General features: G+C 42.3%; 208 protein-coding genes, 1 other RNA gene, 3 pseudogenes and 1 riboswitch (1 of these 213 cut by a window edge). Of the genes and pseudogenes, 80 read left to right on the forward strand and 132 right to left on the reverse strand.

Features of this window, described 5'->3' with window-relative positions:
* Positions 1-122, reverse strand: a pseudogene (locus tag C1A47_RS05145) (OmpA family protein); the annotation flags it as partial.
* Between the two features lie 312 nt (positions 123-434).
* On the opposite strand from C1A47_RS05145, the gene C1A47_RS05150 reads away from it, so the two are divergent.
* On the forward strand, positions 435-959 hold the full coding sequence (locus C1A47_RS05150; RefSeq protein ID WP_111893114.1) for a GspH/FimT family protein: 525 nt from the start codon (positions 435-437) through the stop codon (positions 957-959).
* Between the two features lie 81 nt (positions 960-1,040).
* Here C1A47_RS05150 and C1A47_RS05155 read toward each other — a convergent pair whose 3' ends face one another.
* The 5 genes from C1A47_RS05155 to C1A47_RS05175 all read right to left on the reverse strand — a co-directional run bounded on the left by C1A47_RS05155 (position 1,041) and on the right by C1A47_RS05175 (position 8,829).
* On the reverse strand, positions 1,041-1,526 hold the full coding sequence (locus C1A47_RS05155) for a DUF934 domain-containing protein (protein ID WP_111893116.1): 486 nt from the start codon (positions 1,524-1,526) through the stop codon (positions 1,041-1,043).
* Complete coding sequence (locus C1A47_RS05160) at positions 1,519-3,162, reverse strand: nitrite/sulfite reductase (RefSeq protein WP_111893118.1); 1,644 nt, start codon at positions 3,160-3,162, stop codon at positions 1,519-1,521. Before C1A47_RS05160 ends, C1A47_RS05155 begins: the two co-directional genes overlap by 8 nt.
* Before the next feature lie 174 nt (positions 3,163-3,336).
* Positions 3,337-4,725, reverse strand: a complete 1,389-nt coding sequence (locus C1A47_RS05165) for an NAD-dependent succinate-semialdehyde dehydrogenase (protein WP_111893120.1) — start codon at positions 4,723-4,725, stop codon at positions 3,337-3,339.
* Between the two features lie 263 nt (positions 4,726-4,988).
* Entirely contained in the window at positions 4,989-7,397 is a 2,409-nt protein-coding gene (locus C1A47_RS05170) for a glucose/quinate/shikimate family membrane-bound PQQ-dependent dehydrogenase (RefSeq protein WP_111893122.1), read from the reverse strand.
* Positions 7,398-7,581: 184 nt separating this feature from the next.
* Positions 7,582-8,829: a carbohydrate porin gene (locus C1A47_RS05175; protein ID WP_111893124.1), complete on the reverse strand. Its 1,248-nt coding sequence runs from the start codon at positions 8,827-8,829 to the stop codon at positions 7,582-7,584.
* Positions 8,830-9,314: 485 nt separating this feature from the next.
* On the opposite strand from C1A47_RS05175, the gene C1A47_RS05180 reads away from it, so the two are divergent.
* Both C1A47_RS05180 and C1A47_RS05185 read left to right on the forward strand, forming a co-directional pair.
* Positions 9,315-10,331: an AraC family transcriptional regulator gene (locus tag C1A47_RS05180; RefSeq protein WP_413772949.1), complete on the forward strand. Its 1,017-nt coding sequence runs from the start codon at positions 9,315-9,317 to the stop codon at positions 10,329-10,331.
* A gap of 136 nt (positions 10,332-10,467) precedes the next feature.
* Positions 10,468-11,328, forward strand: a complete 861-nt coding sequence (locus tag C1A47_RS05185) for a patatin family protein (protein ID WP_111893126.1) — start codon at positions 10,468-10,470, stop codon at positions 11,326-11,328.
* A gap of 1 nt (position 11,329) precedes the next feature.
* On the opposite strand, the gene C1A47_RS05190 is transcribed toward C1A47_RS05185, so the two are convergent.
* Entirely contained in the window at positions 11,330-12,544 is a 1,215-nt protein-coding gene (locus C1A47_RS05190) for a class I SAM-dependent methyltransferase (RefSeq protein WP_111893128.1), read from the reverse strand.
* 106 nt (positions 12,545-12,650) lie between these two features.
* Here C1A47_RS05190 and trhA point away from each other — a divergent pair, with 106 nt between their 5' ends.
* Together trhA and C1A47_RS05200 are read left to right on the forward strand one after the other, a co-directional pair.
* A complete protein-coding gene (trhA, locus tag C1A47_RS05195; protein ID WP_111893130.1) occupies positions 12,651-13,289 on the forward strand; it encodes a PAQR family membrane homeostasis protein TrhA in 639 nt (212 codons plus the stop codon).
* A gap of 125 nt (positions 13,290-13,414) precedes the next feature.
* Positions 13,415-14,737: an MFS transporter gene (locus C1A47_RS05200; RefSeq protein WP_111893132.1), complete on the forward strand. Its 1,323-nt coding sequence runs from the start codon at positions 13,415-13,417 to the stop codon at positions 14,735-14,737.
* Between the two features lie 63 nt (positions 14,738-14,800).
* On the opposite strand, the gene C1A47_RS05205 is transcribed toward C1A47_RS05200, so the two are convergent.
* The 5 genes from C1A47_RS05205 to ppx are packed head-to-tail and all read right to left on the reverse strand — an operon-like array spanning position 14,801 to position 19,918.
* Positions 14,801-15,367, reverse strand: a complete 567-nt coding sequence (locus tag C1A47_RS05205) for a YggT family protein (RefSeq protein WP_111893134.1) — start codon at positions 15,365-15,367, stop codon at positions 14,801-14,803.
* A gap of 27 nt (positions 15,368-15,394) precedes the next feature.
* Positions 15,395-16,231: a pyrroline-5-carboxylate reductase gene (proC, locus tag C1A47_RS05210; RefSeq protein ID WP_171294338.1), complete on the reverse strand. Its 837-nt coding sequence runs from the start codon at positions 16,229-16,231 to the stop codon at positions 15,395-15,397.
* A gap of 17 nt (positions 16,232-16,248) precedes the next feature.
* Complete coding sequence (gene tilS / locus C1A47_RS05215) at positions 16,249-17,601, reverse strand: tRNA lysidine(34) synthetase TilS (protein WP_111893138.1); 1,353 nt, start codon at positions 17,599-17,601, stop codon at positions 16,249-16,251.
* The gene (locus C1A47_RS05220) at positions 17,538-18,362 is read right to left on the reverse strand and encodes an acetyl-CoA carboxylase carboxyltransferase subunit alpha (protein WP_111893140.1); all 825 of its coding nucleotides are present in this window, start codon (positions 18,360-18,362) and stop codon (positions 17,538-17,540) included. The genes tilS and C1A47_RS05220 overlap by 64 nt, the downstream gene beginning before the upstream one ends.
* A gap of 35 nt (positions 18,363-18,397) precedes the next feature.
* Positions 18,398-19,918: an exopolyphosphatase gene (ppx, locus tag C1A47_RS05225; protein WP_111893142.1), complete on the reverse strand. Its 1,521-nt coding sequence runs from the start codon at positions 19,916-19,918 to the stop codon at positions 18,398-18,400.
* Positions 19,919-20,196: 278 nt separating this feature from the next.
* On the opposite strand from ppx, the gene trxA reads away from it, so the two are divergent.
* The 3 genes from trxA (at position 20,197) to C1A47_RS05240 (ending at position 22,730) form a co-directional block, all read left to right on the forward strand.
* Positions 20,197-20,520 carry a thioredoxin gene (trxA, locus tag C1A47_RS05230; RefSeq protein WP_111893144.1) on the forward strand — a complete coding sequence of 108 codons (324 nt, stop codon included), beginning with the start codon at positions 20,197-20,199 and terminating at the stop codon, positions 20,518-20,520.
* A gap of 303 nt (positions 20,521-20,823) precedes the next feature.
* Positions 20,824-22,086 carry a transcription termination factor Rho gene (gene rho, locus C1A47_RS05235; RefSeq protein WP_111893146.1) on the forward strand — a complete coding sequence of 421 codons (1,263 nt, stop codon included), beginning with the start codon at positions 20,824-20,826 and terminating at the stop codon, positions 22,084-22,086.
* Positions 22,087-22,499: 413 nt separating this feature from the next.
* On the forward strand, positions 22,500-22,730 hold the full coding sequence (locus tag C1A47_RS05240; RefSeq protein WP_111893591.1) for a hypothetical protein: 231 nt from the start codon (positions 22,500-22,502) through the stop codon (positions 22,728-22,730).
* A gap of 284 nt (positions 22,731-23,014) precedes the next feature.
* Here the strand turns inward: C1A47_RS05240 and C1A47_RS17985 are convergent, their stop codons facing one another.
* Positions 23,015-23,209, reverse strand: coding sequence for a MerR family transcriptional regulator (locus tag C1A47_RS17985; protein WP_227539737.1), 195 nt, complete (start codon positions 23,207-23,209; stop codon positions 23,015-23,017).
* 21 nt (positions 23,210-23,230) lie between these two features.
* On the opposite strand from C1A47_RS17985, the gene C1A47_RS17935 reads away from it, so the two are divergent.
* Complete coding sequence (locus tag C1A47_RS17935) at positions 23,231-23,464, forward strand: SDR family oxidoreductase (RefSeq protein ID WP_264756258.1); 234 nt, start codon at positions 23,231-23,233, stop codon at positions 23,462-23,464.
* A gap of 14 nt (positions 23,465-23,478) precedes the next feature.
* Positions 23,479-24,282 carry an NAD-dependent epimerase/dehydratase family protein gene (locus C1A47_RS05250; RefSeq protein WP_264756259.1) on the forward strand — a complete coding sequence of 268 codons (804 nt, stop codon included), beginning with the start codon at positions 23,479-23,481 and terminating at the stop codon, positions 24,280-24,282.
* Positions 24,283-24,333: 51 nt separating this feature from the next.
* Here the strand turns inward: C1A47_RS05250 and C1A47_RS05255 are convergent, their stop codons facing one another.
* The 3 genes from C1A47_RS05255 to pheS all read right to left on the reverse strand — a co-directional run bounded on the left by C1A47_RS05255 (position 24,334) and on the right by pheS (position 28,127).
* Positions 24,334-24,636, reverse strand: coding sequence for an integration host factor subunit alpha (locus C1A47_RS05255; RefSeq protein WP_111893148.1), 303 nt, complete (start codon positions 24,634-24,636; stop codon positions 24,334-24,336).
* Positions 24,633-27,014 (reverse strand): phenylalanine--tRNA ligase subunit beta, encoded by a 2,382-nt coding sequence (gene pheT, locus C1A47_RS05260; protein ID WP_111893150.1) that lies wholly within the window; start codon positions 27,012-27,014, stop codon positions 24,633-24,635. The genes C1A47_RS05255 and pheT overlap by 4 nt, the downstream gene beginning before the upstream one ends.
* Positions 27,015-27,146: 132 nt before the next feature.
* Positions 27,147-28,127 carry a phenylalanine--tRNA ligase subunit alpha gene (gene pheS / locus C1A47_RS05265; RefSeq protein ID WP_111893152.1) on the reverse strand — a complete coding sequence of 327 codons (981 nt, stop codon included), beginning with the start codon at positions 28,125-28,127 and terminating at the stop codon, positions 27,147-27,149.
* Positions 28,128-28,283: 156 nt separating this feature from the next.
* Here pheS and C1A47_RS05270 point away from each other — a divergent pair, with 156 nt between their 5' ends.
* The gene (locus C1A47_RS05270) at positions 28,284-29,336 is read left to right on the forward strand and encodes a hypothetical protein (RefSeq protein WP_111893154.1); all 1,053 of its coding nucleotides are present in this window, start codon (positions 28,284-28,286) and stop codon (positions 29,334-29,336) included.
* Positions 29,337-29,467: 131 nt separating this feature from the next.
* Positions 29,468-29,938 (forward strand): hypothetical protein, encoded by a 471-nt coding sequence (locus C1A47_RS05275; RefSeq protein WP_111893156.1) that lies wholly within the window; start codon positions 29,468-29,470, stop codon positions 29,936-29,938.
* A 40-nt stretch (positions 29,939-29,978) separates the two neighbouring features.
* On the opposite strand, the gene C1A47_RS05280 is transcribed toward C1A47_RS05275, so the two are convergent.
* The 4 genes from C1A47_RS05280 to C1A47_RS05295 all read right to left on the reverse strand — a co-directional run bounded on the left by C1A47_RS05280 (position 29,979) and on the right by C1A47_RS05295 (position 32,200).
* On the reverse strand, positions 29,979-30,536 hold the full coding sequence (locus C1A47_RS05280) for an NADAR family protein (RefSeq protein ID WP_111893158.1): 558 nt from the start codon (positions 30,534-30,536) through the stop codon (positions 29,979-29,981).
* Between the two features lie 114 nt (positions 30,537-30,650).
* Entirely contained in the window at positions 30,651-31,010 is a 360-nt protein-coding gene (rplT, locus tag C1A47_RS05285) for a 50S ribosomal protein L20 (RefSeq protein WP_000124858.1), read from the reverse strand.
* A gap of 12 nt (positions 31,011-31,022) precedes the next feature.
* A complete protein-coding gene (rpmI, locus tag C1A47_RS05290) occupies positions 31,023-31,217 on the reverse strand; it encodes a 50S ribosomal protein L35 (protein WP_001096359.1) in 195 nt (64 codons plus the stop codon).
* Positions 31,218-31,339: 122 nt separating this feature from the next.
* A complete protein-coding gene (locus C1A47_RS05295; RefSeq protein ID WP_111893159.1) occupies positions 31,340-32,200 on the reverse strand; it encodes an alpha/beta fold hydrolase in 861 nt (286 codons plus the stop codon).
* Positions 32,201-32,423: 223 nt separating this feature from the next.
* Here C1A47_RS05295 and C1A47_RS05300 point away from each other — a divergent pair, with 223 nt between their 5' ends.
* Positions 32,424-33,683: an MFS transporter gene (locus C1A47_RS05300; protein ID WP_111893160.1), complete on the forward strand. Its 1,260-nt coding sequence runs from the start codon at positions 32,424-32,426 to the stop codon at positions 33,681-33,683.
* 29 nt (positions 33,684-33,712) lie between these two features.
* Here C1A47_RS05300 and C1A47_RS05305 read toward each other — a convergent pair whose 3' ends face one another.
* From C1A47_RS05305 to thrS, 4 genes are all read right to left on the reverse strand, one after another.
* The gene (locus C1A47_RS05305) at positions 33,713-34,138 is read right to left on the reverse strand and encodes a YqaA family protein (protein WP_111893161.1); all 426 of its coding nucleotides are present in this window, start codon (positions 34,136-34,138) and stop codon (positions 33,713-33,715) included.
* A gap of 33 nt (positions 34,139-34,171) precedes the next feature.
* Positions 34,172-34,789 carry a glutathione S-transferase N-terminal domain-containing protein gene (locus C1A47_RS05310; RefSeq protein ID WP_111893162.1) on the reverse strand — a complete coding sequence of 206 codons (618 nt, stop codon included), beginning with the start codon at positions 34,787-34,789 and terminating at the stop codon, positions 34,172-34,174.
* A gap of 346 nt (positions 34,790-35,135) precedes the next feature.
* Positions 35,136-35,687 carry a translation initiation factor IF-3 gene (infC, locus tag C1A47_RS05315; RefSeq protein WP_111893163.1) on the reverse strand — a complete coding sequence of 184 codons (552 nt, stop codon included), beginning with the start codon at positions 35,685-35,687 and terminating at the stop codon, positions 35,136-35,138.
* Between the two features lie 5 nt (positions 35,688-35,692).
* Entirely contained in the window at positions 35,693-37,615 is a 1,923-nt protein-coding gene (gene thrS, locus C1A47_RS05320) for a threonine--tRNA ligase (RefSeq protein WP_111893164.1), read from the reverse strand.
* 313 nt (positions 37,616-37,928) lie between these two features.
* Between thrS and C1A47_RS05325 the strand changes: the two genes are divergently transcribed.
* Positions 37,929-39,572, forward strand: coding sequence for an acyl-CoA synthetase (locus tag C1A47_RS05325; protein WP_111893165.1), 1,644 nt, complete (start codon positions 37,929-37,931; stop codon positions 39,570-39,572).
* A gap of 41 nt (positions 39,573-39,613) precedes the next feature.
* Here the strand turns inward: C1A47_RS05325 and yjgA are convergent, their stop codons facing one another.
* From yjgA to cysM, 13 genes are all read right to left on the reverse strand, one after another.
* Positions 39,614-40,162 (reverse strand): ribosome biogenesis factor YjgA, encoded by a 549-nt coding sequence (gene yjgA, locus C1A47_RS05330; RefSeq protein ID WP_111893166.1) that lies wholly within the window; start codon positions 40,160-40,162, stop codon positions 39,614-39,616.
* 2 nt (positions 40,163-40,164) lie between these two features.
* Positions 40,165-40,434, reverse strand: a complete 270-nt coding sequence (locus C1A47_RS05335) for an HPr family phosphocarrier protein (protein WP_111893167.1) — start codon at positions 40,432-40,434, stop codon at positions 40,165-40,167.
* On the reverse strand, positions 40,431-41,282 hold the full coding sequence (gene rapZ, locus C1A47_RS05340; protein WP_111893168.1) for an RNase adapter RapZ: 852 nt from the start codon (positions 41,280-41,282) through the stop codon (positions 40,431-40,433). Before rapZ ends, C1A47_RS05335 begins: the two co-directional genes overlap by 4 nt.
* A 32-nt stretch (positions 41,283-41,314) precedes the next feature.
* Positions 41,315-42,160: a pantoate--beta-alanine ligase gene (gene panC, locus C1A47_RS05345; protein ID WP_111893169.1), complete on the reverse strand. Its 846-nt coding sequence runs from the start codon at positions 42,158-42,160 to the stop codon at positions 41,315-41,317.
* 2 nt (positions 42,161-42,162) lie between these two features.
* A complete protein-coding gene (panB, locus tag C1A47_RS05350; protein WP_111893170.1) occupies positions 42,163-42,972 on the reverse strand; it encodes a 3-methyl-2-oxobutanoate hydroxymethyltransferase in 810 nt (269 codons plus the stop codon).
* Positions 42,965-43,498 (reverse strand): 2-amino-4-hydroxy-6-hydroxymethyldihydropteridine diphosphokinase, encoded by a 534-nt coding sequence (gene folK / locus C1A47_RS05355; protein ID WP_111893171.1) that lies wholly within the window; start codon positions 43,496-43,498, stop codon positions 42,965-42,967. Before folK ends, panB begins: the two co-directional genes overlap by 8 nt.
* Positions 43,495-44,958 (reverse strand): polynucleotide adenylyltransferase PcnB, encoded by a 1,464-nt coding sequence (gene pcnB / locus C1A47_RS05360; RefSeq protein WP_111893172.1) that lies wholly within the window; start codon positions 44,956-44,958, stop codon positions 43,495-43,497. The genes folK and pcnB overlap by 4 nt, the downstream gene beginning before the upstream one ends.
* Positions 44,959-45,094: 136 nt before the next feature.
* Positions 45,095-45,448, reverse strand: coding sequence for a ComEA family DNA-binding protein (locus C1A47_RS05365; RefSeq protein WP_111893173.1), 354 nt, complete (start codon positions 45,446-45,448; stop codon positions 45,095-45,097).
* A gap of 8 nt (positions 45,449-45,456) precedes the next feature.
* Entirely contained in the window at positions 45,457-46,227 is a 771-nt protein-coding gene (mazG, locus tag C1A47_RS05370) for a nucleoside triphosphate pyrophosphohydrolase (RefSeq protein WP_111893174.1), read from the reverse strand.
* A 74-nt stretch (positions 46,228-46,301) separates the two neighbouring features.
* The gene (locus C1A47_RS05375; protein WP_111893175.1) at positions 46,302-48,602 is read right to left on the reverse strand and encodes a RelA/SpoT family protein; all 2,301 of its coding nucleotides are present in this window, start codon (positions 48,600-48,602) and stop codon (positions 46,302-46,304) included.
* A 20-nt stretch (positions 48,603-48,622) separates the two neighbouring features.
* Positions 48,623-50,020 (reverse strand): 23S rRNA (uracil(1939)-C(5))-methyltransferase RlmD, encoded by a 1,398-nt coding sequence (rlmD, locus tag C1A47_RS05380; RefSeq protein ID WP_111893177.1) that lies wholly within the window; start codon positions 50,018-50,020, stop codon positions 48,623-48,625.
* A 10-nt stretch (positions 50,021-50,030) separates the two neighbouring features.
* Complete coding sequence (locus C1A47_RS05385) at positions 50,031-50,849, reverse strand: 3'-5' exonuclease (protein ID WP_111893179.1); 819 nt, start codon at positions 50,847-50,849, stop codon at positions 50,031-50,033.
* 9 nt (positions 50,850-50,858) lie between these two features.
* Positions 50,859-51,788: a cysteine synthase CysM gene (gene cysM, locus C1A47_RS05390; RefSeq protein ID WP_205669580.1), complete on the reverse strand. Its 930-nt coding sequence runs from the start codon at positions 51,786-51,788 to the stop codon at positions 50,859-50,861.
* Positions 51,789-51,937: 149 nt separating this feature from the next.
* Between cysM and C1A47_RS05395 the strand changes: the two genes are divergently transcribed.
* The 5 genes from C1A47_RS05395 (at position 51,938) to rsfS (ending at position 57,780) form a co-directional block, all read left to right on the forward strand.
* Positions 51,938-54,736: an ATP-binding protein gene (locus C1A47_RS05395; protein ID WP_111893181.1), complete on the forward strand. Its 2,799-nt coding sequence runs from the start codon at positions 51,938-51,940 to the stop codon at positions 54,734-54,736.
* Positions 54,737-54,808: 72 nt separating this feature from the next.
* Positions 54,809-55,609 (forward strand): crotonase/enoyl-CoA hydratase family protein, encoded by an 801-nt coding sequence (locus C1A47_RS05400; RefSeq protein WP_111893183.1) that lies wholly within the window; start codon positions 54,809-54,811, stop codon positions 55,607-55,609.
* A 10-nt stretch (positions 55,610-55,619) separates the two neighbouring features.
* Entirely contained in the window at positions 55,620-56,501 is an 882-nt protein-coding gene (locus C1A47_RS05405; RefSeq protein WP_111893185.1) for an NAD(P)-dependent oxidoreductase, read from the forward strand.
* Positions 56,502-56,504: 3 nt separating this feature from the next.
* Positions 56,505-57,293 (forward strand): hydroxypyruvate isomerase family protein, encoded by a 789-nt coding sequence (locus C1A47_RS05410; RefSeq protein WP_111893187.1) that lies wholly within the window; start codon positions 56,505-56,507, stop codon positions 57,291-57,293.
* Between the two features lie 82 nt (positions 57,294-57,375).
* Positions 57,376-57,780, forward strand: coding sequence for a ribosome silencing factor (rsfS, locus tag C1A47_RS05415; RefSeq protein ID WP_111893189.1), 405 nt, complete (start codon positions 57,376-57,378; stop codon positions 57,778-57,780).
* 52 nt (positions 57,781-57,832) lie between these two features.
* Here rsfS and C1A47_RS05420 read toward each other — a convergent pair whose 3' ends face one another.
* The 5 genes from C1A47_RS05420 to C1A47_RS05440 form a co-directional block, all read right to left on the reverse strand.
* Entirely contained in the window at positions 57,833-59,926 is a 2,094-nt protein-coding gene (locus C1A47_RS05420) for a TonB-dependent siderophore receptor (protein ID WP_111893191.1), read from the reverse strand.
* A 339-nt stretch (positions 59,927-60,265) separates the two neighbouring features.
* Complete coding sequence (locus C1A47_RS05425) at positions 60,266-60,571, reverse strand: DUF3303 domain-containing protein (RefSeq protein WP_111893193.1); 306 nt, start codon at positions 60,569-60,571, stop codon at positions 60,266-60,268.
* Between the two features lie 330 nt (positions 60,572-60,901).
* Positions 60,902-62,359: an NAD(P)(+) transhydrogenase (Re/Si-specific) subunit beta gene (locus tag C1A47_RS05430; protein WP_111893195.1), complete on the reverse strand. Its 1,458-nt coding sequence runs from the start codon at positions 62,357-62,359 to the stop codon at positions 60,902-60,904.
* Positions 62,360-62,686: a proton-translocating transhydrogenase family protein gene (locus C1A47_RS05435; protein WP_111893197.1), complete on the reverse strand. Its 327-nt coding sequence runs from the start codon at positions 62,684-62,686 to the stop codon at positions 62,360-62,362.
* Between the two features lie 11 nt (positions 62,687-62,697).
* Positions 62,698-63,825 carry a Re/Si-specific NAD(P)(+) transhydrogenase subunit alpha gene (locus C1A47_RS05440; protein ID WP_111893199.1) on the reverse strand — a complete coding sequence of 376 codons (1,128 nt, stop codon included), beginning with the start codon at positions 63,823-63,825 and terminating at the stop codon, positions 62,698-62,700.
* A gap of 232 nt (positions 63,826-64,057) precedes the next feature.
* On the opposite strand from C1A47_RS05440, the gene C1A47_RS05445 reads away from it, so the two are divergent.
* Entirely contained in the window at positions 64,058-64,984 is a 927-nt protein-coding gene (locus tag C1A47_RS05445; RefSeq protein ID WP_111893595.1) for a DMT family transporter, read from the forward strand.
* On the opposite strand, the gene soxR is transcribed toward C1A47_RS05445, so the two are convergent.
* Entirely contained in the window at positions 64,953-65,447 is a 495-nt protein-coding gene (gene soxR, locus C1A47_RS05450) for a redox-sensitive transcriptional activator SoxR (RefSeq protein ID WP_111893201.1), read from the reverse strand. The two genes, C1A47_RS05445 and soxR, sit on opposite strands and share 32 nt — an antisense overlap.
* Before the next feature lie 68 nt (positions 65,448-65,515).
* Here soxR and C1A47_RS05455 point away from each other — a divergent pair, with 68 nt between their 5' ends.
* Entirely contained in the window at positions 65,516-65,944 is a 429-nt protein-coding gene (locus tag C1A47_RS05455; RefSeq protein ID WP_111893203.1) for a RidA family protein, read from the forward strand.
* 15 nt (positions 65,945-65,959) lie between these two features.
* Entirely contained in the window at positions 65,960-67,162 is a 1,203-nt protein-coding gene (locus tag C1A47_RS05460) for an MFS transporter (RefSeq protein ID WP_111893205.1), read from the forward strand.
* On the opposite strand, the gene C1A47_RS05465 is transcribed toward C1A47_RS05460, so the two are convergent.
* From C1A47_RS05465 to gcvH, 4 genes are all read right to left on the reverse strand, one after another.
* Positions 67,150-67,734, reverse strand: a complete 585-nt coding sequence (locus tag C1A47_RS05465) for a hypothetical protein (RefSeq protein WP_413772950.1) — start codon at positions 67,732-67,734, stop codon at positions 67,150-67,152. The genes C1A47_RS05460 and C1A47_RS05465 overlap by 13 nt on opposite strands.
* Before the next feature lie 265 nt (positions 67,735-67,999).
* Positions 68,000-69,118 (reverse strand): glycine cleavage system aminomethyltransferase GcvT, encoded by a 1,119-nt coding sequence (gcvT, locus tag C1A47_RS05470; RefSeq protein WP_111893209.1) that lies wholly within the window; start codon positions 69,116-69,118, stop codon positions 68,000-68,002.
* Positions 69,119-69,120: 2 nt separating this feature from the next.
* Positions 69,121-71,973 carry an aminomethyl-transferring glycine dehydrogenase gene (gene gcvP / locus C1A47_RS05475; protein WP_111893211.1) on the reverse strand — a complete coding sequence of 951 codons (2,853 nt, stop codon included), beginning with the start codon at positions 71,971-71,973 and terminating at the stop codon, positions 69,121-69,123.
* Positions 71,974-71,982: 9 nt separating this feature from the next.
* Complete coding sequence (gcvH, locus tag C1A47_RS05480) at positions 71,983-72,357, reverse strand: glycine cleavage system protein GcvH (RefSeq protein ID WP_111893213.1); 375 nt, start codon at positions 72,355-72,357, stop codon at positions 71,983-71,985.
* Positions 72,358-72,717: 360 nt separating this feature from the next.
* Positions 72,718-72,806: riboswitch (glycine riboswitch) on the reverse strand.
* Between the two features lie 323 nt (positions 72,807-73,129).
* Here gcvH and C1A47_RS05485 point away from each other — a divergent pair.
* Both C1A47_RS05485 and C1A47_RS05490 read left to right on the forward strand, forming a co-directional pair.
* Complete coding sequence (locus C1A47_RS05485) at positions 73,130-74,200, forward strand: aromatic ring-hydroxylating oxygenase subunit alpha (protein ID WP_111893215.1); 1,071 nt, start codon at positions 73,130-73,132, stop codon at positions 74,198-74,200.
* 12 nt (positions 74,201-74,212) lie between these two features.
* The gene (locus C1A47_RS05490; RefSeq protein WP_111893217.1) at positions 74,213-75,160 is read left to right on the forward strand and encodes a PDR/VanB family oxidoreductase; all 948 of its coding nucleotides are present in this window, start codon (positions 74,213-74,215) and stop codon (positions 75,158-75,160) included.
* Between the two features lie 48 nt (positions 75,161-75,208).
* On the opposite strand, the gene C1A47_RS05495 is transcribed toward C1A47_RS05490, so the two are convergent.
* The 3 genes from C1A47_RS05495 to mhpT form a co-directional block, all read right to left on the reverse strand.
* Positions 75,209-75,898 (reverse strand): GntR family transcriptional regulator, encoded by a 690-nt coding sequence (locus C1A47_RS05495; RefSeq protein WP_111893219.1) that lies wholly within the window; start codon positions 75,896-75,898, stop codon positions 75,209-75,211.
* A 194-nt stretch (positions 75,899-76,092) separates the two neighbouring features.
* A complete protein-coding gene (locus C1A47_RS05500; protein WP_111893221.1) occupies positions 76,093-76,536 on the reverse strand; it encodes a MarR family winged helix-turn-helix transcriptional regulator in 444 nt (147 codons plus the stop codon).
* Between the two features lie 59 nt (positions 76,537-76,595).
* Complete coding sequence (gene mhpT / locus C1A47_RS05505; RefSeq protein WP_111893223.1) at positions 76,596-77,819, reverse strand: 3-(3-hydroxy-phenyl)propionate transporter MhpT; 1,224 nt, start codon at positions 77,817-77,819, stop codon at positions 76,596-76,598.
* A gap of 269 nt (positions 77,820-78,088) precedes the next feature.
* Here mhpT and C1A47_RS05510 point away from each other — a divergent pair, with 269 nt between their 5' ends.
* From C1A47_RS05510 to C1A47_RS05540, 7 genes are all read left to right on the forward strand, one after another.
* On the forward strand, positions 78,089-78,922 hold the full coding sequence (locus tag C1A47_RS05510) for a p-hydroxycinnamoyl CoA hydratase/lyase (RefSeq protein WP_111893225.1): 834 nt from the start codon (positions 78,089-78,091) through the stop codon (positions 78,920-78,922).
* Positions 78,923-78,957: 35 nt separating this feature from the next.
* Positions 78,958-80,409, forward strand: coding sequence for an aldehyde dehydrogenase (locus tag C1A47_RS05515; protein WP_111893227.1), 1,452 nt, complete (start codon positions 78,958-78,960; stop codon positions 80,407-80,409).
* Positions 80,410-80,494: 85 nt separating this feature from the next.
* Positions 80,495-82,381 carry a feruloyl-CoA synthase gene (locus tag C1A47_RS05520; protein ID WP_171294339.1) on the forward strand — a complete coding sequence of 629 codons (1,887 nt, stop codon included), beginning with the start codon at positions 80,495-80,497 and terminating at the stop codon, positions 82,379-82,381.
* Between the two features lie 74 nt (positions 82,382-82,455).
* Positions 82,456-83,592: an acyl-CoA dehydrogenase family protein gene (locus C1A47_RS05525; RefSeq protein ID WP_111893231.1), complete on the forward strand. Its 1,137-nt coding sequence runs from the start codon at positions 82,456-82,458 to the stop codon at positions 83,590-83,592.
* 54 nt (positions 83,593-83,646) lie between these two features.
* A complete protein-coding gene (locus tag C1A47_RS05530) occupies positions 83,647-84,870 on the forward strand; it encodes an OprD family outer membrane porin (RefSeq protein ID WP_162625920.1) in 1,224 nt (407 codons plus the stop codon).
* A gap of 28 nt (positions 84,871-84,898) precedes the next feature.
* A complete protein-coding gene (locus C1A47_RS05535; protein ID WP_111893235.1) occupies positions 84,899-86,452 on the forward strand; it encodes a tannase/feruloyl esterase family alpha/beta hydrolase in 1,554 nt (517 codons plus the stop codon).
* Between the two features lie 73 nt (positions 86,453-86,525).
* Positions 86,526-86,936, forward strand: coding sequence for a PaaI family thioesterase (locus tag C1A47_RS05540; RefSeq protein WP_111893237.1), 411 nt, complete (start codon positions 86,526-86,528; stop codon positions 86,934-86,936).
* Positions 86,937-87,024: 88 nt separating this feature from the next.
* Here the strand turns inward: C1A47_RS05540 and C1A47_RS05545 are convergent, their stop codons facing one another.
* Positions 87,025-87,573 (reverse strand): helix-turn-helix domain-containing protein, encoded by a 549-nt coding sequence (locus tag C1A47_RS05545; RefSeq protein ID WP_111893239.1) that lies wholly within the window; start codon positions 87,571-87,573, stop codon positions 87,025-87,027.
* Positions 87,574-87,668: 95 nt separating this feature from the next.
* Between C1A47_RS05545 and C1A47_RS05550 the strand changes: the two genes are divergently transcribed.
* The 4 genes from C1A47_RS05550 to yddG all read left to right on the forward strand — a co-directional run bounded on the left by C1A47_RS05550 (position 87,669) and on the right by yddG (position 92,074).
* Positions 87,669-88,340, forward strand: coding sequence for an AzlC family ABC transporter permease (locus C1A47_RS05550; protein ID WP_111893241.1), 672 nt, complete (start codon positions 87,669-87,671; stop codon positions 88,338-88,340).
* The gene (locus C1A47_RS05555) at positions 88,337-88,660 is read left to right on the forward strand and encodes an AzlD domain-containing protein (RefSeq protein WP_111893243.1); all 324 of its coding nucleotides are present in this window, start codon (positions 88,337-88,339) and stop codon (positions 88,658-88,660) included. The genes C1A47_RS05550 and C1A47_RS05555 overlap by 4 nt, the downstream gene beginning before the upstream one ends.
* Positions 88,661-89,203: 543 nt before the next feature.
* Complete coding sequence (locus C1A47_RS05560; protein WP_111893245.1) at positions 89,204-90,766, forward strand: mechanosensitive ion channel; 1,563 nt, start codon at positions 89,204-89,206, stop codon at positions 90,764-90,766.
* Between the two features lie 402 nt (positions 90,767-91,168).
* Positions 91,169-92,074 (forward strand): aromatic amino acid DMT transporter YddG, encoded by a 906-nt coding sequence (yddG, locus tag C1A47_RS05565; protein ID WP_111893247.1) that lies wholly within the window; start codon positions 91,169-91,171, stop codon positions 92,072-92,074.
* A gap of 270 nt (positions 92,075-92,344) precedes the next feature.
* Here the strand turns inward: yddG and C1A47_RS05570 are convergent, their stop codons facing one another.
* The 7 genes and pseudogenes from C1A47_RS05570 to C1A47_RS05595 all read right to left on the reverse strand — a co-directional run bounded on the left by C1A47_RS05570 (position 92,345) and on the right by C1A47_RS05595 (position 99,394).
* Complete coding sequence (locus tag C1A47_RS05570) at positions 92,345-93,508, reverse strand: hypothetical protein (protein WP_111893249.1); 1,164 nt, start codon at positions 93,506-93,508, stop codon at positions 92,345-92,347.
* Positions 93,509-93,692: 184 nt separating this feature from the next.
* Complete coding sequence (locus C1A47_RS05575; protein WP_111893251.1) at positions 93,693-94,046, reverse strand: cupin domain-containing protein; 354 nt, start codon at positions 94,044-94,046, stop codon at positions 93,693-93,695.
* A gap of 12 nt (positions 94,047-94,058) precedes the next feature.
* Complete coding sequence (locus C1A47_RS05580) at positions 94,059-95,375, reverse strand: NAD(P)/FAD-dependent oxidoreductase (RefSeq protein ID WP_111893253.1); 1,317 nt, start codon at positions 95,373-95,375, stop codon at positions 94,059-94,061.
* Positions 95,376-95,387: 12 nt separating this feature from the next.
* A complete protein-coding gene (locus C1A47_RS05585) occupies positions 95,388-96,593 on the reverse strand; it encodes an FAD-dependent oxidoreductase (RefSeq protein ID WP_227539739.1) in 1,206 nt (401 codons plus the stop codon).
* Positions 96,582-96,743: pseudogene (locus C1A47_RS17840) on the reverse strand (rubredoxin); the annotation flags it as partial. The gene C1A47_RS05585 and the pseudogene C1A47_RS17840, both read right to left, overlap by 12 nt.
* Before the next feature lie 28 nt (positions 96,744-96,771).
* Positions 96,772-98,202 carry an aldehyde dehydrogenase family protein gene (locus tag C1A47_RS05590; protein WP_111893257.1) on the reverse strand — a complete coding sequence of 477 codons (1,431 nt, stop codon included), beginning with the start codon at positions 98,200-98,202 and terminating at the stop codon, positions 96,772-96,774.
* A 1-nt stretch (position 98,203) separates the two neighbouring features.
* Entirely contained in the window at positions 98,204-99,394 is a 1,191-nt protein-coding gene (locus C1A47_RS05595; RefSeq protein WP_111893259.1) for an aromatic ring-hydroxylating oxygenase subunit alpha, read from the reverse strand.
* Between the two features lie 328 nt (positions 99,395-99,722).
* On the opposite strand from C1A47_RS05595, the gene C1A47_RS05600 reads away from it, so the two are divergent.
* Positions 99,723-101,450: a BCCT family transporter gene (locus C1A47_RS05600; protein WP_111893261.1), complete on the forward strand. Its 1,728-nt coding sequence runs from the start codon at positions 99,723-99,725 to the stop codon at positions 101,448-101,450.
* 88 nt (positions 101,451-101,538) lie between these two features.
* On the opposite strand, the gene C1A47_RS05605 is transcribed toward C1A47_RS05600, so the two are convergent.
* Positions 101,539-102,483, reverse strand: coding sequence for a LysR substrate-binding domain-containing protein (locus C1A47_RS05605; protein WP_111893263.1), 945 nt, complete (start codon positions 102,481-102,483; stop codon positions 101,539-101,541).
* A gap of 674 nt (positions 102,484-103,157) precedes the next feature.
* Here C1A47_RS05605 and dusA point away from each other — a divergent pair.
* A complete protein-coding gene (gene dusA / locus C1A47_RS05610; protein ID WP_111893265.1) occupies positions 103,158-104,177 on the forward strand; it encodes a tRNA dihydrouridine(20/20a) synthase DusA in 1,020 nt (339 codons plus the stop codon).
* 93 nt (positions 104,178-104,270) lie between these two features.
* Here dusA and C1A47_RS05615 read toward each other — a convergent pair whose 3' ends face one another.
* From C1A47_RS05615 to C1A47_RS05675, 12 genes are all read right to left on the reverse strand, one after another.
* A complete protein-coding gene (locus C1A47_RS05615; RefSeq protein ID WP_111893267.1) occupies positions 104,271-105,092 on the reverse strand; it encodes a DUF1295 domain-containing protein in 822 nt (273 codons plus the stop codon).
* 118 nt (positions 105,093-105,210) lie between these two features.
* The gene (locus C1A47_RS05620; protein WP_111893269.1) at positions 105,211-105,825 is read right to left on the reverse strand and encodes a LysE family translocator; all 615 of its coding nucleotides are present in this window, start codon (positions 105,823-105,825) and stop codon (positions 105,211-105,213) included.
* Between the two features lie 182 nt (positions 105,826-106,007).
* Positions 106,008-106,778 (reverse strand): ThiF family adenylyltransferase, encoded by a 771-nt coding sequence (locus C1A47_RS05630; RefSeq protein WP_111893273.1) that lies wholly within the window; start codon positions 106,776-106,778, stop codon positions 106,008-106,010.
* 198 nt (positions 106,779-106,976) lie between these two features.
* Complete coding sequence (gene acnA, locus C1A47_RS05635) at positions 106,977-109,730, reverse strand: aconitate hydratase AcnA (RefSeq protein WP_111893275.1); 2,754 nt, start codon at positions 109,728-109,730, stop codon at positions 106,977-106,979.
* Positions 109,731-109,821: 91 nt separating this feature from the next.
* Positions 109,822-110,649 carry a TatD family hydrolase gene (locus C1A47_RS05640; protein WP_111893277.1) on the reverse strand — a complete coding sequence of 276 codons (828 nt, stop codon included), beginning with the start codon at positions 110,647-110,649 and terminating at the stop codon, positions 109,822-109,824.
* Position 110,650: 1 nt separating this feature from the next.
* On the reverse strand, positions 110,651-111,580 hold the full coding sequence (locus C1A47_RS05645; RefSeq protein WP_111893279.1) for an RsiV family protein: 930 nt from the start codon (positions 111,578-111,580) through the stop codon (positions 110,651-110,653).
* A 72-nt stretch (positions 111,581-111,652) separates the two neighbouring features.
* Positions 111,653-112,474 carry a hypothetical protein gene (locus C1A47_RS05650; RefSeq protein WP_413772951.1) on the reverse strand — a complete coding sequence of 274 codons (822 nt, stop codon included), beginning with the start codon at positions 112,472-112,474 and terminating at the stop codon, positions 111,653-111,655.
* Positions 112,475-112,534: 60 nt separating this feature from the next.
* Complete coding sequence (locus C1A47_RS05655) at positions 112,535-114,124, reverse strand: peptide chain release factor 3 (RefSeq protein WP_111893281.1); 1,590 nt, start codon at positions 114,122-114,124, stop codon at positions 112,535-112,537.
* Between the two features lie 295 nt (positions 114,125-114,419).
* A complete protein-coding gene (locus C1A47_RS05660; RefSeq protein ID WP_111893599.1) occupies positions 114,420-115,496 on the reverse strand; it encodes an ArsO family NAD(P)H-dependent flavin-containing monooxygenase in 1,077 nt (358 codons plus the stop codon).
* A gap of 112 nt (positions 115,497-115,608) precedes the next feature.
* A complete protein-coding gene (gene arsH / locus C1A47_RS05665) occupies positions 115,609-116,313 on the reverse strand; it encodes an arsenical resistance protein ArsH (RefSeq protein WP_111893283.1) in 705 nt (234 codons plus the stop codon).
* A gap of 455 nt (positions 116,314-116,768) precedes the next feature.
* Positions 116,769-118,829, reverse strand: coding sequence for a putative bifunctional diguanylate cyclase/phosphodiesterase (locus C1A47_RS05670; protein WP_111893285.1), 2,061 nt, complete (start codon positions 118,827-118,829; stop codon positions 116,769-116,771).
* A 544-nt stretch (positions 118,830-119,373) separates the two neighbouring features.
* Positions 119,374-121,569: a carboxy terminal-processing peptidase gene (locus tag C1A47_RS05675; RefSeq protein ID WP_111893287.1), complete on the reverse strand. Its 2,196-nt coding sequence runs from the start codon at positions 121,567-121,569 to the stop codon at positions 119,374-119,376.
* A gap of 196 nt (positions 121,570-121,765) precedes the next feature.
* Between C1A47_RS05675 and nagZ the strand changes: the two genes are divergently transcribed.
* From nagZ to pta, 4 genes are all read left to right on the forward strand, one after another.
* Positions 121,766-122,794 (forward strand): beta-N-acetylhexosaminidase, encoded by a 1,029-nt coding sequence (gene nagZ / locus C1A47_RS05680; protein ID WP_111893289.1) that lies wholly within the window; start codon positions 121,766-121,768, stop codon positions 122,792-122,794.
* 90 nt (positions 122,795-122,884) lie between these two features.
* Positions 122,885-124,150, forward strand: a complete 1,266-nt coding sequence (locus C1A47_RS05685; protein WP_111893291.1) for a glutamate-5-semialdehyde dehydrogenase — start codon at positions 122,885-122,887, stop codon at positions 124,148-124,150.
* 290 nt (positions 124,151-124,440) lie between these two features.
* Positions 124,441-125,643, forward strand: a complete 1,203-nt coding sequence (locus C1A47_RS05690; protein WP_111893293.1) for an acetate/propionate family kinase — start codon at positions 124,441-124,443, stop codon at positions 125,641-125,643.
* 27 nt (positions 125,644-125,670) lie between these two features.
* Entirely contained in the window at positions 125,671-127,836 is a 2,166-nt protein-coding gene (gene pta / locus C1A47_RS05695; RefSeq protein ID WP_111893295.1) for a phosphate acetyltransferase, read from the forward strand.
* Between the two features lie 54 nt (positions 127,837-127,890).
* Here the strand turns inward: pta and C1A47_RS05700 are convergent, their stop codons facing one another.
* Positions 127,891-128,349: a GNAT family N-acetyltransferase gene (locus tag C1A47_RS05700; protein ID WP_111893297.1), complete on the reverse strand. Its 459-nt coding sequence runs from the start codon at positions 128,347-128,349 to the stop codon at positions 127,891-127,893.
* A 117-nt stretch (positions 128,350-128,466) separates the two neighbouring features.
* Here C1A47_RS05700 and C1A47_RS05705 point away from each other — a divergent pair, with 117 nt between their 5' ends.
* Entirely contained in the window at positions 128,467-129,417 is a 951-nt protein-coding gene (locus C1A47_RS05705) for a LysR family transcriptional regulator (protein ID WP_111893299.1), read from the forward strand.
* 1 nt (position 129,418) lies between these two features.
* On the opposite strand, the gene C1A47_RS05710 is transcribed toward C1A47_RS05705, so the two are convergent.
* Positions 129,419-130,033 carry a class I SAM-dependent methyltransferase gene (locus C1A47_RS05710; RefSeq protein ID WP_171294345.1) on the reverse strand — a complete coding sequence of 205 codons (615 nt, stop codon included), beginning with the start codon at positions 130,031-130,033 and terminating at the stop codon, positions 129,419-129,421.
* Positions 130,034-130,188: 155 nt separating this feature from the next.
* Between C1A47_RS05710 and C1A47_RS05715 the strand changes: the two genes are divergently transcribed.
* The 3 genes from C1A47_RS05715 to C1A47_RS05725 all read left to right on the forward strand — a co-directional run bounded on the left by C1A47_RS05715 (position 130,189) and on the right by C1A47_RS05725 (position 132,908).
* Positions 130,189-131,715 (forward strand): fumarate hydratase, encoded by a 1,527-nt coding sequence (locus C1A47_RS05715; RefSeq protein WP_111893303.1) that lies wholly within the window; start codon positions 130,189-130,191, stop codon positions 131,713-131,715.
* Positions 131,716-131,800: 85 nt separating this feature from the next.
* Positions 131,801-132,217 carry a DUF2059 domain-containing protein gene (locus C1A47_RS05720; RefSeq protein ID WP_111893305.1) on the forward strand — a complete coding sequence of 139 codons (417 nt, stop codon included), beginning with the start codon at positions 131,801-131,803 and terminating at the stop codon, positions 132,215-132,217.
* Between the two features lie 130 nt (positions 132,218-132,347).
* A complete protein-coding gene (locus C1A47_RS05725; protein ID WP_111893307.1) occupies positions 132,348-132,908 on the forward strand; it encodes a DUF2059 domain-containing protein in 561 nt (186 codons plus the stop codon).
* A gap of 45 nt (positions 132,909-132,953) precedes the next feature.
* Here the strand turns inward: C1A47_RS05725 and clpX are convergent, their stop codons facing one another.
* From clpX to tig, 3 genes are all read right to left on the reverse strand, one after another.
* Positions 132,954-134,261, reverse strand: coding sequence for an ATP-dependent protease ATP-binding subunit ClpX (gene clpX, locus C1A47_RS05730; RefSeq protein ID WP_111893309.1), 1,308 nt, complete (start codon positions 134,259-134,261; stop codon positions 132,954-132,956).
* A gap of 27 nt (positions 134,262-134,288) precedes the next feature.
* Entirely contained in the window at positions 134,289-134,894 is a 606-nt protein-coding gene (gene clpP / locus C1A47_RS05735) for an ATP-dependent Clp endopeptidase proteolytic subunit ClpP (protein ID WP_004753838.1), read from the reverse strand.
* A gap of 194 nt (positions 134,895-135,088) precedes the next feature.
* The gene (gene tig, locus C1A47_RS05740) at positions 135,089-136,423 is read right to left on the reverse strand and encodes a trigger factor (RefSeq protein WP_111893311.1); all 1,335 of its coding nucleotides are present in this window, start codon (positions 136,421-136,423) and stop codon (positions 135,089-135,091) included.
* Between the two features lie 315 nt (positions 136,424-136,738).
* On the opposite strand from tig, the gene C1A47_RS05745 reads away from it, so the two are divergent.
* The 9 genes from C1A47_RS05745 (at position 136,739) to rdgB (ending at position 145,988) form a co-directional block, all read left to right on the forward strand.
* Complete coding sequence (locus C1A47_RS05745) at positions 136,739-136,936, forward strand: hypothetical protein (RefSeq protein ID WP_171294340.1); 198 nt, start codon at positions 136,739-136,741, stop codon at positions 136,934-136,936.
* 392 nt (positions 136,937-137,328) lie between these two features.
* Positions 137,329-139,548 (forward strand): TonB-dependent receptor, encoded by a 2,220-nt coding sequence (locus C1A47_RS05750; RefSeq protein WP_111893315.1) that lies wholly within the window; start codon positions 137,329-137,331, stop codon positions 139,546-139,548.
* A gap of 80 nt (positions 139,549-139,628) precedes the next feature.
* The gene (locus tag C1A47_RS05755; RefSeq protein ID WP_111893317.1) at positions 139,629-140,312 is read left to right on the forward strand and encodes a Fe2+-dependent dioxygenase; all 684 of its coding nucleotides are present in this window, start codon (positions 139,629-139,631) and stop codon (positions 140,310-140,312) included.
* A 370-nt stretch (positions 140,313-140,682) separates the two neighbouring features.
* Positions 140,683-142,380, forward strand: coding sequence for a 2-isopropylmalate synthase (leuA, locus tag C1A47_RS05760; RefSeq protein WP_111893319.1), 1,698 nt, complete (start codon positions 140,683-140,685; stop codon positions 142,378-142,380).
* Between the two features lie 83 nt (positions 142,381-142,463).
* Positions 142,464-143,624 (forward strand): homoserine O-succinyltransferase MetX, encoded by a 1,161-nt coding sequence (metX, locus tag C1A47_RS05765; protein ID WP_111893321.1) that lies wholly within the window; start codon positions 142,464-142,466, stop codon positions 143,622-143,624.
* Positions 143,624-144,217: a methionine biosynthesis protein MetW gene (metW, locus tag C1A47_RS05770; RefSeq protein WP_111893323.1), complete on the forward strand. Its 594-nt coding sequence runs from the start codon at positions 143,624-143,626 to the stop codon at positions 144,215-144,217. Before metX ends, metW begins: the two co-directional genes overlap by 1 nt.
* Positions 144,214-144,801 (forward strand): tetratricopeptide repeat protein, encoded by a 588-nt coding sequence (locus C1A47_RS05775; RefSeq protein ID WP_111893325.1) that lies wholly within the window; start codon positions 144,214-144,216, stop codon positions 144,799-144,801. Before metW ends, C1A47_RS05775 begins: the two co-directional genes overlap by 4 nt.
* A 62-nt stretch (positions 144,802-144,863) precedes the next feature.
* The gene (locus C1A47_RS05780) at positions 144,864-145,316 is read left to right on the forward strand and encodes a hypothetical protein (RefSeq protein ID WP_111893327.1); all 453 of its coding nucleotides are present in this window, start codon (positions 144,864-144,866) and stop codon (positions 145,314-145,316) included.
* 42 nt (positions 145,317-145,358) lie between these two features.
* Positions 145,359-145,988, forward strand: a complete 630-nt coding sequence (gene rdgB, locus C1A47_RS05785) for an RdgB/HAM1 family non-canonical purine NTP pyrophosphatase (RefSeq protein ID WP_111893329.1) — start codon at positions 145,359-145,361, stop codon at positions 145,986-145,988.
* A 27-nt stretch (positions 145,989-146,015) separates the two neighbouring features.
* Here the strand turns inward: rdgB and C1A47_RS05790 are convergent, their stop codons facing one another.
* From C1A47_RS05790 to C1A47_RS05800, 3 genes are all read right to left on the reverse strand, one after another.
* Positions 146,016-146,897 (reverse strand): permease, encoded by an 882-nt coding sequence (locus tag C1A47_RS05790; protein WP_111893331.1) that lies wholly within the window; start codon positions 146,895-146,897, stop codon positions 146,016-146,018.
* Between the two features lie 123 nt (positions 146,898-147,020).
* The gene (locus tag C1A47_RS05795) at positions 147,021-147,854 is read right to left on the reverse strand and encodes a DMT family transporter (RefSeq protein WP_111893333.1); all 834 of its coding nucleotides are present in this window, start codon (positions 147,852-147,854) and stop codon (positions 147,021-147,023) included.
* Between the two features lie 127 nt (positions 147,855-147,981).
* Positions 147,982-148,788, reverse strand: coding sequence for an NRDE family protein (locus tag C1A47_RS05800; RefSeq protein ID WP_111893335.1), 807 nt, complete (start codon positions 148,786-148,788; stop codon positions 147,982-147,984).
* A 96-nt stretch (positions 148,789-148,884) separates the two neighbouring features.
* Here C1A47_RS05800 and lgt point away from each other — a divergent pair, with 96 nt between their 5' ends.
* From lgt to C1A47_RS05815, 3 genes are all read left to right on the forward strand, one after another.
* The gene (gene lgt / locus C1A47_RS05805; protein WP_111893337.1) at positions 148,885-149,697 is read left to right on the forward strand and encodes a prolipoprotein diacylglyceryl transferase; all 813 of its coding nucleotides are present in this window, start codon (positions 148,885-148,887) and stop codon (positions 149,695-149,697) included.
* Positions 149,698-149,785: 88 nt separating this feature from the next.
* A complete protein-coding gene (locus tag C1A47_RS05810) occupies positions 149,786-150,163 on the forward strand; it encodes a hypothetical protein (RefSeq protein ID WP_111893339.1) in 378 nt (125 codons plus the stop codon).
* A 2-nt stretch (positions 150,164-150,165) separates the two neighbouring features.
* Positions 150,166-150,507, forward strand: coding sequence for a hypothetical protein (locus tag C1A47_RS05815; protein WP_111893341.1), 342 nt, complete (start codon positions 150,166-150,168; stop codon positions 150,505-150,507).
* 6 nt (positions 150,508-150,513) lie between these two features.
* On the opposite strand, the gene C1A47_RS05820 is transcribed toward C1A47_RS05815, so the two are convergent.
* On the reverse strand, positions 150,514-151,341 hold the full coding sequence (locus tag C1A47_RS05820) for a YwqG family protein (RefSeq protein ID WP_111893343.1): 828 nt from the start codon (positions 151,339-151,341) through the stop codon (positions 150,514-150,516).
* A 126-nt stretch (positions 151,342-151,467) separates the two neighbouring features.
* Between C1A47_RS05820 and thyA the strand changes: the two genes are divergently transcribed.
* Together thyA and C1A47_RS05830 are read left to right on the forward strand one after the other, a co-directional pair.
* Complete coding sequence (thyA, locus tag C1A47_RS05825; protein WP_111893345.1) at positions 151,468-152,310, forward strand: thymidylate synthase; 843 nt, start codon at positions 151,468-151,470, stop codon at positions 152,308-152,310.
* Positions 152,307-152,819, forward strand: a complete 513-nt coding sequence (locus tag C1A47_RS05830) for a dihydrofolate reductase (protein WP_111893347.1) — start codon at positions 152,307-152,309, stop codon at positions 152,817-152,819. Before thyA ends, C1A47_RS05830 begins: the two co-directional genes overlap by 4 nt.
* A gap of 63 nt (positions 152,820-152,882) precedes the next feature.
* Here C1A47_RS05830 and C1A47_RS05835 read toward each other — a convergent pair whose 3' ends face one another.
* Entirely contained in the window at positions 152,883-153,650 is a 768-nt protein-coding gene (locus tag C1A47_RS05835; RefSeq protein ID WP_111893349.1) for an outer membrane protein, read from the reverse strand.
* Positions 153,651-153,970: 320 nt separating this feature from the next.
* On the opposite strand from C1A47_RS05835, the gene C1A47_RS05840 reads away from it, so the two are divergent.
* Together C1A47_RS05840 and msrA are read left to right on the forward strand one after the other, a co-directional pair.
* Positions 153,971-154,423, forward strand: a complete 453-nt coding sequence (locus C1A47_RS05840) for an META domain-containing protein (RefSeq protein ID WP_111893351.1) — start codon at positions 153,971-153,973, stop codon at positions 154,421-154,423.
* A gap of 30 nt (positions 154,424-154,453) precedes the next feature.
* A complete protein-coding gene (gene msrA / locus C1A47_RS05845) occupies positions 154,454-154,975 on the forward strand; it encodes a peptide-methionine (S)-S-oxide reductase MsrA (RefSeq protein ID WP_111893353.1) in 522 nt (173 codons plus the stop codon).
* Positions 154,976-155,012: 37 nt separating this feature from the next.
* On the opposite strand, the gene C1A47_RS05850 is transcribed toward msrA, so the two are convergent.
* Genes C1A47_RS05850 through C1A47_RS05860 form a run of 3 tightly spaced genes read right to left on the reverse strand, consistent with a single transcriptional unit; the run spans position 155,013 to position 156,857 of the window.
* The gene (locus C1A47_RS05850) at positions 155,013-155,420 is read right to left on the reverse strand and encodes an ExbD/TolR family protein (RefSeq protein WP_111893355.1); all 408 of its coding nucleotides are present in this window, start codon (positions 155,418-155,420) and stop codon (positions 155,013-155,015) included.
* The gene (locus C1A47_RS05855) at positions 155,420-156,052 is read right to left on the reverse strand and encodes a MotA/TolQ/ExbB proton channel family protein (RefSeq protein ID WP_111893357.1); all 633 of its coding nucleotides are present in this window, start codon (positions 156,050-156,052) and stop codon (positions 155,420-155,422) included. Before C1A47_RS05855 ends, C1A47_RS05850 begins: the two co-directional genes overlap by 1 nt.
* A 34-nt stretch (positions 156,053-156,086) precedes the next feature.
* Positions 156,087-156,857 (reverse strand): energy transducer TonB, encoded by a 771-nt coding sequence (locus C1A47_RS05860; RefSeq protein WP_111893359.1) that lies wholly within the window; start codon positions 156,855-156,857, stop codon positions 156,087-156,089.
* Between the two features lie 330 nt (positions 156,858-157,187).
* Here C1A47_RS05860 and ssrA point away from each other — a divergent pair.
* Positions 157,188-157,547, forward strand: a transfer-messenger RNA (tmRNA) gene (ssrA, locus tag C1A47_RS05865).
* Between the two features lie 271 nt (positions 157,548-157,818).
* Here the strand turns inward: ssrA and C1A47_RS05870 are convergent.
* From C1A47_RS05870 to C1A47_RS05880, 3 genes are all read right to left on the reverse strand, one after another.
* Positions 157,819-159,168 (reverse strand): OprD family outer membrane porin, encoded by a 1,350-nt coding sequence (locus C1A47_RS05870; protein WP_111893361.1) that lies wholly within the window; start codon positions 159,166-159,168, stop codon positions 157,819-157,821.
* A gap of 88 nt (positions 159,169-159,256) precedes the next feature.
* Positions 159,257-160,642 carry an MFS transporter gene (locus tag C1A47_RS05875; RefSeq protein ID WP_111893363.1) on the reverse strand — a complete coding sequence of 462 codons (1,386 nt, stop codon included), beginning with the start codon at positions 160,640-160,642 and terminating at the stop codon, positions 159,257-159,259.
* 174 nt (positions 160,643-160,816) lie between these two features.
* Positions 160,817-161,761, reverse strand: coding sequence for a dihydrodipicolinate synthase family protein (locus tag C1A47_RS05880; RefSeq protein ID WP_111893365.1), 945 nt, complete (start codon positions 161,759-161,761; stop codon positions 160,817-160,819).
* 172 nt (positions 161,762-161,933) lie between these two features.
* Between C1A47_RS05880 and C1A47_RS05885 the strand changes: the two genes are divergently transcribed.
* Positions 161,934-162,857: a LysR family transcriptional regulator gene (locus C1A47_RS05885; RefSeq protein WP_111893367.1), complete on the forward strand. Its 924-nt coding sequence runs from the start codon at positions 161,934-161,936 to the stop codon at positions 162,855-162,857.
* Positions 162,858-163,041: 184 nt separating this feature from the next.
* Here the strand turns inward: C1A47_RS05885 and C1A47_RS05890 are convergent, their stop codons facing one another.
* On the reverse strand, positions 163,042-164,202 hold the full coding sequence (locus C1A47_RS05890; RefSeq protein ID WP_111893369.1) for an alpha/beta hydrolase family protein: 1,161 nt from the start codon (positions 164,200-164,202) through the stop codon (positions 163,042-163,044).
* Positions 164,203-164,230: 28 nt separating this feature from the next.
* Positions 164,231-165,220 (reverse strand): VOC family protein, encoded by a 990-nt coding sequence (locus C1A47_RS05895; protein WP_111893371.1) that lies wholly within the window; start codon positions 165,218-165,220, stop codon positions 164,231-164,233.
* Between the two features lie 240 nt (positions 165,221-165,460).
* Here C1A47_RS05895 and C1A47_RS05900 point away from each other — a divergent pair, with 240 nt between their 5' ends.
* Positions 165,461-165,925, forward strand: a complete 465-nt coding sequence (locus C1A47_RS05900; protein WP_111893373.1) for a MarR family winged helix-turn-helix transcriptional regulator — start codon at positions 165,461-165,463, stop codon at positions 165,923-165,925.
* A 2-nt stretch (positions 165,926-165,927) separates the two neighbouring features.
* Positions 165,928-167,106: a multidrug effflux MFS transporter gene (locus tag C1A47_RS05905; protein ID WP_111893375.1), complete on the forward strand. Its 1,179-nt coding sequence runs from the start codon at positions 165,928-165,930 to the stop codon at positions 167,104-167,106.
* Positions 167,107-167,176: 70 nt separating this feature from the next.
* On the opposite strand, the gene C1A47_RS05910 is transcribed toward C1A47_RS05905, so the two are convergent.
* From C1A47_RS05910 to C1A47_RS05970, 13 genes are all read right to left on the reverse strand, one after another.
* Entirely contained in the window at positions 167,177-167,785 is a 609-nt protein-coding gene (locus C1A47_RS05910) for an NAD(P)-dependent oxidoreductase (protein WP_111893377.1), read from the reverse strand.
* A 24-nt stretch (positions 167,786-167,809) separates the two neighbouring features.
* Positions 167,810-168,544, reverse strand: coding sequence for an SDR family NAD(P)-dependent oxidoreductase (locus C1A47_RS05915; RefSeq protein ID WP_111893379.1), 735 nt, complete (start codon positions 168,542-168,544; stop codon positions 167,810-167,812).
* A 149-nt stretch (positions 168,545-168,693) separates the two neighbouring features.
* Positions 168,694-170,097: a carbohydrate porin gene (locus tag C1A47_RS05920; protein WP_171294341.1), complete on the reverse strand. Its 1,404-nt coding sequence runs from the start codon at positions 170,095-170,097 to the stop codon at positions 168,694-168,696.
* Between the two features lie 94 nt (positions 170,098-170,191).
* A complete protein-coding gene (locus C1A47_RS05925; RefSeq protein ID WP_111893381.1) occupies positions 170,192-170,956 on the reverse strand; it encodes an SDR family NAD(P)-dependent oxidoreductase in 765 nt (254 codons plus the stop codon).
* A 13-nt stretch (positions 170,957-170,969) separates the two neighbouring features.
* A complete protein-coding gene (locus C1A47_RS05930) occupies positions 170,970-172,196 on the reverse strand; it encodes an MFS transporter (RefSeq protein ID WP_111893383.1) in 1,227 nt (408 codons plus the stop codon).
* Between the two features lie 49 nt (positions 172,197-172,245).
* Positions 172,246-173,196 carry an NAD-dependent epimerase/dehydratase family protein gene (locus tag C1A47_RS05935; protein ID WP_111893385.1) on the reverse strand — a complete coding sequence of 317 codons (951 nt, stop codon included), beginning with the start codon at positions 173,194-173,196 and terminating at the stop codon, positions 172,246-172,248.
* A 1-nt stretch (position 173,197) separates the two neighbouring features.
* Positions 173,198-174,184 carry a fumarylacetoacetate hydrolase family protein gene (locus C1A47_RS05940; RefSeq protein WP_111893387.1) on the reverse strand — a complete coding sequence of 329 codons (987 nt, stop codon included), beginning with the start codon at positions 174,182-174,184 and terminating at the stop codon, positions 173,198-173,200.
* On the reverse strand, positions 174,181-174,624 hold the full coding sequence (locus C1A47_RS05945; protein ID WP_111893389.1) for a VOC family protein: 444 nt from the start codon (positions 174,622-174,624) through the stop codon (positions 174,181-174,183). The genes C1A47_RS05940 and C1A47_RS05945 overlap by 4 nt, the downstream gene beginning before the upstream one ends.
* Positions 174,625-174,645: 21 nt before the next feature.
* A complete protein-coding gene (locus C1A47_RS05950) occupies positions 174,646-175,395 on the reverse strand; it encodes an SDR family NAD(P)-dependent oxidoreductase (RefSeq protein ID WP_111893391.1) in 750 nt (249 codons plus the stop codon).
* A complete protein-coding gene (gene hisD, locus C1A47_RS05955; RefSeq protein ID WP_111893393.1) occupies positions 175,392-176,714 on the reverse strand; it encodes a histidinol dehydrogenase in 1,323 nt (440 codons plus the stop codon). The genes C1A47_RS05950 and hisD overlap by 4 nt, the downstream gene beginning before the upstream one ends.
* Positions 176,715-176,728: 14 nt before the next feature.
* On the reverse strand, positions 176,729-177,748 hold the full coding sequence (locus C1A47_RS05960; RefSeq protein ID WP_111893395.1) for an SMP-30/gluconolactonase/LRE family protein: 1,020 nt from the start codon (positions 177,746-177,748) through the stop codon (positions 176,729-176,731).
* A gap of 10 nt (positions 177,749-177,758) precedes the next feature.
* Positions 177,759-178,889: an FAD-dependent oxidoreductase gene (locus C1A47_RS05965; protein ID WP_111893397.1), complete on the reverse strand. Its 1,131-nt coding sequence runs from the start codon at positions 178,887-178,889 to the stop codon at positions 177,759-177,761.
* Positions 178,890-179,255: 366 nt separating this feature from the next.
* A complete protein-coding gene (locus C1A47_RS05970; protein ID WP_111893399.1) occupies positions 179,256-179,687 on the reverse strand; it encodes a winged helix-turn-helix transcriptional regulator in 432 nt (143 codons plus the stop codon).
* Positions 179,688-179,815: 128 nt separating this feature from the next.
* On the opposite strand from C1A47_RS05970, the gene C1A47_RS05975 reads away from it, so the two are divergent.
* The 4 genes from C1A47_RS05975 (at position 179,816) to C1A47_RS05990 (ending at position 183,597) form a co-directional block, all read left to right on the forward strand.
* Entirely contained in the window at positions 179,816-181,417 is a 1,602-nt protein-coding gene (locus C1A47_RS05975) for a phytoene desaturase family protein (protein ID WP_111893603.1), read from the forward strand.
* Between the two features lie 4 nt (positions 181,418-181,421).
* Positions 181,422-181,643, forward strand: a complete 222-nt coding sequence (locus tag C1A47_RS05980) for a hypothetical protein (protein WP_111893401.1) — start codon at positions 181,422-181,424, stop codon at positions 181,641-181,643.
* A gap of 147 nt (positions 181,644-181,790) precedes the next feature.
* The gene (locus tag C1A47_RS05985) at positions 181,791-182,222 is read left to right on the forward strand and encodes a nuclear transport factor 2 family protein (RefSeq protein ID WP_032053239.1); all 432 of its coding nucleotides are present in this window, start codon (positions 181,791-181,793) and stop codon (positions 182,220-182,222) included.
* A 127-nt stretch (positions 182,223-182,349) separates the two neighbouring features.
* A complete protein-coding gene (locus tag C1A47_RS05990) occupies positions 182,350-183,597 on the forward strand; it encodes an MFS transporter (protein ID WP_111893403.1) in 1,248 nt (415 codons plus the stop codon).
* 50 nt (positions 183,598-183,647) lie between these two features.
* On the opposite strand, the gene C1A47_RS05995 is transcribed toward C1A47_RS05990, so the two are convergent.
* Entirely contained in the window at positions 183,648-184,562 is a 915-nt protein-coding gene (locus tag C1A47_RS05995; RefSeq protein ID WP_111893405.1) for a LysR family transcriptional regulator, read from the reverse strand.
* A 280-nt stretch (positions 184,563-184,842) separates the two neighbouring features.
* The gene (locus tag C1A47_RS06000) at positions 184,843-185,454 is read right to left on the reverse strand and encodes a DUF805 domain-containing protein (protein ID WP_111893407.1); all 612 of its coding nucleotides are present in this window, start codon (positions 185,452-185,454) and stop codon (positions 184,843-184,845) included.
* Positions 185,455-185,871: 417 nt separating this feature from the next.
* On the opposite strand from C1A47_RS06000, the gene C1A47_RS06005 reads away from it, so the two are divergent.
* A complete protein-coding gene (locus C1A47_RS06005; protein WP_227539738.1) occupies positions 185,872-186,096 on the forward strand; it encodes a hypothetical protein in 225 nt (74 codons plus the stop codon).
* Between the two features lie 49 nt (positions 186,097-186,145).
* Here the strand turns inward: C1A47_RS06005 and C1A47_RS06010 are convergent, their stop codons facing one another.
* The 3 genes from C1A47_RS06010 to C1A47_RS06020 form a co-directional block, all read right to left on the reverse strand.
* A complete protein-coding gene (locus C1A47_RS06010; protein ID WP_111893411.1) occupies positions 186,146-187,057 on the reverse strand; it encodes a DMT family transporter in 912 nt (303 codons plus the stop codon).
* Complete coding sequence (locus C1A47_RS06015; protein WP_111893413.1) at positions 187,054-187,632, reverse strand: TetR/AcrR family transcriptional regulator; 579 nt, start codon at positions 187,630-187,632, stop codon at positions 187,054-187,056. Before C1A47_RS06015 ends, C1A47_RS06010 begins: the two co-directional genes overlap by 4 nt.
* Before the next feature lie 103 nt (positions 187,633-187,735).
* On the reverse strand, positions 187,736-188,635 hold the full coding sequence (locus C1A47_RS06020; RefSeq protein ID WP_111893415.1) for a LysR family transcriptional regulator: 900 nt from the start codon (positions 188,633-188,635) through the stop codon (positions 187,736-187,738).
* A 93-nt stretch (positions 188,636-188,728) separates the two neighbouring features.
* Here C1A47_RS06020 and C1A47_RS06025 point away from each other — a divergent pair, with 93 nt between their 5' ends.
* A complete protein-coding gene (locus C1A47_RS06025) occupies positions 188,729-189,793 on the forward strand; it encodes an NADH:flavin oxidoreductase/NADH oxidase (protein WP_111893417.1) in 1,065 nt (354 codons plus the stop codon).
* A gap of 63 nt (positions 189,794-189,856) precedes the next feature.
* Here the strand turns inward: C1A47_RS06025 and C1A47_RS06030 are convergent, their stop codons facing one another.
* Positions 189,857-191,278 (reverse strand): amino acid permease, encoded by a 1,422-nt coding sequence (locus tag C1A47_RS06030; RefSeq protein ID WP_111893419.1) that lies wholly within the window; start codon positions 191,276-191,278, stop codon positions 189,857-189,859.
* 689 nt (positions 191,279-191,967) lie between these two features.
* Between C1A47_RS06030 and C1A47_RS06035 the strand changes: the two genes are divergently transcribed.
* Entirely contained in the window at positions 191,968-192,876 is a 909-nt protein-coding gene (locus C1A47_RS06035; RefSeq protein WP_111893421.1) for a LysR substrate-binding domain-containing protein, read from the forward strand.
* A 57-nt stretch (positions 192,877-192,933) separates the two neighbouring features.
* Here the strand turns inward: C1A47_RS06035 and C1A47_RS06040 are convergent, their stop codons facing one another.
* The 4 genes from C1A47_RS06040 to C1A47_RS06055 all read right to left on the reverse strand — a co-directional run bounded on the left by C1A47_RS06040 (position 192,934) and on the right by C1A47_RS06055 (position 198,724).
* Complete coding sequence (locus C1A47_RS06040) at positions 192,934-194,217, reverse strand: NAD(P)/FAD-dependent oxidoreductase (protein ID WP_111893423.1); 1,284 nt, start codon at positions 194,215-194,217, stop codon at positions 192,934-192,936.
* Between the two features lie 294 nt (positions 194,218-194,511).
* Positions 194,512-196,005 carry an aldehyde dehydrogenase family protein gene (locus C1A47_RS06045; protein ID WP_111893605.1) on the reverse strand — a complete coding sequence of 498 codons (1,494 nt, stop codon included), beginning with the start codon at positions 196,003-196,005 and terminating at the stop codon, positions 194,512-194,514.
* Between the two features lie 36 nt (positions 196,006-196,041).
* Positions 196,042-197,430: a VOC family protein gene (locus C1A47_RS06050; protein ID WP_111893425.1), complete on the reverse strand. Its 1,389-nt coding sequence runs from the start codon at positions 197,428-197,430 to the stop codon at positions 196,042-196,044.
* Between the two features lie 10 nt (positions 197,431-197,440).
* Positions 197,441-198,724 (reverse strand): aspartate aminotransferase family protein, encoded by a 1,284-nt coding sequence (locus tag C1A47_RS06055; protein ID WP_111893427.1) that lies wholly within the window; start codon positions 198,722-198,724, stop codon positions 197,441-197,443.
* Between the two features lie 630 nt (positions 198,725-199,354).
* On the opposite strand from C1A47_RS06055, the gene glpK reads away from it, so the two are divergent.
* Complete coding sequence (gene glpK / locus C1A47_RS06060) at positions 199,355-200,842, forward strand: glycerol kinase GlpK (protein WP_111893429.1); 1,488 nt, start codon at positions 199,355-199,357, stop codon at positions 200,840-200,842.
* A gap of 58 nt (positions 200,843-200,900) precedes the next feature.
* On the opposite strand, the gene C1A47_RS06065 is transcribed toward glpK, so the two are convergent.
* The 3 genes from C1A47_RS06065 to C1A47_RS06075 all read right to left on the reverse strand — a co-directional run bounded on the left by C1A47_RS06065 (position 200,901) and on the right by C1A47_RS06075 (position 204,364).
* Positions 200,901-202,427, reverse strand: coding sequence for a DHA2 family efflux MFS transporter permease subunit (locus tag C1A47_RS06065; protein ID WP_111893431.1), 1,527 nt, complete (start codon positions 202,425-202,427; stop codon positions 200,901-200,903).
* A 6-nt stretch (positions 202,428-202,433) separates the two neighbouring features.
* Positions 202,434-203,522, reverse strand: coding sequence for an HlyD family efflux transporter periplasmic adaptor subunit (locus tag C1A47_RS06070; protein WP_227539741.1), 1,089 nt, complete (start codon positions 203,520-203,522; stop codon positions 202,434-202,436).
* A gap of 344 nt (positions 203,523-203,866) precedes the next feature.
* Positions 203,867-204,364, reverse strand: coding sequence for a thioesterase family protein (locus C1A47_RS06075; RefSeq protein ID WP_111893435.1), 498 nt, complete (start codon positions 204,362-204,364; stop codon positions 203,867-203,869).
* 97 nt (positions 204,365-204,461) lie between these two features.
* On the opposite strand from C1A47_RS06075, the gene hemB reads away from it, so the two are divergent.
* The gene (gene hemB / locus C1A47_RS06080) at positions 204,462-205,475 is read left to right on the forward strand and encodes a porphobilinogen synthase (protein WP_111893437.1); all 1,014 of its coding nucleotides are present in this window, start codon (positions 204,462-204,464) and stop codon (positions 205,473-205,475) included.
* Positions 205,476-205,506: 31 nt separating this feature from the next.
* Entirely contained in the window at positions 205,507-206,622 is a 1,116-nt protein-coding gene (thiO, locus tag C1A47_RS06085; RefSeq protein WP_111893439.1) for a glycine oxidase ThiO, read from the forward strand.
* Between the two features lie 2 nt (positions 206,623-206,624).
* Here thiO and C1A47_RS06090 read toward each other — a convergent pair whose 3' ends face one another.
* A complete protein-coding gene (locus C1A47_RS06090; protein WP_111893441.1) occupies positions 206,625-207,527 on the reverse strand; it encodes a TIGR01777 family oxidoreductase in 903 nt (300 codons plus the stop codon).
* A gap of 536 nt (positions 207,528-208,063) precedes the next feature.
* On the opposite strand from C1A47_RS06090, the gene C1A47_RS06095 reads away from it, so the two are divergent.
* Together C1A47_RS06095 and C1A47_RS06100 are read left to right on the forward strand one after the other, a co-directional pair.
* The gene (locus tag C1A47_RS06095; protein ID WP_111893443.1) at positions 208,064-209,314 is read left to right on the forward strand and encodes an exonuclease SbcCD subunit D C-terminal domain-containing protein; all 1,251 of its coding nucleotides are present in this window, start codon (positions 208,064-208,066) and stop codon (positions 209,312-209,314) included.
* Positions 209,315-209,323: 9 nt separating this feature from the next.
* Positions 209,324-212,920: an AAA family ATPase gene (locus tag C1A47_RS06100; RefSeq protein WP_111893445.1), complete on the forward strand. Its 3,597-nt coding sequence runs from the start codon at positions 209,324-209,326 to the stop codon at positions 212,918-212,920.
* A 33-nt stretch (positions 212,921-212,953) separates the two neighbouring features.
* Here C1A47_RS06100 and C1A47_RS06105 read toward each other — a convergent pair whose 3' ends face one another.
* Positions 212,954-214,348, reverse strand: a complete 1,395-nt coding sequence (locus tag C1A47_RS06105; RefSeq protein ID WP_111893447.1) for a DHA2 family efflux MFS transporter permease subunit — start codon at positions 214,346-214,348, stop codon at positions 212,954-212,956.
* Positions 214,349-214,362: 14 nt separating this feature from the next.
* Positions 214,363-215,049 carry a YggS family pyridoxal phosphate-dependent enzyme gene (locus C1A47_RS06110; RefSeq protein ID WP_111893449.1) on the reverse strand — a complete coding sequence of 229 codons (687 nt, stop codon included), beginning with the start codon at positions 215,047-215,049 and terminating at the stop codon, positions 214,363-214,365.
* A gap of 109 nt (positions 215,050-215,158) precedes the next feature.
* Here C1A47_RS06110 and C1A47_RS06115 point away from each other — a divergent pair, with 109 nt between their 5' ends.
* Together C1A47_RS06115 and C1A47_RS06120 are read left to right on the forward strand one after the other, a co-directional pair.
* On the forward strand, positions 215,159-216,196 hold the full coding sequence (locus C1A47_RS06115; RefSeq protein ID WP_111893451.1) for a type IV pilus twitching motility protein PilT: 1,038 nt from the start codon (positions 215,159-215,161) through the stop codon (positions 216,194-216,196).
* A 27-nt stretch (positions 216,197-216,223) separates the two neighbouring features.
* On the forward strand, positions 216,224-217,342 hold the full coding sequence (locus C1A47_RS06120; RefSeq protein WP_111893607.1) for a PilT/PilU family type 4a pilus ATPase: 1,119 nt from the start codon (positions 216,224-216,226) through the stop codon (positions 217,340-217,342).
* Between the two features lie 64 nt (positions 217,343-217,406).
* Here C1A47_RS06120 and fur read toward each other — a convergent pair whose 3' ends face one another.
* Positions 217,407-217,844 carry a ferric iron uptake transcriptional regulator gene (gene fur / locus C1A47_RS06125; protein WP_111893453.1) on the reverse strand — a complete coding sequence of 146 codons (438 nt, stop codon included), beginning with the start codon at positions 217,842-217,844 and terminating at the stop codon, positions 217,407-217,409.
* A gap of 110 nt (positions 217,845-217,954) precedes the next feature.
* Between fur and C1A47_RS06130 the strand changes: the two genes are divergently transcribed.
* Positions 217,955-218,344, forward strand: coding sequence for an outer membrane protein assembly factor BamE (locus tag C1A47_RS06130; RefSeq protein ID WP_111893455.1), 390 nt, complete (start codon positions 217,955-217,957; stop codon positions 218,342-218,344).
* A gap of 57 nt (positions 218,345-218,401) precedes the next feature.
* Here C1A47_RS06130 and C1A47_RS06135 read toward each other — a convergent pair whose 3' ends face one another.
* From C1A47_RS06135 to C1A47_RS18015, 13 genes and pseudogenes are all read right to left on the reverse strand, one after another.
* Positions 218,402-218,719: an RnfH family protein gene (locus tag C1A47_RS06135; RefSeq protein ID WP_111893457.1), complete on the reverse strand. Its 318-nt coding sequence runs from the start codon at positions 218,717-218,719 to the stop codon at positions 218,402-218,404.
* A complete protein-coding gene (locus C1A47_RS06140) occupies positions 218,719-219,786 on the reverse strand; it encodes a hypothetical protein (protein ID WP_111893459.1) in 1,068 nt (355 codons plus the stop codon). Before C1A47_RS06140 ends, C1A47_RS06135 begins: the two co-directional genes overlap by 1 nt.
* Before the next feature lie 165 nt (positions 219,787-219,951).
* On the reverse strand, positions 219,952-220,407 hold the full coding sequence (locus C1A47_RS06145; RefSeq protein WP_111893461.1) for a bacteriohemerythrin: 456 nt from the start codon (positions 220,405-220,407) through the stop codon (positions 219,952-219,954).
* A gap of 226 nt (positions 220,408-220,633) precedes the next feature.
* Entirely contained in the window at positions 220,634-221,482 is an 849-nt protein-coding gene (locus C1A47_RS06150; RefSeq protein WP_111893463.1) for a class II glutamine amidotransferase, read from the reverse strand.
* A 180-nt stretch (positions 221,483-221,662) separates the two neighbouring features.
* A complete protein-coding gene (gene argB, locus C1A47_RS06155) occupies positions 221,663-222,577 on the reverse strand; it encodes an acetylglutamate kinase (RefSeq protein WP_111893465.1) in 915 nt (304 codons plus the stop codon).
* A 10-nt stretch (positions 222,578-222,587) separates the two neighbouring features.
* Entirely contained in the window at positions 222,588-224,015 is a 1,428-nt protein-coding gene (locus C1A47_RS06160; protein ID WP_111893467.1) for a phosphomannomutase/phosphoglucomutase, read from the reverse strand.
* A 166-nt stretch (positions 224,016-224,181) separates the two neighbouring features.
* Positions 224,182-224,634, reverse strand: a complete 453-nt coding sequence (gene dut, locus C1A47_RS06165) for a dUTP diphosphatase (protein ID WP_111893469.1) — start codon at positions 224,632-224,634, stop codon at positions 224,182-224,184.
* Positions 224,635-224,658: 24 nt separating this feature from the next.
* Positions 224,659-226,707 (reverse strand): UvrD-helicase domain-containing protein, encoded by a 2,049-nt coding sequence (locus C1A47_RS06170; RefSeq protein WP_111893471.1) that lies wholly within the window; start codon positions 226,705-226,707, stop codon positions 224,659-224,661.
* A gap of 170 nt (positions 226,708-226,877) precedes the next feature.
* Entirely contained in the window at positions 226,878-227,576 is a 699-nt protein-coding gene (locus C1A47_RS06175; RefSeq protein ID WP_111893473.1) for a lysozyme inhibitor LprI family protein, read from the reverse strand.
* 66 nt (positions 227,577-227,642) lie between these two features.
* Positions 227,643-228,365, reverse strand: a complete 723-nt coding sequence (locus tag C1A47_RS06180; RefSeq protein WP_111893475.1) for a hypothetical protein — start codon at positions 228,363-228,365, stop codon at positions 227,643-227,645.
* A gap of 146 nt (positions 228,366-228,511) precedes the next feature.
* A pseudogene (locus C1A47_RS17845) lies at positions 228,512-229,184 on the reverse strand (hypothetical protein).
* 231 nt (positions 229,185-229,415) lie between these two features.
* Entirely contained in the window at positions 229,416-230,315 is a 900-nt protein-coding gene (locus C1A47_RS06195; protein WP_111893477.1) for a hypothetical protein, read from the reverse strand.
* Positions 230,316-230,345: 30 nt separating this feature from the next.
* Positions 230,346-230,686 carry the 3' end of a hypothetical protein gene (locus C1A47_RS18015; protein WP_111893479.1) on the reverse strand. It continues 421 nt past the right edge of the window, so only the last 341 of its 762 coding nucleotides appear in the window; its start codon lies beyond the right edge, outside the window — the gene reads right to left on this strand; its stop codon occupies positions 230,346-230,348.

Consider the following 230,686-nt stretch of genomic DNA (forward strand, 5'->3'; position numbering starts at 1 on the left):
TTATGTTGAGTACTTTGGAATGTGTAACCGAGTAACAATGGTGTTACTGTTACGCCAGCATTTGCTGCAACAAATGGAGAAGCTGCAAGCAATGTAGCAACAGCAATACGACTCAATTTCATGGATATCCTCCAGAGAAAACAATTATTTTAAGCTTAGCTCAAAACTTTTATTTACTTATCAAGATTTAATCTCGATTGTTATTTAAGCCAATCTTATATTTTTGTTAGCGAAAAAATAGCCAACAATCCCAATTCAAGATCGAATTATTGACAAATTTTCTTACAATTTCCGTTGTAGTTCAGTAAAATTTCAACTAAATTCAAGAAAAATTAAGTTATACATAATTTATATATTATTAAAGCATGTATTTTTATACTTATTTATTATTTCTAAATCTTATTTCAAAAAGAATTAATACTGGAAACTAAAAGATGAAGAACATCCAAGGTGGATTTAGCCTTTTGGAGATTATTGTCACTCTTATCGTTGTCATGATCATAATATCTATCATCATTCCTTTTTATCACAATGCTCAAGCCAAGCAAGAATCCCAGCACATTCCGATTAAGCTCCGTATGCACTTACTGCATGCAAAACAAAATGCTGTTCTCTATCATAATAATGTGGTGATTTGCTCAAGTGAAGACTTCAAGACATGCGGCAATAATGCTTGGGCGACAGGTTTAATCTCTTTTTTAGATCTGAATCAAAATCGTAATCTGGACGAAAATGAGAAAATTCTTCAAATTGATACGCTACAACTTCACTATGGCACACTCAACTGGCAAGGAAGTTTAAAATCTTCTCGTATTGTTTTTCAAGGAGATACAGGTTTACCAAGAGGCTCTATGGGCAGCTTTTATTACTGTAGCAAATATGATGCTCCTCACAATAAAACCATCCTGAATATGATGGGACTCATTCGACATGAAACACCCACAAGCTGTTCAATATAAGAATATAAAAACAACTTAAAATATTTTCTTTATTCCAAATAAAAAAAGCTGGAACAAATCCAGCTTTTTTTATTTCAGCAATTAAGCGCCAGTTTGATAACCAGATTGCGGAACTGCTGTTGAAATTTGGTATGGGTGAGTAAAGTCTTTCAAACCTGCCGCAGCTTCTTGAATATCCTTACCTTCTTTAACGACAAAGCTATCGAAGCCTGAACGTTTTAAGTAATTCAAAACATCTTTAAAGATATCGCCGACTGCACGTAATTCACCTTGGTAACCTTGACGACGTAATAATGCAGCAAAAGAATAACCACGACCATCATTAAAACCAGCAAATTCAACAAAAATTGTGTCGAGCTGATCCAATGGATAGTGATGCGTTTCAGGAGAATCATCGACCGTAATATACAACGCTTTTTTGCCTTGTACTTGATTCAGTTGCTCTAGCTGCGCTGTGGTTAAAACCACATCACCTTGTGGCACTAAACCATCTTCAACAACGGCTTGATAACTGTTGTCCTGAATCGTGCCATCTTTAAATAGCACAGGTAAGGCTAAATTAAGCATATGCACGCTCCTTAAATGGTTGAATTCCCACACGGCGGTAAGTTTCAATAAACTCTTCGCCTTCTTGACGTAGGTCAAGGTAAGTATTCAGAATTTCTTCAACAATATCAGGGACAACATCGGCTGCAAATGATGGCCCTAAGATGTCACCAATTGAAGCATCATGGTCTGAGTTACCACCCAAAGTAATTTGGTAGAACTCTGCACCTTTTTTATCAACACCCAAAATCCCGATGTTACCTACGTGGTGGTGACCACACGCATTCATACAACCTGAGATATTTAAGTCTAAATGACCCAAGTTATAAACTGTATCTAAGTCTTCAAAACGGCGGGTAATCGCTTCTGAAATTGGAATCGATTTTGCATTCGCCAATGAACAGAAATCGCCACCAGGACAGCAGATAATATCGGTAATATAACCAATATGTGCGCGTGCCATGTCAGCATTTTCCAAAGCTTGCCACAATACAAACAAATCTTTTTGTGGCACGTCAGCTAAAGAAATATTTTGTTCATGTGTCGTACGCAATTCACCAAAGGTATATTGATCAGCAAGATCTGCAATAAAATGCATTTCTTCTGTAGTCATATCCCCTGGAGCAATACCAGCACGTTTCAAGTTAATGGTCACAATACGATAACCCTGCACTTTATGTGCATTGGTGTTGACGTTGAACCATTGTTTGAATTTTGGATATTGTGCAAAAATTTCAGTGAAATCTTCGTCAGGTAAATCTTGGTAGTCAAATGGTGTAAACACAGCATCCATTTTTGCCAAGAATTCAGGTTGAATTTTCAGTGGCTCACGCGTATGCGCAAACTCAGCTTCAACTTTTTCAGCAAAAACTTCAGGCGTCATTGCTTTAACCAAGATTTTGATACGTGCTTTGTATTTGTTGTCACGGCGACCATGCAAGTTATAAACACGAAGTACCGCGTCTAAATATGCAATCAAATCTTCACGTGGCAAGAATTCACGAATCACACTACCAATCACGGGTGTACGACCTAAACCACCACCAACTTTGATTTTATAGCCGATTTCGCCTGCTTCATTTTTCACGATATAGACACCAATATCATGGAATGAAGTTGCAGCACGGTCTTTTTCTTCAAGTGCAGAAACTGCAATTTTGAACTTACGTGGCAAGAATGCAAATTCAGGGTGGAATGTACTCCACTGACGAATCAATTCACAGGTTGGGCGTGGGTCAGCAATTTCCCCAGCTACAACACCCGCATATTGGTCGGTTGTGGTGTTACGAATACAGTTACCTGAAGTCTGGATGGCATGCATTTGAACGGTTGCCAACTCAGTCAAGATATCTGGTACATCAACCAGCGCAGGCCAGTTTAACTGGATATTTTGACGAGTCGATACGTGTGCATAACCACGGTCGTATTCTTTGGCAATATCTGCGATTTTGCGCAGTTGCTTCGAGTTCATCAGACCATAAGGCACGGCAATACGTAACATTGGCGCATAACGCTGTACGTATAAACCATTTTGCAGACGTAGTGGACGATATTCGTCTTCAGTCAGTTTTCCCGCAAGGTAACGTTCTGTTTGATCACGGAATTGTGCAACTCGTTCATTCACCAGTTGCTGATCGAAATCAGTGTATAAATACATGGCGTTCAGCTAGTAAGTTCATTTTAACTGCCATAGCATAAAGGGCTTTAATTCATCAACAAAATGCTTTTTTTACATATTTAATAACGGTTTTACTGATAAAGAGTTTTCAGCAATAAAAAAACTGACCTCAGACGAGATCAGCTCTTTTTACAGCGTGTATTTCAAGGCTGTTTAGAATGGTGCATCAATATCTGCAACGCCTACAAGTTTATGGTTTACAAACTCTTTAATACCTAAACCAATCAACTCACGACCATAGCCAGAGTGTGCAACACCACCAAATGGTAGATCAGCTTTCACCATAGTTGGATGGTTAATGAACACCATGCCTGTATAGATTTGTTTTGCAACTTCAACACCACGCGCATGGTCTTGGGTAAATACCGAACCACCTAAACCGAATGGTGTATCGTTGGCAATACGGATTGCATCTGCTTCATCTTTAGCACGGTACAGCTGTGTCACTGGGCCAAAAAATTCCCAATGACGCGCTTCATTGTTTTCATGCAAGTTGGTCATGAGAAGTGGCTGGAAGAATGCACCTTGCTCTGGAACTGGCGCACCAATCACTTCAACTTCAGCACCTGCCGCAATCGCTTGTTCAACTTGTTTTTTCAAATCATCCGCTGCTTTTTGTGAAGACAATGGTGCAAGTGTAGTTTCAGGATCCATCGGATCACCTGCTTTGAGTTTTGCCACACCTTGTTTATACAATTCCAAAAATTGGTCATAAATCGCATCAACCACAATCAGACGTTTAGAAGATACGCAGACCTGACCTGCGTTCCAGTGACGGCCCATCACCGCCCAATCTACAGTTTTTTGTAGGTCAGCATCTTCAAGCACCACAAAAGCATCTGCACCACCCAACTCTAAAGTGGATTTTTTCAGTGCTTTACCTGCTTCTGCCGCCACAATTGCACCAGCCGCTTCAGAACCTGTCAATGCCACACCACAAACACGGCGATCATTAAGAATGACCGCCGTATGTTCATGCGCTAAATATAAGTTTTTAAATGCACCTTGAGGTAAACCCGCTTCAAGCATCAATTCTTCAAAAACATTGGCACTTTGCGGCACATTTGACGCATGTTTTAACAGAATCGTGTTACCCGCTGACAGTTGTGGCGCAATGATTCGTGCAATTTGATAGAACGGAAAATTCCAAGGCTCTACCGCAAGCAATACACCTTGTGGTTCATGGTATAGGGTTGCTTCAACGCCTTGTGCATCAGTTGGGAGTTTTTCTGGTGCTAATAATTTTTCGGCATGCTTTGCATAATATTCTAAAATTTCAGCCGACAAGATGGTTTCAAGCTTCGCTTCAGTAAATAGCTTACCCATTTCCAGAGTTAAGTATTTTGCATATTTATCGGTTTCGTTGCGCAAAATACTGGCTGCTTTATTTAAAATCGCAGCACGTTGTTCAAAACTGGTTTCTTTCCAAGCCAAAAAGGTTGTATACGCTTGATCAATCGCGCCAAGCACTTCTTCCTTACTTGCGATTGCAAAAGTTTTTAAAGTTTCACCAGTATATGGATTGACTGTAGCATAAGCCATTTGATACGTCCTTCTGTTATGACCCAGCACTAATATTTTTTGGGAGTAAAATTAGTGCTCTTGATCTGATCTTAAGATCAAAAATTCAACAAGACTTTGAAAAATATAAACTTATATTAATTAAAGCTCATCTATTTTTTAACAAATATTCATCAACAAGCTTGCCTACCTTTTCCCTACTTTAGTTAGGGAATATTTTTCAGACAAAAAAATGCCCACCGAAGTGAGCATTTTTACAATCATGATGAATCAGTTATTCAAGATTATTTCATATCTGGCAAAGCATAAGCCACAAGATAGTCACCCATCTTGGTACCAAATGAACCATGACCACCCGCCATGATGACAAGGTACTGCTTACCATTGATTTCATAGGTCATTGGTGTTGCCTGTCCGCCTGCTGGTAGACGTGCTTCCCACAGTTTATCCCCATTACTCACATTGTAAGCACGGATATAGTTATCTTGAGTCGCTGCAACAAACATCACGTTACCCGCAGTTGAAATCGAACCACCTAAACCAGGCACACCAATTTTGAGTGCTGGCAACTGGAACAATTTCGGCAAGCTGTCACGAATCGTACCGATCCGTTTTTTCCAAACCACTTGATGGGTATTTAAGTCCACACCAGCAACATAACCCCATGAAGGCTGTTTACATGGCAAACCAAGTGGTGACAAGAAAGCTTTGATTTCCACACCATAAGGCACACCGTACATTGGTTGAATACCTTGTTCAGTCCCTGCGCCTTTGGCAGTTTCTTTACGGTTTGGATTTTCAGGAATCAGACGGCTAATAAATGGCAGACCAATCGGGTTCATGACTGCAACCTGACGATCTTGGTTGACAGACATACCACCCCATTCGAACACACCCAAGTTACCAGGGAATACCAATGTGCCATTCACTGATGGAGGCGTATAAATACCATTGTAATTCAATTTCTTGAATTCAATACGACACATCAACTGGTCAAACATGGTTGCACCCCACATGTCTTTATCTGTCAATTTCGCTTGTGGCGCCAGATCCAGATCAGAGAATGGTTGGGTTGCAGAATAATGTTCACCTTGAGTTTGTGGACCATGCTCAACCGACTGAGGTACAGCACGTTCATGAATCGGTACAATCGCTTTACCTGTACGACGATCCAAAACAAACACGTTACCTGTTTTGGTTAAAACATAAATTCCTGGAACTGTTTGACCATCTTTGGTTTTCACATCAGCCAATGATGGCTGAGATGGTACGTCCATATCCCACAAATCGTGATGTGTGGTCTGGAAGTGCCAGATCAATTTACCTGTGGTTGCATTCACCGCCAACATTGAGTTTGCATAACGCTCTTTCAACTCATTACGGTCACCACCCCAAATATCAGGCGTACCTACACCTGTTGGAATATAGACAATATCCAGTTTCGCATCATAGGCAAGAGGTGCCCATGCATTTGGTGAGTTATTGACAAAATCGGTGTTTTGACCTGGTAATGCATTTGGATCTTGTGCACCTGTATCAAATGCCCACAACAATTTACCTGTGTTGACATCGTAACCACGAATCACACCTGAAGGTTCTTTGTTTGAGTAGTTATCAGTGACAGAACCCGCAATGATGACAGTAGTTCCTGTCACAACTGGAGGTGAAGTTGGGTTATAACCGCCTGGATATGCATATGGCATATTGGCTTGAAGGTTCACTTCACCATTGTTACCAAAGTCAGTACAGCGTTGTCCGTTGTCCGCATTGATCGCAATTAAACGGCCATCGTTGACAGGCAAGAAGACTTTACGAGGACATTGGGTTGAACTTGAAGTTTTATGTTCTAAGCTTGCAGCAAACCCTTGAGTATTGTTGGCATCAAAATAAGACACACCACGACAAGTCAAATGCTGGAAGCTTGGATCAGTTTTCAATTTCGGATCAAAGCGCCATTTTTGTTTACCTGTTGCAGGATCAAGTGCAATCAAGAACTGGTGCGTTGTACACATGTACATGTTATTGCCAATTTTGATTGGCGTAACCTGATTGGTGGTTTCACCCGAGTCATTGCCCGTTTTCAAATCACCCGTACGGAATGTCCATGCCACTTTCAAATCTTTGACATTTTTGTCATTGATTTGAGTGAGTGGAGAGTAACGAACACCACCTTGCGTACGACCATAAGCAGGCCAGTCGCCTTCAGCAACACCGGTCACCGCTTGTGCTTTTGCAGGTTGCTGATTGGTAATCGTGCCGTTAATTTCTTGTGGATCATTAAAGATCGAATACGCCATCACTAAAATAGCAAGCACAAGTGTTGAACCCAGTGCGATACGGCTAGGTTTAACGGGTTGTTGAATACCACGTGTTGCCGCAGGTAACAACAATAAAATCCCGATTACACCCAAAACATCAAAACGAGGAACTAAAGCCCAGAAATCTGAACCCACTTCCCATAGTCCCCAAATAATGGTAACTAACATTAAACCTGCATAAACAAGCAGAGAAGCCGCAGAGTTGCGTAATAGTAAAATTGCAGAAACCAGTAAAACCAAGCCCGCAATCACATAGTAAATAGAAGCGCCCAAGAACGCGGCATATGCACCGCCAGCCAGAAGAATCAAACCGATTAAGGCAATCGCAATTGCCATCAAAGTTTGAAACCCTGAACGTTGTGAGGGTTGAGTCATAAACACACCTCGATATTTTTGTGAAATCAATGCCCAAGCAAAAGCACAACGCTTTTACTGTGACGAAAAAATGATCTACATGTAACAAGAACACACTGCTTTGTAAGTGGAAAGCCTAATTTTGTTCATATTTTGCACAAAATTAGGCGAATGCAGTGCCTAAGAATTTGACTAGAGTGTCAGATTAGAAAGCTGTAACAAATTTGATGCCGCCAACCCAAGCGTTGTTGCCATCTTTAAGTGCACCAACATGGCGAACATATTGGATGTTTGGTCGAACAGTCAGCCAGTTGGTTGCATGAATACCGTAATACAATTCCGCATCGTATTCATTGTTATAACCTTCTGCACTTTTATGAATGCGACCTAAACCGACTGCAATTTCATCTTGCGGACGAGCATCCATTAAGCCTTTATAGCTCACTGCAATATTTTGCATATTGGTGACTGCATTGGTTGCATCATCAAAGAATGTTGCATTTGCCCAAGCAGTTAAACCACGAGTTACATCGCCATGATGGGTCGTTAATTGTTGCTTCACAGATACCCAGCCACCTTGTTTATGTGCTGAAGTATTGGCAATATCCGCCGCTTGTGAATCTAACTTACTGGCATCCGCAGTGCTATAGAAATAGCCAACACGATACTCACCTGGTAACTGTGCAGTCGTTAACTTTGGCTGCCACACTAATTCCACAGGAATTAAAGCGCCATGTGAACCATCGGTACTTAAATTAAATCCTTTACCACGATCAAGGTTTTCAGGGTTCACTTCAAATGCCCCAACTTGTACAAACAAGCTTGGTTGCAATTGATATTTCACACGTGCAGCCCATTGACTCACTGGCCAGTTATACCATTGGTCGCCTGCCCAGTTGCCCATTTGTGAACCACAAAGTGCAAGGTTTTGGAAATCACAATCAAAACTATTGAACTCTTCAGCTTCGCCAAAACGTCCAACTTTAATATCTAATTTTTGATCAAGAAATTTACGTTTAATCCAGAAATCGGTTAAACGCCAAGTTTGTCCACGCCCCCATACTTCCTGTACTGAGCTTAATTGCCCATTCAATGCATCAGAAGTATTACTTAAATTACGGCCATGACGTTCAGTCACAGTAATTTGAGCTTCGGTATCTTGCCAACCTAAGATCTTGTTCAAATCTAAATGAGCACCTAAGCTCACTTGACCTGAATATTCAGTGCCATGGCTTGATGTATTTTTTGAATCAAGCACATTAGCCAACTCTCCTGTATAACCAAAAGAGAAGTCGTATCCTTGTTCCTTTAAAGCCGTCCGTTGACCGTTCCAGTCACCCAACATATATGGGCTATCTGCGCTAAAAGCATCAGCCGCATGCGACTGAGCAGCTAGGGAAACCATAACCGAACAAATGGATACTTGAGAGATAAAAGCAAACCTACGCAACATTGAAAAACTCTATGTTGTTGATCGAAACACGTAGGATACTATTATTTTTGTAAAAAATGTTGAATGTTTTGTTAATGAAAAACCTGTCTAAATATTTTAATTTTCATTTCACTATTAAATGATTAAAAAATCTAATTATTTTTAAAGAGCAATAAAAATCATGTGTTTATTTTTTAATAAGCCTATTTATTGATTTTAATAAAAAATAATCAACCTAAAATAAAGCACCAATATAGCGCAAAAACATTCACTTCTAAAATACCTTGTAAAATGCTCAGGTTTTATCCTTTTATCTTCAAAATAAATCCATCCATTTAAAATCTTCATATTGCAAGATTTGTTAAAAACAAAGTCATATTCCGCCATTTCAGCGCTAATTTGCAGCAATTAAAATAAATTACCCTTTACAGACAATGCAAATTGCCTTAATAATTTTTTATCTTCATTTAGGTCAATTATTTGTGAATATCAAAGCGATTGAAGGAATCAATGTCAGCCGCGACACGATTAGTATCCATTTCGTGAATGCAGCTTTGACTGGTGTGAAAAGACTGGGCATGGATGTCGAAACTCTCCTTTCACATGTCGGCATCGAAGCTGAATTACTCAAACAACCTAAAGCCCGTGTTTCACCTGAACAGTACACGCGTTTTATTCAAATGCTGTGGATGGTGACTCAAGATGAACATGCAGGTTTTTCTACAGAACCGCGTCGTTTAGGTACTTTTGCCATGATGTGCCAGCTGATTATTCATGCGAAGACCTTAGGTCAGGCACTTGAATTATCAGAACAATTTTATCGCTTATTCCGTGATGACTGGTTTATTGCGATTGAACGCGATAAACATGAAGCTCGACTAGTTCCTCTTATTCCTCGTGAACTCGACCCAGACCATTTCATGACTGAAAGCATGCTAATGATCTGGCATGGTTTGGCATCTTGGCTGATTGACCGTCGTATTTCTTTAGAACGCGTGAATTTTGAATACCCTCGCCCAGAACAGGCAGATGAATATGATGCACTGTTCTTTGCACCGCTGATGCAGTTCAATACACCACGTACCGAAATCACGTTTGCTGCTGATTATCTGGATTTGCCGATTCGTCAAGATGAAGCAAGTTTGGAAGAATTCCTGAAAAGTGCACCAGCACAACTTTTAGTGAAATTTAAAAACATCAACTCATTGACCACACGTATTCGTGATGTGCTGAAAAGCCATATTGGCGAAGAAATGCCAACGCTCAATGATGTTGCTTCCATGCTTTATCTTTCACCACAAACTTTGCGTCGTCGTTTGGCGTCTGAAGGCAAAAGCTATCAAGGTGTCAAAGATGCATTACGTCGTGATGCTGCAATCCACTTGCTTTTACAACCAAGTCTGACGCTTGAAGATGTTGCTCAGCAAGTCGGATTTAGTGAAACCAGTACTTTCCACCGCGCTTTCAAAAAATGGACAGGTGTTACACCTGGTCTATACCGCCAGCTCCACGGTTCACTGTAAAAGTTCTGTCAATCTCAGGCCAAGTTCCTGAGATTGATTTCTTCCCTCCTCGTAAGTGACTCCTCATGTCACATGACATAAAGCCATAAAATTCAAATTTACTGCATAATATAATTTTGGCTAAAAAGATAAAAATATGAATGATGCGATTCAATCGAGTGCCTTAGTGATTGAAGGCGGCGGTATGCGAGCAGCTTTTAGCACAGGTGTTGTTGATGCATTTCTAACAGAAAAATTTAATCCTTTTCAGCTCTACGTTGGCGTTTCTTCAGGCTCTACAACACTCGCAACTTACCTTGCACAGCAAAAAGGTCGTAATCTCGATATCTTCCTTGACCAAACTCTACGTCCTGAATTTATTCAGTTCAAACGCTTCTTGAAAGGCGGAGATTTGATGGATATCAAATGGATGTGGGATGTTTTAGAACAAGAAAATCCTTTAGATCTGAATGCACTCTTTCAAAATCATCCTGAATTTTATATTGTCCTCACCCATGCTCATACAGGTCAGGTGCACTACCAACGTGCGCAGCCAGAAACAATCTTAGAAAGTTTACGCGCTTCAAGTTCCATTCCCTTTCTGACGCGACAACCTGTCTGGGTACAAGAGCAGCCTTTCCTTGATGGCGGTGTTGCTGATGCGCTTCCTGTGCAGTGGGCTGCGCAACAACCACAAATTGATGCACTCATGGTAATTCGCACCCGTCCAAAGGACTACGCAAAAGAAGGCAAACGAGGTGATGCTGTACTTTCACGTTTGGTAAAACATCGGGGTTTTGCACATAGCCTCAGGCAACGGGCCGAGCGATACAATCAATCCGTTCAGTTTTTACGTGAACAGCAGCCACAGAAAATTTTAGAAATTAACCCGCCACAACACAAAGATATGGCGGATCGTATGTGCCAAGATCCAAAACGATTACGCTACAGCTATCAGGTTGGCATTGAGGCAGGTTATCGTGCGATGCAAGACTGGCAAATGCTGCTGAATGATTAGCTTAGCAGCGACAGCCTGCGCGCTCTTGGTCGACCAACTCATTTTCCAGCAAGCGTTGCAAACTATGCTGCTGAATACCATACATCTGTTTCAGTGCTTCAATCTGCGCCATGATTTTCGCATCAGGTTCTGTCACTTCTTTACGTCTTACCGCCAAAATCATCTTATTTTTACTGGTGTGCTCTAACGCAACAAACTCAAAAACTTTGGTTTCATAACCATAGGCTTCGAGCAATAATGCGCGAATGGCGTCGGTCAGCATTTCAGATTGCTGTGCCTGATGAATGCCATATTGCAACATCGGTTTTAACACTTCAGGGCTTTTGAGTTGTGGGCGTAATTCTTTATGACAACATGGTGCGCACATAATCACTGAAGCATTTAAACGAATACCACAATGAATCGCAAAATCAGTCGCAATATCACAGGCATGTAATGCAATCATCACATCTAAATGCTCAGGTTGATAACTACGGACATCTCCCTGAAAAAATTCAAGCTGATCAAAGTGATTTTTGTCAGCCACTTTCTGGCAAAACTCGACCAAGTTATCGCGCAGCTCTACCCCTGTAATTTTCGGTTGCAGTCCTTGCTTGAGCAAATAATCATACATTGCAAAGGTCAAATAACCTTTTCCAGAACCAAAATCAACTACATGCAGCGCACGATCTTGAGGGGTGATCTGCTCAATCGCATTCGAAAAAATTTCAATAAATTTATTAATTTGTTTCCATTTTCTGGCCATGCTTGGCACAAGCTGAGCTTTCTGATCGGTAATACCTAAATCTTGCAAATATGCACCATCTTGATTGATATAACGCTGTTTTTCTCGGTTATGCGTGTGTTGAGCCGCTGCAACTTGTTTATTTTGACTGCGCGTTAAAACCACTTTTTTCTTGGTTCTTTTAAGCTGCAGTTCCTCACCTTCGAGGAACAAATTGGCTTGTTTACAATTTGAAAGAAGTGATTCAACACAGGCATACGCCTCTGCAAAATCATAATTCTTGGTGACATCTTGAGTTTTATACTGATATACCGCACTCAATTTTTGCTGTTGCTGAATCTCGACAACCCGAAAACTGATTTTATCCAACTCAGCGATTTCGCCCTGATACTGACTCAATACCAAACGCTGAAACTGATGATCATTAAATGCTGTCTGTAATTGGGCAAGCCATTGTTGTTCCTGTTCAGAACGCTGAGTCAGTGTGGACATAATCACAACCTAAAGAAATTTACAAATCCATTTTAATTGTTCTTACCTTAAATGCAAAATTGAATTAATATACAAGTGTATTTTTAATTAAAGTTCAACTCTACGCATGCCTCAAATCACCAATTATGATTCCACAGAAGAACATTTCAATGTCATTACTCATGGAATCGGTGCTGTTATTGCAATTATTGCCAGTGCGTTATTGCTCTACAAAAGTTCCTTTCTGGCAGCAAGTGAATGGTTCAGTTTATGGGTTTATGCTTTCAGCCTGATTATGATGCTGGCTTGCTCAACCCTATATCACTGGGCCAAAACCGAAGCAAAACGCCACTGGTATAAAAAGCTCGATCACACTGCTATTTATTATTTAATTGCAGGGACTTACACACCTTTTTTATATTTAAATATTCCTACAGCCAAAGCACATTATTTACTGATCGCGTTATGGATAATTGCCGCGATTGGTACAGTATTTAAACTTTGTTTTGCACACCGTTTTGCCAAAGTTTCATTGGCAGCGTACTTACTGATGGGATGGTTTGCTGTGTTGATGATCAATGACATGCAGCACTATTTGAAAAAAGGCTGCCTTACTCTCTTAGTCGTTGGCGGGCTAGCCTACACTGTAGGTGCATTGTTTTATGCTTTAAAACAGGTAAGATATACGCATGTTATTTGGCATATCTTTGTACTGATTGGCGCAGGATCACATTTCTTGGCTATTTATCTGTACGCTTTTTCTTAGCACCTGTCTTTTACCCGTAGTAACCCTGCTTAAAGGTTTGGTGTATTCCGTATTTTTTAAAAAATTACGTATTTTTTTAAAGATTACGCTATTAAACACCCCTGTTTTTAAGTAAAGGTTTAATTATGGCGTCATCAACATCTACAGTAACCACAACAGAAACCCAAGCTGTACCCGTAAACTCGAAAACTCGCGTACTGTTAGCCAGTTTAGTGGGTACAACCATTGAATTTTTTGACTTTTATATCTATGCAACTGCTGCGGTCATTATTTTCCCTCACCTCTTTTTCCCAGCAGGCGATGAAAGCGTAGCCCGTATTCAGTCTTTAGCGACTTTTGCAATTGCCTTTATTGCACGCCCGATTGGTGCTGCATTATTTGGACATTTAGGCGATCGTATCGGGCGTAAAGCAACTCTCGTTGCTGCACTACTGACAATGGGTTTATCCACCATCAGTATTGGCTTGTTGCCTACCTACGCACAAATCGGATTAGTTGCACCCTTATTGCTTGCTTTGTGTCGTTTAGGTCAAGGACTCGGACTTGGTGGAGAATGGAGCGGTGCGGTTTTACTGGCGACAGAAAATGCGCCTGAAGGCAAACGTGCCTGGTATGGCATGTTTCCACAGCTTGGTGCACCCGTTGGCTTTATTCTAGCTACAGGCGCTTTTTTACTGCTCAGCGCATGTATGTCGAATGAAGATTTCATGCAATGGGGCTGGCGCATTCCATTTATTTCAAGCGCAGTCTTGGTCATTGTTGGTTTATACATTCGTCTGAAATTACATGAAACACCTGCTTTCCAAAAAGTTTTGGACAAGCAAAAGGAAGTTAATATTCCTGTAAAAGACGTTTTTACCAAACACTTTAAGACTTTATGCTTAGGCACAATCGCAGCGATTTGTACCTTTGTGGTGTTCTACCTCACAACCGTTTTTGCTCTACAGTGGGGAACAACCACTTTAGGTTATAGTCGCAATGATTTTCTTGAAATCCAGTTAATCGCCACTTTATGTTTTGCAGGTACGATTCCTTTATCTGCTGTACTTGCCGAGAAGTTTGGACGTAAAACCACTTCAATTATTGTGTGTATTATTGCTGCGATTTTTGGAATCTTCTTTGCGCCATTGCTAGCATCAGGAAGCTTGTTTGCAGTATTCATCTTTTTATGTATCGGCTTAAGCATTATGGGTTTAACCTATGGCCCAATTGGAACCGTACTTTCTGAACAGTTCCCAATTTCGGTACGTTATACAGGCTCAGCACTGACCTTCAATTTGGCAGGTATTTTAGGTGCATCGTTTGCCCCACTCATTGCAACTGAACTTGCAAAAAATTATGGTTTAGCGACAGTTGGGTACTATTTATCTACTGCTGCAATTCTGTCATTACTGGCATTTTTGTGCATTCGAGAAACGAAAGATGTAGATGTAAACGATCAAGTCTGATCATCTCTCACACCCATAAAAAAACCAGCAATCATGCTGGTTTTTTTATTTTGGATTTTAGAATTACAGTCCAACAAGCAATATTCGAGCAACCTCACCCATTAGAGCTTCAGCCAGATACAAAGCCAAAAAGGCCAAAATCGGAGATAAATCAATCATTCCCATATTTGGCAAAATACGGCGAAATGGTGCAAGCAATGGCTCAGCCAACTCTTGAACAACTTCAATATAAGGAGAATTTGACTGCGTAAATAAGGAGACCCAACCTAAAATAATTGTGGCGAAAATCAAATATCGACAGAACGTAATCAAGTCTTGAATCATGGTCACAAACGTTAAAATAATCAGATGAAATGCACCATGTGGCATAACACCTGACAGATATGCAAACCCGACGATTTTCAATAAATACACAATTACCAGCAACACCAAAGCAGCGAGATTCACTCTCCCTTTTGCCAATGTTGGGAGAATTGAACTAAATGCATCTACAATTTTAGTGGCTTTAATGGTAGATAAAACAACAGGGTTATATGGATTTACCATCGCTAATTGCATCAAGAACCTTAAGAACACCAACAAAATTGCGACGTTCATCAAAATACCAAATAGCGTCGAAGTCATTCCCATTAGCTACTTTTCCTACCTTCCAGTTTATTACTTAATACTGTCACTTAACTCTTGAGCTAATTCTTGACTACGTTTTTGTGCAGCAGCTAAAGCCGCCTGTATACTTTGCGAGATCTGAGCACGATCAAATACTTCAAGTGCCGCTTGCGTTGTACCATTTGGTGAAGTCACATTTTTACGCAACTCAGCAGGTGTTTTATCACTACTAATCGCCATTTGCGCTGCACCTAAGGCAGTTTGTAAAGTCAATGCAGCTGCAACTTTTTCATCTAAGCCAAGATTTTTACCCGCACGAATCATACTTTCCATCAAATAGAAAAAGTATGCAGGGCCAGAACCTGAAACAGCTGTTACGGCATCAATCTGCGCTTCGCTATTCACCCACAATCCAAGCCCTGTAGCCGCTAGAATTTTAGTGGTTAAATTACGGTCTTCTTGACTAACTACCGCTTCTGCATACATACCATGTGCACCTGTTTGAACAAGTGCAGGCGTATTTGGCATTACACGTACAATACGCTGTGTACCAGTCAAAGTTGCAATGGTATCAATCGTCACACCAGCAACAATTGAAATGATTAACTTATTCTCAAACAAACCATGTAAAGGTTTCAAAACACTGGCTAAAACCTGTGGTTTAACTGCAAGCACAACAACATCTGCATTTTGAATTGCTTTGGCATTGTCCGTAAATACTGCAATATTTTTTTCCTGCAAAATCGAACGAATTTGCTCAACTGGATCCGCAACTTGAATTTGACTCTCAGGAAGCCCCCGTGAAATCAGCCCACCAATTAAGGCTTGGGCCATATTTCCACCACCAATAAAACTGATATTACAATTTAAAGCGCTGTTCATGCTCACACTCGACAATGTTTTTATTACTCATGAATAAGTTTTGGTTGCCATCCGCCAAACTGACAGTAACAAGACTGTGCAAGCCAAAACCCTTGAGGGGTAAAGACTCCTAGAATAACATCATCTTTTGCCAAAATTTGCACCCGATGACGCAACCAAGGAAAAATTTGTGCATCCTGCAACGCTTTTTTCAGTGGCCACGCACCAACACGTCCGTATAAATGAATTTTTTCCCCGCCTATACGCGGATAAAGCATCAAAGGAATATCAAGTAGCTCATGAGATAGACCATACTCTAACTCAGTACAACAATAGTCACCAGAAATCAGTGTAACGAGCTGTTGTTTTGTACAATGAATTTGTTGCTGTACTGGAATCTCATCTGTTTGTTTACACAAATATTCCTGTGCCGTTAGACGATATATAGTTTTCTGAAATCGCACATAATAATAAGGCTTTATATACAAACAAGCTTGAGCATCTGCTTTAGAGTGAATCACTTCACGCTGCAAACGTTCAACAGCATCCAAACTTGGACGATAAGTCAGTTCACCCTTCATCCATGCAGACAATAATTGTCGCTGTCGTGCTGCCGTTAATTGCGCTAATACATTCAAACTTAAATGAGAGCCATCCCCACACTTTTTCCAATCCTGCTGAACCACTTCTTGCAAAATATCATCCGCATCTTGCATCAATTGTGCATTACGTGCGAGCGCAGATTGCATTTGAGGAAAGCGTTGTTGCAAGACTCCCCACAGTTCAGTTCGACACCATGCCCGATCATAATGTGGGTCTGCATTGGTTGGATCAGTCACATAACTCAACTGTAAATCATGTGTCCATTGTTCAATCTGCTCACGAGGGAGATCAAGTAAAGGACGCCAAATGGTCAAATCATCACGAACATCAACTCGACGCATTGCCGCCAAACCGCCAACACCTGTACCAGACAACAATCGTAACAACACGGTTTCAGCCTGATCTTGCTGATGATGTGCTAGCACCAAAACTTCGTTCGGTTGTTTATGCTGTAAAAATGCAGCATAACGCGCATTTCTTGCTTGTTGCTCAAGATTACCTGAAACCACATCAACGCATTCAACCACACATGGCATATCAAGCTGTCGACAAAAATCTGCCACGACTTTACCCCAAGTTGAACTTGGTTCTTGCAATTGATGGTCGATATAGATGGCGCGAACGCGCTGAGGAAAGAGGGAGTGCAGTAAATATAACAGCAGCATGGAATCCATGCCGCCGCTACATCCAATCAGAAAATTCTGTTGTAAGAAATGCTGGTCAGCATCTATTAAGATGCTAGACCTAAGTTGTTGCTGCCAAATTTCATTAAACGTTGATAACGAGCTTCGCATCGTGCTTCAGCATCCATCGATTGTAATTCCGCTAATGCTTCTTTAAGCACTTCACGTAAGTTATCCATGACTTGTTCAGGGTTTAGGTGTGCACCTTCACCTTCATCAACGATATGTTCAACAATACCTATTTTTTGTAGTTTTTCAGCAGTTAGTGCTAGAGCTTCACTTGCTTGCTCTGCTTTTTCTGCAGTTTTCCACAAAATAGACGCACAACCTTCAGGTGAAATCACTGAATAGATACTATGTGACAACATGATCACACGGTCTGCAACGCCAATACCAAGCGCACCACCAGAACCACCTTCACCCAATACAGTTGCAATCACAGGCACTTTCAAACGAGAAAGTTGTGCAAGGCTTGTTGCAATCGCTTCTGCTTGACCACGCTCTTCTGCACCTACACCCGGGTATGCACCCATCGTATCGATAAAGGTAAATACAGGAAGGTTAAAACGCTCAGCAAGGTCAAGTAAACGTTGTGATTTACGATAGCCCTCTGGATTACACATCCCGAAGTTATGCTGTAAACGCTCACGAGTCGTACGACCACGATGTTGACCTACAACCATTACAGGCTGGCCTTCAAAACGCGCTAAACCACCAATCATTGCACCATCGTCACCGAAAACACGGTCACCATGCAAAGTATCAAACTCATCAAACAATTCACTTGCATAGTCTAAAAACTGTGGACGCTCAGGATGACGGGCGATTTGTACAGTTTTCCATGCTTTAGATTGAGCAGATTTATTTTTCATAGGTCGAATATTATCCTTAAATTAACCAAATCGAGTTAATCAATAAATTTTTCCGACTGAATGATCAAATCAATGTCCCAATGCTTAAATTGCTCTTGCTCATCGTGCAAATCGGCAACCAGTAATGGCCATTGTTTCGCATCGCCAGAAACAGTTAATTGCCATTGTTGCTCATCCAAGACCTCTAATTCAATGGCAGGAAGCATCTGATCACTGCGACTATGATTGAGTAAAACTGCCAGTCTGAGCAGCAAGCAAAGATAGACTAATGACTGTCCACCAACCTTCAAAACATCCATTTTGCTCTCACTGCGTAATTTACGACGATGATGTGCAACCAAATGAGACAGATGATTTTGATCAATTTGTGAGAAGCCAGGAATGTCCGAATGCTGTAATAAATATGCCCCATGACGATGATAACCACCATGACTAATGGCTAAACCAATCTCATGTAAATATGCCGAACGACGAAGTAAGTCACTGTCTTCATTCGTTAATTTCAATTTACCAGAAACAGAATCAAATAAAGTTTGTGCAGTTTTTACCACTCGCTCTGCTTGTTTTGGATCAGCATTATAACGTCCAATCAATGCCTGTACGCTACGGTCACGGATGTCTTCATGCTTGAAGCGACCCAACAGGTCATACATCACACCTTCACGCAATGCGCCATCTGAGTACATGAGACGGTCAATGTCCAACACTTCAAATGCAGCGTACAAAATCGCAACCCCAGCTGGCAAAACTGCTCGACGATCTTCTTTTAAGCCATCAAATTCTATTTCAGAAACATGCTTATATTTAAGTAATTTATCTTTGAGTTTCTCTAAACCTTCACGCGTGACACTTTCCTGCTCATCGCTCCAGCCCATATTCACCATAATTTGACGACAAGCTTTGATTGTACCGCTTGAACCAACAACGGTATCCCAACCTTCAGCTTTATAACTGTTTGCGATGGCTGATAACTCTTTGCAAGCAGCAACAAAGGCCTTATTAAAGTTCTTATAGTTGATTTCACCATCTTCAAAATATTTCTTGGTGAAAGCTACACAGCCCATTTGCAATGATTCTGTATATAAAGGCTCAAATTGCTCACCAATAATAAATTCAGTTGAGCCACCACCAATATCAATCACTAAACGACGACCACCATTGGCCATGGTATGAGATACGCCAAGATAAATCAGACGTGCTTCTTCACGCCCTGCAATAATTTCAATGGGTTTTGGTAAAATTTCAGCGGCTTGCTGAATAAAATCCTGACCATTTTTCGCCTGACGCAAAGCATTCGTTGCGACGATCCGCAAACGATTTGGTTGCACAGAACTTAAACGCCCAACAAAACGTGCCAGACATGCTAAGCCACGCTGCTGCGCCGCTTCGGTTAAATTCTTATTTTCATCTAATCCAGCAGCAAGCTGTACCTTTTCCGACATTGAAACAACTTTCTTCACTTCACCGTGGTCTACACGAGCAATCGCTAAATGAAAGCTGTTTGACCCCATATCAATTGCAGCGAGCAATTCTTCATCAATCAGAAAATCAGACATTGTGCATAACAAATCAAACTTAATTGTTGCCTAGATTAATTCACTCACCGCAAATTGAAAAGCGCTTTACCCACTGAACCACCAGTTTTTCTCTAGATTTTCATGATTATTGCCATCATCGATTAAATCTATCGTGATGTTCCATTAGACAAAAAACCAGTAACCTTTAGAATTACAACTATTCATCAGACTATGATGTTGAAAATAGCTGTGTAATACTTATATATCAATATAAATAAAAGACAGTTGTTGACGACTGATCATTTTGGAGCATTTCTATGTCTAACCTTGTTAATACCACAGACGCAGATTTCAAAACTGACGTTCTGGATTCTGAAACGCCTGTACTTGTAGATTTTTGGGCGGGTTGGTGTGGTCCTTGTAAAGCGATTGCTCCTGTTTTGGAAGATTTATCTCGCGAATACGAAGGTAAAGTGAAAGTTGTAAAAGTTGATGTCACTAGCTGTGAAACTACTGCTGTAAACTACAACATTCGTAACATTCCTGCATTATTGTTGTTCAAAAACGGTGAAGTTGTTGCTCAACAAGTCGGTGCTGTACCTCGTTCACGCCTTGTTGCGTTTATTGACGAAAATATCTAATCTAAAAAAATCCGACAAAATACGCCCTTTTTTGCGTATTTTGTTTGGTGAAAATTGACAATTTCACGGATGTCACTTATATTCTTATTGCTCAAGGAAGGCAAAGCCTTAAGCAAGTCCTTTCTTGCAACACAACACAAAAGATCGCCGCTCGGCACTGCAATTGTTTACTTTGATCTTCGAACAATGAACTAAACAGATCTCTGCGTTTATTGTGCAATTTTCATTGCATGCGGCTGACTCTTGCATTTATTTCCAAATCGTTACTCTAGATGTTCTTACATCGACACACACTGACCACCTATGAATTTAACTGAACTCAAGAAAAAACCGATTGGCGAACTCATTAAAATTGCTGAGTTTATGGGCCTTGAGGGGATGGCACGTAACCGTAAACAAGACATTATTTTCGCGATTTTAAAACGTCATGCCATGAACGGTGAAGAAATCTTTGGCGATGGTGTTTTAGAAATTTTGTCTGATGGTTTTGGTTTTTTACGTTCAGCAGCAGGCTCTTATCTTGCTGGTCCTGACGATATTTATGTTAGCCCATCTCAAATTCGTCGCTTTAACTTACGTACAGGCGACACAATCGCAGGAACAATTCGCCCACCAAAAGAAGGCGAACGTTATTTTGCATTATTAAAAGTTAATCAAATTAACTACGACACGCCTGAAAACTCACGTAACAAGATTTTATTTGAGAACCTAACACCATTGTTTCCAACTGAACAATTGATCATGGAACTTGGTAACGGTACAACTGAAGACCTTACAGCTCGTGTTGTTGACTTAATTGCTCCAATTGGTAAAGGCCAACGTTCGATTATCGTTGCTCCGCCAAAAGCGGGTAAAACCATGTTGCTACAAAACATTGCCCAGTCAATTGTTCGTAACAACCCAGAAGTTTTCCTGATCGTACTTCTAATTGATGAACGTCCTGAAGAAGTAACCGAAATGGAACGCACCGTACGTGGTGAAGTGGTTGCATCTACGTTCGACGAATCTCCAGCGCGCCATGTTCAAGTTGCTGAAATGGTTATCGAAAAAGCTAAACGTTTAGTTGAGCATAAAAAAGATGTTGTGATCTTGCTCGATTCGATTACACGTTTGGCACGTGCCTATAACACGGTTATTCCATCTTCAGGCAAAGTTCTGACAGGTGGTGTAGATGCTCATGCACTTGAACGTCCAAAACGCTTCTTTGGTGCTGCTCGTAACATTGAAGAAGGTGGTTCACTGACTATTATCTCAACTGCATTGATTGAAACAGGCAGTAAGATGGATGATGTGATCTATGAAGAATTCAAAGGTACGGGTAACCAAGAAATTACTCTAGATCGCCGTATTGCCGAAAAACGCGTCTTCCCTGCCATGAACTTGAAAAAATCAGGAACTCGCCGCGAAGAACGTCTGATGAGCGAAGATAATTTACGCAAAGTTTGGATCTTGCGTAAACTGCTTCATCCAATGGATGAGCTAGCAGCAATGGAATTCTTGTTAGACCGCATGAAAGAAACCAAAACCAATGATGACTTCTTTGAGCAAATGAAGCGCAAACAATAAGAAGTTTATCTGTCACTTTTAGGCCATTAACGTTTTTAATGGCCTAAAGTTGACAACTATTACATATTTTCACAATCCGACTGATTATTTGTTAAATTGTATTTTTATTCATTTTTTACCTAACCCTCCCCCATAAAAAACCCTTCGCTTTTTTCAATGTTTACATCATCATTTATCTAAATGTAATTTGATTTTTAATTGTTATTTTCTGTTAAAAAACCCGACAAAAATCACGATTTCTCTCGTTTTTTTTTCATTCAGTAGTAGTAATTCAATATGGGCAGTGATAGCATATTGTCATGCCAGCGGACTTGCTCCATGCGTTGTTACCTATCGAACGTATAGGGATAATTAAAGCACAAACAAGTTTGCTTCGGTTTTTTTATGTCTCTATTATTTATGAGAGTGATGCCATGTTATTCAAAAAAATTGCTATCGCAGCTGCTGTTGCTACAACTTTAGCTTTCGTTGGTTGTGCTAAGAAAACTGAAGAAGCTGCTCCTGCTTCTGCTCCAGCATCTGAAGCTGCTGCTGCTGCTTCTGAAGCTACAACTGCTGCTTCTGAAGCTACAGTTGCTGCATCTGAAGCTGCTTCTGACGCTGCTCCTGCATCTGAAGCTGCTGCTTCTGAAGCTGCTCACTAATTCATCCGAATTTAGTGAAAAAAGAGAGAGTCTAACGACTCTCTTTTTTTATGTCTAAATCTTGCATACAGTTTAATTAAATCGGACAAAGCTGCTGGTTCAATATTCCTTGTAGCAATCCCTTTAAGCTCTGCAATCGCTGTAGCTTCCCATCAATCTCTCTCAACTTCCCTTCCAAAGACTCCTGCAACTGCTCAGTAGAAAGCTGCTGCTGTATAGCAAGAGTATTTTGATGAGTTCTGCAATTTCACTCAATTGAAACCCAAGTGACTTCGCCAACTGAATTAACTCCAGACGAAAACCATTTGCTCAAAGTAATGTCGATAGCCATTTTTGGCTCTCTGTGACTCAATTAACCCCAATTTTTCATAAAAACGTAGTGTACTCGACTTAAGCCAATACGTTTTCCTAATGCATGAATCAGCATGATTATTCTTCTTGACTATAGAGTGTACTCCACAGTTTAGACTAAATCGCAATACAACCCTAAAGGAAAAATTATGGCGATTTTAATCACAGGTGCGACAGGTTTTTTAGGACGATTCGTACTGTTAGAATTATTACGACAAAAACAAGATGTAGTCGCCCTACTCCGTAACCCAGAACAGCAAATACCCATACTATGCGAATGGCTACAAGGGAAAGGCTGTGATACTGCCCACTTTCAGTGTATTCAAGGAGATTTAGCGCAAAGTGATTTGGCTGTATATCTAGCTCAGGTTGGCAGCGTTTAGCTCAAGTAGATACATTGATCCACGCAGGTGTTTTATTCGCATGGAATTTAACTGCGGCACAAGCTCATACCACCAATGTTGATGGCAGTTTAACCCTCATCCGACTCTTAAAAGAACGGACACAACTACAAAAAGTCATACTCATTTCAGGCTATATGCTGACGTTAGAAATACACTTGCAGCAATATGGCATTGATCTAACAAAACCATTGCAAAGCAACTGGCAGCAGCTTTACAGTCAACTGGGTAGCTATGAAGCTTTAAAAATTGAAGCACATTTTCGTAGTTTAGCACTTGCTCAAGAACTTAAACTGGACTGGACAGTGATTCATCCTACTACTTTAATTGGCACTGAAAACACAGGTGAAATTGCAGAACATCAGGTGTTTACCCAAATTGTTAAACAGATTGCTCAAGGTAAAATGCTTGCTCTTCCTGGCTCTGCTCAACATCACGTACCATGGGTGAGTGTAAAGACTGTAGCACAGCAGATCGTGCTATCTTTAAAGGATAAATCTTACTATCAACGGGAAATTTTAGTAACTCACCCTCAAAGTATCACTTTTCATGATGTGATTCGACTGATTGCAAAAGAACTTAATCGTAAAGCTCCACGCTACTCTATTCCAATTTCTATCCTTTCAATGTTACTTAAATGTCGACTGCTCGCACAACATCTCAATTTTTCTCGGGAAATGCTCGAATTCTTGCGCACAGAAACTTTAGCTAAACCCAATTTAGACCCTCATGTCACTCAAGCCCCAATAGAACAACAATTGATACAAAGTATCGATTGGGTCAAACGACATTATTTATAAAAAATAAGGGGATGATTTAATCATCCCCTTATTCACTCAAGATTAATTTAATTAATCATCCTGATCAGCTTCATTTCCAACACGTTGACGGAATTTTTGACCCGCACGGAAAGTAACAACACGGCGTGCAGAAATTGGAATTTCTTCGCCAGTTTTTGGATTACGACCTGGACGCTGACGCTTATCACGAAGTTCAAAGTTGCCAAATCCAGAAAGTTTTACCTGCTCACCAGCAATTAATGCTTGGCTAATTTCATCAAAGAATAGCTCAACCATTTGTTTTGCTTCACGACGGTTTAAATTCGTAAGCTCACTTAAATGATCTGCCATTTCTGCTTTTGTTAATGCTGTCATGACGCCCTCAATGTTGCTTGATAAGTGTTTTGCAACACTTCAATGATGTGATCCATACCTGACTTAATTTCAGCATCTTCTAGTGTTCTCGATGGATGTTGCCACAACAATGCAAAGGCCAACGAACGCTTACCATCTTCAACACCTTGTCCAGTGTAGACATCGAACAACCATGTTGAATCAAGCAGCTCTCCACCAGTTTGTTGAATTAACTGCTGAATCTCTTTTACCTCAATCTTATCATCAATTAAAAGCGCAATATCACGTCTAACCGACGGAAAACGTGATAATTCTGTAAAATTAGATACATAAGATTGCAAAACAGCCGTTTGATCGAGTTCAGCCACCCAAGTTGTGCCTAAATCCAACTCATTTTCCAATGATGGATGCAAACGACCCAAGTAACCAATTGACTGACCATCGACCACGATTTCAGCAGATTGTCCTGGGTGTAACCACTCACGAGTCGAACGCTGGTATTCAACTTCGATACGTCCAGCCGCTAAAATTTGCTCAACTTCACCTTTCAAGTCAAAGAAATCCATTGGCTGAGTTTTCACATGCCACTGTTCTGGCGTACGTGAACCCACTGCAATTAACGCCAGCGTTGGAATCTGTTTTAACTCATCAATATTCGATGCATTTTGATAGTCAAAACGCAAGCCAAGCTCGAAGAAACGCACACGGTTTTGCTGACGGTTCAAGTTGTACTGAACACAAGGAATTAAGCTCGACAACAACGTGCTACGCATGACAGCCAAGTCACTTGAAATTGGGTTTGCCAATGCCAACGGTTGAACATTTGGATTAAGCTGTTTTTCTAACTTCAAGTCAGCAAAGCTAAAGCTGATCGCTTCTTGATAACCCAAAGTCGCCACAGTTTGACGCAATTGAGCCAATTCAAAACGATCTTGGTATTTCGCCAGTTGTACATCAATTTTAGGCAAGCTGATTTGAATGTTGTCATAGCCGTGAATACGTGCTACTTCTTCAATCAAATCTTGGTAAATCGCCATGTCATAACGATGTGATGGTGGTACAACTGACCACTCACCCTGTGCTTTCACTGTGACTGCACAACCTAAACGAGTTAAAGCATCGGTAATAAAGTCACTTGCTACGGTATAACCCAACAATTGATCAACCTGAGCTTGGTTCAATTCAATCGCTTCACGTTTTGGCAATAGTGCTGCTTGCTCAGCCACAGTGACAGGGCCAAATTCACCACCTGCAAGCTGTTGAATCAATTGTGAAGCACGATTCATCGCCAAGATTGGCAATTCAAAGTCCACGCCACGTTCAAAACGTTGAGATGAATCGGTATGTAAACCAAAACGGCGCGCCCGTCCTGCAATCGCAAGCGGGCTAAAGAAAGCACTTTCAAGGAAAATATCTTGAGTGTCATCGGTCACGCTTGATGCTAAACCACCCATGATGCCTGCAATTGCTAAAATTTTTGCATCATCTGCAATGACCATGACATCTTCATTCAACTCAACTTCTTGCTCATTGAGCAATTGCAGTTCTTCTTGAGCCGTGGCTTGACGAACCTGTATCGCACCTTCAAGTTTAGCCAAGTCAAAAGCGTGCATCGGCTGGCCCAATTCAAGTAAGACATAGTTGGTGATGTCGACCAAGATGCTATGCGTACGCACACCTGAACGTGTTAAAGCTTGCTCCATCCATTCCGGGGTTGCCGCTTTCACGTTGACATTTTTAATGACACGACCCAAATAGCGTGGTGCACCTTGAGTTGTGACAACAACCGCTTTTTCATCTGCAATGATTGCTGCAACAGGCTGAATTTCAGGTTGAGTCACTGCCAACTGGTTAATCACCCCAATTTCACGGGCAATGCCACGAATACTGAAACAGTCACCACGGTTTGGTGTGATTGAAATATCAATGACGTTGTCATCAAGTTTCAAATATTCACGAATGTTGACACCAATCGGCGCATCTTCAGGAAGTTCTAGCAAACCATCAATTTTATCTTCAAGGTCAATTTCTGAAGCACCGCATAACATGCCGTGTGATTCAATGCCACGAAGCTTGCCTTTCTTGATTTTAAAATCACCTGGCAAGACTGCACCGACAGTTGCCACAGGGGCTTTCATACCTACGCGGACATTCGGTGCGCCACACACGATTTGCAATGGCTCACCTGAACCAATATTCACGGTAGTGACACGTAAACGATCCGCATCTGGGTGTTGCTCTACAGTGAGGACTTCACCAACGACAACGCCCGTAAATGCTTTGGCTACAGGTGCAAGTTCATCTACTTCCAGACCCAGCATGGTGAGCTGATCAGATAATGTATCGCTATCAATTGCTGGGTTGACCCACGTACGCAACCAATTTTCGCTAATTTTCATTTCGTAAAAACCTATAAATCTATTTTCAAATCCCTCTCTCACTCTCATTTTTCCAACGAAGAGCACCCTATATTTTTCGCTTTTAAAGCCCCTCTCCTTTTAGGAGAGGTTAGGGAGAGGTCTAAATCTGTTTTAAGCAAATTGGCGTAAGAAACGCACATCATTTTGGTAGAACATACGCAAGTCATTGATGCCATAACGCAACATCGCAAAACGCTCTACACCCAAACCAAAGGCAAAACCTTTGTATTTTTCAGGATCAATCCCTGCTGCGCTCAGCACATTTGGGTGCACCATGCCACAACCCAACACTTCTAACCAACGACCACGCTCATCCATAATGTCTACTTCCGCACTTGGCTCTGTGAATGGGAAGTAAGATGGACGGAAACGTACTTTCAAATCTTTCTCAAAGAATTCGTTCAGCAAATTCACCAACAGGCCTTTCAATTCGGCGAAGCTGGTGTTTTCAGCCACATATAAACCTTCGATTTGATGGAACATTGGCGAGTGAGTTTGGTCAGAGTCACAGCGGTAAACACGACCTGGGCACACAATACGAATCGGTGGTTGCGACGTTTCCATGGTACGGATTTGCACACCAGAAGTATGGGTACGTAGCAAATGCGATGCATCGAAATAGAAGGTGTCATGCATCGCACGTGCAGGATGATGTCCAGGAATGTTCAGTGCTTCAAAGTTATGATAATCGTCTTCAACTTCTGGACCAGTTGCAACTGTAAAACCAGCTTTAGTAAAGAATTGGCAAATCCGCTCTTGAACCTGAGTCACAGGATGAAGACTTCCCATGCTTTGACCACGACCCGGCAAGGTAATGTCGATAGTTTCACTGGCCAATTTAGCGTTCAGTGCTTGTTGTTGTAATACAGTTTGGCGCTCAGTCAAAGCATTGTTGATTGCTTCACGAACTGCGTGAATTTTTGCACCTTCAACTTTACGTTGTTCGGGATCCATTTTCCCTAAGGATTTTGACTGCTCTGCAAGCTGACTCTTTTTACCTGTAAACTGCACTCGTACTTGGTCAAGTGTAGCAAGATCTTGAGCTGCAGCAATTGCATCCAGCGCTTCAGTGGTCAGGGCTTCCAGTGACATAATTTCTCTCAAAGCATCGATGTTAAAAAATAAATTAAACTTGCCATTCTAACAGCTTTTGTGCGTGTTGATGAGCCTTACACACGATGAAAATTCTAATACCATCCTGATTTGTAAAAAGTATAAGATATTGTTATGGCAATACTGAGAAACACTATGGCTCTTGACCCAATTTGGAAACAACAACTTACTTTAGTGACCTATGGCAACGAGTATCTGACGCACGGGCTGAGTGTACATCAGTGGCGACAGATTCCAATTTTTGACCAGCATACCTTTGCATTCCGAGATCTCCTGTCCCAGCATTTGCTGGCACAGCATTTTCAGATTTGGCTGGAAAACCTGAAAAAACAGGGCGTCACTCGTTTGAGTTTACATGCATCCAGTATGCTCAATGAGGAAAAAAACCCGAATCCAAACATTGAACTTCTGCCCTATTCACATTTTATTGTCAGCCATCATGACAAGAAAAAAACCGCTTGGGTCTTTGGCAATGAACTTGCCGAATGGTTTAATACAGAACAGGAATTTATGATTCCAGATGCTCAGCAAAGCTCGACTCGCCAAGAAACACTATGGAATTTTGAGCTCAATAGCAAACTCTACAAAAAAATTCAGGCTGATTTACAAGCCCCTGAATGGGATCGCATTCAGCAATATCTTACTCAGGAATTGTTTAACACGACTTATGCTCAAAATGTTCAGCAACAGCATTTTACTGAACAGCACTACACAGGTTTTAACCTCACCCAACCCAATAAAATCGCGTTTGATCTTGAAGAAAAATCGGCATTATTACCTGCGCAATATCAAGCGAATCTAAGCAACGAATTATTACTTAAACTTGAAGCGCTTGAACTCGATTTAGCTGAGCAGGCTAAAATTCAGAGTGAAGAAAGTCAGGTCTTTGCATCTGCCGATGAAAAGCGTGCCTTTAAACATTTTTCACAAAAGCTGGATGATTTGTTTGCCAAGTTGATTGTAAAAACAGCCAATCACTATCAAACTGCTCAGCGTAAAATCATCGCACCTGAAACACCATTTGAGACACCTGCGGCAGCGCCTCAGACTCAAAGTTATGCCAATGTAAATTTGAATAAATCTACAGCGACAGAACCTCACAAGCATCAAATTTCCAATAAAAATGTCGTGACTTTGATCATTATGACGATCTTGATCTGTGTATTAGCCTATTATTTTGGTTTCTAATCCAAGAACGGATTGGTATATTTTAGAATGTACCAATCATTGTATAAATTTAACCTTGTCTTAACCTACAACAACTATAAGTATTTAAATTTCCTACGTTCTTTTTAAGTGGGTATTTTAAGGATAAAACCATGAAGAGACATTTCCCCCTTTTAAGCAGTTTAAGCTTAGTGATCGGATTAAGCTTACCTATCGTAAGTTGGGCCCAAACTGAACCAGCAAACAATACCCATGAAGTCAATCAACGACTTGATTTTCTGTATGGTGAACACACCTCTTATCAAAAGTTTCTAAAAGACTTTCAAGCCGCAACTCAAGAACGGGAAAAAAGCAAAGTAGCAAGCATGATTCACTACCCGATCAAAATTAATTTAGAAGGTAAAAAGATTACTTTTAAATCTGCTCAAGAGCTGCTGAAACGATATGATGACATTTTCGACCCAATGTTGGTCAACGTAATTCAAGCACAAAAATATGAAAATGTGTTTGCCAATACACAGGGCATCATGATTGGTGAAAGTGGAGAACTTTGGTTTTCAGGATTTTGCCTAGATAAAAGTTGCAAGAAAGTCAGCATTAAAATTATTGCAATTAATAAATAGATTTGAATGGCGCAGTTTCCAAACTGCGCCATTCAATGGATCAGATCGACTGTAAATGTGTTCTTGCCTGCATCAGTGCAAAACCAAGTAGGTTTAAACCCTGCCATTTTTCTGGATACTCAGCTTTTTCATGGTCTTGCACCAAACCAATCCCCCAGATTTTGTCAACGGGTGATGCTTCAACTAAAACCCGTTCACCTGTTGCCAACAAGAAATCTTTTAGCGCTGCGTGCTGAGAGAATTTAGCAATACTTCCCTGCACGACAATCTCAAAACGATGCGCTAACCAAATAGTTTCATCATAATCTTTGACCAAACGCCCCAGCTTTTTGGCCTGATTCGGGTGTTCCGATGCCAGAATTTTTTCAAAAATTACATCATCTGCAAACAATTTGGCTTTTTGCGCCATCATATAATGCTCTGCTGTTGCATAGCGAATACCATCAAGCTCAAATGCACTCGGATACCACTGGCTCAAACAGCTTTTATCAACAATCTTTGGATCTTTGGGTGTATGTCCCCAAAAGCAGAGATATTTGAATTTTTTCCCTTGTTGTCGGGATTGTATTAATTGTTCTAAAAAACCATGATCATCCATTTTGTTTATTCTCATTTTAGACCAACCTAAAGAAACTCAGGTTGAACTTATATTCTGATTATTTTAACCAATAAAAAAGACCGCAAAATGCGGCCTTTTTTTGAATCTCTAAGCTTATGCAGCTAAAGCACCTTTAGCTTTTTCAGCTAAAGCAGCGAAAGCAACTGCATCATGCATAGCGATGTCAGCTAACACGCGACGGTCGATGATCACTTGAGCTTTTTTCAAGCCATCGATCATGCGGCTGTAAGACAAACCGTTTTGACGAGCACCAGCGTTGATACGCGCAATCCATAGAGCACGGAATTGACGTTTTTTCTGACGACGGTCACGGTAAGCGTATTGACCAGCTTTGATTACCGCTTGGAACGCTACGCGATAAACGCGTGAACGAGCACCATAGTAACCTTTAGCACGAGCGAGAATTTTTTTGTGACGACGATGAGCCACTACACCACGTTTTACACGAGCCATTTATAAATCTCCTTAGATGTATGGGCACATACGACGAACTGAAGCAACGTCACTCACGTGAACCATTACACAGCCGCGCAACTGACGAATACGCTTAGCAGATTTTTTGGTCAAAATGTGGCGTTTGAACGCTTGTTTACGCTTGAAACCGTTAGCAGTCGCTTTGAAACGTTTAGCTGCACCACGGCGAGTTTTTAACTTAGCCATAACAACCTCTTTAAGCACCTGTTCGGCACGTTTGCACCATTGCAATAACGACCTGCAGGTAAGGAAGGCGGTATTTTATAGCAACTCTGCTCAAAACAAAAGCATTTCCCTCGCTAATTTTGTCAATAATCTTGCAATTCTTTCAGCACAAGCGGCCACAGATTTTGATGGCTCCGTTTAAACCATGCCATGTGTCCAATTTCTTGATGTTGCCATTCTCTTGGCGCAAGTTCGATGCGCTTCTTTTGAGCATTAGGATATAACCGCAACAGGTCTTCAACATTGGTTTTCGTCGCAATTTCATCATCTATTGCATGGATTGCAGTCATCGGAATTTGAATCTTGTCATGAAAGTCTTGAAAAATACTTTTCCCCAAAGCATTTTCAATATATCCCGCTTGGCTACAGAACTCTCGCCACTGCCGTGCAACAGCTTTTGGTAAATTTTCCCCCATACCAATCCATCGGCTTGCACCATATCCCACTAAACGACTTGACAATGGAAACAATACTTTAAACATAACAGGAGCAAACCACTTGGTTTGACCGCTTAAGCCTTTGACATAACCAGTTGAGCCTGCCACAGCTACTAGCTTTGCCACCCGATGATAATTAGGTACAACACCTAGCAATTGCCCACCCGCACTGTGTCCAATCATTAAAACTTGTGATTTCTGGGTTCGTTGCAGCAGGTAATCAATTGCCGCAGGAATATCCAGCATGCCCCAATCTTGAATACTGGCTTGAGAGTCTTTGAGTTTTCCATGTAAAGATTTCCCGATCCCACGAAAATCAAACCATAAAACATCATAACCCTGCTCAAATAACCAAGTCGCAAACGCTTGATAAAAGCGTTGTCGAATTCCTGTAGCAGGACAGATCAGAATTGGTAAAGTCGGCACAGGTAATTCATGTTGATATAAAGATCCTGTCAGGCAATAACCATCTTGACAATACAGTTGGACTTTTTCTGGTTGGATCATCAGCGTGTACTCTATTCATGGAAAATTCACTATAAAATATCTAAATATAAAATGACTAACTTAAAGCCTGATCGGCTAAGTCACATTATTTTTACGATTAATTTATCTTAAAAATTCATAAGGTTTTACATCATATTCAATAAGCAAAATCTCAAATTACGAGAGTAATATTGATTAAATCTCGCTATACTTGAGTTCTTTACTCAACTTAGTTTCTAAGATCATGCACACAAAACAGGATGCTTTTGCTGCTCTTCGCTATCGTGATTTCACTATTATTACCATAAATCAACTTTGTCTTACGCTAGGTATTCTGATTCAGGAAGTAATTGTCGGATATAGTCTCTATCAAATTACTAAAGACCCACTGACCCTCGGGATGATCGGTCTAGCGGAAGCAATTCCTTTTATTACCCTGTCTTTATGGGGTGGTTATTTTGCTGATAAATTCAATAAACAGACCATTATGAAAATCTGTTTATTCTTCTCTTTCCCATTACCTTTAGTTTTATGGACACTGTTTAATCGTTTTGATTCAAACCACCTTTCTGTTGAACTACTCAAATGGGGAATCTACAGCGTAATTTTCTGTTTTGGGATTATTCGTGGTTTTTACTCTCCTGCTGCAACGTCACTCAAACCGTTTCTGATCCCCCGTGAGTTATATACCAATGGTGCAACATGGACGACAATTGGCTGGCAAAGCGGTGTCATCTTAGGCCCAATGCTCGGCGGTTTCATGTTAGCAGGGTTAGGTCGTGAAACCAGTTTACTCACTGTGGCTGTCTTAATGTTCATTTGCTTTTGTCTGGTGAATTTTCTGCAAAAACGTGAATTCCCTGCAATGGAAAAAGCGGATCTCTGGTCAAGTATGCAAGAGGGTTTCCGATTTATCTGGAATACCAAAATTGTCCTTTGGGCAATTTCCCTTGATCTAGTTTCAGTCCTGTTTGGTGGTGTTGTTGCACTCTTACCAATATTTGCATCTGATATTTTAAAAACAGGGCCTGAAGGTCTAGGGCTATTACGTGCTGCACCCTCTGTAGGGGCACTGTTGACCATGTTACTCCTCACCCGCTTTCCACCGACACAACATGCTTGGCGCAATATGCTGATTGCAGTTGCTGGCTTTGGGGTATTTACCTTGATATTTGCCGTTTCAAATCACGTTTGGTTATCGCTTTTTGCCTTAATGATGACTGGTGCTTGTGACAGTGTTTCTGTCGTCATCCGACAAACCATTTTGCAACTTTACCCACCAGAAAACATGCGAGGCCGTGTTGCTGCGGTCAATGGTATGTTTGTTTCGAGTAGTAATGAACTCGGTGCGTTTGAGTCTGGCTTGAGCGCGAAATATATGGGAACCATTACTGCCACCATTTTTGGCGGCTGCATGACACTGGGTGTCGTAATATTGAGCTGGATTAAAACATCTGACTTGTTCGATGTTGATGTCAATAAAAGTACAAAACATCAATCATGAAAATAGGGGGAATACATCCCCCTTAAATTTTAAAAAATCCCTAAATATAAAACATATAAACACAAATAACGCCCACCTTTTGCAATGGTGACAATCCACAAGAATCGCCAGAACCTTTCCTGCATTAGTCCTGCAACCAAGGTAATCGGATCACCAATCACGGGTGTCCAACTCAGCAACAGCGAGTAAAACCCATATTGATGATAAATATTTTGAGCCTGCTGGAGGCGTTTTTCTGGAACAGGAAACCACTTTTTATGTTTAAAGTTTTCGATTTTTAAGCCGAGCCACCAGTTCACACAAGAGCCCAAGACATTTCCAATCGTTGCAACTAGCAATAATATGTGAGGTTTACTCAGACCTTGCACCAACAAAGTCATGAGTACAGCTTCAGACTGTAAAGGTAGTAAAGTAGCAGCTCCAAAAGCACAAATAAATAACAACCAGTAACTCATGAAGCTCAAACTAAGATGTGAAATAGATAGCGATTATAATTCGATTGACATTGCTTTTCGAACTGCAGGGCGCTCATGCATACGTTGCATATAGGCTTTGACGTTTGCAAATTCTTCTAGGTCAATGCTTTGCCATTCATAACGACACAACCACGGGAAAATCGCCATGTCTGCAATTGAATATTCCCCTGCGACATATTCCTGACCAATCAATTGTTTGTCTAAAACACCATATAAACGCTTGGTTTCATTGATATAACGGTCTATTGCATAAGGAATTTTTTCTTTTGCAAAACGATTAAAGTGATGATTTTGTCCCAACATTGGCCCCAAACCACCCATTTGCCACATAAGCCATTGTTCTACTTCAACCCGTTGCTGCTCATCTGTTGGGTAAAACAAGCCTGTTTTTCGGCCAAGATATTGCAAAATGGTTCCCGATTCAAATACAGAAATGGGTTCACCTCGTGGGCCGTTCTGGTCAACAATTGCAGGAATTTTATTATTTGGAGAAATCTTTAGAAAATCAGGCTGAAATTGATCATCTTCTGCAATGTTAATAGGAAAAATTTGATACTCAAGTCCCATTTCTTCAAGTGCAATTGTAACTTTACGACCATTGGGTGTCCCCCAATAATATACATCAATCATTTGAATTCCTTTGCCAATTTGAGTAAGTCGGTTTTCGTTTGCCTGTTATATCATGTTTTCATGAATGAGCTAAAACTATAAAATTGATAAAAATAATCAATTTATCGGTATAAAAATTTAACTGATAATCACATCATGATAATTTAAAAATATTTACAACACCTTAAAAATTAAACATCTCTAATGACATCCCATTCAAATTCTTAGTCATTATATAAAAACAGATACTTTTTTATTAAAACTTAAAATTGAGAGTTATGACAAAAAAATCTCTTTTCTGGTTTTATACACCATAAAAAAAGCACCGCTCAAATGAGCAGTGCTTTTTTTACGTCAAATCCGACAATTACTTTTTCTTTTTCGGTCCAAGTAACATGCCCATTTGGCGACCTTCCATTTTTGGTGCTTGTTCAACGACACCAATCTCAGCAACGTCAGCTTCAATTTTTTGTAATTGAGCTAGACCAAGTTGTTGGTGAGCCATTTCACGACCACGGAAACGCAAAGTAATTTTAACTTTGTTCCCTTCTTCCAAGAAACGAATAATCGCGCGCAATTTAACTTGATAATCACCTACGTCAGTTGCAGGACGTAATTTGATTTCTTTCACTTGTACTTGATGCTGCTTTTTCTTCGCATCTTTCTGCTTTTGCTTCAGATCAAACAAGTGCTTGTTGAAATCCATGATTTTACAAACAGGTGGCTCTGCATTAGCAACGATCTCAACAAGGTCAAGATCAGCATCTTCTGCAGCTCGCAATGCTTCATTTAATGAAACAATTCCTTTTTGTTCACCTTCAGCATCAATGAGCCGTACCTCTTTGGCACGAATCTCAGTGTTCAATGCTGGACGATTGCTTTTACCACCTTGTTGTTGGTTACGATCAGGCTGTTTAATCTTTCTTACTCCACAATGTACCGGCCACGTTCGGCGACGGCAGATTTCACCAAGTCAATGAAAGCATCAATTGACATAGTACCTAAATTTTTTCCTGAGCGGGTACGGACATTGACAGTACCTTCTTCAACTTCACGATCGCCGAGAACCAAAAGGTACGGAATGCGCTCAAGTGTACGCTCACGAATCTTAAAGCCGATTTTCTCATTTCTCAAGTCTGAAATGGCACGTAAACCATTTTCTTTGAGTTTTGCCACAACTTGTTCACACGCTTCTGCTTGAGAATCGGTAATGTTCATGACACATGCCTGAACTGGAGATAACCAAGGTGGCATGAAACCAGCATAGTGTTCAATAAGTATACCAATAAAACGCTCAAAACTGCCAAGAATTGCACGGTGCAACATCACAGGTTGATCACGTTCATTGTCTTCAGTAACAAAAGAGGCATCGAGACGTTCAGGCAAGTTAAAATCACATTGAATTGTACCGCACTGCCATACACGGCCTAGGCAGTCTCTCAATGAAAATTCAATTTTTGGCCCATAGAATGCGCCTTCGCCTGGTTGTAATTCCCAAGCTAGACCCGCTGCATCCAAAGCATCAGCCAAAGATTTCTCGGCCATGTCCCAAAGTGCATCATCACCCACACGCTTTTCTGGGCGAGTTGACAATTTCATTTGCACTTCTTCAAAACCGAAGTCTTTATACACATCTAAAGTCAGTTTAATGAAGTCAGCAACTTCCTGACCAATTTGTTCTTTGGTACAGAAAATATGTGCGTCATCTTGAGTAAAGCCACGTACACGCATAATGCCGTGCAATGAACCCGATGGCTCGTTACGGTGACATGAACCAAACTCCGCTAAACGGATTGGCAAATCACGGTAAGATTTCAAACCTTGGTTGAACACTTGCACGTGACATGGGCAGTTCATTGGTTTTACTGCATAGTTACGACTTTCTGAATGCGTCGTAAACATGTTATCCGCATAGTTTGCGGCGTGACCTGATTTTTCCCACAAAGTGAAATCGACGATTTGTGGTGTTTTAATCTCAAGGTAGCCATTGTCCTGCTGAACTTTACGCATGTATTGTTCAAGCACTTGGTAAATGGTCCAGCCGTTTGGATGCCAGAACACCATACCTGGTGCTTCTTCTTGCATATGGAACAAGTCTAACGCTTTACCAATTTTACGGTGGTCACGCTTTTCTGCTTCTTCAATACGTTTCACATAAGCAGCAAGCTGTTTCTTGTCCGCCCATGCTGTCCCGTAAATACGCTGTAACTGTTCATTCTTCGCATCACCGCGCCAGTAAGCACCAGAAATTTTAGTGAGCTTGAATGATTTTAAGAATTTTGTGTTTGGAACGTGTGGGCCACGGCACATGTCCAAATAGTCTTGATGGTAGTACAAGCCCATTTGAGTTTCTTCAGGCATGTCCGCAATCAAGCGTAATTTGTATTCTTCACCACGTGCAGTAAATTCTGCGATCACTTCATCACGTGGAGTCATTTTTTTGATGACATCATAGTCTTGGTCGATGAGCTTTTTCATACGCTCTTCGATGGCTGCCATATCATCTAATGTAAATGGACGTGGCATCCAGATGTCATAGTAGAAACCTTCTTCAATGACAGGACCAATCACCATCTTTGCTTCTGGGAAAAGCTGCTTCACTGCATGACCAACCAAGTGCGCACATGAGTGACGAATGATTTCAACACCTTCATCATCTTTAGGCGTAATGATTTGCAATGTTGCATCTTCGGTAATTAAATCTGATGCATCAACCAAGCGGTCATTGACACGACCTGCGACTGTATTTTTTGCAAGACCAGGACCAATGCTTAACGCAACGTCCATCACAGATACGGCGTGATCAAACTGTTTTTGATCGCCATTTGGCAAAGTGATAATTGGCATAGATAAATCCTTAAGGAGTGATGCCCCGCACAATAGAGCATGTCACCGCGAGATTAAAATCGAGGAAATCCTCAAAATAAAAACGGTGGGTAAAAAATTCCCCTACGATTCTACACGTCTTGGGCTATTTAAGAAACCTTTGTATTTCAATCTGTAATTTTTTTAAATTTGCCATTCTGTCAAGTTCGAAAGCAAGACGCGCAGGTCAACAAAATTAAGACTAAAGCCGCGCAGATTTTTACAGTTAAATTCATCTAATGTGTATACAAAACAACCAAACCGATATAACAACAACATGACAGGAGTCATTGACATGGCAGTCAGTGCATATGATGAATTACCCAAAAATGCAGCCAACTTTGTTGCATTATCGCCATTACGCTATTTGGAGCGGGCAGCACATATTTACCCACATCAGGCCGCAATGATTCATGGATCACGGCAGATTACTTGGCGTGAAAAATATACCCGCTGTCGTCAGTTTGCTCATCAGCTTAATCAACTGGGTATTGGCAAAAATGATACGGTTTCCGTGCTGTTACCTAATATTCCCGCCATGATTGAAGCGCATTTTGCCGTTCCAATGGCAGGCGCTGTGCTAAATACCTTAAATACTCGCCTTGATGCCAAAACACTGGCCTTTATGCTGGATCATGCTGAAACCAAGCTATTACTGGTCGACAGTGAATTTTCGGCTCTCGCACAGGAAGCATTGGCTTTGGTTCAACATCAGATTCAAGTAATTGATGTGCATGATGCTGAATATGAAGGTGCTGTGCAGGACATTGGCTTTATTGAATATGAAGCTTGGATTGCTCAGGGTGATCCTAATTTTGAATGGCACTTACCTCAAGATGAGTGGGATGCGATTAGCTTAAATTACACCTCAGGCACCACAGGCAACCCGAAAGGTGTGGTTTATCATCATCGTGGGGCTTACATTAATGCCGCCAGTAATATCATTGCCAGCGGCATGATTCCGCGTGCCAAATATTTATGGACACTTCCACTCTTTCACTGCAATGGTTGGTGTTTTGCATGGACGATGGCAGCCAATGGCGGAACCAACATTTGTTTACGCAAAGTCGACCCCGAACTGGTATTTAAACTGATTGCAGAGCATAAAGTCGATTATTTCTGTGGCGCGCCGATTGTGCTATCTCTACTCATCAACACACCAAAAGAGAAACAGGCTCATTTTGACCATCGTGTTGAAGTGATGGTCGCGGGTGCTGCACCGCCTGCTGCGATTATTGAAGGCATGCGTCATCTTGGGATTAATGTCACACATGTCTATGGCTTAACCGAAACCTATGGCCCTTCTGCACTCTGTGCGTCACAGGCAGGCTGGAGTGAACTCTCCATTCAAGAACAAGCTCAGCTTCACTCTCGTCAAGGTGTTCCCTATCCGCTGCAAGATGGCATGAAAGTGATTGATCCTGAAAGCATGCAACCTGTCCCGCACGATGGTCAAACCATGGGTGAAATTATGTTCCGTGGCAATATTGTGATGAAAGGCTACCTTAAAAATCCAAAAGCCACAGAAGAAGCCTTTGCAGGTGGATGGTTTCACACGGGTGATCTGGCCGTCTGTCAGCCCGATGGCTATGCCAAAATCATGGATCGCTCCAAAGATCTGATTATTTCTGGTGGGGAAAATATTTCATCGCTTGAGATTGAAGAAGTGCTGTATCGACACCCTGCGGTTTTAACAGCAGCAGTCGTGGCTAAACCCGACCCTTACTGGCAAGAAGTTCCTTGTGCTTTTATTGAACTCAAAACAGGTCATGAACTCAGTGCTGAGCAACTGATTGAGCACTGCAAACTGCATCTGGCACGTTATAAGTTACCCAAAGATATTGTGATGACCGAGATTCCAAAAACCTCTACAGGAAAATTACAGAAGTTTATTTTAAGAGAATGGGCAAAACAGCGTGCTGAACAGCAAACAGGCTAAGTTACACTTAAAAAATAAGCGACCTTGATGGTCGCTTATTTTTATCTTGATTTGCCTTGATCAGACAACAAACCAATTTGTTGTACATAGTTCAACAATTTTTGACGAGAAACTTCAAGCTCCTCTTCGGTTGCTTCAAGTTTTTTATCACGATGAATACGCAAAATATGCTGACGCAACGTATGTTTATCAGTTGCGTTAAACTGTTTGCTAAATTCGTGAATGGCACTGTCACCCTGTTCAATCATACGATCAACCCAGCGTTGCAATTGTGCTTGTTTTTTTGCACCTTGCTGCGGGGTCAAATATGACAAAATCAAACTTTCATCTTCATTACGAAGAAGTTTACCAATACGTTGAAATTGACGGCGGCGCGCTTCAAATGAGCTAATCGCCTGTACATCTAACAACGCTTCAATTAAACGCTCTTCAACTGGAAGTTGTTGAATTTGCTTAGTCGAAAGCGCTGCCAATTGTTCACCCAAAGCAGCCATACGTTGTACGGCTTTCTTTTGTTCAGTTTTACTCGCACGACCTTCTAAAGATTCAAAATCTTCTTCGGTATAGCGTTGTTGCGGTCGTCGTGCCACGTTTAATCTGCCTCATAAAATTTTGCTGCGAAAAGTGCCTGAACTTCGTCCAAGGCTTTCTCTTCATCTGGTCCGTCCACAACAAGTCGTAATGTTGTTCCCTTTCCAGCACCAAGCATTAGCAATGCCATAATGTTCTTTGCATCGATCAACTTTTCGCCCTTACCGATTTGAATCGAAGCGCGAAATTTGGTGGTCACTTCAATGAGTTTGCCAGAGGCACGTGCATGTAAACCAAGTTTGTTAATTACATCTACTGTCGTGTCAATCATGACCAATGCTTCATTTCTCTATGTAAAACCTGAATAGACCAATTCGCTTGTAATGCTTTTTTAAGTCTATCCACCATATAAACTGAGCGATGCTGCCCACCCGTACACCCAATGGAGACGGTAATGTAATGTCTATGCCCTTCTGCAAAGGCAGGAAGCCATTTGTCTAAAAATTGATAAATATCATCAAACATGGCATTGGTTTGATCGCTTGCCCCCAAGAACTCCTGAATCGGTGCATCGAGACCAGAGAATTTGCGCAATTCTAAATCCCAATGTGGGTTTGGCAAGTGCCGTACGTCGAAAACATAGTCAGCATCGAGTGGAATGCCATGTTTATAACCAAATGATTGCAAAATCACAATCATATCTTCTGACTGTCCAAGTTTGGACAACAAAGTATGTTTTAAATCATGCACACTTTTGTCTGTGGTATCAATATTCACCGTTGCACGAAACTGAATCGGCATTAACAGACTTTTTTCTGCCTGAATACATTCAAGCAGAGTTTTATAACGGGATGCAAGTGGATGCGGACGACGTGAAGCACTAAAACGCGTAATCAAGCCCTGATCTTGCGTGGTTAAGTAAATGACATCAACCACACCATGTTTTTGTAACTGTTCAAAGACATGATCAAATTCTTGAAAATCCGCCTGAGTACTACGAACATCCACCCCTAGAGCCAACTGCTCTAAGTTATTTTCATGATCCAGTTTTGCCACAATTTCAGGAAGCAGTGCCAACGGCAAATTATCAATACAGTAATAACCCAGATCTTCAAGCACTTGTAGCGCTGATGATTTTCCTGAACCTGACTGACCTGTGACAATTAAAATACGCTTCATGACACTGCTTTCCTCATTGCTTTTAAACAATGTTATCCAACAAATTTGACAACTAAATTATCAATTAGACGAGTTGTGCCTAATTTCGCAGCAATAAAGATCACTGTATCTTGCTGGAAATCGGTCACTGCTTGCAATGTTGGGCTACGCGCTTCTACATAATCTATAACAAAGCCAGCATTTGTCAGTTGTGTTTTGATCTCGGTTAAAACCTGATCCAAGCTCACACCATTTAACAATGCTTGTTCGGCCTGTTTTAAACTTTTGTAAATCGTAGGTGCAACTGCACGTTGTTCAGGTGTCAAATAACCGTTACGTGAACTGAGCGCCAAGCCATCATCTGCACGGGTAATCGGCACGCCAATCACTTCGATTGGGAAGTTTAGGTCTTGAACAAACTGGCGAATCACTGCAAGTTGCTGGAAATCTTTTTGCCCAAAGAACGCAAGATTAGGCTGAACAATATTGAATAATTTGCTCACCACCACAGCTACACCATCAAAATGCCCTGGGCGTGATGCACCGCATAAATCTTCAGTAATTCCTGATACACTGATATTGGTCAAACGAGGTTGTTTGCCATACATTTGCTCAACACTTGGTGCGAAAATAATGTCACAGCCAACATCAGCAAGTAATTGACTGTCTTTATCTAGCGTTCGTGGGTAGCTTGCATAATCTTCATTAGGTCCAAACTGAATTGGATTCACAAAAATACTCACCACAACCACATCACAAAGTTTTTTTGCTTCACGAACCAAATTGAGATGACCTTCATGCAGGTTCCCCATGGTTGGAACAAAACCAATGCGTTTTTTTGCAGTGCGAGCTGGGCTAAGTGCTGCATTTAACCCCTGAATCGTCGTTTCAGTTTTCATGATTACAACTCAACTTGGAAAGTATATTCGATACTTGGGAAACTCTGATCGAGTACGGCATCATGATATGCTTTTAAAGCATCAACGATGGCATTTGCACCCGATTGTTCTGCCATAAAGTTACGTACAAATTTGGCAACTTTCCCAAAAGTTAATCCTAACATGTCTTGTACAACAAGTACTTGGCCATCTGTGTCATTTCCAGCACCAATTCCGATTACAGGAATGTGCGGGAACAGTTCTGTGACTTCTTTACCCAACTGTGCAGGAACACATTCAAGCAGTAACATTGCTGCACCTGCATCTACCAAAGCTTGGCAATCTTCAATAAGCTGATCGGCAGCATCACGAGTTCTGGCTTGTAATTTATAGCCACCAAAGACATGTACGGATTGAGGTGTTAACCCTAAATGCATACACACAGGAATACCATTGCGGGTTAAATTTCTAACGGTGTCCGCAAGCCAAGCACCACCTTCAATTTTGACCATTTGCGCACCTGCCTGCATCACGGTACGGGCATTTTGCAAGGCATCATTTAAGGTTGCATAGCTCATAAATGGCAGGTCAGTCATGATAAAGGCATGCTGATTGGCACGGCGTACTGCCGCTGTATGATATGCCATATCCGCAACTGTCACAGGTAAAGTTGAATCGTGCCCTTGAATGGTCATTCCCAAGGAATCACCAATCAAAATACTATCGATTTTAGCGACTTCCATCGCTTTTGCCATACTTGCATCATAGCAAGTCAGACAAGAAAACCGTTTCCCTTGTGCTTTCAGTTGTCGTAAATCATGGAGACTAATCATCAGCGTCCTCTTGTTCATCCTGACGTTGATTCTGAGGAGACACCTGAACCCAATCATTGCCGAGCATCGGGGTTAGTCCTGATGACTGAACAAGTTCGAGTTGTTTAAGTGGCTGAGAATCAACTGTTAACTCTACATCTAAGTCTAATAGTGGGATCACCACAAAATCACGCAATAACACCCCCACATGCGGTACAGTGAGGCGTTCATGTTGAATTTTTTCTTGACCATATAACAGCAAGTCCAAATCTAGAGTACGTTCACCCCAACGGCGTAAACGGACTCGACCTGCTTCATGTTCAAACTGTTGTAATTGATCAAGCAATGCTAAAGGCGCTAAATCAGTATTTAATTCAGCAACTGCATTTAAATAATCGGGTTGGTCTTGTGGACCCATCGGGGGTGTACTGTATAGCTGAGATACTCGTACCTCACCCAATGTTGTAAGCTTAGTCACAGCTTCTTGCAGAATTTGCAGCGAATCACCCAAGTTACTCCCTAAGCCAATATAACTTTTTACTGTCATTGTGTTGGCCCGAAAATCACTTGGCTTAAATCACGTTGTACACGTTTACGTTTTAAAATCGGGTGATTGGCATCAATGCTGTCACCACTCTGTGCACTTAATGCAACAGCAGATGAAGTCACAGGTACAGACGATTTTTGACGTGAACGACGACTGCGACTTGGAGCTTCTGTCACCAATGGTGCCATACTACTTGTTGTGTCAGCTTCAACTTCTTCCGCACGTACTTTATTGTTGGCACGGCGAGTTTTTGCCCTTTGACGATTATATTGCGCAATCGTAACTTCTTTTTCGTCAGTGGTCATGTCCTGATAGACTTCCCACCACTGCCCCATACCTTGCGTATTTCCATCACCAGACTTTTCACGTAAAAGTAAGAAGTCAAAGCCCGCACGGAAACGCGCATGTCCTGCCAATGTTTCAATTTGCTGAGGTTTCGGGTTCAACAAACGGGTTTGCATTTCCCAAACTTCACGAATAAAGGTTTCAGCAAAACGTGGAATAATGGTCCGTGTTGACTGACGTTTCAGTACATCTAAGCCTGCTTGAGCGCGTGCTTCAGCAGCAACTACACCTTTTGCAGCATAAAAATCTGTACGTTCCAAGAAGTTATTCCAGAGCAATACTGCATAGAAAAATGCAGGGTTGATGGTTTTACCAATTTGAATACGTTGATCGGTATTTCGGGCAGCAAGCGCAATAAATTTGGTCACTTCTGGACGAAGCTCAGCAAACAATTGTTTCCACACACCAAAATCAATCAGTAACGACAATACATGTTGCAAATGCCCCATGGTAAAGAGTTTCTGAGACTCATCATAAAGACGATGCGGAGAGATATCGCGTAACAGTTGCGTCATCTCAGGCGTAAACACGTCTAAAATTTCTGGTGCAATACTAAAATTCAGCTTGGCAGCAAATCGTAATGTACGCAGCATGCGTACAGGATCTTCTTCAAAACGGGTCTTTGGATCACCAAGCAAACGCAAGGTTTTACTCTTTACATCATCAATTGCATTGCAAAAATCTAAAATCACACCTTGGCGTGGTTGATAGTACATTGCATTAATTGAGAAATCACGGCGAGCAAAATCCTGCTCGATTGTTCCCCAATTGTTGTCACGTAAAATCATGCCCTGTGCACTGGTCACTGCTTTTTTTGGAGGCGCACGAAAGGTCGCAACTTCAATCAGGTCACGGCCAATATAAACATGAGCCAGCTCAAAACGCCGCCCAATAATTCGACAACGACGCCCAAACACCTCTTTAACCTGCGCTGGCGTAGCGTTGGTTACAGCATCAAAATCCTTCGGATGCAGTCCGAGCATTAAGTCTCGAACCCCGCCACCGACGATATATGCCTGATAACCTGCTTTGGTGAGAGCATCAATAACTTCTACTATGGAAGAAGGTAATTGTTTGATGGATAAACCATATTTTGACGCGCGTAAGGTATGCAAAAGACGCTTTCTCCTACGTCTGGAGTTAATATTTTCAATCGTTGCTAATCATAGAGCATAGACCAATAAAGGGCAATTTGATTCTTCGTTCAAGCAAATGCGAATTCCCCATTGAATCTGTAGATTTTTTCAGCAACTACAACACCAAATTTGAACGGTTTTTCTCTAGTAGCTTATCACCAATTCCTTTCACATTTTTTAATTCATTAATGCTTTTAAACCCGCCATTTTTCTGTCGATATTCCACAATTGCTTGTGCTTTCTTTTCTCCAATTCCTTTCAGTTTATTACTGAGTTCACTGGCAGATGCCTGATTGAGACTTACTTGTTGCGCATTATGTACAGTGGAAGCAGTACTTTGGGGGTACTGCGCCTGTTGCTGTTGTTTCCACTGTGCATAACGTTGATCATAATTTTGTGTATTGTTATTTGCCGATACTGAACATACGAATCCTAAACTCAATAGTAATGCACTGAAAGTTTTAATCATTTTTTAACTCATGATGATGTTTGTTGTTTTGCTTGCTCCCATAGTTGATCCATTTCGGCAAGGCTCATGTCCTCGACTAAACGACCTTGCTGCCGAGCCTGATCTTCTATAAATGCAAATCGTGTTCTAAATTTATGAATTGTTGAGAGTAAAGCAGTTTCTCCCGAGAGTTCTAGTTTACGACCAACATTAATTAAAGAGAATAAACAATCCCCAAATTCAGCCTGTATTTCATCGGGATTTTGTTGTTGTATCGCATGTTCTAGTTCAGCAATTTCTTCATGAACTTTTGCCATAGCATCTTCAGTCGTCACAAAGTCAAAGCCAATTTTGGCGGCCTGTTTTTGAATCTGTTCAGCCTGCGATATGGCTGGGCCATGCTTAATATCACTCAAATAAGAGCGGACTTGGCCTTGTTTTTCTTGTTGCTTAATGTGTTGCCAAAGTTCAGAAACCTGTTCAGGGGTTAAATTGGCATATTGTTCAGACTGAAACACATGTGGATGGCGGCGAATCAGTTTTTCGGTAATCGCCTGCACTACATCGTTAAAGTTAAATGCCTGCTGCTCCGCATACATTTGTGACTGGAACACCACCTGTAAAAGCAAATCCCCAAGCTCATTGCGAATTTCAGCAAGATTTCCCTGACGAATTGCATCCTCAACTTCATAAGCTTCTTCAATTGCATAGCGAGTCAAGCTTTGAGGTGTTTGTGCTTTATCCCACGGGCACTGCTCACGCAGTTGCTGCATAACATTTAATAGCTGCTCAATTGGCATGTATTTCCCCAAACATAAAATTTCAGCAAGAAAAAAGCCAACATCGAGGTTGGCTTTTCTACTCAAAATCAGACTTAATTACCTTGCACCAAACGGCGTGCACTAATAATTCCTGGTTGTTGCTCAAGACGGGCGAGCAAGCGTGATAACTGCGCCAAACCTTTGACTTCAATCAATAATTTCATATTTGCAATACCATCTGCTTCAGAAATGGTATTCACTTGGCGAATATTGATTTGATCCGAAAAAATGACTTGCGTTAAGTCACGCAACAAGCCACGACGGTCATACGCCTCAATCACAATCTGGACACTCTGACCACGTGTTGGTTGTAATTCCCAATCCGCTTCAACAGCACGTTCAGGCTCTTGAAGAATCATACGCACATAGTCTGGGCATTGTAGCTTGTGAATACTCACACCACGATTCAGCGTGATATAGCCACCAATTGGCTCGCCATGTACAGGCTGACAGCACTGAGCAATATGCAGTTCTACATTGTCCAGACCATCAATCAGAATTCCATGCGCCGATAAAGTATGACTCGCACGTGGATTCAGCGCAGGTTTTAAAACCAGTTCAGGCTCATCCTGATCCAGTTTCATGTGACGATTGACCTGATTCATCAGGGCATGCAAGCTAATATCACCACTCACCAGACCAATCAGAATGTCATCACCTGATTTGACATTAAAATGACCACAATAGTCATTTAGATCAATACTTTTTGGATGAATCGCCAGACGTTGCAACTCTTTGGTGAGTAGCTCACGCCCAACTTCCAAGTTCTTGCTACGATCTTGCTGTCTAAACCAATGGCGCAACTTGTCACGTGCACGTGAGGTTTTAATATAACCTAGAGAACTTACCAACCAGTCACGGTTTGGCTCACGGTCTTTCTTGGTTAAGATCTCAACCTGTTCACCTGTTTTCAAGGCATAGGTTAAAGGTACATAACGCTGATTGACGCGTGCGGCATAGCAGTGGTTCCCCACTTGGGTATGCACATGGTAGGCAAAGTCTAAAACGGTTGAACCACGTGGTAACTCTTTAATGTCACCATCTCGGCTAAAGACATAGATTTTTTCAAAGTCATCAAAGTCTTGTAACTTGTCAAAATCATCTTCATCTTTGGGATGCGCACTGGTTTCGTTACGTTCCTGATAATGCTCAAGTACCGCACGTAACGAATGCAAACGATGATTGAACGAGAAGTCGGTATTTTTCGACCCTTCTTTGTAGTTAAAATGCGAACAAACACCTAACTCGGCTTCGTTGTGCATTTCATGCGTACGAATTTGTACTTCGAGTGATTTGTTTTCTGCAATCACTGCGGTATGCAAAGAGCGATAACCATTGGCTTTCGGATTGGTAATATAGTCATCGAACTGATGCGGGATATGCCGCCAAATCTGATGAACAATCCCGAGCACGTGATAACACTCAGGCACATCTTTCACCAATACCCGTAGTGCACGAATATCGTATAACTGGTCAAAGCTGAGGTTCTTACTCTTCATTTTACGGTAGATCGAATAAATATGTTTCACCCGACCTGTAATTTCCGCATCAATCCCGTCATTCGCCAGCTCAGTCTTGAGCTGATTGATGACTGACTGAATATACTGCTCACGCTCCAAGCGCTTTTCATTGAGTAATGTCGCGATTTCTTTATAACGATCTGGCGCCAAAAAGCGAAATGCCAAATCTTCCAGTTCCCACTTGAGCTGAGCAATGCCTAAACGATGCGCCAGCGGTGAGTAAATGGTTAAAATCTCGCGGGCAACCCGTTCCTGACGTTCTTTTGGTGATTTTGCCAGTTCACGCAGTTCGTAAGTACGTTCTGCAAGTTTAATCAGAACGACGCGCACATCCTCCGTGACCGAAATCAGCATTTTATAAATGCCTGTCAGATGCTCGCGTTGGTTATTATTAAAGTGGTCTTCTAAGCGCTTGTTCTTTTCAATCAGCTCAGATAACTTACCCATCGACAACGTGCCCTTGACCAGACTGAGGACACCTTCACCATAACGTTGCTGAACTTCGTCCAGTGTGGTGACACCTTCACGCACACTTCGATAGAGCAACGCGGCGATTAATGTATTTTCATCGACATGCAAATGCGCCAAAATGTTTGCCATACCAATACCAGTGGCAAAGGTATTACTGCGGTGATTTACCGTAGTTTCTAATTCTTTTTGTAGCGTTAGCCTTGCGACCTCTTCCAATGTGGTCAATTTCGCCCCATCCAAATGGTGGCGTACGCGCTCAAGCCAATCTGCTAAATCGTTTTGCGCTTGTAGGGCATGTTCGACAGTCGTTTCTTCTGACAACTGAGTGAGTCGTTCAGGTAACTGCTCACGTACTGTGACCATACCTATCTCCTATTATCGTGTCATTCATTATCGTCGTTCATCAATTCTATTTTCTCAAACAAGGTAATCGACTCGACATGACCTGTATGAGTAAACATATCCATGACGCCTGCTTTTTTCAGCTGGTATCCCTGTTGTATAAGAATAGCAGCATCACGGGCAAGCGTGGCAGGATTACAAGAGACATAAACAATGCGTTTCGCATTAAAGTTAGAAATATAATGCATAACTTGCTCTGCCCCCGAACGCGGAGGATCAATCAATAATGCATCAAATCCTTGTTTTGCCCAAGTTTGTTGTGAAAAATCTTTTGTTAAATCATGTGAATAAAAACTTAATTGCATAAGCCCATTATGCAATGCGTTTTCTGTACCACGCTGAACCATGTCATCACTGCCTTCCACAGCAACCACTTGTCCACTCTGACCTACACAACGTGCCAGTGGTAAAGAAAAGTTTCCTAGACCACAAAATAAATCCAGCACGCGCTCACCTTGCTGCAACTCAAGCAATTCACATGCCAATTCTACCATTTGTGCGTTTACCGTGGCATTTACTTGTGTAAAATCTGACGGGGCAAACGCAAAATCGACATCAAAAGCCTCTAAACGATAGTGCAACCGCATTGGCTGCTTGGCATCGACCCGATGAATACTGTCCGTTCCTTCAGGTTGCAGATACAACTGCCAATGATTTTTTTGCGCAAAATCTAAAAGTTTTTGAACATCTGGTTGAATTAAAGCTTTGGTATGACGTAACAATAATGCAACTTCATCATCTCCCATTGCCAATTCTATATGACCAATATCCGCTTTGCCTTTTAGACTTTGGAGTAATTTTTTCAATTCAGGTAAAGATTGGTCGAGTTTTTGATCAAGCACAGGACAATGCTGAATATCAATTAAGCGATTGCTTTGACGCTCTCGAAATCCCATCACCAATTGCTGTTTTTTTGGAATATAACGCACCCCGATCCGCGCACGGCGACGATAGTCACTGCGTTGTGAACGAATTGGTTCAAGCCAAACTTCGGGTTCAATCCCCGCAAAGTGTTGTAAATGTGATGCCAACACCTGTTGCTTGAAACGAATCTGCTCATCGGGATGCATGTGCTGCAAATTACAGCCACCACAATGCTGAAAATGCGGGCACATCGGCTGAATACGATGTTCAGACGGTTCTGATAACAACTCAAGCGTATCGGCTTCTTCTAAGCGTTTCACCTGATGCGTAATTTTTGCCTTGACCTGTTCATTCGGCAAAGCAAACTGAATAAAGACCTTCTTGCCATGCTTGTGTGCGGGATGTCCTCGTTGCACATCATAATGGGCAATCCCTCGTCCCTCGTGCGATAACGATTCCACATGAAAAGTGTAAACTTCCGAAGAAGCGCTGCGAGTTTGGGCGTGCTGTTTCAAAAACAAAAACCTAATCTTGAACTGGGAAAAAATGAGAACTAAATGGCGTGTATTGAGCAGTTTTCTGCCACTGTGCCAAAAAGTCTTGCTGCTGAGGTTGGGTCGTCAAATACTGAATGGTATTATCAATCAACTGACGGTGATCTTCTGCTAAAAGCTGCCCTTTGAGCAGCATCCAGCGCAAGTAAATCAACCATGTATTTAATACATCGCCTTCGCAATACTGGGTCAATTCAGCCCATGCCTGCTGACGAATCTGTTCAGGCACCAAATAACCCGCGCCTTGACGTTTACCTGGAAAACCGAGCAACTGGGCAATATCATCCAGTTTCTGGAAATTACGTCCATTAAACATCGCCATCACATCCATCAGATCGACATGTTGATGATGGTAGCGGTTTTGATAGTTGTTAAAGCGCTTTTGACTGTCGATTTCCCCTTGATCAAACAAGGCAGGCGCTGACAGACCGTGATACATGGCGCGGAACAAAATCACAGGTAAATCAAACTGCGAACCATTCCAACTCACCAAAACAGGATGGCGCTTTTCAAAAATCGAGAGAAACTTTTGCAATATGGTTGCTTCAGAATCATGCTCACGGCTAAATGAAAACAGTTTCAAGCCTTTTTCATCAATCCACAAACCTGAAATACACACGATTTCATGCAATGGAATCCGCTGAAAATCCGTACCATGTTCCTGACGACGCAATTTATTTAAAGCCTGTTGCAAGTCATCTTGTGACAAATCCTGCAACTGATACAAATGCGCTCCCGCATTTAAATCGGTAATGGTTTCAATATCGAATACTAAAACGGGTAAGCGCATGCCATCTCTCTATTCTTGATCATCTACGGAAAATAAGCCTGTAGACAGGTAACGGTCACCACGGTCACAGATAATGCAGACAATCACGGCATCAGGTTGTTCTTCGGCAATCTTTAACGATGCCCATACAGCGCCGCCCGATGAAGTTCCTGCACTAATACCTTCAACACGCGCCAATTTACGCATGGTTTTTTCCGCTTCAATCTGTGGAATATCAATAATGCGGTCAATACGTGAAGCATCAAAAATTGTAGGTAGATATTCTTTCGGCCAGCGACGAATCCCTGCAATGCTGGAACCTTCTTCAGGTTGCAAACCGACAATTTGAATCTCTGGATTTTGTTCTTTTAAATATTTAGACACACCCATAATCGTGCCTGTCGTGCCCATCGCACTGACAAAATGCGTGATTTTTCCAGCAGTTTGTTGCCAGATTTCTGGGCCAGTGGTGAGGTAATGCGCTTCAGGATTATCTAGGTTACCAAACTGGTTGAGCACCAGACCTTTACCCTCTTGCTGCATCTGCATTGCCAAATCACGCGCGCCTTCCATGCCTTGCTGCTGCGTCACTTCGATGAGTTCAGCACCATAAGCCGACATTGCATCTTTACGTTCTTGGCTCATGTTATTTGGCATGATCAGCTTCATTTTGTAGCCACGCATCGCAGCCACCATTGCCAAGGCAATCCCTGTATTACCACTGGTCGCTTCAATCAGGGTATCGCCTGGTTTGATTTGCCCGCGTTTTTCAGCCTGCATAATCATATTGTACGCAGGACGATCTTTAACCGAACCTGCTGGGTTATTACCTTCCAATTTCGCAAGTACCGTGGCGTTGGTATGACAGGCTAAACGCTGTAAACGAACCAATGGGGTTTTGCCAACATAATGATCTAACAAGAATTCATCTGCGAAAAAGTCTGGATTGTAATTACTCATGATATGCACCTTGATCGAGGTGGGCATATTGTATGAAAAAAACCAGTTTACTGCACCCATTTCGCTATTTTTTCTGAAAATCATGAAAGCCATAACTCACTTAAGAAAGCGTGCTAATATGCGAAAGTTGGGGAAAAAATCATATTGGTATGGCAAAACTGAAAAAATCTTTATTACAACGGCTACAACTCAACCATGCATATGGACAGTTGGTTGCACTTATTTTTATTCCAATTGCCATTATTGCTGCAGTTGGCAGTATCTTAGTCATTCAAGAAACTTCAGCTTCTGCTCGCAGCCAACAACGCCATGTTGCGATTGCGATTTTATCCCGCTATCAAAAAACAGCTGAGCTTTTAGCATATACCGTTGAAAAAGAACCCAAACTACAACCTAAAGCGCGCAATATCCTCATGCGCATGCTCAATGAGCCTTATTTACAACGCGCTGCACTCTTACAAGCCGATGGAACAGTCTTACTGAGTATTGGCTACCAACCTCAACTCCAATGGCCAAAAATAAATACCAACAGCACGTTTATCGGGCCAATTCATTTTCATCACAATACGATTTATGCAGCCAAGGTTTCCCCGACAGGCGCAAAACCTGCTTGGCTAGTCATTGAACTCGATAACAAGCCTTTAGAGATTGCCCATTATCGGGTGATTACCGTCCTGTTAATTACGGTATTTATCACATTATTATTACTAATGATGTGTCTAAATTTCTATTCACGGCGCTGGATTGCACCACTGTATGAAATGCGCATGCTGTTACAGCGTTTAAATGCTGACAATCTTGACCAATTGGTTGCAGTCAACAGTAGCGGTGAATTGCGTTATTTACAAAAAGATCTTTCAAATACGCTTAAACGTTTGCATTACAGTTTTTTAGAGCTGCGCGACCATACAGAACAAACTGAAGATGACTTACGTCGTACTCTTGACACACTTGAAGTGCAGAACATTACCTATCGTCAGGCACGTGACCAAGCAGTTTCAGCCAACCAGTCAAAATCGGTCTTTTTGGCCAATATCAGCCATGAACTGCGTACACCGCTCAACAGTATTGATGGCTTTATCCATTTAATGCTGCGTCAAAACAATCTGAGTAATGATCAGAATTTGTATTTACAAACTATTCGTAAATCTTCTGCTCATCTGCTCGCACTGATTAATGACGTTCTCGATTTTTCTAAAATTGATGCAGGAAAACTCGAACTCGAAACTGCACCTTTTGAGCTTGAAGATGCCATGTTCGATGTCATGGACATGCTCTCCCCCCTAGCATCTCAAAAAAACATTAATATTGCGTTTTACTTTGCCAATGATTTACCACAAGAAGTCATCGGTGATGTATTACGTTTCAAACAGATTTTAACCAACCTGATTTCCAACGCGATTAAGTTCACCCCAGAAGGTGAAATTATTGTGCGTGCGCGGATGGAGCATGATGACTTTGGTGAATGCACCATTCACTTTAGTGTGCAAGACAGTGGCATTGGCGTCAGTGGCAATGACCGTAAAAAACTGTTTGAGTCATTCTCACAAGGCGATGCCTCAGTGACCCGTCAATTTGGTGGTACAGGTTTAGGTCTCGCGATTTCCAAACAGCTTGTGCATTTAATGCATGGTCAAATCGGCTTTGAAGATAACCAAGAACGTGCACCGACAGAAAAAGGCTCGACTTTCTGGTTTACGGCCAAGTTTAAAGTGGATGATGAGCAAGATTCGCCAACCATCGACTTTAGCCATGTGCATGTGGTGTCGTTTTTATCACACCCTGCGACAGCCAATATTTTCCGTCATTATTTGGAAAATTATCACGCCAACCATACCGAAGCATTCTCATTGCTAGATTTGTTTAGCCGCTTGCATCACTTACCAACCGATGAATATACATGGGTGGTGGTCGATCATGGTGGAGACACACATGCTCTTCTCAAGGAAATTCGCACCCGTTATCAGGGACATTTAGCGGTTTATGGCTACCAGATGTCGCTTGAGCCGAATATTTTAAGCGAATCTCGTGCAACCCCGCTCTATCAACCCCTCAGTCGTAGTGCCCTGATTCAGCTATTGAGCAATCAAATCAATTTTGAAGAAGAAGATAAAGAATCTTTCGATGGTCAAGGTTTACATGTCTTGGCAGTCGACGACCATTTACCGAACCTGATTGTGCTTGAAGCCTTACTCGGTGAACTGAATGTCACCACCACCAAAGCACTGAGCGGGCAAGATGCACTCAACCTGATTCAGCAGCGTTTAGACAAAAAGCAAAAGCCATTTGATTTAATCTTTATGGATATTCAAATGCCTGTGATGTCTGGAATTGATACCACGCGCGCCATTCGCTCTTTGGAATCTACACTTGAAAATGTGCGCTTCCCGATCATTGCTTTGACCGCACATGCGCTTGCGGATGAAAAACAAAAACTGCTTGCGGTGGGTATGGATGACTATGTTTCAAAACCGATTCAGATTGAACAGCTCATCCAGATCTTAACCCAATACACCAAACAGCAATTTACTGAAAATACCAACAAGCCTGCACAAAATTCAGCGATTGAGACCCTTGATCCTGAAATTTTAGATTGGCAACAAAGTTTGCAACTTGCTGCCAACAAAGAAGATTTAGCGCTCGATCTGTTGCAAATGCTGGTGGATAGCTTTAAGACTGAGCTAAATGAAATGCAACAATTGATTGAGCTGGAGGATTTTCCTCAACTCGAACACGTGCTACACAGACTCTATGGTGCAACGCGTTATGTGGGCGCACCTAAACTTCAGCAAGTCTCGGGTGAGTTTGAGCAATTTGTCTCTATTTTGCGTAAAGAGCGCCGTGTTGCAGATGATGCTTTCATTCAAGATGTACTCAAACACTTCGATGAACTCACCTTGGTCATTAGCCAAACTGAGCATGCCGCACAAAGCATTTTGCATAAGTGACTGACGTGTCAATCTGCCGAGTGACTAGCTCTGTTACACTCGGTAGATATTGACCTCAGGATGAAGCTCAACATGTCTTTACTACGCATTGAAAACAGCAATAATATCGTCACCGTCTATCTCAACCGTCCAGATAAACGCAATGCCATGAGCTTTGCCTTGCTGAAAGAACTTTATGAGACAGCACAGCGCTTGCGTCGCGATCGCCACGTTCGTGCTGTGATTTTGACAGGTGAAGCACAGGTCTTTAGCGCAGGCATTGACCTGAGCGATTTAAACTCTCCCAAACAACGAGCTTTCGCCTTATGGGAACTGGTTAAACCCCAGCAAAGTTTGTTTCAAAAAGCATTTTTGGTCTGGCAGCAACTTCCCGTTCCTGTGATTGCCGCACTGGAAGGCTATTGCTTTGGTGCAGGCATGCAACTGGCTTTGGCCGCAGATATCCGCATTAGCCATCCAAATACCCAGTTTTCAATTATGGAAAGCCGTTGGGGTCTAGTACCCGACATGGGACTTACCCAGTCTCTTAAAGGGTTAGTCAGTATTGACCTCGCCAAAGAACTGACCTTTAGCGCTCGAATTTTTGATGCTCCCTACGCCAAACAAATTGGGTTAGTCAGTCATCTTGATGAATCACCATTGCAACGTGCACAAGCTCTAGCAGAAGAAATCGCGACTCGCTCACCCGATGCTGTCATGGCAGCCAAATCTGTACTCAACAGCATGCTGCATCAACCGCTAAAAACGGCTTTACGCAGTGAAAAAATTTGGCAACTCAAGCTAATTCTTGGTAAAAATAGTCGACTTGCTCGGCTCAAAGACAAAGCACCCGAAACTGTCTACCTCAAACGACAATTTCAAGATTCAATATAGAGAATAAACAATGACTGGATGTCCACAAAAAATCGCATTTCTGGGAATGGGCTTAATGGGTAGCCGCATGGCAAGCCGACTATTGGCAGCAGATTTTGAAGTCGCTGTCTGGAATCGCAGTCCTGCCGCCTGTCTGCCTTTAATCGAACAAGGTGCAAGCCAACTTAACTTGCAGCACATTGCAGATTATCCTGTGATTTTGGTTTGCCTTGCCGATGATACTGCGGTTGAACATGTCTTTGAACAGATTCAACCGTATTTGCAAGCGGGTCAAATCATGGTGGATTTCTCTAGCCTATCAGTCAATAAAACCCTTGAACTGGCAAAACTTGCAGCCGAACAGCAGATCATTTGGATTGACTCGCCTGTTTCAGGCGGAACCGCAGGCGCAGAACAAGGCAGCTTAGTAATTTTTGCAGGTGGCGATGCTGAGATCATTACGCGACTCCAACCGCTTTATGCAGCGCTTTCACAACGGGTCACACGCATGGGTAATGTTGGAACAGGTCAAGCCACCAAAATCTGTAACCAACTGATTGTCGCAGCAAATAGCACACTGATTGCCGAGGCCGTTGCACTGGCAGAACACGCTGGCGTGGATACTCGACTTCTCGCGCCTGCCTTAGCCAATGGTTTTGCCGACTCCAAGCCCTTTCAAATTTTAGCGCCACGTATGGCAACTGCCCAGTATCAACCTGTACAATGGAAAGTACAAACCCTCAGTAAAGACCTACAAAATGCCGTGTCTTTAGCACAGCAATACCATTTAGATATTCCAGTTGCAGAGCGTGCATTACAACAACTGAAAAACCACCAGCAACAGGGTTATGCTGAACAGGATTTATCAACGATTATTGAGCAGGTAAAACAACCTGCTACGGCGGAGGAATAAAACATGAATAAACTTGCCGTCAACTTGTCCATGATTTTCACTGAAGTCCCACTGATTGAGCGTTTTGCACTGGCTCGGAAACATGGTTTTGATCATGTGGAAATTCAGTTTCCTTATGAACTCAGTATTGAACAGATTCGACAACAACTTGAACAGCATCAACTCTCACTCTGCCTAATTAATGCACCTGTCGGTGACCTCATGCAAGGTGGAAACGGCTTGGCAGGTATCCCTGGGCGTGAACGCGAATTTTACCATGCCGTACAGCATGCTGTTCGCTATGCAACATTACTGAATGTTCCAAGTGTCAACATTTTGGCAGGTAAACAGCCCCTTGATGCTGATTTATTACCCTGTTTAGAAATTCTATCGAAAAATCTGAAACTTGCTGCTCACATCTTGACGGATTATCACATTCAGCCTGTATTTGAGATGGTCAACGGCACAGATATGCCACGCTTTCTGATTCAAAATATTGCCCAAGCTCAAGACATGATGGATGTAGTGAATAACCCTGCGCTCAAAATGCAATATGACTGCTACCACATGGCAATGATGGGTGAAGATGTCCTTGAAGGCTTACAAGAGAATATTGCTCAAATTGGGCATATTCAATTTGCCGATTGCCCAAACCGCCATGAGCCCAATACAGGTGACATGGCATATGAACAGATTTTCCATTGGCTCAAACACAGCAATTATCAAGGCTATATTGCGGCTGAATACAAACCGAGCAATCACTCAGAACAAAGCTTTGCGTGGAAAACACAATTTTTTGCAAATATATCCTGAGCATTTCGCTGCAAAATTTGAATTTTAGGCGCAAAAAGGCTATAGTTCACAGTGAGTAATTGTCAGGACAAACATACCTCTTATGAATTTAGAACCATCGCCCGGCGCTTCTAATTCTCACAACCACTCTGTGGTAGATACACAAACTCAAGATGTGAGCGCTTGCTTGAATGCCATTCGTAATGCCCTTCAAGATGTAAAAGCCAAAGATATTATTGAACTTGATGTCAGCAGCATCAGCAACGTCGCAGATGCGATTGTGATTGCTAGCGGCACATCAACTCGCCACGTAAAAGCCCTTGCAGACAATGTCGCAGAAGAAGCGCGTAAAGCAGGCTTTCGCCCAATCGGTATCGAAGGTGAACGTGATGCTGAGTGGATCTTAATCGATCTCGGTTATGTTGTAGTACATGTGATGCTACCAACAGCACGCAAATTCTATGATTTAGAAAGCTTATGGCGCACTCCAGATGCGTCAGTAGCATAAAAATAAAAAAAAGCGACTCAAATGAGTCGCTTTTTTACGCACAAAATAAAAATTAGAATTTAAAGCGCAGATTTAAGTTAACCTGACGTTCATCACCCAATGCGACTACATAGTTACTTACCCCACCTGCATAGTACTCAGTGTTGAAAATATTTTTAGCATTGACACTTGCTTGCCAGTTACGTGCTTTATAGCCCACTTCCGCATCAAACACTGCGTAACCATGCACAGTATAGTTATATTTATAACTGCTTTTCTTCGACTCACTACGCACACCACCACCAATAAACCAACCATTTAATACACCTTGGTTAAATTCATAACGGGTAGACAAGTTAAACATTTGTTTTGAGACATTGTTTAAGCGTTTACCAATATAACTCGTAATCTCATTATCTACGATACGTGCAGTCGGCAAATAGGTATAATTGACACTGACCACCCAACTTGGTAACACGCGCGCAGTCAATTCAGTTTCGATCCCTTGGGTATTTTCCTCGCCTGTCTGGTAGTTATTCCCATCAGCATCAGCAGATACCACATTGAAACGAGTGAGATCAAACCATGCCAAACTTGCTTGTAAACGCTGATCCAATGCTTGGAATTTAAAGCCTACTTCATATTGTTTGGCTTTTTCAGGATCAAAGACATTGCCATTAACATCAACATCAGTCACAGGCAGGAACGATGTTGAATAACTCACATAAGGCGAAACCCAGTCATTAAAGGTATAAAGTCCAGCGATACTACCTGAAAATGCTTGGCTATCTTTACTGTCCTTAGAACCATCATAGTGGCTTTTTGCATCGACTGAAGCCCAGTCATGACGCAAACCTAAATTCACATTAAAACGATCAGTAACATCAACCTTGTCTCTAAAATACAAGCCCATCGTTTTCAGTGTCGTTTCAACACTATCACTACGCAAGGTTTTGGTCGCACACCAATCTTTACTGGTATAACTTGGCGAGTAAATATTTAAAGCGCTAACGGTACAATTGTAGTTCCATATATCACGGGTATCATGCATTGCATCTAAGCCAAGCATAATATGATGCTGCATACCTGCAATCTCAAAAGTATTCGAGATATTGTTGTCGATACTCACATTCAGGTCATCATAATGCTGATCACGCCCTTGACGAGTAATGGTGCTGCTAGTTGCAGTCGATTTACTAATAAAGACCGCCTGACCATCTAAACGTGATTTTTGTACGGCAAAGTTCTGTTTAAATGTCCAACCATTATCAAACTCATGTTTAAAGTTATAACCAACTCGATAAACATCTGAAATATAAGGATCTACACTCGGCTCACCAATAAATAAGTGACGATCTACTTCACCATTACTATTCGGCAAAATACTGCCATATACAGGCAAGCCCTGCTGACGCACATATTCCTTATGACTATAGCTTGCAATCACTGACAAATCAGTCTGCTCACCTAGATCAAAATTATAAGAAGGCGAAATATAAAAGTTTTTAAAATAGACATAATCTGTTGGATCATCCTGATCAGAATAGGTCGCATTTAAACGCCATGCAGCTTTATCTGAACCTTCAATAGTATGATTGGTATCAAAACCTATCTGACGCAAGTTATTGCTACCATAGCGCAAATCGACCTGATTAAAATTGTCCTGAACGGGACGTTTCGTCACCAGATTGACGATTCCCCCTGGTGCGGTTTGTCCAAAGTCCATCGAATCTGGCCCTTTCACCACTTCAATACGTTCTAGACCTGTAATGTTACTTGCAGAATCAGAAGCTTGTGCCTGACGTAAACCATCGACATAAATTGCATCGGAAGACAATTGACCACGAATAATAAAATCATCTGAACCACGACGACCCAGTGGTGCAGAGATTACACCTGATACTCCTTGAATTGCATCGGTCAAGTTCATGGCTTGCTTTTCTTCAATCTGTTCACGTGTCACCACAGAAACCGATTTTGCAGTTTTAAACAGCGGCTGTTCAGACTTTAAACTCTGTGTCGTAGTTGCCACATAACTGTCTTTTACGGTCTTATTTGCAGCAACAGTAATGGTTGGGAGCACATTTTCATCAGCAAAAGCGGGCTGCATTACAGCCATGAGTGCCAAAGCCAAACTGCTTGGCACAAACAAGAGAGGTTTATTCATAAAATCTAAAAAGTATCAATGTAAAATTATTTGCAAATATTAAACTTATTAATAATCTTTCTCAATAAAGATTTTCAAATCTTGTTACATTCATGCCAGATCTATAAAAATAAAAGTAAAAGCAATGAGTTAATTAAGACTCATGAAAATTAAATAAATTATTTAAAAATATAAAAAATACAATTATTTAAGATTTAAATTTAGTAAAAGTAAATAATTTATCAATATCAAAACTTACCATCACATTTTTATTTATTGGAGCTATCTCCTTTTTTAGATAGCTCCCAACCACTTTGATTACCATCCATCTTGAAGCTACAAAATGATGGAAAGTTTATTTTAGATTGCTCCACTGAGTGTGCTTTCTAGTTTTTCGATTGCAACCGCCATCAGTGGACCGATTTGTTCATCAGTTAAGGCAGGAAAGGCTTCCATACAAAGAAGATCATTCCACTCCATCACCCATTGCTGTATCAACTCTGCATCACTTGCTTCAATAACAGCAACACCAGATAGCTGTGCTACAGCATGCCATCTCCCTAGCATTTTTACGCCATCAGGCGCTTTTCCTCCAGTCTTCAAAAAACGCTCTATTGCGGCATTACGATTTTCTGGGCGAATATTCCATTTGACTATAAATAACATAATTCACCTCTATGACTGATCGGTGCACTGAACATATACCTCTGCGGGAGCACACCAAGCCCGCCGACCAAACTACAGTTAAATATCCGTTATACTAAACAACTATTTTGACAACTTTCCCAATTAATTTTGATTATTTTTTGTTCACATTAGGCAACCAAAAAGATTTCCATCAATTCTTGATTTTCAAAAACAATAGAACATCCAAGACGATTAGAAACACGCAATAAATAGACGAATAATTAGGTTTAACTGAATAAATTTGATCCTAAATTTTGCCAAATAAAAAACCACCCGAAGGTGGCTTTTTTAAAAGTAAAACGCTTGAGATTAGTGGCCTGTCCCATTTATGGCTTTAGCCATATCCTCTACCACTTTTTTCGCATCTCCAAACACCATCATGGTTTTTTCGTTATAGAACAAGTCGTTGTCCAGACCTGCATAACCTGTTGCCATAGAGCGTTTGATGACCATAATAGTCCGTGCTTTATGTGCTTCCAAGATTGGCATGCCATAGATCGGTGAACCTGGATCATCTTTTGCTGCTGGGTTAACCACGTCATTTGCACCAATCACCAGTACCACATCTGTTGCTGGGAAGTCCGAGTTAATCTCGTCCATTTCCAAGATGTCTTCATACGGAACATCTGCTTCAGCCAAAAGTACGTTCATGTGACCTGGCATACGACCTGCCACAGGGTGAATTGCGAAACGGACTTTAACGCCTTCTTCCTTAAGCAAGTTTGCCAGTTCTTTTACCGCATTCTGTGCACGACCTTGCGCCATACCATAACCCGGCACAATCACAACGCTGTCTGCATTTGACATCAGGAAGCCTGCATCATCTGCTGAACCTGAACGGTAGTTACGTTGTACTTGCTCACCAGATGCTTTTGCACCCGCAACCGCAGCCCCCCCCATGGCACCACCAAACAAGACATTGAAGATGTTACGGTTCATGGCTTTACACATAATGTAAGACAGAATCGCACCGGATGAACCGACCAACGAACCTGCTACGATCAGCATGTTGTTTTCAAGGGTAAAACCAATTCCTGCTGCCGCCCAACCTGAGAATGAGTTCAGAAGTGAAACCACTACTGGCATGTCACCACCACCCACAGGTGCAATCCAGACCCAACCGAGTGCAAGTGCGAGTGCGGTCATTGCCCAGAATGCTGGCATACTACCCGTGCTAAAGAAATAGAAACCGCACACCAACATGGCAACAAACAAGGTTGCCTGTACAGGTTTCACCCAAGCACCTGCAATGGTTTTTGCCCATTTTTTCGCAGCCAGTTTGCCGTAAGCAAAGACTGAAGCTGTAAAGGTAATTGCACCAACAAAACAACCCACAAACAATTCAAACAGGTGAACTTTGCTCATGTGTGCATGCTGAACACCTGCCGTGGTCAGTGCAGCCTCATTTTGTTCAAATAAAACGGAAAGTTGGTTGTTATGCAAGATGGCTGCAACTGCAATTAACACCGCAGATAAACCTACCAAAGAGTGCATTAAAGCAACGGTTTCAGGCATTTGCGTCATTGGAACGGTACGTGCACGGGCAATCCCCACAATCGCACCCAACACCATTGCACCTCCAATCATCCAAACCACAGGATGATCTGCAACGAAAAAGGTACTTAATACCGCGATTGCCATCGCGATCATGCCGTAACGGTTACCCTTAATCGCAGTTTTCGGACTAGACAAACCACGTAGCGTCAAAATAAAGAGAACTGCGCCGATGAGGTAGAACCAATCCGCATTCGCTCGAATAAATTCCATTTAGCTACCCTCTTTATTTTTTTGCTTTGGTTTAAACATTTCCAGCATACGCGCAGTCACCGCGAAGCCACCAAAAATATTAATACTGGCAAGAAACACCGCAATTGCACCGAGCACACTGACCACGTTAATGCTTTGGAATTGCACATTGGCTTCAATACCCAGTGCAGGCATACCAACAGTTTGCAACATTGCACCAACCACAATGATCGATGACAAAGCATTGGTCACCGCCATCAACGGCGTATGCAAAGCAGGTGTTACCCCCCAAACCACGTAGTAACCGACAAAAATCGCCAACACAAAAATCGTAATGGTTTCAACCATGAGAATTCCCCTTAACCGCGCTTGAACAGCAGTGTGCCGCCATGAGTAACCAATAAGGCTTTTTGAATTTCATCTTCCTGATTAATCAAGAAGTTCTTGTCTTTATCAAAAAGTGTTTCAAGGAAATTAAAAACGTTACGGGCATAGAGTGCCGAAGCTTCGGTCGCAACCGTGGCAGGGATATTCGGCACACCCAAAATCTTCACGCCATTTGCAGTCGTTACCGTTTCATTCACTTTCGAGCCTTCAACATTGCCACCCGTTTCTACCGCCATGTCCAAAATCACAGAACCTGCTTTCATTTTGGCAACGGTTTCCGCCTTGATAAGACGTGGCGCATTACGACCCGGCAAAAGCGCAGTGGTAATGACGATATCTGCATTAGCAACCGCTTTATCCACAATGGCAGCCTGATCTTTAATGTATTGCTCACCTGGTGTCCAGCCATAGCCATTTTTTGCAGCGTCAGCAGCACGCTGTTGCTCTTCTTCAGACATTGGCACGTCAAGCCATTTACCACCTAAAGATTCAACCTGATCTTTGGCAGTAGGACGTAAATCGGTTGCTTCAACCACTGCACCTAAACGTTTAGCCGTTGCAATCGCTTGCAAACCTGCCACGCCTACACCCATCACCACAACACGTGCAGGTTTTACTGTACCCGCGGCGGTCATAAGCATTGGAAACATGCGCTGGTATTCATTTGCAGCAAGTAAAACCGATTTGTAACCTGACAAGTTTGCCTGAGAGGACAAGACATCCATGTTTTGCGCACGAGACAAGGTTCGAGGCAACAACTCCAATGCAAATGCCGAAATTTGTTGGGTAGCAAACTGTTCAAGTTCCGTATTGCGATACGGGTCAAACATTGCAATTACGGTTGTGTTCGCAGAAATCTTGCTGATTTCATCCCCTTGGGGTGCACGAACTTTTAAAATAATCTGGCTGCCCTGATAGGCATCGTCAGCTATTGTCGCGCCAACCTGCGTATAAGCATCATTCAAATATGCGGCTTGAACACCAGCATCTTTTTCAATCACTACGCTATGACCAGCGCCAACCAACTTCTTTACAGTTTCAGGGGTCGCAGCAACTCGACTCTCTCCAGCAACTGTCTCCATAGGAATTCCGATTTGCATTGAGCATGTTCCTCAGGCTAGTTTGTGTGTTAAAAACATCGCAAACTGCAATGTTTCTCCCATTTTTGATTCGGATTGATTGGATTCTAATCAAACTTTTAAAAAATACCACCCATTATTCATTTAATAAATGACGATATTTCCATTCAATGCTTATTAAAAGTGACTCAAGAGTATAAAATAGGAAAGTTTTGCTTCATTTTAATAAATGACTCAGTCTTCTTCTTATTCCATGCCTATCTCATTCTCACGCAACCAAGTTGGTTCATTTTTTGCGCTATGTGCTGCATTTTTATTTAGTTCAAAAGCCATTTTTATTAAACAAGCCTATGCTTTGTCACATCAGGTTGACGCCACCGTCTTAATGGCTTTACGTATGGGCAGTGCTTTACCCTTTTTTCTGATCATGGCATGGCTCTTTCGTAAGCAAAGACAAACATTACAAGCCAAAGACTGGGGACTACTGGTCATTTCAGGCCTACTCGGTTACTACTTTGCCAGTTGGCTCGACTTTATCGGTTTGATGTACATTAGCGCTTCTTTAGAGCGGATCATCCTGTTTTTATACCCGACCTTAACAGTGCTCGCATCGAGCCTGATCTATAAACAACCTTTACGACTAAAAGCGTATTTTGCCATTTTGCTAAGTTATGGAGGCACGGTCATGGTGATGCTCCAAGAGCAAAATCATGCACCAATGCAGAGCAATTTCTGGTTAGGGGCCAGTTTGGTTTTTGCCAGCGCAATTGCCTTTGCTTGCTACCTACTCCTCACACCCCGCTTAATTGAAAAATTTGGCGCTTCAAATTTCACAGGACTCGCACTCAGCACCGCCTGTATCGGCACATTGGTTCATTTTCTACTGGCAACACCACAACCTTTGCAGTTACTCACACAACTGCCTTTAGGGGTTTGGGCTTATGGAATTGGACTGGGTTTATTTGTAACGGTACTACCCACAGTTTTACTGATGCAAGGTATTGCGCGGATTGGCGCATCACAATCCGCCATGATTGCTGCGATTGGGCCGATATTGACGATTTTACTGGCTGTTTTATTTTTAAATGAGCATCTTAATGCATGGCAATGGCTCGGCTGTACACTCAACATTATTGGAATTATGCTGATCAGTCTGAGCAAGCATCGTCTAAAACATTAGCATCAAGCAATGCCAAAATCTGCTGGAAATGTGCACCAGCAGATTGCTTTGCCAGATAATCATCTGGATTTCGTAAGGGGCATTGATCTAAAGATAAACAACCACATCCGATACACCAATCCAATTGCTGCCTTAACTGTAACAAGGTTTGAATTTTCTCATCGAGTTGAGTTTTCCAGACACTCGACATGTTCTGCCAGTCTTGCTTAGATGCTACCCGATGATCAGGCAACACTGTAAATGCATGACGAATTTCATCCAACGAAATTCCTACGGATTGCGCTACTTTAATAATGGCGACCCGACGCAGCATTGCTCGCAAATAACGGCGCTGATTGCCATTGGTTCGGGTGCTCCAAATCAGTTGTTTTTCTTCATAAAAACGAAGGGTTGCCACACTCACACCGCTACGTTTTGCCAATTCACCAATCGTGATAAAGGCTTGGACAGAATTTTCTGACATTTCTCTTGACCTCAAGTTAACTTGAGCTTTGATACTAGCATGACCCAAATTGAGTCAGTATCGCTCCAATGAAAACAAGCATCTTAAAAAATAACAGCCATCTTCAAATCATGAACCCTGAACAACTCTACAACCCAGAACCCTTTGCTTACAGCCATGTCGTCACTGTGCAAAATTTTAAGCGGATTGTGCATGTTGCAGGGCAAGGCGGTGAAAGCATCAATGGAGAATTATCTCCCATCTTCGCTCAACAAGTCTGGCAGGCCTTTCGCAACCTTGAAACAGCTTTAGCTGCCGCCCATGCAAAATTACATGATATTGCCGTATTGCGGGTGTTGATTGTTGAGCATACTGCTGAAAAACATGCCGTTTTAATTGAGATTATGCAGCAATTATGGCGTAATCATGCCTTTCCTGCGTGTACCCTCATACCTGTTTCGGGGCTCGCTTTAAGTCGTATGTTGTTTGAAGTTGAAGCAACAGCCTATACTTTTTGATTGCTGAGTCAGTGTATGCATGAAATTTCCGATATTAGTCAAAACAAGAAACTGCTGTGGCTGATGGCTTTAGCTTGTGGCTTAACCGCAGGGGCAAATTATTTTAGCCAACCTTTAATTCACTCAATTCAGCAATATTTTCAGGTAGATGCCGCTCAAGCACAGTTGACTGTTACGCTCGCTCAACTTTCTTATGCTTTAGGTTTGCTGCTGATTGTGCCACTCGGTGATATTGCCGATAAACGCAAATTCATTCCAACACTGATGGGGTTGGCAGGTGTAGGCTTGTGCCTTTGCGCCTGTGCCATTAACCTGCCCATGCTTTGGCTCGGCACCATGATGACAGGATTCTTCTCAGTCGCAGCGCAGGTTTTAATTCCATTTGCCACCATGACCGTTAAACCTAAAAAAATTGGCGAAGTGGTTGGCTTCCTGATGAGTGGCCTACTGGTTGGCATTTTGCTCTCAACTAGTTTGTCAGGCTTACTGTCCAACTTATTTCACTGGAAACTGATTTATATCATTAGTGCGATTTTGATTTTCGGCTTGGCGTATCAACTCAAACGCGAACTCCCCTACACCATGCGTCAACAGATACCTTATCTGGACATCTTCAAGTCGATGGCAACATTGATGATTGAGGAACGTCGCCTGAATTTTCGTGCCTATGTCGGTGCAGGTGCATTTGCTTCAATGAGTGTAATTTACTCGACTATTGCTGTGTATTTATCGGCAGCGCCATTTCATTTAGCAGATTCATTTATTGGTATGGTCAGCTTAGTGGGAGTGTTTGGCGCACTATCAGCAAGGTATGTCGGCAGATATGCCGATCGTGGCTATGGCACGTTATTTACCACTTTAGGCTGCATACTCCTCCTCTCAAGCTGGCTGATGTTCTACTTCTCTAGCTACAGTATTTGGCTTTACATTGCAGGCTTTGCAACAGCCAACTTAGGGCTTGCTTTTGTACACTCTTGCAATCAAAACATTATTTTTCGGATTCGCCCCACCGCAAAATCGCGCCTGAACTCTATTTATATGACGCTGTATTTTGCAGGCGCAGCAACAGGTTCAGCACTTGGAACCTATGCATGGAATCATGGTGGCTGGATGTACACCTGCTTAGCAGGTTTAGGGCTGACCGTATTTTGTAGTAGCTTCGCCCTACTCGATTTCATCTATTATGGTCGGCAAGCCAAAGCCTCTCAACACACCTGAACCATCGGATAAAATGGCTTTTCCTGATCTAGTTCACCACCATGCTCAAGAAAAACATGCATAAACTGGGTCAGTAAAGTCATCAATACCTGACTGGCAATTCTAAGATGCCGACGCATAATCGCACTGTTATAGGTTGAACCACCATGCACGATTTGATTCCGCAAAGTATAAAGTCGGCTAAAAACGATGAGTAACAACTCTACCGTATCATGCTCAGCAAGCGCTTGCTGTACACGTTGTTGATTTAAAATAGAATGTGTTTTCCATTCCTGCTTATCAATTTTTTGATTTTGAAAATCCCACTGCTTCTGATCAAAGTAAGGATGGTTTGACCAGTCAATAATGCTTCGACTACAGTTCTTCCAAACACAACGCTCAATACGTCGCTCTCGATCAACCCCATATAATCTAAGCAAGAATTGCCTGAGGCGCTGTTGATCTTCATCCAAAGTTTCCTGCAGATTTTCTGCATAGATTGCATTAAATGCGATCCATAAACTTACAAACTGTAAATCCACATCCTGATCAAGATCTTTGGCTTTACGTAACCAGCTTAATCCCCGTTGCATTCTCAAATTGAAATTTTCCGAATAGAGATGCTTATGATTTTTGAAAATTTCTTCTAATAAATACATCGCTTAAACCTTTGCTTCGTATTTTATTTCAGCATACGCTGATCAATTTTTAGCAGCAATTACTTACCTTGACTGGTCGTACAATTTATCAGCAGCTTAACTATTTCAACGAACCCACTGTATAAAAACTCCCTTTTTTGAGCAGATTTTCCATAAAAAAAGCCCGATAAGAGTATCGGGCTTTTTTCTTAACACTTAATTAACCACGATAATAACGTTGTGCAACAAAAGGCATTTTCACGACTTTCATTGGTACAAGTTTATTACGCACTTTGGCAAACAGCTCAGTGCCTTCCGCAGCATGTGCAATATCGACATAACCCATGGCAATCGGGCTAGACAAGCTTGGTGCAAAACCACCACTGGTCACTTGACCCAATACCTGTCCATCCTGATCGACAATTTCAGCACCTTCACGCACTGGCATACGATCAAGAATCTGGAAACCAACACGTTTTTTAGCCACACCTTGCTGCATTTGCGCTTGAATGGTTGCAGCACCTGCATAACCACCCTCACGCGCACCACCTGCACGGCGAACTTTAGAAATCGCCCAAAGTAAGTTTGCTTCAACAGGGGTTGTGGTTTCATTCATGTCGTGACCATACAGACATAAACCTGCTTCCAGACGTAATGAATCACGAGCACCCAGACCAATCAGTGCCACTTCAGGCTCAGCAATCAGAGCTTTTGCCAATGCTTCCACATCGGCACTTGCCACTGAAATTTCGTAGCCATCTTCACCTGTATAACCTGTACGGCTGACGATGCATTCAGCACCGTTTAACTGTACACGCTTGATTTGCATGAAGCGCATTTCGGCCACTTCTGGGTTTAATCGTGCCAATACAGTTGCCGCTTCAGGCCCTTGCAATGCCAACAATGCACGCTCAGCAAATTGCTCAACGATTTCACATTGGTCAGCCAAGTGCGCACGTAAATGTGCCAAATCCTGCTCTTTACATGCCGCATTAACCACGAGGTACAACTCGTCCTGAGACAGACGTGCCACCATCAAGTCATCCAGAATGCCGCCTTGCGGATTGGTAAACAACGCATAACGCTGCATCCCTTCAGGCAAGTCAACAATATCAACAGGCACAAGGCTTTCTAAAGCACGTGCCGCGTTTTCACCACGCAAAAACACCTGACCCATGTGTGAGACATCAAACAGACCCGCATGTTCACGTGTATGTAAATGCTCTTTCAAGACACCAGCCGCATACTGTACAGGCATGTTGTAGCCTGCAAACGGCACCATTTTTGCGCCTTGCTCAATATGCAGCGCCGCCAATGGCGTATTTTTTAATTCAGACATACTTAGTCCTCATAGTTGCTGATGCTTGGGCAAGAACAAATCAGGTTACGGTCGCCATAGACGTTGTCGACACGACCCACTGGAGACCAGTATTTGCTTTCAACCAATTCAGGAAGTGGATAGACCGCTTGTTCACGTGAGTATGGATGTGACCACTCACCTGTCAATTCTTGTGCAGTATGTGGTGCATTTTTCAACGGGTTGTCTTGTGCATCCAACTCGCCTGTGGTCACTTGCTGAATTTCTTCGGCAATTTTGTTCATGGCATTAATGAAACGCTCAAGCTCATACAAGCTTTCACTTTCAGTTGGCTCAACCATCAGTGTACCCGCAACTGGGAATGACATGGTTGGTGCATGGAAACCAAAGTCGATCAGACGTTTTGCCACGTCATCTACAGTAATACCACTAGTGTCTTTTAGACCACGCAAGTCCAAGATACATTCGTGCGCAACCAAATCATGGCTACCTGTGTACAACACTGGGTAAGCCGCATTCAAACGTTTTGCCACATAGTTTGCATTCAGAATCGCCATTGCAGATGCCTGACGTAAACCTTTGCCGCCCATCATACGGATATACATCCAAGTGATTGGTAAAATGCTGGCACTACCAAACGGCGCAGCACTCACTGCATCGGTTTTACGCTCTAAATGATAGCTGTGACCTGGCATAAACGGTTTCAAGTGTTCTTTGACACCGATTGGGCCAACACCTGGTCCACCACCACCATGAGGAATACAGAAGGTTTTATGCAAGTTCAGGTGAGATACATCACCACCAAACTGACCTGGTGCACACAAGCCCACCATCGCATTCATGTTTGCGCCATCGATATACACCTGACCACCATGCTCATGCACGATGTCACAGATTTCACGGACTGCATGTTCAAATACACCGTGTGTTGACGGGTAAGTGATCATTAAGGCTGCAAGGTCTTGGCTGTGTTGATCTGCTTTACTACGCAAGTCTTCAACATCAACGTTACCGTTCTCATCACAGGCCACAACCACAACTTTCATACCTGCCATGCTGGCAGTCGCTGGGTTGGTTCCGTGTGCAGACTGTGGAATTAAGCAGATGTTACGCTGACCTTCACCACGGCTCGCGTGGTAGGCACGAATTGCCAACAAACCTGCATATTCACCTTGTGAACCTGCGTTTGGCTGAAGTGAAATCGCATCGTAACCTGTTGCAGCACACAACATTTGCTCAAGCTGTTTCACCATTTCTACATAGCCTTGAGCTTGAGAAATCGGTGCAAACGGATGCAGATTGCCAAATTCAGACCATGTAATTGGCAACATTTCGCTTGCTGCATTCAATTTCATGGTACATGAGCCCAATGGAATCATGCTGCGATCAAGAGCCAAGTCTTTATCTGCCAAACGGCGCAGATAACGCATTAACTCGGTTTCGCTGTGATGCGTGTTGAAAATAGCGTGTTGTAAAATCGCGCTTTCACGAAGCAACGCTGCTGGTAATGCAGACGTATAGGCTGCGGCAACTGCTTCAAATTCAGGTGCAGTTTGACCTTGAGCAAACAATGCCCAAAGCGCGACAACATGATCAGGTGTCGTGGTTTCATCAAATGAGATACCCACTTGAGTCGCATCAATTTCGCGCAAGTTGATTTCTTGTGCGCGTGCTGCTGCAAGTACCGCTGCTGTATCGACCTGAGTCAAAGTCAAGGTATCGAAGAATGCAGCATTGCTTACGCTCACACCCAACTGTTTTAAACCTTGAGCCAAAATTGCAGTCAGCGCATGGGTACGTTCAGCAATATCTTTCAAACCTTGTGGACCATGATAAACCGCATACATGCTGGCAATGTTGGCAAGCAACACTTGAGCAGTACAGATGTTACTGGTCGCTTTTTCACGGCGGATATGCTGTTCACGGGTTTGCAATGCCAAACGCAGTGCAGGCTTGCCTAAACGGTCAACCGACATCCCCACAACACGACCTGGCATGTCACGTTTATAAGCATCTTTGGTTGCAAAGTACGCTGCGTGTGGGCCACCAAAGCCCATTGGCACGCCAAAACGCTGAGCTGTACCAATCGCAACGTCTGCACCCCATTCACCTGGCGCTTTCAATACGGTTAATGCCAACAAGTCAGCCGATACTGCAACCAAAGCATTGACTGCATGGACTTTTTCAACCAAAGCCGCATAGTCATACACTTCACCTGTACTTGCAGGGTATTGCAATAACACACCGAAGAATTCAGCGAAGTCCGCAACTTGTTGCTCATCACCGACCACAACTTCAATACCCAGCGGTTCAGCACGAGTACGTAGCACATCTAGCGTTTGTGGATGGCAGTGCAATGATGCAAAGAATTTGTTGGCTTTTTTGTTTTTAGAAACACGCTTACAGAAGGTCATTGCTTCTGCACAAGCAGTTGCTTCATCGAGCAAAGATGCATTTGAAATCGACAAACCAGTCAAATCTGCAATCATGGTCTGGAAGTTTAACAGTGCTTCTAGACGACCTTGAGAAATTTCAGGTTGGTACGGTGTATAAGCGGTGTACCATGCTGGATTTTCCAACAAGTTACGCAAAATTGGTGCAGGCGTATGGGTTGGGTAATAACCCTGACCAATATGGCTACGGAAAATCTGGTTTTTCTGAGCAATGGCTTTGAGTTCTGCCAAAGCGTGTTCTTCGCTCACACCGTCTGTGCTTTCTAAAACACTGGTATTTTTGATTGAATCTGGAATCACCGCTGCCATCAATGCGTCAAGGTCGCTATAACCCAGTGCATCGAGCATGTGTTGTTGTTCAGCCGCAGTCGGGCCAATATGGCGTTCAACAAAGCTGTTGAGATTGGTAAAATTAATGCTCATGCTGCCCCCTTAAGAATTGATGAACGCTTCATAAGCATCTTTGTCAAACAATTCAGCAAATGCTGCAGCATCGTCAGCTTTCATACGGAAGAACCAGCCTGCACCCATTGCATCTTCATTAACTGTTTCTGGTGCATTGACCAATTCTTCATTGATTTCCAAGACTTCACCAGAAAGTGGCATATCAATGTTACTTGCAGCTTTTACCGACTCGATCACAGCAACTTCTTCACCTTTGCTGTACGCTTTAAGTTCTGGCAATTCAATATAAACCACATCACCTAAAGCATCTTGCGCATGCTCAGTAATTCCTACGGTAATGCTACCGTCTTCTTCCAAACGTAACCATTCATGCTCAGCGGTAAAACGAATTGTTGACGCCATGACAAATTCCTCAGTCCTTCACCCGAAAAGGCAGTTAATTGCAGAAAATTTACTCATTTCTCAAAAATACACTGTTTAAGGTTTAGGCATGTCAAATTTCAGACAGCATGCAGCTAAACCGCCTTAAAGTTTAAGACAGTGCTTGAGAACCTAATGGGAAAGTTCGGAAGTTGTAACAACTAAGAAAGCTGAACGTGTCAGTTGCGAGATGCGACATATGACCACCCAATTCCATAAGTGAGTAAATATGCCCCATCTGTCTATGTACCTGAGAGCTTCAATATGTAGCAAAACAGTATGGCTACATATTTTCCTCCTTCGGTGAATCACACAATGCAGGTGATTTCTCTCCAGATTTTTATTGAGATTACAGTCCTTTTGCCTGAGAGTTTCCGGGGTCGTTGCTCCTTCGGCGAGCCTATGGGTGACTTCTCTCCTGTAATGCGCGTATTTAAGCATAAATAATGCCAAACATTCTACATAGACCTAAGTTATATTTTCGATCACTCCTCCCCTCACCCTAATGATTTAAACGATAGGTCAAGATCACTTGACTTGGTTTTTCATCTCGGCATTAATATTACTGGATCCAATTTTAAAAATTCTTGATTTTTACAATCAAACCTGATTGTCGAGCAGAATTAACCTATAAATACCATTACACCAAACCAAAGTGTCACAAATAAAAAACAGAAGCATATTGACTAAAATTTAACAACTCGATAAATTGGATCCAATAATAAAGGATTTAGTGATAAAGGAGTCATCACAGATGTGGATTAAAAATGCCTGGTATGTTGCGTGTCGCCCTGAAGAAGTTCAAGACAAACCCTTGGGTCGCACCATTTGTGGTGAAAAAATGGTGTTTTATCGTGGCAAGAATCATGTCATCGCGGCAGTTGAAGACTTCTGCCCACATCGTGGTGCTCCACTCTCACTCGGTTATGTCCAAGATGGTAATTTGGTCTGTGGCTATCATGGATTGGTCATGGGCTGCGATGGAAAAACGGTAGACATGCCAGCTCAACGCGTGAATGGATTCCCTTGCAACAAAGCCTTTGCTGTGGTTGAAAAATATGGCTTTATTTGGGTTTGGGCTGGAGAAAAAGCCCTTGCCGATGAATCTAAGTTACCCCATTTAGAATGGGCCGATCATCCCGAATGGCAGTACGGCGGCGGCTTGTTTCATATTCAGTGTGACTACCGCCTGATGATTGACAACCTCATGGACTTGACCCATGAAACCTACGTACACGCCAGTAGCATTGGACAAAAGGAAATTGATGAAGCACCGCCTGTCACTAAAGTGAATGGTGATCATGTGGTGACTGAACGCTACATGGAGAATGTCACTGCTCCTCCGTTTTGGAAAATGGCACTGCGAGGCAACAACCTAGCCGATGATGTCCCTGTTGACCGTTGGCAACGTTGCCATTTCTATACGCCAAGCAATGTGCATATTGAAGTGGGTGTCGCCCATGCTGGACATGGAGGCTATCATGCCACAGCAGACAAAAAGGTTTCCTCGATTGTGGTGGATTTTATTACCCCTGAAACCGAGACCTCACACTGGTATTTCTGGGGAATGGCACGCCATTTTCAGCCTGAAAATGCTGAATTGACCGAGCAAATTCGTGCAGGTCAGAACACCATCTTTAGCGAAGATTTGGACATGCTGGAACAGCAGCAACAAAACCTGCTGCGTCATCCGCAGCGCCAATTATTAATGCTGAATATTGATGCAGGGGGTGTGCAATCGCGCAAAGTGATTGAGCGTTTATGTGCCGAAGAAAATCAACAAACACAGACCACGACAAAATTTCCCAATATTCACGTGATTTAAAGGAACAATGATATGGACGTCATCATTGATAAGATTCACCAGCTCACCGCCAATATTCGAGCTTTTGAACTGGTTGCTGCCAATGGCACAAAACTACCGACTTTTAGTGCAGGTGCGCATATTGATGTGCATCTCAAAAATGGCTTGGTTCGACAATATTCCCTCGCCAATGCCAGCCATGAACAGCACCGCTATGTGATTGGTGTATTACATGATGAAAATTCACGTGGCGGCTCACGTTGTATGCATACTCAATATGCTGAAGGTGATCGGCTTCAAATTAGCAATCCACGAAATTTGTTTGCGCTGCATCCAGAAACACAGCAAGCGGTTTTATTTGCAGGTGGCATTGGGATTACGCCCATTCTGTCGATGGCGTATCAATTAAAACAGGCGAAAATTCCTTTTGAGCTGCATTACTTTGTGCGTCAGCATGAAATGCTCGCCTTTTATGGCAACCTGACAGCGCATTTTGCGGATCACATCCATTTTCACATTCAGGATCAACCTGAAACCCAATGTGATATGGCTCAGGTTTTGAGTGAGGTTTCAGCTCAGCGACATCTTTATGTCTGCGGCCCAACGGGTTTTATGGAATTTGTCATAAATTCTGCCAAACAGATAGGCTGGCAAGATCAGCAGTTGCATCAGGAACATTTTGTGGCGCAAGCTCAAACCGATGCCAGTCAAAATAAACCCTTTACGTTACAGATCATCGGTTCAGATCGAAAAATCCCTGTGCAAGCCCATCAAACGGCAACTCAAGCACTCATTGAACATGGCTTTGATGTACCAATTTCCTGTGAACAAGGCATTTGTGGGACATGTGTGACTCGCGTGGTTTCAGGTGTACCTGAACATCGGGACGTATTTATGACCGATGAGGAACATGCCTCGAACAACCAGTTTACCCCATGCTGCTCACGCGCTCACTCGGATACATTAGTGATTGAACTTTAAAGCCAAATGCTTCTTTATATTTTAAATATCATGATGTAGAGAAGCGCTCTAAACTTTTTGTTCAGATAAAGCCCTGCGCACAGCTTCACCCAAAATACTGACGCCACTATGTTCACGCATCAGGTCTTCTGCACGTCCCGCCTGCCGTTTCAGTAAAGCATCGTAGATGGAACAATGCTGTAAATGCGCATAATGCAACCGATGAAATTCTGAGAGCCCTTGGCGCTGGTCATACGTAATAGCTTGTGCAGATGCCATTGGTAATTGATTGTTATTATTTAAAGCTTGCTGTAAGGCAATATTGTTAGCAGCCTGAATAATGGTTTCATGAAAAATCTGGTTGTAATGATGGTAGGTTTCCAGTTCTTCATCTCCCAATTCTGTTTTATTAGCAAATAACTGATCTATTTCCTGAATACATTTACGCAGCGTTGCTTTTTGTTCTTCGCTTAAACCCTGTTCTGCCACGGTTTTTGCCGCCAGCCCCTCCAAAACTCCACGCACCTGCACGGCATCATAAACCAGTTTTTCTGAAACCTCACGTACCACATAACCACGGGTCGGATTTTTAACCAGTAAACCTTCTTGCTCAAGTAAACGAAAGGCCATACGCACAGGCTGGCGAGATACTCCAAGCAACTCGGCTGTCGGGATTTCAGCAATACGACTCCCACCGTGCAATTCACCTGTAATAATCATTTTTCTGAGTTTGAGTAGAACCTGTTGTCCTGACGACATTGCCTATCCACTTTTTAAAGGTTTAAGCACGATGCTACTCATAGTGATGTCAGGTTGCAATGATTGTCCCTTTCACTTGCAGACTTTTTAGCATTTCAGAGCATACTACACATTAGATTTCTTTCATAAATTCCTTTTCTCTCTCCCTCTGAGAGAAAAATAGAGACCGTGTAAACAAAGATGAAAGAGAGCTATTATTTTAAATTACTGACCATAATTTCGAGGTTATTGCGGATCAGCATGGCTAAATTCATGTCGATGCCTTGCAGCATTTTTTGCTCCAGATTTTCAACTACCTGATTGCATTCAGCAAGTTTGGCATAACCTGAGTCAGTGAGTTGAATCAGAATACGACGTCCGTGAGTCGGGTCGGCATGACGCTCAATCCAGCCTGTCGCCATTAAATCTTGCAAAATTTTATTGGCCGATTGCGGCTTAATAAATGAACGCTCGGCAAGCTTGGCATTCGACAGCGAGCCTCGAGCCGCCAGCACCGAAAGTGCCGTGTACTGAGGTAAAGAAATCTCCAGTGCTTTGAGCTCTTCCGTAAGCAGTTTGCTAATGATGCGATCCACACGCGCAATCATATAACTCAACTTTGGAGATTGATTGGTCGGTGCTTTAACAATTTTTTCCATATTTTTTACAAACAATGAAGAAGTATGATTTTTTCAAATCATACTTCAATTGCCCAAGATTAAGTAGATTCGTAAGCAACCTCGGTTGTTGGTTTTGGCTTACGCACCAACAGCAGCGCTGAAATTGCTGCAATTAAAATAACAGGAATGGTTGCCCCAATCACCATGCTTGAACTACTACCTAGCGACAGCAACATCCCCGCCAACAACGGCCCTGCAAATGAGCCAATTCGCCCCACAGCAACAGCAGTTCCCACACCTGTGCCACGCATTTCAGTTGGGTAGAACAATGCAGCCAAAGCATACAAAGCAGCCTGCCCACCCACAATAAACATGCCACAAGCGATCGCAGCCAACACTAGAAGCGCGATTGTTGGCGAAATGGCCAGACAGCAAAGTGAAGCTAAAATGCCAATATAAATAAACTTCACCACAAAGTTCATACGGAGTTTATCAAGCAACATGCCCATCATGATTGAACCAATGATTCCGCCAAGGTTGTAACCGATTTGCACATAGTTGGCTTGCAGCTTTGACAATCCTTGTGCACGCATGAGCAGCGGCAACCAGTTCAACAAGAAATACAGCACCACCAAGGTACAGAAGAAGCTGATCCAGATTTGCAACGTTGCAAAACGACGCTCTTTAGCAAACAACACTTCAAAAAATGGAACCGCTGAAGTCTGGACATGTGAACTGATATAGGCTTTTGATTCGGGTAAAAACTTAAGTAATAACGGAATCAACAATACAGGTGCCAAGCCCCCAATATAGAAAATATGCCGCCATTCACTATCGCCCGCCAGTGCCATTGCCACAAATGACGTCAGCATGCCGCCAAATGGAATGCCACTGTACATCACACTGACCGCAGTTCCCTTTTGATGATCAGGCACAGCTTCAGATGCCAAAGTAATCATCATCGGTAGTGCACCGCCCATTCCAAGCCCCGTACAAAAGCGAATCAGTAACAGCAGATTATAATCATGGGCAAGTGCCGTTAAGATCGACATCACACCAAACAGCAAAATACTAAAAATCAGGACTTTTTTACGTCCAATGATATCGGCCAAACGTCCACCGAGTACAGCACCAGGTAAAGTACCCAATGTCGCAGCACTAAATGCCCACGCCATATGCGCATTGTCTAATGCAAACTCTGCCCGCATTCGAGGTGCGGCAACGCCCATAGACTGTAAATCAAATCCTTCAAAAATTGCGATTGCAAAACAGAGCAATAGGGTGATTTTCACCTTGCCTGCATGCGCCAAAGCTTTATCCATAGTCTTATCCTTGTTCGTTCCGATTGAAATATCCGTTCAATCCCTTTTCATGAGTGATCACAAAAACAACTCATCAAAAATATCAGTTAAACTGATTTAAAAATCAATACATTTATTCACTAATTTTAATTATTAATATTTTTATTTATAAATTTTAATGATTTAAAAAATAAATTTCAAAAATCACAAAAAAGACTTGAATGTAAGTTTAACTGATATTAAATTAATTTCATCGAACAAAAAATTGTCATTATTAAAGGAGTAATGCCATGACATACCAAAATCGCTGGGAAACTGTGGACGTTCAAGTTGAAGCAGGTATTGCATGGGTGACACTGAATCGCCCTGCCAAAAAAAATGCGATGAGCCCAACTCTCAACCGCGAAATGATTGATGTTTTAGAAACCATCGAACTCGATCCAAATGCCAAAGTTTTAGTCCTCACTGGTGCAGGTGATTCATGGACTGCGGGCATGGACTTAAAAGAATATTTCCGTGAAGTCGATGCACAACCTGAAATTTTCCAAGAGCGTATTCGTCGTGACTCATGTCGCTGGCAGTGGCAGCTCCTTCGCATGTACTCAAAACCAACCATTGCCATGGTCAATGGCTGGTGTTTTGGCGGCGGATTCTCACCTCTTGTCGCATGTGATCTTGCAATCGCTGCTGATGAAGCAACGTTCGGTTTATCTGAAATTAACTGGGGCATTCCACCAGGCAACTTGGTCAGCAAAGCCATGGCAGATACCGTCGGACATCGTACTGCACTGTATTACATCATGACGGGCAAAACTTTCACGGGCAAAGAAGCAGAAGCTATGGGACTCATCAACAAAAGTGTTCCATTGGCTGAACTCAAAGCCGAAGTGACTGAACTGGCGAACATTTTGCTTGAGAAAAACCCTGTGGTGATGCGTACTGCGAAAAATGGCTTCAAACGCTGCCGCGAACTGACTTGGGATCAAAACGAAGACTACTTATACGCCAAACTCGATCAGTGTATTGCTCGTGATGACGAAAATGGCCGTCAGGAAGGTATGAAACAGTTCCTTGATGACAAATCCATTAAACCGGGTCTACAAAGTTACAAACGTACAGGCTAATTTCACGTTATTTTCATTTTGGTAAGGATACCTCCATGCAACATGTACAGTTACTTATCCATGGTCAGGCGCTCGACGCGACCAACCAAGCTGCTTTTGAACGAATCAGCCCGATTGATGGTCAAATTGCCAGTATTGCCGCTGCGGCAACCTTGGCAGATGTTGATCGTGCCATTGAATCGGCTCAGCAAGCCTTTGCGGTCTGGTCAAAGTTGTCCCCGACTGAACGACGTTTACGCTTACTCAAAGCTGCCGACCTGATGGATCAACATACCGAGCGATTTATCGAGATTGGTATGCGTGAGACAGGTTCAACCGCGACATGGTATGGGTTTAACGTACATCTTGCAGCCAATATGTTACGTGAAGCGGCTGCCATGACCACCCAGATTGATGGCAGTCTGATCCCTTCCGATGTCCCGGGCAACCTCGCGATGGGTATGCGTGTTCCTTGTGGGGTTGTGGTCGGCATCGCACCGTGGAATGCACCCATCATTTTAGCAACACGTGCACTTGCCATGCCGCTGGCCTGTGGCAATACCGTGGTGTTAAAAGCCTCAGAAGCCTGCCCTGCAACCCACCGTTTGATTGGCGAGATTTTAAATCAGGCAGGTTTGGGTGATGGCGTGGTCAACGTGATTACCCATGCCACGCAAGATGCACCTGCGATTGTGGAACGTCTGGTGGCACACCCTGCGGTGAAACGGATTAATTTCACAGGCTCAACCAAAGTCGGCAAAATCATTGCTGAAACTGCGGCCAAATACCTTAAACCTGTATTGCTTGAACTCGGTGGCAAAGCCCCTGTGGTCGTGCTCAATGAAGCCGATGTCGATGAAGCTGTGAATGCGGTCGCGTTTGGTGCGTTCTTCAATCAGGGGCAAATCTGTATGTCGACTGAACGTGTCTTGGTTCAGGATGAAATTGCCGATACCTTTATCGCGAAACTGATCGAAAAGACCCGTTCACTCAAGGCAGGAGACCCAAGCAGCAATCAATACAGTCTGGGTGTTTTAGAAAGTGCTCGTGCAGCAGCACGTATTCAGCATTTACTCGAAGATGCGCAATCACATGGTGCTGAACTTCCGCTTGGCATTCAGATTCAGGACTGCGTGATGCAGCCAACTATCGTACTGAATATTCAACCTGAAATGCTGCTATATCGTGAAGAATCTTTTGGCCCTGTCTGCACTGTACAGCGCTTCAAAAGTCTAGAAGAAGGCATTGCCCTCGCCAATGACAGTGAATTTGGCTTATCTGCGGCGGTTTTTAGTCAAAATATTGCCCAAGCCTTAGAGGTTGCCAAACAAATTGATTCGGGAATCTGCCATATTAATGGCGCAACCGTACACGACGAAGCGCAAATGCCTTTTGGTGGAACCAAATCAAGTGGTTATGGGCGCTTTGGCAGTAAAGCTTCGATTGGCGAATTTACCGAATTACGCTGGATTACCATTCAAACCCAAGCGCGCCATTATCCGATTTAAACGTCGGATGTGGCACTAAAAACTTAAATAACAAATTGCATGATGCAAAAAATATAACGTGCGGTGAAGCACCACTTTCCAAGGAGTGAAAGCAATGCAAATCAATGCGACTCAATCTCAAGACCGTGAACGATATGTTAAATTAGGTCGACACGATATTGACGCGATCTATCGCGATGATGCGCTCTATATCAATCCAAAAGAAGAGCTGAATGCCTATCCGCAAAAACTGACTGATCGTCTGATCCATTTTGCAGAGCATAAACCTGAGCATATTTTTGCAGCAAAACGTAATTCACAAGGCGAATGGGTCAAACTCAGTTATGCCGAAACTCTGCAACGCGCATGGCATATTGCACAGGCATTACATGACCGTCAGCTCAGTCAAGAACGTCCACTGCTGATCTTGTCAGGTAATGATCTGGAGCATTTGGTGCTATCGATGGCAGCCATGCTGGCTGGTGTACCCTTCTCAGCCGTATCTCCTGCCTACTCCCTGATTTCAAAAGATTTTGGCAAGCTCAAACATATTTTTGAAGTGCTGACCCCTGGCATGATTTACGCCAATGACGGACAGGCTTTTGCGACTGCTGTAGAAACCTGTAGCAATCCTGAGATTGAAATTGTCACCAATACGGGCTTGATTGGTACACACACCTGCACTTCTTTTCAGTCTCTACTCGATACACCTGTGGTCGATGTACAAGAGTTTTATCAAACGCTGGATGAACATCAGATTGCCAAGTTTTTGTTTACCTCAGGTTCAACCAAACTTCCGAAAGCCGTACCGACCACACATTTGATGCTTTGCGTCAATCAGCAAATGCTGCTGCAAACTTTTCCCGAGTTTGCAGATACACCGCCCGTGCTGCTCGACTGGCTGTCTTGGCATCACACTTTTGGCGGCAGTCACAATGTCGGCATTGCCCTATATAACGGCGGAACGATTTATATTGATGATGGTAAACCTGTGGCGGGCAAGTTTGAGGAAACCATTCAAAACCTCAAAGAAATTTCACCGACTGTATATTTAAACGTCCCGAAAGGCTGGGAAGAACTCACCGATGCCTTGGAACGCGACGCCCAGCTTCGTGAGCGTTTTTTTGCCAAAGTCAAAATTCTATTTTTTGCAGGCGCAGCACTGTCTGAAGCAGGCTGGAACCGTCTGGACAAAATTGCACAGGCGCACTGCGGTGAAAAAATACGAATTATGAGCGGCTTGGGCATGACTGAAACTGCACCATCCTGTGCCTTTACCACAGGGCCACGGGTTATGGCAGGCTTTATCGGCTACCCTGCACCAGGTTGCGAAATCAAACTGGTTCCTCATGGTGACAAAATGGAATTCTGTGTGCGTGGCCAACATGTCATGAAGGGTTATTGGCGCTTAAAGGACGATCAAAAAAGCACGGTATTTGATGAAGAAGGTTTTTTCCATACGGGCGATGCAGTCCGACTGGTCGATGAGCACGATCCGAGCAAAGGCCTGATGTATGACGGACGCATTGCTGAAGATTTCAAACTCAACACAGGCACATTTGTGAATGTGGGAACGCTTCGCAATAAGGTGCTGATCCAAGGTAATTTACTGATTCAGGATGTCTGCATTACAGGCTCCAATCTGAATGCCATCGGCTTCCTGATTTTCCCGAAACTGGATGCCTGCGCACACTATGCCAATTTGACTTTGGGTGAGCATTCGCCTGAAGAGATTCTCAAACATCCAAAAGTTCAACACTGGTTCCGTCAGTTTTTAGCAGGTTTCAACAAGGATGCCACTGGTAGCTCCAACACGGTCTCTATGCTGTATTTAATGAGTGAGCCTCCCCAGCTCGATGCAGGTGAAATCACCGATAAAGGCAACCTCAATCAGGGCAATATCAACAAGCGTCGTGCTCCACTGATTGAAGAACTGTATCAAAAACAAGGTGACAACCCACTGATTATTCGTGTCCCTGTCATAAAAAACTAAATCACTGAATTTAAATAAAAACTCAAAATTTATATTTTGGGTTTCCCCAAACTTTGCCTAAAGAAAGGTCAAATATGCAAAACGATAGCGAATTTGAGCTGTTCCGTGACAATTATCGACGCTTCTTGAATGAACATGTGGCTCCTTATTACGAGCAATGGGAGGAACAGGGTTTAATCCCGCGTGAGTTATGGAACACACTCGGTGAGAACGGTTTTTTATGTGTCGATGTCCCTGAAGAATATGGGGGTTACGGCGCACCTATTGAATATTCACTGATGCTGGTTCAGGAAACTGCACAGGCTGGTTTTGCCGCTTTGGCGGTAGCGATTGGTGGGCAAAGTGAGTTGGTATCGCCTTACCTGCAAAATCTAGGTTCGGAACAACAAAAGCAGTATTGGCTCCCGAAAATGGTGACAGGTGAAGTCGTGACTGCAATAGCTATGACCGAAGCCAATGCAGGTTCAGACCTGCAAGCGATTCGCACCCAAGCCATCTTAGACGGCGACCACTATGTGGTGAATGGTTCAAAAACCTTTATTTCCAATGGATTACATGCTGACCTGATTGTACTGGTGGCTAAAACCGACCCGCAGGCACGCGCCAAAGGCATTTCAATTCTCTTGGTCGATGCGCATCTCGATGGTGTAACAAAAGGTCGCTCATTCAAAAAAATTGGACTGCATGCCCAAGATACGGCTGAACTGTTTTTTGATGATGTCCATGTACCCGTAGCGCAACGTTTGGGAGATGAAGGCAAAGGCTTTGCCTACCTGATGCAGGAACTGCCACGTGAACGCCTCAGTATTTCAAAGATGGCACTCGGTTCAATTTTAGGAGCGATTGAAATCACCAGAAATTATGTCCAAGAACGCAAAGCCTTTGGGCAACCTTTAAGCCAAATGCAGAACACCCGTTTTGTGCTGGCGCAAGCACATATCAAAGCCAAAGCAGCACAAGCCTTTGTCGATCAATGTGCCGAGATGTACAGCCTAGAACAACTCAGTGTCAGTCATGTTGCCGCTCTAAAATGCTTTATTACCGACACCCAGTGCGAAGTGGTCGACCAATTACTGCAACTGTTTGGCGGCTACGGCTATATGCAGGAATACCCGATTTCACGCTTTTTTGTCGATGCACGGGTGCAAAAAATTTATGGCGGCACCAACGAAATTATGAAGGAAATCGTGGCACGCGAACTGTTTTCTTAACGCAGAGATTTGCTCTGTTTTCTTATTGATTAACAACAATGGATGTTGAACTCAATGCAAAAAAACGTATTACTGAAGTTATTCATGACTTTTGGGGCTTTATGTACCTATCAAAATAGCCAAGCGGCATTTTTTGAAGATGCAAAACAGGATATTACTTTAAAAAGTTATTATGATCATAAAGATTATGACAACAATACGGGCAATATTAATAGCTGGTCACAAGGGGCACTTTACAAATTTACCTCGGGCTATACAGACACCCCTATTCAGGTGGGTTTAGATGTGTCCTTAAAATATGGCATTTCCACTCAGGACAACGTCAACCGTAACATGATCACCAGCTATGAATCAGGCCCAAATAAAGATAAGGATTTATTTAAACCTGGAGCGACCCTAAAACTCAAATATCAAAATTCTGAACTGAAAATTGGTGAGTTTTATGGTGATCAGAATTTTTATGCAATTGGCGGTGACCCATTCCTGCCAGGGACATTCTGGGGAGTCAAATTCAACCAAAAGGTCAATGATCACTGGTCATTTAACATTGGACGGATTTTTAAAGGTACCCGTCCTTATGAAGATACGATTGCCAAAGTTGCACCCTCTGCGATTCCCCATTTAGGAACGTATTATGAGGCAGATTATCTCGATCAGGTTTCAGTAAAATACAAACAAGATACTTACGATGTGAACTATGATTTTTGGCATCTGGACAATATTTTCACGCATCACTTTCTTCACATCACCAAAAAACTGCCCAATGATTTTTCGGTCTCCACCAAACTCTTAAAAACTGATGATAGCGGTGCGAAAAAATATGGCGACATTAACGCAGGTCTTGCAGGTGTCCTTGTTTCCAAGAAAATTGACAATCAAAAATTCTCTTTAGGTTATCAGCGCGTATTTGGTAATTATAGCTACAACGATTATGGTGGTTTGTTGCCTTACAACCTGTTTACAGGAACGACTGTTGCCAATGCAGGTCGGGCTGAAGATGAACGCTCGTATTATGCTTTCTATGATTATGATTTTGCAAAACATGGTATCAACGGTTTTGTGGCACAACTTTACTATATCTACGGTGACCACATCAGTTATAAAACCTTAAAAAATCGTGATGAAACCGAATACGGCGTGAATTTAACTTATCTCATTCCATCAGGGAAATTTAAAGGATTTGGGATTAAAACCATCTGGTCAAACTATGACAACAACTATAGTTACCGTGGTTTTAATGATGTCCGTACATGGCTGTACTATCGCCGATCTTTTTAATGAAGAATCAAGATAAAGGAATAAGTAGATGATCAATAAAAAATATTTGCTGTGTCTCTCCACTTTAATTTCGGGATTCAGCTATGCCAATACACCTAACTTTGCTGAACAATGCCAGAACCTAAGCCATCTACAGTTATGGAATACGCAAATCACCTCAACCAGCGTCACACAAGACGATAACGGCAAAAATGTCTGTCTGGTTCAGGCATCATCTGAAAAGCGTCAAGGTGTTGGGCAAGACTACGAAATCAAGATCGAAATGCGTTTGCCTGAGCAATGGAATCATAACTTCTTATTTCAGGGCGGCGGTGGAATGGACGGTATTGTCCGTCCTGCCGTGGGCAAACTCTATCCCAAAGAAAGTACAGCACCGAATGCTTTAAGTCGTGGCTACGCTGTCGTGTCTACCGATTCGGGACATCAAAGACCCGATGCCAGTTTTGGACAAGACCAGCAGGCCAAGCTCGACTACGCTTACGCGGCTATTGGTAAAGTGACAGTCATTGCCAAACAGATTATTCAGAAATTTTACGCGGCAGCTCCCGACAAGTCTTTCTTTATGGGCTGCTCCAACGGCGGACGTAGTGCTCTGCAAGCGGCTATCCGCTATCCAACTGAATTTGATGCTGTTTTAGCCCTTAATCCTGGGCTTCGCCTGAGCCGAGCTGCAATTGCCCAAACATGGGATGTGCAACAACTCATGAAAATTGCACCAAAGGTTAATCAGACCCCGATTTTAGCCAATGCCCTGACCCAAAAAGATCTGGATATCGTGCAACATGCCATTTTAAAGAAATGTGATGCTTTAGATGGAATTAAAGATGGCATTATCAATAACCAAGCCGCCTGTCATTTTGATATTCGCCAAGTACAGTGCAAGGTCGGAGATAAGGGAGAAAACTGTCTAGCTCCTGCAAAAGTTCATGCTTTAGATCAAATCTTTAAGGGCGTTAAAGATTCTAAAGGCAATGCGCTGTATAACTCATGGCCATATGATGCAGGAATTAATGCCGCAGGCTGGCGCGAATGGAAACTCGGGACATCACAAGATGTGACTTCCAATGCCTTAAATGTCAAATATGGCAATGACTCATTACCACGCTATTTTATGAATCAGAAGGATTCGGCACAATTTAACCAGTTGACCTATAACTTTGACCATGCTCTTGAGCAAGTTAATGAAACTGCCCGCATTAATGATGCCGATGCTGTAGATTTCTCAACTTTTAGTCATCGTGGCGGCAAGCTGATTATTATTCATGGCACCTCTGACCCTGTGTTCTCGGCCAAAGATACCATCGACTGGTACAAAAAAGTTCTCAGTTACAATACAGGAAATTTCAGTCGTTTATTTTTAGTTCCAGGCATGAACCACTGTGGAGGGGGCAATGCACTCAACAATATGGACGCTTTATCAACGCTGGAAAATTGGGTGAAAACTCAAAAAGCCCCAGAATCAATTGCAGCCACAGGAAAATATTTACCTGACACCACGCAACCGATCTGTGCTTATCCAAAACAGGCATTTTATCAGCAAGGTAAAGACCCGAAACAACTCAGTAGCTATACCTGCAAATAAAGAAAATCAGCCTTTGCTCACCAGCTGAGTCAAAGGCTGATCAATCAGAATAAATGAAGAAAAGGCGCTGAATATGAATGCATTATTTCTTGATCCACTCCCACCGATTCATCATCTGCTTGGTGGGCACGATATTCAATGGAATGCGGATAAAACGGAACTCAGTATTCGTTACATGGCATTAGAAAGTTTTACCAACCCGCGTGGTACGGTGGAAGGCGGCATGATTTGTGCAATGCTCGACGATGTTATGGGCTTATTTGCCTATCTTGCTAATAATCAAATTCCTGCGACCACCATTAACCTGAATACCGATTTTCTACGCCCGTGTCAGGTGGGTGAAGTCATGACACACTGCCGTTTTATCAAACAGGGCAACAACATTTTAAATATTGAAAGTGAAGCATGGCAAAATGAAAAACTGATTGCGCGGAGTACCGCTAACTTTATGGTGCTTGCCCCTCTAAAAGAGAAAAATGCTTAGCGCCTGATGGTCATGCACAATCCAATACCCGCATGACCATTCACGACTTCTTTAATAAATAACCTTGAAAATATGAGTCATCAATCTGTTAAGTTTGTTCAGAAATCAGTAGCGCCCGCGTGCCATCTTCCAATGCCTTAAAAATATGTTCCTGATCAGCAGGATAGCAAATATAGTCTCCCGCATTCAGCTCTACAGGGCTATCTATTAGCCCAACCAAAGCCTTACCCTGCATCACAATAATATGCTCAATCGAACCACGAGGATGCGGATGCGAAACCCTCGCTTCATCTGGCTCGGTAATCAGCAAGTAAACATCACGACGCGCATTCAACGGACAATTTGCCAGTAAGATCGCCTTATAGTGGGCAATTTCAGACTCAACCGATGGGCCTTCGCCAAAGCGAATAACCTGCACATTTGGAGTAGGCGCTTCGATCAGGCGCGCAAATGGAATGTCCAAAGCCACACATAAGGCCCATAGTGTTTCCAGACTCGGATTACCCTGTCCTGCTTCCAGTAATGATAGGGTCGATTTGGCAATGCCTGCCCGACGAGCCACTTCAGCCAGTGAAATCCCAACGCGTTGTCTTTCTCGAACTAGATTTTGGGCAATAATTTCTATGGGTTGCGTCATTCTTGCAAATCATCCATTAAAAAAAACGTTCGTTCGTTTTGACAAACGATACCAATTCAACCATTATATCGGAAATTCGTTCGTTTCATCAGACTATGCGTATTTCCAATTCTATCTCTCGGCTTCCATCAGCCACCTTGAGAGCCATTTTCTTTGTGTGTATTGCCACAGGAATGGTGGGAGTTTCACTGGGTTCACTGGCATCGAGCTATCACGTTCCACTATGGATTCCACTGTCTTTGTCGATCTGCGTCTTGGCAGGTACAGCCGAGTTTATTTTTATTGGTTTTCTCATTACAGGCGGACACCCCATCACAGCAGCCATCACTGGCCTGTTGGTCAATTTAAGACATTTGCCCTTTGGAATTGCGGTGCATGAATTGATTCAGGGCAAGTTTTTACATTTTTTTGGCTGCCACATCATGAACGATGAAAGCGTTATGTTTGGACTAACCCAAGAAAATCCTGAATATAAAAAACTGGCGTATTGGGTCTGCGGTATTTGCATCATGCTGTGCTGGCCACTTGGTGTTTTCATGGGCTATTTCATTGGGAAAATTATTCCAAGCCCAAGTAGTTTTGGTCTAGATACCCTGTTTCCAGCGATTTTATTTGCCTTGATCTGGAATCAGCTCAGAGATTCAACATCTATCCGTCAGTCAGCCCTGATTGGATCGGGCTTAACCATTGGCTCAGTCAGCATCTTACCGATGGGTTTACCCATTCTGGTTTCGTTACTGGGCCTATTTTTTGCGAGAAAGAAATGACCTCTCAAACCAGCATCATTGGCGGCATGATTCTGCTTGCCGTTGGTACCTATCTGATTCGCTACGCGGGTTTCAGTATTGGAGCGCGGTTTCCATTTTCCGATAAATACCAAGAACTTCTTTCAGGCGGTGCAACGACCCTGCTTTGTGCAATTGCAGTGATGACCACCTTGTTTGAAGGGCAACATTTTGCAGGATTCGCACGACTCATTGGCGTGGGCATTGCCATTCTTTTGGTCTGGAAGCGTGTGCCATTACTGCTGATTATGCTTTCGGCAGCTGGGATAACAGCTGCACTACGCTACTTGGGAATGTCTTAGTTTTTTAATGCTCAATCATGTGGACACTTTTCAACAATTCCCTGTGAGATCGCTAAAAATGCACAAAATTGCATCACAGTCTTGGCTTTACAATTCCTAAGTTTCCCAACAAATCTGCCGACAAATTTCAGTCTCATTTAGAGCGTGGCGGTACACCTCTCATTCAATTCGTTTTCAGCACACTCAATGCCCGATTTTCTTATATATGCAATGGTGAATGACCTGAAAAATCAATTCAAAGCGAAGGCATATTCAAGTGGCTTTTAAATTCTGATGATGACTAAATCATTTAAATAAGCACATCATTAAAATCATTTTAAGTAATTAAAAACAAAAAAAATATTTTTTAGCCGTAAAAAATAGGATTTACGATCTTGGCTTTTGTATCCATTTCACAGTGCTTTTGTTTGTTTTTTGCCCTAAGCATTGATTAAAAAACATTCAAATTCTAAGGTTGAATTGAACATGTAACATCTCACAAAAAAGCAAAACAGATATAGGTAAAAAAAAGGAATACATCATAATTCAAGAGGGCTAAATCACATGAATAATTTTTTAACTGGAAGTCCTCAGGGACCGCATACCGATGCCATGTATTACTGGTACCAGTTTCAACCCATTTTATCGGCAGTGGTGATTCTCGTTCTTGGCTGGATCATTGCACTCATGATCGCCGCAGGTGTTAAAAAACTTCTGCAAAAACTCGATACTAATCATCGACTTTCCTCTGTCACAACTACTGAAAGCAACTGCTTTCCAAACATTGAAAAAATCGTTTCCAAAATCGTGTTTTGGTTCATCATGATTATTGCTGTGATTGCAGCGTTGAATGTGCTGAATCTCAACAGTGTGAGTGGGCCATTTAGCAACATGTTGGCTCAAGTCTTGGCATTTATTCCGAGTCTACTGGCTGCAATTGCTGTCGGGTTCATTGCATGGCTCGTGGCCAAACTCATTCAAATCGGATTACAACGAATTTTAAACCGTACTCAACTCGATGAAAAACTCAGTGCAGAAGTTGGCGTTCGACCAATCAGCAAAAATATTGCAGATATTGTCTACTGGCTAATTTTATTGCTGTTTCTGCCCATCGTACTGTCCATTCTTGGTCTGACTGGTTTACTGCTACCTGTGCAAAATATGGTGAATGAAGTCGTCTTGTTCCTGCCAAATCTGTTTATTGCAGGGGTGATCGTCTTTGTCGGTTATATTTTGGCAAACATCGTGCGTGGCATTGTCGAAGGCTTGCTACGCAGTTTAGATGTTCAATCTCAGGTACAAAAGATTGGGCTATTTAAGACAGGGAATCTGCCCCACCTACTTGGCTCTTTCGTCTTCACGCTGATCATTATTACTGCACTGATCATTGCTTTTGAAGCTTTGGGTATTGAAGCGATTTCACGCCCAGCGACAGCCATGCTGTCTGAAATTATGAATGCCATTCCACAGATTATTGCGGCAGGATTGATTCTGGTGATCGCTTATGTGGTTTCGCGTTTTGTCGCACGAATGGTCACTGAAGTCGTTGCTGGAACAGGTGTCGATGAGATTCCTACCAAGCTCGATCTGCAACGCTTTTTAGGGGCAACTAAAATTTCAAATGCGGTGGGTGTTCTGATCGTATTTTTCACCATGCTATTTGCAATTTCTGAAGCTGCTAACCGTTTGGGCTTCGAGCAAGTCAGCGGCCTGATTGCCATGTTTATCCATTTTGGAAGTAACATTTTATTGGGTGCTGTCATTCTGGTGATCGGTTTCTGGCTCGCCAATCTGGTTGCCAATGCCCTTCAACGCGGAGAATATAATTGCTCTCGCTGGTTAGGCAGTTTGGTTCGTGTCCTGATTTTAGGCTTGGTGATCGCAATGGGTTTACGTGCCATGGGCATCGCCGACTCAATTGTGAATTTGGCCTTTGGTTTAACCTTAGGTTCAGTCGCTGTTGCCTTTGCTTTGGCCTTTGGTTTAGGTGGTCGCCAACCCGCAGAGCGCTTGCTTACCGATTTGCTGGATAAAGCCAAACAGCATGCCGACAAGTCTTGTCATTCAAATCCATCTCTTGAAAAAGAGACTGACTCAACGCCACCCGATCATAAAGATGATCTTTGATCTGATCCAAATCGGCTTGAAATGACCACAATGATGTGGTCATTTTTTTGCAATCTTCACTTTATTGAGCCACTAATAACCTTACAATATCCAGTTTAAACTGTCTTAGACAATTGTATGGTACGTCCCCTTTACCAGACCATTTAGAACCTCTTAACCAACAAAATGACAAAAGTTTCCTTTCTTCAATACACTCTATACTAAGTCAATCTAATGATTAAATATTCGGCCAATCAATAAAAAATTATCTAAATACTCTTACAATTAGCACATTATATTTTTTTAATCCAAATATTTTATTCATGATAAAAAATCATAAGTTCATGATTTTTTATCGCCTGAATCAAACTATTAAATCCTCAAAGGAAAAATTATTATTTATTCTTTAGCCAGACAAACCGTATGAACCGCCAATTTGCAACATTAGTGGGTATATCTGCTTTATTACTTTGGTCTACACTAGTAGCTTTACTTCGGATTTCAACACAAAAATTTGGTCCTATTTTTACAGTCACTTATGTCTATACATTAAGTGCTATAATTCTATATTTATCTTACGGGCTACCTGATTTCAAAAAAATCTCTAAGAAATTTTTATTTATATCTAGCCTACTCTTTGTTATTTTTGAGTTATGCTTTGCATTTTCAATTACTTTATCAAACTCTTCTGAAAAATCTATTGAGATGAATATAATTTTTAGTATATGGCCAACTTTAATTATTTTAATGATGACATTTCTAAAAGAAGAAAAAGTTAATTTTTTGACTATTATCGGCATATTGGTTAGTTTTAGCGGAATTGTTTTAATTAATTATCATAAAAATTTAAATTTTGTAGATAATTTCCATAAAAGTCCAGTCAGTTATGTTCTTATTTTTATTGCCTCTATACTTTGGGCGATATATTGTATTTATACAAAAAAACACAGTAATGGAACTAATGCTATTTCTTTGTATTTTATCTTAACCGCTATTGCATTATGGATTTTAACCTTATCAACTCAAGGTTTCCATCTCCCCACAGTAGAAAGCTTTATGAGTTATACTGTTATTGGTATAAATGCAGTTTTCTTTGCTATGGGATATTTAGCATGGAATACAGGAATTATTAAAGGCAACATGCCAGTATTAATTATGTTATCTTATTTTTCACCCATTCTTTCATCAGGATTTTCAACTATAGTTTTGCATTCTAGTTTATCATCTAATTTTTGGTATGGAGCTTTAACTGTTACTTTTGGATCATTAATTTGCTGGCTTTCTATTCGTAAAAATCATAGTATCAAAGAACTTAAGTTAGCTTCATAATTGATATAAACTAGATAATTTACACGAGGTTTAAAAAATGACTATCAAGAAGTAAAATAGTCATTTTTCGATAAACCAATAATTTACCTCTAATAAAATAATATTTTTTAAAAACAGACTTCATAAAATATAAAAATTAATCTAATGATATAATATTTAAATATTGGATTGCATGATTAATATTTAGAAATAAATAATCAGGAAGCCATTAGCTTCCTGAATAAATTAACACCTTAAATAGGTATTCTTTCAAAAAAGACTTGTTAAGTTTTAGAAATTATAAATAAACATGATATTTAACAATTTATTCCACTTTCCATCATCACCTTGTGCTAGTGAGCTTAGCGTTCCACCCACAAATGGATCATTCTTACTCATTACGTATTCGGTGTATAAAGAGATGTTTTTGTGATTCCAAGCAACACCAACGATATTACGTTCTGAATTAGAAAAACTTTTGTCTTTCTTGTCAAAACCACTAAAAACAACATATGGTGTAATATTCAGTAAGTTGTGTACATTGTTAAATGTATAGTTTAAATCTACCGAATAAAAATAACCTTTGTTAGCAATTTCGTATTCTGTATCAAATGAACCAAAAGTTGATAGCGTTGGATCTAGCTGATCTTTATTGTTGATCGACGTTTTTCCGCCTGTTAGAGAAATACCTAAATTTTTATACTGAATTGTATTAAAAAGTGCCCAAGCGTTGCGTGATCCATTTTGGGCGGTATTTTTATTTTTAATATCTGAATGCCAGTAACTTCCACCTACAGTCAGTTTTAAATCATCATTATCTAATGGATGAATATCTTGACTAACACGAGCCATCCACATATTTTTTTCTTGTAAATTCGTCTCAGACGAATTCACTAAATTCGCAGTATAGCGTGCTGAATCTTGGCTTGAACCATGATAGTTGCCACCATCCGTTAAAAAATATACCAAGTCGAACTTGGTTGCTGAAGGCATTTCAAAATGATATTTCACCCCTAAATCATGCGCATCTTGCAAACCAATTGTATTGTTAATACCTGCATAAAAACTGCTGTCCCAATATTGTCCTGGCCCAAATGGTATAGGCTGTAAACCTACAGTGATATTGTCAGTTTGATTCAGTTTATACCCCATATAACCATCAACCAAGGTTGAGAAGTCACATAATTTGCTATATTGATAACAACGGTACTCAGCATGTCCAAATAAATTCTTTGATTGGTAATCTAGTTTTAAAATACCTGCATCAAATTGTACTTTTTGATCTGATGCCGATGTTCCATACTGTTTATCCTGATAACTGGCACGTACAGTACCTGAAACAGTCAAAGCACCTAAATCACTGTCTGGATTACCTACAGTTATCCCTGCAAATGTTGGTAAGCCAATACCAGCTGTTAATAGACCTATACCAGCTTTAAGAAAAACTCGATTCATTTAGTTACATGTCCTTTTTTAAATGAAACTTTTAAAAAAATTAATCCTTTTTATTTCAACTTTCAGGTCACTTGTTGATTCTTGAATATCGTGTCCTGAAAATTATTTTGGAATCTATTTAGGATCATTAAGAACCTAAATAGAAAAAGAAGAATGAATCGCTTTGATTTAAGAATATGTTGGCTTAGGCAAGACCATGCAGTTCTTTCCAGTTACCTGGATGCACAACATAGCCAAATAATGCATGCCCACCATAAACAAGCTCGGTTCCTTCTGGAATCCAAAGCATTTGTCCTGGACGGACTTCATACTTTTGACCATTTGCTGTCAATTCAAAGCAGCCTTCGATCACAAAAATGACTTCGTCATAGAGCACTTTCCAAGTCACTTCTGCTCCTTCCCAACGTGCAAAACCAATTCCCATATTGGGCGACACGTCAGCACCTAATGCTCTTGCTACGTAGGCTGTACCATTTGGAGTTTCACCACGCAAATTAAAATTGAGATGGGCACTGTCAACTAACTTCACTTCTTTCATGACTTTTCCTAATTACAATTCACTGCGACTGCGCCATTTTTCAAATGCAATACGCGTTTTCACCCCCATTCCCAAAAATGGTTCTGGTGGATTTAAACTCGGCATACCTGTTACATACTGAATATCATTTAAGGCTTGAGAATCTGAACCAACAGCTAAGTCAGCCAATAAAGTCCCCGAAATGGTTCCCCATGCAGCACCAACCCCATTATCACAAGCGCTGGCAAAAACCCCATCTTCTAACTGACCGAAGAAATTAGTGAAGTTGCGTGAAATTGCATAAACTCCACCCCAAGTATGGGTAAATGGAACATCAGCCAAGCCTGGATAGCGTGCTAAATATGCTTTGCGATGATCTTCTTGAATCCAGCGTCGGGTTTCATCACTCACATTTGCGCCATACTTTGGTACATGTTTATAAGTATTTCGAATCAAGATACGACGATCTGCTGTCATACGTAAGGTTGTACCTGCATGATCAGCTGGGGTAAGTCCCCAATCCAATTTACCGTGATAACGCTTCATTTCTTCATCAGTTAATGGACGAGTCCAACTAGCAAACGTCATAACAGGTAAGAGACGATTCTTTAAATACCCAAATTCTTTCGTAAAGATACTCGTCGCTAATAGCACTTTAGGTGTAGTGATAGCACCATTGTCCCCTTGGAGAATCCATTGACCATTATCTTTTCTCAAACTGCGAACTGGAGACTGCTCCAATAGCTCAACATTTTGAGGTAGATGATCTCCCATGCCTCGTACCAGAGCTGCTGGCTGCATTAAATAAGAGCTAGGCGTAAAAATAGCTCGGCTATAATAATCTGTACCCAATACTTTCTTGAGTTGCTCTTTTTCTACCCAGTGATAAGGTTCGCCCAAATCTTTCATCAAGTGCTCAAAATGATTGAGATGTGCCTCACCTCTCTCACCAATCGCTCCTTGATATTTCCCAGCTGCAGACCATTGGCACTGAATATTGTGTTTTTTAACTAAACCTTCCAATTGTGCAATTGCCGAACGGTTTAACTTTAATAATTTTTGCTTATGTGCTGGATCTGGGTGCCCTAATGCAAATTTATGCGGTAGATCAATCACAAAACCCGAGTTACGACCAGAAGCACCTTCTGCAACACGTTGGGCATCAATTAAAATAATACGAGCATTCGGTTTTAGCTCTGCTAATCTGCGCGCTGCTGCTAAACCTGCAAAACCCGCTCCAATAATTGCATAATCAGCTTTTTGTGAACCAGTAAGCTTTTTAGCTGGCGCTGCTGGTGGCAATGCTGCATACCAACCACAAGTATGATCATCATTCGGTAAAGCAATCATTTTGTTATTCCCTTAAACTGTGGATGGACATGTATTCAATTTTCCAACCCATTGACTACGCTGCTGCTGTAACTTATGACCAAGTAAAGCAAAACCTGTTAAATGACCCGTTTCATCATAAAAGCCTGCTGCCCATTCACCATCTTGTTGTTCCACACGCCATTCACCCATACCCGTTGCTGGTAAAACCGATAATGGTAAGATTGGTGTTTTGACTATGACTGGTGTGGCTTTGAGTGTTGCATCTGTAGGTTGTCCTAAAAGGCTATTTACTAATGCAGGAAGCGCTTGATTAATTGGATTGATATAAGGTGCCCATTGACCTTCAACTTCTGCACAGTCACCTAAAGCAAAAATCGAAGCATCACTACTACAATGATCAAGATTGGTACGAATACCCCGTCCTGTTTCAAGACCTGCTGCTTGTGCTAAAGCAATATTTGGACGCAAACCTACAGCACTAAGAATTAAGTCCGTCTCTAGAAGTTGCCCATCTTGTAACTGAACTTGATATCGATCATGCACGGCCTGAATTGAATGAATACTATTTTGTAATTTCCATTCAACCCCTATCTGGCTAAGTGCATTTTGTAACGCATGACCTAATTCCTTTGGAATTAGACGCCCCATTGCTGATTGACCTAAACCAACAACAGTAACCTGAATACCATGTGCAGCAAGATCATTGGCAAATTCACAACCAATGAGTCCATCTCCTAAGATCGTGACATGCTGTTTTCCACTCAATTGCTGACGGAAACGACGATAATCGTCTAAGTCATTAACACTTAAGGTCGCTGCATCTTGACCTTCAACAGGAATCACGATAGGTGTTGCGCCTGTAGCTAGAACCAAACGGCCGTAAGGATATTCACCAATTGTGGTCTGAATTTTTTTGTTAACGCGGTCGATATGAGTCACTTTAGTATGCGGATAGACGCGTATATTTAGGCGTTGTTCCCAACTGAGTGCCGACTCACGGACTAAACTCTCTCCATCTTTACCCAATGCAAAAGCATTTGATAAAGCAGGTTTACTGTAAAGAGCACCATCGTCAGCTGTAAATACGGTAATAGACAAATCGGGAGATTGGGCACGTAAAGTTGAAGCCAGTTGATAACCTGCATGTCCACTACCAATAATGACAATCGGTTCAATAACCGGAGCGACTACAATTTGTGGTTGCTCCTCAAGATCAACATCGGTAATGTCAAGCATTTCAAAATCTGCTTTACCCACTTGACAATCAGGGCATAACCAATCTTCAGGGACATCTTCCCATTTGGTACCTGGTGCAATTCCATCATCAGGCCAGCCTTTTGCTTCATCATAAATCCAGCCACAGACAATACATAACCACTTTCTCATCGTGTCTATTCCCTTTTCTCGTACTTATTTACGCGTGATGTTGCAAACGAATACCAATATTGCGCGTTTGCACATAACTGTAGATGGCTTCCTGCCCTTTTTCACGACCAAAACCAGATAAACCCACACCACCAAATGGTGTCTCAATACCGCCAGCAAACCATTCGTTAATAAAGACCTGACCAGCGATCAGTCGATTTGCCACTCGAAGTGTCTGATTTAGATTTTCACCAAATACACCAGCCACCAGACCAAAGTCTGTACCATTGGCAATGGCAACTGCTTCATCTTCATCCTCAAACGGAATAATGACTTGGACAGGGCCAAAGACTTCTTCTTGTGCAATTGACATATTTGCCGTGGCTTCAATAATGGTTGGTAATACAAAGTAGCCATCCAAATCAGCAGCTTTCCCACCCGTTAAGATGTTTGCACCCTCTTGACGAGCTTTTTCAATCATCGTGAGGATTTGTTGCTGTTGATCTTTAGAAACAACTGGCGTCAACTCAGCATTGGATTCACCAATACCAATAGTCAGACTCTCAGCTAGGCTTACTACCGCAGCTTTTACTTCTTCATAACGGCTACGCTGTACCAATAATCGAGACATTGCGGAACAGACTTGGCCAGAGTTATAAAAAATACCAACTTTTACACTCCGCAATAATTGCTCAAGATTGACATCGGCAAATGCAATAGCGGCTGATTTGCCACCAAGTTCCATAACAGATGGAGTGGCACGTGCTGCGGCATCTTTTAAAATACGTTGCCCTGTTGGTACAGAACCTGTGAACACGATTTGGTTGGTTTCCTGATGCGTCACCAAATGGGTACCAACTTCAGAACCCTTACCGCAAAGTAAATTCACTGCGCCTTGAGGGAATCCAGCTTTCTCAATGGCTTTAATTAATAAAACCATCCCTAAAGGTGAAACTTCTGGTGACTTGATTACAACCGCATTCCCTGCTGCCAAAGCTGGCGCAAGTGAGCGAGCACAAATTGATACAGGAAAGTTCCAAGGCACGATCTGAACCGAAATACCCATTGGAATGTATTGGGTAAAATCAATATAGTCCTTGCCTAAAGGGACTGAAATCCCTTCAATTTTATCGGCCATCCCTGCGTAATATTCAAAATAGCGTGCAGCCTCATCAAATTCTTCACGGGCAGTCTGTAGATTTTTACCATTTTCACGGCAAAGGATAAGTGCTCCTTCTTCAGTGATTTCACGGATCGCCTCAGCTGCTTTGAGTAACCATGCTGTACGCTGTGCAGGGCGAACATCCGTTAATGCACCACTATTTACACAGCGGCGCGCTGCAGCCATTGCTGCATCCGCATCTTCAATACTTGCTTGAGCAACTGTTGCAAACACTTTATCTGTTGCCGGATTGATAACCGCCAATTGGCGAGAAGCATCTCGCCATTGACCATCAAAATAATTGAGGTAATGTTGCATATTATGCCTCCAACGCCTTTTTAGCTTGAGTCGCTAACCATTTCTGGAAGAAGTGTGTTGGTAAGTCCATTTCTGGTGAGAAAACACCACCACCAAAGCCTGGGGAATGACGTCCTTTTTGCATCGTTTCAACTGCAAATACATCTTCACTAAACACGACTTTCCACGACTCTAAAGTTGCTTTTCGGCATTCGTCGTATTTAGGGTCTAATGATTCATCACCCACATAATACAAACGAAGATTTTCAATCGTTTTTTCAGGTGCAACTGGGTCTAACATAATCGCAAAGGCATGGTCAGCCTGAATACCAATGAGTGCATTTGGGAAAATAGACAGATATTCTGCTTGGCGTAATTTATCTTCTGGCCAGCTTGGAAAAACAGGTAAATGCGTCCCAGCTGTTGATGATAAATTGTATTTATAACTACCCTGACCTGAGAAGCGATCTTCAATCATAATGTTGTAGTGATCTTCAAGCTTTGAATAGGTATTTAAGGCAGGGTGTACCCATGGTAAATGGTAAGCTTCACAATAGTTTTCAACAGCAAGTTTCCAGTTACTTTCTACAGGTAATTGGAAAGTCGAACCAATTTTGCTGGTACGAATTAAATCTAAACCATTTTCACCTAAGAATTCTTTCCAACGTTCTGTAACAGGCGCAATGTGATCTTCAAATGCAGGCGCATCCCCAGAAATATTAATAAACACCATGTCCATCCAAATTGCGGAACGAAGTGCTTTTAAGCCATGTTTTTCACATTTAAAACGTTCATCTTTATGCTGACCAATACCACCAACATGAGGTGTACCTTTTAAGTTACCATTGATGTCGTAACTCCAAGAATGGTACTGGCAACGAATCACGCCTTCAATCGTGCCTTCGTCTTGTACTAAAATCATTCCACGGTGGCTACACACATTATGAAACACTTGTAAGACGCCTTCACGATTACGCATCATTACTAGCGGCATACCCATAAAATTTACAGGTTTTACATAGTTATTTTTAGGCAAGTCAGAAGAAAAACCGATACAAACCCAAGTTTTACTTAAAATATCGTCTCGTTCAAAATTAAAATATTCACTACTGGTATATGCTAAATTTGGCATACCATTTGATTCAGTAATTGAATTTAAAACGTTATCGACTTGCTGAACCGTAATTAATTGCTGGCTAACTCGACTATTCATCTGATGATCTCCATATATTTAAAACAAACGCAGAACTCCCTGCGCTGAGTGATTTACATACTCTGCTATCTCTTCTGCGATTGTGTTAAATATCGATACACCCGACAAACGACTTTTTAGCTAGGTATGCATGAGTTTTTGTCATCTATTTTTCTTTATAGCTCTTCATTCATACGCAATTGCAATATCTAAAAAATGATGCATGACTAAAACTCACCCATGGATGAGAATAAATCGGTTGAGCAATCTTTATGCTCATCACTACTCTTTTGTGATGAGCATAAATCAGTTAACAGGCTGTTAACTGCTACGTATCCAAGGAGGAGCTATGCGCAATACAACACAAGTCTTAAAAGGACTTAACCCCACCGTCTCAGTAGGATCAAAACTACTACTATTTGTTTTTATTGCTTTTTGTATTTTTAGAGAACAACAGGCAGGCGAATATTTCCAGTTTATTTCGACCAGTTTGCTAAATAATGCAAAATGGTTTCTTCTCCTACTGGCAACATTGTTATTGGTTTTTTTAGTTTATTTATGTATGAGTCGCTATGGACATATTCGACTAGGAAAAGATGATGAAAAGCCTGAATACAGCAATATTGCTTGGATCTCCATGCTGTTTTCCTGTGGAATGGGTGTTGGGCTATTATTTTGGTCAGTAGCAGAACCCATTACCCACTATGCTAGCAATCCTTTTACTCAAGGTTTCACCGATGAAGCCGCAAGTATGGCAATGCAAATTACATTTTTCCATTGGGGGCTACACCCTTGGGGACTATTTTGTATGGCAGCCGTTGCTCTTGGTTATTTCTGCTATCGTAAAGACTTACCTTTTGCCATGCGTTCAATTTTATATCCACTGATTGGCAACCGAATTTATGGTCCGATTGGAAATATCGTTGATATTTTAACAATTGTGATCACTGCATTTGGTGTTTCTCAATCATTGAGTATGGGAATTTTGGAGCTTAACACAGGGCTTAATCATACTTTTGGCATTAATATTGATGTAAAAATTCAGCTCGCTATGGTCATAGTTTTATGTACTTTGGCGACCATTTCCCTCATGTCAGCAATTAGTAAAGGCTTTAAAGTAATTGCTGAAGGCAATATGATCATCTCTTACTTTCTAGTTTTTGTCGTGATTGTATTAGGTGCAACTCGTTATATCTTCAATTCTTTCTTTGAAGGGGTTGGTGACTATCTACAACATATCGTGGGCATGAGCTTATGGAGTGATGCTCAAAAAGATTCAGGTTGGCAAAACTGGTGGACTGCATATTATTGGCCATGGTGGATGACGTGGGCACCATTTGTCGGTATGTTTATCGCCCGTATTTCTAGAGGCCGGACAATTCGTGAGCTCATTTGCTGCACCTTATTTGCTCCGACTTTACTAACGTTCATCTGGATTGCAGCATTTGGTGGTGCTTCACTTAAGATCGAAAAAGAAGCTCGAGCGAATGCAGCACACGAACTAGTGATCAATCAACAACATGTCAGCAATACTAGCAGTAATGCCAAAGCTGATATTGCAAAGCATGAGCCACATAAAATGTCGATTGCTGAGGCAACCAAAGCAGACCCGACTCGTGCTGTTTTTGTCTTCTTTGACCACATTAGTTCTAGCTCAACAACTAAAATTTTCCTTAGTTCCCTTCTATGTTTATTGTTGGCAATTCACATTATTACCTTAGTCAACTCTGGAACCCTAGTGCTATGTTTTCTTGATGCGAATGGAACAACAGATCCGTCTATTAGTATCCGTCTGATCTGGGGAATTATTATTCCATTAATCGGAGGTGGCTTAATCATCGCTGGTGGGCTTAAAGCCATTCAAACAGCCACCATTATTGCAGGTTTTCCAATTGCAATATTACTGGGAATCATGGCCGTTTCTTTATTCAAAAGCTTACGTCAAGAACCACAAGCATGGGCAATGATGCCTGAGCATGTTCGACCAGACTTCTGTAAAGCCGAAAGCGATAAGCCTGTAGATAAAAATAGCTCTCTTCAGACAATTTCAAAAGATCATCTCGCCATAAAAGAATAAGAAAGACAAATAGGGATCTTTTCAGATCCCTATTTTTTTATTTTCATCCATTTAGATTTCGTTTAACTTCTCAGAAAAAAATAGACTATTAACTTTCGACACCCACTGCATCACTTAAACCAGTTGGTCCTATATCATTTGAAACCTGTTCCAAAAGCCAGCTGCGAAAACGCTTTACGCTTGAGGAAATTACACCCCGATCTATTGGTTCTAACATACAGAAATTTGCCTGAGTCTTAAGTACAGTATCTATTGGACGAACCAAAGCCCCTGTTTCTAGATAATCGTTTAATAATGAACTCCAAGCTAATGCGATACCCTGACCATTTATTGCCGCCTGAAGCAATAATGGATAATTATTGATATTCACTTTGTTCCTAGGCTTAATGAGAGGATATCCGACTGATTCAAACCATTTTGGCCATGTCATCCAGTCTTGCTGAGATTCATCCAAATACAATAAAGTCTTGCCAAAAATTTCCTGAGGATCTTGAGAGCCATTTAATTGTTTAAGGTAGTTTGGGCTGCATACAGGAAAAACCTCCTCAGAAAATAGAGGAGTAACCTTCATTCCGCTGGGGGGGGTTTTACAGTAAAATAAGGCAATATCACAATCCATTTTATCCAAGTCTAGGATATTTTCTGTAGTTAAAATCCTTAAATCAATACCTTCTGTTTGCTGAAAATCGGCTATCTTCGGCAATAACCAAAGTGCAGCCATTGCGCTGGTTGTTGCTACAGTGACCTGATGTTCACCCTGCCATTTTTTAATTTCAGCTGTTGCCTGTGATACATCCAATAATGCACCATAAATCGCTTGATAATACTGTAATCCTGTAGAAGTTAAAAAAATATGGCGATTGGCTCTTACAAAGAGCTCTTTACCTAAATATTCTTCTAATTGGCGAATCTGGCGACTAATCGCTCCTTGCGTAACATTTAACTCATTTGCAGCTTGTGTAAAACTGAGGTGGCGTGCAGCTGCCTCAAATACGATCAGGCTATTCATTGGTGGCAATGGCTTGATTCTCATGGACACTCCTAATTTGTCCGTTCCTATACTTGATTCTACTAAAATCCAGCATCATCTTTCAGATAATGCAGTAAAACCATTTTCATTCACTTAATGCAATCCCTACAAATAGTTAGAACATCAACGTTTGCCTATGTTTTATCTGCAAACAAAATCTCATAATTGAAAAATAATATAAAGTGAGAAAAAGTATTCTTTGCATGAGTTTTTCTCATAAATCATACAATAAGCATGCTTTTAAAATTCATATAGACTGGGAACTCTAGGATATAGGTACTTAAAGTACGTCAACTTTTACACACTCAATGCAATCACAGATTGTGATTTATCTCATTAAAATTACTCAGTACATTCTGTTTATTTAATCTCAACTGTTTCCCAATCATTCTTATGTTCGATCAATACTATTTTCAGATTTAAGTAAAGTTTATATATCCCATTCTCAGCAAACTCATGAAATCACAATTGATTTAGAGTTATTTACAATCATTTATATCTAAGAATAAGTTAGTATAAATAATTCAAACTTATCTCAGAAAAAAAAGATATTCTCAATCAGGATTTGATCTGCAACATGAGTCAAATTAATTTTTATGCTAATATAGCGCGCTCTTTTTTAGAGCCTGACACACTGTGCAAGTGCTCAACCCATCAAGGTCTTTGGAGTTATTTAAATGACTGATATTTCAAAAAATTCAAGCAACTTAATAACTCCCCGCATCAGTGTCGCCCCGATGATGGATTGGACAACCAAAGACTACCGCTATTTTGCACGTCTGTTTAACCCAAATGTTGTGCTCTACACTGAGATGGTGACCACGGGCGCAATCATTCATGGCGATGCGCCACGTCATTTGAATTTCAACCAGCAAGAACACCCGATTGTGCTGCAACTGGGTGGTTCAGATCCTAAAGATCTAGCAACCTGTAGCAAAATGGCGCAAGACTGGGGGTATGACGAAGTCAATCTGAATGTCGGCTGCCCAAGTGACCGAGTACAGAACAATAAAATCGGGGCATGTCTGATGGCAGAGCCTGAATTAGTCGCTGAATGCATTGCATCTATGCAAAATGCTGTGCAAATTCCTGTGCATGTCAAACACCGTATCGGGATTGACGACATGCAGTCTTATGAAGAAATGCTGAACTTTGTCGATACCGTGGCAAAAACGGGCTGTACCCATTTTGTGGTGCACGCGCGTATTGCACTCCTCAAAGGCTTATCGCCTAAAGAAAACCGTGAAGTTCCACCTTTACGCTACGAAGATGTATATCGTTTAAAACAAGACCGCCCACATCTATTTATTGAAATCAATGGCGGCATCAAAACGGCTGCTGAAACCAAACAGCATTTGCAACATGTCGATGGTGTAATGATTGGTCGCGAAGCCTATCACAACCCTTATCTGTTAGCAGAGTTAGGCGAACTGTGGAATCTGGAGATGCCTGACCGTTTTGAAATTATGCAACAGATGTTGCCGTATATTGAGCAGCGCATGGCTGAAGGTGCGCCATTGTCCATCATTACTCGCCATATCTTAGGTTTATTCCAAAATTTACCAGGCGCACGTAAATGGCGTCAGGCACTCAGTGGTGGCAATGCCAAAACCTTTGCCGATGTTGAACAAGCCATTGATAATATTCAAGCAGCAATGAAACGTACTGAAGACTATTTACGAGAAGCACAACTTTAAGATTTAAAAGTGATTTAATTAGTCCAATCGACCTCTTTCAAAAGGCAATACATGCCCATGAAAGAGGTTCTTGATCTTGCCAATCAACAGACCTTAACCCAAATAAATTTTTAAACGCTTTAACGAATACAGCGGAATAAACGGAATCAGAATCGGGACTTGCTGTACATACGATTGAAATTCCAAATTTTCAGCATAGCGTTGTTCCTGTTTAAACTCCAAACGGCGTGCTGAACCCAGCATAATCAACTCGATACACAACCAGCCAATCAGTGCCAAAAGCAGCGTTGCAACGCCCGACATGACTTGCAGTGCACAAATCAGATTGCCTGTCCAAAACAGCATTTCCCCAAAATAATTGGGACAACGACTGAAACGATACAGCCCTTGCTGCATAAACTGGTCAGGATTGAATGCCTTAAACGCCGTTTTTTGATAATCCGCTAGCATCTCAATCACCACACCCAGTGCCATAAGGGTTACACCCAAATACTGACTGACTTGCGTCGGCTGATGTGCATGTAACACCCATGCCGCAGGTGCTGCCATCGCTACATATAGGGTAGCAACGGTCAGCCAAATTACGACCTTCAAGAAGCCTTGTAAATGCTGACTTCGCTGTTTGGATGCCTGTAATTCTTTGGCATAACTCGGTTTACTTTCGCGAGAAATCAGGTAACTCGCCAGTCGAATCCCATAAAAAGTCAATAAACTCAATTGAATCACACTGAGTACGGTCAGATGATCCCACCAAATCATTTCAAATAAAATCGCCAAGCCCGTAATCGACAGCCCATAGCCAATACTGATAAACCAGTCTGAACGAATAAATCCCAATGCTGAAATGACAAGGCTTAGCGCCAGCGCCCAGCCCATCTGCATTGCAGGAAAATCATGAAAAAATTGTGCGGACATCGTCCCTTTCCTTGTTCAATTTTAGGCTGAGTATGCATGTGCATTATCGAGCTAAAATTGAGAAGGATTTTAATTTTTGTAACTTTTCAACCAATTACATCATCAAGCTGTATATGCACTAAATCGAAATGCCTGCTGTGGCAATCCCGTAGATTGCAATGCTGATCAGCAACACACCACAGGTTGCCAAAATTTTGTGGTAAATCGAACTTTTAGAAAGTAGGTTAAATACATGATAAACAATAGATAATGTCAGAAAATCCAGAATAATCCACGTCACAATCAGAATCAGCAGGCTGATATTAATATTGTCATGCACATGAATAAATTGCGGAAAGAAGGATGAAAAAAAGATGATGTCCTTCGGATTAGACAAACCCACCATCAAGCCTTTTTTAAAGCCGCCATCGGCTGGTTTGAGTTGTTGCATGGCAGCATCATGACCTGTATAGAGGTCTCTTAAAATTTCATAACCCAAATAGGCAATATATGCACAGCCCGCGATTTTAATGCTTAAAAAAATCCACGGTTCGATGCTGAGCAAACCTTTTAAAATCAGAACCGATAAGGCAATCAAAATCAGTGATGCAAAGTTTGTCCCGAAAATGGTTCTGAGTGCCGCAGCATAACCGCCTTTTAGACCCGCACTTGCCACCAGTAACATCACTGGGCCAGGAATGGCGATCATCACAATGACCGTTGTGGCATATAAAATCAGTTCAAGAAAATGCATCGAAGTTTTCCTATATTTTTAAAGTGGCTTGGTTTTAGGCTTCTTGAATCAATAATTTTGAAGCTCGATATTTTCGATTTTTTAAAGCAGGCTCTAGATGGAAAGAATAGAGCAAAAGATCATCTTGTTTTATATAGCACTGCATACACCGCCGACAACGATGTATGCAAAAAATGTGAAAATTAAACTGATTTTTTACGCAAAGCTTCGAGTTTTTTCAACACTTCAGCCACAGCAATCATGGCAAAACTGGATGTGACCACCACTGCCGAACCATAACCGCCACAACGTAGACCTGCACTTGGGCAAACGTCAGCACTAGAAAACGGATTATCAATCGAGTACACACAGGTAATGCCAAATTTTTCTTTCGGCTTTTTACAAATGCCTTTGCTGCGTAACTGCGCACGCAATTTTGCCAGCATCGGATCTTGTTCAGTTTTGGACAAATCAGCCACACGAATTTTCAGCGGATCGAGTTTGCCACCTGCACCACCAGACACAATCAACGGAATCTTGTTAAAACGGCAGTGCAACATCAAGGCAAGTTTGGCTTTGACATCATCAATACAGTCCAGAATCACATCAGGCGCATCAACCAAGAATTCTTTAACATTTTCAGGGCTGAGATAATCATCAATCACCTTAACCTGCATACGTGGATTGATCTGACGGCAACGCTCCGCCATGACCGCAACTTTGTCATGCCCAAGTGTCGAGCTCATGGCAGGTAACTGGCGATTGATATTCGATGCGGCAACCACATCCATATCGACAAGGGTTAATCGTCCAATACCTGTGCGTGCCAAGGCTTCAACTGCCCAACTGCCGACACCACCTATCCCGATCACCATGACATGGCTTTGTTCAAACTGATTGAAATTCGGCTCACCATAAATTTTGGCAACACCTGCAAAACGGCGGTCATATTCATCATGAGCAAGATCGGTCATAGCACTAACATTTTAGGAATTGAAAGACAGGGCAGCTATTTTACTGCTTTTTTCTAGGGAGAGGGAATGAAAAAAGCGCCGAGTCTCACTCAGCGCTTTTTTCTAGAACATCAACTAACTTCTTTCATTAATCCCCTTTTTCTCTCCTTATTCGAGAAATATGAAGCGGCTGAAAATCATAATGAAAGACGTCCAGCATTAGGACGCAATCAGATGACGCAGTACATAATGCAAGATGCCGCCCGCTTTAAAGTATTCAACCTCATTTAAAGTATCAATTCGGCATAACACTTCAAACTGATCATGCGAACCATCGGGACGTTTCACATGCACCTGCAAGGTTTGATGCGGCTGCAAGGTATCGGACAGTCCTGAAATGGACAGAATCTCTTGCCCTGTCAGATTCAGACTTTGACGGGTTTGCCCATCTACAAACTGTAATGGCAACACCCCCATTCCCACCAAGTTTGAACGGTGAATCCGCTCAAAACTTTCCGCAATCACTGCTTTCACACCAAGCAGATTGGTGCCTTTGGCTGCCCAGTCGCGTGATGAACCTGTGCCATACTCTTTCCCTGCCACAATTACCAAAGGTGTATGTGCTTCCTGATAACGCATGGCTGCATCATAAATCGCAAGTTTCTCGCCTGTTGGAATGTAAATGGTATTACCGCCCTCTTCTCCACCCAGCATTTCATTTTTAATGCGGATATTGGCAAATGTGCCGCGCATCATGACTTCATGGTTACCACGGCGTGAGCCATAAGAGTTAAAGTCTTTTGGTTCGACGCCATTTTCCTGTAAATAACGTCCCGCAGGGCTGTCCTTTTTGATATTTCCCGCAGGTGAAATATGGTCGGTGGTGACTGAATCACCCAGTACTGCCAAAATTCGGGCATCGACAATATTGTCAATCGGAACAGGTGGCTGATCAATCCCTGCAAAAAATGGTGGATGCTGAATATAAGTCGAGGTGTCATCCCACGCATAAGTTTGACTTTCAGGAATCTGAATTGCTTTCCAGCTGGCATCTCCCTCAAACACTTGCGCATATTCTCGATGGAACATGGCAGTATTCACTTGCTGTAATGCAGTTTTAATTTCCTCTGTCGTTGGCCAAATATCTTTGAGATAAATCGGTTTCCCCTGATGGTTGATTGCCAATGGTTCAGTGGTTAAGTCAATACGAATGGTACCTGCCAAACCGAAAGCAATGACCAGTGGTGGTGAAGCTAACCAGTTGGTTTTCACCAGTGGATGCACCCGCCCTTCAAAGTTCCGATTCCCCGAAAGCACCGATGCCACATTCAAGTCATGACATTGAACTGCCTCTTCAATCACTTCAGGCAATGGCCCTGAGTTGCCAATACAGGTGGTACAACCATAGCCCACCAATTGATAACCTAACTGATTCAAATAGGGTGTTAGCCCTGCCGCTTCAAGATAATCGGTCACTACTTTAGAGCCTGGTGCCAAAGAGCTTTTCACCCATGGTTTACGCTGCAAGCCTTGCTCAATGGCTTTTTTCGCAAGCAAGCCTGCTGCCAGCATGACACTCGGGTTGGATGTATTGGTACATGAGGTAATTGCTGAAATCACCACATCACCATGTTTGAGTTCAAAGTGTTCACCATTTAAAGTACAACTTGGTGCTTCGTTTTGCACTGCGGCAGTTTGTGCTGCAACGGCTGTACCGCCACCCTCATTCTCTAGTTGTTCTTTGTCCTGTTTAGCAGGTTTCATGCTGAGTTCGAGCACTTCATCGAAAGTTTTCGACACATCCGAAAGCAGTACCCGATCTTGTGGGCGTTTTGGCCCTGCCAGACTGGCTTCAACACTGGACATATCCAAACTCAAGCTATCGGTAAACTCAGGTTCATCTCCCGCATAACGCCATAAGCCTTGTGCCTGACTGTAGGCTTCAACCAAAGCGATCCGTTCTGGCTTACGTCCTGTCAAACGCAAATATTCCAAGGTCACTTCATCTATCGGGAAGAAACCACAGGTTGCGCCATATTCAGGCGCCATATTGGCAATGGTGGCACGATCTGCCAGTGGCAAGTCTGCCAAGCCATCACCATAAAATTCGACAAATTTTCCGACCACGCCTTTTTTACGCAGCATTTGAGTGATGGTTAAAACCAAATCGGTGGCGGTAATGCCTTCACGCAGTTTACCCGTCAGTTTAAAACCGATCACTTCAGGAATCAGCATGGAAATCGGCTGTCCAAGCATGGCAGCTTCGGCTTCAATCCCGCCCACACCCCAACCGAGGACACCTAAACCATTAATCATGGTGGTATGTGAGTCAGTACCGACCAAGGTGTCAGGAAAGGCAAAGGTTTTACCTTCATCGTCTGCTGTCCAGACGGCTTGTGCCAGATATTCCAGATTGACCTGATGGCAAATCCCTGTGCCAGGCGGCACCACGCTAAAGTTGTTAAATGCTGACTGCCCCCAGCGCAAGAACTGATAGCGTTCGGCATTACGTTGCATTTCAATTTCGACATTTTCCTGAAACGCATGACTACTGGCAAAATGATCAACCATCACCGAGTGGTCAATCACCAAGTCGACAGGCGATAGCGGATTAATCTTTTCAGGGTCTTTACCTGCTTTGGCCACCGCTGCGCGCATAGCTGCCAAGTCGACCACGGCAGGCACACCTGTGAAATCCTGCATCAAAACCCGTGCAGGGCGATACTGGATTTCCTGCTCACTGGTTTTTTGTTTGAGCCAGTCGACAATGGCATGAATATGCGCGGCTGTGACCGTTTGGTTATCTTCAAAGCGCAGTAGATTTTCCAGCAGCACCTTCAGGGATTTTGGCAGTTTGCTTAAATCACCGAGATGTTCAGCGGCTTTGGCTAAACTAAAATATTGGTAACTGCATTCATCGACTTTTAGCGTTTGTAACGCGTGAAAACTATTGATGTGACTATACTTAGCCATACGGGTAACCTCCGATTCGGCATTTTATTTTTTGCTGTCCTTTTCTTTATTTACTGTATGCCGATTTAAGTGTGGAAGTGTTCTATTTTGGTTAGAGCATGTTGGTCTTTGCAAGTGGCAAAACGTCCAGTGTATTTTGCCAAAGCTGTTCAGCGAGTGAGTCACTTTTCATATTTAGACACGCAGCCAGTCCATCAAGCACATAAGGTAAATTGGCAGGCGTATTGCGTGTGCGTTGTTCAGTGGATGTCTGGCAACACAGTGGCGTCATATCTGGGCAATCTGTCTCTAAAACCAGATGCTCCGCCCCAACCGCTTGCACCACCTGAATGAGTTTTTTCGCATTCGGATTGGTGATCTGCCCTGTAATTCCCAATTTAAAACCAAGTTGAATAAAAGCTTTGGCTTCTTCGATTCCACCACTAAACGCATGGGCAATGCCGCCGCGCTGAAAGTGTTGTTTTTTGAGGAGTGCCAATACCTCGGCATGGCTTTTGCGGATATGTAATAACACAGGCAAATCAAACTGCTGTGCCAATTCTAACTGTGCCGTGAAATAATTTTTTTGCTGTTGTAAAACCTCAGGCTGTTTATGCTGCTTGAGGAAGGTATCTAAACCAATTTCCCCCACAGCAAGGCATTGTTGTTGCTTGAGCAAGCTTTCCAGCACCAGTAAATCTTCAGGTTGATGCTGTTCGATATAAAACGGATGCAAGCCTGGAGCTAAATAACTGTGTGGAGCCGTACGAAAGCCCTGTAATTGTTGATGTGTTCTGAGCAAATCATCAAAACGAGAAGCCACAAAACCAATTAATACCAGCGCATCGACCCCAAACTGTTTGGCAGCACAGGCCAACTGCTCACGATCATGATCGAACTCAGGCACATCAAAATGCGTGTGCGTATCGAACAGCCGCATTTTAAGCTGTGCCTTTAACTACACTGGCTGTAGTTGCAGCAACCGTATCGGGCTTTGGTAAATACTCTGATTTTACGATGCCTTTGAGTTTTTCGTAGGGAATGGTAAAGGTTGGCATACCGACCACATAGGGCCCAATTTCATATTCAGCATATTGCAGCACCAAACCTTGCGCACTGAAATAAAAATTACTGGTCAATTTAAACGGCCAAGCATCTTCATATTCCTGTACATTATTTGCCAGTTTTTGCTCGATCACCCAATCTTGAAACTGCTGATGAAGCTGTTTTAACAACTGATCTTTTTGATTGGGCAACAACACATCACCCAGTTTAAGCTGCTGTTTCTGTTTCAGATCAAACACCAAATACTGCTGTGCCTCGGTGCCATGTGCACCACCTAAAAAGCTGTCCGAATTCAGCTGCACGGTCACAATGTTATCTTGTTTACGCAAAATCTTGGGCTGCACATGAAAGGTAATTTGCGGATTGGCATTCATGCTTTTCAGCTGCTGATCCAGAATCAGGAATGCTTTGGCATACTGCTGCACTTGATGATTTAAATCACTTGGCTCAGGTTCAGAGGCAAAGACCTCAGAAGCCGCTGGATTAATTGCTGCAAGATCAAGGTTATTGCGTAAAGCAGCCAAAATTGCAGCATCCACCTGCGTATCAATAAAATCATAATTGGTATTTAAACGCTGTACCTGAAACTCAGGACAGTTATTCCCCTCACAAGCAGGCAACTGCACAGGAATATTTTCTAAATTGGCTGTAAATTCATAAGGGTTTTGAATGGCTTTCGCTTGAGTCATCTGTGCAGCAGAGACCGTCTTCTCTGTATCATCATTTTGTTTTTGACAGGCGCTCAACAATAGACTCACACTGAGCACCGACATAGAGAATGTCATTGAAAGATTCTTACGCAACATGAATGCCGCCTTTTATTGTCATGTTTGTCTTTAAAATAACGTGATTTTTCGCATCACCGTGTACTGTTTTTTTTAAAACATGGTGTGAAATACATCGGGTTGAAGCATTTGTTCAGTCTGCTGCTTATTCAGGAAAATTTCCAGTTGTTTAGCATCTTTCACAATCTCATTGGCGCGATAATGCAGGCCAATGCCTTCTCCGTCAAAAAACCAGTCCGCCTGTCCCCAATACAGCTTTTTCGGAGCCGTTTGCTGCACATTATGGCTTTGCTGTTTCAACCATTGCTGATAGGTATCTTGCACAATTTGATCAAAAGCCACGCGATATTTTGGCTGAATCACATCTAAAATGCTCAGCTCTTTTTGCAATTTGCGATCGGCAACAAAGAAATATTGACGTTCTTTGACTTCGACATCGGCCTGTTTGCTGCTGACCTGTAGTTGAAGCAGCACATATTGGTTACGCTGCGAGGCCACTCGGGTTTGAATGTGCAAACGATACGGCTGATTGGCTGAGAATTCCTGCTGCCAGTCATCTGACTTTTTCACATAGGCATTAATCGCCTGCTGCAAACTTAAGTTCTGTTTTAAATCAATCTGTGCCTGTACCACTCGACTCAAATCTGTCGTAATCCAACGGTTAAGCCATGCATCTTTGGTACTAATGGTTTGAATATAAATATCAATACAGTTTTTCTTTTCGCAAAATGGCAGCGCATATTCGGCAGGTTTTGTTTGAATATTCAGATACGGCAATACATCAGGATTACTGACTTGTGTATTGCTGGCCGTTTGTTCTTGTTGTGATTCCGAAGGCTCTTTATGACATGCGCTCAGTAACAAGATGCTCGACAACATGGTCAAAATTACGGTTTGTTTTTTCATAGCATTGATCCGCCCGTTCATCTTGAAAAAACAGCTTCTCAAGAGAAGCTGTTTTCAATATTACTCAACTTAGTGTTCGCGTGTATTGCGGAACTGAATATCAGGATAACGTTCCTGCATAATCTGCAAATTCACACGACTTGGTGCGAGGTAAGTCAAGTGCCCGCCACCATCAACAGACAGTTGATCGTGTGCTTTCTTCTTAAATTCGTTGAATTTCTTTTCATCATCACAAGAGACCCAACGTACGGTGTTGATGCTCACTGGCTCATAAATACAATCGACTTTGTATTCTTCTTTCAAACGGAATGCAACGACTTCAAACTGAAGCACACCGACTGCACCCACAATCAGGTCATTGCTGTTTTGCGGCATAAAGACCTGTGTTGCACCTTCTTCAGACAACTCTTTGAGACCTTTTTGCAACTGTTTAGATTTCAAAGGATCTTTTAAACGCACACGGCGGAACATCTCAGGGGCAAAGTGCGGAATCCCTGTGAATTGCAGTTTTTCGCCAGAGGTAAAAGTATCACCAATTTGAATGGTGCCGTGGTTATGTAAACCAATGATGTCACCTGGCCATGCTTCTTCCAAGTGCTCACGCTCACCTGCAAGGAATGTCAATGCGTCACTAATACGGATTTCTTTACCAATCCGTACATGGTTCATTTTCAAGCCTTTTTCATATTTGCCTGAACAAATACGCATAAAGGCAATACGGTCACGGTGTTTCGGATCCATGTTGGCCTGAATCTTAAAGACAAAGCCCGTGAAACCTTCTTCAGTCGCTTCAACCTTACGGTCTTGAGTCGGATGTGCTTTTGGCTCTGGCGCATAGTTGCTAAATGCATCAAGCACATGGTCTACACCAAAGTTACCCAGTGCTGTACCAAACAATACAGGCGTTTGACGACCCGCCAAAAACTCTTCACGGTCTAAAGGCTCATTCGCCATTTGTACCAGTTCTAAAGACTCTTCAAATGCCGCCCAAGCCAATTCACCGACTTTTTCACGTAGGTCAGCATGGTCATAACCATCACGAATTTCAATCTCGGTAATGGTTGAGCCGAAACCTGCTTTATACACATAGAATTTTTCTTCAATCAGGTTAAATACACCTGCGAAGTCACGACCTGAACCAAGCGGCCAAGTGATTGGAACACATTTAATTTTGAGGACGTTTTCAATTTCATCCAACAACTCTAAAGGCTCACGAATTTCACGGTCCATTTTATTGACGAAAGAAATAATTGGTGTGTCACGCATACGACAGACTTCCATCAATTTGATGGTTCGGTCTTCGACACCTTTTGCACCGTCAATCACCATGAGTGCAGAGTCGACCGCAGTTAAGGTACGATACGTATCTTCCGAGAAGTCTTCATGCCCTGGGGTATCGAGCAGGTTAATCACATAATTTTTATAAGGGAACTGCATGACCGAAGTGGTAATCGAAATCCCACGTTCTTTTTCCATTTCCATCCAGTCAGAAGTTGCTGCACGGTCAGACTTACGGCTTTTCACCATCCCCGCAACCTGAATCGCTTTACCCCATAACAGCAGTTTTTCTGTCATGGTGGTTTTACCCGCATCGGGGTGGGAAATGATGGCAAAAGTCCTGCGGGCTTTGACCTGATTAATTAATTCATCTTTAAACATTAGAGCAATCTTCAATATGTACAGAGTTTTGTACACAAAAATTCATATGTACAAAAACAGAAAATATAGGGATTCGAAATTGGCGACATTGTAGCAGATTTCAGAATTCCTGTTGATGGATTGTTGATTCAGCTAAGCAATTCATATTTCTAATATTTTAAAAATCAGCCGAATACAGCCACAATCTAAAGCCCTTAAGCACTTCAAATTAAGCACATTTTAAAATGCAGATTTCTGTCATGTGCCTCATTGTTCGAACAATATCGACCAATCATCTAAGACATACCGCTACATTTTAGGCAGCCTGCCAATTCTCCAAATATTGAGCAATTTCATCGGCTGTATTTCTGGCAGTTCTCGACACACCAATCAATGTCGCTGAAGCTGCGCCTGTCCACTCGCCATAACCCACCAACCAGAGATTCGGCTGTTTCAGTGCGCGTGTCCCTTCGACAGCAACCGTATTGTTCTGTTCCAAAATCTGAAGATGATTTAAATGCCCCAGTGATGCCTTGAATCCCGTACACCAAATAATGGCATCCACATCTTCACGCGTGCCATCCGACCAAATCACTGCATTTTGGGTCAATGACTGAAAAGGCGAACGGCTGTGCAGAACACCTCTTGCCCTTGCCTCTTTGACCGAGTCAATCATGACAATATCACCTAGCCCACCCACAGGCTGCTCAATCACTCGACCTTCCTGCTGGGCTTTCAAGCGTTCAGTTGCTCTTAAAAATAGCACTCGACCATCGACATCATCCGATAAAAACTGCGGGGGTGTCTGTGTAATCCAAATAGTTTCCGTCACTTTGGACACTTCAGCCAAAATTTGTGCACCCGAGTTCCCGCCCCCCACAATCAGCACTTTTTTCTGCTGAAAGGGTTCAGCATTTTGATAGTGCGCAGAATGTAACTGAATCCCCTGAAACACATCTCGCCCTTCATATTCAGGAATATTGGGCTGACTCCATGTGCCTGTTGCACTCACCACCGCTTTTGCTCGCCAACAACGCTCACCAGAAAAAACATCTAGATATTGGCCTTGAGCTTCAATACGATCAACATGTACTGGACGAATAATCGGAAACTGATAGCGCTGTTCATAAGCAGTTAAATAACAGATCACTTCATTGCGTGTCGGATAAGTCTGAGCCGTAGGAGGCATTAACCATCCAGACAAAGAACTCCATGTATTTGGAGAAAACAGTCGTAATGATTCCCAAGCATGCTGCCAAGCACCACCTGCCTGATTTTGATCGTCTAAAATAACAAATGAAATCTTTTTGCGATTTAAGAAATAGGCCGTCGAAAGTGCCGCTTGTCCACCACCAATAATCACCACATCAATATCAGTTCTGACTTGAGTCAACACCTTTCCCCTATTTATGCTCTTTACGACAAAATCCAAAATTTCAAAATGAATAACATCAACCCCAAATTATTCATCTTTACAGCAGTACTGACAGTCCACTTCAGTGTATTTATAAACTACGTTGATTGACACGTTGTGACAGCTGCTCTGCCGATTCTTTACGCTCTGAATAACGATTCGTAAAGTACTGGGTTTGACCGCGTGTCAGTAAAGTAAATTTAAATAACTCTTCCATCACATCAACAATACGATCATAAAATGCTGATGGCTTCATGCGTCCATCTTCTTCAAATTCTAGAAATGCTTTTGGAATTGAAGACTGATTGGGAATGGTGATCATCCGCATCCAACGCCCTAACATCCGCATTTGATTGACACTATTAAACGACTGCGAACCGCCACTCACCTGCATAAGCGCGAGCGTTTTACCTTGGGTTGCCCGAATGGCCCCATTCGCCAGTGGAATCCAGTCAATTTGTGCCTTAAAAATGGAACTCATTGCACCATGACGTTCTGGCGAACACCACACCATGCCTTCTGACCAAGCCAACAATTCATGTAATTCTTTAACTTTAGGATGTTCAGCATCGGCATCTTCAGGTAAAGGCAACCCTTTAGGATGGAAGATTTTGACCTCAGCGCCAAAATGCTCAAGGATGCGACCCGCCTCAAGCACAGCCAAACGACTATATGAACGTTCACGATTTGAACCATACAGCAATAAAATACGCGGTGGATGATTCAGTTCTTTCGCTTGAATTTTTTCAAACGTTGGCTGTTCAAGGAGATCCATATCCACATTCGGGAGAGTCATAACAAAACCTTTTCAAAATATTCTTGCGTTTCTACAGTGATGTACAGATAAATGCCTTTAATCTTTTAAATCATCAACAATTGAAAAGATCACTCACAAACAAACTCATACTTGCTTTAACAAAAACAATGAAAAGCAAATAATCAAGATGACAGGCTTGGCTAAAATATTTTGGACACACTTTGCAGACCCGCAGATTATACTGAAAAATGATCAATACTCAGCCACGATACTGAAGATTTTTTTAAAAGATATTGGGTATTTAACTTAAATTTAAAAAATGTTTTGAATCATCAAAAATTTATATGCTGTTTTCTTTTTAATTAATTAACAATAACTTGAATTATGTTCTGCGTTTTTAGCTTTTTAAACCAAATTTTTATTGCTAGATTTATAACAATGAAACCCGTCCTCAAAAAGACTTTATTTTATCCAAAATAAAGTCCTGATTTGAATTAGCTGGTATACATTGAAAACTTATGTTCTAAAACTTCTTTAGGAAATGGCTTACCCAATAAAAATCCTTGAAATTGCTGGCAGCCAAGGCGATTTAAAATTTCGAGCTGTTCTTCCGTTTCAATACCTTCCGCAGTAATTGTCAGCCCCAAGTTTCGAGTCAACTGAATCAAACTGGCTAAAATTAATTCATCTTTTGAACCACGGTGCAAATCTTTAATAAATGCACGATCGATCTTGAGTTCATTCACAGGTAAGTCTTTTAAGTACAAGAAACTCGAATGCCCTGTACCAAAATCATCGATGGAAAGTTTAATGCCCAAATTACGAATTTTCTGGAAAATCTCAATACTTGAATCAATATGATGCATTGCCGTGCTTTCAGTAATTTCAATAATTAAATGATCTGTATTGATCTGATATTTCTCAAGATAATCCTGAAGAGTTTGTATCAGCAATTTATGTTCAACCTGTACAGCAGACAAGTTAATTGAAATTGGATAAAAACCTTTTTCCTGCTGTTCCCAAATCTGAATCTGTTTGCAAGCTTGTTCCATCACCCAATACCCCAACGGAATAATCAACCCTGTTTTTTCTGCTAAAGGAATAAACATGTTCGGGCCAAGTAACCCCAGTTTAGGATGCTGCCAACGAATCAGGGCTTCAACTCCGCAGATTTTGCGGAATTTGGTAAATTTAGGCTGATAAAATAAAACAAACTGATCTTCTTCAATGGCTTTAAACAGGTCATTGATCAGCTTTGCTTGATGGCGTTCTTCATACTGATCAATGTTATAGCTAAATACGCTATAGGTATTACGCCCCTGTTCTTTTGAAGATAGCATCGCGATATCTGCATGCATTAACAGCTCTTGCAAGGTTTCACCATGTTCCGGATACATTGCTATCCCAATGCTCGCAGTAATGTTAATATTTCGTCCTGCGATTGTAAAACCATGTTGAATCGTATCAAGAATTTTTTGTGCCCATTCTTCTGCTTCAGCCGCAGAAGAGTGTTCTGCAATGAGTAGAAACTCATCTCCACTAATGCGTAATAAAGTTTGACGTTCTGTGAGTTGCTCACTGATGCGATTCGCAAATTGGACCAATAACTGATCGCCAACATGATGCCCAAATGCATCATTGATTGCCTTGAATCGGTCTAAATCAATATAAACCACCCCAATTTGCTGACGATGCAAACGGTGCTCTGCCAAGACCATTTTGACATAATCATTTAAATACAGACGGTTCGGAAGCTGCGTCAAAGAGTCATGCATGGTTAAATGCGTGAGCTCTTTATTGGCTTCGGATAACTCCCGATTTCGCTCTTTCAGGCGAAATTCCAATAATGCCACAAACAATGTTGCAAGCAGAATCAGACAAGTAACGATTACGATACCTAGTATCACAGCATGACCAAATGTTGTAGTTTGAAGTAAACGGCTATTTTTTTCATTAAAATGTACCGCCAATATGCTCACATAGTGAGTTGCAACAATACTAAATGTCATCATAAAAGCGACAGATATTTTTAAGATAAAAGCATTCTTTTGCTCATTTTTAAATCGAAAAGCCAACCATAAAGTCATTCCAGCACTGAAAGTCGCAAAGAGGATTGTGATAACGACAAGTAGTAGATGATATTGGATTGTTTTTTGAGGAAAGGCTAACGCCAACATGCCCAAATAATGCATAAAAAATGCACCAATTCCAATACTTGCAGCACACAGAACAAAAGGATAACGCGCTAACTTTGGCTGAGTCAGCAACCACATTGCACCGATCATTGGCATAAACATAACGACATATGATAGGAACATCAGCCCTTTTTGTACGGCAAACTCATTTGGCATGATCATGATCCATATGCCAAAGAAGTGCATAAACCACAGTACAAATGCCAAAATTGCACTGGTGATAAAAATGACAGCTTTCCCATATTTTTGATACAGGAATTTAAACAACAATACATCCAGCGTGATTGAGACATAACTAATCAGTATTGTCACAATGATAAACCCGATGACCAAACTGGCGTCATAATCTAGTTCTGTCATTTCATGTATCCAAATTTGTTTTGTCTTTTATCTGTTTTATCCAAAACAGTATGCATAAAAAACCAGACAACAAGTACTATCAGATCTTAATCAAATTATTTTAAAGTCAATTTCATAGTTATTTCAAAGATGAATAACTCTTTTATATTAATATGTTTTTGTTAAAAAACATACAAGTTACTTTACTTATTCATCAATTAAAAATTTGAAATTTATATTTTTATTTTTAAAAACTCACCGATATAACATTGTTAAAATTATTTTCCAACCAGATCAGAACCATACCATCTCGACTAAAAATTAATTTCATATTAACAGTTTATAAAATCACTATATAAATATCTTTGATTAAATTTCTTATATATTTGATATTACTTTTGATTTTTACAAATCAGTTAAATCAATATTTTTAAAGAAAACTTAACGATGGATATGCATTTTAAATGTACCTTTAAGCATTTTGATTATTTTAAAATTCATGATGAATGCATATAAAAAAGCCCGATCATTGATCAGGCTTTTTTAAATAGCGTTCTTCTATCAATTAATTTGCCGCTTTACGCTGTAACTTTGCATAATCCAACAATACATTCGCAGCTTCGGTGACAAAAGCCTCTTCTTCAGGTAGTGGAGGACGTACATTCGCTTTCATTTTGGCACGACTTTCACTTAAAGCATCTAAGGATGCTTGATAGCCACTCCAGTTAGCATATGGTGCTAAACCTGTTTCTTTACGACGTAGATTTTCAGCATCCAAAGTCTGCTTTTCCAAGGCATCCAGTTCAGCCTTACGCTGATCTAAATCCAGCACCAAACGCTTTTCATCATCCGTTTTCTTCGCTAAAACACGGCGCGTTTCCAGATAGGTGAATTGTGGATCATGTTCTACACGCTGCGCTGACAACTCTTCTAAAGTAGGCAAATACGGTTTGACGACACCTTCACGTTTAAATGGTGCTGTTGGAATCGTATCCCATTTCAACGCATTTTTTGCCTTACGCTCACCAAACTCATCATTCCAGATATCGACCAATTTAATATCAGGAATTACGCCTTTATTTTGAGTGCTACCTCCAGTAATTCGATAGAACTTACGCTGAGTCAATGTCGCCTGACCATAAGCTAACGAATCAAGTTGAACTTGAGCAGTTCCTTTACCTGTGGTCGTACTTCCAATAATAATACCGCGACCATAATCCTGAATCGCCGCAGAGTAAATCTCACTCGCTGATGCTGAAGCCAAATTCACCAAGACAGCCAAAGGTCCTGCATAAGTTTGCTGACCACCATCATTGTCTTCAAAGACATTTACATTGCCGTTACTGTCACGAATTTGCACCACTGGACCCGATTTAATCACCTGACCAATCATGCGTGACACTTCTTCTAGCGAACCACCTGGGTTGTTACGCAAGTCGATAATGATTCCTTCAACTTTCTGCGCAGAAAGTGCTTTTAAAGCATCGTTGGTGTCTTTAGAAACTGAGCGATAGTCTGCACCTTCACGGCGAGCACGGTAGTTCAAATAGAATGATGGAATTTCAATAACACCAAAAGTATGCTGTTTACCATCTCGGTTAATTTTGACCACACGTGACTGTACGCCCTGATCATCTTCTTTAATGACATCACGAACCAAAGTTATCGTACGTGCTTGGCTCATCGGTGCACCTGCACCTAATAATTTCAGGGTAACTTTAGTGCCGCGCTTACCACGAATTAAGCCAACAATTTCCTGACTCGACCAACCAATCACATCGACAATTTTCTTTTCGCCATCTTGAGAAACCCCAATAATACGATCACCTGGTTTAATCAAACCAGATTTGCTCGCAGGGCCACCATCAACAATCGTTTCGATTTTAGTGTAGTCTTCATTACCACGTTCTGGACGAATCGAAACCCCAATTCCCTCTAACTGCAAGGTCGTTTGGCGATTGAGTTCCATGGCATCTACAGGTGGGAAATAGTTACTGTGCGGGTCGTAAGTCAAGGTCATTGAGTTCAGGATCTTGTCGAGAACATCATCACTTTTAATACGGCCAACGCGCTCAAGCTGACGCGTATAACGTTTAGTTAAGGTTTGCTCTGGTGTTAAATCTTCTGAACTTAAATCTTCACCTTGAGCCAATGCTGGATCAGCTTTAATTACTTTTTGTTTAGCAAGGTCTTCCTGCTTACTTATTGTCAGGTTAATCAACTGTGAAACCAGCATTTTATGCCAGTAATCGTGTTGTTCTTTAGAAGATTTGAAATACGGTGCTTTTTCACGATCCGTATCAATATAGGAATTTTTCTGCTCTAGATTCTGAGGCTTTTTCAACTCAGTCAGCATATAGCCATAAAATTCTTTCAAATGCTGGCGATACTGTGCATGAATTGTATAAGGTGCTGTTAAATCACCTGCTTTTAATGCAGCGCCTAAACCTGCCCCATATTTTTGTTTATATGCTGCAACTTCAGAAGCCAAGAAAATCGTATGATCTGGATCTAAACTATCAAGATACATATCTAAAATGCGGTTCGATGTATTGGCATCTAAACGCATATTTAAATAATGTTGGCGATCTACCAAGGTCGCAAGTTGCCGCGTTACCAATTTTTGAGCTTGGGTCGGTTGTACCGACTGTATTGTAGACTCGGTATTGGTTGTAGCGGCTCTTGCCTCATCAACCACATGAGTAAAGAATAGACCACCCGTTGCCAGTGCAACTGCGCAAGCGATTGTTTGAAGTTTCATAATATTAATCGTACTTCCTTGGATTTCACCAAAAATTACATAGCAATCGTATTAAATTAGACTTGAATATTCAGGATCTTAAACAAAGTCTTTGTACCATGTCGTGTAGTTTTATCATATTCTGTGCTGACAAAATGTAGCAAATCATTGCAAAATTCAACCTGTATTTGAAATTCACCCAGTAACGGAAGCTCTTATGATTGGCGCGCTGATGCTTGACATCGCAGGAACCACCCTGACCGAAGAAGATATTGAATTACTCAAAAACCCTCAAACAGGTGGCTTAATTCTGTTTGGACGTAATATTGAATCCCCTCAACAAGTTCGCGCACTTACCGATCATATTCGCCATATTCGTCCTGAAATCCTGATTGCAGTCGATCAGGAAGGCGGTCGGGTACAGCGTTTAAAACAAGGCTTTACCCTACTTCCTGCTATGGGTCGATTTGGTGAACTTTACCAAGAACAACCTGATAAAGCTGTTGAACTGGCACAACAATGCGGCTGGCTCATGGCTTCTGAGGTTTTGGCGGTTGGTATCGACTTTAGTTTTGCGCCTGTCCTTGATTTAAATGACATTAGCGATGTGATTGGTGATCGGGCATTTTCTAAAAAGATCGAAAACATCACACCACTCGCACGTGCTTTCATGCAAGGTATGCGTCGTGCAGGTATGGCAAGTACAGGCAAACATTTTCCAGGTCACGGCTCTGTCAAAGCCGATTCACATGTTGCTGCTGCAATCGACCCACGCAGTTATGATGAAATCTACGCACAAGACATGCAAACGTTTATTCAGCTTATGCCTGATTTAAATGCACTGATGCCTGCTCATGTGATCTATCCTGAAGTTGATGTTCACCCTGCGGGCTTTTCTCAGCACTGGATTCAGAATGTATTACGTCAGCAACTACAATTTGACGGCGTGCTTTTCTCGGATGATTTAAGCATGCAAGCAGCCTGCGTTGCAGGCGGTGCAGATGCCCGTATTCAAGCAGCATTACATGCGGGCTGTGATATGGGACTCGTCTGCAATGACCGTACCTCAGCGGCAGTTGCACTCGAAAGCATTCAAGACTTTGCCTTACCAAATCAGCAACGTCTGGAACGTATGCGCGGTCAAATTCCAACGCTTCAAATTAATGAACAATTGTTCCTTGGTGAAAAGTGGCAACACGTGAAGCAACGCATTGAAGACTTTAAAAACAATACGCTTCGCGTCTAAATTTCGTCAAAACGCCTGCACCATCAGGCGTTTTATTTTTTAAACAACACTGTTACTATCAGTGATGATTTTTTAAGTGATCTTAATATTATGCAACAGTCTATTGCGGAGTACATGCAGACCGTCGGTCAACAAGCTCGCCAAGCCTCGCAAACCTTAGCCAGCGCTTCGACGAAAATTAAAAACCAAGCACTTATGGCGATTCATGATGCTTTGGTACAACAACAAGCTGAAGTTTTGGCCGCCAACCAGATTGATATGGAAAATGGCCGTGCCAATCAACTTGATAGCGCCCTGCTTGACCGTCTAGAACTGAACCCCGCACGCTTTGCAGCAATGTTACAAGGTCTAAAAGATGTCGCTCAACTGACTGACCCGATTGGTGAAATTACCGATTTAGCTTACCGCCCATCTGGCATTCAGATTGGTAAGATGCGTGTGCCTTTAGGCGTGGTCGGCATGATTTATGAATCACGCCCGAACGTGACGCTTGAAGCTGCTTCTTTAGCACTTAAATCAGGTAATGCCATTATCTTACGTGGTGGTTCTGAAGCACTGCAATCAAACAAAGCGATTGCTCTAGCCATTCAACTAGGGTTACAACAATCAGGTCTACCTGAAGCAGCTGTACAAGTGGTTGAAACTTCAGATCGCGAAGCAGTAGGTCACCTGATTACCATGACCGAATTTGTCGATGTGATTGTGCCACGTGGCGGTAAAGGACTGATTGAACGGATTAGCCGTGAAGCACGGATTCCTGTCATTAAACATTTAGATGGTAACTGCCATGTTTATGTCGATTCACAGGCTGATCTCGACAAAGCCCTTGCGATTGCCTTCAATGCCAAAACGCACCGTTATGGCGTGTGTAATGCCATGGAGAGCCTGTTGGTTCATCAAGACGTTGCAGAACAGTTCTTGCCTGCTATTGCTGCCAAATATGCTGAAAAGCAAGTTGAACTGCGTGGCTGTGAACACACCCAGAAAATTTTAGGTCAGCAAGTGATTGCTGCAACCGAAGAAGACTGGTACACCGAGTATCTTGCGCCAGTACTTGCGATTAAAGTGATGGACAGCATGGATAACGCAATCGCACATATCAACAAATATGGTTCACACCATACCGATGCCATTGTCACTGAAAACTATACCTTAGCGCGTCAGTTCCTTGCACGTGTCGATTCAAGTTCGGTGATCATCAACGCTTCAACACGTTTTGCTGATGGTTTTGAATATGGTTTAGGTGCAGAAATCGGCATCTCAACCGATAAAATCCATACTCGTGGCCCTGTTGGCTTAGAAGGACTGACTTCACAGAAGTGGATTGTATTGGGTGATGGTCAAATCCGCCAATAAGCCTTCAAAAACAGTTTGAAACAGATTCTCAAGGTGAACTAACTCACTTTGAGAATTAAATATTTTTTTAGGAAATAATCATTATTTCACACAAATTAAATAATATAAGATATTGATTAACAATAATTTTATACCATAAATTATCATCATAATTCTAAAGTAGTATCGGCTAAAGTCTAGCTTGGACGAAAAAATAACCCATGTTAAAAATAATGTATTCGATCAGTCAGGTTCTTCCTAGCACAGATCATCAACAGGAATATGATTTCAATTAAATTGGGAATAATGACGTGTCTACATCTGTTTTAGTGATTAATTGCGGTTCTTCTTCCATCAAATATGCATTGGTATCAGAACGCCGCGAAGATCGTATCTACGGGCTAGCAGAAAATCTTGGCTCAGAAAACGCGCGTATCAAAGGAATTACTGTCGGTGGTCAACCTCTTGAATTGGCGATTCCAAACGCAAATCATGAACAAGCGCTAGAAACTCTGCTCGAACGCCTTTCTCATTATAATCCACAAGCCATTGGTCACCGTGTCGTACACGGCGGCACATTGACTAAAGCACATTTATTAACCCCAGAGATTATTCAACGTATTCGTGAAGCGACTCCGCTTGCACCTTTACACAACCCTGCACATTTGGTGGGAATTGAAGCAACCATGCGTTTGTTCCCAGAACTTCCACAAGTTGCTGTGTTTGATACTGCTTTTCACCAAACCATGCCAGAACATGCGTATCGTTACGCAGTTCCTAAATTCTTATTTACTGACCATAACGTGCGTCGTTACGGTTTCCACGGTACAAGCCATGCTTATGTTTCAGAACGCGGCTCAGAACTGGCTGGCAGCTTAAAACAAGGTGGCTGGCTGACTGCTCACCTGGGTAATGGTAGCTCAACCTGCGCGATTTGGAATGGTCAAAGTGTAGATACTTCTATGGGCCTGACACCGCTTGAAGGCGTGGTTATGGGCACACGTAGTGGTGATGTTGACCCAAGTATTCACAGCTTCTTGGCAAGCAACTTGGGTTGGGACATCTTCAAAATCGACAAGATGCTCAACAAAGAAAGCGGTTTGCTCGGTTTATCTGACAACTTGTCGAATGACATGCGCACCTTGATTGAAGCCTCAGAACAAGGCAATGAAGATGCAGCTTTAGCGATTGAAGTATTCTGCTACCGCTTGGCGAAATCTTTAGCAGCACTCAGCTGTGGTTTACCGCGTATTGACGGTTTATTCTTCACAGGTGGTATTGGTGAAAACTCGGCATATATCCGTGAAAAAACTATGACCTATTTGCCGCACTTTGGTTTCAACCTCGACAAAGAGAAAAATAACACCTTAAAACGTGGTACTGAAGGACAGATTGATACAGGCACTGGCCCTCAAATTTGGGTGATTCCAACCGATGAGGAAGGCCGTATCGCGAAAGAAACCGAGCATGTCGTAGAACAGCTTAGCCGTGAGGCAAACGCAGCGATTGCTTAATCTATAAAATTAAAATCAGGTGTTTTTATGAATACCCTTCTTCTTATTCCAACCGAGGAAAGCGCAGGTCTCACCTCCGCTTGCCTCGGCATGATTTACGCACTGGACTGTAGTGGCATTAAAGCGGGTTTTGTGAAACCGTTTTGTCAGGAACAAGACCAAAATCATAACCGTACAGCAGCGCTCTATGCACAGCTTTTCCAAGCTCAAGCCACTGCATCCATTACCCATCAGCAAATTTTAAATGCAATGAATTCTGGGGAAGTCGATGAATTGCTTGAAGATGCGGTTCGACTCCATCGTGAAGTTTCAAAAAAACATCAAGTGATTATTGTTGAAGGTTTATTGGCAACAGCAGAAGATTATTTTGCCAATGAACTGAATGCACAGCTTGCGAAAGCACTCGATGCCAAAGTCGTTTTTGTCAGCAAAGCAGATTTAAACCAACCACGTCAAACCGCAGAAAAAATTGAAGCGAGTTTACGTCATTTTGGTGGACTCGAAAGCAAGCGGACTGCGGGCATCTTGTTCATGCGCACTAAAGGTTTGGCTGAAAATGCAGCGCAAATTCCTGTCGCGCTTGACACCTCATTACGCCTTGAAAAAGAAATTTCTGAATTCACGACAGCGCTGCAAAAGTTCAATCGTCATATTGGCACAGCAGCACTGCCAATTGTCGGTCTCGTACCATTTAGCAATACGCTCAGCGTGCCTCGTACACTTGACATCGCAAGCAGCATTAAGGCTACATGGGTTAATGAAGGGACTGCCGCACAGCGCCGCGTACTTCACACCAGCCTAATCGCATCAAGCATTGAACATGAACTGAATAAATTTGTGGCGGGCGAACTGATTATCAGTGCCTCAGAACGTATTGATGTTATCTTGGCTGCAAGTCTTGCCACTCAAAATGGTGTGCCGCTTTCAGGTCTTATTCTGACTGAACGTGAAGCGCCAAATGCACAAGTTCTAGAATTCTGTAAAACAGCGATTCAGCAAGGCTTGCCTGTACTCCATACCTCGCTAAACACCTTGGAAACTGCTCAACGCTTGGCAACGCTCAGCAACGAAGTTCCAACCAATGATTTGGAACGTGCAGAGCAAGTCACTCGCTTTGTTTCTAGTCACATCGATCCAAACTGGTTAAGTCAACATAGCGAAGCTGCGACTCAGCCACGTCTATCGCCTTCGGCTTTCCGTTATGAGCTCGTTCAAAAATCAATTGCAGCGAAAAAACGCATCGTACTGCCTGAAGGTGATGAGCCACGTACCGTTGAAGCAGCAGCGATCTGTCAATCTCGTGGTCTAGCACACTGTATTTTGCTGGCTAAACCAGAACAGGTTTTAGAAGTTGCCAAAGCACGTAATATTGAACTGCCAAGCGATCTTGAAATTGTCGATCCTGACAGTATTCGTGCGCAATATATTGAGCCAATGGTTCAGTTGCGTAAAGGCAAGCTTGATGCAGCTCAAGCTGAAGAACAACTGCAAGATACGGTTGTTTTAGGCACCATGATGCTTGCGCTCGATCAAGTCGATGGTTTGGTTTCAGGCGCAGTGCATACCACAGCCAATACCGTTCGCCCTGCGTTTCAGTTAATCAAAACTGCACCTGAATATTCTCTGGTATCTTCTGTGTTCTTCATGTTGTTGCCAGACGAAGTTTATGTGTACGGTGACTGTGCAATTAACCCAGATCCAACAGCGGAACAGTTAGCAGAAATTGCGATTCAGTCAGCAGACTCAGCCAAAGCTTTTGGTATTGAGCCACGTATTGCCATGATCAGCTACTCAACAGGTACATCAGGTGCAGGTGCAGATGTTGAAAAAGTGGCTCAGGCAACTGAGATTGCTCAACAGCGTCGCCCAGACTTGCTGATTGATGGCCCGCTACAATACGATGCCGCTTCGGTTGAAAGTGTAGGTCGCTCAAAAGCACCAAATTCACCCGTTGCTGGTCGCGCCAATGTGTTTATTTTCCCTGACCTCAACACAGGTAACACCACTTACAAAGCAGTACAACGTTCTGCAAATGTCGTCAGTGTTGGCCCGATGTTGCAAGGTTTGAATAAACCTGTAAATGACTTGTCACGTGGTGCTTTGGTTGATGACATCGTGTTTACGATTGCTTTAACTGCCATTCAGGCGGAACAACAAGCTGAAGCTAAAACTGCCGCAGCGAAAGCATCATAATTTATTGCAAAAAATGACATAGGAAAGCCACTCCATCGTTTGAGTGGCTTTTTTCTATTTACAATTCAAATGAAGATGGTAAATCCCATGCTCAATCACAAAACCCAATTTTTGATATAGCTTTTGTGCCCGTAGATTATCCATCCCTGTTTCTAAAGCGATATAGACTGCATCATGAGCTTTTGCAAATGCAATTCCTTGCTGCATTAAAACCTGCCCGATAGACTTTCCACGATGATCGGCTTGAATAAATAAATCATTAATCACCCAAACCCGTCCCACCTCTAAAGATGACCATAATGGATAAAGCTGAATAAACCCGACCAGTTGCTCTGAAATTTGAGCAACAAAAATCTGAGATCTGGCTTGATTCAAATGTGCCGATAAAAATGCCGTTGCGCCAAGATGATCAGGTGCTTTTCCGTAAAATTCACGGTACTGGTTAAATAATTTCGCTAAAACATCCATATCCGCCAATGTTGCCTCACGAACGGTACACACTGATTTAGACATAAAATCCCCTTATTTTTTCAATTGATTGAATGAGTCAAAGGATTATGGCTAAATCAAAACATATCTAAAAATACTTAATTTTTTGCTCTTCATTCATTTTTGATATAGATTTTAATTATGTTTCATTACCGTCACATCGAAATTTTTCAAGCCATTATGAAAACGGGCAGCATTACGGGCGCTGCTCATCTGTTATTTACTTCGCAACCCACCATTAGCCGTGAAATTGCACGATTTGAAACGCTATGTGGGTTTCCTTTATTTGACCGTCGAAATGCAAAAATATATCCAACCGAAGCAGCATTAACCCTGTATGAAGAAATACTTCAGTCCAATATTGGACTGGAACGTGTGTTTAATACGGCTCAACAAATCAAGAATCATCAAATTGGGGAACTTCAATTGTGTTGTTTGCCATTTTTAGCCACAACACTCTTACCGACTGTAATTGCAAAATTTAAATCGCATACACAGCACACCCAGATTTGCATCACTCCGCTTGAATCTCCATTCATTGAAACCCAGTTGTCTTCACAACAGTTTCATCTCGGTCTAATTGAGCACCAATCAATACCACTGGGGACAACTTTGCAGTTTCAGTTTAAAAGTAATGAAGTCTGTATTCTGCCTGACACTCATCCCTTATTGGACAAAGCTGAGTTACAACTTGAAGATTTCGCAGCTCATGAATTTATTTCTCTGGCCAAGCAAGACCCATACCGACAGCAGATTGATCAGGTTTTTCATCAGCATCATATTCAACGCCAGCTTAGCATTGAAACTCATAGTGCCCACTCGATTTGTACAATGGTTCAAAAAGGTCTGGGTGTCTCAATTGTCAATCCATTGATCATGCTGGATTATCTTGGCTCAGGTTTGCAATGGAGACCGATCACTTTCTCTATTCCTTTTACTCTGAGTTTGGTTCGTCCAGATTACAGACCTGTTTCTAGGCTAGCGGATCTATTTATTGCGGATTTAATCGCTGTATTAAGCGATGCACAGCAGTTACTTGAACAACATCATGTTGCAAATTCATTGATCAAGTTCAGCTCAGCCGCCCAATAATTTATGCCCGAATATATTGGACTAGCCAAACGGTATGCCCAGTACAGTCAACATCTTCAGCAAGCATGTGAATCAGTTGGAAACCATACTGATGTAACAAGGAACGATATTCTTCAGGCGCTAAACTGGCGTGATAGAGCGGCTTCCCAAACATTTCTCCAATAGACTCACCATTGGCAGGCCCACTGGTAAACATCAGTACTGTACTTGTTTGAGAGCACTGTTCAAATCGGGCAAACATGTCACGCTGATCTGATCTGGTTAAATGAAAGAAACTGTCCCAAGCTAAAATTCCCTGAAATCGCTGTGCAGGACTAAAACTTCGCATATCGGCCTGAATCCACTGCTGCTCAGGAAAATGAATCTGTGCCATTTCTAACATTACCTCAGCACTATCCACGCCCGTAATCTGACAGCCTTGCTGAATAAGATACTCGGCAATTGGCTGACCTGAACCACAGCCCAAATCTAAAACATGGGCAGGTTGAGCAAGTAAAGCAAGAAAACGATCTAACCACTGTTTTTCATATAAATAAGTACCGCGCAACTTCGTCCATTGACGACCATACTGACGGTATATCTCGATAATATTTTCAGCGAGGTTTTCTTGGGTCATCATCTTCCCTCTTGATCACGAATATCTCTTTAGATAGCGCTATCTTTAGTATGATCTAAACTTGGCTCAAAATCTCAGCAAAACTGCCCACAGACCTGTCGTTTTGTCATATAATTTAGCCCGCTAGCTAACAGCCCGCTCAAGAGACTTTTGATATGACAACCATTATCAAACAAGATGACTTGATCACTTCGGTCAAGGATGCCTTACAGTTTATTTCATACTATCATCCACAAGATTTTATTCAGGCAATGAGCCGTGCGTATGATCGTGAAGAAAACCAAGCAGCCAAGGATGCAATCGCACAAATTCTAATTAACTCGCGTATGTGTGCAGAAGGTCATCGCCCAATCTGCCAAGATACCGGGATTGTCAACGTGTTTGTTGATGTGGGCTTAGACGTTAAATTTGAATTAACCTTGAGTCTTGATGATGCGATCAACGAAGGTGTACGCCAAGGTTACTTAGAAAACACCAACGTACTTCGTGCATCCGTTTTAGCAGATCCTGCATTTGGCCGTAAGAACACCAAAGACAATACGCCTGCCGTGATTCATTATAAACTCGTACCTGGCAACAAAGTTGATATTACCGTTGCAGCAAAAGGCGGCGGTTCAGAAAATAAATCTAAACTTGCAATGTTAAACCCGTCTGACTCGATTGTGGACTGGGTACTTAAAACTGTTCCAACGATGGGTGCAGGCTGGTGTCCACCAGGGATGCTCGGTATCGGGATCGGTGGTACTGCTGAAAAAGCCATGATGCTTGCAAAAGAAGCACTCATGGAAGAAATCAACATGGACGAACTTCTTCGTCGTGGTCCTCAAAGCAAAATGGAAGAGCTTCGTATTGAAATCTTCGAAAAAGTAAATGCTTTGGGGATTGGTGCACAAGGCCTTGGCGGTTTAACGACTGTTCTTGATATTAAAATCAAAGATTACCCTTGCCATGCTGCAGGCAAACCAGTTGGTATGATTCCAAACTGTGCAGCAACCCGCCATGCGCATTTCCAACTTGATGGTTCAGGTCCTGCACACATTCAAGCACCTAAACTTGAAGATTACCCTCAAGTGGCTTGGGATGCATCGAAATCTAAGCGTGTAAACCTTGACACCATCACTCAAGAAGAAATGAACTCTTGGAAACCAGGTGATACGCTTCTTCTTAACGGTACAATCTACACAGGTCGTGACGCTGCACATAAACGTATGGTTGACATGCTGAATAACGGTGAAGAACTTCCTGTAGACCTTAAAGGTAAGTTCATTTACTACGTTGGGCCTGTTGATCCAGTGGGTGATGAAGTGGTTGGTCCTGCAGGCCCTACAACTGCAACACGTATGGACAAGTTCACTCGCCAAGTCTTAGAAGCGACTGGCATGTTCGGTATGATTGGTAAAGCAGACCGTGGTCCTGCTGCAGTTGAAGCAATCAAAGACAACAAAGCAACGTATTTAATGGCTGTTGGTGGCGCTGCATACCTCGTATCTAAAGCGGTTCGTCAGGCAGAAGTGGTTGCTTTTGCTGACTTAGGTATGGAAGCCATCTACAAATTTGTCGTTGAAGATATGCCTGTTTCTGTTGCGGTCGATGTGAATGGTACGTCAATCCATGCGATTGCACCAAAAATCTGGCAAGAAAAAATCGGCAAGATTCCAGTTGTAGATGCAACAGCGGGTTAACCGAAATACATCAAAAAACACGCCTCAGGGCGTGTTTTTTTATTTAAATTATTACGCTAAAGCGAATGCAATAAGGTCATTTCCCATGCAACTCAAGAGTATTAGTCAAATCATCACTTTACTTGGAGGCTTGTTTTTATTTGACCTGAGTCATGCACAGCCCGCATCTCAAGGCTCCATTGATCAACTCTTTGATATCTTAAAGATTAAACAAAACACTCAAGCAATCGTTCAACCCCAACAGTTACAAATGCTTGGTTTAAACCAAGAACAATTTTGGCAAGATGTAGAACCCGAACTTAAACAACTCTATCAAAAAAATCTATCTGAACAAGAAGTTCAAGCACTCAACCGTTTTTACCAAACCCCTGAAGGTCAATCACTTGCAGCACAAATGCCTTCTTTAAGCCAAGAAACATATGATCATGTCATTCATAACATGATGGACAACAGCGCTAATAATCACAGCCTGCTAAAAGTTCTCGTCAATGATAATGCTTAATTCAATTCGGTGAAAAATTTAGGCATAATTCAAAATTATGCCTAAATAATAATTAAATATTTAAAACAATATCCTTTAAATCATCATTTAAAAATTCTTTTTCTTATTCACAATATTTCGAGTTTGTATTATGCAAAATAAACACATGATTCTAAAACTGATTGTCATTGGTCTTTGCAGCTTGGGTTTTAGTCAAGTTGCTCTTGCTTCTCCTGCAAAACCTGCTTCTGTAGATGAGTTAATTCAACTTTCAAATGCAGAAAAATTAGTTAAGGAATCAGTGAATAGCTACACTCCTTATTTCCAGAAGCATTCTGAGCAAGTCATTAAAAACTATACAGGCCATCAGGTTCTGACCGAGCAAGATCAGATAGCAGCTCACAAACTAACAAACATCTTTCTCAGCACTGTTGAAATCTTCTTACAGCAAGCCAAACCTGTTGAAATTGTGAAAAATATTTATACCAAGCAATTATCTGAAGAAGAAGTTCAAGCCTATATTCATTTTCTGAAATCTCCTGAAGGACAATCGATTAACCAAAAGATGCCAATCATTTTGCAGCAAACAGCACAACAAATTAATCAGGTGACAGAGAATCTCACTCAAGATAAAAAGTTTCAACAACAAATGACTCAGCAAATTGCTGATGTCCTCAAACCTTTACCAAAACAATCAATACAAAATAAATAGACATAAAAAAAACGCGCACATAGCGCGTTTTTTTATATTTGAGTTTTAAGCAGATTTCGAATCAATGATTTTCAAATCTGTTTTCTCAACAGCCACTTGCTGACTTTTATGAATCCGCTCAGCTTTTACTTCGGGCTCAGCTTGATCATTAATCACAGCATCATTAATGATGACTGTACCGACATCTGTACGACTCGGTAAATCATACATGGTATCGAGTAAAACATTTTCCAGAATTGAACGCAGACCACGTGCACCCGTATTACGCTCTAGCGCTTTTTTGGCAACAGCGTGTAATGCAGACTCTTCAAAAACCAAATCTACATTTTCCATATCAAACAAATGTTGATACTGACGTGTTAATGCATTTTTAGGTTCAGTCAAAATCTGGATTAAAGCGTGTTCATCTAGTTCATCGAGTGTCGCAATCACAGGTAAACGACCGATAAACTCAGGAATCAGACCGAATTTAACCAAGTCTGTTGCTTCAACCTGACGGAACAATTCAGAGACTTTTTTATTGTCATCTTTATTCTTCACTTCAGCATTGAAACCAATTCCACCTTTTTCCTGACGCTGTTGAACGATTTTTTCGAGTCCAGAGAAAGCACCACCACAAATAAACAAGATATTCGATGTATCAATCTGAATAAATTCTTGTTGTGGGTGTTTACGTCCGCCTTGTGGTGGAATTGAAGCAACTGTACCTTCAATCATTTTCAGCAAGGCTTGTTGTACACCTTCGCCTGAAACATCACGCGTAATGGATGGATTTTCAGATTTACGCGTAATTTTGTCGATTTCATCGATATAGATAATGCCTTTTTGTGCTTTCTCAACATCATAATCTGCTTTCTGTAAAAGCTTCTGTACGATGTTTTCAACATCTTCACCCACATAACCAGCTTCGGTCAGTGTAGTGGCATCTGCCATTGCAAATGGGACATCCAGCAAACGAGCTAAAGTTTGCGCAAGCAAAGTCTTACCTGAACCTGTCGGCCCAACCAGCAAGATATTACTTTTGGCAATCTCGATATCATCATGCTTATGACCAGTTTGCGATACTTTAAGACGTTTATAATGATTATAAACGGCAACCGATAAGGTTTTTTTCGCAATATCCTGACCAATTACATACTGATCAAGCGCCGCACGAATTTCATGTGGCTTTGGCAAAGGACGACTTGCCCAGTCACCTGAGTCGACTTGTTGACTGGTTTGCACCAAGTCAAGACATACGTCCACACACTCGTTACAAATGTATGCGTCCTCACCTGCAATCAGTTTCCCGACTTCAGACTGCGTTTTACCGCAAAATGAACAATGTTTTTGTCCTTGAGGATGGTTGGACATATTTTCTCCAATAAATAATCTTTTACATTATGGACGTTTAGTTAATACAGCATCAACTAAGCCATACTCTTTGGCAGCTTGTGCAGTCATGAAATTGTCACGATCCGTATCACGTGCAACAGTTTCATAATCTTGACCGCTATGTTCTGCCATCAAGCGATTTAAACGCTCTTTAATAAACAGAATCTCACGCGCATGAATTTCGATGTCCGATGCCTGACCACGGAAACCACCGAGTGGTTGGTGAATCATGACACGAGCATTTTCCAAACAATAGCGTTTGCCTTTTGCGCCTGCATTTAACAAGAATGCACCCATAGATGCCGCCTGCCCCATACAGATTGTTGATACATCTGGTTTAATAAACTGCATTGTATCGTAAATTGCCATACCTGCAGTTACCGAACCACCTGGTGAATTAATATAGAGGTGTATATCTTTATCTGGGTTCTCTGCTTCTAAAAACAACATCTGAGCAACAATTAAATTTGCCATGTTGTCTTCAACTTCACCCGTTAGGAAAATGACACGCTCACGCAATAAACGTGAAAAGATATCAAATGAACGTTCACCACGAGAAGACTGTTCAACTACAACTGGAACTAAAGCATTTTCTATATTTGGAACATACATACGTTTATTTATTCCTAAATTTTTATGACTTAAACCTTAACAACAATATGAGGGATAAAAGTCAAAATTGCAAAATTATTCCTTATCTAAATAACAGATAAATAATCGGATTACACTGATTATCTACCGTATTAACAATTTTTCTACAGCATAAAAAAAGGCGCAACAAGCGCGCCTTTTTTTATGTCAAAGGATTAACCTTGCTGACGTGCTTGTTGTTCTTTCAACAATTCGTCATAAGTTACTGCTTTGTTAGTTACTTTTGCAGAAGCCAAGATGAAATCTACAACTTGATCTTCAAGTACAACAGCTTCGATTTGCTGACGTTGTTTTGCATCGGTTTTGAAGTATTCGATCACTTCAGTTGGATCTTCGTAAGAAGAAGCCATATCTTCGATGTAAGCATCAACACGTGTTTGATCAACTTCAAGTTTAGCATCAGCCAATACTTTGCTTACCAATACACCAAGTTTAACTGATTTTTCAGCTTGTTCTTTGAACAAATCATCTGGTAGCAAGCTAGAGTCAAATGCTTTCGCACCTTGAGCACCAAACTGTTGAGTGAATTGTTGGATCATTTGTTGACGTTGACGGTCAATTTCTTGAGCAACCATTGCATTTGGAACTTCGATTTCGTTTGCAGCAACTAATGCATCAAATGCAGCAGCTTTAATTTGGTTACGAAGACCATTTTTCACTTCACGTTCCATGTTTTTACGAACGTCAGCTTTAAGTTTCTCAACACCTTCTTCTTCAGTTAAACCGAAAACTTTTAAGAATTCAGCATCAATTTCAGGAAGTTTTGGTTTTTCAACTTGTTTTACAGTGATTTTGAACTGAGCTTGTTTACCAGCAAGGTTTTCAGCTTGGTAGTCTTCAGGGAAAGTAACGTCAATCACTTTCTCTTCACCAGCTTTCATGCCAACGATGCCATCTTCAAAACCAGGAATCATGCGACCAGAACCTAAAACAAGTTTAAAGTCTTGTGCAGAACCGCCTTCGAAAATTTCACCTTCAATTGAACCTTCAAAATCGAAAGTCACTTGCATGTCTTTTTTCGCCATGCCTTTAGTCACAGCCCAAGTTTGACGTTGTTTTTGCAAGTTTTCGATCATGACATCAACGTCTTTGTCGTTGATTTCAGTTGTTTTACGTTCAACTTCTAGAGCATCAAACGCGTTTACTTCAACTTCAGGATAAACTTCAACAGTCGCTTCGAAAACTAAAGCATCATCTTTGTTTTCAACTTTTTCAATGTTAGGCATACCTACAGCATTGATTTTTTCTTGTTGAATTGCTTCAAATACTGTATCGCGAATGATGTCATTTACAACTTCTTGATAAATGCCCGCGCCATATTCACGGCGTACAACATTTACAGGTACTTTACCTGGACGGAAGCCGTTGATTTTCGCAGTTTTGGCAGTGCGTTTTAAGCGAGCTTCGAATTGCTCGTTAACACGGCTCGTCGGTACAGATACATTTAAACGACGGGCAACGCCCGAAACCGCTTCAGTCGTTACTTGCATGGCTTCCTCAATATCTAGTTAGTAGTAGCAAATTTTTAAAGTCGCCTATTATAAGCCATCATGACACGATATACAAAATTTGGTTCGAGATTATTTTAGCATCATCTTCTATTTTTCACTTTTTTAGTCTATTTAACGAAGAGCATCTGCAAATCTGATGGCTCAAAAAATTAATCTATGCTTAAAAATGATAAAAAATTAGTAAATCTCTTCTTATGAATCATATAAATCTCTTAAAGTGCAACGCTTTTGCATCACAATTTACAATCTGCCTGACTAAACTGCTACTTTGGAGACTTTCTTTGGTGAAAAATTATGAGTATTTTAGACGAAGTTGGAAAAATTGCAGGAGCAATAATTACAGAACAAGGTGTTGATAAGCTTGACCCAGATGCCAACCTTCTTGAAAAGGCCGCAAGTGTAATTGCAGGTTATGAAGCTGCAAAAATCGCAGAAAACAAGTTAGAAGATCAGGATGAAAATGAACAACAAGCATCCGATGATCAATCTTGATTCTTTATCATATTAAATGAGTTACAAATGGCATAAGTTAAGTTTTATTTATTCAAAGCTAATGAGTTTTCACTTTCAGATATGCAAGCTAAAGTCTCAGATTTTTTACAGCTTTAGCTTGCCATAATATACTTCATTCCAAAGAGCATCTCTTAAATGCAATTTATAGACTTATAAAATACAATTCATAAAAACAATTATTAATTAAAAATTAATCAAATTATTAAATAATTATCAATTTCAATATCTTATGAATTTTTGTAATCTTATGTATCTAATTTTACACATTTAAACCTATATTTTAATTGTAAAATCCGATCAATAGAGACTACTATTATAAACAAGAATCATTATTATTTTGCATATCTTTACAAATACACATCCACACCATCATGTCATTTATTCGAACTCGTAAAAAACTGGTTTCATCCGCAATTGTTTCATCACTTTCGCTAATGACAACTGCGACAGCAATTGCGGCCGATGACACTGCAGAGTTGCCAACGATTTACAGCCATGCTTCAACCACTGACAGCTTTAAAGTCGACAAATCTGCAAACAAAAAATATGTTGCGCCTCTACTCGATACACCAAAATCAGTTGCAGTTATTTCACAAAAATTACTACAAGAAACGAATTCGAATACCCTTCTACAAGCACTTGCCAATGAGCCTGGCATTACCCTAGGTGCTGGTGAAGGCGGCACACCATTTACCGATATGCCATATATTCGTGGTTATAGCAGCCAAAGTTCGATTTATGTGGATGGTGTACGTAATTCAACTTCGCAGAATCGTGACATGTTTGCGATTGAACAAGTTGAAATTACAAAAGGCTCTAGCTCAGCGATTTCTGGTGGTGGTGGTGTTGGTGGTAGTATCAACATGATTACCAAAGTGGCGCATCAAGGCGATAAATACCAAGGCTCGATTCAAAGCGGCACAGATAATTACCGTCATATTATGCTCGATGCAAATAAAGACTTTGGTAATGGTGTTGCAGGTCGTGTAGTCGTCATGGGACACCAAAATGATAAACCAGGTTCAAGTGACGGTGCTGAATACAATCGTGTCGGGATTGCACCAAGTATTGCATGGGGTCTAGGTACAGCAACACGTGGCACACTCAGCTATTACTATTTACAAAGTTATGATGAACCAGATTCAGGTATTCCATTTGCAACGACAGGCGGTAAACCAATCTATGTGAAACAAGGCACATACTATGGTTGGAAAAACCGTGATTTTGACAAGCGTGAAAACCACATTGGAACGTTCAAACTTGAACATGATTTCAATGATAATTTAACGCTCTCAAATACTGCGTCATATACAAAATCTAAAACGGATTATGTCTATACCAACCCAGATGACTCTAAAGGTAACATTGCTGCATATGGCACAATTTCTCGTCGTGCTTTAAGTCGTATTGTCGATACCGATGCAATCAATGATCAGTTGGCTTTAACTGGAAAATTCAATACAGGTCGCTTAAAGCACTCATTTAATGTGGGTACTGAGTGGAGCTATCAAGCATCTCAACAAGGTGTACATACCTTTACCAATAGTCAAGGTACAACATCAACTGTTCATAGCACCAATTGTTCTCCAACAACCAGCAATATTGGTGGCTGGTGTACCTCAGTGACTAACCCAACTAATGGTTTATACACAGATACACTGGGTACAATTAAAAACCAGTACACTACGCGTAGCACCACAGCTTCTGTCTATGCATTGGATAGCATTGAATTTACACCACAATGGTTACTCAATTTGGGGGCACGTTGGGATCAGTTTGATACGCAGCGCAAATACTATAAAGATGTGACTAGTGGTAGTACAACTACAGCTGCTGGTACAGTCATTGAAAGCGATTCCAACTTCTTCTCGTATCAAGTTGGCTTAGTCTTTAAACCAACAGAAAACGGCAGCATCTATGCAAGTTTTGCAACCTCTGCGAACCCTGTTGGGGTTGACCAAGGTGACGGCTCAGACTCTGTTTCAGCAAGTTATGATGATCTAAAACCAGAAAAAGCACGTACTGCTGAGTTAGGTACGAAATGGGATTTGTTTAACAGCCGTGCAAATATCACTGCTGCGATATTCCGTACTGAAAAACAAAATACCCGTGTTTTAACTGATGCAAGCACCTATTCAAACGTCGGTAGCAGCCGTGTGAATGGTTTTGAATTTGATATCAAAGGTCAAATCACTGACAAATGGGATATGTCTGCTGGATATAGTTACTTAGACAGCAAGTTGACAAAGTCTGCTTATAACGCGACTACAGCTGTTGGCAAGCAATTACCATTTGTTGCAAAAAATAGTGCAACACTTTGGACAACTTATAAAGTGCTACCAAAACTCACGATTGGTGCTGGCGCACAATATAAAGATAAAGTTTATGCCAACATTACAAGCAACAAGTACTTGCCTGCTTATACTATCTATAACGCAATGGCAAAATACGATGTAAACAAGAATGTGAACATTCAGTTGAATATCAACAACATCAGCAATAAACGCTACTTCACTTCTGCTCATGCAGCCCACTATGCTATTGAGGGCGATGGACGTAATGCTGTACTTGCCATTAACTTTAAATACTAATTTAGACGTGTAATTTCAGACCATTTCTTGTGTACACTGGAAATGGTCTTTTTTATTTTTGAACAACGTATCGAGTTATTATGATTCATCATATTCCAAACGTCTTATCAAAAGAAGAAGTCGCAGAATTTCGTCGTCTGATGGAAACTGCCAACTGGGTCGGTGGTAAAGTGACTGCGGGCACGCTATCCGCATCCGTTAAACAAAATCAGCAACTTTCAGAACAAGATCCACTGACGCATGCTTTAAGTGAACGCGTCATTCAAGCCATTTGGAAAAATCCAGTTTTCCAGTCAGCAGCTCTTCCACACCAGATTATCCCCCCTCTTTTTAACCGCTATGATGAAAGTGAAACCTTTGGCTTTCATGTCGATAATTCAATTCGCTTGATTCGTGGCACCAGCCAGCAAATTCGCACGGATTTGTCTTGCACGCTGTTTTTAAGTGAACCTGAAGAATACGATGGTGGCGATTTAGTGATCGAAGATACCTATGGTTATCACGAAGTCAAGTTACCTGCGGGAGATGTCGTGCTTTATCCGTCAACCAGCTTGCACGAAGTCAGCACCATTAGCCGAGGCACACGCTTTGCTTCATTTTTCTGGGTTCAAAGTCTGATTCGCGAAGACAGCAAACGCCATTTATTGTTCAATCTGGATGAAAGCATCCGTAATCTGCGTGCTGCACATGGCGATGCTTACCCAGAGGTTATGAAGCTGACCAACACCTACCACAACCTGATTCGCATGTGGGCGGAACTATAAAACCACTTTACTAATTTCCCGAAAATATCTTCGGATCACTTTGGGAAATTAGTTTTTATTTGCATTTTAAGACCAATAAATAGAAAAATTTTCCAAACCCTGTACAAAAAATGCAAAAAACGAAAAATATTTTTTATTGTGCAGGATTATAATGATCTTATTGAGTAATGTACCCGAGGTATTATGCCAATGTTATTTGCGATAGCATCTGCCCTGTGGTTTGAACTGCGCTTTGCGCGCACATAAATTTTATTTGCTCATTCAGTGCAAAAACTGAAACACAGTTGAATTCACTTCGTTTAGACACAAAATAATATAGTAGATTGCCCAATTACCCCTCGGCACTGCTGCTATGCAAGGAGCTATCCCCATGATGTTGGCTGACCCAAGCAAAAAATACCGTCGTATGTACCAGCGCGTCGATTTACCCGATCGCCAATGGCCAAATAAGGAAATTACCCAAGCACCTATTTGGATGAGTACCGACCTTCGTGACGGCAACCAAGCGATTTTTGAGCCAATGGATATGGAGCAAAAATTCAAGATGTTCCAGATGTTGGTGAAAATTGGCTTCAAACATATTGAAATCGGCTTCCCGTCTGCATCGCAAATTGACTTCGACTTCACACGTAAATTGATTGAAGAAGGTCATATTCCTGAAGATGTCTATATTGAAGTTTTGGTTCAAGCACGTGACCATTTGATTCAACGTACTTTTGAAGCGCTTGAAGGTGCAAAACGTGCCATCGTACATATTTACAATTCAAACTCACCAACATTCCGTAACAAAGTTTTAAATGTTGATATTGCTGGTGCAAAACAACTTGCAATCAATGCTGCTGAAAAAGTCAAAGAATATGCAGCAAAACAACCAGAAACCGAGTGGATCTTCCAATACAGTCCAGAATGCTTCTCTGCAACTGAATTGGAAGTCGCGAAAGATGTGTGTGACGCTGTGACCGAAATCTGGGATGCTCGCCCAGACAATAAGGTGATTTTAAACTTACCTGCAACTGTTGAAGTCTCTACACCGAATGTCTATGCAGACCAAATTGAATGGATGCATCGCAACATTGCACGTCGTGATGGCATATTAATCTCAGTTCACTGTCACAATGACCGTGGCTGCGGTATCGCGGCATCTGAACTTGCGATTATGGCAGGTGCAGATCGTGTTGAAGGTTGTGTCTTTGGTAATGGTGAACGTACAGGTAACGTCGATGTCGCTGCAATTGCCTTGAACATGTACACCCAAGGTGTTGCGCCAAACTTGGACTTCTCAAACATCAACGAAATTATTGCAACTGTTGAAGAATGTACAGGTTTACCAATTCATCCACGCCACCCATATGCAGGTGACTTGGTCTTCACTGCATTCTCAGGTTCACACCAAGATGCGATTAAAAAAGGCTTTGAACACCAGAAAAATGAAGAAATCTGGGATATGCCATACCTGCCAATCGATCCAAAAGACTTGGGTCGTGACTATGATGCTGTGATTCGTGTCAACAGTCAGTCGGGTAAAGGTGGTATTTCATACTTACTTGAATCTAACTACAACGTCGTTTTACCACGTCGCTTGCAAATTGAATTTAGCCAGATTGTTCAACAACATACCGATGCAACGGCTAAAGAAATTTCAGCAACTGAAATCTGGACATTGTTCAAAGATACTTATGTTGCGATTAAAGACAAAAACTATAGTGCGAAAAACTATAAATTGTCCGATGAAAATGGCAACCAAATCATTGAGCTTGAAATCGAGATTGACGGTGAAACCCAAAACTTGCGCGGTGAAGGTAACGGCCCAATTTCCGCTATCTTGAATGCACTTCAATTGCCAATTGATGTCTTGAACTATGAAGAACGCAGTATTGGTACTGGTGCCAATGCCAAAGCATTAGCCTTGGTTGAGCTTCAAGTCAAAGGCACAGGCAAAAGCGCATTTGGTGCTGGCGTACACGACAACATTGTGACGTCCTCAATCGAAGCCATCATTGCATGTACCAACCGTCTTATTGAACAAGACTTGTTAAGTACAACAGATATTATTTCTGAAGCCGTTTAATCTTAAAAAAACATTTTAAAAGGATACCCAAGTTGGTATCCTTTTCTTTTTTAGAATTCCAAAATATAAGGCGATTTCTACTCGTGTCTTTTTCAGCTGACTCCGTGGGATTGGTCGTCCCGCAAAAGTACCAATTCGAACAGCCCCTTGAACTGGAATGCGGTCGAGTCCTACCTCGTTTTGACCTGATGGTTGAAACTTATGGCACATTAAATGCGGAAAAATCCAATGCAATTTTGATTTGCCATGCGCTCTCTGGTCATCACCATGCTGCTGGTTATCACCATGAAGATGATAAAAAAGCAGGCTGGTGGGATGCCTGTATTGGCCCAGGTAAAGCGATTGATACCAACAAATTCTTTGTGGTTGCACTGAATAATATTGGTGGCTGTAGCGGCTCAACAGGCCCAACTTCACCAAACCCAGAAAATGATAATCTGCCTTACGGCCCAGACTTCCCCCTTGTCACGGTTCGAGATTGGGTCAAGACTCAAGCCATGCTTTCTGACCAATTGGGTATTTCAGTTTGGTATGCCATCATCGGTGGCTCTTTAGGTGGCATGCAGGCATTACAATGGTCTGTTGATTATCCCGATCGCCTTAAAAACTGCGTAATTATTGCCAGTGCACCCAAACTTTCAGCACAAAATATTGCCTTTAACGAAGTTGCCCGCCAGTCGATTTTATCTGATCCAGATTTTCACGATGGTCGCTATTTAGAGCATGACAGTTATCCAAAACGCGGTTTGATTTTGGCACGTATGGTCGGTCATATCACCTATTTGTCTGAAGAAGCCATGAAACAAAAATTTGGACGTGACCTCAAATCAGGCAAGTTCATGTATGGTTTCGATGTCGAATTTCAGGTTGAAAGCTATTTGCGCTATCAAGGCGAGCAATTTAGCCGTAATTTCGATGCCAACACCTATTTGATTATGACCAAAGCATTGGATTATTTCGATCCATCTCGCGAATATGAGCTATCACTCACCAAAGCCATGGCAAATACCAAATGCCGTTTCTTGGTCGTATCATTTACCACGGACTGGCGATTTAGCCCTGAGCGCTCACAAGAAATTGTCAATGCCTTGATCAGTAGTCATAAACCTGTGAGCTATCTTGATATTGAAGCTGAACAGGGTCATGACTCATTTTTATTCCCGATTCCACTCTATGTCAAAGCACTTAGAGCATTCTTAGGTGGTGAAGAACACCTTGCAAGTACGCCACAGGAGACCGTGTAATGCGTTTAGATCAACAACTCGCAGAAAAATGGATTAGCCCTGGCTCAAGTGTTCTAGATTTAGGCTGTGGTGATGGTGAACTTCTCGCTCACATGAGCAAAAAACACCAAATTCGTGCATACGGTTTAGAAATTGATCAAGAAAAGATTGCAATTGCGATCAGTCGAGGGTTAAATATTATACAACAAGACCTCAACATTGGTTTACACCGTTTTGCAGACCAGTCATTTGACTCCGTGGTCATGGCGCAGGCTTTGCAAGCAGTTGATGCACCTGATGTACTATTAAGAGATATGGTGCGTGTGGGGAAACAGGCGATTATTACTTTTCCAAACTTTGCGCATTGGAAAACCCGTTCTTTTCTTGCGTTAAAAGGAATGATGCCCGTTTCTGAAGCTTTACCCTATATGTGGTATAACACGCCAAATATTCATTTATGTACTTTCCGTGATTTTGAAGCCCTTTGTGCTGAAAATCAGATTAGGATTATTAATCGACTCGCCGTAAATGGGAATCAACAAGATAGTTTACTCAGTAAACATATTCCAAATTTGTTTGGTGAAGTCGCAATTTATCGAGTAAGCGCCCTATGAAAAAAGTATTCTTCAGCACCATCTTGTTTGGTATTTTAAGTACTCAGGTTCATGCTGATTACTTACCTTCGGAACAATCGACATCGGCACAAGCTGCACGTTACTCAACAATGGGTTTTAATGACCTGTTAACCGATGCAAAAGCAGGTCAACCTGCTGCACAGTTCTATGTTGCAATGCATTATCAATCTGGTCGCGATGTTTCTAAAGATTTAGGTCAGGCATTTAACTGGTATAAAAAAGCGGCTGATCAAGGTGTTTCCGCTGCCCAGCTCAATGTAGGTCGTATGCTGGTTGAAGGCATCGGGACGCGTAAAAATGAAAGTCTTGGTCGTAAATATCTAGAAAAAGCAGCCAGCCATGGTGACAACCGTGCCAGCTTTAACTTAGCTCTTATTGAAGAACATAATAAAAACTATGTTGGTGCATACCAGTGGTATGAACTTTCAACACGCGACGGCATGTTGGACAACAAAGTCATTGATATGTCTCAAACCAAAAAGACTGCTTTGGCTGCCAACTTAACGCCTGAACAAATTCGTCAAGCCGTTGATCGCGCTGATAAATGGATTCAAGCGCAGTAATATATAGTAAAATGAAATCAAGCACCTACGGGTGCTTTTTTCATACCTATTTGGACAATAAAATGATCATTAAATTTGATAAAGACTTACTCAAACGACTAGGCATATTTTCAACCATTATTTCAGCTTTAGTTGTCATTTATAATGTTTTTCTAAAACCTAAATTTGAAACAGACATCGATTTTTTAGAAAAAAGCGCTAGAGAAATAAATGCAAAAGCACCTATTAAAACAGACTCAGAAACAGTCCTTGAAGGTGCTCATTTTACTTTTGGGGGGCAGGACTTAAAGCCAACATTGGTATTGACTTATTCCACACCACATCTAAATTCGTCAAATTTCTCGCAACAAGATTTAATACAAAAAGTCGAACCAGCCATCATACAAAAAGCATGTCAACAATTTAAAAATATTCCAAAAATTCAAAGTGATCGGCTCACATTCAAATATAAAGGCAATGATGGAAAGATCATCATCGAAACGAATATTGAGTATTCACAGTGTATAACGCATTAATTCAGTTTAAAATCACTGCATTTTTATCCCTTGGGTTTTATCATGTCATCTAAAGATTGGTTATCCAAAGGCAGTCTTGTACTCGCCAGTAACAATAAAGGCAAAGTTGCCGAATTCGAAACTTTGTTTCAACAGCTCAATTTACCAATTGAAATTATTCCTCAAGGTCGTTTAGACATTGAAGATGCTGTCGAAGATGGTTTAAGTTTTGTAGAAAATGCGATCATTAAAGCACGTCATGCTTCTAAAATTTCAGGTAAACCTGCTTTAGCTGATGACTCAGGTATCTGTGTGCCAGTTCTTGGTGGCGCACCAGGGATTTACTCTGCTCGTTATGTAGGTGAGCATGGCAATGATGCGGCCAACAATCAAAAATTACTCGAAGACTTACAAGCATTTCGAAAAGATAACCAAGCGATTGAAGGCATGTTTGTTTGCGTATTGGCTTTGGTTGAACATGCAGAAGATCCTTTACCTAAAATTTTCCAAGGTATCTGGACAGGTGAAATTCTAGAAGCGGCTCGCGGTGAAAACGGTTTTGGTTATGACCCGCTGTTTTGGCTGCCTGAACTGGGCAAAAGTAGTGCTGAACTCAGCAAAGCGGAGAAAAACCAGATCAGTCACCGTGGTCAAGCCATGCAACTGTTCCGTCAAAGCCTAACTCACGCTTAAGCAAAAACTTCTCAAGGGTTAAATTATTTAGCCCTTGAGCATATGCCAAACCAATCCAAAAATTAAAATGACCACAATACTAACAATCGTCCCTGCCGCAATATAACGCGCTGAATAACCTGTCCCCTGATAATGGGTTTCCAATGCCACAATATTGGCCGCAGGTGGCAAGCAAAATAAAAAGAACATCAAGCCGATATAATCTTTAAACGTATCGATTGGAATACAGAAATAACTGACACTACAAATAATTGCCCCAAATATTAATTTTGGCAGCATGACGCGAACACTATGCCAAAGATCGGCTTTTTCAACTTTGGTGTGGCGTAGCCACATGCCCAGTACGCACATACCTGTAAACACCATACCCACTTTGGCAAATTGATACAGGTGCAGCACCCAGTTCGGTTCCTGAAAGTTTTGCACCTGTAATAAATGCAGAATTGCCGAAATAATCAAGGCAATCACAGGCGGTGAAAATAATACTTTCTTGGCTAAACTCAAGGTATCTTGGGGTGCTGAGCTCACCGCTGAAACAGCCCAAATATTGCCAAACAACGATCCGCCAATATACAGTGCGATCATTGCAGAACTGATTTGATGCCCAAAAATCGCCAAAGCGAATGGGAAACCAAGCCATGCCAAATTGACATAACTGGCACAGAGTGCAATTAGCCGATCTTTAAAGAAATAAACAAAGCCAAGATAGACCAAAAAGGCAGAGATAAAGCTAAACAGCATCAGACTCAAACTACCTGACTGGTAGTAAACCATGTTGTAAATAATCACAAAGGGAATAAAGAACCGCGCCAAAATACGTGAACAAACCGTTTTGATGGATTCGGCAGATTTTAATGTTGCAGTGAGCCAACCAAATATAAATGCCAATGTTGGTAAAACTAGACTCACCCTGATCTCCTTATACTGTGTGTTTTACATGTTGCTGGATATAAAACAGCTTAATGAAATTACTTGAAAATTCCACTAAAATCAAATTTCATCATAAGAACCCATCGTTAAAAAACTCTCCATTTATGCCTTCTTGTTTTTCCCTGCAAAAATCAACAGCAAAATACCACTCAATACCATGACCGTTGCCAACAGCATACGTAAACTAAATACTTCATTTAAAAATACAACGCCAGCCAACAAAGCCAAACACGGTACACTCAATTGCAATGTACTGGCTGTCATACGATCTAGATGTTTGAGAAGGTCATACCAGAGCGCATAAGCCAGCCCAGAAGTTAAGGCACCTGAAAGCATCGCCAAAATCACTCCATTCCAATGCAGTATCAGGCTATGTGGACTCATGAAACTCAATAACACACCAATTGGAACTGCCCAGATAAAATTGTAATAGGTCATCATGATTGGTCGTTCAGCCGACATCCCGATCAAGCTATATGCAACCCAGCTTAAGCCTGCAACCATCATCATCAGCGCATAAAATAAAGACGGTGCATGCGTGGTCGGTAAAAATAGAACCAACATACCGAGGAATGCAACCAATAACCCCATTCCTCTCAGCCATGTGACTTTTTCGCCCTTATAAACGGCATAGAGTGCCATCGAAATTTGCACGGTTCCAAAAAGTAATAAGGCCCCCATGCCTGCATCCAGCCGAACATAGGCAACAGAAAAAGCAAACATATAGCCTGTTAAGCACAGTCCACCTTTCCAATTTTCTCGTTTTGGTTTGACTACATCAGCAGAGTGAATGAGTAAAATCAGTGCAAATATGCCACTTAAAATTCGTATCAGACTAAAACTATATGGATCAATCATGCGTTCAGCTAAGGCTAAACGGCAAAAAATTGAATTGGCTGCAAATGCACTCATGGTGAGTGCGATTTTCCCCCACATGATCTTCAACATCCGTATTGATGATATACATTGCACTATATATAGAATAATTTTCAACCAATAGATAGCATAAAGAAAGACGGAAATTTAAAGCTCATTTCATCAATTTAAATTCAATATTACTGAGTCAAACCTTTGCTTTAATGGACGCACGATCTAAATAGCGAAACTCAAGCTGCTGAATATGTCCTTGTTGTTCGCCATATTGATTTTTTTCCAACCACACGACATGTTGTGAAAATGCACGGAGGAAATTCGAGCAGCGCGTCCCATAGTGTGGACTGACAATAAAGGTTGATGACAGGAGTTGTTCTAATTCTGAAGAAATGCCTGTCTGTGGCAACTGCTCAGGCAAACGCTGACGCTGGTCTTCTAAAATATCCCAAGCCACGTGTTGAAGCTCAGGCTCAGAGATATCAGGCAATGCCAGTAATGGTAAGAGTTCCTGCACAAAACGCTGACGTAAATGTTGTGTTTTTGCCCAGTGCTCCGACATCAATCCATTAGACATGACATATACGCCATGTGCCAGAACTTGCGGAGCTTCACCACGATTGCTCATATAGACGGCTTGCTGCCGATCACCCACAATCAGGTTAAAGCCTGCATAATCTTGCTGATGCTGTTCGAGTTGCTGCGTGAAACGAATTGGTGGCAGATCTGAAGCCAGATAATCTGCCACGATGTCACCGCGCGAAGTTGGATAGACACGTTGATCTGAAGCATCGCGATAGTTGGTAATCACTGCCCAGCGCCCCGCCTCCGTCACTCCCATCCATGTTCCCCCCGACTGCAAGTCCTGTCCTGCAATAATCGGACTATTTTCCCAATGCTTTAAAGATTGGGTTGGGCGTGCGTAGAACTCGTCACGATTGGATAATAAACACACAGGTAAGCCTTCAATGACCTGCCAAGCCAGCGCCACAATACACATAACAGTTCCTTTGTATCTTTACACACTGAATGTACAACAATTTTAAGGTTTATCAGCTAGAATCTTGCAAAACATACAGAAATGAAAGGAATAGTCATGCTGACCTATCCCAACATCAATCCAATTGCGATTGAGCTTGGTCCAATAAAAGTACACTGGTATGGGTTAATGTACCTCTTGGCATTTTTATGTGCATGGGGACTTGCCAACTATCGCGCTAAACAACGCACCGACTGGACAGCGGAAATGGTCTCCGATTTAGTCTTTTATGGGGCTTTAGGTGTCGTACTCGGTGGTCGGGTTGGCTATGTGCTTTTCTATGAATTTGATAAATTTCTTGCCAATCCACTCTGGTTGTTTCAAGTCTGGACAGGTGGCATGAGTTTTCATGGCGGCTTTATCGGTGTAATGGTTGCCATGCTGTTATGGTGCAAGAAATATCAAAAGACTTGGTTTCAGACCATGGACTTTGTCGCACCCTGTGTACCAACAGGCTTAATGTTTGGGCGCATTGGAAACTTTATTGGTGGTGAATTGTACGGTCGCCCCGTAACTGATCCCAATTATCCATTTGGCATGATCTTCCCGACTGACCCATTGCATTTAGTGCGCCACCCATCACAAATTTACCAAGCACTATGTGAAGGCTTATTGCTGTTTATCATTTTATGGTGGTTTAGCAGCAAACCTCGACCACGCATGGCAGTTTCAGCTTTATTTTTAATTGGTTATGGTTGTGCACGCTTCTTTATGGAATTTTTCCGCGAACCCGATGCAGATCAGGGCTTTATCCTGTTTGGTTGGGTCACGAAAGGGCAAATGCTATCTTTCCCGATGATTGTTGCGGGTTTACTGCTAATGGCATTTGCCTACCAGCGTAAAATTTATGACTGGACACTGAATAAATAAAAGCAAAAATACAGCAGAGAATGAGGGGCGAAAGCCCCTTTTTTTATGCTAAAGTGCCACACTGCTTCCATCATGTTATTGAGATAAGATGCTCGAATTTTGGTTTGAATCGAATACAACACTTGCCAAGAAAATCTTGATTTTACTCATCACGGTTGCCATCGCTGCGGGATTGTATCTCTATAAACCACTTCCTGCGTTGGTCATCCTGATGTTTACAGGCTCAGGACTGGTATTTTTGATTTGCCGTTATGCACGCCTAAAAATCGCCAAAAATGACCCAAGCCGCTTTTTATTTCGTGTATTTACATGGATTCCTCTCGCCCTGATCTTGGCCTTGTTGTTTATGAAAACCATGGACGACTTACTAATTTTAGGTGTTCAGGGACTCGCCTTTATGGCGCTGAGTGTTTTTATTTTTTCTCCATTAGCACGTTTGTCAAAACCTACTTCTTCTGAATCTTAATTATGCTGCAATTTTGGTACTCTGAACGCTGTAATCGCCACGTGAAACTCGTGATCACTATCGCCATTTGTGTAATGACCACACTCCTGTCAAAAATATCTGCTCTCCCTTCACTTTGGGTCGGCATTTGTGTTGCTGTAGGTGTTTTTATGCATCTGATTTATCAATATGGTGCACGTTATCCTTATACAAAAATTTTGGTCTGGATTTTGCCTGTGGGTGGGCTGATTGCACTGGGTTTACAACCCAGCAATGCGCTATGGGCATGGATCGGTCAAGGGCTCGGTTTTATTATTTTGGGTCTTTTTGTGATGTCTATTTATCAAAACCGAGCCAAACGCTAACAGGGTTTATGAACAATCCCAGTTATAAAGCACTTTAGAAAAATCACGATTTTTCAGATCATCGGGGTGTATAAAAAAGTTGCCTACACCGCAATCACCCCACATGATGTCTACCCCATTGTCGGTATCCGAATCGATCTGTAGCAACAACACATAATCCTGAATGGTCGGATTAAACTCGCGTGGATCAGACTGAGTAAAGAATGGATAACCACCAATTCGATGCCCATTGGCAGGACACAAATCTGCATACGGCTCATAGCATTCTTCATAAAAATCCTCACCCTCGAATTGTTCCTCGAAGTCAAAGACCTGATCAACCGCTAAAACTTGTCGTCCGAAATGCGTATCTTCAATACTGATATACTGCTCGGTTGGGGTAAATGTCAGCGCGTATTGCCCTGTGAGTGGAGAATAAACCTCATCGGCATTTGACGAAGATGGAAACACTTGATGCAATTGCGCCAAATCTTGTATCACCTGCTCAAAATACTGCACTCGAAAGTCTTGCTGTAAACGTGGCTCATCAAAATCTGCACCGTACAAATCATCTGTACCAATAAAAAACTGCAAGACCCCCGTACTTGGAAAATCGGGATGGGCAGGCATTTCAGAAAAATTAAGCTGAGCCAGCAACTTCAGTGGTCGACCTTCGCGATCAACAGGATAAGACGCAGTTAAGGGTAAATAAGGCTCTCCACCGACTTTACTTTGCCACACGTTTAAATGTTCAGATGGACTCAATTGCATTTCGATGCTCGGTTTTGCCGAGGCCAAAATCTGATTTTTATAGGCCTGCAACGCTGCGGGCAACTGCTGTAGATCAATGGTCATTTTTGCTAATTAAATATTATTGGGCTTTGATGGCGATTAGTATAAACTTCTCAGACTGACAAATCTTGGCGTGAATGCCATAGTGCGACAACTAACGTCGTAACATTTCAGATCTATAGGAATTTTATGAAAGCGTATCTTGATCTACTACAGCACATTCTGGACAACGGTGGCGATAAGGGCGACCGTACAGGGACAGGGACACGTTCTGTATTTGGTCATCAAATGCGTTTTGACCTGAACCAAGGCTTTCCCTTACTCACCACCAAAAAAGTTCATTTTCGCTCGATTGCAATTGAGCTATTGTGGTTCTTAAAAGGTGATACCAACGTTCAATATTTACAAGACCATAAAGTCACCATTTGGGATGAATGGGCAACCGCAGAACAAACCGCGCGTTTCGGCCGCCCTGAGGGTGAACTTGGCCCTGTCTATGGTCACCAATGGCGTAACTTTGGCGCGACTAAAAATGCCGATGGCAGTTATCAAAAAGATGGCTTTGACCAGATTCAGTGGTTGATTAATGAAATCAAAACCAATCCAAATTCGCGTCGCCTGATTGTTTCGGGCTGGAATCCTCAAGAAGCTGGACAAGTCGCTTTACCACCCTGTCATACGCTGTTCCAGTTCTTTGTACAAGATGGCAAATTGTCTTGCCAGTTATATCAGCGTAGTGCCGATGTATTCTTGGGCGTGCCGTTTAATATTGCCAGTTATGCCCTACTCACCCATATGATTGCGCAAGTTTGTGGTCTAGGTGTTGGCGACTTTGTCTGGACAGGTGGCGATACGCATCTATATGCCAATCACTTTGAGCAAGCCCGTTTACAATTAACACGTGAGCCTTTACCACTGTGTCAGCTTCAACTTAATCCAGAAATTCAAGATATTTTCGAGTTTAAGTTTGAAGATATCGAAATCGTAAATTATCAATCACATTCTGCAATTAAAGCACCGGTGGCTGTATGAGTTTTCAAGGAATCGAAGTCGTCCATGTTGTCGCTATGGATCAACAACGCTGTATTGGTAAAGGAAACGCCCTACCTTGGCATATTTCCGCAGACTTAAAACACTTTAAAGCCATCACGCAAGGTGGTGTAGTCGTAATGGGGCGTAAAACTCTTGAATCTATGGGACGTGCTTTACCTAAACGAGTCAATTGGGTGATTACCCGTGATCCATCATGGTCTTTTGACAAGGTTAAAATCGCACATAGTATTGAAGATGCATTAGCTCTAGCGCTACCAGATGTCGCTGCAAGTGAAAAACCTGAAAGTATTTTTGTGATTGGTGGTGGGGAAATTTTTGCACAAACCATGCCGATTACGGATCGTCTCGAGTTAACCCATGTTGAACTAGATGTACAAGGTGATGCGTATTACCCTGAAATTCCAACAGAATTTCACAAGATAAGCAGTGAAAAGCAGATTGATGAACAATCTGGAGTTGCTTTTGAGTTTGCAACCTATACGAAATAAATGAAATAAAAAAAGAGGAACAAGATTGTTCCTCTTTTTTGCATCTAGCTGTAACAACTCAAATTAGAATGAGTAGCGTAGACCCAATGCAAGGTTATGGGCACGTAGATCATAACTTGATTCTTGAGTTCCCGTATAATTTCCATTAGAAGTAATATAATTCAGTTTAATTTTACCTGAATCAATGTATTTATAAGAAAGGTCAGCTGCTAAGTTAGGCGTAATAGCATAGGATGTTCCGACACCAACAGCCCATATAAAGTTAAAATTAGTTTTGGCGGTTGTTGAAAAATCATAAGATCCGCCTGACCATACACCTGTTATATCATTATCGGAAAGCACACCCTTTGCATGAATACGCGTTGCACCAACACCTACTGCAAAATATGGCGTAAATTTACTGCTATTTTTCCAATCAAAGTAGGTATTCCACATCATTGACTGCTGCTGTAATTTAACTGTATCTTTTAAATAATATGGATAGTAGTAAAAACCTGTTTTACTTACAAATTTATGATCTTCTTGTGCTGAATATTCCAATTCAGTACGTACAGGCACATGCAAACTTGGCTCTAAATTCCAACCAAAGGCCAAAGCACCAGAAACTAATGTTTTTTGACTATTGGACATACCAAAAATAGAACCACTAATTGGATATGTAGAATAATTCGCATCGCTATTATAATTTAAATGATTAGGATCTAAATCGGTAATATTTGCTCCAATTTTTACTGAAACATAAGCATCCTTCAACACTCCTTCTGCTGCTAAAGCTGGAACAGAAACTGTTGTAGCTAATGCTCCAATAATCAAAATTGTATTTCTATTCATTTTGAAAACTCCTTTTCCTTTTAATTCTTTTGCTGTGCTACTGGCTGTGCTACTGTTTGCTGTGCTACTGACTGTGTAAGAAAGATAGACTTTTTTGAATATGTTTTAGCCTACTATACTAACAATTCGATACAAATCAACACAAAAATCACATTTTTAACCAATATAATGTAAATTTCACATGAAATATAAAATAATATGAAACACATCACATTTATAAGAAATATCGTCAACAAATATAAAGTTACATAACCCAATAGCACTATTTTTTAAATTAAATATACTGAAGAAAACAACTAAAATAGGATTAAACTATAGCCATGAAAAAACTGATTTTACTGATTATTTTGACAAGTACTGGTTTGATTTCTGCATGCTCCAACTTTTCTGGACATTCCTCAATACCAGCGTTACAGCAACAGCAGCTTCAAACCAAAGAAATGGTTTGGCAACTTTATCGTATCGATGGGCAGACACTATCGAATCAAGAAAGTACACATCTACCCTATTTACGCTTTGATGCCGCCAATAAACAAGTAAGTGGTAGTGATGGATGTAACCGAATTTTTGGCAGTTACCAAATACAAGGAAATACACTACATCTAAGTCCATTAGCCTCGACTAAAATGATGTGTATAGATGATATGCAAATCAGTGATCAATTTCATTTAGCTTTAGCAAAAGTCGAAAGCTTTAGCATTGAGCAGCAGACGCTAAAATTAAAAGATCAGTCTAATCATGTGATTATGGAATTTCATTCTCAGAGTCACTAAAATATTTTGAGTTCATTTAAGGATATAGATATGCAACAGGCTTTATTTGGTGGTGGCTGTTTTTGGTGTGTTGAAGCTGTTTTCTTACAGCTTCGTGGTGTGACTCATGTTACAAGTGGTTATGCTGGCGGCCACAGTACTGAACCAAGCTATGAAGCTGTTTGTAGTGGAAACACAGGACATGCTGAAGTGGTGCGTATAGATTTCGATGAACAACAAATTAGTTATCATGATCTTCTCACGGTGTTCTTTGCAACACATGATCCAACCACACTCAACCGACAAGGCAATGATATTGGAACACAATATCGCTCAGTGATTTACTACTACAATGATGAGCAAAAACAGCAAGCCGAAGCGTTAATCAACGAGCTAAAGGCTGAGGGCATTCAGATTGTCACTGAATTATCATCTGAACCGACTTTTTATGCTGCTGAAGATTATCATCAAAACTATTATGCAAAGAATCCGACACAAGGTTACTGTAATTTTGCAATTCCACCGAAACTTAACAAACTGCGTAGTAAATTCCAGAGTTTATTGAAAGCATAAAAAAAGCGACCATCAGGTCGCTTTTTTTATTTTTAAATCAGTTATTTTCGCTTACAAAAGCGATATCACTCAGCCCGGCTTCGCTTGCACGTGACATCACTTGCGCCACCATATCGTAACGGGATTCTTTATCCGCACGAAGTTGCACAGTTGGCTTTTCTGCTTGCTGACCTGCCACATTGAAACGTTGAGCTAGGTCATCTAAGCTAATAATTTGATCATTCCACGCCACCTCACCTTTGGCATTAATACTAATGGTAATTGCCTGTGGTGGTGGCGTCGTAATTTGTGCAGTTGTCTTGGGTAAAGTTAAAGGAATCGAAGGATTCGCAACTGTTGCTGTAACCAAGAAAATGATCATCAACACCAGCATAATATCGATTAGCGGAATGAGGTTCATCTCATTCATGCCAGTATCGTGATCTTCACCCAATTGAAAAGCCATTATGCTTGACCTCCAGCATAACTTTGTTGTGTTGCTTTGGTTGTATTCACCGCAGCAGTTTGTGCTGTAGATTCTTGTTGCAACATGGTATCAATTAACAAACTATGCGCTTTGTCTTGAAGTGCATGTGCAAGTGCACGATTCGCACGAACACAAATGTTATAAGCAAGTACCGCAGGAATCGCAACACCCAAACCCAAACCTGTCATGATCAGTGCTTCACCAACTGGTGTTGCAACTTGAGCCAGACCTGCCTGTCCACTACGGCCAACCGCAACCAATGCATGGAAGATTCCCCACACTGTACCAAATAGACCTACAAAAGGTGCAATAGAAGCAATTGTACCTAACACTGCTACACCTTTTTCTGCTGAAGTTTTTTCTTCAGAGATTTGACGCAACAAAGCTTGCTCTGCAACCGCTTTACGCTGCTCAAATGCAAGTGGTGCAAGCTTCGCTTTCAACTTTGTCAGCGCTTGTTCGAGTTGAGCATATGCCTGTTGCTTAAGTTGACGCGTACCCATCAAACGCAGTGCGAAGATCGTCCACGTTGTGATCGACATTGCAATTAACACAAAATACAGTGTTTTACTTACTGCATCAGCATTTTGCCAGTAGACTGAAAAGTTCATGCTCGAACTCCTGATTTCATAAATTAGCCGTAAATTATGGTGTTAAATCAAATGGTTGTTTCGCCTTAATTGGATACGCAACACCATTTTCTTTATAAGGTTTAAATTTTGCGCCACGTACTGCTCGAAGAACTTTCTCATCGAGTGCAGATACGCCGCTACTTTTAACAATCGTTACTTTGGTAATTTTGCCTTTTTCATCAGCTTCAATTAAAACCACAACACTACGTGCTGAACCTTGAAGCTCACTACCATCATAAGAAATGTGTGGTGAACGGCTCCACTGCACTCCTGAACCACCAATACTGACCGTTTTTGGAGATGGATCTGCCGCAGGTGCGCTCGGTTGAGGTGTTACAGGTTGTGGTGCAGGCTGAGGTGTCGGTTTCGTCACGACTGACGTTGTCGTGGTCACTACAGGTGTCACGGGAGCTTTCACCACTGTTTGCTCAACAGCTTTTTTCGGCGATGGAGCTTTCACTTGTTGAATTTTTTCCACCTTTTTAGGCGGTGGAGGTAACTGTTTTTCAACAATCTTAACTTCCTTTACCTCTTTTGGTTTTTCCTGTGGTTTTGGTTTTTCTTTTGGTTTTGGAGGTAACGGTTTTGGAGGTTGTTGAATCTTAACAAAACGAACGTGTAATGGATCTTTATGAATTGGTTTTAAGTCCTGAATTTTCATTTGACCTAATGCCCATAATACGCCCACGTGTCCAACTACAACAACGGCTAATGCAGTGAGGATTTTCTTTTTCATATGATCGCTTGGGTTAGGATCTAAATTCAGCACGGGAGAGTGACTCATAACACAACAATAACCTGTGATGTACGATTCATCTAGCGATCTAATCGGCAAGATGAATCACAACTATTGGGTTGGACGATTAAGCCTCAATATAATAAATGAGAAGTGTTTTCATTTGCAACCTCTTTTTCATAATTCTTCATGCAGAAAATTCAGCTTTGAAACAGAGATAAATCATCATGAAAACTTACAAATTTAATGATATAACATAACACTATAATTTCCAATGAAATCTATGTAACTTCACTCCACAAATTCCATATATAGATCAAAAGTTTAAGAAAAACTATCAGTTTTTCAATTGGTATGTTATACTTCGAGAACCATTATGGGGATGTTATTGGCTTCGACGCTGGTGATGAAACTCATAGATGCATGCCGAGAGCGCATTTCCTCTCGTAAATCAAATTTGCATTTTTATAGTCGCAAACGACGAAACTTACGCTCTAGCTGCCTAAGGGCCGCTTGTCCGCTTCACTGAATACTTGTGGTCAGTGAACCCGACCGAAGCGAACGCACACAAGTCCGTATAAAGTCAAGCCTCGGGGCTTTATACCAAATTAAGAGGATCGCGTTTTGTACCCTGTTCGTCGGGTCACTCAATGTTAAAACAATAGACGATATCTAAGCATGTAGTATTCTCGAGCGTAATGCTGGCGGACGCGGGTTCAACTCCCGCCATCTCCACCATATACTTAAATTTATATGCCGTAATATGACGATGTATAAGTTGAAAAGGCTTAAATCTAAAGGGTTTAAGCCTTTTTTCTTGCTTATATATAACGAATCATAACTGTATATACCACTGCTCACCATGTATCACTCCTTGTATCCTTGATAAAAAATTGAAACGGCAGGGATACAAGAAAAATCAGACCTATCAATATTAAAAAACTTGGGCTTATAAAAACCCAAATAATTTAATTTTGCCATCAGTTTATACACAACAGAGTATGTCTTGCTAAAACTTATATGTATAAGTTAAAGCTACACGATGTTGATGCCATGAAGATTTCAGCATGCCATTTATTTTCTGAGACAAATTATCTCGATCAAAACGGGAATGATAGGTGAGATAAGAATAACGAAAATCTAAATGTCTTAAATATGGAATTTTATAGGCAAGCGTAAACTCGGTAAAATGTTCCTTTCCAGTGACATCACTTTGAATGTTACTTTGATGTGCACCACTTCCCGTAATATATTTAAACTCTGTACTTAAGCCTTGGATATAGTCTTTCCAGTTATATCTGATTCTTGCCATCCATGCCAATTCATCCCTATTTGTAAAATCTGGCCCAATTACGGTTGATGTCGGAAAGGGATTCGTTCCATTATCCTGAATTAAAATCTGATCACGTGCCGATCTGGTGGAGTAGTTATCTTCAATCCAGAAACCATATATTTTGGTTAGGGCTGCGCCTAACTCCCAATTATTTTTTTTCCATGTGGCCTCAACAAAATACCCTTGTCCACGGTTTTCAATACTTTGTCCTTTAATACAATCAAGATCAGCTTCTGCACCACATTTAAACAGGTCACCAGCATTTCTTGAAAACATTGCCCCAGAGCGAAAATCCACACGGCTTGTTGATAATGGCAAACTATAATCAGCGATCAAACCATACTTCTTTAAATAGTGAGCGCTATTCAGATACTCAGCATTCAGTCCCCAACGGTCATATTTATATTTCATTCCAACTAATGCGACATAGTTAATTTTTTGATTATTGTCTGTCACAAAACTTGTAAATTTATCTGCTGTTCTAGGTTGCCACTTATTGTAATATCCTGCATATGCATTCCAGTTTTGTTGTAGTTGATAGCGTAGACTCACACCAGAAAATGTATCGGGTACAGCTCGGTTAAATGTACTTTTAATCAACATGGTATCGACCTTTTGTCGCCCGATACGAAGCTCATTCCCCTCGCCTAACTTGGCTTTTATCGCTAAAACTCCAACGCTGGCAAAACCCGTGTCTAATTTTCCATTGGGACGAACATCTAAAAGCTGTACAGTCGGTGTTCCAGAATCTGCAAGTTTCACTACCCCGTAAAGAGATGCATCTAGTCCAATCAGGTCATCGTAATATGCCGACTTATAATTTAATTCTGCGCCCAAAGCTGACTGCTGATATTGAGTTGTTTTAGGATTTGGGTTTAGGGTAGATGCATGTGCCTGACCATTATCTGAAAAATATCGTGTATTTAGTTTGAGTTCCAAGCTTTGATCTTCAAGCTCATCTGCCAGCACATGCTGACAGCATATCGTAGCCATAGATAAGCTTAAAATTTTTGCAAATTTCATCATAAAATCCTTTTTTAAGATAAAAAGAGGCTGGACCTAGTGCTGCTATGAGCACTAAGCCATCAACAAGAAGTAGAGTGTTTTTAAATCATTAAGGAGAGAGTTTTTCGAGCATTTGCCCTTTTGTTTCTATTGCAAACCAGAATGTTACAAGTCCACCAACCAATGCAACCACAGCTAAAACACTAAACACGTACTGGATACCGTAACCAGCAACAACCAGTCCGACCATGAGTGGCCCAATTGCAGATCCTGCACGTAACCAAGCTGTGCTAAATCCAATGCCCATCGCTCTTAATCTCGTTGGATAAAGCTCGGCAGCATACAAATACAGTGAGAATGAAATCGTCTGTAAAATTGCATAGCTCAGTGTTGCCAAAACCAGAACTTGTGTCGCTGTTTTGGCACCGAGTATAGAAAGACTCATTAAAGGAATAATCGCCAAGAAAAAAGCAGCGGTGTACCAAGGGCGTCGTCCTACTTTATCAATCATTAAAGCGCATAAGATTGATGCAATAACCCCAACACCTGAAGTGATCCAACCATAACCTAGACTTGTTTGCAGTGACAAACCAAAATGTTGTTTATAAAGTGATGGAAGCCACGTCACCATCGCATTGTTGACCATGTAAACGCAAAACCACATGCCCCAAAGCGTAAAGGTACGTTTACGATATATGCCACTAAACAGTTCGCGCCAATCCGTTTTTGCCATTGCTTGAGGATTAATTTCTTTCACAATCGGCTCAGATAGCACTTTCCCTTGCCTAATTGCACCCTGCTCAAAGCAAGTGACTACTTGATCGGCTTCTGCAAAACGACCTTTAGACGCCAACCAGCGTGGTGATTCTTTCAGGAAAAATCTAAGCGGAATAACCAGTACCGAAGGAATCAACCCCACAATAAACATGACTTTCCAGCCATAAATCGGCATAAGGAAATATGCAGCCATGCCAGCAAACATTAACCCTAAAGGAAACAGGACTTCATATAACAAGAAAAATTTTCCGCGTTTCTCGGCACCAATAAACTCATTGATATATGCACTGGCAACAGGCACTTCGCCACCTGTTCCAACACCCTGAAAAAACCGAAAAACCAGTAAAGATAAGCCACTCCATGCAAACAAGCAGGAAATATCCATTGCCACAAAAAGCAGGATTGTAAAAGACAGCACCTTGATTCGGCCGACTTTTTCAGCCAAAGAACCAAAGAAAACTGCACCAAATAATTGGCCCACATAACCTGCAGCAATAATCGCGCCGACAAAAGCAGGTGTTAAGTGCCACTCACTGATTAACTGGGGTAAAGCAAAAGCAATTGCCAGAACAGTATAGGCATCAAAAAACGTCGCTATACCAATAGTGACCCGCATAAATTGCAACTCACGTGTTACAGGAATTCGTTCGAGTCTTGCAATAATTTCAGCATTTTTTTGATGATGATGAATTAATTCCGTATCTGCTAGATTTGTCATCCTCATTCTCCTTTTCAACTACATTCCTCGTAGTCTTTTTGTTTTTTAAGCTGTAACTACCTGTCACCAGCAATGTCGTCCTTTTTTATTCTTATTTTTAGATTCATGTCCGAACTTCGCCTCAGGCAGCCTACATGATAAAAGGGCTAACGTAAAATGTTAGCCCTTTGAGTGTTAAGCAACCGCCTGTTTTTCAGTGACTTTACCGATACCTGCCAAACGCATCGCTTCATGAATTTCCTGTTCAGCCCCTGCTGCCAAAGGAAGTAACGGTGAACGAACTGTTGCATGATCGAGAATACCGCGTGCAACCAAGGCATGTTTGAGTGCAACCGTACCTTCCATATGCGAACCACGATGGTAAACATTACGGGTGACTGGTAAAAGCTGATCATGAATAGCACGCGCTTTCTTATAATCTTTCGCCTTACCTGCTTGAATCATCTCAATCAACAGTTCAGGTGCAATGTTGCCATAACCGACCAGTGCCCCATCGACATCGAACATGGTGTGTAGCAAATATTCATCATGACAGGTCAGGATTTGCAGATCTGGGCGTTCACGGCGAATAATAGGAATTTCCACATCCCAACGGCGCATATTACGCACACCATTTTTCATGGCAAACACACCTGGTTGTGCAGAAATGTCGAGTAAGGTGTCCAAATCATAGGTAGCTTTGGTTGCATCAGGATATTGGAACAAAATTGAAGGCAATCCGCTTTCTTCGTAAATCGCTTTATAGCGGTCTTGCGGTGCACCTTTTTGATAACCAAAACGCAACCAGCCATGGGATGGATAAATCAGACCTGCCGATGCACCCGCTTCAACTGCACGCTTGGCTTCTTGTGCTGCAACTTCCGTCCCTTCTAAAGTGATACCTGCAATGACTGGGATTTGGTTATCAACTGATTTCACAAAACTTTCGATCACTTGTTGCTGTTCTTTTTGCGAAAGGAATGTGCCTTCACCAGCATGACCAAGAACAACAAGACCTTTAACGCCATCAATGCTGCCAAGCCAAGAACCAAGTCGTTGAATTGCTGCATGGTCAACTGCGCCATCACGTGTAAATGGAGTTACAGGGGCTGGTGTTAAACCGCGTAAATCAATGCTCATCTTCTGTATCCTTGTAAATCATCAAATTAAAAATATAAAATTAATATAATTCAATAAGATAATTGAATATTTAAACTTTATGATTAAAGTATAGGATGGATAAAATTGTTCGAGAATCCGCTATTTTTATATTTCAGTTATACTGGATTTGTATATCTCACAGGAATGAGAAATGAATTACACCCAATGGAAATTATTTTTAGATGCAAATGATTTAGGCAGTTTAAGCAAGGTGGCTCAGTTCTATAACACCAGCCAGCCACAAATTAGCCGTCAACTCCAAGAGTTAGAAGATTTCTGTGGAGGACGGTTATTTCACCGTACAGGTCGGGGGGTCACACTGACGGATTTGGGATTGTTTTTGCTTCCCAAGATTCGCCACTGGATTAAACTCACTGAACAATTACAAAATGATATTCATCATTCTAGTAAAAATTTAATCGGCAAAGTGAGGATTGGCAGCATTCCTTCCACAGCTCATCCATTACTGACTGCCGTCAGTCATCGTTTAAAAGAGGAATATCCACAAATTGAACTTTCAGTCCGTGAAGGCCAAGGTGTTCAATTAGAAAAATGGCTGGAGGAAGGCTCGGTCGATTTATCTTTACTCTATCGCTTTCAATCTTCTTCACAGAATGGCGATTTATATTTAGCGGAAGTAGACACCTATCTGGTTGGGAAAAAAGAAGATCCTTTATTAAAAAATACCACGATTGATTTTGCACAGTTAGATGGCTTGCCTTTGGTCACGTTTTGTCGACCAAGCAGTTGGGTCAGTCATCTGGAAACGATCGCACGTCAAAAACAAATTGCGCTTAATATCGCCTTTGAAGCAGATTCGATCAGTATGCAAATGCACCTGATTGAAAGTGGCCGTTATTATGGAATTTTAAGCCCGCAAGCCATTAAGAATCATACTCAAGATCAAAAACTCGCGGCAGTCAAAATCGTGCAACCCAATATTAAACGCTATTTATCATTATCGATGTCACCGCATACTTATTTAACACCACCATGCAGAAAAGTCATTGATATTATTAAAGATATATTAAAGTCTGGTGATCTGGATTTTTCCAGCTTAAATGAAGATGCTTAAAGGCAATCTTTGCAGAAATGACTTTCAAATAAAGATCTATATGTTTTATGACACCTCAAAAGTGTAGTTACCAAATCTTCTACAGCAAATTAACGTCATGAAAGATAAAGCACTGAAGAACAAAACTGTCTTCAGTGCCTTTTAAAGAAATCGATCCGAATGATCTTATGCTTTGCTGTATAAGTTATGCCAAACGCCCATGAAAACGCTCAGCAACCCAATCGGCAATATAAGCGCCAGCATTGGCAGTATTGTCCAGACTACTATGCTGCACGCCCCCTTCACGCTGGGTAAAGATTTTTAGTTCGCGATCTGGGCTATTCACCAGTTGATCGTAAGACTGATGTGCATATTCCAAAGGAATCTGTTTATCGGCTTCACCATGTGTCACCAAAAATGGAACACGAATATTCTGCAATATGCCATTTAGATGTACATGTTGGGCGATATCCATGAATTCATCCATATCTTTTGCCCCCCAGACCCAGCGCACATGCTCCCAATAATGCGGCACAGGATTTTCACCTTCACGTTGCAAACGGCGTTTTTGCATTTCGCCCCAGTTATGGTTGGCACCCCAAACCACACCCAAAGCAAAACGCGGTTCAAATGCCACCGCACGCGGGCAGTAATAACCACCAAGTGATACCCCAAGCAGACCAATCTTTTTGGCATCGACATCGGGACGTTGCTCCAGATAATCCACCACTTTACTTGCCCACTGTTCGGTTTCCACCACTGCCGTTAAACCATGCAAGCGCAAGGCTTCTCCTGTTCCTGGCTGGTCAATGAACACACTGGAAATACCGCGTTTTGCCAGAAGCTGCGGGAATAATCCTGCGCGATAGACCATTTCCTTGGTCGAGTCCAAACCGTTAATGATGACTAAGCATGGCGCTTCGCCTGTCACACCTTCAGCATGGGTATATAAGCCTGCAATGATGCCATTCTGATAGGGAATTTCGACCCGTTCACAGGGTTCTTTTGCCAGTTGCATACCCTCTTGGAAAGTCTTTAAAAACTTGGCATACAAAGCTTTACGGGGTGCATAGCCATGAGCCTGCATCCGCTCTGCGGTGATATAGTAAATCGCTGCACGATTGAGTTTGTCGCCTGCACTAAACAAATGCCCCGCGGCTTTATCTTCTTCGACCAGTGCCAGCAGATTATCCCCCCCCTGTTCCCATGACGCTAAAAATGCCGCAGTCCCTGGATCATCTCCCTCTTTGGCAATGTTCGCAAGTGGACGGCACATGGCTTCAATCTCACCAATTTTTGCGCCCATTTCAATTGCCGCAGCGACGGCTAGACTCCAAACATAGTTGGTTTCAAAATATTTAAACATCCAGTTTTATCCTTAGAAATGAATGGGTTTATTCGGCTTTCAGTTCACGCATGTAAGCTTCTTCACCTTGGTAAAAACCGACATCCCAAGGAATATCTTCCAGCATGAAAGCAGGTGGTTTGGTCATCCAAGAGGCTGTACCAAAGCGGAACTCCCATTCACGCGGCACCCAGTTATCATCCAAATAATCGGTGTCTGCACCGTATTCGGTTTCGCCGCCGACAGGTGACTCGAAGTAACAGAAAATCGCCGAAGCAATGCGGTGTCGTCCAATCCCCAAGAAGCCATGTGTCCAGCCCCGTTTGGTCATATAGTTCGAGCCAATCATCACTTCATCAAAATCTTCCACGCCAAAACAGGCATGGTGAAAACGTGGAATGCCGCCTGCTCCAGGCACTTCACAGTTCAGCAAGAAGGTGTTGTGATGCTCATGTGCCCCATCGGCACGAAGGTAAGTTCCAATCCCTTTTTGATGGTCAGACATGCGAAAGTTCAGACGGTCACGGAAAAACGCAAAAGTTTTCCAATAGTCTTTGACTGCAAAAACTACATGGTTGATGGTTTTGGGAATGGCACGGCGACGCCATTTTCGTTGCTGATTTAAACGGTTGATATTGCCCGAAGAATTGATCGGGTCAGTCGAATACACCACTTTTTGACGGTCAAATACGCGCAGTGCCAAAGGTAGGCCACAGTCTGAACGGAAGCGCCATGCACCATCTTCACCCAAAGTGACTTCACGATCTCGTTTTAGATCTTCTACCAAGCGTTGCAGGTTGTCTTCGGTATCAACCCCCCAAATGGTTTCCTTGACGCCAAAACCTGTATACACCGAGTCAGATGGCATTGATGCATGATCAATCGGTCGTACAATTACGGTCGAGCCTTCTGCCAGACGATAAACCGTTTCCTCAGCATTCGAACTTAAACGCTGCAAGCCAAAATCATCAAAAAATTGTGTCGCTTTTTCAAGGTCTTGAACCCCGTAAAGCAATGTATCAATACCTACAATTGCCATAGCTAAATTCCTTTTTAATCCTTGTTCCAATTTAAAGAATCACGATATGGAATTCAGATTAGTCTGTGATTTGGCTCTCCACAAATGCTTTATAAGCATGGCTGGTATCCATAGAACAAATAGGTTTTCTTTTAATAAATCTGTGGGACAAATTGCTTTTCGCTTCATACAATACTTTGGTTGATTTATATGCAATTATGAATTATATTCCTTAATGAATATTATTTTTGGTTTTATGTGATGTCAGAATCAATCGGTCAATATTTAGATCATCTACATGCTTTGGTCGCTACTGTGCTTTTTCCACATATGGGCAAAGCCTTAAATGGTGATTTCTCTTTTAGTCAGCTTAATACCCTATTTCTTCTCTACAAGCAGGGTCCTTGTAGTATTGCTGAAATAGCTGAAAATGCGTCAATTTCCCATAATGCAGCCAGCCGTATGGTCGATCGTCTGGTACAAGGAGGTTATGTGACCCGTGTGGAAGATCAACATGACCGTCGCCTTAAAAAAGTGTCGCTGACCGTTGCAGGCTTTAACAAACTCAAGGAATTACAGATCATTACCACCGATGTGTATAACCAAGTGTTATCGACTGTTCCTATTGAATTACAGCAACAGCTGAAAGATGTTCTACAACAAATTTTACCGTACTTACCTAAAACCACTCGCTTTGTGGTCAATCGACCTAACGAGGAAGTTTAATAATGAGTGCTTATATCCGCTATTCAATTATTTTGGGAGTTTTGACAGCTTTTGGTCCAATTTGTACCGACTTTTACCTGCCTGCCTTGCCACAAATCAGCAGCGATTTGCATACCTCCGTGCCGCTCTCTCAACTCAGTCTGACCGCTGCCCTAATTGGTTTAGGCATTGGGCAACTGTTTTTTGGCCCTTGGAGTGATCGGATTGGGCGCAGAAAACCACTGATGCTGGCATTGGCTTTATTTACTTTAAGTTCGATTGGCTGCATGTTCGTGCAAGACATTACCCAAATGGTGGTGATGCGCTTTATTCAAGGTTTTGCAGGTGCAGGTGGTGCTGTGCTTGCCCGTGCCATTGCCAGTGACCGCTATGCAGGTAAACAATTGGCCCAGTTTTTTGCCCTGATTATGGCGATTAACGGGATTGCCCCGATTATTGCACCTGTATTGGGGGGCATTCAGTTGCAGTTCACCGAGTGGCAAGGGCTGTTTGCCAGTTTGTCGATTTTAGGTGTGGTGATTTTTCTGCTGTGCTATTTCCTGATTGCAGAGTCACACGACCCCAACCGTGTGGGGCAATTGCACAAGTCATTTAAACTTGCATTCACAACCGTAGTCAAAGACAAGATTTTTATCGGACTATGCCTGATGCAGAGCATGATGATGGGTGGGTTATTTGCCTATATTGGCGCATCATCTTATGTATTTCAGGAAAATTATCACTTCTCGGCTCAAAGCTATAGCCTGCTGTTTGCGGTCAATGGCTGTGGACTGATTATTGCTGCAATCGCGACCTCAAAATTGCTGAATTATTTTTCTGAGAAAAAACTGTTGATGATGGCTCTTGGCATTGCGATGACTGCCAGTTTAGCCTTTCTGATTGCCAGTGCCTTACAAGCACCGATATTGCTGTGTCTCGCGCTGTTATTTATCACCATTTCCACTGTAAGCTGTATCAGCTCGTTGACCAGTGCGCTTGCGATGGCACGTCAGCATGAATTTTCTGGAACTGCTTCAGCACTATTGGGCTTTTTAATGTTTGCGATTGGTGGCATAACTGCGCCACTGACTACACTGCTTGGCACATCTTTACTGTCGATGAGTGGGGTGATTTTTATGTGTTATTTACTCGCAGGAATCAGTTGTCTGGTGACCTTCCGATATAAGATGCAGCTGATTTAAACATGCAAAAAAGAGCTTATATTCATCTTATATAAGCCCTCCTTTCATTTAACTTCAATACTGGTTTGAATTAATACCCCACAGTAAAACGCTGGCGAATATGTTGTGGATACTCTAATTCATCAATCAGTGCCACCGCATAATCCTGTGTGGAAATATGACTCATGCCCTCTTTGAGTAACAGTTCCTCTTTCCCTAAACGGAACTGCCCTGTGCGTTCGCCCGATTTAAAAATCATGGAGGGCGACAGCACTGTCCAGTTGAGATCAGGCTGCTGCCGCAAGGTTTCCAGAATCGCAATGCCTGCCAATGCTTCAGGTTTGACATGCTCGGGGAATTTCGGATCATCGACCAAACGCTGCCCAGACTCTAGGGTTAATCCCCCTGCTCCACCAACCATCAGATAACGCGGTACAATGGTCTTTTTCAGGGCATCCAGTAAATGCTCAATCTGCGTATCAGTAAAATGCACGGCACTAATCACCGCATCCTGACCTGCCAGTAACGGCGTTAGTTGTGCCGTGTTATTGATATCCGCCTGTCGTGCTTCCACCTGTTCATGCTGGGCAATTTTTTCAGGAGAACGGGCAATCGCGGTGACCTGATGACCTCGTGCCACCAGCTCATTTAAAATGCTGGAGCCTGCCATCCCACTTGCACCAATCAATGCAACTTTCATGTGCTTATCCTTATCATTTGATGATTAAAATAAAAACCCACCATCGACATGAAAGACTTGCCCAGTCATATAACCCGACTCAGGCGAAATCACAAAACTCAGCACGCCTGCCAAATCGTTTGGTTCACCATTCCGTTTAATAAACTGGCTGTTTTTCACATGCTCAAACAGTTCCGAAGGCAAGGCTTGTTCGCTGCCCTCATGCTTGATTAGCCCTGGGGAAATTGCATTCACAGTAATGCCACGATCTCCGAGTTCCACTGCCAGCGCGCGGGTGAGACCAATCACGCCCATTTTGGCTGCGATATAGCCCAAGAAACCTTTTTGCGGACGACCTGTATTGCTCGATGCAAAATTGACAATCCGTCCCCAGCCTTGCTCAATCATGTTCGGCGCAAAGATTTTGCTGAGCAGATAGGACGCATCCAGTGACACCGCCATGGTTTTTTTCCATTCCAAGAAGTTACTGTCTTCAAAGTTTTGCAGGGGAATATAGGCGGCATTATTCACCAACACATCGCAACGTCCAAAATGCTGCAAAATTTTTTGTCCTGTATGCTGAATCTGATCGGGATTGCTCAAATCACACTGAAATGCCTGAGCATCTGCGCCCAATGCCTGCAATTGTTGTATCTGCTCCTGCATATCGACACAGTCGACCAGTGCCAAACGATAACCCTGTTCTGCCAGACGACGGGCAAATGCTGCACCCAAACCACCTGCTGCACCTGTTAAAACCACGACTTTTTTAGACATCATTGTCACTCCTTGTTTTTAAAATATTGTCCTGTTGTGCCCTGCCAGCATAAAAGCAATCTTGATACACGAGAAGACGGCACTTTTTTGTAGGCAGGTTACCCAAATGTTCCTACGGGAAAGTGCTGCCAGATCGGCAGCACTTGATCAAATTATGGATGTGGGTGTGGGTTGAAACCCAATAAGGTATCGAGCTGAATATGCAGCGCAACACCCAAGGCTACGCCTGATTTTGGATTGGTCGATGTGGTCGGGTTCATCCAGCTACTGCTGTTAAAGGTGCGCATAATGAAAGGGCTTACCACAAGACTGTCGGATAAAATGAAGTTGGCATCCAGTGCAATCGCATATTCATTGCGTCCTGGTTTGTAGTTATCGGCTCCTGTATACGACTGTTGCAAGAAACGCTGTTCACTCTTGGTCAACTGATCCCAAATAAAGCTGACCGAGTAGCTGTCATAAGGACGTGATTCGAACGGATGGTTCAAGATAATGCCTGTATTCAACTGTGTCTCGACCCCATTGGTGGTGTTTTCTTCAAAGCTATGCGTTAAAGCGCCAAAGACTGCCAGTGATTTTGGATTCGGGTCATTGCTGTTGCCACCATCTTGACGCCAGAAGGTTTTCTTGCCTGCCAGATACACACCATTGGCAGATTTACTGGTAGCAGAAGTCAACGGATTGACCTGTTCACGGGTGTTATGAAAGCCCATCGCCTCTACAGTGACAGGATATTTCTCCATACTAAAATCAGTTTTATAGGCAACATCAGCCAAATACACATCACTCAATGTACCACCCGAATCACCTGAACCACTTTCCCAGCCATTGGTAAACGGGAAGGCATTGTTACTGCGCCACCAGCCAGCCTGTACACGCAGTTTCGGGCTGACATCGTAGGCAATACGGGTACTCCAGTTGGCATACGGTGGCGGGTTAATCCCTGCCGAATCCTGCAAAATCGCATTTACACAGGTAAAGCCCGTATTACAGATCGGGGTTGCCATGTAGTTGCCTGCATTGCTTTTACCTGCTTCAATCGACAGCTTGTCATCCAGCAGTTTTTGTTCATAGGTAAACAAGGTCAGGTGCGATACTCTAGGAATATAAGGTCCAGGTTTGCCTGCAATCACACTTGCCGCCTGACCACCATAAGTCAGGTTATGCGTCCACGGTACAAACAGTTCTTCAAAGTGCACATAACCACCTTGCAAGCCAATGATTTTATTTAAATCAAAATCTGCACCGACTGAAATCAGGGTCAATGATTCATGATTGCCTGTTTGTGTCCCCACACTTGGATTACCCAAATACACCTCTGTCAGTCCAACATGCGGTGCAACCCCATGATCGGATAACCACTGCCCCTGTTTAGAAAATAATTTGTTGTCCTGTACAGGTGCAGTCGATTCTGGACTGGCAACACGTGGCCCAATGCGGAAGTTACTGCTCACATCGGGATCGGCTGCGGCAACCAGATTGTCCGTGGTTTCTGCCATTGCCATTGAACTGTAAAGGCTGCCGAACATACAAAGCATTAACGCTGTTTTTTTCATAAGAAATCCTTTCTTGTGTTTTTTAGGGAAAAACGTCCCTATAGGGCTAGCAACAGCCCGATCAATTGTTGATTAAATTCATTACTTTAAGAAATTAAGAAGCCGTTGCTCCTGCATCGACCTTGAGGTCTGTACCTGTGACCCATGCCGATTCATCCGATGCCAGATAGATTGCTGCCCATGCAATGTCTTCGGGTCGACCAATCCGTTGTCGTAAAATCTGCTTGCTTAAAGCTTGCTGCTGAAAAGCAGGGTCTTCTTGCATATGCGCCCGTGTTGCAGCAGTTTCAATCAGCCCTGGGGAAATCGTATTAGCGCGAATTTGAAATGCACCACCTTCCATCGCCAGTTGCCGTGTCATTGCCAAAACTCCGCCCTTGCCTGCGCAGTGCGCCAATGCTGGTGAGCCTTCCAGTGCCATCCATGCATTGGCTGAAGCAAAGTTAATGATTGAACCACCTTGCTGTTTCAGGGCATGCCATGCTTCCTTGCACAGCAAAAACACCACATCCAGTTCACCGACCAAGGTCTGTTTCCAGTGCTGATAACTCAGTTCCTCAATCGGGTGAAAGTGGGCAAATGCAGCGGCATTCACCAATACATCAACTCGCCCAAATTTTTCTAAGGTTGCCACGACCAGCGCCTGAACCTGTTCAGGCTGGGTCAGATCACAAGTTGCAATACTGATTTCCAAACCTTGTTGCTGGGCTTGTGCCTGAGTCTGCTCAGTCAGTTCGGTGACAATGTCACAGCCCATGACCTGTGCCCCTTGGGCTGCAAACATCAGTGCGCAGGCTTTGCCAATGCCGTTGCCAATTCCTGTGACGATTGCCACTTTGTTGTGTAACCGCTGCTGCATATGATTTCCCTACCTATGCCTTGTCTGGTGTTGCAACAGGTTGTGTTGATGTTCCTTTCACAAATCCGAGCACCAAGGCAATCAATGCCAGTGGAATCAGCACCCAACCTGCCAATGCCAAGGTATTGAACAGATTGCCTGTGAACTTGGTCGCTGCTACAAACAGAATCGGGCTAAAGAACATGCCTAAACAGTAACTGCCATACCACATGCCTGTGCCAATACCACGTTTAAACCAAGGCAGATTTTTCATGTTCCAGATTGCTAAGGTCGGTAGCAACAGGCCACAGCCAAAGCCATTCAACAAGGCATAGAGTAAAATCTGATCGGCAGAAGTTGCATGTGACATCAGCAAGAAACTGAGCCCAATCAGACCAAAAGCAATAAACAGGTTATGTCCGACTTTAAACTTCAAGCGTGAGAACACATGCACGCTCAATGTCCCAGCCACAATCAAGGCACTACATGCAGAAGAAATATTGCCTGCCACTTTCGGTGAAGTCTCGCCAATCGAACCCAAGATAAACGCCATCTGGATTTGTAAAATCATGAATGCCAATGCGCCAATGCAGGTCACGACACAGATGAAAAATAACAGTTTTGGCTGAAAGGTCACAGTTTGCGCTTCATGGTCATCATCGGCAGACATTTTGTGCTGCTGAGGTTCCCACAACATAAATGCACCCAAAATTCCCAGCACTACAGGCACGGCATACACCGCATACGGTACGCGCCAGCCAAACTCTCCGAGCGCACCACCGATCATGAAAAATAGAATTGCCGAACTCGATGCAAAGGTAGTCTGTAAAGCCAGATAACGCTGACGCACCGCACCCGAATAATAATCACCAATCAGGGTCGTACTGATGGTCACGATCACCGCTTCGGCCATACCAAGAATCACACGGCTGCCAATAATGGCGTAAAGGCTGTGCAGAAACAGAGGCAACACACCGATCAGGCTATAAATAAAGGTCGCCATGACCAGCATCTTTTTCCGTCCGTATTTGTCGGCAAACAGTCCAACCACAGGGCTGAGCAATGCCACCAACAACCCTGGTATCGTCAGGGCAATCGGGACTAAAAACTCCACATTGGGAATATGGGAAAACTCAGCCTGCATTTGTGGCAGACTCGGGGCAATCACAATCGCCGCCATCGGAGACAAACAGTTGAGAATCAGCAGTAAATAGGCAACAAACTTACTTTTTGATTCGAAGTTATCGCTAATCATGTTCATGATAAACCACTCCTTGGTTTATGAATCTGACTCAAGCTTTTGAGAACTATCAGTCGAGATTTAAAGTATTTTTAATGAGATGTTGGATAGATCCGTCATGTTTAAAGCCAAGTGCATCTGCCCGTCGGGTATGAATCTCAGGGTATGCGCCAAAATTTTTCTCAAGTTGTGGGTTATTGCTGTCGAAGCTGACCAGCGTGTCGGTATTTAAGGTAAATTCTTGGGCCAAGCCATCCACCACCTGCTGCATGCTCAGGCGCAGCACAGGCAAGGTAAAGACACGACGGTCTTGCTGTAACTGTTCTTTAGGCAGACTTGCGGCATGAATTAAATTGTCCACACAGCATTTCACTGACATCCACCACGCCACGGCATGCTCTGACACAGGACAGGCAAAAGTACGCTGCTGGGATAAGGTCCAGAACACATCACTCATAAAGGCTGAGAGCAATCCCGATGGTTGCTGTGGACGCGCCACAATTCCCGGTAAACGTACCGCGACACCATCAATCCAGCCTTTACGGCTAAAATCATCCAATACAATTTCACCAAACTGCTTTTGCCCTGCATAAGTCAAATGCGGTTTTAGCGGGGTGTCATCATCAACCTGTTTAGGCAAGTCCGAACCATACACCGCAATGGTGCTGGCAAATACGATGCGCGGACAGTTGCCTTGTTGCTTGAGCTGTTCAAACAGAAACAGCATTGCATCGACATTGACCTTACGGCTGAGTTCATAATTTTGCTCAGCCATACCGCCCGGGATACTGGCTAAATGAAACACCACATCCACAGGTTGCTGTAAGGCTTGCTGAATTAAAGCCGTATCAGAAAAATCACCCTGATAATACGCCACGCGCGGATCGGCACTACGTTCCTGAAACTGTAAGTCCAGCAAACTGAGTCGGCTAAAGTTGGACAGTTCATGCTGTTGCTCCAGCAAGGCTTTGACCAAGTTTGACCCGACAAAACCATTTGCGCCTGTCACGAGAATGTGCATGTTACACCTCCTGATACGGAACAAATTGGTGGTTAATTTTGCCGAAAATGCTCTGTCCGTCCTGCCCTTTCATTTCAAACTGCAAGCGGTCACCAAATTTCAAAAATGGCGTTTTTGGCTCACCCTGTTCAATAATTTCGATGGCGCGTTTTTCCGCCAAACATGCTGAACCGACTTCTTTATAGTTCTGATTGGAAAATGTGCCTGATCCTAAAATCGTGCCGACTTTCAAATTACGGGTACGTGCCAAATGCATCACCAGTTCGGGGAAAGAAAAACTCATTTCCTCGCCATTGGGATGTCCAAACCACTCGCCATTGCACTGAACTTCTAAAGGCAGTTTAATGCGTCCGTCATGCCACGCATCGCCCAACTCATCAGGTGTCACCGCAACTGGGGCAAATACGGTACTTGGTTTAGCACGTAGCGGACCAAAGCCAATGCTGACTTCTTTAAACAGGTGCGCACGCAGGCTGACATCATTCAATAACATAAACAGCTTGATGTGCTTTTCAGCCTGTTCAGCCTGTACGCCCATTGGTACATCATCCAGAATGACAGCGACTTCACCTTCAAAATCAATCTGATGCTCTTCACCTGGCACAGGATAATCATCACAGGCTCCCAAAAAGTCATCGCCCGCACCCTGATAAATAATCGGCACGCCTTTGTCTTTTTTAATATCGAGTTTAAATGCCTGCTCCATTAAAGAACCATGATTTAAAAATGCCGAAGCATCTGCCCATTGATAAGCACGTGGCAATGGCGCCATAGCTTGAGCAGGATCGAAAGCAAAAGCATCTTGTTCTGTTGCATCATTCAGGGCAGCATATTTTTGTTGCAGCTTTGGCTCGGCTTCATCCCAATTTTCCAAAGCATCTTGTAAGGTAAGCGCAATGCCTGTTGCCAAAGTCGCGGTTTTTAAATCTTTAGAAACGATGACCAAGCGGCCATCTCGACTACCATCTTTGAGTGTTGCCAATTTCATTTTGCTGTTCCCTCATTGTTCCATAAATCAGGATATTCAATCAGTTCAATCAAATTCCCAGTGTTATCGCGCAAAAATCCCATTGCTGTTCCGCCAATCACTGCTTCAAAGACAATGTCGGCATTTTTTTCTCGAAGCTCGGCAAACGCCTGTTTGGCATCTTGCACCGCAAAGCACAGATGTTTATGCCCGTGGGTTTGCACATCGAGGTTCGGCATACGGCGTTCGTCTGGCAGTGGTTTAGCATTCGGTAGTTCAAACAGTTCAATGCGAAAATCACCACGTTGAATAAAGGCAATCTGTGCAGGAATCTGTTCAATAAATTGCTTTTTTTCCAGTTCAAAACCCAAGTAATCGCAATACCACGCAATACTCTCATCCAGATCGGCTACGCTAATCCCACCATGATGGGGTTTCCACGCAAAAACATCCTTGCTCATCGTGCTGTTTTCCCTATTGTTTTATAAAATCTGCCGCCCACCATCGACAGGAATAATCGCGCCTGTGGTAAAGGTGAGCTGGGTAGCCACTGCAACAACCGCCGCAGCCACTTCCTCAGGCAATGCCAGACGACCCAGTGGCGTTGACTGGGCTTGCAGGTTACGCCAGTCTTGGTCTAAGCCTTTGACAAACTCGGTATCTGACAGACCTGGTGCAACCGAAACCACACGAATTTTTGGCGCTAAGGCACGTGCCAGTGAAATGGTCAGATTGTCCAGTGCCGCTTTCGAAGCACAGTAGGCAATATTGCTGCCCATCGCGGTACGTGCGGCGATGGAACTGATATTCACGACCAAGCCATCATCACTTTGCTGAAGTAGTGGTTGTAAGGCACGCACCACCGCAATTGCCCCGCGAACATTGGTGGCAAAAATCGTATCAATCAAAGCATCATCCAGACTGGCAAGATCAGCATGTTCAACAAAGCGTGTCATGCCCGCACAATTCACCACCATGTCACAGCGTCCAAAGTGTTGCTGAATCTGGCTTGCCAAATCGGCTAAGGCAGCGCTGTTGGTGACAGGTGCTGCCGCCAACAAATGCCCCTGTTCCACCTCAGGCAAGCTGTCGAGTACTTGTTGGGCTTTCTCGGCAGACTGGTTATAACCCACCACAATGCTTGCGCCGTGTGCTGCCAAAGCCGAACAGATGCTATGCCCCAAGCTGCCTGTCGCACCCGTGACTAAGGCAACTCGACCTGCCAGTTTCATGCGCTTGCCTCAACAATCGTAGGCGCTGTATGTTCCGTTGCGCTTGGCTTCAAACGACGCACACGGATATCCGCCTGTTCTTTATGCCCAGAGAAATGCTCGAGTGCACAGAGACGTGAACACACTTCACCAATGGCTACACTGGCTTCATCAGTCAAAATACGTTGATAAGTATGGGTTTTAATAAATTTACCGACCCACAAACCACCTGTGTAACGTCCTGCGCCCATGGTTGGTAAGGTGTGATTTGTCCCGATGACTTTGTCGCCATACGACACGTTGGTACGGTGTCCCAAGAACAAGCCGCCATAACTGGTCATACGTTCTAAGAACCAGTCAGGATCTTTGGTCATCACCTGTACGTGTTCACTGCAAATACGCTCGGACTCTGCCAGCATTTCTTCATCAGTGTCGCACAGGATAATTTCGCCATAATCGCGCCATGACACGCTGGCAATCGGTGCTGTGTCTAAGCGAGCCAAGACTTTTTCAATCGCAGCAGGCAATTCATCGGCAATTTTCTGGCTGGTGGTTACACAATACGCTGGTGAAGTTGGGCCATGTTCCGCTTGTCCTAGCAAATCCACTGCAACCAGTTCGGCATCGACCGTGTCATCACAGATCACCATGGTTTCTGTCGGCCCTGCAAACAGGTCAATCCCGACACGACCATAGAGCTGACGTTTGGCTTCTGCAACAAAGGCATTACCCGGCCCGACAATCATATCCACTGGGGCAATCTGTTCTGTGCCGAGTGCCATAGCTGCAATCGCCTGCACCCCGCCCATCACATAAATTTCGTCTGCACCAGCCATCGCCATCGCGGCAATAATTTCAGGGGATGGTTTGCCATCAAATGGTGGCGCACAGGCAATCACACGTTTTACGCCTGCCACTTTTGCGGTCAAGACACTCATATGTGCCGATGCCAGCAAGGGATATTTACCACCCGGGATATAACAACCGACCGAATTGACAGGAATATTTTTGTGTCCTAGTACCACACCCGGCAAGGTTTCCACTTCCACATCCCGCATAGACTGCAACTGGATTTGGGCAAAACGGTGGATTTGTGCCTGTGCAAATTTAATGTCTTCAATTGCCTGTTTGGATAAGCTGTCGATACAGGCTTGAATTTCAGCTTGGCTCAAACGAAAAGTTTCAGGATTCCAGCGGTCAAATTTTTCCGAGTATTCACGTAGTGCTGCTTCACCACGCTGTTCAATCGCCTGAATAATGTCTTCAACCGTCTGACGCACTTGGGTATTCAGTTCTGCTTTCACTTCGGCAGGTTTGCCTTTTTTGAGATGTCGAATCATGTGGATCTACTCCTTTATTTCCAATGTCTTAATTTTTGTCCTGCCACAGGCGAACGGAAAAATGGAATTCGCGTGCCCTGCAAACTGCCTAAATACACAGTTTTTAAATCTGCACCGCCAAAGGTAATGCTGGCCATCCACGGTGCAAGTTTGCCGCGCGATGCTTGCATAATCTCGGGAGTTAAAGTCTTGGTTTTATAATGCTGATTGAGTCGGGCATTGGCTTCAGGATGGCTGTCATCCAAAATGGTCACGACTTCCTGTTCAGGCGTAATCGCAATCAGTTTGTCTACCATTACTAGGGTTACCCATAAATTCCCATAGACATCGAAAGCAAATCCGTCTGGGAATCCTTCGAGTTCTTCGGGGCCATAGACTTCACGTGCAGATAAAGTTGCGTCGTCAGCAACCCGAAAACGACTAATACGTCGAGCGTTACTTTCCACCACATACAGCCATTCCTCCTTGTCATCGAATCGGATTTCATTGGCACCGCCGAGCTGTTCAGCCACCACGCGAATGCCATTCTCATCAATCACCCCGATATAACCATCGAGTTCGGTCGAGTTAATCGACTCAGTCCACGGCTGCATGGTGGTGGTGACGGTAAACCAGATTCGTCCTTTTGAATCAATTAACGGGAAATTGGTTTTTCCTAGTGGTTGACCATCCAGTTGGTCATACAACACTTCAATCTGTGCGGTGTTCTTATGTAACTTTTCAATGCGGTCTAAACCCCAGTTACAGATAATAAAGTCACCTTCGTCGGTCATTGCCATGCCATTTGGCAGCGAAGCACCCTGTGCCTTGACATAACGGTCTTCAAAACTGGCATCTTCCTGAACTGCAACATCAGGAGCGATTAAAGTCTGCTGTCCTTGCGCGTCGATGTGCATCACACCACCGCGGGCATCGGCCACCCAAAGCGAATCATCGGGCTGGGCAATAATGCACTCGGGACGCTGTAAATCTTGACCTACAAACTGAATATCATCTACATTCAGCGTCCAGCTTTTTAAAGGATTTGGCTGCATGGTCATCTCCTTAAATCGGCTGTGAAGTCACTTCAATCATTTTGGCCATCATGCCTGCAAAGTTGGCATCTGGCGTTGGGCGCTGTTCCCATTCACCAATTTGCAATGAACCTTCATTGATAAATTTGCAGCGCTGATAACGACGCTCCATAAAGCCATCCAGCACATTCTGCACATCAGCTGCGGATGCTGCCAACTCGCCCAGAACCACAGCATCTTCCACCGCTTGCGCTGCGCCTTGCCCCATATGTGGCGTGGTGGCATGTGCTGCATCACCAATCAGCAGCACGCGTCCGTTGTACCACGGCGCAGGCATCAAGATTGCTTCCAGTGGACGGTACACCACTTGGCTTGGGTCAGTAATTTGCTGTTTTAATTCAGGAATCAAGCCACCAAAACCATCTAGACGTTTCTGAAATTCATCAGCAAGGCTATTCGGATCAAAGAATGGATTACCTGGTTCTTCCCATACCGCCAAAATATATAAGCTGTCTTCGGTCAACGGGGTATAACCCACCTTCCCACCCGACTTGCCTTCAAACATGTGGGAATACATCAAGTCTTTTGGACGTGGCAAGTTATAACGCCACACGCCTTGCCCTGTGAATTTCGGCTTGTACTGTTCGCCAAACACCTGACTACGGACTTTGGAATACACACCATCTGCACCGACCACCAAGTCATAACTGTCTTGCGTACCATCGGTAAAGGTCACGGTGGCCTGTTCAGCAGTTTGCTCAATCTTGTCAAAGGTCAAACCCAGCTTGAGATTCACGCCTTCACGTTGAATCGCATCTAGTAGCACTTTATGTAAGGCTGGTCGGGTTAGACCCAAATTGGCAGGATATTGTTCACCCGCAAGCTGTGCGCCGCTCAGTTCAGCTTTGACTTCACCTTCAACATTACAGATGCGTAAACCCTGATAAGGAAAACCCGCTTTGACCGCTTCGTCGGCAATCCCCAATGCAGCCATGGCACGAATGAAGTTCGCCTGAACCACAATCCCGACATGATAAACTTTCGGTTCTGCATTGATTTCAATTACGTCGACCTGAGCAACCCCTGCTTTTCGTAGTGCAATTGCAGTGGATAAACCACCAATTCCACCGCCAACGATTAATACTTTTTTTAGCGCACTCATGATTTTTCTACACTCCATGTTCCATTTAGAATCGGCTATTGGACACGCAACTCCTTGTTCCAAATGGCTGTTTCTGTATTGGCAAATACGTGATGGGTAAATCCAACCGTTTTGCTCTGTTCCATGAATCTAAAATACATGCTGCAAAATCATTCATAAAATTTATTGTTTAGATTGCTAATATCCATGTGACAAATACATGAATATACATTCGGTTTAATCTGTTGTTTTGCATTATTTTTTAAAAAGACAAACCCCTACCGTCTGAAAACACAGCATCCAAAGTAAAAGGTTCGGGTTAAAATTTCAATTAAAATAAAATTTATTTATTATTATTTTCAATAACTTATATTATTTATTTTCTAACTATTCACCTGCATGTTGAGCATCATATTCCTCTCGACAAGCATTAATTTGTGTTTCGTGGACTTCTAGCCAGCCAATCAAACGGTTCAATTCCAGCACCATTGCCTGCCCCAAATCCGTCAAACCATACTCTACTTGCGGTGGCACGGTCGGAATCACGGTACGCTGAATAAAACCGTCACGCTCACAGGCACGCAGCTTCAAAGTTAAAATACGCTGTGACACAGGCGAGTCTGCCATCGAGTTAATTTCTTTGAGCAACTGGGTATAACGCATAATCCCCGTGCGCAAAATCATCAAAATCAGCGGCGTCCAGCGGTCACCTAAACGACTCATGGTTTCACGAACTGGCCCATGTGGGTCATTGCCTTGCTGCACACGTTTACGAAATTCTTCTAGCTCAATCTGCTGCTGTGATTGCAACCCTTGCATTGTGGCAACTTCCTTTAAAAACATCTTGCATAACGAACATTTATGTAACCAGCATACAAAAAAGTGCTGTCTTCCGCATCCAATTTTTTGTCTTTATGCTTGGTTCAAATCACAGCTTAAAACGAAAAATGGAAAGGAGTGACATGATGTCTCAATACGACGTGATTGTGATTGGCGCTGGGCATAACGGATTAACTGCCGCGTCATATTTAGCGAAAGCGGGCAAGAAAGTCCTGATTTTAGAGCGAAAATCCTATGTGGGTGGTGGTGTTTCAACTCGCGAACTGAATACTCCAGGCTTCTGGCATGATGAACATTCCAGCGTTCATATCATGATTCAGGGTAACCCGATGATCCGTCAGGATGAACTTGGCTTATTTTCCAAATTTGGCTTGAAGTACAACTACTCAGAGGTGCCATATGCCTCGGTTTATGATGATGGCAGTGCCATTATTTGTTACAAAGACCTCGATAAAGCCTGCGAATCAATTGCTCAAGTTTGCCCTCAGGATGCCGAAACCTATCGTAAATTGGCACAAAAATCTGCGGCATTGATTCCTATGCTGCTCTCTGGATTCTATTCACCTCCACTCCCGATGGGTGCAATGGTCGCCATGATGGATCAAAGTGTCGAAGGTCGTGAAATGTTCGATGCCATGCAACGCAGCACTTACGATTTGGTCAACCAGCTCTTTGTACATGACAAAGTCAAAATCCATATTTTGCGGGTACTGGCTGAAAACCTGCAATTACCTGACGAACTCGGCACAGGGATGGGACTGTTGGCATTTATTGGCATTATGCATACCTATGGTGTTTCACAGCCTGTGGGTGGTAGCGGCAAATTATCCGAAGCCTTGGAACGTTGCTTCCAACATTATGGTGGTGAAGTTCGTCTAGATGCCGAGGTGAAAAAAGTTCTGACATCTAACGGCAAAGCAGTTGGGGTAGAAATGCGCGATGGCGAGAAAATTTATGCCAAAGATGCCGTAATTGGTGCGCTGCATCCACATGTCATTGATCGCTTTATCGATGGGCTAGATGAAGATGTGGTGCGTCGTGCCAAAAATGCCACACTTGCCCCATTTAGCCTGTTCGTGAGTCACTATGACTTGCACACCCCTGCCGAGTTTTATGCACATAAAGATGTCAGTAAAGGCACCATGCTGACCATGCTCAGTACCGAAAAACTCTCTGAATTGATGGACGACTTCGATGCACTGCGTCGCGGCAAGGTATCCAAACGCCGCTTGGTGGCAGGAGGTGATGAAAGCCTGAATGATCCGACACGCGTCCCTGCGGGCAAAGGCATGTTCCACGGCATTACTTTCGCTCCGTATGATCTTGCCGAAGGTGGTTCAGCGCGCTGGGATGAATACAAGGAAGAATTTGGCGAACTCAGTCTGGCAGCTTATCGCAAATATGTGAAGAACTTGACTTCGGACAACATTATTGCGCGTAGCTTCCATTCCCCACTAGATCTGGAACGTAGCTCACCAAACTCGATGGTACGTGGTGATGTGCATGGTGTCGCCCCATATTTTTACCAATCTTTCGCACACCGACCAACCCCTGACTTGGGTCGCTTAACTGTACCAGGTCTCGACAACATGTATCTGGTGGGTCCATTCATGCATCCAGGTGGTGGCGTGTTTGGTGCAGGACGTGCCACGGCCATCAAAATGTTTGATGACATGAATATTGATTTCGACAAAGCTGTAGGGAACTAAAATTATGAAAGTCTATGGAAGTGATAATAGCGAACTCATGAATGTCAGCGCCATTGAACGTAATGGCAATGAGCTGATTTTAAAAGGCAAGATTTTTGGCGCTATGCCGATGACAGCAAAGCTTCGACCTGAGGAAGCTCGTGCTGCGCTAAAGCTCCTCAATTTTAAAACGGTATTATTTTTAATTACCTTGCTGTTCCGCGCTTCGATCAAACCCAAGAAATAACATTCAGCATCGGATCGTATCGATACCCGTTTCTTCATCCTCGCTCATTCATTCCGATCCAAGGATCGGGATGAATCATCTAAAACAATAAATCCGCATAAATTGACATGATGTCAAAACAACACCACCAAGCATGGAAAATAGCACATGGATCAACAGTATTTTCTAAACAATTATATCGGTAAATTTAATCAGCAAGACCATTCAGGTTTTGAAGAGTTTTTTGCCCCCAATATCAAAATGTTTAATGGTGGTCTGATTTTTGAAGGTGTCGAAGCCGTCAAAGAACATTACCGCCAGATCTGGAGCGTGATGAAGGAAACGCTCAACGTTAAAGAATATTTACCCGTCAATGACAACCGCTTGGTGATTGAGCTTCACACGCATTTTGATGTTCCAGAAGATAAAACTGAAACGCCATTTGGTGAAATCAAACAGGGACAACAGTTCGATTTTCATGGCTTAATTCTTTATAAAATCGATGAAAATCAGAAATTTTATGAAGTCCATGTGTCTTATTTTAACTTCATCAAAACCGATGCCGATGGCACAAAAACCAATATTGGCATGCCGCATTAAGCCGATTACACCCTAAACAAGGATATGTTCGAAACGGTGAGAAAGGACGCGATACCATTTATTTTTCTGCCTTATCAAGATCAGAACAATACGCCCTTTCTCACATCTGTTGAAGATCGAGGGAATTATGAATCAAGGAAAAACGACCATTGAAAAAGTGGTCGGGATTAAATCTGGCTTTACCACACTGCTGTTATTGCTCTTTGTCTGTCTGTCGCCGATGGCAGCCATTGTCATGGCACCCAGCCTCCCTAAAATTCAGCAACACTTTGCCCATGTGCCGCATATTGAGTATTTAACTCCGATTGCGCTAACCATTCCTGGTTTAGTCATGGCGATTGTTAGTCCACTGGTTGGGTTCCTTGCGGACAAATTTGGTCGTAAAAAATTGCTCATCCTTTCCACCGTGGCCTATGGAATAGTCGGTCTGGCCCCAATGTTCCTCGATCAATTTTATTTGATTCTGATTTCTCGGGTGATTTTGGGCTTCTTTGAAGCCGTGGTTCTTACCGTGAGTACGACCCTGATCGGCGATTATTATTCCCCTCAACTCAGACAACGCTATTTGGCATTACAGGTGACAGCGGCCTCAACCTCAGCCATTTTGTTTTTTACACTTGGGGGATATTTGGGTGGAATTAGCTGGCGACTTGCATTTATTGTCTATGCCGTACCGCTCCTTTTTGCAGTGCTTGGACAAATTTTACTGTGGGAGCCTCAGATTCGTCGTCGCCAAGATGATGATCTACAGACTGAAATCTCTGATTCTACTGAAACCCTAAAATTCCGCCCGAGTTTTATGTTGGCCATCTGGATCACAGCATTTATTGCAGCCGTCACCTTTATGATTCTACAGATTCAGATTCCCTATCTTTTAAATTCAATTGGTGAAAGCTCTCCGAAAACTGCGGGAAATATTGCGGCACTTTCAACGGTATTTGTGGTTTTGGGTACGCTGACCGTACAGTACATGATTAAAAAATCCACAGCGATGTCACTTAATTTGCTGATCGGCTTTGGTTTAATTGGCATCAGTTTCATGCTCTTGGCAACAGCTCAAAGTGCACAAGAGGTGTTGATTTACGCGATTATCAATAGTTTCGGTTCAGGAATTTTATTGCCATCGGTCACGTTCTGGAATATGCGCCACTTACCGCAGGAAAAACGGGGATTGGGTACAGGAATCTGGAACAGTTTTTATAATTTTGGGATGTTCTCAAGCCCGATTTTAGTGGTTTATCTGAATGGTTTTACAGGCAGTTTAAAAATGACACTAGCACAACTTGGCCCATTACTGCTTGCTTTTGCGGTGTTCTGTATCGCATTCGATATCTTCCGCCGTTTTATGTTTAAGGCGAAAACAACAGCATATTAATTCATCACCAAATGAACAAAAGGGTTAAAGCTAACCCTTTTGAGCTTAGATTATGCAATCAGCTCATTCGCAACATCCATCACCAGTTGCCGAAACCAGAGTAAGCCTGCATCATTTTCCTGAAACTTATTCCATTGCATACAAATTTTGATTTTAGGGGCTTCCCACGGCAGTGGAGATACATAAATCGGCAAATATTCGGCACATTGCAATGCCAGTTTTTTATGCATGATTGCAATATAAGGTGTTCCTACCACAAAACGCGGCACACTATTAAAATTCGTCGCAATATAGGCAATTTTCCGATTAACATCCAAATTGCGAATTAACCAGTCATCAATCATTGGTGTATTATTCACTGCACCCAAACGCACTAAAACATGTTCAGCATTTTTATAATCTTCTAGGGTGAGTTGTTTCTCTTTGAGTGGATTTTGATTCCACATCACACAGACAAATTCATCATCAAAAACTTCTACACTCGGATGCTCATCTAAAATACTTAAACTAGGTAACAGTAAAATATCGACATTACCGCGTTGAATCTGTTTTTCAGCTTCTGAAGATGGCATTAACTGTTCAATTGAACACTGGGGTGCAAAGCGATACAACAACTGATTGAGCCGAGGAAGCAACACGTTTCCCGTATAGTCAGATGCCATAATGGTAAATTTACGTGTTGCCGTCATTGGATCAAATTTATTTTTATTATTCAAAACAGTACGCATTTGTATCAGTAAATCATTCACAGGTTTTGCAAGGTTTTCTCCCATCGGGGTTAACACCATACTGCGCCCAACCTGAACCAGCAATTCATCTTCAAAATAGTCTCTCAATCGGGAAAGCGCCGCACTGGTTGCAGGCTGACTTAAAAATAATTTCTCTCCTGCACGGGTAATATTTTTTTCTGTAAGCAATATATCCAAGGCAACCAATAAGTTTAAATCCAGTCCATCAAATCTCATTTAACTCTCCCTGAGTCGATTATATTTATGCCTTATGACTTGATTTTCAATATAACATTTAAAGTGCTGAATAAAAACGTATGATCAATTATCTTTACTTTTTTAATGACATTATTTTCTTTGATTTTATATTAGACTTCTTTCATAATTGTCTTCACCCTCTTTACTTTTCTCCCAGAGGGAGAAATAAAAAGTACTTATGAAAGAAGTCTATTTATTATTTTATTTTTAATCTTCGATCTGACCCATTTTAAGATCAGATCAAAGATTACTGATTCGATTATTTGGCTGGAGAACCCCACTGATTTTTTTCCTGCTTGGTTTCAGTGACCGTCCAGATAAATAAAGGAATTAAACCCACAATAGTAAATGCAATCAAAAACCACCAACCCGAACGGTTCACATCGTGCAAGCGGCGCACTGTCACTGCCAAGGCAGGAAGAAATAAAACTAAGTTAATGAGTCCAGAGAAAATATCAATCGTGCCTTTACTAAAGCCAGTAATGGCGAGAATCAGACCTAATGTAAAGCCAATGAGAATCTGGAATAAATAAAAAAACCAATATTCCTTACGGCGAGCACGACCAGAAAAATTCACATAATTTTTCAAGCATTTAATCGACCAGTCTAAGAAACCATAATCACTTTCTGCTTGCAGTTGCGCATCATTTTCCCGAAACGCTGGTGGCTGCTGAAAAGAAGAACCATAACCAATGACATAAATACCTGTCGCCTGTCCTAATTCATTGACAGAAAAATCGACCTGCTGCCCACGTTGTGGTGCAATATTTTCTTTCCACTCCGCCCCAATAAAACTGTAACGTTTGTTATCTTCGCCACTAATCAGGCCTTCATTGTATTGCATGCTAAAATCAAGCATTGTGCCTTTCATTATAAGTTCTCTCTATCTATTTAAATTGTTTTAATATCAAGTTAGACCGACTTAAAAAGTTGATCAACAAAATTTAATCTTTTTCATTACTTTAAAATATATTATTTAAAATGATCAATAAGTTGTCAAATTTGTTTATTGAACAAATGTTAAAAGTCTTAAATAAACATCAAAACTGCCAGTGCAACTTTAAGCTTTAATTTATGCCTTTATGGTATTTGAAGCCATACTAACCAAGACTGTTTGCCTTCTAAAAATTCAGATCAATTCCCTGTAAATGCATCTCTTTGCTCATCCTAATGCTGCAAAGAATATGAACTATTATTGGATATTTATCATTTTTATTTACATTTTATTTATGAAAAATCCTTCAATATTTGGTTCAATCGCCAGCATCGTTTTTAGTGTTGGTAATCTATGATGAAAAATCTGTTTCCAAAAAATCAGGACACTTTTTTAAAAGTTGGTCTGGTGAGTATGATTATCTTAACGATTGGCACAGTGATTTTCTTGAAAGATCATTATGAACGTAGCTTTTTAGCATTTTTGGTGCTGATGGTCTTGCCATTTTTATATATGAAATGCGTGACTACCATTGCCCATAAAGTCTATGAATCAGACCCGTTAAGCTCTGCACACTAAAATGTTGAAGACCTGTAGCTCAACCCACTACAGGTCAAAACATCTGAATTTATCCTTTCGCCAAAACCAACAAGCAACCAAAAATCAGCGCCAATCCCATCCAGCCAATCAGCGCCAAATGCTCTCCCACCAAGGTCATGGCAAAAATCGCGGCGATAAACGGTTCAAATAAAGTTAAGGTCACGGCCTGACTGGCAGGCACAGTTTTCAAACCAAAACCGAACAGCAAATAGCCCAAAAACATCGGTATCAGGGTCATATACGCCGCCACATAAATATTGATCGATTCATGCAGTAAATTGCCGCCTGTAAAATACAGCGTTGGTAATAGCAGCAATGCCCCCAAACCAAAAATCATGCCCATAGATGCTTTGGATTCAATACCCCGTTGCATCAGTTTTTGGGCACACCATGAGTACAATGAATAGGTGAAGCCTGCAACACAGCCTAGCACAATGCCCAGTAATTTATGCGTTTCATCTGCTGCCGCATGCGTGACTTTTGACTCCCCGAGTGACAGGCAGACAATCCCGATCACACCGAGCACAAAACTGATCAGCCAGCGTTTGGACAACTCTCGCCGATCGACAATTCGTTCCAGTAAGGCGGTAAATAAAGGTGCTGTACCAATCGACACCACTGTGCCAATAGTCACCCCTGCATAGTGCATGGACGAATAAAACGTCAGTGGATAGATTCCAACGCCCAAACCACCGAGCAGTAAAATCATGCTCTGCTGACGCAATTTCGACAAATTACGCTGAATGTATTTTATAGCAAGTAAGGCTTGCAGCAAACCGCCACCGCCCATGGCAATCGCACCAATCGCCAAAGGGCTTAATGTCGGTGCAAAGGATGCAGCCGTGCCTGTTGTCCCCCATAAAAAAGAGGCAATCAGGACTGCAAAAATTCCCCACTGTGTCTGATTTTGCGTTTGGGTGGATAATGCTGTGCGATTCATGCGGCAAGTTCCCGATCGAGCAACTGCGCTGCCATGTCTTTGGCGAGTTGCATTTTCTGACTAGACCCTTCCAGACCTGCACGCATGATTGCGCCTTCAAGCAGAAACGAGAACAGACTGGCTAAATACTCAACACGTGCAGAATCAGTCAACAGTTGCTCTAACTGTTCTCGCAAGATCTGCTCAATCTGCTCTTTATGCTGTTTAACAGCCAAACGCTCAGGGCTATTGGCAGGAAACTCTGCGGCTGCATTGAGTAAGCCACAACCACGAAAACCACTTTCATAGGCACATTCGGCATGATCCTGATAGGCAGCAAACACCGCAAGAATCGCATCACGCGGTGAGTTTTCCTGCGCCAGACGTTTGGCATACAAGTCCAGCCATTCCTGATGCCGTGCCTGTATGTACGCTGCCACCAAATCCGATTTGGCAGGAAAGTTGTTATACAGCGACATTTTGGCGACTTGTGCCTTGTCAGTAATGCTGTTAATGCCTGTACTGGCAATGCCGTGGTTATAAAACAGTACCGCAGCCGCATCCAAGATTTTCTCTTTTGCTGTTTTCTGTGTCATGTCAAAATAAATTAAGTAGACCGATCTACCTAATACTATCTAAATCAAACTCCAATGTGAATCTTTTTTAAGCTAAAGTTTGAAAAATTGAAATGGGGAAAAATTATTCGCCACAGGTTTCCCAAATTAAAGTACGTAACCACTGCTGAATCGGGTCATGATGATTACGTTCATGCCATGCCATCACCTTGGTATAACCCTGTACAGGCACAGGCGGTTCAAGCACCACAATGTCCTGAATGTTTTGCACCAAATGTGCAGGTACCACCGCAATCAAATCACTTTTACGCAAAAGATCGGGCAATAACAAAAAACTGGTGACAGACAGTGCTACATTGCGCTGACGTCCAACTTTGGCAAGGGCTTCATCAGTTGCGCCAAAAAACTGCCCACCTTCGTAAGAGGCCAGTGCATGTTCCAGTTCACAAAACCGATCTAAAGTCAGTGCCTGCTGACTCGCTGCAGGATGCCCTTCTCGCATAATGCAGACATAGCGCTCCTGATACAGCACACGAGTGTGGGATTCGACAGGTACATTAACTGGATCAAGGAAAATCAGATCCAGTTCACCTCGTTCCAGCATACCCTGAATGTCTAAACGGTGAATGGAGAGAAAGGCCACTTTGACATGAGGCGCTTGCTGTTTGAGTGCCAAAATAAATGGCAAACCAATCGCCTGCATGTCGTTATCATTGGCGGCAATATTCAAGGTCAGGTGCAACTGTTTCGGATCAAATTCCACTGGCTGCATCAAGGCATCAATATCCGCCAGAATCTGCTTCACAGGTTTTGCCAGCGCCAAAGCACGGTTGGTCGGGGTCATCCCATGCGATGCCCGCACAAACAGCGGATCAGAAAATTTCACCCTTAAACGGTTGAGCATGCTACTGACCGCAGGCTGGGTCAGCGCCAGTTTTTCTGCGGCACGGGTGACATTGCGTTCATCCAGCAAGGCATCCAGCGCTTTGAGCAAGTTAAGATCCAGCGACCTGATATTATCCATATTTATAGCATTTATATAATTTCATGATTGGATTTATATCTAATTCGTTCTTACCATGCAAGGCATTCTCCCTTCTTATCACAGGCAAATTTCATGGCAAAGTTGCATGATTTATATACGCCCTTTTCGGTCAAAAACCTCAATCTCAAAAACCGCGTGGTCATGCCACCGATGTGCCAGTATCAAGCCACGGATGGCGTGGTCAATGACTGGCATCTGGTACATTACGCCTCACGTGCAGTTGGTGGTGTCGGTCTGATTATTGTGGAAATGACCAACGTCATGCCCAATGGTCGCATTACCCCAAACTGTTTGGGGCTGTGGAATGATCAGCAGCGTGACGAACTGAAAAAAATTGTCGATGTAGTACATGCACGTGGCAGCAAAATTGCGATTCAGATTGCCCATGCAGGACGTAAAGCGCTCGGCTGTGATGATGTGGTTTCAGCATCACCAATCCGTTATGACGGTGCCAATGAAGGCAACAACAGCGCATGGGATTATCAGCAACCGCGTGAACTCAGCCAAGCTGAAATCCAAGAAATGGTGCAAGCCTTTCAGGATGCGGTGAAACGTGCAGTAGATGCAGGCTTTGATGCGATTGAACTCCATGCAGCACATGGTTATCTGATTCATCAGTTTTACTCCGCCAAAACCAACCAGCGTCAGGACGAATACGGTCAGGACAAAATGCTGTTTGGTGAACAGGTGATTCGTGCTGCTAAAGCCGTGATGCCTGCGGATATGCCATTGCTGGTGCGTATTTCTGCGCAGGAATATAGCGAAAACGGTTTTGACTTGGCGTATGGCTGTGAAGTGGCTCGTCGTTTTGCAGCAGCAGGTGGAGATGTACTGGATGTCAGTGGTGGTGGCGATGGTGCGTTACACCCTGCACACACCCCAAATTTCCAAGCGGGCTATCAGGTGTATTTGGCGACTGCGGTAAAACAGGCAACTCAACTTCCTGTGATTGCAGTGGGTATGCTGGAAGATGCCGAAGTGGCAGATTATGTACTAGGAACACAGCAAGTGGACTTGGTGGCTGTGGGTCGTGGTTTACTGCGTGATCCTTACTGGTTATTGCATGCGGAGCAACAGCATAAAACCCGTGATGGTGAACAACATTTTGTTCCTGAGTCTTATGCAGCCAGTTTTTAACTCCGTTTAAAAACCCGATTTACTGATCGATGTAGAGCCTTTCTCTACATCGATATCCCTCAATTATTTAGAAAACTCTCCTACATTTTTACTGTTCAACACATTGGCATTTTGATTTTTTAACCACGGTTTTTGTACCTGACGATTACGGGTCACAAAGAAACTGGCGATCAGCATAATGGTGGTCACACCGACTGACATCAGCGTTTCATAACGATATGCAGGTGAAATAAACATATACCCCAACACCGCCAAAATCGTCAGAATCACAAACCAAGTCACATAGGGGAAGCACCACATTTTAAAGCTGAGCTGAACACCTGCACGCTCAACGCTATAACGCATTCTGAGTTGCGATACCGCAATCACCAAATACACGATTAAGGCAATCGCACCTGTGGTTGACAGCAGGAAGCTGAACACTTGACCTGGAAAGACATAGTTGGCAAAACCACCTGCAAAACCCGCAACACTTGACGCCAACACCGCCACTTTCGGTACACTTTGACCTGTGACTGTCGCTGTTGATTTTGGTGCATCACCACGTTTACCGAGGGAAAACAGCATGCGTGATGCAATATATAAGCCTGAGTTCATACAGCTACACACCGCCACGAACACCACGGTATCAATGATCAGTTTGGTACCTGGGACATTTAAAGTCGACAACACATATTGGAAAGTTCCCATTTCTTTAAGCGCAGGGTCATTCCAACTCACCAACGACACCACCAGAAAAATCGACAATACATAGAAAATCGCAATACGGTAAATCACCAAATTAGTGGCTTTACGGATTTTCTCTTGTGGATTTTTCGACTCTGCCGCAGCAATTGACACCACTTCCGCGCCAAAGAACGAGAAAATTGTAATCAGTACACCGCCCAACACTGTACCAAAACCATTTGGCATAAAGCCGCCTTGAGAGTACAAATGGCTGAAACCACTGACTGGAGATAACGGCCAGAAGCCCAAAACAGCCATACCCGCAATGATGATAAAGCCAATAATCGCGATCACTTTAATCAGCGCGAACCAGAATTCGAACTCACCAAAGTTCTTCACATTCAATAAATTACTGGTGGTTAAAATCAGCATAATGCCAATTGCATACGCCCAAGAAGGTAATACTGGAAACCAAGAATGAATAATATCTGCACCCGCAATCGCTTCTACAGGAATCACCAGTACCCAAAACCACCAGTACAACCAGCCAATGGTAAAGCCTGCCCAAGGCCCTATCGCATTGGCAGCATAGGTTGAAAAAGATCCTGTATCAGGCTGCATCACCGCCATTTCGCCCAACATGCGCATCACCAGAAAGACCAGTAATCCCGTCAATGCATAGGAGATAATAATGGCAGGGCCTGCTGTGGCAATTGCCGAAGAAGACCCAATAAATAACCCCGCCCCAATAATGCCGCCAATGGTGATCATGGTCACCTGACGACTTTTCAAGCCTTCGCCCAAAACTTGATTTGTCATATATCGTCCCTTAATTCAATACATCGTATTTTTCGGTAGACCCAAGCGAGATCTTTGCGGTGTACAACACTGACACATGCACAAAGCCACAAAAAATCTTGCATTAGATGTGGGTTGATGCAGTTTTTGATAGTCAGTTTTCTGCTAAATAGTTCTCGAAAACTGCATAAGCCTTGCTTCGAGTATCTTTTTGCGGGGGCGCTTTCACAAACGAAAAAAATGAATCCCGACACAACTTATTTTCGTTCATAAATTATGCAGAATTTACTGTTTTTTGGCGCAGGGATTGCTTTAATAGAACGTGTTTTTTGTGAGATAAATCCATCTCAATATTCTTATTTTTATTTTAAATTCATTGATTTATTTTTAAGTGAATTTAACGTTTCAAGATGACATGACGATGACAATGCTCAAATTCACTCACCTATTTTTTATGGCGCAGATGTCTTCGCACCAAAGCCAGTCATGCCCTATTTTCTCCATTCAATATTGCCCTAAAGTGACCCGTTTAAAGACCATTTTTGCAGTTAAAATGCACCACCTATACTCACCTCATCGCTTTCAACCCATAATCTGCACCACAATCTGCATTTTTCGACAAAAATCTTCACAACGTCCACAGAATCAATGGTATAAAATTTGCTTAAGTAAATGGATTTTTAAAAATATGCATTCTCGGAGGTTCGATAATGCAAAAACTCACGTCTAGGACATATCCTTCGACCATGTCCTTGCGATGTTTTGAAGCATCTGCCCGATTTTTAAGTTTTACCAAAGCTGCACAAGTGTTGTACATGACACAAAGTGCCGTCAGTAAGCAAGTGGCTCATCTGGAAGACAGTCTCAATACCGCGCTGTTTGAACGTACACTGAAAGGTCTGAATCTGACCCCTGCGGGTAAATTATTTCTCAGTCAAACCCAATATATTCTCAGTCAGATTGAAATGTCGGTGCTGAATATGCTGGCACATGGCAGTGAAGCGGAAACACTCAATATTGCGGTGCATCCGACCTTGTGCGCACGCTGGCTGATTCCTGTTTTAAAAGGCTTTAGCAAGCTCAATCCGCATATTCATCTGGACATTCAGGAACAGATTAATTCCTCTGAAATTGAGAATCATCAAACCGATGTGGCCTTTTTATATGGCGATGGGGTTTGGCGTGACATGACCAGCGTCAAGCTGTTCGAAGAGCATTCGATTGCAGTCTGTTCTCCTGATTTGCTGAGCGAACCGTTCTCCTGTCTGGACGATTTTCAAGGACATGTCTTGCTACAATCGCGTTCACGTCCACGCGCTTGGGATGAGTATTTCCAGCTACAAGACTTCGTCAATGAACAACCGTTTATCGGGCCACGTTTTGACACCTTTTATTCCTGTATTCATGCTGCGATGACTGGCTGTGGCATTGCGCTAATTCCTAAGTTTCTGGTGGAAAAAGAGCTTTCAACAGGTGAACTCATTCAGGCATGGCCTTATGAAATGGGCAGCTCGCAAGCCTATTACATGACCTATCCCACTTCGATGGCCAAGACGCCGAAAGTAGCCTGCATTTCTCAATGGGTACAGACCTATCTTGCAAGCAGCAGCGCTGCCTGAAAACAACAGAGCCACTCGAATGAGTGGCTCAATTTTTTAATCTTCGTCAATTTTAAATCAGGTAATAATTTTCATGCATTGTCCCGCATGGTACAGCGCAATACTGCAATCATAGAACATGGCACGGGCATTGCGATAAGAGACTTTGCATTCTTCAATTTCGTTGAATGGCAACGGTAAATTATCACGCTGATCATCCTGTAAATATTGGGCAAATGCCTTACCAATCAATGTTCCTGTGGTGATTCCGCGTCCGTTATACGCTGTTGCCGCCAGAATTCCTGGTGCAGGTTCAAAGATCCGCATGATGTGATCGGAAGTAAAACCGAACTGCCCCGTCCACTGGTATTGCCAGTTGACCTGACCAAGATCAGGGAAATATTTTTTGCTCATGGTGTTGGCCCATGACACATAAATCGACTCTTTGCCTTCATAACTGCCGACGGTTCCAAGCAGTAAACGTCCATCTTTATCACGGCGGATGCTCGATAAAGCCAAACGGGTATCCCAAGAACCGTTTTTATGCGGCAAAATTCGATCTGCAACATCACCTGTGAGCGGTTCAGAAGCGATCTGATAATACTTCACGAAATAAATGGTTTTTAAAATTTCTGTCCACTCGCCTTGCGTATAGGCGTTAGTGGCTAAAATCACTTTGTCCGCGGTGACTGAACCTTGCGCGGTCTGAACACACCACTGGGTATTGCTTTTCACCACCGCATTCACGGCAGTATTTTCACAAATCTTCACCCCTAAACGCTGTGCCGCTTTTGCCAAACCTGTGACATAAGCATACGGGTTGACTGTGCCTGCACGCTTATCTAGCAAGGCTTTATTAATCGAGGTTGTGCCGCAGTATTCGTGGCATTTTTGCCCAATCAGCACTTCAACATCTGCACCACGTCGGCTGAGCTGTGCATAACGACTATCGACATCTGCTTCGCCTTCGGCATTGTGTCCCATGTGCAAATTGCCTGTACGGGTGTCTTGTGCATCGATGCCTAAACGGTCAATGGTATCGAACACCAGTTTCGGCGCACCGCCTAAAGCTGTGGTGAGTTTTTCTCCCACCTGTTCGCCTAAATATTTATTCAAATCATCTGGCTGTGCCCAAGTTCCTGCATTGACCAGTCCAACATTTCGACCTGAGCCACCTGCGCCAATCTGAGCACTTTCTAACAGTACCACCCGATAACCCGCTTCTGCCAAATGAATGGCTGACGATAAACCTGTAAAACCACCGCCAATGACACAGACATCTGCATTTACATCGCCCTGCAAACCCGCAAAACTTGGTGCGTTATCGACGAGTGTTGACCATAAGATTTGATTTTTTAACATGTTTATTGCCCCAGCCTATAGCAATAAAATAACAACGGCGGATTGATATTATTGCGCCAGTCCTTCCCGCTTTTTTTGAGTTTATTTTGCGGTTGTTGACAGGTTCATAATAAGAATCTTGGTATTACTTCATCGGAAAACAAATAAAAGAAGATGCAACCGACTTCTTTCATGATTGTTTACACCCTCTTTGTTTTTCTCCCTGAGGGAGAAATAAAAGGAGTTCATAAAAGAAGTCGAGTGACTCAAGGTAAATGCAGCCTCAAGACCACATTCACCAAGTACAACTGATCATTAACCGAAGTTAATGCCTTGTGCCAATGGCAACTCACGCGAATAGTTCACGGTGTTGGTTTGACGACGCATGTAGTTTCTCCATGCATCTGAACCTGACTCACGACCACCGCCCGTTTCTTTTTCACCGCCAAATGCACCACCAATTTCTGCACCACTGGTGCCGATGTTGACGTTGGCAATACCGCAGTCACTGCCTTCTGCGCTCAGGAATTTTTCAGCTTCACGCAGGTCGTTTGAGAAAATGCACGATGACAAGCCTTGTGGCACATCATTTTGTAATTCAATGGCATCTTCGAAATCTTCATAAGCCATGACATACAGAATTGGTGCGAACGTTTCTGTTTTAACAATGTCATTTTGCTCAGCAATTTCAACAATAGCAGGCTGAACGTAATAGGCATTCGGGTACTGTTCTTCAAGGACACGTGCACCACCAAACACTTCTGCACCTGCTTCTTTGGCACGCGTCAACATGCTTTGCATTTGATTGAAAATTTGCGCATCGATTAACGGCCCAACCAAATTGCCTTCGAGCGGATTTCCAATAGAAACCGATGCGTAGGCTTTTTTCAGTTTCTCAACCACTTCTGCTTGAATGGATTTATGTACGATGAGACGGCGTAGTGTTGTACAACGCTGACCTGCTGTACCGACTGCCGAGAACAGAATCCCACGAATCGCAAGTTCTAAATCAGCGGTTGGCGCAAGAATCATGGCATTGTTACCGCCAAGCTCTAAAATACATTTACCAAAACGCTCCGCGACTTTCGGCGCAACAATTTTACCCATGCGGGTACTGCCTGTTGCACTGATCAACGCAACACGCTCATCTGTCACCAGTTTGTCACCAATCGCGGCATCACCAATCAACAACTGTGCAATATCGGCAGGTGCATCTGTACCAAACTGCTCCAGTGCTTTTTCAAATAACGCCTGACAAGCCAAAGCGGTCAAAGGTGTTTTTTCAGAAGGCTTCCAGATCACGGCATTCCCGCAAATGAGCGCCAATGTCGTGTTCCATGCCCAAACAGCGACAGGGAAGTTGAATGCAGAAATCACACCCACCACACCCAGCGGATGCCAAGTTTCACGCATGTGATGACCAGGACGTTCTGAAGCAATGGTTAGACCATACAACTGACGCGACAAACCCACTGCAAAGTCACAAATATCAATCATTTCTTGGACTTCGCCCAAGCCTTCCTGCGTGATTTTACCCGCCTCCCAAGAGACCAGTGCGCCGAGTTCAGTTTTGTATTCACGTAGAATCTGACCGAACAAACGTACCAACTCACCACGGCGTGGCGCAGGAATTTTGCGCCATTGTTTGAACGCTGCTTGGGCTTGCTGAATTTGAGTTTCAGTTTGTTCTAAATCGTGAACCACAACCTGACCAATCACGCTGCCATCAATCGGTGTTTTGACCTGTAGCGTCCCATTTTGATACAACTCAGGTGCAACGCCTAAACTGTTTAATAGATCCTGAATCATATAATTCCCTTCAAATCCGACATTTAAATTAGTCATTTATACACCTGCAAAGCTGTGGTTATTCAATTGTTGTAAACATGTCTCAATCGATTGTTGCTGGGTTTCACTATAAAGCTGCATTTCATCGCAAACTTTGCTGCCCAAACACTGTTCAAAGATGTCCTGATTAGACATTGCGGCATAATGCCCCTGTCCGTCTTCACCCAAATTTGACTGGAAAATTCCTGCCGCCGATACAGGCAGAAAATCTTCATAAACAATTGGTTCAATCTGAACCTGATCTGTTTTAACCAAATCCAGTAAATCCTGTTGCGTCCATAAACGCTCGCTTGGTTCTATGGTATTGCCTTGAGCAAAATAGTAGAAATAAGCCAAATCTTGTTGTGCCAGTTCCAAATAACTATCTGGAAAGGCTTGGAACGTGTCCTGCAAAATCTGCATATAGCGTTCAGCATTGTTTTCATTTGGGCTTTCACCTAAACGCTCACGTGCTTCTGCCAAAAGCTGATCGTAGAGCGCACGACCTTTCGGAGTGAGTGCCACGCCGCGCTGTTCAATTTCACCAAAACGCGCAGTGTGGCTGCCCTGATGATCGGTAAATGTCACTTGTTCTTGCAACGCTTTAAAGCTGGTTTGACGCAGTAAAATTGGGCAGTGACGGCGTGGTGGGCCTTCAACCACAGCTTTGGGTGGAATACCACGTTCAGCCATGCCTGTTTGTACTGCATCAATATCCAGAGTTCTTGGGGTCAGATGGTTAATGTGTGGACCTTTAAATGCCACCACATCGGCAATCAAACGATGTTGATCATGCAATGCCTGATACAAGTCTTTACTGACAGGTGCAGCGGTATGCCAACGGAAAGTTTCCAAAACTTGTTGCACAAACTGCTCAGCATCATTGGCATCCAAACCACCCTGCTGTTCAAATTTAGCGGTCAGTGCCAACGCTTGTTCAGTAAAGATTTGACGCTTCGCCAACACCTCTTCTGCCAGTTGGCGCAGCTCAACATTGTCAATCAGTTCCAAACGTAGCAATGAAGTAAAAATACGGAATGGACTGCGATTCAACGCATCGGCATCAATCGCACGAAATGCGGTTGAATGCACAGGGACACCCGCAGGCACAAGATCGTAGTAACCGACTGGATACATGCCCATCACCGCAAACACGCGACGCATATTCGCCAATTCTTCTGGTTTACCCAAACGGATTGCACCATGACGCTCTTGCGATAAACGTGGCAATTCACCTGTTTGTTCTAACTGTGCATATAACTGAGGTTGTTTCACCAGGCTGATCTGATTGACATCATTGACCAACTCTAACAAGTCACCATATAACGGTACTTCTGTTTGATACATCTCGGACATACACTGTGAAAACTGTGCCCGAATCGCATCGCTACTGACCCAAGTTGTCATGATTTTTCCCCTATGCTCCAGCCATTACTGGCATCTGTTGCTGTGCCGTTGCTGCAAGCACATGTTCCAAAATGTCCAAACCTTCTTCCAAAATTTCAGGCTGAATGGTCAGCGGTGTCAGCAAGCGAATAATATTTTTCGCCTGACCGCTTGGCATCAGCAATAATCCTTGTTCACGTGCCTGACGCAGTACTTCAGCTAAAACGGCTGTGCCTGCACCGAATTCAGGATGACGTAATTCAATCCCACGCATTGCACCTACACCCGTCAAACGACCTAACCACGGCGTCAAACCCTGTTCTTTCCAGTGGGCATAACGTGCTTCAAGCGTTTGAATATAATGTTCAACCCCTGCCTGATATTCAGCAGAGCGCATGACTTCTAGCGTTGCCAGACCTGCGGCACATGCCATTGGATTACCCGAATAGGTTCCACCTAACGCACCTTTAATTGGGTGATTCATATATTCAGCACGTCCAACCACCGCACCTAAAGGCATGCCGCCTGCAATGCTTTTACCAAGCAGTAATAAGTCAGGTTGAATACCCAAATGGCTAAATGCAAAAGCTGTTCCTGTACGACCAAAACCTGACTGGATTTCATCCACAATCATTAAAATGCCGTGTTCCTGACAGAACTGCTGTAGATACTGGGCGAAGTCAGGATTCATCATTTGAAAACCGCCTTCTCCAAGCACTGGCTCAAAAATGATCGCAGAAATATTTTCAATATCGACTTCGACTTGGAACAATCGCGCCAAGGCTTTTTTTGCATCTTGCGTGGTGATGCCATTGTCCTGACTTGGATAAGGAATGTGATACACCGAACTGGATAAATTGCCCAAGCCTTGTTTATATGGCGCAACTTTGCCGTTCAGATTCACGGTTGCCAGTGTACGCCCATGAAAGCCGCCATCAAATGCAATCACGCCTGTACGACCTGTCACGATGCGCGCCACTTTTAAGGCATTTTCCGCAGCTTCTGCACCACTGTTGGTGAACATACCTGCCAATGGATATTCCACAGGAATAAAGTCCAGTAACTGCTGCATAAATTCGAGATAAGGACGATGCTGTGCCGCATTAAATGCATAATGGGTCATCGTCGCAGCTTGCCGCTGAATCGCCTCGACAATTTTTGGATGGCAGTGCCCCAAATTCAGCACACCAATGCCCCCAATAAAATCGATATAACGCTGACCGTGTTCATCCCAAACTTCGGCATTACATCCTTTGTTTAAAACGACAGGATGAATCAGCCCTAATGCGCTTGAAACTCCTTGATTCTGACTCACTGTGCATCTCGTTAGAATTGTGGTTGATGAATTTATTTAAGCGCTGCATGGATAGGTTCTCAAGCGAAGAAAATTTGCTTTAGCATTCCTTTTTTTCTTGGGGTTAAATTGTGCGACTTTTTTCCTATTTACTTTCTAATTCAATAGATTATTATTACCAGAAATTTTAAGCAGTTAAAATATTTGAGTCTCAGTCTGCCAGACTTTGAGAATAGGTCAAAAAATAGGATAGTGTGTCATAAAAATATGGCTTTATTGATGGTGCAAGCTTTCTATAATCACTGCGCTTGTGTGTTTTTTAACACCTTGCTCGACATGAATCCAGCGCAAAAAAGTTCATGCCAAAGCTCACTTTTTACAGTGAGCTTTTCTCTATCTAGGCTTCTTAGATTCCAATAAATGATCCATGATTGGTTTTGCATTTCACTGCATCCCGAATCACGTCAATATTTTCAGGTCATTCAAATGATTGTTCCCGATCTTAAAAGGCATCCACCTCCAATGCATCTGTTCACATTTAAACTGCATGAATGAGAATCTATCTACTTCTTTTATAAACATAAAGCACATATCTTTCTGATCTTGATTGGGCTAGTATTTTTGACAATCTGCCACTGTGATGGTTTTGTTATGAGTTATTTACTGGCACTCGATCAGGGAACAACATCGAGCCGTGCGATTATTTTTAATGAACAAGGACAGATTCACGCCATCGCACAGCGTGAAATTTCCATTCAGACTCCCCACTCAGGCTGGGTCGAACAAGATGCCAATGAAATCTGGTCAACCCAAATTGCCGTGGTACAGCAAGCTTTGGCTTCGGCAGGCATTTTGGCCCGAGATATTAAAGCCTTAGGCGTAACCAACCAGCGTGAAACCACTGTCGTTTGGGATAAACGCACAGGCAAACCGCTTGCCCCTGCGCTGGTCTGGCAAGACCGTCGTGCAGCCGCATGGTGTAATCAATTTACAGAACCACAATTACTTGAAAAAATTCAGAAAAGCACAGGGCTTTTAGTTGACCCTTATTTCAGTGCAGGCAAGCTGGTCTGGTTATTTGAAAATGTTGAAGGTTTACGTGAACTGGCACAGCAAGGCCATGTAGCTTTTGGCACCATTGACAGTTGGCTGGTGTGGAACCTGACGCAAGGCGCTGAACATGTGATTGAAGTCAGCAATGCCTCACGTACCATGCTCATGAATCTGGGCAACCAAACGTGGGATGAGGAACTACTCGAACTGTTTCATATCCCCACCAGTGTCTTGCCAAAAATCATCCATTCCGATGCCTATATTGCCGATACCGCAGAGGGTTTGCTGGGCAGTAATATTCCTATTGCAGGCATTTTGGGTGATCAGCAAGCCGCGCTGTTTGGACAGTCCTGCTTTGAAGCAGGCATGGCGAAAAACACCTATGGAACAGGCTGCTTTATGCTGTTCAATACAGGTGAACAACTGCAATATAGTCAAAATAAGCTACTCACCACTCTGGCATGGAACTGTCAAAATCGCACCCATTACGCCCTCGAAGGCAGTGTGTTTATGGCAGGTGCCATCGTGCAATGGTTACGTGACGGTTTGGGTATTATCAAAAGCAGTCAAGACATCGAAAAACTGGCCTGTCAGGTGAAAGATACTGACGGCGTGGTGCTCGTTCCCGCTTTTACAGGTTTAGGGGCACCATATTGGGATAGCGATGCCCGAGCCTTGCTATGCGGCATGTCACGTGGTACCACCAAAGCACATATTGCGCGTGCAGCCTTAGAGGCCATTGCCTTTCAAGTTTCAGATGTCTTAACCGCCATGCAATCCGATGTCTCTCAGCCACTCAAAGAACTACGTGTCGATGGTGGCGCCAGTCAAAATGACATGCTGATGCAGTTTCAGGCCGACATTCTCAATGTGCCTGTGATGCGTCCCAAAATGCGCGAATCGACTGCATGGGGCGCTGCAGCCATGGCAGGCATGAAAATCGGGGTGTTTTCCCATGTCGAGGAAATTGCCCAGTCATGGCAACTCGACCACTGCTTCGAACCCAATATGTCTCAAGATCAACGACAGAATTATTTAGAACAATGGCATAAAGCATTACGTCGTGCCCGCTCAGATTTAGCATAAACCCATAAAAATAAAGCCAGTCAAATGACTGGCTTTATTTTTTTGTTTTCCATGGTTGCTAGTGAGCAGCCCCACCTTCAACGTTTCCTTTTGCTCGTGGACTAAACCAGATCAAAATTGCGCCAACCAAGAAAATGAATGTAAAAATCAGGAACACATGGTTCACGGAAATCGTGAGCGCTTCTTTTTCGACTAAGTCAGCAATCGTGCCAATAATCGTAGAGTGGCTCATACCATTGGCTTCCAGTACTCGTACCGTTTCTTCGGTATGTAGATTTGAAACCATTTCGCTACGAGCAATTTTACTGTGATCATCCCAAATCGAAACCGCAAGCGAAGTTCCAAGTGCCCCTGCCATGGTTCGCACAAAGTTCATTAAACCCGCCGCAGAGGCAATCTCTTGAGGCTGTACTGAACCCAGTGCCAGATTGGACAGTGGAATAAAGAAGAATGGCACTGCAAAACCCTGAATAATCTGAGGCAATGCCAAAGCCATAAAATCTGCTTCATTGTTCCAAAATGCACGCAACAAGGTCACACCGCTCATTAGCACAAAACCAAAAGAGGCCAATATTCGTGCATCAAACTTGCTCGCAAGCTTGGCAACGACAGGTGACATGGTCAGACTACCAAAGCCCATCATTGCGGTCAGATAACCCGCCCATGTGGCGTTATAGCCCATATTGGTCTGTAGCCACTGTGGAATAATCACAATACTGCCGAAGAAGGCAGCAAAGCCAAATGCCAGTGTTAACGTGGCAATCGAAAAACCACGATGCCTGAAAATCCGAATATCCACCACAGGGTGCTGATCGGTATATTCCCAGATCAGAAACACCACAAAACCAATGGCAGCGATCAGTCCAAGCACCACAATCATGCCATTGTTGAACCAGTCACGATCATGACCAAGATCGAGCATCAACTGCAAAGCACCAATCCAGATAATCAAAAGGCCTAAACCGATACTGTCAATTTTCAACTGGGCGGTTGGGGTTTCCGCAGGTGTCAGCACACGGATTGCAGCTAAGGCACAAATAATCCCGACAGGAATATTAATAAAGAAAATCCAGTGCCACGTCAGGTTATCACTAATCCAGCCACCCAAAATTGGCCCAAGAATTGGCCCGACAACGGTCGTCATTGCCCATAAGCCCATGGCTTGAGCATGCTTTTCAGGTGGGAAGATCCGCATCAGCAAAGCTTGGCTGATCGGCATGAGAGGGCCACCAAACAGCCCTTGCCCTATTCGGCAGAACACCAGCATTTCAAGACTGGTCGATAAACCACACAGCAATGAAAACACAGTAAAGCCGATCAGACAGGCAACAAAAATCCGTACCGAACCAAAGCGCCCAGCCAGCCAACCTGTGAGCGGGACACAAATCGCTTCTGCAACGGCATACGAGGTAATCACCCATGTGCCTTGCGAGGTAGAAATTGCCAAGTCACCACTAATATGGGTGACGGACACATTGGCAATGGTGGTGTCGAGCACCACCATGAAGTTTGACAGCGCGATTACAAATGCTGCCAGCAGTAATCGCCCTCCTGTCAACTCAGCAAAAGGAGTGGCATTTTTCATAGGCTGTTACTTCGCACTAAGGTCGACATCAGCATCCATCGACAAACCAACACGAAGTGGATGCGCTGCCAATTCTTTTGGATCAAGTGCAATACGGACAGGTAAACGCTGTACCACTTTAATCCAGTTGCCTGTGGCATTTTGTGCAGGAATCAAGGCAAATGCAGAACCCGTTCCACCTGAGAAGCCCATCACTTTGCCGTGATAGACCACACTTTTTCCGTACAGGTCAGAAGTCAATGTTGCACTCTGCCCAACACGTACTTTCGCCAACTGACTTTCTTTAAAGTTGGCATCGACATAGAGTTGTGAAATTGGCACAACACTCATCAGCACAGAACCTGGTGCAACACGTTGCCCAACCTGAATATTACGACTGGTCACCACACCATCTACAGGTGCACGAATTACGGTACGCTCCAAATCCAGCAAGGCTTGTTGAACCTGTGCTTGAGCCGACAAAATATCAGGAGCGGTTGTATCATTTGCGCCAGCAATCAGTGCTTCATTGGCAGCCAAGTTGCTTTGCGCTGCTTTACGATTCGATTCCGCTTGTGACACGGCAGCTTTAGCAACGTTCAACGTAGCCAATGCAGTTTTTGACGCACTTTGTGACGAGGTCAATTCTTCTTTGGAAATCGCACCTGTTTGTGCCAATGCCTGACGACGCGCCAACTCTTGTTGCGCATTGTCATAGTCGGCTTGGGCTTTGACCACCTGTGCTTGAGCACTGGTAATACTGTCACTGCTGACAAAGATCTGGGAGTTTAAAGAGCTACTGTTGGCTTGAGTCTGCTTGTACTGGCGTTTGGCTTTTGCCAATGCCGCTTCTGCTTGCGCTAATGCAATTTTGGCATCACGTGGGTCGACTTCAACCAGAACATCGCCTTTATGTACCTGCTGAGTATCTTGCACCAAAACCTTGGCAACCTGTCCTGTCACCATTGACGTGACTTCGGCAGTGTCAGCACCGACGTAAGCATTATCTGTATTGACGGTGTTGTTAAAAAAGACCGCCCAAATGGTATAGAGGATTGCCGCAATAATTAAGATGATGGCGAAATAGCCCAGTAATTTTTTGCGTTTGGCTTTCATCGCCAACTCAGAATTAGGTTCTGGCTGCTGTGCAGCAAGTGTATCATTGGAGACATCAGTCATCACATATTCCTAAATTAATTCAGACTGTGTCGAACACCTCAAATACATCTCCAACGGATATGCCCGCAAAATTTGGCACATCGAGAAAATGGATTTGAACTGTACCCAGTCTGGACTTTTTACATCATCTACTTCGTTTTATCGGGTAAAAATCACATTTTAATCATAAAAATACAAGATTGTTTTTTTCTTAAAAACGTGTACAAAGCACCATGAAAAAGCGCTTTTTATGGGTGTTTTAGTACATAAAAATACGATCTAAAACTTTAATATTCATCTATTTAATATGCATAAGAAGCTATAGCCACAGAAATGTTGACTGCACAGTCATTTTGCATTGACATTCGCATCGTACAGCTTTTTTTACCCATTCTGAGCACTTCTGCATGCGCAATAAAATACTGCCCACGCCCAGGTGCCAAATAATCCACCCGTAAATCCAGTGTCGCCAAACGTTCAATCTGTTTTAAAACCTGTGCTCGTTGTGAGACATCTGTACGCTTGTACAGCTCGGCCATTGCCACGACACCGCCTAAACTGTCGAGTAAGGTTGCAGCCACCCCACCATGTAAAATTTCATAGGCCACATTGCCAATCAGGTTAGGGTGCATATTGAGATGTCCTTGAATCTGCTCATCAACCACCCGCATCTCAATACCATTATGCTGCAAAAAAGGTGAATGATTAAAGGCATCGCATAGCTGCTGCAAAATATCGGTAAGCGGTGTTTCAGCTTGAATCTTGAGTTGCCCTGTCCATGTTGTTTTTATTTGACTCATGCAGAGTTCTTCCTTGATGAATAAGATGTTCTTGTACAAACACATCATTATAGGTCTACAATAGCCCCCAAGTTAAATACTGGACATCGAGATTGTTATGACTTATACGTTCAATCGCCCTGCATTTCCTGCGACCCGTATGCGCCGAATCCGTAAGAATGATCAACTCCGCGCGATGGTCAGTGAGACTCAAATTACCGCACATCACCTGATTTATCCTGTCTTTGTTCTCCCGGGGCAAAACCAGCGTGAAGACATTCCAAGCATGCCGAATATTCAGCGTTTGTCGGCTGATCTCTTATTAAAAAAAGCGGAAAGCTTGCTTGAACTTGGCGTCTCTAAACTTGCGCTGTTCCCTGTGACTCCACAAGAAGACAAAAGTCTGACGGCTGAAGCTGCTTGGCGTGAAGATGGCTTAGTACAAAACACCTGCCGTTTATTGAAAAAAGAATTACCAGAAATGGTGCTGATCACTGACGGCGCACTTGACCCTTATACTACACATGGTCAGGACGGTATTATTGATGACACAGGTTATGTACTGAATGATGAAACGGTTGAATGCCTGATTAAACAGGCACTCAGTCATGCTGAAGCGGGTGCAGATGTGATTGCACCAAGTGACATGATGGATGGTCGTATTGGCGCGATTCGTCAAGTTCTTGAGCAAAATGGTTTTATCGACACCAGCATCATGGCGTATTCAGCCAAATATGCGTCGAGCTTTTATGGCCCATTCCGTGATGCCGTGGGTTCATCAAGTAACCTGAAAGGTGGCAATAAATACACCTATCAAATGGATGTGGGCAACCGCGCTGAAGCCTTGCATGAAATCGCACTCGACTTACAAGAAGGTGCAGACATGGTGATTGTCAAACCAGGCCTGCCATATCTGGATGTCGTACGTGAAGTCAAAGATACCTTTGGCGTGCCAACTTTTGTGTATCAGGTCAGTGGTGAATATGCAATGCTCGCTGGCGCAATTCAAAATGGCTGGCTCAGCGAAAGTGTGATTCTAGAATCTTTACTGTGCTGCCGCCGCGCAGGTGCAGACGGGATCTGGACATACTTTGCAGATGTCGCTGCCCAAAAACTCAAAGAAATGCAATAAATTCATTTTCCCTAGATAGATCGAGCGCACGATGCAGATTGCCATTATTGGGGCGGGTGTAAGTGGTTTACTCTCAGCCCTAGAACTGATTCAACAGGGCTGTTCAGTCACGATTTTTGACCAGCAACACGCAGGTAAGGCTGCATCATGGGCAGGCGGTGGCATTTTGTCGCCGATGTACCCGTGGCGCTACCCTGCTGCGGTCAACCAACTGGCTCAATATGGCAAGGCGCTCTATCAGGAATACAATGAACGGCTGTTTCCAGTCACCAAAATTGATTTTCAGATTCAGCATACAGGTATGCTGATTTTTGACCCTGAAGATTTCACCATTGGGCAAAGCTACGCACAGCGTCATCAAGAACCGATGCAATATGCCGAATTACTTCAGGGGCAACAGCTACATCACATTAACCCGCAAATTTCTGAACAATTTCAGCAAGCGCTATTTTTTCCGCATTTGTCCAATATACGCAATCCACGTGTGTTGCAGTCCTTAATTGCCTATTTAAAACAGCAACCACAAGTCAAATTTGTGGAAAATTGCGCGATTCGTAAATTACAAATTCAAAATCAGAAAGTCACTGCCGTTCACACGGAAAATGGTGAAAAATTTGCTGCCGATCAGGTGGTGCTGGCGACAGGTGCTTGGAGTCAGGCATGGGCTGAACCGCTCGACTTAAACATTCCTGTCAAACCTGTGCACGGGCAAATGGCACTGTTTAAAACACCTGAAAACTGGCTACCAACCATGTGTATGAATAAAGTCATGTACCTGATTCCACGACGTGACGGGCATATTGTCTGTGGTTCGAGCATGAATGATTTTGGTTTTGATCAGACCACCAGAGCCGACATTCAGCAAAACATTGTCGATGCCGCATTGGAAATGGTGCCTGAACTAGCGCAATTCCCACTGGTCGATCAATGGGCAGGCCTACGTCCAAGCTCCCCGAATGGTGTGCCCTATATCGGACAAATTCCCGACGTGGAAAACTTATGGGCCAACTTTGGGCATTTCCGTAATGGTCTATGTATGGGGCCTGCGGCAGCACGTTTATTGCGTCAACTGATGCTCAAACAAAGCACTTTAGTTGATCCGACTGCCTACTCGCCCGAACGCCTGTTACACCCTGAAACTGCTTAGATTTAAGCTAAAATCTGCTGCAAGGCCTGATCGAGCGTTGGGTAATGAAAATGATAACCTGCATTCAGTAAGGCTTTGGGCTGTACAAACTGACCATTCAAAATCAGTTGTGATTGCTCACCCATCAGCCATTTAAAAGCAATACTCGGTGCACTGAGTAAAGGTCGAACCTGCAAATAATGTGCGGCACACTGTGCAAACTGCTGTTGGGTCACCTGTTCAGGAGACACCACATTAAAGATTTGTGCATCTGGCTGATGCTTCATTAAAAATTCAATCACACCCAAAACATCGGCTATATGCACCCACGTCACAGGCTGGCGACCATGCCCAATCTTTCCAACCAGTCGCCATTTGATCGGCTGTAACATCTGCGGCAGAATCCCGCCCTCTCTGGCAAAGACAATGCCCAAACGCATAATCTTGATATTAAATTCATTGGAGTAAGCTAAAGCGGACTGTTCCCATTTTTGGCAAAGCTCCGACATAAAAATCGCTTGAGGTGAAGCTGATTCATCACAAAGGTTTGTCCACTGCTCACGTTCATCTATTCCATAATAGCCAACGGCTGAACCTGAAATAATCATTTTAGGACGATGGGCATGTTGCTTGAGCCAGTCAAATACTTTGGTCGTTGTTTGGACTCGGCTATCAATCAATTGTTGTTTACGTGCAGATCCCCAATGCCCCTTTCCAATACTTTCCCCTGCCAGATTAATCACATAATCAATCATTTCATTATCGACCTGGCTAAGTTTCTGTACCCAGCGCAGGTTAGGATGTGTTGAAACCTGATTTTTTCGACTTAAAGCAACCACACGAAAATTTCGCTCTAGTAAAAATGGAAGCAAATGGCTGCCAATAAAACCTGAAGCACCTGTAATTAGAATGGTTGCTGCTGACATATCCGTCCCTTTTTTTTGATTTTATTGTATGCAATGGACTAAAAATATAGCATGACCCTCTAAAATAGCTCGCGAAAAAATCATTAATTTAATTTTTAAAAAATTTTTTAATATTTATGTCAACCATTCCAAAAACACTGACGTTATATAGGGTACAAGGCAAATCGTTGGTTTTTGCACAGCATCCGCAAAACAGCTTCGATTACCTCAAACTCAATAATCAATCCTTCCTCGGGTCAATTAAAACAAAAACCCGTTGTACGAAGTATCTTAGACCAACGATTTATCATCACTCGAATCGTTGGTCTTTCTTTTTTGGGGCATATACATCTGCTCACATGGAGCATCTGATGATTGCGAGACTTAAAGTTCAATCTTAATTTATTTCATTCCAACAGATGACAATGAACATATGAATTGGATGATTCAAAATCAATGCTGCGTGAATGACGACTCATGTTGATCTCGATTGCCCTGCCCCCAACGTATAGCTTTATGCTACCTTAGGAACATTCATCCGCAGGACTTTTCACTTTATGAGCGTGCATTTTCTTCATACCTCAGACTGGCATTTGGGACAGTTTTTTTATAACCACTCGCGCCACTATGAACATGAACAATTTCTGGCATGGCTCATCGAGCAGATCAAAGAAAAACAACCACACGCCCTGCTGATTGCAGGGGATATTTTCGATGTCATCAACCCCAGTTCTCAGGCACAAAAGCAGCTATATCAATTTCTTGCCGATGCACATGATGCCGCACCTAACATGCAAACCCTGATGATTGCAGGTAACCATGATTCAGGCTATCGGATTGAACAGGTTGAACCGCTTCTCGAAAAATACAATGCCAAAGCGGTCGGCGTTGTTCGATGGAATGATGATAAAAGCCTGAATGCCGAACGGCTAATCTTGCCAATTTACGATGCTCAGCAAAACATTGTGGCGTGGTGTGTAGCGCTACCGTTTTTACGTTCTGCAGAAATTACAGGACTCAATGATCAGACCAGTACCAGCCAATCCGCGATTGAATATCTGCACCGCACTTTAATTGAAGAAGCCAAACGTAAAAAAACACCTGAACAAGCGCTGATTTTAATGTCACATGCCCATATGCAAGGCGCAGAAACTTCAGATTCAGAACGCCCGATTATTATTGGCAATGAAGAAGCCTTATCGACCACATTATTTGACGATGCAATTGATTATGTGGCACTGGGACATTTGCACAAACCGCAAAAAGTCGGGCAAGCGCATATCCGCTATAGTGGTTCGCCCATTCCGCTCTCCTTTAGTGAAATTCGCTATAAACACCAGATTGTCGAAGTACAGCTTGACCCACAAAATACCGAACAGCCTTATCAGTTTGATGCAGTTGCCGTACCACGCAGCATTCAACTGATCGCCATTCGTGGCAGTCTGGAAGATGTCTTTGCCCAGTTACAAGCACTCCCACACGGCGAAATTGACGAGATCGAACAGCGCGAATATGTGGATATTGAATACCATACCACCCAGCCGCCTGCCCTAAATTTACGCCAGCAGTTTGAAGATGCCTTACCTAAAAACCGCTACCGACTGGTGCGGATTTCACGCCAGTATTTGCCCAATGAGCAACAACCTGAGCAGGCAGCACATTTAAGTTTAGAACCGCCAACCCCTGAAAAATTGTTTCAAACCTTGTGGCAAAAACAGGGCTACGAAGCCGATACAAGCGTGCTTAAAGATTTTCAGCTTCTGATTGAACAAGCCCAACATGCCCTCGACAATGAACCCTCTGCTTAAGGATGTGCCATGAAAATTTTATCTATTCGTATAAAAAATCTGGCATCCCTTGCAGGCGAACAGTGCATTGATTTTGAATCTCAACCGTTGGCCAATGCAGGGCTGATCGCGATTACGGGCAAAACAGGCGCAGGTAAATCTACCATTTTAGATGCCATGTGCCTTGCCCTATTTAATAAAATACCTCGTCTCAAAGAAAGCGATGGCAAACTGCAAGATGTCGATGGTTCGGAGTTACTCACCAACTCACCGCTCACCGTATTAAGACGTGGTACGGGACACGGTTTTGCCGAAGTGAGTTTTATCGCACCCGACCAAAAGCGTTATTTGGCACGTTGGGAACTCAAGCGCGCCCGTGAAAATCCCACTGCGAAATTACAAAGTGTGCAGCGTTCTCTCACTTGCCTGACAGATGGTGTGGTGGTTGCCGATAAAACCAAAGCGGTCGATGAAAATATTAAAAACATTACCCAGTTATCCTTTGAGCAATTCACTCGTGCAGTTCTTCTCGCACAGTCTGAAGTCACGGCATTTTTAAAAGCCCGCGACAGTGAACGTGGTGAGCTACTGGAGTACCTGACCAACTCTGCAATTTTTGCCAAGGTAGGACAACTCGCATTTGAAAAAACCCGTGAAATCAGCAAACAGCGTAAAGAACTGGAAAATGTGTTAGGGCATATTGAAATTTTGTCCGATGAAGCCGTGGCTGAACTCAACGAGCAACTGCAACATAGCAATCTGCAATATGAAAAACTCAGTGTGGAGAAAGCGCTACTTGAGCAACATCAACGCTGGTTTACGCAACAGCAAAAATTGGAAAATGATGTTCAGCAACGCCAGCAACATCAGCTTGAGCAACAACAAAAAGTCGAGCAACTCGGCACTGAACGTGAGCAACTCAAGCGGCTTGAAACTTTTTCGTCTATTCGCCCAAGCGTGATTCAACAGCAAAAAACGCAGGTAGAACTGAATCAGTTACAACCCAAAATTCAATCTGCTAAATCGCTATTTTCTGAGGTTGAAAAAAGTTTTAACCAAGAAAAAAATACGTTTCAAACTGCCGATGAAAAGCTTAAAGCCCAGCATCAGTTTGAGCAAATGTATAAAGTTCAACTGGATCAGGTGCGAAACTGCATTCAAGAGCGTGAATTTATTGGCAAGCAATTTGTCAAAGCTAAAACCCTGCTAGAGACACTGCAACAAGAGCAGCAGCCACTCTTGCAACAGCAAAACCAATTACAAACGGAATGCGATCAACTCAATAGCCAACGAGAACAATTCACGCAACAGCTTGAACAGACTGCACAATTCACCCCTTTAGACCAAGGCATTGCAGCACATCTTTCACCACTGCAACGCTTTACTCAGCAGCTCAATAACTTCGAACAGCAGTACGGTGAGTTCAACACGGCGCAAATTCATTTAAATGAAAAACAGCAACAACTCGCATTGCTAAAACAGCACGCTGGTGATGAACAAAGCATTGATCAGCAGTTGACACAGCTCCGCGAAAAACATGGGGGAAATGTAGATAAAAACTATCGACTCAATGCAATCACAACCCAATTTCAACAGTATGTACAGCTTGATTTAGAGACCAATAAGGTTCAAGCAACGTGCGAGGAACTGACGCAAAAGGTTCAGTACAGTATCCAACAACTTGAGAAAAGTGAGCAGCAATATCACACGCAAAAACAACAGCGTGAGCAGTTGCAACAGATGTTGCAGCAACAACGTTTGCTACATACCGAAAATATTGAAAAGCTACGTGAGCAATTGGTAGATGGTGAAGCCTGTTTAGTCTGTGGCAGTACCCATCATCCTTTTAAAACCGATTTACCTGCACTTTCCAATGAGTTATTTCATTTACAGCAACAGCAAGAACAACACGCATTACAACTTGAGCAAGAACTCTTTCAAACGTGGCAACAAACACAGCAAACGCATACCCAAGACAGTGCTGCACTCACTCAACAGCAAGCCCGACTAAATACGCTAAGAGCTGAACGAGAAAAGCTAGAACAAGCCATTCAGCACGCCTGTACCGAAGCGCAGATCCAACTCGATCTTGCTCAATCACCCGAGTCAAATCAGCAACACCTTGCTCAAACGGCACAAGATCTTCAGCTCGACCAACAAAAAATTGAGCAAACTATTCAACAACTGGGTGATATTCAAAAACAGCAACGCACCCTCGCCCAAAGCATTCAACAGCTCTCGCAACAGATGTCTGTCATTCAACAGTCCGAGCAAGTCCTTGATGATCTACTTGAGTTACTCAGTACAGAACAACGTGATACTTGGCAAAAATACACTTTAAATACTGCCCAGCAGATCATGCAACTGCTCAACCAGCGTAGTCAGCTTTTACAGGACATTGACATGCTGACTCAACAACTCAATGCCAAAACGCAGGACTTAAAGCAAAAATCGTTGGAGCTGCAACACCAACAGATACAAATCCAGCAGGCTGAAACCGAGCTGACTGAATTGAAAGATAAAGGTAAAGAGAATAGTGATGCAGCGATTCAACTAATTTTTGACATGACGCAAACACAGATTGAAAAACCACATGAGTGGCTGATTCAATATAATGAACAGCGTCAAAAGTTACAGCTTGAATTTAATCAAGTGCGTGAACGCTTTGAACAGGCGCGCGATCAGTTTGATGCACAGCAACGTCTACTCGATCAGCTTAAAACACAACAGCAACAAGTCACCGCACAGCATCAAAATGCTGCCCTTGAAATCGAACAGTGGCTCAAGCAGCATGCTAATTTTGACCCATCACAGCTTATTCAACTGCAAAGCATTGCACCTGAACACATCCAGCAGATGCGCCAACTCGTTCAAACTGCTGAACGAGAGTTAGCAGATGCTCTCGCCGCACTCAAAGCCATTCAGGAGCAATTACAGCAGCATCTAACCCAACAACCTGCAATCGAGTTTGCACGACTCCAAACCGAGCTCACCGCTCTGCTTGAAACACTGCAACACACTCAGGTACAACGAGATGAGGTCAAACTCAAACTGGAACTACATCAGCGCAATCTGGAAAAGCAGCAGCAATTTGCCAAACAGATTCAAGAAATTCAACAGGAAGAACACCGTTGGGGCAAGATTTCAGGCTTAATGGGTGACTCAACTGGTAAAAAATTTCGCGACTTTGCCCAACAATATAATCTGGATATTCTCCTCGAATATGCCAATCAGCAACTGGCAATGCTCTCACAGCGATATACTTTAAAACGTCTAGACCATTCCTTGAGCCTTGCGATTATCGACCATGATATGGATGGTGAAGTCCGTTCAGTTGCTTCGCTATCTGGCGGTGAATCTTTCCTGACTGCCCTCGCTCTGTCTCTGGCAATTGCCAACATGGCATCGGGTTCGATGAAAATTGAATCCCTGTTTATTGATGAAGGCTTTGGCACGCTTGATGCTTCGTCCCTGCACATGGTGATGAATGCACTCGATCAATTGCAAAATCAGGGACGTAAAGTGGTACTGATCTCGCATATTCAGGACATGCATGAACGTATTCCTGTTCAGATTCAGGTACAACCACTGGGTTCAGGTGCCAGTCAAATCAAGATTGTGGGATAAGAAAAAGAGCCGTTGAAACGGCTCTTTTTTATTTCAGGATGGCCGATAACCACTGACCAGATCACCTGCATCATGCCGCAAGCGCCAACTGTCGAGCATCGCCAACAAAGAAAAGACTGCCAAAATCAAAAACGTCCAGTGAAAATCCTGTAAGGTGGCCTGCGTGTGACCATGCCAGTGCATCATGCCGCGTAGCAATAATGCAGCAAGTGCCACACCCATCCCCATGCTAATCTGGAAGAACAAGCTAAACTGCGTGGTGGCATAACTTTTATCTTTGGGTTGCACATCAGCAAAGCTCATGGAGTTATAAGTGGTAAATTGGACTGAACGACTGACTCCGCTGATAAACATTAAGACCATCATCAACCACCACGGCGTGCTTGGGCTAAACAAGGCACAACTGGCAATACTCAGCGCACCAATCGCCCCATTGACGAAAAGCACACGGCGAAAACCAAACTGGCGCATAATCGCTGTGGTTAACGGTTTCACTGCCAAGTTCCCAACAAATACCGACAAGACCAGCAGCCCTGCCTGAAATGCAGACAAACCAAAGGTCAACTGGAACATCAGTGGCAATAAAAATGGAATGGCGCTAATCGCAACCCGAAATACGGAACCACCTAAAACACTCGATGCAAAGGTCTGCTGGCGCATCGCATCAAAACGCAACAACGGTTTTTCCTGACGCTGCATATACAACACCGCAGCAATAAAAAATGCCACACCAACCGCAGCCAGCATTAAATAATTTTGAAAATGCTCAGGATCTTGTCCAATGTGTTCCATACCATACATCACGCTGGCACAAGCGCTGGCGAGCAGGATAAATCCGATAAAATCAAATTTTCCGATCTCAAGATTTTTCAAATTTTCAATCAGGCTAAAGCTGGCAAAGATTCCCAAAATACCTAATGGAATATTTAAATAGAAAATCCACGGCCATGAAAAGTGCGTCACAATAAAACCACCGATCGGTGGCCCCAAAATCGGGGCAACTAACCCTGGCCAAGTAATATAGGCAATCGCCTGTACCAGTTGCTGTTTCGGTGTAGACCGAATCACCACCAAACGCCCGACAGGCACCATCATCGCACCACCAATACCTTGTAAGACCCGTGCGAAAATAAAGTGATTCAGATTTTGACTTAAACCACACAGCACCGATGCTGCGGTAAAAACAGCAATTGCTGAAACAAAAATCGTGCGCGCGCCAAAACGGTCAGCCATCCAGCCACTCATCGGAATAAAAATTGCCACCGCCAGTAAATAAGCACTGATTCCGACATTTAGATCAATTGCTGTGGCATGAAAACTCTGAGCCAGTGCGGGTAAAGCTGTGGTGATGATCGTCGCATCCAGATTTTCCATAAAAAATGTGACGGCCACCAACAACGCTGTCCATTTTATTTTTGTTTGACTCAAAATTCCCTCTCCAATTATTTTTGGTAATCCCGCACTCCAAACAGTGCCGTACCGATGCGTACCATGGTCGAGCCTGCCGCAATGGCAGCCTGCAAATCTCCCGACATACCCATGCTTAAGGTATCCCAATCTTCAGGATGTGTATGTTGTACTTTAACTTTTTCAAACAAGGCTTGGGCATCGCTAAAGGCTTGCTGATTATTCGGTGCAGGAATCACCATCAAGCCACGCAAGCGTAAGTTTGGAAGCTGACTGATCTGTTCGACTAAACTTGCGACTTCTTCAGGCGCACAACCATCTTTACTGTCCTGCCCATCAATATTGACCTGTAAGCAGATATTGAGTGGCTGAGACGTTTCTGCTCGCTGACTCGACAAGCGCTCGGCAATAATCAAGCGATCAACCCCGTGTACCCAGTCAAATTTTTCAGCCAAATGTTTGGTTTTATTGCGCTGCACATGTCCAATAAAATGCCACTCGATTGCTAGGTCTTGTAATGCCTCAATTTTATCGAGGGCTTCTTGTAAATAGTTTTCCCCAAATGCGCGTTGCCCCGTTGCATACATGGCACGCAACGCTTCACTCGGATGAGTTTTAGACACCGCAAGTAATTGAACGTGATCAGCAGAACGACCAGATTGTGTACATGCATGCTGGATCTGTTGCAATACAGCATCACGTGATTCTTGGTAATGATTCATAAACAGGCATCTCTTCAAGATTTTTTCATGATTTGCAGTGGAAAGTGTTGGTTAGATGTTTTGAAAATCGTTATTATTTTACAAAAATAACGAACACTTTGGGGCAAGAATGGATATTACAGAATTACTGGCTTTTTCTGCAAAAAATGGGGCATCGGATTTACACCTTTCTGCAGGCTTACCGCCGATGATTCGTATTGATGGTGAAGTGCGACGTATTAATTTACCTGCACTCGAACATAAAGATGTCCATCGTCTCATTTACGACATCATGAATGATAAACAACGCCATGACTATGAAGAATTACTGGAAACTGACTTTTCTTTTGAAGTTCCTGGAGTTGCACGTTTCCGTGTAAACGCATTTAACCAAAACCGTGGTGCAGGTGCCGTATTTCGTACCATTCCATCTAAAATTTTAACCATGGAAGATTTAGGTCTAGGCAACACCTTTAAAGAAATTTGTGATTTCCCTCGTGGTATCGTTCTGGTGACAGGCCCAACAGGTTCGGGTAAATCAACAACGCTCGCAGCCATGCTCGATTACATTAATGACAACCGCTATGACCACATTTTAACGGTTGAAGATCCAATCGAATTTGTGCACCAATCTAAAAAATGTCTGATCAACCAGCGTGAAGTGCACCGTGACACACATGGCTTTAATGAAGCATTGCGTTCGGCACTGCGTGAAGACCCTGACATTATTCTGGTGGGTGAGATGCGTGACTTGGAAACCATTCGTCTGGCACTGACTGCGGCAGAAACAGGTCACTTGGTCTTTGGAACGCTACATACCACCTCAGCCGCAAAAACCATTGACCGTGTGATTGACGTATTCCCTGCTGAAGAAAAAGACATGGTTCGTGCAATGTTGTCTGAATCTTTACAAGCCGTGATTTCGCAAACCCTACTGAAAAAGACAGGCGGTGGTCGTGTGGCAGCCCATGAAATCATGCTGGGTGTACCAGCGATTCGTAACCTGATTCGTGAAAACAAAGTCGCGCAAATGTACTCGGCAATTCAAACAGGTGCCAATCAGGGCATGACCACGCTGGATCAAAGCTTAAAAACACTTGTCGCAAAAGGTGTGATTACCAAAGAAGTCGCACGTTCGGCTGCAAAACAACCAGACACCTTTATGTAATTTGGGGAAGGATGATCGACTATGGCAATGGATTTTAATGATTTGCTCAATATGATGAGCGAAAAAAAAGCCTCGGATTTATTTATTACTGCGGATGTTGAACCATCCATGAAGATTAATGGGCAGCTCACGCCCATTTCATCAACCAAACTGACTGGTGAAATTGTCGATCAGCTGATTCATTCTGTAATGAATGACAAACAACGTCAGGAATTTCGTGAAACCCGTGAATGTAACTTTGCCATCACCAACCGTGAACAAACCCGACGCTACCGTGTTAGTGCGTTTTATCAGCGCGACTTACCAGGTATGGTCTTGCGCCGCATTGAGCACAAAATTCCAAGTGTTGATGAATTAAAGTTACCTCCTGTTCTTAAAGAATTGGTGATGACCAAACGTGGCATCATTATCTTTGTAGGTGCAACAGGTACAGGTAAATCGACCTCGTTAGCTGCATTACTGGGTTATCGCAATCAGAACTCTAAAGGTCATATCATTACCATTGAAGATCCGATTGAGTTTATTCACCAGCATGCGGGTTGTATTATGACCCAACGTGAAGTCGGGATTGATACGAACTCATTTGAAGTTGCGTTGAAAAACACCTTGCGACAAGCGCCTGATGTGATCCTGATCGGTGAGATCCGTACTAAAGAGGTTATGGACTATGCGGTTGCCTTTGCAGAAACAGGTCACTTGGTACTCGCAACCCTGCATGCCAACAACGCCAACCAAGCACTTGAGCGGATTATTCACTTCTTTGAGACCGAACGCCACGAACAGATTTATCTAGATTTATCCATGAACCTTCGTGCGGTTGTTGCACAGCAGTTGGTACCAACGGTGGATGGAAAATCTCGTCGTGCAGCTATTGAAGTCATGATCAACAGCCCATTGATGTCCGATTATATTCGTAAAGGTGAAACTCACGAATTAAAAGCACTGATGACCCGTTCACGTGAACTCGGCATGCAAACCTTTGACCAAGCCTTGTTTGATCTCTATAAAGCAGGTGAAATTAGCTATAAAGATGCGCTTCGCCATGCTGACTCACCAAACGATCTTCGCCTACAGATTAAACTTGCTGGCGGTGGTGCAGAGCAGCTCCTCAGCTCAAGTAGTAAAATTACCTTCGACGGTCAGTAAGCCATCAATAAAAAAGGCATTTCTTCAAGAAATGCCTTTTTTATTTGTTATATTTATGTAGGGATTATTTCTTGCGTAATGCATCTTGGCATTCTTGCGCATCGCAATAACCATACAAATTCAACGAGTGGCCAGTTAGCGTAAAACCATACTGTTTAGCAACTTCATGTTGCTCATGTTCAATAACATCATTTGTAAATTCAACAACTTTGTTACAGTTTTGGCATACAATATGATCGTGATGATCTTCTTGCATAATTTCAAAAACAGAATGGTTATTTTCAAAATGATGACGCTGAATAATGCCAGCAGCTTCAAATTGTGTTAATACGCGATACACAGTTGCCAGACCGACATCTTCACCTTGATCAAGTAATGTTTTATAAATGTCTTCAGCGCTCAAATGATGTTGTTTTGAGTTTTCAAGTAATTCCAATATCTTAATTCTTGGAAGGGTTACCTTAAGTCCTGCTTTACGTAAATCTTGATTCGAAATGGGCATGAAAAAGTCTCTCAACAATTTTTAAGTTGGAATATGCAACAGAGTTTAGATGCAGTATGATCTATCACTAGATTAAATGCATCATAATTGATTTGGATAGTGTAGCAAAAATGCAAAAAATTATGTTGACGACCTTACTCGTCAGTTCATTGCTTGCCGGCTGTGTCTATAAAATAGATATTCCACAAGGGACACCTTTAACAAAAGCCCAAGCTTCTCAGGTACAAGTTGGAATGACTTACCAACAAGTTCGTTTCTTGCTCGGTAGCCCAACAATTACTGATCCACTACATCCACAGCGTTGGGATTATGTTTACAACTATATCCCTGGAACCTATGCGAAAAAAGCCAAGATTCCTGCGGCACATGGTCAACATCTCAGCATCTATTTTGACTCACAAGGTGTTGTCACCAAAATTGATGGGCTAGACACATTGCCAAATGCACAGCCTGGATTGCCACCATCTAAAGATGCAATCCTTTCTGCGCCGCCATTATAATGAATGTATTCATTTGGTCAAAGAAAACCCCAATCATTTGATTGGGGTTTTCTTTTATTAAGAAGATCGTTTAAACCGATTTCCTTTATTTCCATAGCGTCCAACAGGATGATTTGCAGCCCGATTGCGACGAATATCTTTCGGATTAATCGTCAGCGGCCGATAGATTTCAACACGATCTCCAGCATGTAAGATATGCTCAAGAGTAACCTTTACCCCAAAAATTCCCATCTGGAATAATGCTGGCAATTCAGTTTGTGTTGCAAGATGACTACGTTGAATCGCATCAGCAACCGTCATGCCCTGCTGAAACTCAACAGCCAAATAATACTGCTGCTGTGGTGTCGCATAAGCCACCCAAACCTGTTGTGGCATTATACCGCCCCTAACACAATCGAAATGATCGCCAATACAATGGCAAGTGGAGCCACAATACGCACAGCAATACGCCACAAGTTATAGGTCATCTCTTGGCTAAAATTCAAAGCCTTACGCAAATGGCTGATTTTCATGATCCAGCCAACAAAAATGGCGTAAATCAGACAGATCAATAAACCCCAAAGCATGAGAACGGTATTAAGTACAGGAACAATGGCAAGGCAAGCCCAAGTCAGAATGGCAACCAAAATAATTGCCCATTGCACAAGCACCGCAATTTGGCGCTGCTGCAATTGTTCACGTGCCAGTTGCACAAAACCTGCTGCGGCAACCACACTTCCAACCAAGATAGTAATCGCTGGAATTTGAGCCTGTACCGCAAAAAAACCAAATAAGACGACAGCGACTAATTGTGCGATCCACACAGGTAAAGCACTTGCTGTCGCCTGCTCTGAATTTTTGATCTCTAAAGCGCTGGTTTGCGCATAAACACCCAAGCCCAGGCCTGATGCAACCAGTGCCAATACAACAGCATATCCCCATTCAGAAAACTGTAGTGCTGTCACATGCCATGCGCTAAGATTCAGCGGGAACATATGGCTTAAAACCAGTGAAATCAGCACCATTACTGCACCAGCACCCATCAGAATCAGGCGTGGTAAAAAAGATGCAGCGACAGCAATGACTGCCAAGACCGCAAATAGAATATTTTCTGGAACTGGCAAAGCCGTATAGTGTACGACACTGTGACCTGCATTCGCAATCAGTGCACCTGCCAGAAATGGCATAAACACCACAGCCAACCAACCTGCAATCCGCCAACGCGCTGAGGCATCTGCTTCACGCGTTAAACTCATCAGTGCTTGCAAGGCTGTCGTTTTGGCACGCTTCACCAAAGCAACTTCCAGATAAGCAAATGGCAAGGCCAAAACGACCATCAGCACCAGCCATAATGCCCAAAAATCGAGCTGGCGATCGAATTGAATCCCCACCACTGGCGCAAGCGTGGTAATCAACAAAAATGATAAACAAAACGCCATCAGTGGCGATAACCATCGTGACATAGGTCTGTCCTGCATCCGAAGTTAAAAAATAATGAGCTATTTTGCCTTTGTCATGGCCGAAAATCAAAGCCTGTAGAAAAAAGAAATCATTGCCGAAGCAATGATTTGTGGCGCAAGTTTCAGGCTGTAGTTTTTATTATCGTTATAGTTTGTTGTTATTGTTGATTATGAAAAGAATCGGGCAAACCAGTTCTTGCCTTTTTTCTTTTCATGTTCACGAATAATGCCTTTCATGTTTTCTTTGACAGCGCCGACATAGTCCGCATCATCATGCTGAATATGGTTAATCAGCCATTTTGTCAAAATTTGATGAAGCTCATCCTCAATCGCCTGTCCCATCATGAAACGATCGCGATAAGTTTCAATTTTTTTAATAAATAAATCGTGTACACGCTTATGGGGTACGCGATATTTATAATCTGCTTCGTCTTGCAAGCTTTCTTCAAAAGTGAAGTGTGACTGGGTATAGTCAATAATATTGTCCAGTACTTCTTTAATTTGATTACGATCGTGTGACGCACGTACATCTTCAATTTGATTAATATAATCGAGAATACGTTTATGCTGATCATCAATTACTTCGATACCAGTATTGTATTCAGAGCGCCAATTCATTTTCATAGTGGGGGCTGCCTAATGCATCTATGTTTCATTTTCACGGCATAATAAACAAAAAATGATCAACAAAAAACCAACCAAAACCCTCAGAATTACAACACTTTTCACTAATTATTTGATTCAAATCATAAAACAAAATATACCCAAGTAAAAGAATCAAGTATTTTTTAATCAATTACTTACTAGATACATTGTATTTTCTTAAATTAAATTATTGGCACATAATTTTCTAATACAAATCTGCTTTAGTGACACGACGTAAAGAGGGATCTTGAGCCTCTCGATTTAAGCGCTCTACAGAAGTAATGGCATGTGCCACTGGACGCCCGTGCTGGAACAAAATCATTTCCCCTGCCTGAAAAGCTGTCCACTGTTCATTTTGTGTCAAAGGCTCAGTAGTAATGACCGCAACACGATCATCAGGTGTAGTGACTTCACTAAAATCAACTTCAACATCCAGATCAATCAGATGCGCATGCTGAAACGGATATTCACGTACAATCCAATGAAGCTTGGTTGTCGCATAACTCCACAAGGCTTGACCATTGGATAAGCAAAAGTTAAATGTGCCATGCTCAGCAATTTGTGGCGCAATTTCTTGTAAAACCTGAAAAATATCTTGAATCGAAGGTTCTTGATAACCAAAACGTTCAACCAATTGATCGAGCAAGAAACAAAAGGCATATTCACTGTCGGTATTCCCCACAGGCGTAAAATGCCCACTGAGTACAGGCTGGAAACCATGTAAATCGCCATTATGGGCAAAAATCCAGTGACGCCCCCACAATTCCCGTAAAAATGGATGTGAGTTTTCAAGGGTAATTTTGCCTTGTGTGGCTTTGCGAATATGCGCAATCACATTGCGGGATTTAATCGGATAGTTGCGGATCAAGTCAGCTATCGGGGATTCAACCGCTGACTGATTATCGACAAATAAGCGGCAGGCTTTGTCTTCAAAAAAAGCAATGCCAAAACCATCGCAGTGATCAGAGGTAATTCCCGCGCGTTGTGAAAACCCTCGGAACGAGAAGGTAATATCGGTCGGTGTCGCACAATTCATTCCGAGTAGCTGGCACATGCTGAAATCTTCTTACAATCAAATACATCTCTAAAGAATGTAACGGATGCCAATCAGATCTGCAAATGCGTTTTTTCGCAGTCTTTATGAAAAATAATGCTAAAAGAAATACAACAACCACATTTATCGAATAATAATTTTTTGAGTCAAAAAAAACCGCATTACTGCGGTTTCTTGAATTTAAGCGTCTGGATGCGCAGCTTTAGCACGGTTGGTAATCAGTGTTCCCACCCCGTGATCGGTAAAGATCTCAAGCAAAGTCGCATGTGGCACACGCCCATCAACAATATGTGCACTCACCACACCACCTTTCACTGCATCAAGCGCACAACTCACTTTCGGAATCATACCGCCATAAATCACGCCTGTTTCGATCAGTTGATCGACTTCATGCGTAGTTAAACCAGTCAGCAGGTTTTTATTTTCATCCAGTACTCCACTAATGTTGGTCAACAAAATCAGTTTTTCCGCACCCAATGCTTCAGCCACTTTACCTGCCACCAAGTCTGCATTGATGTTGTAGGTATTGCCCTGTTCATCGACACCGAGTGGTGCAATCACAGGAATAAAATCGCTTTGGGTAAACATTTGCAAAACGTCAGTTTTCACACCAACCACTTCACCGACCATTCCCAAATCAATTTCTTTGACAGAACCATCTTCATTCTGTTTTTTCATCAAGAGTTTACGGGCGCGAAGTAAGTTACCGTCTTTACCTGTCAAACCGATGGCACGACCACCATGTTTGTTAATCAGATTGACGATCGATTTGTTGACGCTACCGCCAAGTACCATTTCCACCACTTCCATGGTGGCTTCATCGGTCACGCGCATCCCGTCAATACGGTCAGACTCTTGCCCTAAGCGTTTGAGCAATGAATCGACTTGAGGGCCGCCACCATGTACTACAATCGGGTTAAGACCTACAGTTTTGAGCAACACAATGTCTCGCGCAAAAGAACTTTCAAGTTCAGGATCGGTCATGGCATTGCCGCCATATTTCACCACAAGGGTTTTTCCTGAGAAACGTTGAATGTACGGCAAAGCTTCTGTTAAAACCTGTGCTTTGTCGAGGCCAGTGTGTTGGTGTGGCATGTGCCTCTCCTTATTGCGCGTTACAAATATCGTGCGCGATTTCTGGATATTTTTCGCTGAGCAGATATGCAAAGTTTTGGCGAATTTCATTTAAACGCGATGCACTACTGGCATCGAAACGTACTGTTAAATATTCGCCAGTATTGGATGCTCGAATAATGCCAAAACCGTCATCAAAATCAAGCCTAACCCCGTCAATTTTGGTTAAATGCGCTGCAATTTTATGACTTTGTTGCTCAATATCTTGCAATACCTGAGCGGGATGATGCTGATAGGTTCGAATATAAGTATCTTCTGTCGCATAGCGTTCAGGAATTTGTCGCATTAATCCTGAAAAATGAGATTCGGAACTTTGCGAAAAATATTCAATGGCACGCAGCGCAGCATATAAACCATCGTCATAGCCTTTACCGCGCCCATCATTAAAGACATAGTGCCCTGCGTATTCACCACCAAAAATCGCCTGCCCTTTTGAATGGGCAATATATTTACGTAAAAAAGTACTGCCTGTGCGAAGCATGTGAGGAATGCCAGCATACTGCTCGATTTGCTGAGTGACTAAATTGGAGCATTTCACATCAAAGACCACTTCACGCTGTGGCTGTTGTTCAAGACACATTTTCGCAAATAAACACAGTAAGCGGTCGGCACGTAAAATCTCACCCGTTTCATCGACCATCACCACACGGTCGCCATCTCCATCGAGGGCAAAACCAACATCTGCCTGTTGTTCACGTACTGTTTGGCAGAGTTTGAGCAAATGCTGTGCGGTTGAAGGATCAGGGGCATGCTCAGGAAATTCGCCATTGGCTTCACAGCGCAGTGCAATCACCTGACAACCCAGACGCTGCAAAATCGCCACAGCGTATTGACCTGCCGAGCCATATAAACCATCAACCACCACCTTGAGCGGTCGTACCAAATGAATATCCTGTTGTAAGTGCTGTAAATATTCAGCTTTAAAAGATTCAATAAATTGATGTTTTTGCTCTGTAGATCGAATCGGTTCAGGATGTTGCGCGGCAAAGTGTTGTGCTGCTACAGCGACTTGCTGAATTTGCTCAGGAGATGATGGCTCACCCTGACACATCCATTTAATGCCATTGTCACTTTTCGGGTTGTGACTGGCGGTGACCATCACACCATTGCCACCATGTTGCATGGCAAAGAAATATAAACATGGCGTGGAACAGCAGCCAAGTTCGATGACTTTTAAGCCATTTTTTTTAAAAATTTGCTGCAAAATCGTCGCGTAGCTCGGACTGGTTAAACGAGCATCATAACCAAGAACCACCGTAGAGACCTGATGTTGTAAGAATTGTTGAGAGAGCGCTTCAGCAATCGCTTGAATCACGTTTGGCGTCAAATTATTCAACTTGCCCCGAATATCGTAGGCACGGAAGATATGCGCAGGAAAATCATTTTTGTTTAACTGCATAAAATACTTTTTTCAGATCAATCATGAATAAATTGTGGGTGACAACGCTAGGCTTTGTAAATATGGCACTCAGGCTATTTTGTAATAAATAGCCCAGTTTTAGACTAAAAAATCAAAAAAACTCCAACAATGTGGAGTTTTTTTAGTCACCATAAATCAGTCGATTTTAGTGTTGACCAGTATGACCAAAGCCACCTGCACCACGTTCGGTTGCAGTAAACTCATCGACCTGTTCAAATTCTGCCTGAATCACAGGCACTAATACGTACTGTGCCAAACGCTCGCCTGGTTCAAGGCTAAAAGTTTGCTGTCCACGGTTCCAGACTGAAATCATCAACTCACCTTGATAATCCGAGTCAATTAAACCGACCAAGTTCCCCAAAACAATGCCGTGCTTATGACCTAAACCTGAACGCGGCAAAATCAGACCTGCAAAGTTAGTATCTTCGATATAAATCGCCAAACCTGTTTTTACCAATACGGTTTGACCTGGTTCAATCTGGATGGCTTCATCTAGACACGCACGTAAATCAAGACCTGCTGAACCCGCTGTCGCATAGCTTGGCATTGCCCACTGTTGACCTAAACGTTTGTCTAAAACTTTAACCTGAACTTTCATACACTTTCCTAAACAATTAAAACATTAGTGCTTATGCTTGAGCATGGCACGTAAATTTTCCAAATAAATTTTTGCCTGTTCTTTCGGGTCGACATGAACCTGTTGCGTTTTTTTCTTACGCCCAAGCCAGTCGAGTTCGTCCTGTGGCAATTCATCCAAGAAACGGCTCGGGGTCATCTGCTTCATTTGCCCGCCCGCCTTACGCTGCTCAGCCAAAGTCAACGTTAAACCTTGGCGCGCACGGGTAATGCCCACGTACATTAAGCGGCGTTCTTCTTCAACGGTTTCCGCCGCAATTGAGTTTTTATGCGGCAGCAATTCTTCTTCCAGACCCATCATATACACAAACGGGAACTCCAGACCTTTGGCTGCATGTAGCGTTAACAGATTGACCTTGTCTGTGTCTTCTTCTTCCTGCTGTTGCTCAAGCATATCCAGCAACACCATTTTCCGAATCACACTTTCAATATTTTTTTCATCGACATCTTCAGCACGATTAATCAAACTTTGAATACTGGTATATAAAGTTTCAATGTTATCTAGCTTGGTTTTTTCCTGTGCAGGCGTTGCCGATTGCTCACGAATATAGTCGATATAGCCTGTTTCAGTGATCATCTGACGGACAATCGGTACAGGTTGATCATCATCGAGCAATTCACGGGTGTAATCTGCCATAAACTGGGCAAATTCATGCAATTGTGAGCAGACTTTTTTACTTAGTACCATGCCCAAACGCTGATCTGCTGCCGCCATTAACAGCGACAAATGATTTTCTTGCGCAAACAGACCGAGCTTTTCCAAAGTCACAGGGCCAATCGCACGTTTCGGGGTATTAATGATGCGTAAGAATGCGCTGTCATCTTCAGGGTTAATAATCAGGCGCAAATAACTCATGATGTCTTTGATTTCACTGCGCGCAAAGAATGAAGTCCCGCCTGAGAGTTTATACGGAATCTGCATTTGGCGAAGCTGGGTTTCCAGTACCCGCGCCTGAAAGTTACCACGATACAATACCGCATAATCTTTCCAGTTTTTACCGTTCATCAGCTTGTGAGTCATGATGTCCTTGACCACGCGCTCAGCTTCATCATCGTCATTACGACAGGTAATAATCCGAATAACTTCGCCATGCCCTTTGTCACTCCACAATTTTTTGTCAAAAATATGCGGATTATTTTCAATGACAGCATTGGCCGCTTTTAAGATACGACTGGTGGAACGGTAATTTTGTTCCAGTTTAATCACTTTTAAATTCGGGAAATCCTCTTTGAGGAGTGCCATATTTTCAGGCTTTGCCCCACGCCATGCATAGATCGATTGGTCATCATCGCCCACAGCGGTAAACTGCCCCATTACCCCAACCAGTAATTTGACCAAAATATACTGTGCGGTGTTGGTGTCCTGATATTCATCGACCAGTAAATAACGCACGCGGTTTTGCCATTTGTCGCGCACTTCAGCATTTTCTTGTAATAGACGGGTTGGCAACACAATCAGGTCATCAAAATCCACTGCATTGTAAGCACGCAAGTTACGCTCATACAGTTGGTATAAATAGGCAAAGCGCACATCATCTTCGGTTTCACAGGTACTTGGCGCTTGTTCAGGCAAAATCAGGTCATTTTTCCAGTCGGAAATTTTCTTCATGGCTTTCGCCACCAATTCTTTACTTTCTGCCCCTGACAAATTGTCCTGATGCATCAAGTCGATCAGAATGCGTTTACAGTCGTCGGCATCCAAGATTGAGAAATTGGCTTTAAGCGGTAAATGTTTGAGTTCGAGTCGCAGCAGATTCAAACCAAAAGTGTGGAAAGTCGAGACTGACAAGCCCTTGGCTTCTTCACGGCTGAGCAATTTACCGACACGCTCTTTCATTTCACGTGCAGCTTTATTGGTAAAGGTCATGGCGGTAATACGATGCGCGGGAATGCGGCATTGCTGTACCAAGTAGGCAATTTTTCGGGTAATCACCGAAGTTTTGCCTGAGCCTGCACCTGCAAGTACTAACAAGGGTCCTTGAGTGTATTTCATGGCTTCAAGTTGCTTGTCATTGAGTTGACTTGCTGATGACATCTGTTGACCTCCTATGCTTGGAGCATGATTATAGTCATCTCGGTTTTAGATTCCCAATAGAACTTGTACTGAACGCTAGAATTTTGTGTGATTGGGCGACAGTGTATGTCGCCATGAAGATAAATTTTATCACTTGATGTAGGAATTTTAGCCTTGTGTAGAAAACTACACTATCCATCAAAATCGCCACATTCATCTTTTTTATTTTTTTTAAAATTTAAAATGTATTTATCTGAAAAATCACTAGGTTTAATAAAATTCATATCACTAGAGTTCAATAGAATCCTCCATGTTTTTTTTCCAGCGGAGATAAAAACAACTGAAAAGTCAGAAACTTTATTTCCATTTATATCAACATCAAATTGGACACCATAATTACCTATATACTTCTTATTTAGAACTTTATAAAATTCAAATCCCTTATCACAAGAATTTTTCAACCCCAATTGATCCCCTCTAATATAAATAGATTTATATTGACACATGCATTTTGAAGACAATCCAGAATCAGAAGGAATAAAAATATTATTATAAAAAATATTAGGTTTAATTAAATAATTTTCACTTAAATAACTAACTCTTAATAAATTATAATCATTGAGACACTTTAAACTACCACGCAAAGGCTTTGAGTAACCATTAAAATTACATTTAAAATTTCTTTCTTTCAACCAAGAAACCTGTTCACCTTTAAATTCACTTAATTCAAATTTATCATTTTTCAAAATAGAAGAAATATCTCTATACATCTGATTTAAAATCTTATCATTTTCATTATATTGAGCATCCAATACATCTGTAAAACAAATATTAACTAAAAAAAGACTACTTAAAAAAACAAATTTTGATCCAACTATTAATACTTTCATACTTTTACTCATGATTTAAAAATAAAATGGGCTTAAAAAAATAAGCCCATTAAATAAATTAAAAATTTACTTAGTCTTAATATTTAACTGAGCAGGCAAGACACCAAATATTTCACATCCCAATGTAGATGAAATACAGTTTAATTTACTACCAATTGAAAATCTAAAAATATCAACCTTATTTAATCCAACACGCTTAATACTTGCAGAATAAGAATAATATCCATTTTTTGAGTTGTAAATAACTTGATCGCCCTTTAATAAATCAACATTCTTGCTACCTTCTATCCCATCTGAATTGAGCACAGGAATTTGAATAAATTTATTATTTTTAAAATTATAAAAAAACACATTTACAGATAAATTTTTATATGGTTTTTTCATATAATTTATCACACTATCTTCACGAATCCTGAAAGCAAAAATATTTTTATCATGGTATAGCAATTCAAAATCAACAAAAGAATCTAAAGAAACTAAAGAAACTAAAGAAACTAAACTCTCAAATATAGTATAAACTTTCCCCTGATTAAATACTTGAACCCCATATTTCTGCAACATATATTTTCTATTTTTATTGTTTTTTTCCACTTTTCCAAAATCAGAAACCCTAACCTTTAGATCATGATTTAAAACTATATATTTGTTATAGCTATCAATATACTCTAATGGAGCGTTAATTTGTATTGAATCCTGTAATGGATCATTCCAAATAAGATTATCTTTTGCATAACTAGAAACAGATAAACCAAAAGTTAAAATCAGAAAGAACATCTTAAACAATTTCATACACCACCAAAAACCTCAATTAATATCATATCTTTATCAAATTATTAAAATCAGCTTACAATTATATACACCCTTTTTTATGACCCCATAAAGAGAAATAAAAAGGGCTTATGAAAGAAGTCTACCACACAAGTGCCTTACATTTTTTATTCTTGTTTTTTCAAATCCAACAATCCTGAATTAAATATTTTATCATTATCAGCACATGTTGACTCCATATCCATATCTAAGAAAGTATAACGGTGTAATAGTTTTTCCTGATTATTCTGGCCTCCCCAAATATTAAAATGTGAACCTTCCTTAGAAAAACATTCAGTTATAATATTTGGAATACCATTTTCTATTAAATCAATTCCTTTAATTTTCCCATTTTTGTATATGATTTGATTTTTGTTTAATTCCAAACCATAGCCACGAACTGATGTTTTTGTTTTCTTATTAATATCATAAAAATAGTTAGGTTCATCCGTTACAAAAGCTAAGTCTGTGACGCAATCAGTATTCACATTTTTTAATATAGGTTTTACCATATCATATTGAAATTTTTTGCCTTCTTTATATAATAACAATATCGTTATTTAGTGGTTTTTCACTTACAACACATCCTTCTTTAGAGTCTAATAGTACATAAATTTTATTATCTAAAGCTTTCTTTATATCTTTATTACGTTGTGAGTTTTCTCTACTAGATAAATTTGATTTTGGATTTTCTATTTTCTGTTGCTCTACTGATTTAGCATGAGCAGTCTCATCTGAATATTTAGTGTCGCAAGCACTTAAAATTAATAAACATACAGTAATTAATATTTTATAAGTCATTTTTATCACTTACCTATATTTGATCAATAAATTATATTTTAAATGCCCTGAAAAATTCAGGAATTAATATGGTATTTAATACCATAAAAATCCCACTTAATTTCAAAAGACTTCTTTCATAATCTTTATTTCTCCATCAAGAGAAATTGGAATCCACTCTAATACATCGCAAGAGGAATAAAAAGGGCTTACGAAAGTAAGTCTAGTTAAAATTATTAAGCAATTTAAATATTAAAATGGATTCTTACTACTTATTATATAGCCATCATTAAAAATATTATAATATAAAATATTCGATTTTTTACCATTATGTTCCCTTACTTTAATTTTATAATTTTCATCTATCCAAAAGTCACTTCCCGTACCTAAATCTTTATAATAGAGTGTACCATTATAATATGTATACAACTTATATGATAGATCAGTACCGTCATCTCCATAATAAGTCATGAACACATATATATTATTCTTATTTGGCAACCTTAGAATTGAATCATTTGTATCTATCTCTCCTCCAAGATTTGATATTTCTGTATATAATTTTTCCGAATAACCTTTAAAGTTTATGCTTGTTGTTTTTGATTTTGAATTAAAGGGCAATTTAACGGGAGTAACAGCTTCAAGACTTTTTGCAATTATATCATTTTTAATAACTTTAACTTTTTTGTTTGGATAAAAATTTTCAAATTCATTATTTAAAAACTGATAACAATAAGTTCCATTATATGAAAGATCACGATACGCATATTTCATTCCCTTTATACATATTTTATTATCATCTTTTGAAAATTTTAATATTCTATCAGATATTACTTTTCCATCTTCATTTTCACCATCATAATATTCTCCATAAAGAGGAAAAGCTTCTTTGTGAATAGGATCCACAACAACAATTGACCCATCTTGACTAACATCAAGAAGAATATAATTTTTATTAAAATTGGGGTTTAAATTTAAGCTTTTCTGATACAAATTTAAATAATAATTTGAGCAAAAATCAATTTCCCCATAATCAAATTTACACTCTCCTTTATTTCCATTAATTGAAACAGTAAATTTACTTGCAGTACCTGCATAAGTATGCATGATAAAAATTAATAAAAAACTAAAAAATACAGAGATTTTATCCATAAAATTTAAAGCCTAATTTCTAAAATTTAATTACTTAACAAAATCACCTTTATCATTTAAATTAATTTTTTTAATTTTCCCTTTTTCTATATATAAAATTTCATAATTCCTATTGATTAAAACATTTTTTGATGCATCCAAAGTTATATTTTTAATTATTCCTAAACTATTAACTGAGGTTAGATTTATTTCCAGATCACCAGATTCATCTGAAGAGGGCGAAGCTATTAGTAAAACTCCACTTCGCGTTCGATCAAAGACAACTGAATCACCATAACTTGCACTAATAAAGCTATATACTTTAATCAACTTAGAGCTATCAATTAAGTTAATTTTATTACAACTATTTTTTTCCTTAGACATGATACAAT

This window comes from Acinetobacter sp. MB5 (genome assembly GCF_003261585.1).
Classification (GTDB): Bacteria; Pseudomonadota; Gammaproteobacteria; order Pseudomonadales; family Moraxellaceae; genus Acinetobacter.

Coding starts and splice junctions, on each gene's coding strand:
- C1A47_RS05150 (WP_111893114.1), top strand. CDS start 435: ATGAAGAACATCCAAGGTGGATTTAGCCTTTTGGAGATTATTGTCACT.
- C1A47_RS05155 (WP_111893116.1), bottom strand. CDS start 1,526: ATGCTTAATTTAGCCTTACCTGTGCTATTTAAAGATGGCACGATTCAG.
- C1A47_RS05160 (WP_111893118.1), bottom strand. CDS start 3,162: ATGTATTTATACACTGATTTCGATCAGCAACTGGTGAATGAACGAGTT.
- C1A47_RS05165 (WP_111893120.1), bottom strand. CDS start 4,725: ATGGCTTATGCTACAGTCAATCCATATACTGGTGAAACTTTAAAAACT.
- C1A47_RS05170 (WP_111893122.1), bottom strand. CDS start 7,397: ATGACTCAACCCTCACAACGTTCAGGGTTTCAAACTTTGATGGCAATT.
- C1A47_RS05175 (WP_111893124.1), bottom strand. CDS start 8,829: ATGTTGCGTAGGTTTGCTTTTATCTCTCAAGTATCCATTTGTTCGGTT.
- C1A47_RS05185 (WP_111893126.1), top strand. CDS start 10,468: ATGAATGATGCGATTCAATCGAGTGCCTTAGTGATTGAAGGCGGCGGT.
- C1A47_RS05190 (WP_111893128.1), bottom strand. CDS start 12,544: ATGTCCACACTGACTCAGCGTTCTGAACAGGAACAACAATGGCTTGCC.
- trhA (WP_111893130.1), top strand. CDS start 12,651: ATGCCTCAAATCACCAATTATGATTCCACAGAAGAACATTTCAATGTC.
- C1A47_RS05200 (WP_111893132.1), top strand. CDS start 13,415: ATGGCGTCATCAACATCTACAGTAACCACAACAGAAACCCAAGCTGTA.
- C1A47_RS05205 (WP_111893134.1), bottom strand. CDS start 15,367: ATGGGAATGACTTCGACGCTATTTGGTATTTTGATGAACGTCGCAATT.
- tilS (WP_111893138.1), bottom strand. CDS start 17,601: ATGCGAAGCTCGTTATCAACGTTTAATGAAATTTGGCAGCAACAACTT.
- C1A47_RS05220 (WP_111893140.1), bottom strand. CDS start 18,362: ATGAAAAATAAATCTGCTCAATCTAAAGCATGGAAAACTGTACAAATC.
- ppx (WP_111893142.1), bottom strand. CDS start 19,918: ATGTCTGATTTTCTGATTGATGAAGAATTGCTCGCTGCAATTGATATG.
- trxA (WP_111893144.1), top strand. CDS start 20,197: ATGTCTAACCTTGTTAATACCACAGACGCAGATTTCAAAACTGACGTT.
- rho (WP_111893146.1), top strand. CDS start 20,824: ATGAATTTAACTGAACTCAAGAAAAAACCGATTGGCGAACTCATTAAA.
- C1A47_RS05240 (WP_111893591.1), top strand. CDS start 22,500: ATGTTATTCAAAAAAATTGCTATCGCAGCTGCTGTTGCTACAACTTTA.
- C1A47_RS17935 (WP_264756258.1), top strand. CDS start 23,231: ATGGCGATTTTAATCACAGGTGCGACAGGTTTTTTAGGACGATTCGTA.
- C1A47_RS05255 (WP_111893148.1), bottom strand. CDS start 24,636: ATGACAGCATTAACAAAAGCAGAAATGGCAGATCATTTAAGTGAGCTT.
- pheT (WP_111893150.1), bottom strand. CDS start 27,014: ATGAAAATTAGCGAAAATTGGTTGCGTACGTGGGTCAACCCAGCAATT.
- pheS (WP_111893152.1), bottom strand. CDS start 28,127: ATGTCACTGGAAGCCCTGACCACTGAAGCGCTGGATGCAATTGCTGCA.
- C1A47_RS05270 (WP_111893154.1), top strand. CDS start 28,284: ATGGCTCTTGACCCAATTTGGAAACAACAACTTACTTTAGTGACCTAT.
- C1A47_RS05275 (WP_111893156.1), top strand. CDS start 29,468: ATGAAGAGACATTTCCCCCTTTTAAGCAGTTTAAGCTTAGTGATCGGA.
- C1A47_RS05280 (WP_111893158.1), bottom strand. CDS start 30,536: ATGGATGATCATGGTTTTTTAGAACAATTAATACAATCCCGACAACAA.
- rplT (WP_000124858.1), bottom strand. CDS start 31,010: ATGGCTCGTGTAAAACGTGGTGTAGTGGCTCATCGTCGTCACAAAAAA.
- rpmI (WP_001096359.1), bottom strand. CDS start 31,217: ATGGCTAAGTTAAAAACTCGCCGTGGTGCAGCTAAACGTTTCAAAGCG.
- C1A47_RS05295 (WP_111893159.1), bottom strand. CDS start 32,200: ATGATCCAACCAGAAAAAGTCCAACTGTATTGTCAAGATGGTTATTGC.
- C1A47_RS05300 (WP_111893160.1), top strand. CDS start 32,424: ATGCACACAAAACAGGATGCTTTTGCTGCTCTTCGCTATCGTGATTTC.
- C1A47_RS05305 (WP_111893161.1), bottom strand. CDS start 34,138: ATGAGTTACTGGTTGTTATTTATTTGTGCTTTTGGAGCTGCTACTTTA.
- C1A47_RS05310 (WP_111893162.1), bottom strand. CDS start 34,789: ATGATTGATGTATATTATTGGGGGACACCCAATGGTCGTAAAGTTACA.
- thrS (WP_111893164.1), bottom strand. CDS start 37,615: ATGCCAATTATCACTTTGCCAAATGGCGATCAAAAACAGTTTGATCAC.
- C1A47_RS05325 (WP_111893165.1), top strand. CDS start 37,929: ATGGCAGTCAGTGCATATGATGAATTACCCAAAAATGCAGCCAACTTT.
- C1A47_RS05335 (WP_111893167.1), bottom strand. CDS start 40,434: ATGATTGACACGACAGTAGATGTAATTAACAAACTTGGTTTACATGCA.
- rapZ (WP_111893168.1), bottom strand. CDS start 41,282: ATGAAGCGTATTTTAATTGTCACAGGTCAGTCAGGTTCAGGAAAATCA.
- panC (WP_111893169.1), bottom strand. CDS start 42,160: ATGAAAACTGAAACGACGATTCAGGGGTTAAATGCAGCACTTAGCCCA.
- panB (WP_111893170.1), bottom strand. CDS start 42,972: ATGATTAGTCTCCATGATTTACGACAACTGAAAGCACAAGGGAAACGG.
- folK (WP_111893171.1), bottom strand. CDS start 43,498: ATGACAGTAAAAAGTTATATTGGCTTAGGGAGTAACTTGGGTGATTCG.
- C1A47_RS05365 (WP_111893173.1), bottom strand. CDS start 45,448: ATGATTAAAACTTTCAGTGCATTACTATTGAGTTTAGGATTCGTATGT.
- mazG (WP_111893174.1), bottom strand. CDS start 46,227: ATGCCAATTGAGCAGCTATTAAATGTTATGCAGCAACTGCGTGAGCAG.
- C1A47_RS05375 (WP_111893175.1), bottom strand. CDS start 48,602: ATGGTCACAGTACGTGAGCAGTTACCTGAACGACTCACTCAGTTGTCA.
- C1A47_RS05385 (WP_111893179.1), bottom strand. CDS start 50,849: ATGCGCTTACCCGTTTTAGTATTCGATATTGAAACCATTACCGATTTA.
- cysM (WP_205669580.1), bottom strand. CDS start 51,788: ATGAGTAATTACAATCCAGACTTTTTCGCAGATGAATTCTTGTTAGAT.
- C1A47_RS05395 (WP_111893181.1), top strand. CDS start 51,938: ATGGCAAAACTGAAAAAATCTTTATTACAACGGCTACAACTCAACCAT.
- C1A47_RS05400 (WP_111893183.1), top strand. CDS start 54,809: ATGTCTTTACTACGCATTGAAAACAGCAATAATATCGTCACCGTCTAT.
- C1A47_RS05405 (WP_111893185.1), top strand. CDS start 55,620: ATGACTGGATGTCCACAAAAAATCGCATTTCTGGGAATGGGCTTAATG.
- C1A47_RS05410 (WP_111893187.1), top strand. CDS start 56,505: ATGAATAAACTTGCCGTCAACTTGTCCATGATTTTCACTGAAGTCCCA.
- rsfS (WP_111893189.1), top strand. CDS start 57,376: ATGAATTTAGAACCATCGCCCGGCGCTTCTAATTCTCACAACCACTCT.
- C1A47_RS05420 (WP_111893191.1), bottom strand. CDS start 59,926: ATGAATAAACCTCTCTTGTTTGTGCCAAGCAGTTTGGCTTTGGCACTC.
- C1A47_RS05425 (WP_111893193.1), bottom strand. CDS start 60,571: ATGTTATTTATAGTCAAATGGAATATTCGCCCAGAAAATCGTAATGCC.
- C1A47_RS05430 (WP_111893195.1), bottom strand. CDS start 62,359: ATGGAATTTATTCGAGCGAATGCGGATTGGTTCTACCTCATCGGCGCA.
- C1A47_RS05435 (WP_111893197.1), bottom strand. CDS start 62,686: ATGGTTGAAACCATTACGATTTTTGTGTTGGCGATTTTTGTCGGTTAC.
- C1A47_RS05440 (WP_111893199.1), bottom strand. CDS start 63,825: ATGCAAATCGGAATTCCTATGGAGACAGTTGCTGGAGAGAGTCGAGTT.
- C1A47_RS05445 (WP_111893595.1), top strand. CDS start 64,058: ATGCCTATCTCATTCTCACGCAACCAAGTTGGTTCATTTTTTGCGCTA.
- soxR (WP_111893201.1), bottom strand. CDS start 65,447: ATGTCAGAAAATTCTGTCCAAGCCTTTATCACGATTGGTGAATTGGCA.
- C1A47_RS05455 (WP_111893203.1), top strand. CDS start 65,516: ATGAAAACAAGCATCTTAAAAAATAACAGCCATCTTCAAATCATGAAC.
- C1A47_RS05460 (WP_111893205.1), top strand. CDS start 65,960: ATGCATGAAATTTCCGATATTAGTCAAAACAAGAAACTGCTGTGGCTG.
- C1A47_RS05465 (WP_413772950.1), bottom strand. CDS start 67,734: ATGCAACGGGGATTAAGCTGGTTACGTAAAGCCAAAGATCTTGATCAG.
- gcvT (WP_111893209.1), bottom strand. CDS start 69,118: ATGTCTGAATTAAAAAATACGCCATTGGCGGCGCTGCATATTGAGCAA.
- gcvP (WP_111893211.1), bottom strand. CDS start 71,973: ATGAGCATTAATTTTACCAATCTCAACAGCTTTGTTGAACGCCATATT.
- gcvH (WP_111893213.1), bottom strand. CDS start 72,357: ATGGCGTCAACAATTCGTTTTACCGCTGAGCATGAATGGTTACGTTTG.
- C1A47_RS05485 (WP_111893215.1), top strand. CDS start 73,130: ATGTGGATTAAAAATGCCTGGTATGTTGCGTGTCGCCCTGAAGAAGTT.
- C1A47_RS05490 (WP_111893217.1), top strand. CDS start 74,213: ATGGACGTCATCATTGATAAGATTCACCAGCTCACCGCCAATATTCGA.
- C1A47_RS05495 (WP_111893219.1), bottom strand. CDS start 75,898: ATGTCGTCAGGACAACAGGTTCTACTCAAACTCAGAAAAATGATTATT.
- C1A47_RS05500 (WP_111893221.1), bottom strand. CDS start 76,536: ATGGAAAAAATTGTTAAAGCACCGACCAATCAATCTCCAAAGTTGAGT.
- mhpT (WP_111893223.1), bottom strand. CDS start 77,819: ATGGATAAAGCTTTGGCGCATGCAGGCAAGGTGAAAATCACCCTATTG.
- C1A47_RS05510 (WP_111893225.1), top strand. CDS start 78,089: ATGACATACCAAAATCGCTGGGAAACTGTGGACGTTCAAGTTGAAGCA.
- C1A47_RS05515 (WP_111893227.1), top strand. CDS start 78,958: ATGCAACATGTACAGTTACTTATCCATGGTCAGGCGCTCGACGCGACC.
- C1A47_RS05525 (WP_111893231.1), top strand. CDS start 82,456: ATGCAAAACGATAGCGAATTTGAGCTGTTCCGTGACAATTATCGACGC.
- C1A47_RS05530 (WP_162625920.1), top strand. CDS start 83,647: ATGCAAAAAAACGTATTACTGAAGTTATTCATGACTTTTGGGGCTTTA.
- C1A47_RS05535 (WP_111893235.1), top strand. CDS start 84,899: ATGATCAATAAAAAATATTTGCTGTGTCTCTCCACTTTAATTTCGGGA.
- C1A47_RS05540 (WP_111893237.1), top strand. CDS start 86,526: ATGAATGCATTATTTCTTGATCCACTCCCACCGATTCATCATCTGCTT.
- C1A47_RS05545 (WP_111893239.1), bottom strand. CDS start 87,573: ATGACGCAACCCATAGAAATTATTGCCCAAAATCTAGTTCGAGAAAGA.
- C1A47_RS05550 (WP_111893241.1), top strand. CDS start 87,669: ATGCGTATTTCCAATTCTATCTCTCGGCTTCCATCAGCCACCTTGAGA.
- C1A47_RS05555 (WP_111893243.1), top strand. CDS start 88,337: ATGACCTCTCAAACCAGCATCATTGGCGGCATGATTCTGCTTGCCGTT.
- C1A47_RS05560 (WP_111893245.1), top strand. CDS start 89,204: ATGAATAATTTTTTAACTGGAAGTCCTCAGGGACCGCATACCGATGCC.
- yddG (WP_111893247.1), top strand. CDS start 91,169: ATGAACCGCCAATTTGCAACATTAGTGGGTATATCTGCTTTATTACTT.
- C1A47_RS05570 (WP_111893249.1), bottom strand. CDS start 93,508: ATGAATCGAGTTTTTCTTAAAGCTGGTATAGGTCTATTAACAGCTGGT.
- C1A47_RS05575 (WP_111893251.1), bottom strand. CDS start 94,046: ATGAAAGAAGTGAAGTTAGTTGACAGTGCCCATCTCAATTTTAATTTG.
- C1A47_RS05580 (WP_111893253.1), bottom strand. CDS start 95,375: ATGATTGCTTTACCGAATGATGATCATACTTGTGGTTGGTATGCAGCA.
- C1A47_RS05585 (WP_227539739.1), bottom strand. CDS start 96,593: ATGCTTGACATTACCGATGTTGATCTTGAGGAGCAACCACAAATTGTA.
- C1A47_RS05590 (WP_111893257.1), bottom strand. CDS start 98,202: ATGCAACATTACCTCAATTATTTTGATGGTCAATGGCGAGATGCTTCT.
- C1A47_RS05595 (WP_111893259.1), bottom strand. CDS start 99,394: ATGAATAGTCGAGTTAGCCAGCAATTAATTACGGTTCAGCAAGTCGAT.
- C1A47_RS05600 (WP_111893261.1), top strand. CDS start 99,723: ATGCGCAATACAACACAAGTCTTAAAAGGACTTAACCCCACCGTCTCA.
- C1A47_RS05605 (WP_111893263.1), bottom strand. CDS start 102,483: ATGAGAATCAAGCCATTGCCACCAATGAATAGCCTGATCGTATTTGAG.
- dusA (WP_111893265.1), top strand. CDS start 103,158: ATGACTGATATTTCAAAAAATTCAAGCAACTTAATAACTCCCCGCATC.
- C1A47_RS05615 (WP_111893267.1), bottom strand. CDS start 105,092: ATGTCCGCACAATTTTTTCATGATTTTCCTGCAATGCAGATGGGCTGG.
- C1A47_RS05620 (WP_111893269.1), bottom strand. CDS start 105,825: ATGCATTTTCTTGAACTGATTTTATATGCCACAACGGTCATTGTGATG.
- C1A47_RS05630 (WP_111893273.1), bottom strand. CDS start 106,778: ATGACCGATCTTGCTCATGATGAATATGACCGCCGTTTTGCAGGTGTT.
- acnA (WP_111893275.1), bottom strand. CDS start 109,730: ATGGCTAAGTATAGTCACATCAATAGTTTTCACGCGTTACAAACGCTA.
- C1A47_RS05640 (WP_111893277.1), bottom strand. CDS start 110,649: ATGCGGCTGTTCGATACGCACACGCATTTTGATGTGCCTGAGTTCGAT.
- C1A47_RS05645 (WP_111893279.1), bottom strand. CDS start 111,580: ATGTTGCGTAAGAATCTTTCAATGACATTCTCTATGTCGGTGCTCAGT.
- C1A47_RS05655 (WP_111893281.1), bottom strand. CDS start 114,124: ATGTTTAAAGATGAATTAATTAATCAGGTCAAAGCCCGCAGGACTTTT.
- arsH (WP_111893283.1), bottom strand. CDS start 116,313: ATGACTCTCCCGAATGTGGATATGGATCTCCTTGAACAGCCAACGTTT.
- C1A47_RS05670 (WP_111893285.1), bottom strand. CDS start 118,829: ATGACAGAACTAGATTATGACGCCAGTTTGGTCATCGGGTTTATCATT.
- C1A47_RS05675 (WP_111893287.1), bottom strand. CDS start 121,569: ATGAAACTTCAAACAATCGCTTGCGCAGTTGCACTGGCAACGGGTGGT.
- nagZ (WP_111893289.1), top strand. CDS start 121,766: ATGATTGGCGCGCTGATGCTTGACATCGCAGGAACCACCCTGACCGAA.
- C1A47_RS05685 (WP_111893291.1), top strand. CDS start 122,885: ATGCAACAGTCTATTGCGGAGTACATGCAGACCGTCGGTCAACAAGCT.
- pta (WP_111893295.1), top strand. CDS start 125,671: ATGAATACCCTTCTTCTTATTCCAACCGAGGAAAGCGCAGGTCTCACC.
- C1A47_RS05700 (WP_111893297.1), bottom strand. CDS start 128,349: ATGTCTAAATCAGTGTGTACCGTTCGTGAGGCAACATTGGCGGATATG.
- C1A47_RS05705 (WP_111893299.1), top strand. CDS start 128,467: ATGTTTCATTACCGTCACATCGAAATTTTTCAAGCCATTATGAAAACG.
- C1A47_RS05710 (WP_171294345.1), bottom strand. CDS start 130,033: ATGACCCAAGAAAACCTCGCTGAAAATATTATCGAGATATACCGTCAG.
- C1A47_RS05715 (WP_111893303.1), top strand. CDS start 130,189: ATGACAACCATTATCAAACAAGATGACTTGATCACTTCGGTCAAGGAT.
- C1A47_RS05720 (WP_111893305.1), top strand. CDS start 131,801: ATGCAACTCAAGAGTATTAGTCAAATCATCACTTTACTTGGAGGCTTG.
- C1A47_RS05725 (WP_111893307.1), top strand. CDS start 132,348: ATGCAAAATAAACACATGATTCTAAAACTGATTGTCATTGGTCTTTGC.
- clpX (WP_111893309.1), bottom strand. CDS start 134,261: ATGTCCAACCATCCTCAAGGACAAAAACATTGTTCATTTTGCGGTAAA.
- clpP (WP_004753838.1), bottom strand. CDS start 134,894: ATGTATGTTCCAAATATAGAAAATGCTTTAGTTCCAGTTGTAGTTGAA.
- tig (WP_111893311.1), bottom strand. CDS start 136,423: ATGCAAGTAACGACTGAAGCGGTTTCGGGCGTTGCCCGTCGTTTAAAT.
- C1A47_RS05745 (WP_171294340.1), top strand. CDS start 136,739: ATGAGTATTTTAGACGAAGTTGGAAAAATTGCAGGAGCAATAATTACA.
- C1A47_RS05750 (WP_111893315.1), top strand. CDS start 137,329: ATGTCATTTATTCGAACTCGTAAAAAACTGGTTTCATCCGCAATTGTT.
- C1A47_RS05755 (WP_111893317.1), top strand. CDS start 139,629: ATGATTCATCATATTCCAAACGTCTTATCAAAAGAAGAAGTCGCAGAA.
- leuA (WP_111893319.1), top strand. CDS start 140,683: ATGATGTTGGCTGACCCAAGCAAAAAATACCGTCGTATGTACCAGCGC.
- metW (WP_111893323.1), top strand. CDS start 143,624: ATGCGTTTAGATCAACAACTCGCAGAAAAATGGATTAGCCCTGGCTCA.
- C1A47_RS05775 (WP_111893325.1), top strand. CDS start 144,214: ATGAAAAAAGTATTCTTCAGCACCATCTTGTTTGGTATTTTAAGTACT.
- C1A47_RS05780 (WP_111893327.1), top strand. CDS start 144,864: ATGATCATTAAATTTGATAAAGACTTACTCAAACGACTAGGCATATTT.
- rdgB (WP_111893329.1), top strand. CDS start 145,359: ATGTCATCTAAAGATTGGTTATCCAAAGGCAGTCTTGTACTCGCCAGT.
- C1A47_RS05795 (WP_111893333.1), bottom strand. CDS start 147,854: ATGTGGGGGAAAATCGCACTCACCATGAGTGCATTTGCAGCCAATTCA.
- C1A47_RS05800 (WP_111893335.1), bottom strand. CDS start 148,788: ATGTGTATTGTGGCGCTGGCTTGGCAGGTCATTGAAGGCTTACCTGTG.
- lgt (WP_111893337.1), top strand. CDS start 148,885: ATGCTGACCTATCCCAACATCAATCCAATTGCGATTGAGCTTGGTCCA.
- C1A47_RS05810 (WP_111893339.1), top strand. CDS start 149,786: ATGCTCGAATTTTGGTTTGAATCGAATACAACACTTGCCAAGAAAATC.
- C1A47_RS05815 (WP_111893341.1), top strand. CDS start 150,166: ATGCTGCAATTTTGGTACTCTGAACGCTGTAATCGCCACGTGAAACTC.
- C1A47_RS05820 (WP_111893343.1), bottom strand. CDS start 151,341: ATGACCATTGATCTACAGCAGTTGCCCGCAGCGTTGCAGGCCTATAAA.
- thyA (WP_111893345.1), top strand. CDS start 151,468: ATGAAAGCGTATCTTGATCTACTACAGCACATTCTGGACAACGGTGGC.
- C1A47_RS05830 (WP_111893347.1), top strand. CDS start 152,307: ATGAGTTTTCAAGGAATCGAAGTCGTCCATGTTGTCGCTATGGATCAA.
- C1A47_RS05835 (WP_111893349.1), bottom strand. CDS start 153,650: ATGAATAGAAATACAATTTTGATTATTGGAGCATTAGCTACAACAGTT.
- C1A47_RS05840 (WP_111893351.1), top strand. CDS start 153,971: ATGAAAAAACTGATTTTACTGATTATTTTGACAAGTACTGGTTTGATT.
- msrA (WP_111893353.1), top strand. CDS start 154,454: ATGCAACAGGCTTTATTTGGTGGTGGCTGTTTTTGGTGTGTTGAAGCT.
- C1A47_RS05850 (WP_111893355.1), bottom strand. CDS start 155,420: ATGGCTTTTCAATTGGGTGAAGATCACGATACTGGCATGAATGAGATG.
- C1A47_RS05855 (WP_111893357.1), bottom strand. CDS start 156,052: ATGAACTTTTCAGTCTACTGGCAAAATGCTGATGCAGTAAGTAAAACA.
- C1A47_RS05860 (WP_111893359.1), bottom strand. CDS start 156,857: ATGAGTCACTCTCCCGTGCTGAATTTAGATCCTAACCCAAGCGATCAT.
- C1A47_RS05870 (WP_111893361.1), bottom strand. CDS start 159,168: ATGATGAAATTTGCAAAAATTTTAAGCTTATCTATGGCTACGATATGC.
- C1A47_RS05875 (WP_111893363.1), bottom strand. CDS start 160,642: ATGACAAATCTAGCAGATACGGAATTAATTCATCATCATCAAAAAAAT.
- C1A47_RS05880 (WP_111893365.1), bottom strand. CDS start 161,761: ATGAGCATTGATTTACGCGGTTTAACACCAGCCCCTGTAACTCCATTT.
- C1A47_RS05885 (WP_111893367.1), top strand. CDS start 161,934: ATGAATTACACCCAATGGAAATTATTTTTAGATGCAAATGATTTAGGC.
- C1A47_RS05890 (WP_111893369.1), bottom strand. CDS start 164,202: ATGTTTAAATATTTTGAAACCAACTATGTTTGGAGTCTAGCCGTCGCT.
- C1A47_RS05895 (WP_111893371.1), bottom strand. CDS start 165,220: ATGGCAATTGTAGGTATTGATACATTGCTTTACGGGGTTCAAGACCTT.
- C1A47_RS05900 (WP_111893373.1), top strand. CDS start 165,461: ATGTCAGAATCAATCGGTCAATATTTAGATCATCTACATGCTTTGGTC.
- C1A47_RS05905 (WP_111893375.1), top strand. CDS start 165,928: ATGAGTGCTTATATCCGCTATTCAATTATTTTGGGAGTTTTGACAGCT.
- C1A47_RS05910 (WP_111893377.1), bottom strand. CDS start 167,785: ATGAAAGTTGCATTGATTGGTGCAAGTGGGATGGCAGGCTCCAGCATT.
- C1A47_RS05915 (WP_111893379.1), bottom strand. CDS start 168,544: ATGATGTCTAAAAAAGTCGTGGTTTTAACAGGTGCAGCAGGTGGTTTG.
- C1A47_RS05920 (WP_171294341.1), bottom strand. CDS start 170,097: ATGAAAAAAACAGCGTTAATGCTTTGTATGTTCGGCAGCCTTTACAGT.
- C1A47_RS05925 (WP_111893381.1), bottom strand. CDS start 170,956: ATGCAGCAGCGGTTACACAACAAAGTGGCAATCGTCACAGGAATTGGC.
- C1A47_RS05930 (WP_111893383.1), bottom strand. CDS start 172,196: ATGAACATGATTAGCGATAACTTCGAATCAAAAAGTAAGTTTGTTGCC.
- C1A47_RS05935 (WP_111893385.1), bottom strand. CDS start 173,196: ATGCACATTCTCGTGACAGGCGCAAATGGTTTTGTCGGGTCAAACTTG.
- C1A47_RS05940 (WP_111893387.1), bottom strand. CDS start 174,184: ATGAAATTGGCAACACTCAAAGATGGTAGTCGAGATGGCCGCTTGGTC.
- C1A47_RS05945 (WP_111893389.1), bottom strand. CDS start 174,624: ATGAGCAAGGATGTTTTTGCGTGGAAACCCCATCATGGTGGGATTAGC.
- C1A47_RS05950 (WP_111893391.1), bottom strand. CDS start 175,395: ATGAAACTGGCAGGTCGAGTTGCCTTAGTCACGGGTGCGACAGGCAGC.
- hisD (WP_111893393.1), bottom strand. CDS start 176,714: ATGATTCGACATCTCAAAAAAGGCAAACCTGCCGAAGTGAAAGCAGAA.
- C1A47_RS05960 (WP_111893395.1), bottom strand. CDS start 177,748: ATGCAGCCAAATCCTTTAAAAAGCTGGACGCTGAATGTAGATGATATT.
- C1A47_RS05965 (WP_111893397.1), bottom strand. CDS start 178,889: ATGAGTGCGCTAAAAAAAGTATTAATCGTTGGCGGTGGAATTGGTGGT.
- C1A47_RS05970 (WP_111893399.1), bottom strand. CDS start 179,687: ATGCAAGGGTTGCAATCACAGCAGCAGATTGAGCTAGAAGAATTTCGT.
- C1A47_RS05975 (WP_111893603.1), top strand. CDS start 179,816: ATGGAAAGGAGTGACATGATGTCTCAATACGACGTGATTGTGATTGGC.
- C1A47_RS05980 (WP_111893401.1), top strand. CDS start 181,422: ATGAAAGTCTATGGAAGTGATAATAGCGAACTCATGAATGTCAGCGCC.
- C1A47_RS05985 (WP_032053239.1), top strand. CDS start 181,791: ATGGATCAACAGTATTTTCTAAACAATTATATCGGTAAATTTAATCAG.
- C1A47_RS05990 (WP_111893403.1), top strand. CDS start 182,350: ATGAATCAAGGAAAAACGACCATTGAAAAAGTGGTCGGGATTAAATCT.
- C1A47_RS05995 (WP_111893405.1), bottom strand. CDS start 184,562: ATGAGATTTGATGGACTGGATTTAAACTTATTGGTTGCCTTGGATATA.
- C1A47_RS06000 (WP_111893407.1), bottom strand. CDS start 185,454: ATGAAAGGCACAATGCTTGATTTTAGCATGCAATACAATGAAGGCCTG.
- C1A47_RS06005 (WP_227539738.1), top strand. CDS start 185,872: ATGATGAAAAATCTGTTTCCAAAAAATCAGGACACTTTTTTAAAAGTT.
- C1A47_RS06010 (WP_111893411.1), bottom strand. CDS start 187,057: ATGAATCGCACAGCATTATCCACCCAAACGCAAAATCAGACACAGTGG.
- C1A47_RS06015 (WP_111893413.1), bottom strand. CDS start 187,632: ATGACACAGAAAACAGCAAAAGAGAAAATCTTGGATGCGGCTGCGGTA.
- C1A47_RS06020 (WP_111893415.1), bottom strand. CDS start 188,635: ATGGATAATATCAGGTCGCTGGATCTTAACTTGCTCAAAGCGCTGGAT.
- C1A47_RS06025 (WP_111893417.1), top strand. CDS start 188,729: ATGGCAAAGTTGCATGATTTATATACGCCCTTTTCGGTCAAAAACCTC.
- C1A47_RS06030 (WP_111893419.1), bottom strand. CDS start 191,278: ATGACAAATCAAGTTTTGGGCGAAGGCTTGAAAAGTCGTCAGGTGACC.
- C1A47_RS06035 (WP_111893421.1), top strand. CDS start 191,968: ATGCAAAAACTCACGTCTAGGACATATCCTTCGACCATGTCCTTGCGA.
- C1A47_RS06040 (WP_111893423.1), bottom strand. CDS start 194,217: ATGTTAAAAAATCAAATCTTATGGTCAACACTCGTCGATAACGCACCA.
- C1A47_RS06045 (WP_111893605.1), bottom strand. CDS start 196,005: ATGATTCAGGATCTATTAAACAGTTTAGGCGTTGCACCTGAGTTGTAT.
- C1A47_RS06050 (WP_111893425.1), bottom strand. CDS start 197,430: ATGACAACTTGGGTCAGTAGCGATGCGATTCGGGCACAGTTTTCACAG.
- glpK (WP_111893429.1), top strand. CDS start 199,355: ATGAGTTATTTACTGGCACTCGATCAGGGAACAACATCGAGCCGTGCG.
- C1A47_RS06065 (WP_111893431.1), bottom strand. CDS start 202,427: ATGAAAAATGCCACTCCTTTTGCTGAGTTGACAGGAGGGCGATTACTG.
- C1A47_RS06070 (WP_227539741.1), bottom strand. CDS start 203,522: ATGAAAGCCAAACGCAAAAAATTACTGGGCTATTTCGCCATCATCTTA.
- C1A47_RS06075 (WP_111893435.1), bottom strand. CDS start 204,364: ATGAGTCAAATAAAAACAACATGGACAGGGCAACTCAAGATTCAAGCT.
- hemB (WP_111893437.1), top strand. CDS start 204,462: ATGACTTATACGTTCAATCGCCCTGCATTTCCTGCGACCCGTATGCGC.
- thiO (WP_111893439.1), top strand. CDS start 205,507: ATGCAGATTGCCATTATTGGGGCGGGTGTAAGTGGTTTACTCTCAGCC.
- C1A47_RS06090 (WP_111893441.1), bottom strand. CDS start 207,527: ATGTCAGCAGCAACCATTCTAATTACAGGTGCTTCAGGTTTTATTGGC.
- C1A47_RS06095 (WP_111893443.1), top strand. CDS start 208,064: ATGAGCGTGCATTTTCTTCATACCTCAGACTGGCATTTGGGACAGTTT.
- C1A47_RS06100 (WP_111893445.1), top strand. CDS start 209,324: ATGAAAATTTTATCTATTCGTATAAAAAATCTGGCATCCCTTGCAGGC.
- C1A47_RS06110 (WP_111893449.1), bottom strand. CDS start 215,049: ATGAATCATTACCAAGAATCACGTGATGCTGTATTGCAACAGATCCAG.
- C1A47_RS06115 (WP_111893451.1), top strand. CDS start 215,159: ATGGATATTACAGAATTACTGGCTTTTTCTGCAAAAAATGGGGCATCG.
- C1A47_RS06120 (WP_111893607.1), top strand. CDS start 216,224: ATGGATTTTAATGATTTGCTCAATATGATGAGCGAAAAAAAAGCCTCG.
- fur (WP_111893453.1), bottom strand. CDS start 217,844: ATGCCCATTTCGAATCAAGATTTACGTAAAGCAGGACTTAAGGTAACC.
- C1A47_RS06130 (WP_111893455.1), top strand. CDS start 217,955: ATGCAAAAAATTATGTTGACGACCTTACTCGTCAGTTCATTGCTTGCC.
- C1A47_RS06135 (WP_111893457.1), bottom strand. CDS start 218,719: ATGCCACAACAGGTTTGGGTGGCTTATGCGACACCACAGCAGCAGTAT.
- C1A47_RS06140 (WP_111893459.1), bottom strand. CDS start 219,786: ATGTCACGATGGTTATCGCCACTGATGGCGTTTTGTTTATCATTTTTG.
- C1A47_RS06145 (WP_111893461.1), bottom strand. CDS start 220,407: ATGAAAATGAATTGGCGCTCTGAATACAATACTGGTATCGAAGTAATT.
- C1A47_RS06150 (WP_111893463.1), bottom strand. CDS start 221,482: ATGTGCCAGCTACTCGGAATGAATTGTGCGACACCGACCGATATTACC.
- argB (WP_111893465.1), bottom strand. CDS start 222,577: ATGCCACACCAACACACTGGCCTCGACAAAGCACAGGTTTTAACAGAA.
- C1A47_RS06160 (WP_111893467.1), bottom strand. CDS start 224,015: ATGCAGTTAAACAAAAATGATTTTCCTGCGCATATCTTCCGTGCCTAC.
- dut (WP_111893469.1), bottom strand. CDS start 224,634: ATGAAAGTTCAGGTTAAAGTTTTAGACAAACGTTTAGGTCAACAGTGG.
- C1A47_RS06170 (WP_111893471.1), bottom strand. CDS start 226,707: ATGTCATCAGCAAGTCAACTCAATGACAAGCAACTTGAAGCCATGAAA.
- C1A47_RS06175 (WP_111893473.1), bottom strand. CDS start 227,576: ATGAAAGTATTAATAGTTGGATCAAAATTTGTTTTTTTAAGTAGTCTT.
- C1A47_RS06180 (WP_111893475.1), bottom strand. CDS start 228,365: ATGAAATTGTTTAAGATGTTCTTTCTGATTTTAACTTTTGGTTTATCT.
- C1A47_RS06195 (WP_111893477.1), bottom strand. CDS start 230,315: ATGGATAAAATCTCTGTATTTTTTAGTTTTTTATTAATTTTTATCATG.